This is a genomic window from Streptomyces sp. NPDC058697, assembly GCF_042715345.1.
In the GTDB taxonomy this organism is placed as follows: domain Bacteria; phylum Actinomycetota; class Actinomycetes; order Streptomycetales; family Streptomycetaceae; genus Streptomyces; species Streptomyces liliifuscus.
In genome coordinates this window covers 279,421-495,764 of the sequence record NZ_JBHXSU010000007.1, presented here as the reverse complement: position 1 = coordinate 495,764, position 216,344 = coordinate 279,421, and the positions used below count along the sequence as shown (strand labels likewise).

The window sequence follows — 216,344 nt, the reverse complement described above, 5'->3', positions numbered from 1 at the left end:
GTCAACGACTCCGCGAAGGTGGTCTGCGGCAACGTCAAGACCGCCAACGCCAACGTCTACATCATCGACAGCGTCCTGATGCCCACCAGCTGACGGGAATCTCGCTTCCTGTGACGGGGAGAAAGAAGCAGGGACCGGGGCGATCCGCCCCGGTCCCTGCCCGTTCACAACCGGGCCAAGGGCGCGTCTTTTCACTCAACTCTTCACACAACAAATTCTCCGGGCATCGGCGTCACACACGTGGCCGGGGCGGGTCTGACGGAGTGAGAGCAGCTCAAGCAACTCACCAGTCCATAGGAAGAAGGACATGCCATGACCACGCAGACCGCGCCGGCCGGCAAGGACGTATCCGTCTCGCAGGGCGGCAAGTCGACGCAGACGATGACAGCCGTGGCCAGTGGTGCCACCGGGGCGGACCAGCCCGCCCCGGACCGCGGCAGGACCTCGATCGCCGATGTCGTCGTCGTGAAGGTGGCGGGCATCGCGGCCCGGGAGATCCCGGGGGTGTACGACATGGGCGGCGGCCTGTCGCGCACCATCGGCGCCGTGCGCGACCGGGTACCGGGCGGCCGGCCGAACGTCGGGCGCGGCGTCAAGGTCGAGGTCGGCGAGCGGCAGACAGCCATCGATCTCGACCTGGTGGTGGAGTACGGCGTTCCGATCACCGACGTGGCCCGCGACGTGCGCGAGAACGTGATCTCTGCGGTGGAGCGCATCACCGGGCTGGACGTGGTGGAGGTGAACGTCACCATCAACGACGTACACCTGCCCGACGACGACACCGACGCAGCGACGGACTCCCGCGTGGAGTGAGCACACGGCCGCGCACAAGAGGGTCGACAGCCGGTGAAAGGGAACTGGACATGGCACAGAGCAGGGCGTTCGTCGGGATGATCGCCGGGATGGCGCTGGCCTTCGCGGGACACTTCGGGGGCTTCGGGGCGTTCCTGCTCGTGGCCGCCCTGGGCGGTCTGGGATGGGCGGCGGGCCACTGGTTCGACGGCGGCGGCAGCGTCCAGGACGTACGCGACGCCTACGAGCGGAGCCGCCGATGACCGTGGCAGCCGCCCAGCGGGGCACAACGACCGTCTCGGACAAGGCGGTACGCAAGATCGCCGAACGGGTGGCCGCCGAGGCCGTGTCGGTGTCGGTTCCGGGCGCAGGAGCCGCCAAGGGTTCGGCCACCGTGCGCGGGCGCCGGGCGGATGTCGCGGTCGATGTGGCGCTGCGCTACCCGACACCACTGCCCGGCGCGGTCCGAGCACTTCAGAAGCATGTCACCGACCGCACGCACCGGTTGACCGGTCTCGACATCGCCGCAGTGCGCATCGCCGTCACCGCTCTGATCCCCGTACCGGCCGCGGCGGAGTCCGTGGCGCCGCGCAACCAGCCCGGCCCGGCGGGCGCGGAGCCGGTCGTCGTTTCGCGGACGCCGCTGCGGTGGTGGTCGCAGCGCCGGCTGCCGATGGCACTCCTCACCCTGGCGGCCACCGTGGCCTGCGGCGCCCTGGCGTTCGACCTGATCATGGTGCACACCGTTCACCGCCCGGCAGCGCTCTGGCGCACCCACACATTGAACTGGCTGTCTGGACACGGCCCCGGCGAGCCATCCGTGGTCATCGGCGCCGGCATGCTCGCCGTCCTCGGCCTCCTGATGATTGCCCTGGCCCTCACTCCCGGACGTCGTGGCCTGCTCACGCTCGCCTCGCCCTCTCCGCGCCTGCGGGCGGCCGTGGACCGTGCGGCGGTCGCGGTCCTGGTCCGGGACGCCGTGTCCGACACCCAGGGCATCGGTCAGGTGCGGGTACGGGTGCGACGCCGCACTGTCGCGGTCCGGGCCCAACTGGCCTTCGGCGACCGGGTAGTTGCTCGGCAGCGGGTGGAGAGCGCGGCCGGGCGGGCACTGGACGCCTGCGGCCTGCGCCGACTGCCGCGGTTGCGCGTCCGTGTCCGGCCCGAGGCCACCTGGGATCCCGCGACGGAAGAGGATGGTGGAGGGGCGAGACTCCCCATCGCAGTCACGGCCGACGGCAGGGCTCTCGAAGGAGCGAACCGCTGATGCCACGTCCCCGCATGGTCATCAACCGGGCCGTCCTGGCCATCGTCGGCCTGGTGTGTCTCGTCGGCGGCGTCTGGCTCGCCGTCACCCAAGCGTCGTGGGCGCCGCGGCTGCCGGTGTGGTGGCCGACTCCCGGACCCCACACCGCGCTCATCGACGCGAAGGAACTCGCCGCGGTCCGCACGCGGGGGTGGTGGACACCCACGATCACGGCGGGCTCGATCGCCGCGACCGTCCTGCTCGCCCTCTGGTGCACCCGGCAACTGCGCAGCGGCTTCCGACCGCTCATGGCTCTGCCCGCCCCCGGCACCACCCTGCGGACCAGGGCCCTGGAGGATGCCATGACCCGGCAGGCGGTCGCGATCGGTGGCGTCGCCCGCTGCCGCACCCGCGTGCTGACACGGCCAGGGCATCTGCACGTACGCCTGCGCGTATGGCTTCAGCCGACCGTCGCCCCTGCCGACGTCCTGCCCGCACTCACCGCACTCACCAACCACACGGAGACAGCTCTCGCCCCCTCGGATGTCCGCACACACGTACGCTTCAGCACGCGCTCGCACCCCAGGCCGCATCTCCGCTGAAAGCACCCAGCGAGGGTGATCGGCAGGGCGATAGCAATGTCCTGCCGATCAGCCGTACCGGCACCCGGAGTTGGACGTCCGGCACCGGCTCGGTGGCAGTGGCAACGGGTCAGGCTGGGAGCAGGCCCTTGCGGAGCTTGGTGAGGGTGCGGGAGAGCAGGCGGGATATGTGCATCTGCGAGAGATGCAGTTCGCCGCCGATCTCCGCCTGCGTCATCTCCTGGCCGAAACGCATCTCGATGATGGTCCGCTCCCGCTCGTCGAGCTCCTGCAGCAGAGGCGCGAGCGCGTGCAGGTCTTCGAACAGGTCCAGCGCGGGATCGACTTCACCCAGGGTGTCCGTGTACTTCAGCCCGCTGTCGCCGGTCTCATCGTCGCTACCCGGGGTGTCGATGGAGCCGGCGACATAGCCGTTGGCGGCCACGAGTCCCTCGATGACCTCGTCCTCGGTGAGGCCGAGGTGGGCGGCGAGTTCCTTCACCGTCGGGGTGCGGTTGAGCGTGGCGGCGAGGGCTTCCTTGGTCTTCGCGAGTTCGACGCGCAGTTCCTGCAGGCGCCTGGGGACGTGCACGGCCCAGGTGGTGTCGCGGAAGAAGCGCTTGATCTCGCCGACGATGTAGGGGATGGCGAACGAGGTGAACTCGACCTCGCGTGACAGGTCGAACCGGTCGATGGCCTTGATCAGACCGATGGTGCCGACCTGGACGATGTCCTCCATGTCGCCGCTGCCCCGGTTGCGGAAGCGACGGGCCGCGAAGGTCACCAGGGAGAGGTTCATCTCGATCAGCGTGTTGCGGGCGTACTGGTACTCCCGGGTGCCCTCCTCCAGGACCTGCAGCCGGCCCAGGAACAGCCGGGACAGTACGCGGGCGTCCTTGGGGGCGACCTTGCCGCCGTCCTCGATCCACGGCAGGTCATCGGTCTCGTCGACTGCTTCGGTGGTGACGGCAGTGGTTGCGCGGGCGCTCACGGATGTCACGATGCCGCCTTGTGTGGAAAGCAGGGTGAGTGTCTCCTGCCCGCTCCGGCCGTACACATGTCTGCGAGGGTCCCCTCATCGTGTCCGAGTCCGAAATCGCACGGTACGGACGCCGGGTTCCTGCTGCCCGCGCGTCTCGGGGTGATGCGGGGGTACATTCTGTGCGCTGCGTCCCGCGCCGGTCCGGGCAGCGCGGCTCGCCTGTCTCCTGTGAGTGCCGGCCAGGTGATGCCATGGCCAGTAACACGCGGGACCAGCCCGAGCCGACCGTCCCCGGCTCCGACACGCAGTCACTGGCGAAGACCCAGGAGCGCGTCACGCGAATACGGCGCCGACTTGAGCGGCTGATCGGTATCGCGGCGACCGAGGGCAACACGCTCACCGCTCTGCGCAACGGGGACGAGATCTTCCCGGCGATGCTGGCGGCCATCCGGTCCGCCGAGCACACCGTGGACATGATGACCTTCGTGTACTGGAGGGGTGACATCGCCCGCGAGTTCGCGCAGGCGCTGGCCGAACGGGCCCGGGCGGGTGTACGGGTGCGGCTGCTGCTCGACGGCTTCGGCAGTCGGCTGATCGAGAAGGACCTGCTGGAGGAAATGAAGGAGACCGGGGTGCAAGTGGCCTGGTTCCGCAAGCCCCTGGCCCTGTCACCGTTCAAGCAGAACCACCGCTGTCACCGCAAGGTCCTCGTCGTGGACGAACAGACGGCGTTCACCGGCGGGGTCGGCATCGCCGAGGAGTGGTGCGGCGACGCGCGCAACGAGCACGAATGGCGCGACACCCACGTCGAGGTCCGCGGGCCGGCCGTGAACGGTGTGGCTGCCGCCTTCGCGCAGAACTGGGCCGAGTGCCACGACGAACTCTTCGACGACCACGACCGGTTCGTCCCGCACAGTCCGCAGGGTGGCGCGGTGGTGCAGGTGGTGCGCGGGTCGGCCAGCTTCGGCTGGCAGGACATGCAGACCCTGCTCCGGGTCGTGCTGGAGTCCGCCGAAGACCGCTTCCGGCTGGCCACCGCCTACTTCTCACCCGACACCTACTTCATCGACCTGCTGTGCGCGACGGCCCGGCGGGGGGTCGAGGTGGAGATCCTGCTGCCAGGCCCTCACACCGACAAGAGGGTCTGCCAACTGGCCGGCCAGCACCACTACGAGGACCTCATAGCCTGTGGCGTGAAGATCTACCAGTACCAGCCGACGATGCTGCACGCCAAGGTCATCACCGTCGACGGAGTCGCCGCTCTGGTCGGCTCCACCAACTTCAACCGCCGCTCCCTCGACCACGACGAGGAGATAATGCTCGCCGCGCTGGACCCGGAGTTCACGGCCATTCTCGACGGCCATTTCGACAACGATCTCAAGGCCGCCGCGCTGATCCGGGAGGGACGCTGGAAGCGGCGTTCCGTACTGCAACGGGCGCGCGAGGTCGCCGTCACGCCCATCCGCCGGTTCTTGTAGCGCCGCCTCAGCAAGGAACGACGTAGCCTGCCGACCTTCAAGCTCAGGCGGGGAAGTTCATCAGCGCGAGGGGGGTGGAGGTGGGTTGTTCGGATCCGCCGGTGGGTTCGATGGTGATGCCCATGCCTGAGGCGCCGTCGAGAGCACCGCGCATCAGGACCGACTGGTCGCTGCGGCCGGGGTCCATCAGTCCGGCGGAGCGCATGGTGCCGTCGTCGTCGAACCACAGCTGGTAGACCTTGCCCCGGGGCGGGTCCGCCATTCCGGAGACGGCGAAGACGGCCTTGTCCTGGCGGTCGGATACGGTGACGGTGCCGGTGGCCCCACCGGGCAGTGTGGTGGCGCGGGTCCTGGCGTCCGGTGCGGCGAGCACGGCGGCGATCCGGTCCGTTCGCTGTTCGGCCTGCTGGGCTTGTTCCTGGGCGTTCTCGGCACGCTGGTGCTGCCATACAGCGGTGCCGCCGAGGGTGGCGGCCGCGGCCAGGCATGCTGCCAGCGCCCACCGCGACAGCATCCGCCCGCGCCGGGCCGTACGGGCTGCCCTGGGCAGGATTGGCTCTCGGGGTGACTCCTGGCGGACGGTGGTGATCCTGCGCAGTACCTGTCCGCGCAGTGCGGGGCGGGGTGTGAGGGAGACGGCAAGACCCAGGCGGGCGGCGGTGGCAGCCAGCTCGGCGGTCTCCTCGGCGCAGGGGTCGCAGGCCGCGAGGTGGCGTCGGAATTCTTCGCGCTCCTCTTCGGACAGGGCGTGCAGGGCGTAGGCACCGGTGAGGGTGTGCAGGTCGGCGGATGTCATGCGGTCACCCCCAGGCAGTCGCGCAGCCGGATGAGACCGTCGCGCAGTCGGGTCTTGACGGTTCCCAGCGGAAGCGTCAGTACTTCTGCCACCTGGCGGTAGGTAAGTCCGCGGTAGTAGGCGAGCGTGACAGCCTGGCGCTGGATGTCGGTCAGGGTGCGCAGACAGCGCCGCACCTGCTCCCGCTCCAGCCGCGCCTCCACCTGCTCGCTCACCTCGTCGTACTCGGGCGTGTGATCCAGGAGCGCGGCCTTGTGATCCCGGGCATTCGCGGCCTCAACCGAGCGCACACGGTCCACCGCCCTGCGGTGCGCCAGGGTGAGGATCCAGTTGATCGCCGTGCCGCGGTCCGGGCGGTAGCGGGGAGCGGTGCGCCACACCTCCACGAGGACCTCCTGGGCCACCTCCTCGGACTGTGCCTGGTCGCGCAGGACGGCGCGTACGACACCGAGGACCGAATTCACCACGCGGTCGTACACGGAGGCGAAGGCTGCTTCCTCGCCCAGGGCGACCCGGCCCACCAGTTCCTGCAGATCCGGCTCGACGGATGGATTTCTACCGATGTGCACGGCTTCTTTCACGGTGGTCCTTCATGGTCGGGACATCTCCGGACGTAATCCGATCCCCGGACGGCCACGGATTGGTCCCACGCCCATGAAATCGCAGGTGAAACCCGACGGCACGGGCAAGAGGGTCGTGGAAGCGGACGAACTGGCGTGCCACCGGCCGACCAAGCCTTCCGTCGGTGGGCAACGAATGATCAGTGAACGGACCTGCGCGCAGACAGCCACATGATGGTAAGGAACACGGATGACGGTTCACGGGCACCAAGCCGCAAGGGCAGGTGCGCACGCCGCGCTGGTGCCGCGCCACTCCCCTCGTGCGGCGCGTGCCGCCATCCTGTTCCTGCACGGCGGCACGGCCGACAGCCGGGCTCCGTCCCGGCCGTGGCAGTTGGCAGCCGTACGGATGAAGCCGTTCGTACGGGCCGTGGCCGCGGCGCTGCCGGACGACGGGGTCTTCCTGGGCGAGGTTCGCTACCGCGTGCGCGGCTGGAACGGCGCTGACGCCGATGCCCTGCAGGACGTCCGGCGGGCACTCGCGGAGCTCACGCGCCTCGTCGGAGATGTCCCGGTGGTCCTCGTGGGCCACTCGATGGGAGGTCGTGCGGCCCTGCGCGCCGCGGACGCGCCTCAGGTCCGGGCCGTGCTGGCACTGGCGCCCTGGTGTCCGGACGGCGAACCGGTGGCCCACCTGCGGGACAAGGACGTCTCAGTGATCCACGGTGACCGTGACCGCGTCACCGACCCGCGCGACTCGGTGACGTTCGTTCACCGGGCCCGCGCGGCCGGGGCCCGTGCCGACGTACTCCTCATGCCGGGCGGCGACCACGCGATGCTCCGCCGCAGCGCAAGCTGGCACCGGATCGCGGCCTCGACCGCCGTCGGGCTGTTGCCGCACTGACGAGGCGCACCGTCGGCGTCACACACCACTGGTGAACCGAGGAGGCGGGGAGGCAGGGAAGTCGGTGAACGACCGGCCGTTCGCGGGTCCCATCCCAATTGCCCCTCACTCCGACGAGTGAACGGGCACCCGTCTCGCGCCGGTGAAGAGGCAAGACTGTCCTCCGTGTTGAGCAACCTCCCTGACATCTCCGACGAGTTCATCGGGCGCAAGCCCGAACTGGCTCACCTCTCCGACGCGTTGTTGCGGGAGCGCCTTGTCACCCTCATCGGGGTGGGCGGTGTCGGCAAGAGCCGACTGGCTCTGCACGCCGCGCACGCGGCCCTGAGGAACCAGCGCCGCAAGGTGATCTGGGCGGAACTGTGGCCCCTGTGGGACGAACGCCTTCTGATCGCCACGGTGGCTGACGCAGCCGGCTTCGCCGACCACACGGCGACCATGCCGCTGGATGCCCTCTGCGAGTGGCTGGCGGACACGGACGCCGTACTCGTGCTCGACTCCTGCGAACACCTGCTGAGTTCCTGCCGTCATCTGGCCGCCCATCTGGTCATGACCTGCCCCTCCATGACCGTGCTGGCGACCAGTCGCGAACCACTGGAGATGCCCGGTGAACACCTCGTCACCGTCGAACCACTGCCTACCGCGACCGACGCCGTCGAGTTGCTGTGCCGCCGTGCGTCCGCCGCTGGAGCATCGTTGAGGGACCCGAAGGACGTGGCGACAGCGGCCCGCCTGTGCCAGTGGCTGGAAGGGATCCCGCTGTCCCTGGAACTGGTTGCCGGGCAACTGGGGCAGCGAACGCTCCGCGAAGTGGAGAGCACGCTGTGGTCGCGGCTGGACCTCGAAGCCGACGGCGAGGTCACCGGGCCGTCTCGCCACCGGGCGATCCGCACCACCATCGGGTGGAGTCATGAGCTGTGCGAACCGGCGGAGAGGCTGCTGTGGGCGCGGCTGTCCGTCTTCCGCGGCACGGTGGACACCGACACGGTGCATGCCGTGTGCGGCGGAGGCCCAATGCACGGAACCGTCGTGGAGGCCGCGCTTTCGGGCCTGGTGGCGAAGTCCGTTGTGTCCTGCGGCCCAGGTGGCTACCGGATGCTGGACACGGTGCGCGACTACGGACAGATGTGGCTGGACGAGACCGGCGAGGCCTCGGGCATGGCCGACCGCCACGCCGGGCACTTCCTGGGTCTCGCCCGCAGCGCGAACCGGGACTGGCTCGGACCGCGGCAGGCGTCCTGGTACCACGCGATCGGTCGCGCTCACCCCGATCTGTGCGCCGCCCTGGACCGCCTCCTCGCCACGCATCCCCAGGCCGCCCTTGAGATGAGCGGGCTGCTCGGCTTCTTCTGGAGTTGCTGCGGACGCCTCCGCGAGGTCGCCCACTACGTGCAGGCCTCCTTGGGCGCCGACGTGGAGTCCGGTGCCGCGCGTGCCCGGGCCCGGTGGGCCTTGGGCGTGGCGCGCGTGCTGCGGGGAGAGTACGAGGCCGCGGGCACGCTGGCGGCGTCCAGTCACGCGGAAGCGTCGGCCCGGCAGGATGTCGAGGGCATGCTGCGGGCGGCTTACCTGGAGGGCCTGATCTACCTCCTGCAGGGCCGCCCGATGACCGCCCGCTGGCTGGCCGACCGCGAGCTGGACCGCGCGGGACCCACCTCGCCCGCCTCGCAGGGCCGGTTCATGTGCCGGCTCGTCCGCGTCTTCGCGCTCACGGCGGAGGGGCAGCTGAGCATCGCCCGCCGCGAGGCCGGGGAACTGTACGACGACTGCGTGGCGATCGGCGAGTGGTGGACCCGCTCGTACGCCGCCTATCAACTGGCCCTGATCGCCCTGTTCGAGGACCGCACCCAGGACGCCGCCGCGCACGCCCTGCGCATACTGCAAGGCAAACAGCACCTCGGAGACAGCTTCGGCATCGCCCTCGGCCTCGACCTGCTGGCATCGATCCTCGCCGCCCAGGGCGCAGGCGAACAGGCCGTCACGGCACTGGGCGCCGGCGAGACGTACTGGGGCACGGTCGGCCACCCCCAACGCGGCACCCCCGAAATGAAGCACGTACGCGACCAGCTCGAACAGACGACGCGCCACCTTCTCGGCGACGACGGGTACGACGAGGCCCTCCGCCGAGCAGCACGCCAGGACCCCGACCTGATCCTGCACGAACTCCTCAACGGAACCGGCCTGAACGGGTGAGGAACAGAGGGAGGAGGTACGCGCGGGCCGGCTAGCGCTCATCAAGTCGGCCGAGCAGCCGGTCAGTTACGGCGGGCGGGCCTCACCCGGTTCGACAGGCGGGCCCCACCCGGTTCAGCAGCAGTCGCATCCCAGTCGGCACCCGCACGCCTCCGCCTTCTGCTGTTGAGCGGGGACGGAGGCGGCCGGTGTCGCGCAGCAGCCCTTGCCCTGCCAGGCGTCGCGGCCTTCCTTGACCGCGATGGCGGCGATGACGAGTGCGGCGACGGGGTCGGCCCAGGACCAGCCGAGGGTGGCGTTGGCCACCAGGCCGACCAGCAGGACGGCGGACAGGTAGGTGCACAGCAAGGTCTGCTTGGAGTCCGCGACCGCGCTGGCGGAACCGAGTTCGCGTCCTGCCGTGCGCTGGGCCGCGGACAGGAACGGCATGACGGCCAGCGACAGGGCGGCGATGACGATGCCGGGGACGGAGCGTTCCGCTTCGCCGGTTCCGGCCAGGGCGCGGACGGCGTCGACGGTGACGTACGCGGCGAGCACGAAGAACGACACCGCGATGATCCGCAGCGTTGTCTTCTCCCGGGCCTCGCGGACGGTGTGCTCACGGGCGGAGAACTGCCAGGCGACCGCGGCGGCCGAGGAGACTTCGATGACCGAGTCGAGGCCGAAGCCGATCAGTGCGGTGGAGGAGGCGATCGTTCCGGCGGTGATCGCGACGATCGCCTCGACGACGTTGTAGGTGATCGTCGCGGCGACCAACAGGCGTATGCGGCGCGCGAGTGCGTCACGGCGGGCCGGTGACGGCCCGAGGGATATCGAGGTCATCAGCAGCAGCCCTGCGCCTCGGCGTCCGGGCAGGTCTTGTCGGCCTCGACCGCGACCACGGCGTTGCGCAGGTGGTCGAGGGCATGGCCGAGGCGTTCGTCGGCCAGTTCGTAGCGGGTGCGGCGGCCGACGGGGATGGCGACCACCAGACCGCAGTCCCGCAGGCAGGCCAGATGGTTCGACAGCCTCGTACGGGAGATGCCGAGGGCGTCGGCGAGATCGGAGGGGTGGGCCGGGGCCTCGCGCAGCGCGAGCAACAGCCGGCAGCGGATCGGGTCGGCGAGCGCACGGCCGAAACGGGCCAGCACCTCGATGTCGGAGGCAATAGTCAGCACGCTTCGAAAGTACACGTGATCCTGAATTCAGGGAACCATGGATTATCGGCGTAAGAGAGGCGTCATGAATCGTCGCTTCGGCGTCAGGCAGGCGCCAACACCGCCGTCCGCAGTCCCCCTCGCACCTTTCGATAGGAGGTCGGTGTCTGTACGGACGTACGCGGAAGGTGGGCGAGCGATGGGCGAGGGCGAGCGGCGGCGCGTCGTTGTCGGAGTGAGTGGTTCGCTGGGAAGCCTGGCGGCCCTGCACCGAGCAGCGGACGAGGCCCGCCGTACCGATGCCGACCTGCTGGCCGTACTGGCCTGGGAACCCCCCGGCGGTGAGTTCGCCCATGGACGCTCGGTGTGCCCGGTGCCGGTGACCGACCTCCGGCAGGAGGCGGGCACCCGCCTGCTCACGGCTCTCGACAGGGCCTTCGGCGAGGCGGGGCCAGGTGCCCGGTTCCAGGGCCTCATAGCGCAGGGCTCGCCGGGCCGCGCCCTGGTGGAGAGCGCCGACCGGGCCGACGACCTCCTAGTGATCGGCGCGGGATGCCGCGGCAGGCTGCAGCGCGCCCTGTTCCCGTCGGTGGCCCGGTACTGCCTCGCCCACGCGGCCTGTCCCGTGCTGGCCGTACCGCCGTCGCCCCTGGCGGGTGACCTCGCCACCCTGCATCGTCGTGTCTCCCTCCGGCTGCCGGTCGACGCCCGTGAGCTGTCCGACGGCAGACACTGACCGACCGCCACGCCGGCCTCACGCTCATCCGGTGCCGTCATGGTCGCGTTATGAGTGCGGGGCCTCCCGTCAAGCATCCGTCAGCGCGGTGGCCCGGACCCCGACAGGCGGGCATAGCTTCGCTGGAGCGCCCGGCCGATCCGGCCGAGCGGCGCACGTCGCCTTCTGCGAGGAGCAGCTTGATGTCTGCGATCGACCACCCCGAGGACCCCGAGCCCTGTGAACGCGTCCCGGCCGGACTTCTCTTCGTCCCTGTCCGGTCGGGGCCCGTGGGCTGTACGGCCCGGTTCTTCCGCACTCCCCTGGGCGGCCGTACAGCCGTCGGATTCACCTCGGCGGCCAGGCTGACCGCCACGCTGGGCACGGACCAGGCCTGCATCAGGCTCTCCGAACCCGCACTGCGCGCACTCGCCGCGCCTCTGGGCATCACCGCGCTCACCGTCGACCCGCCCCTCTCCGCTCCCGCGGCCACACGTCCGGGCGCCGAGAACACCGAGGCCGCCGACCGCGAGCGCTCGCGGCACGACTGGCACCCGCAGTACATCGGTGCCCTGCGCGTGACCGGCGTCGCTGCCGGCGCCGCTGCCGTCGTCGCGTGTCTGAACCTGCTGATCGGCTGAGGAGGCGCCCGCCATGACCGTTTCCCTTTCCTCGTCCCTCCCGTCGTCCCTGCCCGCGGATCCGCAGGCCCTGACCCGGTTCCTGGGCGGCTCCGACGGTCTGTCCGTCTGGCCCCGCTCCACCCGCCCCGAGGCCGACGCCGACGTCTCCGTCGGCGGGGTCTCCCTCACCGAGGCTGCCGACCGCTTCGGCACCCCCGTGTACGTACTCGACGAGCAGGAGGTCCGCGATCGCTGCCGGGCCTACCGCACGGCGTTCCCCGAGGCCGATGTCGTCTACGCGGCGAAGGCGTTCCTGTGCCGCGCGGTCGCGCACTGGGTGATGGAGGAGGGGCTGGGCCTGGACGTCTGCTCCGCCGGTGAGCTGGAGCTCGCGGTCACCACGGGCTTCCCGCCGGAGAAGATCGTGATGCACGGCAACGCCAAGAGCCCCGAGGACCTGAGCACGGCGCTGCGGCTGGGTGTCGGGCGGATCGTCGTGGACAGCGTCTCGGAGATCGCACGGCTGGCCGCGATCACTCCCGCAGGCACCCGCCAGAAGGTCATGGTGCGGGTCGTGCCGGGAATCGCGGCCGGCGGGCACGCCAAGGTGCGCACCGGCACGGACGACCAGAAGTTCGGTCTGTCGATCACCGACGGATCGGCGCAGCACGCCGTCGGCCGGATACTCGACCAGCCGCACCTCGAACTCGTCGGCCTGCACTGCCACATCGGCTCGCAGGTCGACTCCGTGAAGCCCTACGTGGCCGCGGTACGGCGCATGGTCGGGCTGATGGCACGGGTCCGGGACCAGCACGGGGTCACCCTGCCGCAGCTGAACATCGGCGGCGGGCACGCCATCGCCTACCGTCCGGGCGAAGAGAGCCTCGACGTGGGCGTCCTGGCCGGCCGGGTCCGCGCCGAGCTGGAGGACGGCTGCGCACGGGCCGGTCTTCCCCTGCCGCGGCTCACGCTGGAGCCCGGCCGGGCGATCGTGGGCCCGGCCGGTGTCGTCGTCTACCGGGTCCTCGCGGTCAAGCGCACCGGGCAGCGCGTCTTCGTCGCCGTCGACGGCGGTATGAGCGACAACCCGCGGCCCGCCCTGTACGGGGTGCGGTACGCGCCCCGGCTCATCGGACGCGCGTCGTCGGCGCCGCCCCGCTTCGTCACGGTCGTGGGTCGGCACTGCGAAGCCGGTGACGTCCTGGCGGACGAGGTGGCGCTCCCGGGTGACATTCACCCCGGCGACCTCCTCGCCGTCCCGGCAGCCGGCGCCTATCACCTGTCGATGGCCTCCGGCTACAACCTGGTCGGCCGGCCTCCGGTCGTCGCGGTGTCGGGCGGGATCGCACGCGTTCTCGTACGCCGTGAGTCGCTGGAGGACATGAGCCGCCGGGACGTCGGCCTGTAAGCGCCGCCCCCCTCCCCTGGTCCTCCGCCGGCCTGCTGCTCGGCGGAGGACTGTTCTCGGAATGCCATGGGCAGCCCGAAACATCCCCGAACATCCCTTACTTCCGAGGACGAGGTTTCCTCCATGACTGTCGAGAACGTCGTCGGCCTGATCGTGGCCGTCTCCCTGCTCGCCTACCTGATCCTTGCTCTGATCAAGCCGGAGAAGTTCTGATGTCCGCTCCCGCCGAGACCCTGCCCGCGCCCATGCCGGACGCTCGCCCACCCGGACACGAACAGCCGCCCCGCCGGGTCGGCGCCGGAATGCTCGATCCGACGCAGCTGTGGCGTGCGCTCCCCCAGGCGCTGCGCAAGCTGAATCCCGTGGCCCTGTTCCGCAACCCGGTCATGTTCGTGACCGAGGTCGGCGCCGCCCTCACCACAGGCATCGCGGTCGTCCACCCCAGCCTCTTCGGCTGGCTGATCACCGGCTGGCTGTGGCTGACGGTGGTCTTCGCCAACCTCGCCGAGGCCGTGGCCGAGAGCCGCGGAAAGGCGCAGGCCGACACACTGCGCAAAACCCGTCAGCAGACCACCGCGTGGCGGCTCGTCGGCTGGGAGCCCGGGGCGGCGGAGGACGCGTACGTCGAAGAGGTCGTCGCCGCCTCCGAGTTGAGGCGCGGCGACATCGTGTCCGTGACGGCCGGGGAGCTGATCCCGGGCGACGGCGATGTCATCGAGGGCGCCGCGAGCGTCGACGAGTCGGCGATCACCGGTGAGTCCGCGCCCGTCATCCGCGAGTCGGGTGGCGACCGCAGCGCGGTGACCGGCGGCACCCGGGTGCTCTCCGACCACCTCGTCATACGGGTCACCCAGGAGCCCGGCGAGAGCTTCCTGGACCGGATGATCGCCCTGGTGGAGGGCGCCAACCGGCAGAAGACCCCCAACGAGCTGGCGCTGAACCTGCTGCTCGTCATGCTGACCTTCGTCTTCCTGGTCGCGGTCGTGACCCTCCAGCCGATGGCGATCTTCTCCAAGGAGGCGATGGCGGCCGCGCACGACACCGCGGCGCTGACCGCGGACGGCGTCACCGCCATCGTGCTCGTCTCGCTCCTGGTCTGTCTGATCCCGACGACCATCGGCGCGCTGCTCTCGGCGATCGGCATCGCCGGCATGGACCGGCTGGTCCAGAGGAACGTACTGGCCATGTCCGGCAGGGCAGTCGAGGCCGCGGGCGACGTCAACACCCTGCTGCTCGACAAGACCGGCACGATCACGTACGGCAACCGTCGGGCGAGCGCGTTCCTGCCGGTCGGGGCCGTCCCGCCGGAGCAACTGGCGCAGGCCGCACTGCTGTCGAGCCTGGCCGACGAGACGCCCGAGGGCCGTTCCATCGTCGAATTCGCCTACGAGAAGCACGAGTTGACCGAGCGGGTCGCGAACGGCGCCGAGTGGGTACCGTTCGCCGCGGCGACCCGCATGTCCGGGGTCGACCTTCCCGGAGGGCAGCGGCTGCGCAAGGGCGCGGCGGCCTCGGTCGCGGCCTGGGTGCGCGAGCAGGGCGGCGAGGTCCCGCTCGCCCTGGAGGCGACCGTCCATCAGGTCTCCGCGTCCGGCGGTACTCCGCTGGTCGTGGCGCGGTCCACGAGCGGCGGGCGGGCCGAGGTGCTCGGCGTCGTCCACCTCAAGGACGTCGTCAAGCCCGGCCTGCGCGAACGCTTCGAGGAACTGCGCCGGATGGGCATCCGTACGGTGATGATCACCGGCGACAACCCGGTGACGGCGAAGGCGATCGCCGAGGAGGCGGGTGTCGACGACTTCCTCGCGGAGGCGACCCCCGAGGACAAACTCGCACTCATCAAGCGCGAGCAGGCGGGCGGCCACCTCATCGCGATGACGGGCGACGGTACGAACGACGCCCCCGCGCTCGCCCAGGCGGACGTCGGCGTGGCGATGAACACGGGTACGTCGGCCGCCAAGGAGGCCGGCAACATGGTCGACCTCGACTCTGACCCCACGAAGATCATCGAGATCGTCGAGATCGGCAAGCAACTCCTCATCACCCGGGGTGCGTTGACGACGTTCTCCATCGCCAACGACATCGCCAAGTACTTCGCGATCCTGCCCGCGATGTTCGTCGCGGTGTATCCGGGGCTCGACCGGCTCAACATCATGGACCTGCACTCGCCGCTGTCGGCGATCCTGTCCGCGGTCGTCTTCAACGCGGTGGTCATCGTGGCGCTGATCCCGCTCGCCCTGCGCGGCGTGCGCTACCGGCCGTCCTCCGCCTCGGCTCTGCTCACCCGCAACCTGTGGATCTACGGACTCGGCGGTGTGATCGCCCCGTTCCTGGCCATCAAGTTCATCGACTTCGCCCTCGTCCAGTTCATCCCGGGGATCTGACCATGACACACATCCCGCACTGGCTCGCCCAGCATGTCGCAGCACTCCGGGTGGTCCTCGTGCTGACACTCCTGACCGGTCTGGCCTATCCGCTGGCCATGGTGGCCTTCGCCCAGGTCCCGGGCCTGGACGGCAAGTCCGAGGTCACCGGGGCCGACGGCAAGGTCGCCGGGTCCTCGCTCATCGGCCAGTCCTTCACCGACGCCAAGGGCAACGCTCTCAAGCAGTACTTCCAGTCCCGTCCCTCCAACGCCGGTACGGGATACGACGCCACGGCGTCCGGGGCCGGCAACCAGGGCCCCGAGTCCGTCGTCGACACAGCGGACAAGCCGAGCCTGCTCACCCTGGTGTGCGGGCGCAGCAAGGCGGTCGGCGAACTCGAAGGCGTCGACGGCTCACGCCCGTACTGCACGGACGACGGCGTCGGCGCTGTCCTCGGCGTCTTCTACGACGGCGGTACGAGCGGTCGGGTCACCCGGGCCGTCAGCCTGAACCAGGCGTGCCCGGCGAAGCCGTTCCTGGCCACCTACAAGGGAGTTCGCGTCACCTGCGCGAAGCCCGGCGCGGACTACAGCCACGCCATGACCGTCCCCGTGCGCGGTGACGCCCCGGCAAACCCGGTCGTCCCCGCCGACGCGGTCACCGCGAGCGGCAGCGGCCTCGACCCGCAGATCAGCCCGGCGTACGCCAAGCTCCAGGCACCGCGGGTCGCGCGGGAGCGCGGAGCGAGCGTGGCCGACGTACGCGAACTGATCTCGAAGTACACCACCGGGCGCGCGCTCGGTGTGCTCGGCGAGCCGGGCGTCAATGTCGTCGAGCTGAACATCGCGCTCGACCGTAACCACCCCCAGCAGGGAGCCTGATCATGGCGGCCTGGATCCAGGCATCTATCGTCCTCGCCGTGGTGGTGGGGCTGCACGTCCCGCTCGGCGACTACATGGCCCGCGTCCTGGACGGCGGGAAGCACTGGCGCGGCGAGAGATACGTCTACCGCGTGTGCGGCGTCGACCCGGACAAGGAACAGACCTGGCGGCACTACCTCACCGCCCTGCTCGCCTTCTCCGTCATGAGCATCGCGGCCCTTTTCGCCCTCTTCACCCTGCAGGGGAAGCTGCCCTGGTCGACGGGGCACGAGGGCATGCCGTGGCGGCTCGCGCTGCACACCGCCGTCTCCTTCACGACCAACACCAGCTGGCAGAACTACGCGGGTGAGTCGACCACCGGGCACCTCGCCGTCATGGCGGGCCTGGGCGTCCAGGCGTTCGCGTCGGCGGCGGTCGGCATCTGCGTGGCGCTCGCCCTGGTCCGGGGCCTGGTGCGCCGGTCCACCGACGACCTCGGCAACTTCTGGGTCGACCTGCTCCGCACGATCTTCCGGATCCTGGTCCCGATGGCAGTCGTCGGCGGGCTGATCCTGATGGCGGGCGGTGTCGTCCAGAGCCTCGGCGGCGGACAGACCTTCACCACGGTCGCGGGGGCCAAGCAGACGATTCTCGACGGGCCGGTGGGCTCCTGGGAGGCGCTGAAGCTGTTCTCCGGCGACGGCGGCGGGATCTTCAACGCCAACAGCGCGCACCCCTTCGAGAACCCGAGCGCCTGGACCAACGCCTTCGAGATCGTGCTGATGCTGCTCATCCCGACGGCCTGCATCCGTATGTTCGGCCGGATGATCGGCAGCCTGAAGCAGAGCTGGACCCTGCTCACGGTCGTCGGCATCCTCTTCGGCCTGCTCCTCGCCGCGGGCACCCTGGCCCAGTCCGCGCACACCGGCACGGTCACGCAGGCGGTCGGCGGACAGTACGAGGGCACCGAGACCCGCTTCGGCATCCCCGGCTCCACCCTGTTCGGTGTGAGCGCCACGGGCTCGGCGGACGGCGCGGCGAACTCCTCGTACGACAGCTTCTCCAGCCTCGGCGGCGGAGTGCTGCTGTCCGCGATGATGCTCGGCGAGATCGCGCCCGGCGGCACCGGCAGCGGGCTCTACGGTCTGATCGTGGTGGTCCTGATCGCCGTCTTCATCGGCGGCCTGATGGTCGGCCGCACGCCCGAATACCTGCGCAAGCGGATCGGGTTCGGGGAGATGCGCTGGGTCGTGGTGTACGCGCTGATCCCGCCGACCGTCATCCTGACCTGCACCGGAATCGCGCTCGCCTTCGACGACGGGCAGACCTCGATGGGCAACCCGGGAGCGCACGGGCTGACCGAGCTCATCTACGCCTACACCAGCAACACCAACAGCAACGGCAGCGCGATGGCGGGCTTCAACGGCGCCACCGACTTCCACAACCTGCTGATGACGGTCGCGATGCTGGCCGGCCGCTATCTGCCGATGCTCTGTGTCCTGGCCCTGGCCGGACGCCTCGCCGGACAACAGCCGGGCGTCGTCACCGTCGGCACACTGCGCGCCCAGGGCGTCAACTTCGTAGTCCTGGCCACCGCGGCGGCCGTCATCCTGGCGCTGCTCAACTTCCTTCCGGCACTGTCCCTGGGGACGATCGCCGACGGACTGTTGTAGTCCGTCAATGGCTCGGCCGGTATGGCAGCACGCATGGGACGACGGTAGGAAGCCGACGACTGCCGGAGTGAAGCCGCTCCCGGCGGCCGCTCCCCCGCCCCTGCTCGTCCTTGACGCCCCGGGTGTCAAGGACGAGCAGGGCCTGCATCAGAGCCACGTCAAGGTGCGGGATTCCGGTCTCCCGGCTCTCTACCGTCGACCCATGGGACGCAGCCATGACGCGCGGGACAACGCGGTCCACGCTCACGAACAGCCCGCCGCGGAAGTAGCGCACGACCGTCGCTGGGCAGGGGATCTGCGCAGCGCGATTCAGTGCTCGGCCCTGCTCCTAGCCCTTCTCCTGCTGATCGACTGGGGAAACAACGGCCTCACGCTCCTGCGCGGCGGGCTGTGGGCCGGTCTCGCCGTACTGCTCTTCGTGATCCTCTTCCCGCCCAGGGTCACCGCGGGCGAGGGCTGGCTTGCCTCGCGCGGGCTCCTGGCGGAACGACGGGTGCGCACCGACTCGTTGGTGTCGGTGCGCTGTCTGGACGGTGTCTCCCAACGGCTCCGTCTGCGGGACACCTGCGGCCGGCGGGTCGAGATCGATCCCCAGGTCCTGATGAACAATCCCGAGCTGTGGCACCGCCTGAACGAGGACTCCCAGAAGTCGACGGCACACGGATCGCTTCTCTGCGGAGAGACCGCTCTGCGCCACCTCTCGGAACGGATCGACCGCCAGACCGCCCAGTACGTCTTCAAGGTCTCGGGGTTGGACTAGGACGTGCCTTTGCTCCTCCGAGCACCCCAGTCGGACTCAGTTGTGACGCGCGAGCTTGGCCGAGGAGACCAGCAGGATCACGACAAGCACGGGGACGAGTACCAAGTCCGGGAACACACCCAGCAGCAGCCCGCCCAGCATTGCGCCGGTGATCGAGCCTGCGGCCATGACCAGGGTGAAGCGGAGGTTGGCACCGAGCACCGCGAAGCTGCCGTCGCGGCTGTAGCGGGCGAAGGCGACCAGCATGGTCGGCAACGAGACCAGCAGTGACAGGCTTCCCGCCGTTTTGATGTCCACCGCGAACAACAACACGATGGTCGGGATCAGCAGTTCGCCCCCGGCCACGCCCATGATCGCGGCGACCACGCCGATACCGAAGCCGGCCACGACTCCGCAGGGCACCAGAGCCCACACCGGCAGGGCGAGCGTCCCCAGGGTGGCGATGTGGGTGACCAGCAGTGCCGCGGCCATGAGCATCATCAGCGCCGCCAGCACCTTGTACAGAGTGGCGCTGCGCATCCGCACCGCCCAGCTGGCTCCGGCCCAGGCACCGAGCAGGCTCCCGGCCAGCAGGTTGACCGCGACGGGCCAGTGCGCGGCGACCTCGGAGGCGGAATCCGCGGCCAGGCGGGCGGGCAGCGCGACCACGACCACGACCAGGCTCATCGCCTTGTTCAGGATGACCGCGGACAGCGCGGCGAACCCGAACAGGCTGATCAGCAGCGGCAGCCGGAACTCCGCGCCGCCCAGTCCGATCATCCCGCCCAGCACACCGATGACCGCTCCCGCGCCGAACACCGCGGGGGCCGAGCAGGTCGGGCGTACGGGGGCGAGATCCTCGTCGGTGGTCATGGCGGGCATCCTCGCCGGTGGCCGTCCCTGGCTGCTACGGCGCACCCCCACTTTCAGGGAAAGACCGCTTTGCCCGTCGTGTCGGTGTGCTGTCGGTTGTCCGTGACGTATGTCGATGCGGTGTCGGTGCCTTGTCAGCGGGGCCTGGAACGTTCTGTGGAGGTCCTGCCGGGCGTCCATTCGGCAGGCGTGAACATGCGAGGAATCACTATGACGACTCACGTCACGATCATCGGTGCCGGACTCGGCGGTCTCACGCTGGCCCGCGTCCTGCACGTCCATGGAATCCCGTCCACGGTCTACGAGGCGGAGTCCTCCTCGACTGCGCGCGCACAGGGCGGGCTGCTCGACATCCGCGACTACAACGGCCAACTGGCTTTGCAGGCGGCCGGCCTGATCGACGACTTCCGCAGTCTCGTCCTGGAGGGACGTCAGGCGATGCGGCTCGTGGACCGGGACGGGAAGATCCTGTTCGACGTGCCGGACGACGGCATGGGTGGCAACCCCGAAGTGCAGCGCGGCGAGCTGAGGCAGCTGCTGCTCGACTCGCTTCCGCCCGGCACTGTCCGATGGGGACACAAGGTCAGCGGTGTCCGTGCCCTCGGCGGCGGCCGCCACGAGGTGGCCTTCACCGACGGCACCACCGTCACCACGAGCCTGCTGGTCGGCGCGGACGGCGCCTGGTCGCGGGTCCGGCCGTTGCTTTCCGATGCGACACCGGAGTACATCGGCATCTCGTTCGTCGAGACCCATCTGTTCGACGGCGACACCCGGCACCCGACCAGCGCGAAGACCGTCGGTGGCGGAGCGCTGATGGTGCTTGAGCCGGGCAAGGGGATCATGGCTCACCGGGAGCGTGGCGGGAACCTCCACACCTGGGTGCTGCTTTCCAGACCGCAGGACTGGTTCGCCGGTATCGACTTCGCCGATCCCGACGCGACCACCGCCCAGATCATGCAGGAGTTCGACGGCTGGGCACCGGAGCTCACTGCCCTGGTAACCGACGGTGAGACCCCTCCGGTCCTGCGCATGCTCCACACCTTGCCCGTCGAGCACCGGTGGGATCGAGCGGCGGGGGTGACCCTGCTCGGCGACGCCGCGCACCTGACGGGCCCGAACGGTGAAGGCGCCAACCTCGCCATGTACGACGGCGCCGAACTCGGCAGGGCCATCGCCGCACACCCTGACGACACGGAGACCGCACTCACCGAGTACGAGCAGGCCATGTTCTCCCGAAGCGCCGCATCCGCCGCGGAAGCCCCCGATCTCCACGAGATGTTGGGCGACGACGCGCCTCACAACCTGATCAACAAGTTCGCCGGGAGCACTCCTTGACGCATCCTTGGCGCCGGTTACGAGGACGTTGTCACTGCCTTGACGGGGCCCGGGTCGATAGGGTGAAGGCGGTGTGCCGGGAAGTCTGGTCGGCCGGGAGCCACAAGGCTCCTGCTTCATGGCCAAGGGGACGGCATGCGCAGCGTGGGGACGGTTCTGGCTCTCGTGGTACTCGCCACCGTGGTGGCGACCTTCGCCCGTCGATGGCGGATTCCCGCTCCCTCTCTCCTCGTTGTCGCCGGCCTCACGGTCGCCCTGCTGCCGGGCACCCCCGAGATCCGGATCGACCCCGAGATCATCGGGCTGGTCGTCCTGCCACCGCTGCTGTACGCGAGCGCCGAGGAACTGTCCTGGCGCGAGCTGCGCGCGGTCTGGAAGCCGGTCGGGGTGCTGTCCGTCGGCCTCGTGCTGGCCTCGGCCGCGGCGGTCGGCGCGGTGGCGTCACTGGTCACCCCGTTGTCGTGGCAGATGGCCTTCGTGCTGGGCACCGTGCTCGCCAGCACCGACCCGGTGGCGGTCACCGCGCTGGGCAGACGGCTCGCGCTGCCGCCCAAGGTGCAGGTCCTGGTCCAGGCGGAGAGCCTTTTCAACGACGCGACGTCCCTGGTCCTCTTCCGGGTGGCGGTGGGTGTCGCCGTGGCGTCGGCGACGGCCGGCTGGGGTGCGGCGGGGGGTGAGTTCGCGCTGCTGGCGGGTGGCGGCATGGTCATCGGCGCGGCTGTGGCCGGCGTGGTGACACTGATCCGGCGACGTACCGAGGACCCGGTGCTGGAGACGGTGATCGCCCTCGTCACTCCGTACGCGGCCTACGTTCTGGCGGAGGCGGCACACGCGTCGGGGGTCACCTCCGTCGTGGTGGCCGGGGTGGTGCTGGGCGGTCACGGCGACCGCCTCACCAACGCCCGCATACGGCTCCAGTTGCACGCGGTCTACGGCACCGTGGTCTTCCTGCTGGAGAGCGTCGTCTTCAGCCTCATCGGACTCGCCCTGCCCACCCAGGTGCAGGCCCTGTCCGACGACGACAGAGCCTGGCCGCTGTACGCGCTCGCCGTCGCCGCCACCCTGATCGCGATGCGCATGCTGTGGCTGATACCCCTGTCGGCTGTTGTACAGCGCAAGGGCGGCATCCAGCACGTGAACTGGCGGGTGCCCATGGTTTTGACCTGGGCGGGCACCCGGGGCGTCGTCCCGCTGGCCGCAGCCCTGTCCATCCCTGTCGCGGCGGACGACGGCTCCGCGCTCATGGAGCGCCCCCTCGTCCTGGTCCTGACCACCTCGGTGGTCGTGGTCACGCTCGTCGTCCAGGGCTTCACCCTCGCCCCGGTCGTACGCCGCTCCGGCATCGCCCTCGAACCCGACCACACCGAGCGTGAGGAAGCCGAGGCCCGTTGCAGCCTGGCGAACGCGAGCCTCGGGCGTCTGGACGAGATGTCCGAACTGGAGGCGGTCCCGGACATCGTGCTCGACCGCCTCCGCCGTGGGCTCACGGCCCGTCTCGACGACGCCCGCGACCGCCTCACCCAGGCCGACGGCGACAACGAACCGACGGAATCCGCCGACCTCACCTACCGCCAGCTCCGCCGCGACCTGATCACCGTCGAGGAGGCCGAACTCCAGCGCCTGTACGACGCCAGGCGCATCAGCGACACCACCCGCCGCCGACTGCAACGCTCCCTGGACCTGGAGGAGGCCCGCCTGACGGACGCCTGAGCGCTAAGGGGTGTGCGCGGCGGTCCGTGGGCGGATGGTGCCGCTGGTCACGGGCCGCATCGCAAAGTCCTCGCGTCGGTCGGCAGACCGGCCGTCAGAACAGCCCGTTGTCGTGCGGCAGGGATGCGGGGATAGGCGCGATGATGTCCCAGTGTTCGACGATCTTGCTGTCTGCGACGCGGTACAGGTCGTAGAACGCGACGGGGACACCGAATTCGCCCTCGGACAGCAGCACGACGAGGTCACCCTCGGCGATGATCTTGTGAATCTTCGTGTAGACGATGTTCGTGCCCTGCTCCGCCAGGGCCTTGGCGGCCGCGCCGGCACCGTCGAGGCCGTCGGCGGTCTCGGTGTTGTGCTGGTGGTAGGTCTCGGAAACGTAGTTGGTCATCGCTGTGGAGTAGTCGCCGCCCACCAGGATCTTCTCCGCGTAGGTGGTGACCGCGTCCCTGCTGGCCTCCGTCTGGTTCTGGTCGGAGGACCCGACGGGGCCGTCCGTCTGGGAGCGGCCGGAGGCGGTCGGTGACACGACCGGGGCCAGCGCGTCCCAGTGTTCGGCGAGCTTGCCGTCGGCGACACGGAACAGGTCGAAGGCGACCAGCGGTTCGGGCCCGAGGCCGTGATAGATGCCGTGCAGGGCGACCATGTCGCCGTCGGCGATCGCGCGGACGTTGTCGTACCGGAAGCCGTCGGGCAGACTCGCGATCAGCTGCCGCATTCCCTCGGGGCCGTCGGCGGCGAGGGAGCTGTGCTGTCGGTAGTCGGCGGATACCCAGCGGTCCACTCCACTCGGGTCCTTCTTGCCGAACAAGTCGCTGACGGCGGCCAGGACGGTGTCCTTTGCGGTCATTGCAATCCTCCGATTCACTGGCATGACCTGAAGCAACACCCGGTTACCGGCCTTCACCCTGCCATCGGCCGCTCACGTGCGCGCACCGGCCTCGGCCATCGGGCTGGGGTGTTCGGCCTTGATCGTTCACGGCACGGGACAATCGAACGCCAATCGGTTCGCCACAACGCTTTGAGCCGCGAGTCCAAAGGACCCGGCGTGTTATTCGCGCATGGTCACGCCGCCGTCCACCGACAGGATCTGGCCGGTGATCCAGCTGGATTCCCCCGACAGCAGGAAGACGATCATGTTGGCGAGGTCCTCGGGCTCGCCGAGCCGCGGGAGTGCGGTCTTCTCCAGCAGGGCCTGGCGGATCTCGGGGGGCGTGCCGGTGCGGACGTTCTCGGTGAGGACGACACCGGGGGCGACGGCGTTGACGCGGATGTTCTTCTTGCCCCACACGTGTGCGGTGTGGCGGGTGAGCGCGTGCAGGGCGATCTTGGAGGAGGCGTACGCGGTCAGCCATTCCTCGCGCTGCCATGCCGCCAAGGAGGAGACGTTGACGATCGAGCCGCCGCCCGCCGCGGCCAGCGCGGGGAGGCTCTCGCGGATCACGAGCCCCGTGCCGGTGACGTTGATCCGCATCATCTCGGCCCACACCTGAGGGTCCATGGTGTCCACACCCTGGTCTCGGGCCATGAGGTCCCCGCTGACGGCACCGGCGACGTTGGCGACGCCGTCGAGCCGGCCGAAGCGCTCGGTGGTCCGGGTGACCAGGGAGGCGATGGAAGCCTCATCGCGAAGGTCGAACTGGACCGTGAGCAGCCGGTCGGCCGCCTCCACGGCCTGCTCGCGGATCCGCGAGAGTTTGTCGGGGCTGCTGCCGGCCGCGGCCACCCTGGCCCCCTCGGCCAGCAGCCGCCGCACGGTGGCCGCGCCGATACCTGATCCGCCGCCGGTGACGATGAAGACCTTGTCCTTGAGCCCTTCCATGACTGGGCACACCCTTTCGGTTCGCTGGGGCGGCGCCGGTTCCGCGGCCGGGCACGACGGCGTGGACGCCGAGGCGGGAACACGCCTGGCGCGGCCGGTCGTTTCCGCTCGCATGTGCGCGGCGCAACCGCTTCGACCAGGACGTTGACGCCTGGTTCGCCGCCCACTGTGCACGACTGCAACAAGGGGTACAAAAGGCACTTCTATGTTCCTCAAGAACACCGAAAGGGCGTCATCCGTGAGCAGCAAGGAGGGTCGGCCGACCTCGAACGGCCAGGCGCGGGTGAACGTGCTGCCCCTCCAGGGCCCCTGCGGGCGCTGGAACGAGCAGGAGGTGGACTTCCTCCGCGAGATCCTCGACCTGGTCGGCGACAAGTGGAGCATGCTGGTCGTCGGCGTCCTGGCCGTCGGCGACACCCGCTACTCGGACCTCGACACAGCCATCCCCGCCATCTCCCGGCGCATGCTCACCCTCACGCTCAAGCACCTCCAGCGCAGCGGCCTGGTCGAGCGCACCTCCCACCCGCAAGTCCCGCCCCGCGTCGACTACTCCCTCACTCCCCTCGGCGTCTCCCTGCTCTCCACCATCGACCCCCTGGCAGCCTGGTCCGCCGAGCATCACACCGAGGTCCGGCACAAGCAGGACACGTACGACAAGAGCACCGCATCCGATGCCGCCCACGACCGTGCAGGCCAGGGGGCACCAACACCGTGAGGCCGCCTGGCCCGCATCGGTTCCTGCGCCCGCCACACGGCCTCGTTCATCCCGGCGGCGGCCTCGCACCGCGAGCTGTCTGGGGTTGTGCCGGCTCCGGGGGCGGATGAGTGACGGGCCCTCACGACGGAGGCGTTGCCCGGGGCGACCCGGCCGCGACCCCCTCGTGGTCGCGGACCGGGTGCGCCCCCGGGCGGGGTGACCGGTTCGTGCTGCGTCTGTGCGACAGCTCTGGCGCCCGCCACAGGACTCGCGTGCATCCGGCCATGGTTGTCACGAACCCTCCGGCGTCACGCCACGTACGGTCACCCGTGCCCCCCACGCCACTGATTCTGCGGTCGGTTTCGGCCACCGAAGCCGTCCATTGACGCCCTCCTGACGCCCGCTCAGGTGACCTTGACGGGAGCTTGACGCCACCGCTCGACCGGCCGTTAGAGAGGCGCAAATTCCGTACCGGAGGGCGTGATTCGGGCATCGGACAGGGCTAGATTTTCCCCTCGGCCGCCGGAGGGGTTCCGCGGACGTCAGTGGCATGACGGTCTTCCCCTGGGAGCACTCATCGGGTGCTCCCACTCAGGGCACCGCACGGCGGCCGAGCACGCGGCGGCGTTCTCGTCGTCATCCGTTGCCGGCGTCCGTGTGCAGCTCTGCGGTGCCGGGGCCCCGGCACCGCAGGGCCCGGCCGTCACTCCGACGACCAGGTCCGCAGTCCGGCGGTCACCACACGCTCTGTCAGCCCGACCGGTCGCCGGCGTGCCTCTGTGCGCGTGGGCGCGGTTCCCCACCGAGGCATGAAGGTCCCCATGTTTTCCGCCGCTCCCCAGCAGGCCCCGCCGTCCCGCCCGCAGCGCGCTCCCCGGCCAGGACCGGAGGACGGCCACAAACGCCGCGCGCCGAGCGGACTGTTCGAGCCCGCCCAGCTCGTCCAGTCCTTCCCGGAGGCGCTGCGCAAGCTCCATCCACGTGCCCTCGTCAAGAACCCGGTGCTGTTCGTCGTCTCCGTCGGAGCCGTCCTCACCACGCTGTCGGCTGTCCTCCATCCGGCCGTCTTCACGTGGGTGATCAGTACCTGGCTGTGGCTGACGGTGATCTTCGCGAACCTCGCCGAGGCCGTCGCCGAGGGCCGGGGCAAGGCACAGGCCGAGTCGCTGCGCAGAGCACGCACCGACACCGTCGCGCTGCGGCTGCGCCACTGGACCTACGGCATCAATCTGCGGAACGCCGAGACCGAGGCCGTGGCCGCCACCGACCTCAAGCCCCTCGACGTCGTGCTCGTCGAGGCGGGCGAGCTGATCCCGGCCGACGGCGATGTCATCGACGGCGTCGCGGCGGTCGACGAGTCCGCCGTCACCGGTGAGTCGGCGCCCGTGATCCGGGAGTCGGGCGGCGACCGCAGCGGTGTCACCGGCGGCACGACCGTCCTCTCCGACCGGATCGTCGTACGTGTCAGCGCGCGTCCCGGCCACTCCTTCCTGGACCGGATGATCGCCCTGGTCGAAGGCGCCTCACGGCAGAAGACGCCGAACGAGATCGCGCTGAACATCCTGCTCGCCGCGCTCACGATCATCTTTCTCCTGGTCGTCGTGACGCTCCAGCCGATGGCCGCGTACGCGGACGCCGCTCAGTCCACCACCGTGCTCGTCGCCCTCCTGGTCACCCTCATCCCGACGACGATCGGCGCGCTGCTGTCGGCGATCGGCATCGCGGGCATGGACCGGCTCGTCCAGCGCAACGTCCTCGCCATGTCGGGCCGGGCCGTCGAGGCCGCGGGGGACATCAACACCCTGCTCCTCGACAAGACCGGCACGATCACACTCGGCAACCGGGAGGCAGCCGCGTTCATCCCGCTGCCCGGCATGGACGAAGGCCAACTCGCCCAGGCCGCCCAGTTGTCCTCGCTGGCCGACGAGACGCCCGAGGGCCGGTCCGTCGTCGTACTCGCGAAACAGCGGTACGGGCTCCGGGCGCCCGCCGAGGGCGAGTTGAGCCAGGCACGGTGGGTCAAGTTCAGCGCGCAGACCCGGATGAGCGGCGTCGACCTGCGCTGGGACAACGGCGCGGTGTGCGCCATCCGCAAGGGCGCGGCCAAGCAGATGATCGAGTGGGTCCAGATGTACGGGGGCCAAGTCCCGGCCGAGGCACAGCGGTTCACGGACTCGGTCGCGGCAGCCGGCGGTACGCCGCTCCTGGTGGCCGTGCACGACTGGGACGGGCCACGGGTGTTGGGCCTGATCCACCTCAAGGACGTCGTCAAGGACGGCATCCGCGAACGCTTCGCCGAACTGCGCCGCATGGGCATCCGCACCGTGATGATCACCGGTGACAACCCGCTCACCGCCCGTGCCATCGCCGAACAGGCGGGCGTGGACGACTACTTGGCCGAGGCGACCCCCGAGGACAAGCTCGCGCTGATCAAGCGCGAGCAGGAGGGCGGCAAGCTCGTCGCGATGACGGGGGACGGTACGAACGACGCGCCGGCGCTCGCGCAGGCCGACGTCGGGGTGGCGATGAACACGGGCACCTCGGCCGCGAAGGAGGCCGGGAACATGGTGGACCTGGACTCCAATCCGACGAAGCTCATCGAGATCGTCGAGATCGGCAAGCAACTCCTCATCACCCGGGGCGCGTTGACGACGTTCTCCATCACCAATGACGTGGCGAAGTACTTCGCGATCATCCCGGCAATGTTCGCGGGCACGTATCCGGGCCTGGAGTCACTGAACATCATGGGCCTGCACAGCCCGACGTCGGCGATCACCTCGGCCATCATCTTCAACGCGCTGATCATCGTCGCCCTGATTCCGCTCGCCCTGCGCGGCGTCCGTTACACGCCCTCGTCCGCGCACGACCTGTTGCGCCGCAACCTCATGCTGTACGGCCTGGGCGGGCTGGTCCTCCCCTTCGTCGGCATCAAGCTCATCGACCTGTTGATCTCGGGGGTGCCCGGACTGGGGTAAGGCCCCGTCAAGGAGACGTCCGCGCACGTCAGGAGCGCGTAAGGGATAGCGGTCCGAGCTTGTCCAGGGCCGCTCGGGCGGGTTCCATGGACAGCATGAACAGCGAGTGGCTCCTGATCGACCGGCCGCCTCATCGGGCGTGCCGTCGTGTGCCCCGCTGCCCGGAAAGTCGCGCGTCCGCAGTCCGCTGACGCTCTTTCCGTAGCCCCTGGGGCGCCGTGACACCGGTCCGGCGCCCTTACTCATGCCCGTACGCATCGTCGTACGCGGCCCCGAACCCGTACGTGAATCCGTACGCGTACTCCCGGATGGACCATGTCTGACGCAACCCTTTCGTCCCGTACCGTCCTCGTCACCGGCGCCACCTCCGGGATCGGTCTTGAGACCGCCCGGCAGCTCGCCGAGCGGGGCGGCACCGTGCTGGTGCACGGCCGCACCGCGGAGGAGGCTCGCGCCGCCGCCGACCGGCTCGTCGCGACGGCGGGCATAGACGCCGCCCGGCTCTGCACCTTCGCCGCCGACTTCACCCGGCTCGACGAGGTCGAGGCCATGGCCGCGCGCGTCGTCGCCGAGCACCCGCACCTGGACGTCCTCGTCAACAACGCGGGCATGGCCGCGCCCGAGCGGCACACCGTCACTGCGGACGGCAACGAGATCGCCTTCCAGGTCAACTTCCTGGCCCACTACCTGCTCACCTGCCTGCTGGAGCCTGCGCTCACGAGCGAGCCCGGCGGCCGGGTCGTCAGCGTCTCCTCCTCCCTGCACCGCACCGGATCCATCCAGTGGAGCGACCCCAACCGCACCCGCCGCTACTCCCGGCTCGCCGCGTATGCCCAGTCCCAGCTGGCCCTGACGGTCTTCGCCGCAGACCCGCGCGTCACCGCGGTCTCGGTCCACCCGGGCGTCTGCGACACCGCGCTGCTCTCCCTCTACGCCCACGACGGCGTGACGCCCGCCGAGGGGGCCGCCCACGTGGTCCGCCTGTGCGACCCGGCGGTCGAGATCGTCAACGGCGCCTACTACGACCGCGACGAGCGTGTCGCCCCCGCGCCCGCCGCGACGGAGGACCGCACGGTGAAGCGCCTCAACAAGCTGGCCGACCTGCTCGTCGGCCGCACCGCTTGAACTCTCCCTCCACAGAACGGAATTGATGCCCATGTCGAAGCGCGCCCGCAAGAAAAGGGCCCGCCGCAAGAAGAAGGCGAACCACGGCCGCAGGGCCAGCTAGCACTGACCCGAGAGGAGCGGCGGGCGGAAAGACGGTACCGGTCCTACGAGCCGGGCCGTCCCCGCCCGCCCTTCCCTGTCCCCTCACCGACTCACGGGAGACGTCGATGATCGAACTCGCACCCCGCCAACTGCCCCCACTGACCCGTTGGTTCCCCGCCGGAACCCCGGGCCCGGCGACGATCGTCGAGCACGCCCTCACCACGGGCGTCGGCCACTGGTGGGCGGATCAAGCGGACCGGCCGCGCGTCATCGCCGTCTCCTGCGCCGACCACGTCGTCCTGCGCGGAACCCCGGACGCCCTCGGCTTCGACGACCTGGCGTCTCTGCCCTCCCTGGCCCCTCTGGCCAACACCCGCATCGAGACCCCCGCCCGCTTCCTCCCCGCCCTCGGCTCGGCCTTCGACCGCCTCACTCCGTGGGAGCGGATGGTGTGGACCCTCCAGGCCGACCCGCAGCCCTGCGCCGTCCCCCGCGGCGTGACCGTACGCCGTCTCGAACCCGCCGACACGGACGCGCTGCTCGCCCTCGGCCCGGACACGGCCTGGATCCACGCCAGCTGGGGCGACCCACTGGGCCTCGCGGCCTCCGGCCACGGCTGGGCCGCCATGGACCGGAAAGGGCAGGTACTGGCCATCGCCTGTACGTACTTCCGCGGCACCCGTTACGAGGACGTCGCGGTCTTCACCGACCCCGGCCACCGCCGCCACCGCCTCGCCCTGGCCTGCGTCACCGCCCTCGCCGCGGACATCGCGGCACGCGGCCACATCCCCAGCTGGAACTGCTCCGTACAGAACCGGGCCGGCCGCCTGCTGGCCTGGAACGCGGGCTTCCGCCTGGTCCGCGAATACGTCCACTACGGGGTCGGCAGCCCCGTTGCACGCGATCGGCTCAGCGCCTAGCCACCCTCTGCCGTACTCCGGATCGGCGTCACGTTCGTAGGCCTCGTCCACGCCGACTGCCACGACCATGGAACTTCGCCCCTGCGCTCCCCTCGTACCTCACCCATGATGGAAGCGACTGCCCACTCCGACACTCCGAGGGGAGGCCCCATGGCCGACCACGCGACCCCACCGCGCCCTGACGACCGGCCCGTACCCGTGGTCGACTGCGCCCTGTACGAGCGCGGTGAGCGTCGCGCCGGGGCCCTGCCGCTGACCGAGGCCATGGATGAGGCCCGCGCCTGCCCGGACAGCTTCGTCTGGATCGGACTGCGGGAGCCCACCGCCGACCAGCTCAATGTCGTGGCCGATGCCTTTGGCCTGCATCCGCTCGCGGTGGAGGACGCGGTCAACGCCCATCAGCGCCCGAAGCTCGAACGCTACGACGACAGCCTCTTCCTCGTCCTGAAGACCGCTGTCTACGTCGAGCACGACCGCCTCACGCCCACCAGCGAGGTCGTCTCCACCGGAGAAATCATGATCTTCGTGGGCCGGGATTTCGCGGTGGTCGTCCGGCACGGCGACTCACCGGACCTCCGGGGCGTACGCCGACAGCTCGAAACCCAGCCGGAGCTGCTCGCCCACGGTCCGGCCGCCGTCGTACACGCAATCGCCGACACCGTCGTCGACCAGTACCTGGACGTGATCCGCGCCGTCGAGGCGGATGTCGAACAGGTGGAGGCCGGCGTGTTCTCACCGGAACGCACCGACGACTCGGGGCGTATCTACCAGCTCAAGCGGGAGGTGCTGGAACTGCGACGAGCGGTGGTTCCGCTCGCGATGCCGCTGCGGGAGCTGGCCGAGGGGCGGGTGCCGGGGTTCGACCCGGAGATCGGCGCCTATCTGCGGGACGTCAGCGACCATCTCACGCAGGCGTCGGAGCGCATCACGGGCTTCGCCGAGTTGCTCGACGGCGTGCTGTCCGCCAATCTCGCCCAGCTCACCGTCCGCCAGAACACCGACCTGCGCAGGATCAGCGCGTGGGCCGCGATCATCGCCGTACCGACCATGATCGTCGGCGTTTACGGTATGAACTTCGACCACATGCCAGAACTCCGGTGGACCTTCGGCTATCCCTTGGTCCTGGCGGTCATCGTCGTCGCCTGCACTCTGATGTATCGCGCGTTCCGCCGCAACGACTGGCTGTGACACCTCCCGCCCGGGCCGCCGCCCGGGCATCCCACCCGAATCTCCCGTCCCACGCGGCTCACCGTCAGGGCCGCGTCAAGAAATCCCGGAAACGGCGTCAAGGGCGCGACAAGACAGGGTTACCCGATGTTCCAGGCGCAAGAGTGGCCCTCGCGGAAAGCGCGGCGCAGGCCGCTCCGCAGCGCGAAGGGGACTCAACGCAATGCCGGACACCAGCGTTACGGAACAGCGCCCTGCGGCACCGTCTCAGGCGCCGGCTGGGAAGGGGGCCAACTCCCCCCGCCCCTCCAGGGGGAGGCACCGCGAACCGCGGGTTTCCCCCAACAGCCGGATACGCCGAATACGTTGGGCGCGCCGCAGACCCGCAGTGCCGTGGCGCGCCCGCCTCCCTTCGACCGTCCCCCAGTGGCTGAGACTGCTGCGCGGCGCCGCGCTGAGCGTCTCGGCACTGCTGATCGCCGCACTCGTCGTGACCGGACTGCTCGCGCGCTCCGCCTGGTCGGACATCCGGAACCATTCCGCGCCCCAGATCACCAGTGCCACCGGCCTGTACTTCGCGATCAACGACATGGACGCCCAGCTCGCCAACCAGCTGATGTTCGGCACCAACCCGGAGCTCGCCGACGACCGCCGCACCGCCGCCCGCATCTACGACGAGCGACGTGCCCAGGCCGGCGTCTACCTTCGTGACCTCTCCGTCGCGGCCCAGGGTGACCCGGTCGCCGGAGCGTCCGTCGCCCAGGCCATCGCCGACTACGGCAAATACGAGGAGGGCGCCGCCCACGCGCTGCTCCTCAGCAACCAGGCAGGCCACCGCGCGGGCAAGACCGACGCCGAGACGCTGGCCGCCTACCGGTCCGCCACCGAGACGATGCGTACCCGACTCCTGCCGCAGGCCGACCAGTTGGTCACGGCGAACGACGTCGCCTTCGACACGACCTACAACGAGACCACGGACAACCTGTCCTCGGCCCGGATCGCCGTCTTGGCCGCCGGCCTGCTGCTGCTCGTAGTGATCGGCGTCCTCCATGTCTTCCTCACCTTCCGGTTCCGGCGCATCGTGAACCCGGCCCTGGCGGCCGCCTTCCTGATCGCTCTTGGCGTTTCCATCACCGCGACCACGCAGATCTCCGCCCAGCAGGAGCATCTGAGGGTCGCCCGCCACGACGCCTACGACTCCGTCGTCGCCCTGACCCGCGCCCGCGCCGTCGCCTACGACGCCAACGCCGACGAGTCCCGCTATCTGCTGGACCAACCACGCGCCGCCGAACACGAACAGCACTTCTTCGAGAAGACACAGCAGCTCATGCACCTGCCCGGAGCCACCATCGGCGACTACGACGCCCGGGCCGACACCGCCATGAACGCCTACCGCGCCAAGCAGGAGGACCTTCGCTTCACCGGCTTCTTCGGCGACGAGTTCCGCAACATCACTTTCACCGGCGAGCGCAAGGCCGCCGAGGACGCCGTGGCCAGCTACCAGGTGTACCAAAAGGACGACCGCCGCATACGCGCCCTCGTCGCCTCCGGAGACGTGACCGCGGCGATCGCGTTCTGCGTGAGCTACGAACCAGGCGACTCCAACTGGGCCTTCACCGAGTTGGACAAGGCACTGCAGAAAGTGATCGGCATCAACACCAACGCCTACGAAAAGGCCTCCGGCGAAGGCGCCGGCAGTGCGCTGCCCGGACCACTGGGCCTCTCGGGCGCCGCGGCCCTCATCGCCGCACTCGCCGTCATCGGCCTGCGTCGTCCCCTGGCCGAGTTCCCCTCGACGGGCTGAGAGCGTGTCCGAGATCAGGTTGCGGAGTGACGGTCGGCCACCTTGGCTCCACCGCCCAGCACTTCGGCCGGCGCGTGAAGCCGCCCCGGCCTGGACCTTTGCGGGCGAACTCCCGGGTGCGGTGCGGTCGGCACGTACACAGCAGGTACTGGTCCCCCGGCCGCCGGAGCCCGCCGACCGCCGGGAGAGGCCATGAACCTGCGCCTGAACATTCGTCGGGGAACAAGGTGGAGACCATGAGCAAGTGCCAACGCCCGGGCTGCACCGGGACCATCGAGGACATCGGCGGCGGCGAGCTGTACTGCGACACGTGTGGGCTCACCCCGGTGCGGCAACCGGTCGGCGCCGATGGTGCCGGAGGTGCCCGCGGTGCCAGGAGTGCCGGAGGTGCCAGGGGTGCCGGAGCGCCGTACGGGAGCGGGGGCCTGAGCCCCGACAACTCCCAGAACTCCTCGGACTCGTCCGGCTCCTCACCCCGCTCCGCGCTCGGGCGGCTGTCCCACACCCTCACCGGCAGCTTCGGTGGCCGGTCGGTGACCGTACGCAGGCCCCGCTCCGACGGCAGCGGCCCGACCCGCGCCGGGCTCGGCGCCGGCCTGGTGTCCGTACCGCCCATCCCCCGTCCCGATCCGGCCACTTCTGTCCTGGAGAACCCCCAGGTACCCGAGCGGAACCGGTACTGCAGCAAGAGCAACTGCGGCGCGCCGGTCAGTCGCAGCCGCGGTGACCGCCCGGCGCGCGGTGAGGGCTTCTGCGCCAAGTGCGGCCACCCGTACTCCTTCACCCCCAAGCTGCGGGCCGGCGATGTCGTCCACGGCCAGTACGAGGTCGTGGGCTGTCTGGCGTACGGCGGGCTCGGCTGGATCTATCTCGCCCTCGACCGCGCGGTCAGCGACCGGTGGGTGGTCCTGAAAGGCCTGCTCGACACCGGCGACGAGGACGCACTGGCCGCCGCCGTCTCGGAGCGGCGGTTCCTCGCCGAGATCAAGCACCCCAACATCGTCCGCATCTACAACTTCGTCGAGCATCTCGACCAGCGCACGGGCTCGCTCGACGGCTACATCGTCATGGACTACGTCGGCGGCAAATCCCTCAAGGAGATCGCCGCCGAGCGGCGGGGCCCGGACGGCGAGCGCGAGCCGCTGCCGGTCGAGCAGGCCATCGCCTACGCCATCGAGGTCCTGGAAGCGCTCGGCCACCTCCACAAACGCGATCTGCTGTACTGCGACTTCAAGCTCGACAACGCCATCCAGCAGGAGGACCGGCTCGAACTCATCGACATGGGCGCGGTCCGGAGGATGGACGACGAAGACTCCGCGATCTACGGCACCATCGGCTATCAGGCGCCGGAAGTCGCCGAGCTCGGCCCGTCCGTAGCCTCCGACCTCTACACGGTGGCCCGCGCCCTCGCCGTCCTCACCTTCGACTTCCAGGGCTATGCGAACGTCTTCGTCGACAGCCTTCCCGACCCCGGCGACATCCCCGTCTTCGCGCGGTACGAGTCCTTCTACCGGCTCCTCGTCCGGGCCACCGACCCCGACCCCGGCAAGCGCTTCGGCTCCGCCGCGGAAATGGCCGACCAGCTGCTCGGAGTCCTGCGCGAGGTCGTGGCCCTGCAGACCGGCAAGCCCCGCCCTGCCCTGTCCACCGTCTTCGGGCAGGAACTGCGGGTCGTCGAGGACAAGTTGGTCGAACCCCTGGCCGGTGACACGTCCGTCCTCGGCGCGCAGACGCCCGTGGCACGGCGCGGTGCCCGGCGCCGGTCGGCGAAGGGGTCCGTCGGCGCCCTGCCGGGAGGCCCGGCGGTGAAGGCGGCCGCGTACGGAGCCGGTCCGGAGCCGAGACCGGCGGGAGGGGGCGCGGCGGCAGGCGGCGTGGCTGGTGGCACGGCAGGCGGCGCGGCCGGCAGCGTCGTCGCCGGGTCCACCCCGACCGCGTCCGGTTCGCCGTTCACCGTGCCGGTTCAGGCTTCCGGCCCGGCCGGAGAGTCCGGGGCCGGAGCCGAGCTCACGGTTGCGCGGCTCAACGCACGGGCTGCCGCCCTCGCGCTACCGATGCCGTTCGTGGATCCGAGCGACCCCAACGCCGGGTTCCTGGCAGGCCTGGCGGCCGCGGCACCGGCGGAGCTGGTCACGGCCTTGCGGACAGCGCCCGTCGACTCCGTCGAGAGACGGCTGCGGAACCTGAGGGCGCGGCTGGAGATGGACGACGTCGAAGAGGCTTCACGCGTGCTGGCAACGCTGGCCGACGACGACCACGACGACTGGCGCGTGGTCTGGCACCGAGGCCTGACCGCGCTGGCGACCGGCGACCACGAGACGGCCGCGCCGGCATTCGACGCCGTGTACGACGCCTTCCCGGGCGAGTCCGCACCCAAGCTTGCGCTGGGTATCTGCGCCGAGGTGCTGGGACGGTCGGACAAGGCCGCCGAGTACTACCGGCTGGTGTGGACCACCGACGAGCGCTACGTCAGCGCCGCGTTCGGCCTCGCCCGCGTGCTGCTGGCCTCCGGCGACCGGGCCGGGGCCGTGGCAGCGCTGGAATCGGTGCCGGAGGCCTCGATCCGCTTCACGGCGGCCCGGGTCGCCGCGATACGCGCCCGACTGCGTGAACGGTCGCCACGGGAACCGCTGCTGGAAGACCTACGGGCGGCAGCCGCCCAGGTGGAGGAGCTGCGGCAGCTCGGTATCGACGCCGACCGGCGTGAACAGCTCTCCACCGAAGTACTGGGCAGCGCACTCGACTGGGTGCTCTCCGGCAGTCCCGGCGCCGGTCCGGAGGCCACCGGGACCAGACTGCTGGACTGCGACCTGACCGAGCGTGGGCTGCGCCTGGGCATGGAGCGTTCCTACCGTGTGCTGGCCCGGCTCGCCCACCAGGACGGCTCAGCGACTGAGCTGGTGGAACGTGCCAACCGCTTCCGTCCCTGGACGTGGGTCTGACCCATGCCGCACCTGACCATCTGCCCCTCCTGCGCCGAACCTCCCGAGCCCAACGACAGGTTCTGTTGCGTGTGCGGCACGGAACTCACGACGTCCCCCGACTCGCTGCGGTCGGCCGCCCGGACGAACCCGCGCGACCACCAGGAGCAGGAGCTGGAAGGCGTGGCGGTGGTCAGCGACCGGGGCCTGCGGCACCATCGCAACGAGGACGCGTTCGCGGTGTCCGCGACGGCGCTCCCCGACGGCGCCCGCGCCGTGGTGGCTGTGGTGTGCGACGGGGTGTCGTCCGCGTACCGCCCGGACGACGCCTCGGCGACGGCCGCCGAGAGTGTCGACACGTCGCTGCTCGAAGCGCTCCGGCGCGGCGCCCCGTTCGAGGACGCCATGCGTGACGCGCTGCTCACCGCGGGCCGGGCCGTCACCGGCCTCGCCGCCGAGGGCGTCGATCCCGCACGGGACCCGGCCCCGCACCACAACGCCCCGGCCTGCACCTGTGTCAGCACCATCGCCTCCGGCAAGGGCTTCACAGTCGGCTGGGTCGGCGACAGTCGCGCGTACTGGATCCCGGACGACCGCGACACCCCCGCCTCCCGCCTCACCGAGGACGACTCCTGGGCGGCCCGGATGGTCTCGGCGGGCCTGATGCCCGAGGAGGAGGCATACGCGGACAGTCTCGCCCATGCCATCACTGGCTGGCTCGGCGCGGACTCGCCCGAACTCGACCCGCACACCACATCCTTCGAGCCGGACGGGCCGGGTGTGGTGGTGGTGTGCACCGACGGATTGTGGAACTACGCCGAGTCCGCCGAGGAGTTGGCCTCGGCAGTACCGGCGGACGCCCGCACACACCCGCTGCGGTGCGCGCGGACCCTGGTGGAGGTGGCGCTCAACGGGGGCGGCCACGACAACGTAACTGTCGCTGTTCTGCCGTTCCCGGCGCCCGCCGGGCGGACAGCGCACGAAACCGCACAACGCGCAGAGCAGGGTTAAGGAGCGCAAGAGATGGCTGTCTTCTCCAAGTCGAACGTGCCTCAATTCGCCGTCGACATCTACCAGAACGAGTACCTTCCCGAGGGCGGCCGTGAGGTCAACGCGATCGTCACCGTGACCGCGACCGGCGGCGGCACTCTCGGGGGCCTGCCGTTGGCGGCCCAGGGCCCGGACGCGGCCGTGGTCATCATGGTCGACTGCTCCGGCTCGATGGACGACCCGCCGACCAAGATGCACAACGCGCGCGAAGCGACCGCCACGGCGATCGACACCATCCGCGACGGCGTGGCCTTCGCCGTGATCGACGGCACCCACGTGGCCGCCGAGGTCTACCCCGCCAACGGGCGGCTGGCCGTGGCCGATCCCACCACCCGCCACCACGCCAAGCAGGCCCTGTGCAATCTCAGCGCGGGCGGCGGCACCGCGATCGGCACCTGGCTGCAGCTCGCCGACCAGCTGTTCGCCACCGCCGACGCCCCGATACGCCACGGCATCCTGCTCACCGACGGCCGCAACGAGCACGAGGCGCCCGGGGCGCTGTGGGCCGTACTGGACGCCTGCGCCGGACGCTTCACCTGTGACGCCCGGGGTGTCGGCACCGACTGGGAGGTCGGGGAACTCACCGGGATCGCCTCGTCGCTGCTCGGCTCCGTGGACATCGTCGCCGATCCTTCCGGCCTGGCCGACGACTTCCGGCAGATGATGGAGAACGCGATGGGCAAGGGCGTCGGCGATGTCGCGCTGCGCGTCTGGACCCCACAGGGCTCCGAGGTCAAGTGGGTCAAGCAGGTCGCTCCCACGCTCGAGGACCTGACCCTCCGCCGCACCGAGGCCGGCCCCCGTGCCGGTGACTACCCCACCGGCTCATGGGGCGACGAGTCCCGCGACTACCACGTCTGCATCCAGGTCCCCCGCACAGAAGTCGGCGAGGAGATGCTGGCCGCCCGGATATCCCTCGTGATCCCCCAGCCGGACGGGACGGAACACGCGGTCTCCCAAGGCTTCGTACGAGCCCTCTGGACCGACGACATGGCTGCCTCCACCCGCATCAACCCCCAAGTCGCCCACTACACCGGGCAGGCCGAACTCGCCCAGGTCATCCAGGAGGGCCTGGAGGCCCGCAAACAGGGCGACTTGGAGTACGCGACCGCCAAGCTGGGCCGCGCCGTCCAGCTGGCCAGCGCCTCCGGCAACGACGACACCGCGAAGCTGCTGGCCAAGGTGGTGGACGTCGTCGACGCCGCGAGCGGCACCGTGCGGCTCAAGGCCAGGGTGGCCAACGCGGACGAGATGACCCTGGAAACGCGCTCGACGAAAACCGTACGCGTCAAGAAATAGCGCACGCCATGTTCAGAGGGGCAGAGAGAAAGAGCACCATGCCGACTTGCCCGAAGGGTCACCGGTCCGCGACCGACGACTGGTGCGAGGTCTGCGGCCACCGCATGTCCTCCGCGCCACACTCCGCTGCCGCGCAGCACACGGCGCCCTCCGCGGCCGAGCCCTGCCCCGACTGCGGCACACCCCGCGACGGCCTCGCCCAGTTCTGCGAGGGATGCCGCTACAACTTCGTCACTCGCGCCGGCACGGTCCTCGCCGCGGGGTCACCGTTGTCGCAGCCGTCCCGCGCGGGAGTTCCCGCCACCGCGCCGACCTGGACCGTCAGCGTCCGCGCCGACCATGACTACTTCACCGCGATGATGGCCCGCAACGACCCGCAGGGCCAGGGACTCTGGTTCCCCACCCACTCCCCCGAACTCCGCATCCCCCTCACCCGCTTCCTGATCACCATCGGCCGCCGCCACTCCACCGGCCAAACCCCTGACATCGACCTCGGCGGGGCCCCGGAAGATCCAGGCGTCTCCCACAAACACGCCATCCTCGTCCAACAACCCGACTCCACCTGGTCCCTCATCGACAAGGGCTCCACCAACGGCACCACGGTGAACGGCGCCGAGGACCCCATCGCCCCCTTCGTACCGGTGGCGCTGAAGGACGGTGACCGCGTACATGTCGGGCTCTGGACGACGATCACGATCCGCCGGGACTGATCGCCGACCGGCCGCACCCACCACGAACCCACGCGGGTTCAGTCCTCCGCTTTGATCTTCTTCATTGTCAGGTGTGAGGTGAGGCGCAGGACGGCGGGCAGGCCACTGAGCTTGCTGGTGAGGAAGGTTTCGTAGGCGGCGTGGTCGGCGACGGCGACGCGAATGAAGTAGTCGGGGCGGCCGTACATGCGACGGAACTCGATGACCTCCTCGTAAGAGGAGACGGTCGTCTCGAACTTCTCGAAACTCTTGCGGTCCTGGGCGGAGATCTCGACGTCGACGAGGACCTCCAGTCCGCGCCCCAGGGCCGCGGGGTCGATGACGGCCCGATAGCCGGTGATGACACCCGCCTCCTCCAGACGCTTGACCCGGCGCAGGCACGGTGGCGGCGTCAGACCGACCCGCTTGGCGAGCTCAACGTTGGTCAGCCGACCGTCCTGGCGCATGTGAAACAAGATTTCACGGTCGGTCGCATCAAGGCTCACTTCATTACCCATAGGGCGATCATAGAGTCACAACACGCAACCATATGAGTCACGATTCATTCTAAAATGTCCGCATGCGAATACGCCCTGTCGCCGTCGCGGTACCGCCCCAGCCGACCAGAACGCCGTCCGATGCCCGTGTCGCACTCCGTGACTCCGCCTCCGTCGGCCTGGGGTTCGTGCCGCTCGGCCTCGCCTTCGGAGCACTCTGCGTGCATTCCGGTCTGGACTGGTGGTGGGCGGGCCTGTCCGCCGCGCTCGTCTTCGGCGGCTCGTTCGAGTTCCTGCTGATCGGCCTGGTCGTCGCGGCGGCCCCGCTGGCGTCGATCGCGCTCGCGGCCTTCATGGTGAACGTCCGGCACGTCTTCTACGCGCTGTCGTTCCCCCTGCACCGGATATCGGGCCGCCTCGGCAAGACGTACAGCACCTTCGCGCTCTGCGACGAGGCGTACGCACTCGCCGGCGGCGAGCAGGCCCGCTCCTGGTCCGGTCGGCGCATCCTGCGTGTCCAGTTCCTCCTACACCTGTACTGGGCCGGGAGCGCGACCGTGGGAGCCCTCCTCGGCTCCCTCGTTCCGGCCGGCGTCACCGGCCTGGACTTCGCCCTGACCGCCCTGTTCGCCGTCCTGGCGCTCGATGCCGTCCACGAACTCCGCGGGGACCTGCCCACCCCGCTCCTCGCCCTGCTGAGCGCCTTGACGGCCCGGCTGCTCGTCCCGGGCCAGATGCTGCCGGCCGCCTTCGCCCTGTTCACCGCCGGACTCCTGATCCGTCACCTGACGAGGAGCGGGAAGCCGAGCCATGCCTGATACCGCCTACGCCGTCGCAGCGATCGGCGTCGCCGCCGCCGTCACCTGGGTGCTGCGCGCCCTGCCGTTCGCGGCGCTTGCCCCGCTGCGAGCCAGCAGCACCGTGCAGTACCTCAGCGCCCGCATGCCCGCCGGCGTCATGATCATCCTCGTCGTGTACTGCCTGCACGACCTCCCGTTGACCGAGGCACGCGCCGCGGCACCCCTCGCCGCGCTCGCCACCACCATCGGCCTGCACCTGTGGCGCCGCAACGCCCTGCTCAGCATCCTCGGCGGCACCGCCGTCCACGTCGCCCTGGCCAGCGCCTTCTTCAGCCACCAGTAGTGCTTCGTTAGGTTCTGGTTCTGCTGGTTTTGAGGGGGCGACCGCAGGTGCTGCAGGTGCCGGTCCAGCACCTCAGCAGGTCTTGGAGGGCGTCGAGGGTCTGGTAAAGGCTCGGGGCGGTGCCTCGACTTTCGGGTCGAGCCTGCGGAGGGTGAGGAATGCCTGCGCGGCGGTGACGAGGGTCACGTGGTGGTGCCAACCGCGCCGGGTTCGGCCTTCGAAGTGGTCGAGTCCCAGGCCGTGTTTGAGCTCGCCGTAGTCATGTTCGATCCGCCAGCGCATCTTCGCCCACCGCACCAGGTCAGCGGTCGGTCTGGTAGGAGCGGCTCCCCGCCCCCGAAGAACTCAGCCCCTGGGCGATGAACGAGCAGTGGAACGGGGGCTGCGTCTCGTCCATCGACGTTCGCCGGACGACTCCGCCCCGCAAGGGCCGCACCACGGCCTGGGTGTCCTCGCTCGTGGAGCTGGTCGCCGGCGAGCCAAGCACCGCCCTCGCCTCGTACATCGCGCTCGTCGACACCGCCAACGGCATCGCCGTGCAGCAGGACCCCGCCGCGTGGATGTTCCCCAACCTCGACCTGACGATCCACCTGCACCGACAGCCACACGGGCCGTGGACCGGCCTGGACACCACCGTCACCTTCGGCCCGACCGGACAGGGGCTCACGAGCAGCGTCCTGCACGACATCGACGGCCCCGTCGGCCACGCCGTACAGATCCTCACTGTCCGCCCCTTGTAGACGGGGCCAAGGGCTGTCCCGTAACTGCTGAGGGGTGGGTGACAGTAACTGCTGTGGGGTGGGTGACAACCGGGCTCAGACTGCGTCGTGGTCCGCTGCGGCCGCCCAGCGACGAATGTGCTGGTCGGGATGCGCCTGGGCCGATGCGAGTGTGCTCTCCAGGAGTTTGCGCAGGCGTGGCGGGTATGCCGCGCGGGAGGTGGGCAGGCCCAGCAGGACACGGTGGCGCATCCGCAGATCGGTGGCCTGGGCGAACACCCGCATCGAGGCCTCCATCCAGGCGTCCTTGATGTCCTGCGACTCGTCCAGAGCGGGATCACGTACCCCACCGGTTCCGTACGCCGGGGACCGGTCCGCGCGCAACGGCACATGGGCGCAGTACCAGGCCCGTACGGCACCCGCTCGCTCGGCGTCCGTGCCGGTCCGTAGGTAGTCGACCAGTGCTGCCATCACACGGCGGCGTCCGAATGCGTAGACCGCCGGCTCGACGAACCAGCGGCAGAAGCTGGGATCCGGGTCGTACACGGCTGCCGCCATCAACGGGGCGAACAACTCCTCGGGCAGACTTGCACGTTCGAGCAGTGGCTTACGCACCGCATGGGCGAGTTGGCGGGCATGCCGGTCGTCCGGATTCATGGCGACGTCCTCGACACCCAGCAGCCGAGCCACCTCGGTCACGCGCTTCAGGAATGAACCCGGTTCCCTGCCGCTCTGTTCGTCTTCGGCCACGACAGCATTCTCGTTCATCCTGACACTCACTTCGACGCCAGGACAAACGCCCGGCTCAGGGGAAGCCCGTATGCCACACCGTGCGCCAACTCGTCGGCGCACAGGGAGTCAGCCTGCGGGGGTGTTGTAGTTGACGATCCCCTCCACCATGAGAGCGACCGCACCGGCCAACGGGTTGGTCGCTCCCAGGCCCACCACGTCGGGCAGCTTGTGCGCCTCGCTCTCGGTGACGGCCACCATGCCCCAGAACGCGTTGAAGCCCGAGGGATCCGCCGGCTTGTCGGTGGCCGCCCCCACGATCAGGACGCCTCCCTCCTCGGCCACGGCCAACGCTCCCATCTGCCGCAGCGTGTCGTGATCCCGCTCCTCGGCGGCCACCACGCTCCAGCCCGCCACCTCCACCTGCCGTAAGGCGTCAAGGAGCTTGCCCGGCGTGTCCGGCCCCGCGACAACGATGTCAGGCAGGACGAGGGCCACCGGCCCCTGTGTCATCGGCAGGGCGGAGCGGATCGCCGCGTCGAGACCAGGTCCCAACGACTCGTCCTGGTAGACGAAGACCACCTGGAAGATGTCGGCATAGCGAGCGAGATAACTCACCGTGTCCAGCTTGTGTGTTCCGAACACGACGACCAGGCGCACATTGAGTCCGCTCTTGGCGAGTTCGACGACGGCTTCCAGGCTGCGGTCCAGCACGGTGACCCCAGGAGCCAGACAGTGCAGCTCCTTCGGGTAAGGCGCACCGAAACGGGTTGCGTCTCCGGCGCAGGGCAGGATGACCGAAACATCGGGTAAGGGTGTGGACGAACTCTGCATCGCGTAGCACTCCGGTTGTGTGGACGATGGGGGATCTTGCACACCTCGCCGAGCACAGACTGCCCAGAGCCGGCCGACGCCGAACCTCCGGCCCCACGCGCGCCGTGGCCACCGAGAGGACTGTTCCCTGCAACTCCCGAAGGCACAAGTCTGTTGCAAACTAAGCGAGTTGACCGACGCGACCAAGCGCGATGAAGCCAGGCAACCGTCGCCTGCCCTGGGCGACACTCGACCGAAAGAGGACGCTGGATGCGGGTGCTGTTGTCTACATACGGGACACGTGGCGACGTCGAACCGCTGGTGGCACTCGCGGTGCGACTGCGGGCGCTCGGCGCGGAGGTGCGGATGTGCGCCCCGCCGGACGAGGAGTTCACCGAGCGGCTCGCAAGTATCGGAGTGCGACTGGTGCCGGTCGGGCCGCCCGTAAGGGAGTTGATGCGCGGGAGGACCCTGCCCTCGGCGAAGGACCTGGCCCGCTACAGGAACGAGTTGGTCGAGACACAGTTCGAAACCTTCCCTGCGGCGTTCGACGGATGTGACGTGGTGGTGGCGGCAGGTCTGGGGCAGGTCGCCGCGCGATCCGTGGCCGAGGCCGCGGATATCCCGTACGTGTACGTGAGTTATGCGGCGGTCCACCTGCCGTCGCCGCACCACGCTCCACCTCCGCGGCCGGGCTGGCCCAAGCCCGAGACCGCCGACAACCGGACGCTGTGGGAGCTGGACGCCCAGAACGTCAACGCGCAGTTCGGCGAGGCGCTCAACAGTCACCGGGCGGCTCTCGGTCTGCCGCCGGTGGACAACGTGCGCGATCACATCCTCACCGACCGTCCGTGGCTGGCGGCGGACCCGGTCCTGGGGGCGTGGCGGGAGACCCCCGGGCTCGACGTCGCACAGACAGGCGCGTGGACACTCGCGGACGAACGGCCCCTCCCGGCGGACCTGGCGAGGTTCCTGAGCGCGGGCACCCCACCGGTCTACGTCGGCTTCGGCAGTATGTCCCCGGCCGAAGGCGTCGGAGGCATGGCCGTCGAGGCGATCCGCTCACAGGGGCACCGCGTGCTCGTGTCCCGCGGGTGGGCAGACCTGGACCTCGTCGACGACGGGGACGACTGCTTCGCCATCGGCGAGGCCAACCATCAGAACCTGTTCGGCAAGGTGGCCGCTGTGGTCCACCACGGCGGCGCGGGTACGACGCTGACGGCGGCCCGTGCGGGCACGCCCCAAGTGGTCATACCGCTCCAGTTGTCGGACAACCCCTACTGGGCAGGCCGGGTGGCGGCGTTGGACCTCGGTGCGGCCCTCGACGCTCCGACCACGACCGTCGAATCTCTGGGCATCGCGCTCAAGACCGCTCTGTCACCCGAGACCCGGGCGCGCGCGAAGTCCCTGGGCAGCCGACTCCGCACCGACGGAGCGGAGGTGGCCGCACGCCGGTTGGTCGAGGATCCTCGGTGAACGACGCCGGCGCTCGGGCTCATGGATGACGGCGTGTGTACGTAGGCAATGCGGGCAAGGACGCGACGGCGAACCGGGCGCGGCACGACCGAAGTGAACCATTGACCCCGCGTGGTCCGTTATCTTCAGGCAAGCCCCTTAATGTCGCACGCCGAGCGCAAACAGTATTCCACCACTGAATGGCTGTGGCATTGGTCACGGTTGACCACTCAATCGAAGCGCATTTAACATCAGCGGAAATTAGCCACCATGCGGGCGGCCGAATAAACAGAAACGTCCGCAATCGCCACTCTGCAGGTACCTCGCTCAACTTCATAGAGCTTCTTCCGCACTCCACACTCCGCGCTGCCCGCCCGGCAGTGCAACGACAGCGTTGACCAGGCCGGATAGCCGCTCGCCTCCAGCTGAGGCCCGGCCGAAGGCCCTGGCCCTACAGGTATTGCTTTCAGATTGCGCTCTACCGGTTTTCGCCGCGTTCTCTTCTCGTGAAGGGTAACCCGTGTTTTTACCCCGAATCGCAGTCAGTAATCATTCCGGCGAGGAGATAAAGCCCGCGCCTTTGTCACTGGCGCAGGAGCGTCTGTGGGTCATGGCACGCATGGACGGCGAGGCCAGCGCCGCCTACAACGAGCCGATGCCCTTCGATATCAGGGGACCGCTGGACCGGGACCTGCTCATCATGGCGCTGCAGCTGCTCGCGGCCCGGCACGAGGCCCTGCGCACGCGGCTGGTCCCCTTCGAGGGTTCGGCTCTTCAAGTCGTCGATCCGCCGGACACGGGGTTCCCGGTGACCTTCGAGGATCTGACGGGACTGCCGGACGGGGCCGAACGATTGGCGCGCATCCGGTCGGAGGTGGAGGGCACCCCGTTCCGCCTGGGCGAGGAGCCCATGGCGCGCGGCTGCCTGTTAACGCTCCAACCCGACCATCACGTACTGATCCTGGTGGTCCATCACATCGTCTTCGACGGCTGGTCCCGCTCCCTGGTACTGAAAGAGCTGGGCCTGGTGTACTCCGCGCTTCAGCAGGGGCAGGACGTCCCGCTGCCCGAACTGACCTGGCAGTACAGCGATTACGCGCGCTGGCAGTGGGAGTGGATGTCGGGAGACGAACCCGCCTCGCACGCCGACTACTGGACCACCGCACTGGCCGGTGCCCCGACCGTGATCTCCCTGCCCACCGATCGGCAGCGCCCGCCCGAACAGGACTTCCACGGCGACCGGTTGCCCGTGACCGTCGACGAGGATCTGACACGGGCCCTGCGCGCCCTGGCTTCTGACAACGATGTCTCCCTCTACGCGACCGTCCTCACCGGCTGGTCCGTACTGCTGTCCCTGCTCTCCGGGCAGGACGACATCGTGGTCGGCGCCCCCACGTCGAACCGCCGACGCGGCGATGTCGAGGGTCTGATCGGCTTCTTCGTCAACACCCTTGCCCTGCGCGCGGATCTCTCCGGCTCACCCAGTGTCAAGGACGCCCTGAAGCGGGTGAACCAGTCGATCCGTGGCGGCCTCAAGCATGTCGACCTCCCCTTCGAGCGAGTCGTCGAACTGGTCAACCCACCGCGCAGCCCCGCCCACACGGCCCTGTTCCAGACCATGTTCGCGTGGGTGCCCTCCATGCGGAAGGAACTCGAACTCCCCGGCCTGGAGGTCGAGTTACGCGAAGACGCCGCCCACGTACCCGCCAAGTTCGACATGGTCCTGGCCCTGGCCGACGAGGGCCGGCACCTCACCGGGGAGATCGACTACGCGGTGGCGCTCTTCGACCGGGCGACGATCGAGCGGTACATACGTCAATTCCTGCGCGTGCTGCGTCTGATGACCGAGCGGCCCAATGCCGAGGTCGCCGACCTGACGCTGCTCGACGAGGACGAGCAGCGGGCACTCCTCGCCGCCTTCAGCACCGGGCCCGCCGTGACGGACCCGGAATCGGAAGGCGTGCTGGAGCGCTTTGCTGCGCAGGTCCGCGGGCGGCCCGGGCAGTGTGCGGTGGTGGCCGACGACGCGGAGCTGGACTACGCGACCCTCGACCGCCGGTCCAACCGTCTCGCCCACGCCCTGATCGCCCGTGGCGCCGGTCTCGATCGAGTGGTGGGCCTGCACATCGGACGTACGGCCGAACTCGTCATCGGTGTGCTCGGGATCCTCAAGTCCGGAGCCGCCTATCTGCCCCTCGACCCCGGCCAGCCCCCGGAGCGGCTCACCGCCATGGTGAGCGACGCCGCACCGGTCCTCGTGCTGACCGACCAGCAGGACACGGTGGACGACGAGTTGTGGGAGCACCTGGCGAAGGTGGAGGCGGAGGGGACGCACGACGAGCCGCCGGCCATCGACACGGACCGTGCTCGGCTCGCCTACGTCATCTACACCTCGGGATCGACCGGCCGCCCCAAGGGCGTCGCGGTCACGCACGGCAGCGTCGTCAATCTCCTCGACCACTGGCGCGAACTCATGGGGGACGCCCCCGGCGAGGCGTCCTCGGCCTGGTCGAGCATCGGCTTCGACGCGTCGGTGCACGAACTCCTGGTCCCGTTGACCACCGGCGCCGTGCTCCACCTGGTTTCCGACGAACTCCGGGGAGATCCAAGGGCGTTGCTGGACTGGATGCGCGAACGCAAGGTGGCCCAGGCGTTTCTGCCCCCGTCCTACGTCCTGTGGATCGGCGAGGATCCGGCCGCACGCCTGGCCGGGTCGAGCCTGCGTCAGCTCCTCACCGGAGTGGAATCCCTGCCGGAAAACACCCTGCACCGCATGCGTGAGCTGCTGCCAGGCCTGCGCATCTGCTTCGGCTACGGCCCGACCGAGGCCACCCTCTACTCCACCGCCTACACCGACCCACAGCCGTACGAGCGGTCGTGCCCCATCGGGCGGCCACTGCGTGGCACACGCCTGTACCTGCTCGACGACCGAATGCGCCCAGTACCCGTGGGAGTTACCGGAGAGGTCTACCTCGGCGGAGCGAGTCTGGCCCGTGGATATCTGAACCACCCCGACCTCACCGACGAACTCTTCGTGCCCGACCCGTTCGTCCCCGGTGAACGCCTCTACCGCACCGGCGACCTGGCGCGCTGGCTGCCGGACGGCAACGCCGAGTACGTCGGCCGCCGCGACGACCAGCTCAAGCTGCGCGGATTCCGTATCGAACCCGGCGAGGTCGAGGCGGCACTGCTGGCGGTCCCCGGGGTTCGGGAGGCCGTCGTCCTGGCCGATCGCGACACACCCGGTGGCCCGCGCCTGGTCGCCGGGGTGGGATGTGACGCCGATGCCACGAGGATGCCGTACGAGTGGCGTGCGGCCCTCAAGGACCGTCTGCCGGACTACATGATCCCCGCCGTGGTGGCCGAGTTCCCGCGACTGCCGTTGAACCGCAGCGGCAAGGTGGACCGGCCGGAGGTACTGCGCGCCGCCGCCGGAACCCGTGCGGGGCAGGTCAACACGGCCGCGCCCCGCGACCACGTGGAGATGGCGCTGTACCGGGTCTGGCGCGGGGTGCTGCTGCACCCGGACATCGGCATCAGCGACAACTTCTTCGAGCTGGGCGGCACTTCGATCTCGGCGATCAAGATGGCGTCCGCCGTCCAGGAGGAACTCGGCGTCACCCTGCCCGTCCGGGACGTCATGCTGCACCCCACCATCGAGGCGCTCGCCGAGCGGGTACGCGGCAACCTCGGCGATGCCGCGCAATCCGCGGAACCCGGCAGCCTGGTCGAATTCCGTGCGGGCGGCGGCCGGCAGCGCGTGGTGTGTGTGCACCCCGCCGGCGGCACCGCGTTCTGCTACCTGCCGCTGTCCGCCGAACTGGCCGACGACATCGGCGTGTTAGGGCTTCAGGCGCCTGGTATCAATCCCGGCGAGTCCACCCTGCCCGGTGTCGAGGCGATGGCCGAGGAGTATCTACGGCTCGTCGGCCCCCGCACCGACGAGGCACTGGTGCTGTGCGGGCTCTCCTACGGCGGTCTCATCGCGTACGAGATGGGCCGCCGGCTGGTGGCGGCCGGGCACGAGAAGGTGTGCGTGGTCCTCCTAGACACCCACGGTGCCCAGGACGATGAGCAGCGCGCCGCGATCACGCCGGTCGGCATGGCGGAGTTCCGGGAGAAGCTGGTGCGCTTCAACGGCATGTACCCGGGTATCGACGACGACCAGGTGGCCCGGTACCTGAACGTCTACAACCACCACCGCAAGACCGGGCGCGACTACGCCGTACCCCAATCTCCCGCCCGTGTCTTGCTGATGCAGGCGACGGCCGTGGAGGACGAGGAAGCGGACGCCGAGGGCGCCGCCGCTCGTCTACGCGCGTTCTGGCGGCAGCGCGTCAGCGGTGAGTTCGTGGTCGAGCCGGTCGCCTGCGGTCACTGGGACATGTTGGAGAGCGACGAACTGCCCCGCGTCGCCGCCGTCCTCACCGCCGAACTGCACCGGCTGACTTCCGACCCCGGCCAGGGCGAGACGGAGTGCACCACACCTTCAGGCACGTCGGAGGCGCGATGAAACCGCATGCCGAAACGTCCCCCACCGACGTGGCCGAGGACTTGGGCACCCCGGCCGGGATAGCCCTTGAGATTCACCGCCGGGCTCTTCGCACACCACACGCCGAGGCAGTGGTCGACGGCGAAGTCTGCCTCGACTACGCGACGTTGAACGTGGCAGCCGCCGGCGTCGCCCAGGAGCTGGGGCGCCGGGGCGTCACCGCGGGGCAGGCCGTGGCGGTGGCGCTGCCGCGGTCGTGGCGGCTGGTCTGCGTGATGCTGGGCATTCTGCGGCTGGGGGCGCAGGTCGTGCCCCTCGACACGCAGAGCCCCGCGGAACGCCGTCACTTCATCCTCCGGGACTCCGCTGCGGCCGCCCTGGTGCACGAGACGACCGAGTGCGTCACCGGGCTCCCGCAGCATGTGAAGGTGCTCGCCGCGGACGCCCTTCTGCCCGAACCCCCGGACCTCGCGGCAGCCGCGGCAACCGTGGCCGCCGTGGAGGCACCGGCCGCCCCCGGCGAGGTGTCCTTCCTGTTCTACACCTCCGGAACGACGGGGCAGCCCAAGGGAGTCGAGGTCCGTGACGCCGGGGTCCGGCGACTGGCACAACCCGGCTACATCCGCGTCGAGCCAGGTCTGCGCTATGCCTGCCTGGCCAATCCGGCCTTCGACGCGTTGAGTTTCGAGGTCTGGGTGCCCCTGCTGACCGGTGGCTGCTGCGTGGTCCTGAGCGACGGGGACGTGCGGACTCCCGAGCGGCTCGCCGCGGCGCTGCGGCACGAGGGGGTGGACACCCTCTTCGTCACCGCCGCTCTGTTCAACGCGATGGTCACGGCCGTGCCGGACTGCTTTGCCGCGGCCGCCGAGGTCCTGGTGGGCGGTGAGCAGCTCGACGCCCGGACGATACGCCGCTGGTACCGCGACAACCCCGACAGCGGCACCCGTCTGTTCAACGGCTACGGACCGACAGAGGCCAGCACCTTCGCCCTGTGCCATCCGATCCCACGGGACTTCGACGGGGCCGTGGTGCCGATCGGCCGGCCCTTGCCGCAGACCGGTGCCGTCCTGGTCGTGCCGGGCCAGGAGCGGGTGGCCGCACCCGGTGAGGTCGCCGAACTCCTGCTGAGCGGAGCCGGGCTCGCCGCCGGCTACCGCAACCTCCCCGAGGAGACCGAGCGGCGTTTCGTACGGCTGCCGTGGCTCGACGGTGGCCAGCAGCGGTACTACCGCACCGGTGACCTCGTACGGGCCGACAGCGAGGGCCTGGTGAAGTACGTCGGCCGAACCGACCGCCAGGTCAAGGTCCGTGGCTTCAGGATCGAGCCCGGCGAGGTGGAGCGGCGCGTTCTCACCCACCCCGCGGTCCGGCATGCCCATGTGTGCACGCGCCGCGCGGGCCAGCAGGGTCCCAACGAACTGCTGGCGTTCGTCGTCCTCCAACAGGAGCTTTCCTACGAGGAGTTCGACAGCCACCTGGCGGCCCATCTGCCCGCCTACATGCGCCCCCACCAGATTCATCTCGTGGCCGAGCTGCCGCTCAACGCCAACGGCAAGATCGACCAGGTCGCGCTGTTGGGGCAGGCCGACCGGCCCTGGCGGCCCGCCTCCCCCGGTTCTGAGGGACCGGCCATGACGGAGACGGAGCGCCAAGTCGTCGAACTGGCCGAGGAGATACTCGGCACCACCGGCCTCGGGCTCGGCGACCGGTGGATCGCCAGCGGCGGCGACTCGTTGAAGGCGCTCCGGTTCTGCTTCGCCGTACGACGGCGATGGGGCCGCGACCTGTCCCAGGCGGCCGTCCTGCACGGCGACCTGGCCGCCGTCGCCCGGTCGGTCGCCACGGGCCGTCCCCGCGAGGAGAGCGACTTACCGGCACCGGTGGTCTCCGGTGCCCGCTCGGCGCCCGCCACCAGCGAACAGCAGCGGCTGTGGCTGATACAGCGCCGCACCCCGGGCTCCCGGGCCTACTCCGTCGACCAGGCCTTCCGCGTGGACGGACCCGTCGACACCGCCCGCCTCCGGCGAGCGCTGCGCAGCCTGGTGACACGCCACGAGGCGCTGCGGACGAGCTTCGGCCTCGGGCCCGACGGCCTGGAGCAGACCGTCGGAGAGCCGTACGACCCCTGGCACGAACCGGGCCCCCAGCATGTCTGGGACGAGGAAGAAGCACACGCCTTCGCCGACACCTTCTTCGCCGAGCCCTTCGACCTCGCCGTCCCCCGCATGCTCCGGGCCTGCTGGCTGCCGCGTGACGACGGCGGCACGCTCCTGCTGCATCTGCACCACATCGCCGTGGACGGCTGGTCGTTGAGCATCCTGCTGCACGACCTGTCGGCCGCCTACGCCGAAAGCGGCCGGCCCGAGGCACCCGCTCCGACCCCACTGGACTTCGCCGTCTGGCAGAGCGACCGATTCGCGAGAACCGACTACCAGGCGCAGCGCGATGAACTCCTCACGTTCTACGAGGGTTTGGAGGAGCCACTGGAGCCGCTGCCTGCCCAGGACGCCGGTCCGGCACCGCGGGCGCACCTGCTGCACACGTCTCTCGATGTCGCTCGGCGGGCCCAAGTGGACCAGCTGTGCGCCGAGTTAGGACTGACTCGGTTCCAGGTCCTGCTGAGCGTGTTCTCCTGGTGCCTGTACGGCGTGACCGGCCTGGTCCGCCCTCGTGTCGCCGCCCCGGTCGCGGGCCGCCCGGTGCGCGAGTTCGAGAGCAGCGTGGGCATGATGGCGAACACCGTGCTGCTGCCTCTGACCGTCGCGCCCGGTGAGGACCTGCGCTCGCACCTCGCCCGTACCAGGACCGGCACAGGGCAGGTGCTGGGATGCCAGGACGTGGCGCTCACGGACGTCCTGACCGGTTGGGACGGCGTCGGCGACAGCACGCCGTTCGACTTTCTGTTCGTCCTGGAGAACACCGACTTCGGGGCACTGCGGCTGCCCGGCTGCACCCAGCGCCCCCTGTGGTGGTCGGCGCCGGAGGCCAAGTGCCCGATGACGGTCTCCGTGGTCGAGCACGCGGACGGACTCGACGTGCTGTGGGAGTACGCCGAGGGCCGGTTCACCGGCGAGGACGTCGAGGCGATGGCGGAGCTGTTCCGGCGGGGCGTGGACGCGCTCGCCGCCGGCGGCCGCTCCACGGCTCGTGAACTCGTCGTACCGTACCGGCGGTTGCTCCCGGAACACGGGCGCGGCCCCGCCCCAGAACCCGGCTTCACCACGATCGCCGAGGGCTTCGCCCTGCAGGTCGCCCGCACTCCGCACGCCCCCGCCGTCGTCACGGCCGACGGCGCCACCCTGAGCTACGCGGCCCTCGACGCCCGGGCCGCGGCACTCGCCACGGAACTGGCCGACCGCTACCCGATCCCGGCCGACGGCAGCCCCTGCCGGGCGGCCCTGTACCTGGATCCCTCCGTCGAGCACGTAGTGGCGCTGCTGGCACTGGCACGGCTGAACGTCACCGCCGTGCCTCTCGACCCCTCCTACCCGGCCGACGTGCTGCGCCGAGTCCTGGAACAGATCGACCCGCTGTGCGTCCTGGCCACACAGAACAGCTCGACGACGCTGGACACGCTGCTGCCGGACGGTGTGGTGCGCCACCTCGTCGTACCGGCGGTCCCGGCGCCGGTGAAGGGCGACGGCCCGAGCGCGTCGTACGACGGGCAGACGTACGGCCGACGCACGGTCGGCGCGTCGGCACATGACGGCGCCCGCCCCCTGTACGCACTGTTCACCTCCGGCTCCACCGGCGTCCCCAAGGGCGTGCAGATCCACGGCCGCACGCTGTGCGACCTGATCAGGTGGCAGTCCGGTCCCGGCGGGCTGACCGCCCCCGCGGTCACCCAGCAGTTCTCGATGCTGGCGTTCGACGTGTCCTTCCAGGAGATCCTCGGGACGCTGTGCACGGGTGGCAGCCTCCAGCTCATACGTCCCGAGTGGCGTCGGGACGCGCCCGCACTCCTGGACCGGCTGGACGCCACGGGCGCCGAGCGGATCTTCATGCCGTACGTGGCACTGCAGTTGCTCGCCGAGTACGCCGTCCGCCTGAACAGGTATCCCTCCCGGCTGCGCGAAGTGGTCACCGCGGGCGAGCAGTTGGTGTGTACGGACAGCATCCGGCGCTGGTTCGCCGGGCTCCCCGGCGCGCGCCTGTTCAACCACTACGGGCCGACCGAGACACACGTGGTAAGTGCCCTGTGTCTGGAGGGAGATCCTGCGCGCTGGCCCGAACGGCCCGCCATCGGACGCCCGGTGGCCGGCGCCGATCTGCGGGTGGTGGACGCCCAGGGCGACCCGGTCCCGCACGGGTGCGCCGGCGAACTGCTGATCGGCGGCACCATGACCACCCGCTGCTACCTCGACGAACCCGCACTGGACGACACCCGCTTCGTCGAACTCCCCGGCGCGGGCCTGTTCTACCGCAGCGGTGACCGGGCGTACTTCGACCGTGGGGGCCTGCTGCACTACGCGGGCCGTGACGACCAGCAGATCAAACTGAGCGGGCACCGGCTCGAACTCGGCTCCGTCGAGGCGGCCCTGCTGCGCCATCCGGCGGTGGTCAACGCCGTCGTCACACGTGACGGAGAACAGCTGACGGCCGGCTTGGAGATCCGTGGCGAAACGCCGGCCGCCGACGAGCTGACCGCGCATCTGTCCGCCCTGCTGCCCTCCTACGTACGTGTGAACCGCTTCCGCAGGTTGGAGAACCTCCCCCGCACACCCAGCGGCAAGCTGGACCGGCAGGCGGCCGTCCGGGCACCGGGAGAGGAGATACGTCGTTCCGCGAGCACCCGCACGGGCCTGTCGGCCGAGGAGGAGCGCCTCACCACTGCCTTCGAGGAGGTCACCGGGTCGGTGATCGCACCGGACCAGACCTTCTTCGAGGCGGGTGCCTCCAGCCTCGCCCTGATGCGCTTCCACCTGCGCTGCACCACGGCACTCGGTCTGCGCTTCAGCATCGCGGACCTCTTCGAGCACGTCACCGTCCGCTCCCTGGCCCGCCACCTCACCACCCCGCGGTTGCTCACCCCATCGGTCGCGAAGAATGACGGGCCCCCCGAACAGACCCCCGAACCCGGCGAGCCGATCGCAGTCGTTGGCATGGCGGTACGGGTGCCCGGCGCCCCGGACCTGGCCGCCTTCTGGGAGCTGGTGGTCTCCGGCGGCACCGGAATCCGCCGTATCGACGCGCCGGAAGGAGTCGTCGGCGCGCACAGCACGCTCGACGGCATGCTCGACTTCGACCCGGGGCACTTCGGCATCAGCCCACAAGAGGCACGTCTGATGGACCCCCAGCAGCGTCACCTGCTGATGGCCGGCGTGCAGGCCCTGGCGCACGCCGGGGTGGCGGACACCTCGGTCACCCGGGTGGGCCTGGTGGCCGGTGCCGGGGAGAACACCTACTTCCAGTCCCTGCTGCGCGAGGCGGACCCCGAACGGCTGCCTGACGGCTTCCAGCTCGCCCTCCACCATGAGAAGGACTTCCTGGCCACCAAGGTGGCGTACCACCTCGGGCTGACCGGCCCCGTCTTCAGCGCCCAGACGGCCTGCTCCAGCTCGCTGGTCGCCGTGCACCTCGCCGCCGGTCTGCTCCGGCAGGGCGAAGCCGAGGTGATGCTCGCCGGAGGAGTACTCATCGACCCCGGGCTGACCGGCGGCTACCGCTACCGCCCGCAGCACATCTTCTCCGCGGACGGCGACTGCCGGCCCTTCAGCGACGACGCCACCGGCACGGTCGGCGCGAGCGGCGTCGGGGTCGTGGTCCTCAAGACGCTGCGGCAGGCACGGCGCGACGGCGACACCGTCTACGCACTCATCACAGGCTCCGCGATCAACAACGACGGTGCGGCGAAGATGAGTTACACCGCACCATCCCTCGCCGGACAGCGGGAGGTGATCCGGACCGCCCTGTCCCGCGCCGGACGAACAGGCGCCGACCTCGGCTATGTGGAGGCCCACGGCACCGGCACCCGGCTGGGCGACCCGATCGAAGTGGGAGCGCTTCGGCAGGCGTTCGACGTGAGTGAGTCCGGCCGCTGCGCTCTGAGCTCCGTGAAGAGCCAGCTCGGTCACATGGGCGCGGCCGCCGGCGTGGTGGGCCTCGTACGCGCGGTCCTCGCCGTGCACCACGGGACACTCCCGCCCAACCTCAACTTCCGTGCCTTCAACCCCGAGATCGGCCCCGATCCCACTCCCTTCTACGTCCCGGCCGAGGCCACGCCCTGGCCCGAGGGACGCGAACGGGTGGCCGCGGTCAGCAGCTTCGGGATCGGCGGCACCAACGCCCACGTCGTCGTGGAGCAGGACACCGCGCCGCCCGGACCGGTGGCAGACCGCGAGGTCCCCAAGTGCCTTGTGCTGTCGGCCTCCAGCGCGGACGCCCTGACCGCCGACGCCGCTCGAATCGCCGACTACCTCCAACTGCACCCGGAGCGCCACGAGTTCGTGCTGCGCCATCTCCAGGCCGGTCGGGTCGCTCGCCGAATGCGGACCGCGGCACCCGTGACGGACGTTGCCGCGGCCGAGCGCTGGCTGCGCGCGGTGGCCGAAGGAGTGGTGCAACCCGGTAGCGCGGACCCGGACTCTGCAACGGTCTCCGCGGTCCGCCGCACCGCCCACGACCTCGCCGAGGCCTGGGCAGCCGGACACCCTGTCGACTGGGGCGCGGGCTCCGCTCCGGCGCCCTGGGACTTCCCACCCCCGTCCTTCTCCCTCACGGAACACGACTTCGACCGGCTGCCCGAGAAGCCTCGCGAGGCCCCGGCCGCCACACCCCGGCGGCTGCCCCGGGAGAACTGGCTGCACCAGCCGCACTGGGTCCGGCTGCGCCGTGCCGCCATCGCGGACACCAGCGTGTCGGCCGGCCACGCCTCCACCGTGGTCGTCGTAGCCTCCGAGAACACTCCGCGGACAGCGCTCACGCCCTTCGAGGCGGTGGCATCGCGGGTGATACGGGTGCACCCGGCCGGCGCCTTCGCCCGCAGAGGACCGAACGCCTACGACGCGGACCCCGCCGACCCGGCGTCTCTGCGCCGGCTGCTCGACGCGCTGTCCGAGGACGGTGCCCCCGTCTCCAGCGACACGGAGTGGGTGCACACCCTGCCCCTCGACGTGACAGGGCCGGTCGGTCCCGGCACCCTGGAACACGCTCGTCACGCCTGCTTGGACAGCACGGCGGCCCTGGCCCAGGCGCTGACCGGGCGGAACGGCTCCCCACGGGTGTGGTGGCTGTCGTACGGCGCCCGGCCCGTGACGGGAACGGTGGACAGACCTGAACTGGCGCTCCTCGCCGGGCCGGTCGAGGTCGCCCATCAGGAGTCCGCCCTGAACGGCCATTGGCTCGACCTCCCCGACGGCGACCTCACCCGCTGGGCCGGACACGTGGCCTCGGTCGTCGCCGAAGCACGTGCGGCCGCCGGTCGTCCGGACGGACCGGCCCTGCCGCGCCAACTCGCGCTGCGGCAGGGCTACTGGTGGCGGTCGGGCACCACACCCGTACCGGAGCCGGAGGGGACACAGTCCCTCGTACCGGCCGGAGCGGACACCGTCCACCTGGTGCTCGGCGGCACGGGCGGTATAGGCCGCGCCATCGCCGCCTGGCTGCTCGAACACACCCGCGGCCGGGTGCTGTTGCTGTCGCGAAACCCGCAGCTGCCCGAGGAGTTGGACGGATGGGCCGACCGCGTCGGCCTCGTCCCGGCGGATCTCGCGACCATGCCAGTCCACGATGTGGCGGCGGCCGTCGCCGACCACACGTCACGGCTGGACGGTGTCATCCACGCGGCCGGTCTCGGACACGGCGGGCTGCTCGTACGGCGTGACACCACCGCGATGGGCGAGGCCGCGGCGGTTCGCGAGCGTGGCGCCCTCGTCGTCGAGCACCTGATCGGAGCCTTCCGCCCGGAGATCGCGGTCTACTGCTCCTCGATGTCCGCCTTGCTCGGCGGTGTCGGCCAGAGCGACTACGCAGCCGGCGCGAGCCTCCTCGACGGCTTCGCCCACCACCGGGCCACCGAGACGGAGACGACCGTCCGGATCGGCATCGACTGGGACATCTGGAGCGAGACCGGAATGGCGACCCGGGTCCTGAACACGGACAGCCGCCATCAGGCCCACCTCGCGGTCGGCCTGACCGTCGAGGAGGGCAAAGCGGTCTTCGCGCATGCCCTGGCCCTGCAACTGCCTCAACTCCTCGTGTCCACAACGGACATCGAGGCCTCCCGAGCCTTCTACGCTCCGACCGGGATCGCGGCCCCGTCCTCGCGTTCCGGACCGGTGCACCCGACGGACGGAGAGGTGGAAGCCTCCGACGCCGGCGGTTCCGGAGAGCAGGCGGACACCATGGCCCGGGTGATCCAGGATCTGCTGGGCGTGGACGAACTGGACCCCGAGGACTCCCTCTACGACCTGGGCGCCGACTCGCTGACCCTGATCAGCCTGATCGCCCGGATCGAGGACGACTACGGCGTCGAGTTCGACCTGGCCTCGTTCAGCCACCGCGTCAGCCTCACGGAGATCCTGAAACACATCGATGCGGCCCTCACCTCCGCCGAGCCCACCACCGAGGCGGCCGGGGGCACCTCCCGGGTCGTCCTCGACATCTGGCAGGAGGGAACCGGTTCGGCCGTCCTGTGCCTGGTGCACCCGGTGGGTGGAGACATCCAGGCCTACCGCTCCCTGGTGGCAGCACTCGGCCCCGCGCCGACGGTGTGCCTCATCGCCGACCCGGCACTCCGCGACACCGGGATGTCCGCATGGTCACTGACCGAGCGGGCCCATCACTACGACGCAAAGCTGCGTGAGCGCTTCGGCGGACCGGACCACCGGCTTCACCTGGCCGGATGGTCCTACGGCGCCCGTGTGGCGATGGAGATGGCGGGCCTGGCCGAGTCGGCCGGCCTGCCACTGGAGGCGCTCTACCTTCTGGATCCGCCACCGCCCCACGCACATGTTGCCTCCTACGACGAGGCTCACCTGGAGAAGGTGTTCGCCGCCGAACTCGCCCCCGGAGTCTCCGCGTTGCCGGCCGGGCACGCCGCACAGGCGTACGCCGAGAGGCTGGCCCGCTGCTGCCGCGCGAACCTGCGCAGCCTCGGGGAACATCGCGTACGGCCACTCGTCTCCGTCCCCACGTATCTGTGGCTGGCCGAACACCCCACGGCGGGCATGCCCACCCCCGCGGACCCTCAGGAGGCGGACCGGCAGTGGAACACCTGCCTGCCCCCGTCCGCCGTACGCAGGTATCTGCCCACGGACCACTACGGCATCGTCGCGGCTCCCCATGTGGACACGGTGGCCGGGACCATCAGGGCGACGCTGGCGTCCTCTGGTGCCGGTGCCCGCGGGACCGCTGACCTGTAAACCCACCCCGCCTCTGGAGGTTGACATGGAGTCATACGAACTCGAAGCGCTGGAAGCGGTGACCACTCGTCCCGCGTACCCCTACCGCACGCTCACCGTCCAGCGGATCACTCCCGTTCTGGGAGCGGAAGTCTCGGGCGTCGACCTGTCGCAGGAGATCCCGGCGGAGCAACTGGAGGAGATCCGGGCCGCCTTCCGCGACCACCACGTCCTCGTCTTCCGCGATCAGACGATCACCGCCGAGCATCACAGGCGCTTCGCCGCCGCCTTCGGTGAACTGCGCCCCGTCAACCCGCCGCCGCCCGAGGGCGATCCCTACATCCTGGAGATCCGCACGACGTCGGCCGCCGCGAACGTGGCGGGCAACGGCTGGCACGCGGACGGCACCGCCGACGCCGAACCGTCCCTGGGGTCGATGCTCTACATCACCGAGACCCCCGAGCCGGGATGCGGCGGGGACACCCTCTTCGCCAACATGCACCTCGCCTACGCCATGCTCTCACCGGCGATGCGCGCCCTGCTGGACCCGCTGACCGCGATACACGACGGCGCGCAGGCCCTGGCGGGATACACGCTGCCCGCGGACTACGTCATCCCCAAGAGCGAACACCCCCTCATCGCCCGGCACCCGGAAACCGACCGCAAACTGCTGTACGTCAACAAGGCCTACACCAGCCGCATCCCGCAGCTCTCCCCCGACGAGAGCCGGGCCCTGCTCGACATGCTCTTCGACATCATCGCCCGCAGGCCGGTCCTGCACTGCCGCGTCCGCTGGACCCCGGGCACGCTCGTCTTCTGGGACAACCGGTGCGTCCAGCACCACGCGACGTACGACTACTACCCCTACGCCCGCTACGGCCAGCGCATTGCCATCAACGGCGGCCCCGTCAAGGGCTGATGGCCTGTGTGCCCGGCGCCGGAGCTCGCCGATCAGCTTGCTCCGGCGTCGCCTTCGGACGTCAGGCGCCGTCAGTCCCGTCGGACACGGTCACGCTGACCGGTGTGCCCGCCTCGACGGTGCGGCTGACCGTGCAGAGCCGGTCGTGCGAAGTCTTCACGGCCCGGGGCAGGATGGTGCGGGCGCGTTCCCCCGACGGCCCGTCCGGGAACGCGACAGAGAAGGTGACCTCGAGGTTCGACATCCGGTTGCCGCTCTCGTCCTCGACCTTGTTGCCGGTCACGGCGACGGAGAACGTGGTCGGTTCCTCGTGACGACTCGTGGCGACCTCCACGTCGGCCGCGGTACAGCCGCCGATCGCCGCGAGGAACAACTCGACCGGCGTGAAGTCTGCACCCCCGCCGGTGCCGAAACTCAGCGTGCCCCCGCGGGCATTGGTCACGGTGAACCGGCCCGGGCCGGCCCGCTCGATGGTGACAGAACGCAGCGAATTGTCAGTCATGGCGACGACAGTACTGTCCCGCCTCCCGGGCCGTCCTCATGCCGCGCCTGCCCATACACCGAGTACCGATGGCCGGGCGCCGGATGCAGCGGCAGGCAGATTCACTCCTAGAGGCGTCCACGACATACCGAGCGTCCAGGGCCGACACGCCGCCGGCTGCCTCCGGCTCGCCACACCACCTGGTCGGACCGGCCGTCGCTAGGCGGGCATCAACGACTCGATGATCGTTCGCCAGCGCTGGTCGGCCACGGATGCGTCCTCCGCCCTCGTGATCTGCCTGGTCCGGTAGCGGGCAGCGCAGCCGGCGAACACGAAGAGACGATCCAGGACTTGGTAGTTCGGGCTCCAATGTCTGTCAGTGGCCAGCCACGTCCGATGCAGCTCCTCCGTCGAGGCGCGATCGTCGTGACACAGGGCTATGACGAGTCGGCCCGTCCACTCACGCCAGCCCGTCTTCTGCTGTCGCGCGTCGACGAGCTGCTGGGTTTCGGTGAGGAGTTCCCGTGCTGCGAGGTGGTCACTGCGCATGGAGATCGCCTTGGCCGTCAGAGCAGTCCGCATGGACAGCGTCTCGCCGAAGTGATCGGCGTCGGCCAAGAGGGCGTCGCACTCTGCGGGTGTGCTGCGGCCGCACAGGGCGCGGCGCCACAGAGCGGAGGTCTCGTTCTCCAGAGCGATACGGTGCTGTCCTCCGGCTCGCAGGGCTCGGGCTCTTGTGGCGGATCCCGCGATGGCCTCTTCGAGGAGTCCGCGGTCGAAGGCGAGGTCGCTGCTGATCCGGACGGACGTTGTCGGGTCCTGCAGCGGATAGCGGCTCAGGTGCTGCTCCAACTCGTCGTACTCTCCTCGGCTACGCAGCGTGCGAGCCACCTGGTATCGAAGCAGTTCGGAAGCCGGGTTCTCCTCCAGCATCTCTTTGAGGATGCGCAAGGCGGTGCCGGCATCGCCGTCGCGGTAGATGTAGGCGAGTCGAAGCCTGGCGCGATGGCGGACATCGCTCTGCAGCGGTTGGGAGAGGTAGTCCTCCAGGTAGGCGATGCGCTCCCTCTTCCGGCGTCCGTGGCGCCACGCCTCGTAGATGCCGGACACCTGCCCCACCCAGGTGTCGAGTGTGGGAGGCGGCAGCCGGTCGGCGGTCTTGGCGAAACCGGGTACGGCGGCGAGTGCGTCCGCCAGCCAGGTGGCGGTGAGAGCGTGACGGGCGCACAGATCGGCGGCGAGCTCCATGACGTCGAGTCGTTGTTCGCTGTTGAGGAGTAGAGCGTCGCTTCGATGGCGAAGCGCTGCCAGTAGCTGCCTGGCCATATGGGTTCGGTCGTCCGGTGCCCAGGCTCCGGGATTGCTGACGGGTTCGTGGGCGATGGCGGAGCGGACCGCGTCGTGGAGCCGGTAGGGAAAGACCGGGTGGTTGTCCCTGGTGACGAGGGTGCGCTGGCACAGCCGTTGAGCGTCACCGACCAGCGCGCCGGCGGCTTGGGAGATCAGACGTTCGTCGAAGCGTGGCACCAGGCTCGCGGCCCGGGCCAGTTCACGCTCCTGTTGCGGCAGATTGGCGAACACACGGGTGGCGAGCTCCGGCAGCGGCCCTCCGAAGGCTTGGGCTGCTGCCGGATTCCCGTGCGCGGCACGCGCCATGGAGAGCGACAGGCTGAGGTAGAGAGGTAGGCCGTGGGCGCCGGCGCTGATGTTGTCGATGACGTCCGGGGTCAGTTCCGGATTGCCCGCTGTGCCTGACGCGGCACGGAGGTACCGCTTCACATCGAGTTCGGAGAGATTGCCGACGAGATGCTGGCGAGGATCTTCCTGAACCGCCAACCGCAGGCCGGGCCAGATGTGCGGGCCCGTTGCCGGGAGCAACTGGTGAACGTGAGCGGCGTCCCAGTCCAGCCGATTGCGTGATGTGACCACCCACAGGGTGCCGGGAGTCAGGTGCACGATCCGGTTGAAGAGGCGCTCCTGCGACCGGTCGTCCCCTTGTACGTACTCCGCGGCATCGGCGAACGCCACCGTGACGGGCCGCTTGGCCACGGGAAGGTTCTCCAGATCCCAGGAGAGCAGGCCGGCGAGCGTCGCGGCGACGTAGTCGGACGGATCCTTCTGGGCCTGGGTGATGACGTGCAGCAGTGGTGCGCACTCCCGCAGGGTGTGGCTGCGCAGCCGCTTCTCCCGGACGGCGTCGACAATGAGGATCCCGCTGCGCACCGTAAGCGGGCCCAGCCCGAATCCGGCGCCGACGTCGCTCAGCACGTCGTTGAGAGTGTCGGTGATCTGCCCGCGTACGTCGAAACTGGAGGCGGACAGGTCCGGCAGTGGCGTTCCTGGTCGGGCCAGGGCCCACCAGGCTGCGAAGCCCAGGTCGAACGCGGGAAAGCGCCGCCGCCTGCCGGCCACCGCGACTCGTAGCCGCAGCACGATGTCCACAGCGTTGACGACGCGACTTCCGTGGAAGTCGATGCGGACGGTGGGGAGCAGCTGATCGGGCGGCAGTTGCTCCCAGTCGCCGGGCTCCGCCAATTCCCCGGTGCACCACGACTCCAGCCGCCTGGACAGCTCGGTCTTGCCGATTCCGCCCACGCCGTAGAAGGTGATGACGTTCCGGCGAGCGGCGTGACTCAACGTTGCCGAGCCGCCGCGTACCCCCTCCATGTGTTGCAGCAAGGCCGTGGTGAACGCTGTGTGCTCGTCGACACGGTTGGTGAACAGTTCGGTCGCCGTGTACTGCGGATCAAAGATCCGATCGAACTCGCTCATGTACCCCCGCTTAACCATGACTCGCCGTACCCGACAAGCTCGCCTGCAGAGAAGAACTATGGCGCGTCGAGCCGGAGGGCCGCAGGATGACCGGCCTGGATACCACTGCCACTCAGGGCTCTCTGTGTGACGTGGATCACGGCAACGGGAAAACCTGTAGCCCGGGCCCGGCGTCTAGCAGGTGTGAGATCAGTCAGAGCAGCGCTGCACGAGGTGGACGAGGAGCGTCTCGTCCGGCTGGTGGCGAAAGGCGACCGTGCCGCGTTCGAGGAGCTGTACCGGCGTACGTCGCCGTGGATGGCGGTGCGGCTGCGCCGCCGGTGTGTGGACGAGCAGATCGTCGCGGAGGTCATGCAGGAGACCTACTTGGCGGTGTGGCGCGCGGCGGGTGCGTTCGCCGGGGCCGCGGTCGGGGGGACGGCCACGGGTTGGCTGTGGACGATCGCGGCGCGCCGCCTCGTCGACGCGTTCCGGCGCAGGGCTCACCACGCGGAGCCGCCGCCGGCCGCCGCTCCGCCCGACGTGGCGCCCGCCGCCGAGGAGTTGGCACTCGCGGAGACCGTCGGCGGTGATGTCGGGGACGCGCTGCGGTGCCTCGCGCCGGAGCTGAGACAGGTACTGCAGGCGATGGTGCTCGACGGGCTGTCCGTCCGGGAGACCGCGGTCCTGCTCGGGCTGCCCGAGGGCACGGTCAAGACCCGTGCGCGCCGGGCCCGTATCGAGATGCGGAGGGCACTGGCATGAGTATCGAACACGCGTCGAGGCGGATCATCGAGGGGTACGTGCGCGGCGGCGCGGACCTCTCCGCCGACGAGGTGTGGGCCGTGGAGGCGCATCTGGAGATGTGCCGGGTGTGCCGTGACCGGTTGGCTGCCGCTGTCGGTGCCGGGGTGCCCGCCGTGGCATCCCTCGTCGACACCGTGTGGTCCGGCCTCGAATCCCAGCTCGCGGTCACTGCCACGATGCCGCGCCGACGGCGCTGGTCGGCGCCGCTGTCGAGGTGGATGACGCCCACGATGGTGCCGTGGCTGGCCATGGTCGTGGGCGTGACGCTGCTGGCCCTGCTGCTCGACCTGTCCCACACCGGCTACGGCGAGGTGTCGTTGGTGCTGCTGCTCGCGCCGATCCTGCCCGTGCTGGGCGTCGCGGCGTCCTGGTCGCGCGGTCTGGACCCGGCGTACGAACTGACGGCCTCCGTGCCCAGGGCTGGGCTCTATCTGGTGCTGCGGCGCACCGCGTCCGTGCTTGCCGTGCTGGTCCCCGCACTGCTGGTGGGCGGTTGGGCGACGGGGGTGATGGTGGCTCAGTGGCTGGTGCCCTGCCTGGCCTTCACGGCGACGACCCTGGCGCTCGGCGGTGTCGTCGGTGTGACCCGCGCCGCCGTCGTCCTGGCCGCTGTCTGGGCCGCCTTGGTCGTGGCGCCGACCATGGCCACCAGCCGTACGACCTTCGCCCTGCAGACGGGCGGTCTGCCCGCGTGGGGGCTGATCCTCGCGCTCGGTATCGGTGTCGTGATCGCCCGCAGAGACGCGTACACCGTGCTGGGAGCTCATCGATGACCATCGGAAAGAACATGGGAAAGGAACACCACATGACGTCCGCCGTGAGCGCGGCCGACATCGCACCGACGGCCTACGCCTGGGAGATCCAGGCCACCGGGCTGAGGGTCAGGGTCGGCAGGAAACGGATGGCGGTCGACGGCCTCGACCTGTCGCTGGGCATCGGCGTCCACGGACTCCTCGGTCCGAACGGGGCGGGCAAGACCACCCTCATCCGGACGCTGGCCACCGTGCTGCGTCCCACCGAGGGTGGCCTGGAACTGCTCGGTGAATCCGTGGGCGGTATGGGCGAGCACCGTGCGGTTCGCCGCCGAATCGGCTATCTGCCGCAGGAGTTCGGCTACTACAAGCGCTTCACGGTACGTGAGTTCGTCGAGTACATGGCGTGGCTGAAGGAGGTGCCCAAGGCGGACATCCCCGCGGCGGTGCAGCGCGCCGTGGAGCGGGTGGGTCTGGCGGACCGCGCCGACGAGAGGATGAAGGCCCTGTCGGGCGGCATGGTGCGCAGGGTCGGCATCGCCCAGGCCATCGTCAACGACCCGACGATCCTGCTCCTCGACGAGCCGACGGTCGGCCTGGACCCGGCGCAGCGGCTGCGCTTCCGCGAGCTGCTGCAGGAGTTGGGTACGGACACCTGTGTGCTCGTCTCGACTCATCTGGTGGAGGACGTCGCCGCCGCCTGTACCGACGTGGTGCTCTTCGCCGAGGGCCGGCTGGTCTTCCAGGGCCCTCCGGACGAACTGGCCTCGGCGGGCGGCCCCGAACACGTGGGTGACAGCCCGCTGGAGCGCGGCTACTCGGCACTGCTGCTCAACCCCGAGCAGGGAAGGGGCACTTGGTGAACAGCCGCGTCCTGCGTATCGAGTTGAGGCGTTCGGTCGCCCCGTGGGCCGGCATCGTGGTCCTGGCACCGGCGCTGGCGTTCCTGTACCTGCTGAACGGCGCCTGGTGGAGTGGCACCACGGCGTGGACGGCCCAGTGGACACCACTGGCCCTCTGGACCCGCTCCCTGCTGTTCTACGTGTGGCCGCTCGCCGTCGGGCTGGGGGCGCTGCAAGGACTGCGCGACCACCGCTCGAAGATGTCCGAGCTGCTGACGAGCACGCCGCGGCCCGCCCGGCACCGCGCGGCCACCCTGGCGGGCGCGACGGCGATCACGCTGGCCTCGGCCTTCGCGTTGCTCGTCCTCGCGGGTGGGGTCCAGGTGCTCGCCCACACCGAGTACACGCACCTCGGGTGGCTGCCGATCTCGCTGGTGGGGGCACTCTTCCTCGTCGCGGGGGCCGTGCTGGGCATGGGAGCCGGGAGGGCCCTGCCGTCCCCGCTCACCCCGCCCGCGCTGGCCATGGGTGCCTTCGTGTTCACGGCCCTGATGCACATGTCGCTGGGCCGGACGGAGACGGACACGGCGGACGGGTTCCCGAACTCGGAACCGAACCGGGTCTCGCTGCTGTCACCGACGGTGGAAGACGCGCGCGAGGCGTTCGTCACGCTCTCCGCCTCCGTGCACGTCGGACAGACGCTCTGGCTGCTCGGCATGGCCGGGACCGGCTTCGCGCTGCTGGTCGCCGCGACCCGGCGCGCCCGGCTGACCGCCCTGACACCCGTTCTGGCGGGCGCGGCGATCGCCCTGCTCATCCTTCCCACCGACCCTCGCCGGATGTACGTCGTCGACGAGGCCGCCGCGGAGTTGGTGTGCGACGGCCCGGTGTGCGTGACGAAGACGCAGCAAGCACGACTCGCGGACCTCGCGGGTCCCGGCAAGGAGGCGTTGCGCCAGCTGCACGGTGCCCTGGGCGGTCAGGCACCGGTCTCGATCCGCGAGAACACCGCCGTACTGCCGGAGGGCTCCACGCCGCAGTGGTCCCGCAAGACCGTGCTCCTCGACTTCGACGACGACATCGTCGCCGCCGCGAAGGGCGGGGAGCTCACCCGGGCCCTGATCGCCAAAGGCATGGTGCCGGGGTGCACCCCCGTCGGCTGGAGCGGCTTCGGGGGCGATGAATACGCGCAGACCGTCGCGGTGGGCTGGGTCCTCGGGGACCTCAAGCCGCTCGGCGGCACGTCGGCACGTATGCGCCACGAGGTCGAAGCCAAGACCCGCCCGGTGTGGAAGGAACTCAAGGCGCTGCCGCGGGCCGGGCAGATCTCGCGGATCAACGCCATGCGCGCCGCCGCGCTGTCCTGCGAGGGCGACCCGTTCGAGGTGCTGTCCGGCGGTGCGTCCCGGTGAGATGGCTGACGCTGTACGCACGCTCGCGTCGGATACCCGCGTCGCTCGCCGCGGTGGTGATCGGCATGGGAGCGGTGTGGGCACTCGCCCGGGACGAGGGCGCGGGGCCCGCTGATCCACGGCTGCCCGTGCTCGTTCTCTCCACGGGGGCGATGGCCTTCTCCATCGGGCTCGGCGGGCATGACCTCGCGCTGGACCGGACGGCCGCGATCCGCTGGGTGCCCCGCAGAGCGGCGCATGTGCTGCTCGCCGGCGCGGTCGTCGCCGCGGCGCTGCTGGCAGTGCAGACCATGGGCGCGCCCATGGCCACCACCGCGTTCGTCGTCCGGGACACCGCGGGCCTGATGGGACTGGTCGCCCTGGGAGCGGCACTCTCGGGCGGCCAGTTCGCATGGACGCTGCCGTTCGCCTGGCTCTCGTTCTCGTTCTTCGCCCCACCCCCGACGAGTGCGCCGATGGAGGTGGCGATGTGGATGCTGCTGCCTCCCGGCACGGCAACGGGCACCTGGACGGCCCTGGTCCTCACGGCCGTCGGCACCACGGCCTACGCCGTCGCGGGGCCGAGGCGGTAGGTCGAAGGGGCGAGCCTGGGCCTTGGGTTCCAGGAGCCGTTGCAACACCGCAATCGGGGGTACCCGTCAGAACCCCGTGCTTGAGACGGCAGGTACGAGGAGGGCCGGCGGCAGTCGGCCTGTCGCACTCAAGCTTCGGAAGTGATCTCTCGTGTCAAAGCCTGTCACGCTGACGGAAGTTCACCCACACCGCACCACCAGACTTCGCCACCGTACGCAACTCGTCCGCGACGGTCGGCCTGCTGTGGCTCTCGACCTGGAGTTGCGCTATACGTCGTTGGACCCGTTCGCCGTCCGCATCGGCCTGGAAGCGGACGGCGCCTCAATCCACTGGTCCCTGTCACGAGAGGCTCTTCTGCTCGGGCTGCGCCGCCATGAGGGGATCGGCGACATGGCCGTGTGGCCCGTCCATCAGACGGACGGCCGTGGATGGTTGCGTATCCGGCTCGGGCCGCTCAGGAACTGCGCCGTCTTTCAGATGGAACGGGACGTGATTTCCGACTGGCTGGACGTCACACTGCAGCTCGTTCCCCAGGACACTGAGAACGATCACCTGGACTGGGAAGGTTTCCTCGCGCCTTTGCTCGACCAGGACTGAGCCTGTCCTGAAACGCGGTTCGACACGTTCTGCGCCTGCTTCCTGGTGGGCGGGACGACTGATGGCTTCGCCGTGACAAGGACACTGCCCGTCGTGACGCGGAGCCCACAATCGGAAAGCACCCCTCCATTCCGCGGAGACGGAGACGCGGCCCTGTACAAGAAGGTCCGCGTGATGCCTGGGCAATTTGCTGGGAACCGAGGGAATGCGCTGGTCAGACACTGCATCAGGTTGTCGAAGGTCACTTCCCGGGATCGTTGGGATTATTTCCCATGGCCCAGACCAGAGGCAGCACCCGATGAAACGCAGACAATCCCAGTATGTGCGTTGCGGAGACCGACACGCTCACTCGATCAGCGGCCACGCTGAAACGGCTCAGTCACTGGGCCAGTTGTAGGGCAGGAACTTCCTGTCGAAGGTAATGACGAGTCCACCGCGGTACGGGACGGCGGCAAGCACCGGCACGGCTTCCGCAGGCAGGTCAAGCAGCCCGGCGACCTGGCGCGCTGTCCGGCGGGGTTGGCCAGTGTGTTGGAAACGATCGCAGCCGTCATCTCGTCGCGGTGGTGCGTGGTCTCCCTGCCTACGAGTCCGGTAGGTGTTCGGGCCGCGAACGAGCAGCCAGGCTGCTGGGGGCGTGGCTTCCTGGCCGGTCGGTGTCTGCGGCTGGTCGTTCAGACGAGCGCCGGTGTGGCAGCGGGCAGGTAGGGGGTGATGTTGCGCCAGGCGCGCTCCACGTACTCCTCCTTCTCGCCGACCGGGGCGACATAGTGCAGCGCACCGTCGGCGGCCTCCTTGCCCTGGAGACGGGCGATGACCCAAGCGGCGAGGTAGTGCGAGGCCAGGCAACCGCCGGCGGTGGCGACGTTGTCCCTGGCGTAGAAGGGCTGGTTCAGCACCTCGACGCCGGCGGCGACGACCCAGGGCTTGGTGATCAGATCGGTGCAGGCGGGGATGCCGTTGAGCAGGCCGAGCCTGGCCAGCACGAGCGCGCCGGAGCACTGGGCCGCGATGAGCTGGCGCGAGGGGTCCAGGTGGCGCAGGCAGTCCATGATGGCCGGGTCTTCGACGACCTCGCGGGTGGCAATGCCACTGCCGACGATGACGGCGTCAGCGGCGCACGCCGCCTCAAGGGTGGACATCTGCTCGATGGTCACGCCGTTCATTGACGTCACCTTGGGACTGGGGGTGGCGATGGTGACGCGCCAGTCGTCAGTCTTGACGCGGTTGAGCACACCGAGCGCGATCAGGGAGTCGAGCTCGTTGTAGCCCTCGAAGGTGAGGATGGCGATGTGCACGGCGGCTGTCCTTTCCGGTGGGTGGGTCCTGACGGTAAGGAGCCGCGAGCAGGACAGTCAAAGAATTGACCGGGCGGCTCGTCGCGGGCGTGCCGCTGCCGACACACTGCGGGCTCGCCGCCCGTGAGGGCATCGCCATGCTGACCGCGACCCGGGTGTACGAGCTGGAAACGATGGGTCTGGTCAGCCGCGAACAGGGCCGGGGGACGCTCGTGCGTGACATCGCCGTTCCCGCCGGCCACGGCATAGATCAGCAGGTCGTCGCCACGGACGCGGTCGAACTCAACTTGAACTCGCCGTCGCTGCCAGGGCAGGCCGATCTCCTCCGGCAGGTCCTCCGAGAGATGGCCACCTCGGGTGATCTCGACTCGCTGCTCCGCTACCACGGGGCATCGACGGATGCGCCGATACGCCCAGGCATCCGCGATGAAGACCGCGACCAAACCCGCGAACAGGGCGCCGATAACCGGCACGAAGCGGACTGTTCGCCAAGCCGATTCGGCTCTGTGCGTCCCCGGCGGGGATGCACAGCGCAGCGAGTTCGGGCAGCTCAGACTTCCTCGCCCAGCCAGTGTCCGTAGGACAAACGACGCCCAGGTGGGCGACTGCGAGCGAGAGTCACCGAACCTGCTCTCCGCTCGCAGATCGTCTCGCACGTCTGCTACTTGTCGACCAGCGACATATGGTGCTCGTTGTAGCGGTTGCCCTGGACCCCGACCCGTCCGGCAAGTTCGTTGAGGTCGGCCAGTTCGTCGGCGGAGAGCGGCAGCCGGGTGGCGCCGATGTTCTCCTCGATGCGGGCGGTGCGCCGGGTTCCGGGGATCGGAACGATCGACGGATGCTGCGCAAGCAGCCAGGCGAGCGCGACCTGCCCCGGTGTGGCGTCCTTGGCCTGCGCGAGCGTTGCAATGTGCTCGACGAGAGCTTGGTTCGCCGCCCGATTCTCGGCCGTGAACCGCGGAATGGTCGTACGGACGTCGTCGGCCGCGAACGACGTCGAGGCATCCACCGCTCCGGTGAGGAACCCCTTGCCGAGCGGGCTGAAGGGCACAAACCCGATCCCGAGCTCCGCGCACGTCGGCAGGACTTCCGGCTCGGGGTCCCGGGTCCACAGCGAGTACTCGCTCTGCACTGCCGTCACCCGGTGGACCGAGTGAGCACGGCGGATGGTCTCCGCGCTGGCCTCCGAGAGCCCCAAGCAGCGGACCTTGCCTTCCTGTACGAGCTCCCCCACCGTGCCGGCGACGTCTTCGATCGGCACGTCCGGATCAACGCGGTGCTGGTAGAACAGGTCGAGCGTCTCGACCCTGAGCCGTTTGAGGGAGGCCGTGGCCACGGCACGGATCTGCTCGGGCCGGCTGTTCAGGCCGGCGGGGGCGCCGTTGTCGATCCGGAATCCGAACTTGGTGGCGATCACCACTTGGTCCCGCACCGGAGCGAGGGCTTCGCCGAGGAGTTCTTCGTTGACGTAGGGGCCGTACACTTCTGCGGTGTCGAAGAACGTGACTCCGCGTTCGACGGCGCCACGGAGCACGGAGATCATGCCGGTGCGGTCGCCGGGATTGGGGCCGTAACTCTGGGACATGCCCATGACGCCGAGACCGATGGCGGAGACACGCAGGTCGCGCCCGAGTGTTCGGGTGTGCATCTTTCCTCCTTGTTGCTGTCGGCACCGGTAGGTGGCTTCAGACCGCAGGACGGCCGCCGCAGCATCCGGTGTCGTTCTTTGCGCTCGATATCGGATCGAGGGTCTGCGGGCCGGCGCCACCAGGCTGCCCCCTTGCATCCCGTGGTACGCGACCCGATATCTGACCGGTCTCCGGGAGGACTGGACGGCCCCGCCGCCTGGCACCGCGCGCCTCGTGTTGGGATCCGGGCGGTTGTCGTTCACCGCGCAGTCCCCGAAAGCAGGCGCTTGGCGTTGGCTGACGTCAGGGAACGCCATGTGGTCCCGTCCACCGGTGAATCGGCCGCGTCGATCGCCGCGATGTGGGCGTCGGCCAGCGGGGAAGGCGTCCAGCAGTAGTCGCTGCCGAACAATGCGCGGTCCGGATCGACGAGCTTCAGCAGTGCGGGGACCTGTCGGGGGAAGGCCGTGCCTGCCATGTCGTAGTACAGGCCGCGTAGTTGCTGCACCGCATCGAGGGCGAGCGGTTCCTGTTCGGGCAGAAACAGGCCCATGAACTCGTTGATGCGGTCGGCGAGGACGGGAATCGCGCCACCGCAGTGCGGAACGATCACCTGCATGTTCGGATGACGTGTCAGGACGCCTGCCATGACCAGGTCCGTGACGGTGCGGGCCGTGTCGAAGATGTACTCGACCATCGGCCGGGGTCTGCCGAGCGCCGATCGTTCCCAGCACACCGGTGAGGTGGGGTGCAGGAAGACCACGGCCCGTCGGCAGTCGAGTTCCGCGAAGACGGGGTCGAGGCGCCGGTCGCCCAGGTAAACGCCGTGCGTATGGGTCAGCAACGCCACGCCGTCGGCGGAGAGTTCATCGAAGGCGAAGGCGATCTCCTCCAACGCGCCGTCCACGTCCGGCAGCGGAAGCGACGCGAAGTTGCCGAAGCGGCCCGGGTGGTCCCGGGTCAGCTCAGCGGTGTACTCGTTGACGCGCCGGGCCAGGAGGCGGGCCGCCTTGTCGTCGCCGAAGTGCACGCCGGGCGAGGACATGGACAGCATCGCGGTCTCGATACCGTTGCGGTCCATCAGGTCCAGGTGTGCCTGCACGGACCATGAGGGCCAACTGCCCATGCCGTCGGGGTGAGTGTGGCCCGCCGCTGTCGCCTGCTGGACGTAGAAGTCGGGCAGGAGGTGAGCGTGGACGTCGATGAGGCCGGAGGACATGACAGGCGGATCCCTTCTCGTCGGTCTTGGGCGAGGGTGGGTGTGGGGCTCGGCTCACTCCACCTGTTCACGTCCGGCCAGCCGTACCTCTTCGTTGTCCAGGGCCGCCTGGAGGCGGCGCAGCACGGTGTCGTCGATGTTTCGTTCGTCGCGCAGGCGGACGACGGTGGCGCGTTTGTGGGCGATGAGGGCGAGGCGGAGGTCGGTGTAGTGGCGGTTGTGGAGCAGGGCGGGATCGCCGTCGGAGCCCGCGCCTTTGGCCCGTACGGTGGCCAGGTGGGCCTCGTACTCCTGGCGCAGCCATTCCATGACCTTCGGGGTAGTGCCCAGGTCGTCGGCGAGTCGCGGGAGTGCCTGGAGGGCTTCCTCGGTGGCCGTGGTGTCGGCGAGGACCTCTTCCTCGTCGACGGACGTGTCGCGCGGCAGCCGGGCCCAGCGCACCACGCCCGGCAACAGCAGTCCCTGCACCACGAGAGTCACCACGATGACGCCGGAGGTGACGAAGACGATGAAGTCACGGTCGGGGAAGGGAGCGCCGGAGTCGAGCGTCTCCGGCACCGAGAGCGCCACGGCGAGCGACACCGCGCCCCTGAAGCCCGCGAGCCCGCTGACCACGCGTGCCCGGTGACTCATTCGCCGCAGCCGTTGCTGGGGACGCCGGTCGATGGCGCGGATGAGGTAGGCGGAGGCGAACAGGAACGCGAAGCGGACCGCGACCAGCACCACGCTGACCACTGCGATCGCGGTCAGGGCGTCCTGGAGGTCGGACCGGTTCAAGTGGCGGAGCGCGTACTGGAGTTCCACTCCGACCAGGACGAACAGCGTGCCGTTGATGATGAAGGTGAGCAGCGGCCAGAAGGCCAGGGCCTGGCGGCGGTGCTCGGCGCGGATGAGGCTCGGAGCCACCTGCGCCATGATCAGCCCGCTCACCACGACCGCGAGGACGCCGGAGGCGTGGATCATCTCGGCGAGCAGATACGCCGTGAACGGCGCCAGGATCATGACGAGGTTGCCCAGCAGGGGATCGTCCAAGCGGCGACGCAGGTTCATGTTGATCCAGGCGACCGCCACGCCGACCGCTGCCCCGCCGCCGTAGGCCAGGAGGAACAGGGCGCCGACGTGCGGCAGGGTGAGGTGGTCCTCGCCGACGGTGATACCGACCGCCAGGCCGAAGATGACCAGGGCGGTGCCGTCGTTGACGAGGCTTTCCGCACGCAGCACGGTGACCTGACGGCGTGGCAGCGCGCGGGCCAGGACGCCCACCGCTGTCGCGTCGGTGGGCGCCACCGCCGCGCCCAGCGCCCACGCCGGTCCCCACGGCAGCCCGAGCGCGTGCCCGGCAACCGCCACGGCCCCCGCGGTGAGGATCACCAGGACCGTGCTGAGCAGGACGATTCCCCGCAGGTTCGTCCGGATCTCCCGCATGGACGTGGTGAGACTCTCCCAGTACAGCAGCACCGGCAGGAAGAGCAGCAGCACCACTTCCGGGGGAAGCTGCGTCTGGCGCACGGCTGGGACCAGCCCGACAAGGGCACCCACGACCAGCAGCACGACAGGTGCCGCGACGCCCAGGCGCTGCGCGACGAACTGGCCGACCAGCACGGCCACGCCCAGGAGTACGACGAGTTCGAGACCGATCACGGGGCTTGCTCCTGAGTCGGTTGGACTACTGGCAGGAGTCCAGTGGCCTCCACCGTGCACGTCGCGCTCATCTGGGCACCAGCTTCAGCGTCGTCGGGCGCGCCGCCACCATGGGATTGACGTACGCGCCGCCGAAGCGGCCGTACTTGGCGCGGTACGCGGTGTCGATGCGGTCGTTGATCTCGGCGTCCGCCACCGCGACGAAGGTGACGTCCTTGTCGACGCCGCCGGATCGGACGTGACCCTCATTGCTGGTGCGTGCGGTACGCCACCAGCCGCCGCCCTCACCGCGGAAGGAGCGGACGTACAGGTCGTCACCGTCGCGGACGACCCAGATCGGCACCGGCTTGCGGAGGGTGCCGTCACGCCGGAGCGGCGCCATCTCCAACTCGTCCGCTCCGTCGATGCGGTTGAGCTCGTCGCTCGTCCATGTCGGTGTCGGTGCGGCGGGAGTGGTGGTGACCGGTTGACCGAGGTGGGTACGGGTGATGCCGAGCGAGTCCTCGAAGACGCGGTAGTCGGTGATCAGGCCGTCGGCGACGGTGAACCGCAGGATCATCTCGCTTTCGAGTACCTGTCCCGAGGGGTGGAACCGGGAGGTGTACCGGCCCGGTGCCAGGACCCGTCCGTCGGCCTCCACCATGGCTCGCAGCTCGAATGCGAGCGGTTCGACGGCGGCGAAGAACTCGATGAGGGACTGCCGGATCTCCTCCGGGCCGGTGCGGCTTCCGGCCCAGGGGGTCAGCGCCGGGTCGCCCGGAATCGTCCACGTCACGTCGGGAGCGAAGTGGACGAGGATCCGCTCCAGGTCGCGTGTGCCGAAGGCCTCGAAGTACGCCTCGACGGTGGCGATCGCCTCGCTGGTCATGACTGGCGGTCCGTTCTGCTCGGTGGCTGCGGCGGTCGAACGGCCGCTGCTGCCTGGTGGTGCCGGTGGTGGTGGGCGTTGTCGGCAGCGCCCACCACCACCGGGGCTCTACTCAGGTCAGGGACGCAGCAGCGTCTTGATGGCGCGGCGTTCGGCCATGGCCTTGTAGCCTTCGGCGGCCTCGTCCAGCGGCAGGGTGAGGTCGAAGACCTTGCCCGGGTTGATACGGCCGCTGAAGACGCGGTCGATCAGGTCGGGAAGGTAGGCGCGCACGGGGGCGGGACCACCGCGCAAACCGACGTGCGAGAAGAAGAGCTGCCGGCCGTCGATCTGCGTGCCGTGGGGGAAGCCGACGAAGCCGACATTGCCACCCGGGCGGGCGGACTGCAGGCCCTGGTGCATCGACTCCTGCGTGCCGACACACTCGAGGACCGAGTCGGCACCGATACCGTTCGTCAGTTCCTTCACGCGAGCGACGCCTTCCTCGCCGCGCTCAGTGACGATGTCGGTGGCGCCGAACTCCACGGCCAGCTTCTGTCGGGACTCGTGCCGGCTCATGGCGATGATGCGCTCGGCGCCCAGTTCCCTGGCGGCGATGACGCCGGACAGGCCCACCGCGCCGTCACCGACGACCACGGCGGTCGAACCGGGCTTCACCTCGGCGGCCTTGGCGGCGTACCAGCCGGTGCCCATGACGTCGGACAGGGTCAGCAGGTCCGGGATCAGCTCGTCGGCCGGCTCCTCGGGGGTGGTGACCAGGGTGCCGTCGGCGAGGGGGATGCGGACGTACTCGGCCTGGGCGCCGTTCACCCACTGCGCGTGCTGGCAGGAGGTCTGGTAGCCGGCCTGGCAGATCGGGCAGGTGTTGTCCGAGGCGACGAAGGAGCCGATGACGAACTGGCCCGGCCTGACGCTCGACACGTCGCTGCCGACCTCCTCGACGATGCCGACGTACTCGTGGCCGATCGGCTGCGGCTCGGCGACCGGCAGGACACCCCGGTAACTCCACAGGTCGGAGCCGCACACGCAGGCGGCGACGGTGCGGACAATGGCGTCCGTCGGCGCCGTGATCTTCGGTTCCGGCGCGTTCTCCACTCGAATGTCTCCGGGCGCGTGAATGATGGTCGCTCGCATGATGCCTTCTCAGCTCTTGTTGTGTCTGTCGTGGCGTCAGGGGCGGGTACGGGTGCTGACGCGCGGGCCGTTGTAGTCGTCGGAGACGTGTTCGAGCCAGGTGGCGTCGTCTGTCTCCCACAGGGCGAGGTGGATCATGAACGGGCCGGGCGCAGCACCATGCCAGTGCTCCTCACCCGGGGATGTGTGTAGAGGGTCTGGCCCAGGGCGTAGGCGTCGCCGGTGAACCGATCGGCAGGAAGCTTCACGGTGGGAGGCTGCTTCAGCAGTTCCATGGTGTGTCATCCCTCTGGTGTGGCGGTGTGTGGGGAGAACCCGCGACGTGGGGTGCGGGCGGAGAGGCATCAGCCGGACTGGTCGGACTTCTCCACGAGCTCCTTGAGCTGGGTCATCGCCGTCATGGCGTTGGGCCATCCGGTGTAGAAGGCCAGATGGGTGATGGCCTCGATCAGCTCGTCCTTGGTGACGCCGTTCTCCAGCGCCTTGCCGAGGTGGAAGCCGAGCTGGTCGGTCCGGTACAGGGCGGCGAGAGCGGTGACAGTGACCAGGCTGCGGTCGCGCGGGGACAGACCCGGCCGCTCCCAGATGTCACCGAACAGGACGGTGTCGGTCACCTCCGCGAGCTTGGGGGCGAACTCCTGGATGGCCGGCGGCGCGAACTTCTTCCGTTCGGACATGGGGTGGTGCTCCTTGCGTGTTTTCGGGTGGGGGGATTCAGGCTGCGCGGCCTTTGGCCGGGGCTTGCTTCAGGTGCTCGCCGAAGAACGAGGTGAGCTTGGCGAGGGCGAGGGAGACGTACTCGTCCTTGTCGTACAGGTCGAAGTGGGATGCATCGTCGATCCAGAACAACTCCTTCGGTTTCCCGGCCCGTTCGACGGCGGTTCGGCTGAAGTAGCCCGTGGCGGTCTCGCTGCCCGCGATCATCAGCAGCGGGCGCGGAGCGAGGCTCTCGACGCCGGCGAAGGAGTCGTACTGGGCAATCTGTTCGACGCTGCGCGGCACCACCCGCGCGTTCCCGGACCATGCCTGTGCACCGTGCGCAGTGCGGTAGTACTCGGGCCCCTGCCGGAGCCGGCGCGGCGTCGTTTCGTCGACCACCTCGGGCACGATGTGCTCGAGGAGCGCCTGCTCGTCCAGTGGCTCCTCCGTGCGGAGTTGGCCGGCGCGGGCGACCAGTTCGCTCAAGAAGACTGAGGGGTCCCGACCGTCGCTGAGCCCGTCGCGCAGCAAGCTGCCGACGTCGGCGGCGCTGACAGTGCCGGTGGCCCTGATGTGCTGGTCACTCATGGCGGCGTACACCGCGTTGCCTCCGCCGGTGGAAATGCCCAGCGCACCGATGCGGTCAGGGTCGACGTCCTGCCGAGTGCTCAGGTAGGCGGCGTCGAAGGCGAGGACTGCGCAGCCGTGCTCGGCCAGCCGCTGAGCGTAGAGGCCGGCGGCCTGCTCCTTCGCCCCACCCCACGGATGGACGACCACGATCGCAGGCGTCGGGCTGTCGGCAGGGACAACTGGAGTGTGCAGGTGACCGGCCAGGGTCAGGCCATTGCTGAGGAGTGTGATATCCGTCCGCACTGTATCTATCTCACCTCCTCCACCTGCCGCATGGAAATCCGGAATATCGGTGTCATTCGGAAAGTAATTCTCTCCCAGAGGTTGGCCGTCCTGCTTGTTCGGGTGAATACTCTCCGCAGGCCGATTCTGGTCGCCGAACACGCCATCGACCCTGCCACCTTCACGAGTACCCGCAAAGGGGAGAATTCCATCCTGGGAATCACTTATCCAGGGGAGAAATCCTTACCCCCCTCCCGGAGACCGAACGGTGCGACACTGGCTGTCATGACCAGCGACGCGCATTTGAACGAGCTGGGATCATTCCTCAAGGCGCGGAGGGCCGAGTTGAGCCCGCGCACCATAGGCCTGCCCGACACCGGTGGCCGACGTGTGCCCGGCCTGCGCAGGGAGGAGGTCGCCCTGGCCCACGTCCTGTATCTGTCCGATCACCAGCGTGACCACCTGTTCGAGCTGGCTGCGAGTGGCGAGTTCGAACCGCGCCGCCGCCCGGCGCAGAAGGTCCACCCGCAGCTCAGGCGCATCCTGGACGAGCTGACAACGACCCCTGCACTCGTTCTGGGTCGGCACTTGGACGTCCTCGCCTGGAACCCTCTGGCAGCCACTCTGCTCACCGACTTCGACCGGATCCCGGCGAAGAAGCGCAACTACGCACGGCTGCTCTTCACCGACCCCGCTTTCCGGGAGCTGTACCTCGACTGGAGGACGAACGCCCGGACCTGCGTCGCCCACCTACGCCTGGAGGCCGCCAGATGACCGGCCTGCGGATGGGCACCAAGAGGCTGCGACACCTTCGCGACGGCCGAGCCGATCGCCCCGCCGAGAAGGTTGCCAAGGATTTCTCCCCTGCGGACGTACGCGGAAGAGAGCTCATGTGGAGGTGTCGGACGCTGTCGGCTTCTGGTCTGCGGCCCAGGAGGCCAGGAGGCGCAGACCGTCGTGGGACGGGGAACCGGGTTCGGCATTCCACACGATGATGTGCTGGTCGGGGTCCGTGCCGCAGGTGAGCGTGTTCCAGTCGAGCGTCAGCTCACCCACCACCGGGTGACGAAGCTTCTTGACGCCCTTGCCCCGCATCGCGACATCGTGTTCGGTCCACCACTGCCGGAACTGCGCGTCACGGGCGGAGAGCTCCTCGACCAGAGCGGTGAGGCGCGGTTCGCCGGGGTAGCGCGCACTCTCCATGCGCACCTGCGCGATGGCAAGGCGGGTGACCTCCTCCCAGTCGGCATACAGCGTGCGCATCCAGGGTTCGGTGAACAGCAACCGGAGGAACACGCGCTCAGGCTCCGGATAGCGCCCGAAATCGGTCCACAGAGCGGCCGCGAGCCGATTCCAGCCCAGGATGTCGGTACGCCGACCGATGACGAAGGCCGGCGAGGCGGCAAGATCGTCCAGCATGCGCTGCAACTGCGTATCCACCTGCTGACGATCACCCGACGCTGACGAGCGCACCGTCTGCTTCGCCGCCAGGTCGAAGAGGTAGGTGCGCTGATCGTCGTTCAGACGGAGCGCCTGGGCGATCTCGTCGAGCAGGGGAGCCGATGCCTGGAGCCGACCCTGCTCGATCCGCGTGTAGTACTCGGTGCTGATCGCGGCGAGAAGCGCCACTTCCTCACGGCGCAGACCGCTGACCCGCCGCCGTTGCCCTCCGCGCAGACCGACCTCGGAAGGGCTGAGTTCGCCACGGCGGGCCTTGAGGAACTCACCCAGCTCGTTCAGATGAGGGTTGCGGTTCATGATTCGCAGCCTCGCACAAAAGCCCGGCGCTGTAAGGGGGAGAGATCGCGCCTATGTTCGGCTTTACCTATATATGAACAGGGTCTCGGCTCCAACCTGCAAAGCAGCGGACGTACGAGGACTCGGCGGCCCGGAGTTGCCTACCGGGCCGCCGAGGGAGAGAACAGAACCGTCGTCAGCTCAGTGCATTGAGCACTTCCTGGGCCAGCGGTACTGCCGAGCCCGGGTTCTGGCCGGTGTACAGGGTGCGGTCGAACTCGACGTGCGTGGTGAACGGCTCGGCCTCGCGGTAGTCCGCGCCCAGTTCGTTGACGAGGCGGTCCTGCAACAGCCACTTCGCGCGGTCCGCGAGACCGTTCTGCTTCTCCTCGGCGTTGGAGAGACCGGTCATCCGGTAGCCGGAGAACGGGGACGTCCCGTCGGGTCCGATGGTGGCCAGCAGCGCCGCGGGGCCGTGGCACACCAGGGACACCACCTTGCCCGAAGCAAGCCACTCAGTGAGCAGCTTGCCGGAGGCGGCGTTGTCAGGCAGGTCCTCCATCGGACCCCAGCCGCCGGGGTAGAACACGGCCACGTAGTCGTCGATGCCCACGTCCTCGATGCGCATCGGGTTCGCCAGCTCGGTCGCCTCGCGCAGGGCGGTCCGCATGCGCTGCGCGCCTTCCTCGCCACCGTTGAAGTCCGCCGTGAGGCTGAGCGGGTCCGCCGTGGGCGGCACACCGCCGGGTGTCGCCGCCGCGATCTCGTATCCGGCCTCCTTGAAGACCTGGTACGGGCCGATTGCTTCCTCGGCCCAGAAGCCGGCCGGCTGCCGGGTTCCGTCGGCCAGCGTCCAGTGGTCGGACGCGGTGATCACGAAGAGGATCTTCGCCATGGGGGTCTCCTGGTACTGGATGGTGGTTCTCAGCCCTTGAGGGCTTCCTGGAGGACGTGGCTGTCGGCGGCCTGCCGCATGCTGACGGCCTTGCCGTCGCGGACGGTCCACAGGTGGATGAACCGGACGTCGGCCGTGTCGCCGGACTTCGTCTCGGCGTGGTAGTGCCCGGACACGAAGACATGGCCTTCGTCGTCGGCGTAGAACTCCTCGGGCACCGCGCCGAAGGAGACGATGTTCGGCATCGGGGTGCCGAAGAAGTCCTTCGCCACGCTGTCCCAGCCGTGGTACACGCCGCTGTTCGGGAAGCCCGGGGTGATGTCCCAGACGAGGTCCGGGGCCATGACCTCACTGGTGACCTCCGGCGCCATTCGGGATTCGTAGACCCGGCGGACGAGGGCGAGGTGCGGGGAGTCGGACATGGCTGCTCCTTGAGGGGGGTGGTGGATCGGAATGCGGGAAAGAGAGTCCTGTGATCAGGCCGCGAGGGCGGCTCGCCCAGCGCGGAAGATCGCGGCCTGGCGCGCGACGCGCGCGCCCAGGTACTCCGCGGTGGCGATGTCCGACTTGTGGACCGCTTCCGGTCCGGCATCGGTGGGGCTCTGGGCGCCGGCACCCATGAAGAAGCCCAGCCGGTTGATGTCATCCTCGCTGCCCTTGGTGGAGTCCCAGCCCGGCATCAGACCCAGGCTGATCCAGTGCATGCCGTGCTGGGCGGCCAAGGTGGCGAAATAGCCGAGAGTGGATGACTTGTCGCCGCTCTTGGCGCCGGAGTTGGTGAAGCCCGCGGCGAGCTTGTCCACCCAGGTGTGGGAGAACCAGCGCCTGCTGCTTGCCTCGGCGAACGCGTGGAAGGCCGCAGAAGCGGTACCCATGTAGGTGGCGGCACCGAAGATGATCCCGTCAGCAGCGTCCAGCTGCGCCCACTGGTCGTCCGTGATGGTGTCGACGGAGATCAGGACCGCCTCCGCGCCGGCTCCCGTCGCGCCATGCGCCACAGCTTCGGCGACAACGGCTGTGTGGCCGTAACCCGAATGAAAGGCTATGGCGATCGTGGTGCGGCTTGAATGGGACATGATCATCGGGCTCCTGGAAAGTCTTTATTCGGTACGACCGAGCATTGCATCGGAAGAGCGCGCTGTGAGGGGTAGGAATCTTTCCCCTGCCTACCGTTCCCCGGGTATGCGATTCCGGTCGGATCGCCGACCCTGCAGGCAGGCCCGTCCCGCGCCCGTGTACGCGCGGCACGCCACATTTGCAGTTCGCTGGCGCCGCTCGTCGAAGACCGGTTTCTGTGCATACTCGGCTGGCGCATTGCAGACCGTTAGAGGACGGCGAAGAACTCCACCATCTTGCAGATCGCCTGGTCCACGTACTCGGGCACGTCGTACATTGCGATATGAGTTGCGCCCTCGACGACGAACAACTCCTTCGGCCCCTTGGAAAGCTCGTAGGCCTGGTCGCTGAATACCTTTGTGTCCGCCCTGCTCCCTGCAATGAGGAGCATCGGCTGGGTCAGCAGTTCCGGAATCTGGTCGAATGCCGAGAAGGCGAACATCTTGTCCATGCTGGTCAGCAGGAACCGGCCCTTCGAATTGGGATGCTGACCTCGCGGCGTCCTGTAGTAGTCGTACCCTTCGCGCAGGAGGTCCGGCGTGTTTTCGTTGATCTCGTCCAGTGTTTCAGGGACGAACGGGGCGTAGAGAGGTTTCACTCCTCGCGCTTCCGCCGTGCGCTGCCTGGCGGCCATTTCCAGCGTTCCGATCTGCTCGGCCACCGGCGACAGATGTCCCAGAAACCCCCTGGAACCCTCGCCCATCGGAGCTGCGCTGACCGTTGCCACTGCCTTGAAGCGACGTTCGGTCTGGACCACGCTGATCGCGTAGCCACCGCCGGCACAAATGCCGAAGACCCCCATTCGCTCCGGGTCGACGAACGGAAGAGTGGTGAGGAAGTCGGCTGCACAGCGGGCGTCTTCCACTCGGGTCGGCGGGTCTTCCAGGAGGCGAGGTTCGCCGCCGCTGGCCCCCTGATAGGAGGAGTCATAGACGACGGTGACGAACCCGTGCTCAGCGAGCTTCTCGGCGTAGTGACCGATGGTCTGTTCCTTCACTCCCCCAGCCGGATGAATGCCGACGAGCGCCGGATACTTCTCGTCTTCGCTGAAGTTTTTCGGCAGATGAAGATGTCCCGCAATTTCCACTGCCTTGTTCCTGAACGAAACAGTTTCGACCATGGCGCCTGCCCCTTTATCGGCCTCTGCCCGCCATCAGGCGGCCCTCACGCCATCTTTCGCCGCAGTCGAGACTATGTCTACTTGCGAAGGGGGGAAGAAACTTTCCCCTGGATGCCACTCTCCGGGTAGGTAATTCCCTTCGGAAGACAGAAGTTGACCTCGCCGAGAATCGCGTGGCACCGGCATTTAATAGCTGCCGCACCCGGTCACACGCCCTTGGCACATCGGCGTCCTGCTGTCCCGAGGCTGTCCACCTCAGGCCACCGGACCCGACGGCTTCAGGGCCCCGCGCGACGCCACGCTCGCCGGAGCCGATCCCCTGGAAACTGCGCCCGTACGCCGCCGACCGCGACCAGGGCGCCTCGGGCCAGGGCGGCAGCATTGCTCCGATCGCCGCTCGCAAGTCGTCGTCCACGATTCGGTCGGCGGGGTGCTCAGTTTCGGTGATACCGCGGCACCACGCCACATCGAAATCGGCCTGGACATCGCCACCGCCGAGGGCCGCGCGAGCTGGCTGACCTTCCTGCGTTCGGTCATCGCCTGCGATCGAGGCCGACTTGCCCGGCGCCCGCCGACTGCGAGAGTGCACGGCTTCCATGAGCGTACGTGGCGGTCCTGCCGGTGGATGGCCGACGAGTCGTGGTGTGAGTGCACCTGCGGCGCCTGACCTGCCGGATGTTGGGCTGTCCGAGGACAGACACGTGGCCCAGCACTTCGTCGGCGACCGGTTTCCACCGCTCACGGGCCCGGCACTGGAGGACATCCCTCGCGGCGAGGGTGCCGTGGTACGAACGGGCGGCCGGCAGTGCGCCGTACACCGCGACGAGAACGGCTCGCTCCGCGCGATCTCGGCCCGCTGCACCCACCTGGGCTGCATCGTGTCCTTCAACCGCGCGGAGCAGGCATGGGAATGCCCGTGCCACGGATCACGCTTCGCCCCGGACGGACAGACCCTTCAGGGGTGCCGTACGGCCGTTGGAGAGGCGCGACATCTGAACGGCCCGGCGTTTCGAGGCACCGGCCGACGGGAACCCGGTGAGCATCCCATCGAGAACCTGTCCCTGACACACAGAGAGAAGTGAAGCGCCGTGACCGCGCACGCTGCCCAGCAGAAAGTCCTGAAGGTGGCCAGGACCGGTTGGTCGAAGGCACGTCACTGCCGCGGCAAGGGAGTACGTACGTGCGTCCCCGCCGTGGACAGCAGCGGCCCCCAGGTTACGGCGTACGCGGGCGCGGAGTGGAACGTCGTCCGCGGCGAAGACTGACCGGCGACTGGTCGTGGCGGTGCCGACAGCCGACAAAGCCCGACGACGACCCGCTCTTCGTCGTGAAGCCCCGCCATTACGTCTTCGACGAGACTCCCCTGTCGTATCTCCTGCAGCCACCGTGGATGCGGGAGATCACTCCGTGGTGGGAACGCCGAGCATGTTGGGGGTGTGGACGCACATGCCCGGACGGCAACGAGCAGAACCTGCAGCAGTTCGTGAACCAGTCCACCTGGGATCCAGTGCCGGTGCAGCGGCGCATCTGTGAACGGATGCTGCCGCTGGTCGCTCCCACGGCGTGGGTGATGGACGACGTGTCGGTGCCCAAGGACGGCCAGGTGTCGGTCACCGTGGCCCCCCAGTACTGCGGGGCCCTGGGCAAACGCGCCAACTGCCAGGTCGCCTTAAGCGTTCACGCGGCGAGTGACACCACCTCGTGCCCGCTGCAATGGCGGCTGTTCCTCCCCGAGGAATGGGCCTCGGGGAGGAACAGCCGGGCCAGGAAACCAGGATTCCGACTGAGGTCATCCACCGGGAGAAGTGGCGCCTGGCCCTCGACATGCTCGACACCCTCGCCGAACGGGGCATGAAGGCGCCGACCGTGGTGGCCGACGCCGCCTACGGCACCAACGCCCATCTGCGGGCCGCCCTGCAGGAGCGTCGGCTCCCCTACGTGCTGGCCAACCGGGCCGATGTGACGGCATATCCGTTCGACACCAAGCCTGAGGCCCCGGCCCGCAAGGACACGGTCGGCTGCCGGGCCCCAGCCCCGCTGCCGCCACCGAGCGCCCTCCGTGGCGGCCCTCGCCGCGGGACTCGAGCGAACGGATTTCACCCCGCTCACCTGGCGGCAGGGCTCGCGCGGAGAGTTACGTTCCCGCTTCGCCGCCGTACGTGTCCGGCCGGCCGGTAAATCCGTCGAGCGCCCGATCAGAGCCGCGGCCTCGGCGGAACAGGGCTGGTGTGACGGAGTCCTGCCCGACTGCTGGCTGCTGGCTGCTGGCTGCTGGCTGCTGGCTGCTGACCGAATGGCCCGACAACGCCGAGGCACCCACCGAGTACTGGCTGTCCAACCTGCCCGCCGACACTCCGATCGCCAACCTGGTGCGTCTGGCCAAGGTCCTCTGGCGCATCGAGCACGACTACCGCGAACTCAAGCACGGACTGGGACTTGACCACTTCGAAGGCCGTTCCTGGCCGGGCCGGCACCACCACATCACCCTCGTGACCGCCGCCCCCGCCTTCCTCACCGAACAGCGCCGGGCCCCAAAAGCGCCCGGACCGGTCTCACCCTCTACCAAGTCCTCGACACCCTCCAGAACACAGTGAGGTGCTGGACCGGCATCTGCACCGCCAGCCAACAGCCCTTGCCGAGCAGGCTTTCGAGATCGAGACAGACCTAACGGAGTCCTACTAGAGCACTGCGCCTCCCTCAATGATTCACGGTGCCGCATCACCTTTGACGGGTGGAGTACCCCCTACCCCTCGCCCTCGCCGCACCGTCTGGGCCCGCCGCGCAACGTCGACGCGAGCTGGGAGCCGCGCTGACCCCAGCAGGCCCAAGCATGCGAACACGCCGTCCAGGCCCTGCTGCGCCGCGACAGCTGCTGAGACGCCACACGGGTCGGCGGCAACAGGGACCTCGGCGCCGACGTGACGGCCAGCGACCCCTACGGCACCTACGGGCTCGACGGCGTCAGTGAGGAGGAGACCCTGCTAGAGATCACCCACCGCACCTCTTGGCTTCCACGCCATGGCCGACCAGTGGCTCGGTGGATCCCGGGCCCTGTTCGCCTGGTGCCATCGCGTGTGCGGCCTCTGAGCCGCGGCCGGGCCCGCGTACATGCTGCGCCGGAACCGCGACCGGGGGTTGACCCACCGCAACCGACATGGCCGAAAATGTGTCTCCCATCGCGTGGCCCGAAGCTTCTGAGGTCCAGGGAAAGCTCCGGGACCACGACAGCCCTGAGGGGACGCGGATGAACACATGGGCAGTTCCTGGCTACACCGAATCGCTGGAGCTGGGCTCCGGGGCCAGCGGCCGGGTCGTGCTGGCCGTGCACGAAGGGACCGGCATCGCGGTAGCGGTGAAGTACCTCAGCGAGTCGCTGCGCACCCGCCCGGGATTCGTCCACGACTTCCGCGCGGAGGCGCGACTGCTCGCCGGCCTGAACAGCCCGTATGTCACCGGGTTGTACGAGTACGTCGAGAGCCCCGACGGCGCCGCCATCGTGATGGAACTGGTGGACGGTGTGTCCCTCCGCTCCCTGCTGACCAGGCAGAGTCCGCTGGACCCCGAAGCCGCACTCGTGATCCTCAAGGGCTCCCTGCTCGGCCTGGCCGACGCGCACCGGCTCGGGGTGGTCCACCGCGACTACAAGCCGGAGAACGTCCTCGTCACGCCCGACGGCGCGTCGAAGCTCGTCGACTTCGGCATCGCGGTGACCACGGGTGACAGCGCGGGAGTGGCCGGAACACCCTTCTACATGGCCCCGGAGCAGTGGACCGGTGCGCCCGCCTCACCCGCGGGCGACGTGTACGCGGCGACAGCCACATTCTTCGAGTGCCTCACCGGCCACAAGCCGTACCCGGCCGACAACCTCGCCGAACTCGCGCTGCGGCACGTCGACTCGCCCGTCCCGGCCGAGGAGGTTCCCGAGGCGGTACGGTCGCTGGTCCGCCGCGGCCTGGCCAAGTCGCCCGAGGAACGGCCCTCGCACGCCGAGGCATTCGTCGCGGAGCTGGAGGCGGCGGCGGTCGCCGGTTACGGCCCCGAGTGGGAGGAACGTGGCCGCGGCAGGCTCGCCGCCCTCGCGGCGCTGCTGTTGCTGCTGCGCCCCTCGGCCCGCCCCGGCCCGGAGACCACCACGGACACCGCCCGCACCGTCCTGCGCCCGGGAGCCGGCGGGGATCGTGGGTGGGCCCGCATGTGGCGGCCCACCCGCCCGGGCATGCTCGTGGCGGCCGTGGCCGCGCTTCTGGTGATCGTCCTGGCGTACGGCGTGCCACGGAACGACAGCCAGGCCGCCGACAAGGCGGCCGAAGCGATTGCCACGACCAGTGCACAGCCCGGAGTGGAGTCGGGGCCCACCTCGCCAACCTCGTCGGCCAGCCCTGCCGACCCTGCCGATCCTGCCGAGTCCTCGGCATCCGCAGGACCGCCCGTCCCCTCCCCGTCCGGTTCGCAGAGCCCGGCCTCCGACGCCCCCTCGGCGACGGCCTCTGCCTCGGCCCCCACGGAAGAGACCACGCAGCCCGGCGAAGCGACGGCCACGCCCACCCCGACGGCCGCGTCCCCCACCGCGCCCGCCGCGCCCGCGGTCAAGGACGTCGCCGTGTCCGGCTTCCGCCAGACGGGCCCCACCACGGGTACGACCACCGTCTCCGTCACCACGGACGGCACCGGGCCGATCTCCGTGACCGTGTCCTGGTACACGGGCGACACCAGTGGGCAGCTCGGCACGCCGGACGGAACGCCCCAGACCTTCGACCGCAGCGGCGCCACGCAGTACACGTTCACTGTCGACCACACGTTCCAGGGCAAGGGCTGCTACTGGGCCGTACAGGCCACGACAACTCCTGCGTCCGCCGACGGCGGCGCCACCCAGCAGCTCCTGACGAGGCGGTGTGACATCCGTTGACTCCGACCAACGACCACACCACCCCGCCCGCCAGCGGCCCCTGGCCCACCCCACCCGACGACACCGCCGACGCCGACCACACCGCCGACGCCGAGTACAGCGCCACCGTGCTGGGGAGCCACTGGTTCCAGAGACCCGAGCCGGACGCCACGTCGGTCGAGGACCGGACCGCCGTGGCACCGGCCACGCCGGAGACACGGCCCGACCGTGTCGAGGGAACAGTCCTGCGCTTCGGCCCCGGTGTGACCGCGGCTCTCTCGTACCGTTCAAACACCCCTCTGTCAGCCGCCGCGCCGATGCCCACCCGGGGTCCGCGAGGAGGCCTGCGCCGCCACACCCTGCCGACGCTGGTGCTGCTCCTGCTCATCGCGTTCCTCGCCTGGCAGCGTTCCGGCAGCGAATTCACCGCGGACCGGGTGACCGTGACGACCCGCCAAACGACAGTGGAATGCGACAGCACCGCGGACATCGTCGGAGTGATCACCACGAACGGCCGACCGGGCACCCTGTCCTACCGCTGGGTCCGCAGCGACGGAACCACCTCGGCCGTCCTGCGTGAGGTGATGCCCGAGGGCCGGAAGCAGGCACGGGTACATCTGCTGTGGACGTTCCGGGGCGAAGGCCGCTACCGAGCCCAAGCCGAGTTGCACGTCCTCTCCCCCAACCGCCACACAGCCACAATGCGCTTCGCGTACGACTGCTCCTGACGGCGCCCCCGCCGCACCAGCTTGCCCTGGTCGCTCTGGTCGCTCTGGTCGCTCTGGTCGCTCTGGTCACTGCTACCGGCCTACCGGGGCGTTCCGGGCAGTCGACCCCGTCGGTCAGGCCGAAGGGCCGGGGTCGGGGGCCGGGTCGGCGGCGGGTGGGTGTTCGGTTCGGTCGGGCCACACCCCCACGTGGTCCGGTTCCTCGGTCAGGCGGACGCGGCCGCTCAGGCCGTAGCGTTCCACGTAGTCCCGGGGCAGTTGGAGGCGGCCCGCGCGGTCAAGGACGGTGTACTCCTCCGCGCCCCCACCACCGGGCCCGCGCAGGGTCTCCGTGGAGGTGCGGCCGTCGCGGATGCGGACCGTGCGGCGGACCTGCCCGGAGACCAGCGGGTCGTGGGTGACGACCAGGACGGTGGCGCCCAGTTCCTCGTTGGCGCGGCGCAGCGCGGCGAACACCTCCTCGGCGCTGGCGGTGTCCAACTCGCCGGTCGGCTCATCGGCGAGCAACACCCGCGGGGTGTTGGCAGTGGCGACCGCGACGGCCACGCGCTGCTGTTCACCGCCGGACAGCTCGGTCGGCCGCCGGTCGCGGCAGTAGGCGACGCCGAGGACGTCGAGGAGTTCGGCGGCACGCGCGGCACGCTGACGGCGCGGCACACGTACGTACTTCATGGGCAGGGCCACGTTCTCCAGGGCGGTCAGATAGGGCAGCAGGTTGCGCCCGGTCTGCTGCCATACGAAGCCGACCGTGCGGCGGCGGTAGCCGAGCCGCTCGCGGCGCCCCAGCGCGAGCAGGTCGTGCCCGGCGACCCGGGCGCGGCCCGCGGTGGGCAGGTCGAGTCCGGAGAGGATGGACAGCAGGGTCGACTTGCCGGATCCGGACGCGCCGACGAGCGCCGTGCACTCACCCTCCTCGACCACCAGGTCCAGACCCTGGAGAGCCTGGACCTCGACCTCGTCGGTGCGGTAGACGCGGACCAGGTTGTCGCAGACGACGAGCCCGTCATCGGTGTGCGGACGCTGGGCTTCGCGGGCTTTCTCTTCCAGGTGGCGCAGGTCGCCGGCGTGAGGGTCAGTCACCGTTCCTCCCCAGTCGCAGGACCGCGCCGAGCCCGCGGCGCCGTCCGATCCAGGTCTCCACACCTACCGCCAGCGCCACCAGCACGCCCAAGCCTGCGCCCAGAGCAGCGGTGAGCAGCAGGTCGGGGTGCGGAGTGGGGGCGGCGGGTCCGCCCGTGAACTCCCGCAGGTCCAGGGCGGGGCCCAGCAGTGCCGGCAGCGTCAGGCCCAGGGCGGTGCCGCCCGCCACCGCGGCCAGAACCATCGGCAGCAGCTGCAGCAGGTGCAGCCCGGCAGTGGCCCGGCCGCCCAGGCCCAGGGTGCGCAGGTAGGCGGTGGTGCGGCCGCGTGCCTCGGCGGACAGCAGGAGTTCCAGGACCAGCGCCAGCAGGGCCAGCAGCACCGCGAGCGCGGTGCACGTGGTGTGTGCGGCCCGCAGGACGCCGATCATGCCGTCGGCCTCGGCGTCCGCCTGTTCCTCGGAGCGGATACGCAGTTCACCCACGCCCGTGTCGTTGGTGGCACGCGGCACCAGGGACCGCAAGCTCTGGACGTCCAGGCGCGGGCCGTACAGCAGCAGTGCGGATCCCTCGAAGTCGCTTGCCCCGATGGCCGTCAGGTCCCTGTTGTCGGCCAGCAGCAGCCGCTCCCTGGGCGGTGTCGTGCCGCGGACCGGGCCGAGCGCAGCGTCCTGGAGTACGTCGTCGGGGACGGGGCCGGCGACGTACAGGCGCAGTGTTCTGCCGTGCGAGGTGAGGGTGAGCCGGTCGCCGGCGCGGGCCCCGGTGGCCAGCACCCGGATGTCCGTGCCAGGCTGCCGCGGGCCGGTGAGCCCGGCGGCCTCCAGTGCGCGTGCCGCGGGCGAGCCGGGCGCTGCCGCCCGCAGGCGTACGCCGTCGATGCCGACCAGGCTCGCGATGCCGTACCGGCTGCCGCTGGTCGCGCTCGTCGGGTCCACGCGCAGCTGCCGGACACGGACGGTCTCGCTCACCCCTCGCACCTGGGCCAGCCGCTCGGCGATGGCCGGACTGCGGTGTGCGCCGAGGTAGGAGGCGTCCGCGCCGACCTGCCATGCGGCGGCGTCACGGCGCCCGTCAGCCAGTGTTCCGGCCACCAGGCCGCCGAACACCGCGCCGGCCAAGGTCACCACCAGGACCAGCAGGGCAAGGGCCCTGGCAGGTGCTTCTTTCGCGGCCCGGGACAGCGCGATCAGGGCCACGACGCCGCGCCGCCGGGCCGAGAAGCGCGCCAGGATCCGTACCGGCAGCGGGTAACAGCGCACCAGCACGGCGACGGTGGCCAGTCCCAGCAGCGCGGGCACCGCGGCCAGCAGCGGGTCCGGCCCCCCGGCGTCGGTGGCCGTGCCCCGGCTCCGCAGCGCGATGACACCGGCCGCGGCCAAGAGCAGGACCACCGCCTCGACGGTGAGGCGGCGGCCCGCCGCGAAGGGGACGGTCCCGTGGCCGGTACCCGCGCTGCGGTCGCGCAGGGCGTACCAGGTCAGGGCAGGGAGCAGCAGCCAGATGAGTGCGGCGACCAGCAGGGCGTGCCGGTAGGCGGGCGCGGGGCCCGGGAGTGAGCGGGCGGCGGCGATGCCCGCCGCGAGCCCGAGCAGCAGGGCCGGCGCCGTGTGGAGTGCCCTCGCCAGCGCCAGACCTGTCGCGGAGGCGCCGCGGGCCCGCTGCAGCCGATGCGCGTCCAGACTGCGGCGCACGGCGAGCAGCGCGGTCACCGCGGTCGCGAGCAGCCCGACGACCAGCAGGGAGGCCAGCGCGAAGGAGATCACGACGCGGCCCTGGCGCCACTGCCGGCCGAAGTCGGTGAGCACATCGGGAAGGTGCGTGCTGTCTTGCAGAGTGGAGGCGGGGTGCGGGCCGATCTCGCAGTACGTGCCGCCGTAGTCGGCGATGTCCCCGCAGAACACGGACCGCGCGTCGTCCGGGTAGCGCACGAGCAGCCGCTGCAGTTCGCCCTCGCCCCGCTCCCCGGCGAACCGTGCCGCGGTCCGCGCATCGAGGTCCAGTCGCATCCCCCAGGTGACCGTGAGGGCCGCTCCGGACTGTGCCTGCAGGGCGGTGACGGTTCGGGGCGCGACCAGCGCGCGGGCCTCCCAGTCCAGTCCGGCGGCGGTACGTGGCGGAAACCGCGACGGGCGTGCCAGCAACGGCAGTTCACGCCACAGCCGGTCCCCGCCCGCCGCACCGGCGCTCTTCGCCTCGCCGCCCTTGGTGCCGACACTCTTGGCATCGTCGCTCTTGGCGTCGCCGCTCTTGGCGTCGGTGTCGTCCGCCGTGAAGAACCCGACGACCACGGCGGTGGCCTGGACCTTGTCCAACGCGCCGGGGCTGAGCGGGAGTTTCTGCCCAAGCCGCAGTTTCAGCGCATCGCGAGTCCGGGTGGAGACCGCGACCTCGACACCCGCACGACCCTCACTGCTCCGGGCGGGCGGCCGCCCCTCCACGTAGGCCCCGCGGCTCGGCGCGTCGGAGGCATACACCAGACCCAGCCCCACCTTCCCCGCCCTCGTCACGGTGTCCAGGGTCGGCAGCTCCACCCGCGTCGAGTCGTGCACGAGGCCGCCGTTCAGGGCGTCGGGAGCCGCGTTGGCGATCACCTCGGTTACCGGCAGCAGGTCCTCGGCCAGGTCACTCGCCCAGGCATCGGCGTCAGCGCTGTCCGCCGGCTCGAACCGCGCGCTGAACAGGATGCCGGGCTCCACTTGTTGCTCCTGCTCCAGCCGCGAGGTCAATGCCCGCCCGGCCAGCCGGTCCAGGAGCCCCGGCCCCGCGGCGGCAACAGCGGTGAGCAGCGCCACCAGCACGGCCAGGCAGACCAACAACGGCACATCGGCGCGCACCTGGCGCAGAGCGACCCAGGGCAGCGGCCGTACCGGGCGCCTCGCCTTCACCGGTCCTCCCCCGCACGCAGCACCCGCGCCAGATCGACCCGCCCCAAGAAGCGGGCGGCGACCGTCACGACCGCGCAGATCACCAGGGTCGTCGCGCCCGCCGTGAGGGCCACGCGGGCCCAGGGCACGTCGGTGAGCAGCCCCGGGTAGACCGGTCTTCCGGTGTCATCGACCGTCACCACCGGCATCACCAGCGCGGCCAGCACGGTACCCAGCAGCGTGCCGAGCACGGCCGCCACCGCGGCCAGCACCAGCTGCTCCGTCCACAGATACGCCGCCAACTGACCGCGCCGCACACCCAACGCCCGCAGCAGCGCGAACTCCCGTGTCCTGGCCCGCACCGACAGCGCCGTATGCAGAGTGAAACCGACGACCGCGAACGCCGGCGCCAGGACCAGACACAGGGTCAGTGCCCCGCGTGCCCCCTGCCGCAGCGGATCGGCGGCCAGTCGGGCCCGCATCTGCGGCACGTCGACGGCCGTACCCAGGCGGGGATCGGCACGTACAGCCTTCAGCGCGGCCGTCGCGTCCCCGTTCTCGGCGGCCACCCACCAGGCGGACTCGGCGGCGGGCAGGGTTCCGCCGAGCACGAACTGGGCGGCCAATGCCCGGGAATCGGCCAGCAGCCGCGGCCGGTCACGGTCCGCGCCCGGCACCGCATCGATCTTCCCTACGATCCTGATGCGGGCGGTGCCGCCACCGGCGCGCTGCACCGTGACCGTGTCTCCCACCCGGGCCACACCGGAGGACAGCAGCATGCGGTCGGCCAGCGCCGGCACAGGAGGACGCCCCTTGGCCCGGTCGGTGCCCAGCCGCACGCTCCAGGTCGGGTACTTGAGTGAGGTGTCCGGTCCGCGCAGCACCGCGTCCAGGAGCGTGCCGGACTCCGGCCGATCCGAACACAGCACCGGCCCTGGAGCAGTGCCCGGCAGCCGGCGCGCCTTGGCACCGGGGCAGCCGGCGATCTTCCGGTCCGGGGCATCGGTACGCAGATCGTGCCAGGCAGCAGGCCGGGTCAGGCCGGGTACGCGGTCGACGGAGAGTTGATAGGTACGCCGTACCCTCTCGCCGGTCATGCTCACACCGAGCTGGACGATCCGTGCGCCTTCGCCGGCGACCGGGACCTTCAGACGTACGGTACGGGCCGTGCCGCCGGTGTCCGTCAGGACGGCCTCGCTCGCTCGGGTGAGACCGTCGGCGTCCACGAAGTGCACGGTGAGCGTGAGCGGTACCGGAGTGCCGGGCCCGTCGGCGGACAACCGCACACGCAACGGGAGTTCACCCGCCGCACCACTCAACGGCAGCCCGTGGACGGGAATGTTCCGGCCCAGCGGAGCGACCAGCTCGGACACCGGCCGCTCGCTCAGGTCGGGACGCAGAGCGGGAGCGGGACCGCGTGCGGTGTTGATACCGGTGACGGTGACCCAGCTCTGGCCGAGGTAGCCGTTCGCCTCCACCACCGGAGTCACCGCCCCGGCGCCCGGCAGCGCGCCGTACGCGGCGCGCCGCTCGGCCGTCGCGAGCCGCTCGCCGGGGACGATCCGCAGGTCGGCGCCGACCCTGAACACCGCCTGATCGTGGTCGCCGCGGTCCAGGATGGCCAGCGCGGTACTGCTGAGCGCGGCAACGGCCAGGGCCAGTGTCACCAGCAGCGCCGGACCGGCATGCCGCGCAGCACGCCGCGCGATCTGCCAGCCGCCCAGCGGCAGCACCAGTCCGGTACCACGCCGCGCGAGGGGATCGGCGATCCGCGCGGCCAGCGGCAGCGCCCGCAGCACCAGCAACGCCGCCGCACACGTCATCGCCACCGGCGCAAGCACCAGCACCGGGTCGACTCCCCCGCCGGTGACCGGCGACCGGTACTGCCGCAGCTGCAGCCAGCCCAGCACCGCGACAGCGGCCAGCGCCACATCCGCACCCAGCCGCTGTACCCCCGCGAACCGTCCCAGACGCAGCCGGAGCCTGCGCACCGCCTGCCGGTCCCGCACCGTCCGTACGGTCGGCAACAGCAACGCCGTACCGTGCACCACGACAGCCAGCAGCGCAGCCACCCAGCCCGCCGCCAACGTCGCGGTCGTCGGCACATCGCCGGGAATCAGACCGGCCCCGTCCAGAAGACGCAGCAGCGGACCGGCAAGGAACGGCGCGGCCACTCCCGCCGGCACCGCAACCACCGCCCACTGCAGCGCCGTCACCACAGCCAGCCGCAACGTTCCTGCACCCCGCGCGGCCAGCAACGCAAGCTCGGCACGACGATGCTCGGCGAGCTGACGCGCAGTGAGCACGAGAGCGGCAGCAGCCAAGGCAGCAAGCAGCGTCGCCGGAATGTAGAGGCCTGCGCGCGCCACCGCGATCGGGGTCGTCAGGTCATCGAGCGCGTTGTCGAGCGTGGACCTGACCTCGAGCTCCGCCGCCGACCCGGCCGGGAGCGGAGCACCGCGGAACACGGACAGCGAAACGTCACTGCCGCCGAACGCGTCGGCACGCCGCTGCAACGGCCCGATATCACCGAGCCCGAGACCGCCGGTGTCCGGCACACCCAGCCACAACGCATCGGCGTCCCCAGCCAGATCCGGCACAGCCGCCAGTGCCTCACGCGACACCAGCGCCATCGAATCGGGCGATCTGAAGGTGGGACTCAGGCTCGCCCATACGGCCGGGCTGCGGCCGCCCACCCGGTACAGCCCGGCCACCCGCATCCGCACCTGCCGCCCGCTGTCGAGCTGCACCCGCAGCTCATCCCCGGGCCGCACCGCGAGCTCCGCGGCAAACACCTCACTCACCGCGGTCTCGACCGTCCCGCCACCGGCCGCACCTGCCCGCGGCCAGCGCCCCGCCACCAACTCGGCATGCCGCTGCGGCTCCTGGAGGGCCACGAGAGTGACGACGGCGTCGTCCCGCCGACGGCCGTCCGCCTCGGTCACACTCAGTGCGGCGGACCGACTGGCCGGGACCCGCAACGCGGACCACGTGTGATGCGGTACGCCCCCGAAGGCACGGCCGACGGCAGCGCGTACCAGACCGTCAACTTCTCCCGCACCGCGCGGCCGGTACGCTCCGGAGACCTCGACCACCGCGGCCGGGTCACGGGCCAGCCGCCGCTGTATCCCGCCCTCGACGGCCTTCTCGGTGAGCGCCGCGAGCGCGGCCAGAACAGTCGCAGCGAGCAGCACCGCAAGGCCCGCGGCGCCCAGCACCAGGCCATGGTGCGCGGTTCCACGCACTGCCGCAGGCGCACGTCTCCCGCTCAACTCGCCGGTCTCCCCCCGTACGGCCAGCCACAGTATGGGTCCGTGAGTCCGAGACCCGCAATCGTCCGAATCGGCCCCGCCGATCGCCCCACGGCAGCGGCAACTTAGGGCGTGGCTGATATGCGATGCCGTCGACGATCAGCACGGTGCTCCTCCGGAACGTCTTGCGAGGCTGCGGGGGGTCGGGTCGAGTCCCTCTCGCCGCGACGCGGTCACGAGCGGGGAGCACACCAACGGCGAAGCCGCGCGCGTCATGCCCGCTGTGCAGACGGCGCACAGCGACCTGACCTCGTGCAAGACGGAGCTGCTGGTACTTACAGTGCGAGTGCCGACGATCAGGGTGCAGGCCAGCACAGGGTGATGGTGAAGCCGGGATGCCGGGTCGGACACAGGCACCGGGTGTCAGCAGCAGGGCAGCCGTGGATACCTAGACGCGTAGGAGGGCATCTGGTCGCTGGTCAAGGGCGGCATCGGTAACCTGGTCGCCGCCGACCTCGGCCAGGTCACCCGCCCCGAGCCGTGAGCCCAAGCTCAAGATGCTCCAGTACCGGCCGGAGGTCATCGACGGCTACCTGGCGGGCCCGGGCCTGCCCCTGTCGGCGTGAGCGTCAGAAGAAGCCGAAGAAGCGAGCCCACCAGGTGGGCCGCTGGACATGCGAGGGCAGTCGACTCGGCCCGTCGTAGTCGTTCTCCAGCAGTTCCTCGGCAACGGCTACGTAGCCGCCCATCTTGCCGAGCCAGCCACAGACGGAGCCGCTCGGGGTACCACCGCTCGCCGTCCCCGACATCTCCTGACATCTGTCAGGAGCGGTGCGGTCGGCCCCCTTCTAGCCTTGCGGGGCGCAGGCACACCCCCTGTCAATCCAGCCGCGAGGAGCGCCATGTCGCTGTGCACCCGTACGGCCGCCACGCTGAGCATGGCCGCTTTGAACTGAACCAGCACGCCGACTACGGCGGCGCCATCACCGATGTGTACGGGGGCTAGGGCCCCTGCGAGGGGTCCGGTCGTGTACCGGGCGCCGGCCCACGGGGGGCTGCTACTCCACCGTCGCCCTGCCCTCGCTCCCTCCCTCGTCGTGGCCGAGTACGCATCGCATCGTTTTCGAGGGCGCCAGTAGCGGCCCAGGCGTGCGCAGCAGTCCCGTTCACACCCAAATCCAACGCGAGAGGACGTCATGCGCAAGGCCGTGATCAGCCTGCTCCTTGTGTCGGCCGTCATCACCGGCTGCGGCAGTGCCCAGCACACTCCGCAGAGCACGGCGTCTCCGTCGGCCGGAGGAGCCCGGCAACTGACCGACGCCGAGCAGTTGCGGATCTCGGATGCACAACAACAGCTGATCGGCACGTGCATGAGACGACAGGGTTTCGAGTTCTGGGAGGCCGAGCGGCCCAGCCTGGAGGAAAGCCGCACGCTCGGCTACGTGTTGGACGACGTCGGCTGGGCCCGCAAGCACGGATACGGCAGCCGCATCGACGCCAAGGACGCGGCCGCCCGGGCTTCCAACCCCAACCTCGCCTACCGCAAGAGACTTTCCGAGCAGCGACGCCATGCCTACGACGAGGCCCTGGACGAAGGGATCGACGCGCCGGTGATCGCCGTCGAGATCCCCGGCGGCGGAACCCTGCGCAAGCGGATGGGTGGCTGCGTGGCCAAGTCGGAGAAGAAGCTGTACGGGGATCTCCGGGCCTGGTTCCGTGCCGAGAAGACTGCCGGGCATCTCCGATCGCTCTACGTTCCCAAGGTGCTGGCCGACCAGCGCTTCTCAGCGGCACAGAATGCCTGGTCGCGGTGTATGAAACGGGCGGGGTACAGCTACAAGGACCCGGGCGCGTCCCGCCAAGCAGCGATCGCGCAGGCGCCCCTGGCTGCCGAGCCCAAGGCCTTCGAGGCCGAGCGGAAGCTCGCCGTGGCCGACGCCACCTGCGCCCGAAACACCGATCTTCGTCCCATCGGTGAGGAGCGCGAGAGCCACTACGTCGCCCAGTTGCGCGACCGGTACGGCGAAGCCCTCGACACGTACACCCGGTTGCAGCACCAGGCGCTCGACCGCGCCAAGAAGGTCGTCGGCCCACGGGCCTGACTGCCCATCATCTCCATGGCTCATCCGTGGAGAAACCCACATGCCTCATCCCAGAGGCGGACACCAAGGAGTACGCCATGCGCAGACCAGGTACAACCCTCGCCGTCATCGCCCTGAGCTGCCTCGGACTTGCGGCACCGAGCACCTCTGCCGCGGCGGCGACGCAGGAGTACCGCTGTCAGCAGGAATGGCCGGGCCGTGACGGCAACGTGAGGGCGTGGACGGACTACGGCTGCGACGGGAACCTCCTCGGTGTGACACCGGGAGACGACCGCTTCTGGGGCGACGAGAGCGGCGCGTTCCAGACGATCGCCTACAAGGAGGCGTCCTCTGTGATGAACAGCGGGTTCGTCGGAGGCAAGGACGTCGTCGCCTTCTATTACGACAAGGACTACCAGTATCAGAACGGCTACGTCTGCCTCGCTCCGGGAGAGCTGTGGGCCGACAACCTCACGGACAACTACTTCTACAACAGGCCGGGGCAGGTCGTGAACGACCGCATCGGGTCTCACCGCTGGGTCACCGCCGCCGGATGCGCGGCAGGCAGCTGGCTCACCTGACCGGAAGGGTTCCTGGAGCCCTAGAGCCGGTCCGAGGGTCGGATGACGGACGCGTCGGCAGGTCGTCCCGTCAGATATGAGACGGGGCGATCTGCGTGACACCGCGCCGTGGCAACGAGATACGACAAGAGAGCGTACGTCTTTAACGGCACGGTCAGGTCACCCTCGCGGCGATCCGGCTCTGGCTCTGGCTCCGCTGATGGTCCGCTCAATGGTTCTTGAGGACACGTGGGGGCTGACCCCAAGCAGCAGTCGTGCCGGTTTCACGGCCCGTAGATCAATCGCCACTGCTGATTGGGCAGTCCCTGATTGTCATTGGTCACAACCGGAGACTCGTTCGCCCCACCCCATCCACGGTCGGGTTCGAGGGCGCGGCCAAAGAGGTTGCGGATCGGGGCGGGGTCGGCGCTGTGGGCGGCGTCCACGTACCAGAGTTGATCCACGTTGGTGAACGATCTGTCGCAGTCGCTCAGCCACGTCGCCCAGCCACTGGGCCCTTGGGCATAGCCGGCCAGGCAGCGGCCGTCCCTGCGAGTGACCATGTGGTAGCGGCCGCGGCCGTCGGCGATCAGGTCCCAGAGCTGGTACGGCTCGCTGGTGCAGTTCCACACCCGCATCCGGTCGTCGCCTGCCGGCATGCCCATGCAGCGGCCCGTGCCCTGGTTCCGTACCTGGAAGGGACCGACCGCAGCGCGTGGCGAGGGATCGGCGGCCTGCCCAACGGCACCCGAACTCGGTGCGACGGATGCCAGTGCGGCGAGCAGCCCGGCAAGAACCACTGCCCGCCGCGTACGCGATAGCGTCAAGATTCCTCCTGTTCCAAATGGGGTGATCAGGACACCACGATTCCCCAACGTGAACGTGAGAGAACAGGGTTGAGCGGACAAACCCCTCGAACGAGTACCGTCCTCGCTCCAGTAGCGGTCTCGACCTCAGGTAGCAGCCCCCATTTACCCTGCTGCGGCCCGGTGCCGCACGCCATGGCCGAGGTACTGTTTCGACTGAAGTCGACGGTGGCCCACGGCTGGACAGTGAGCCGTCGCATGTTCAGGTCCCTCCTCGTGTTGGTAGCGGTCACGACGGCTTCGGCCGGATGGTGGGACTTCTCCGGTCGAGACCGGGCGGCTCGCTCCATTCGCCGGATGGTTACGACCTCGATGTCCCTGACACGTCGGACCGCACGCTGTTGCCGCTCTTCTGCTGACGTTCCGCACGCTGCTGGACGAGTTCCTCGACGGCGCTGGGCAAGGTCGTCTCGAAGTCGATCAGTTTCGCCCACGTCGGCGTCATCACGATGCGGACCATGCCGTCGTAGAGCGAGCGGACCTCGGCCTCCCACTCGACCCGTTGCTCGGCCGTCATCTTGTAGGAGCCGTTCATCTCGAGGTACTCCTCGGGAATGCCGTCGACCTCGTCGAGTTCAACAGTGCCACGGACGAGCAGGATCTTGGGTGGGTGCACCTCGGTGTCGATCGTGATGGCCACGGCCGGGTTCTGCCGGAGCGAGGCCAGCTTCGGGGCGTTCTTCGACGTGCACATCACGGCCTCCTTGCCATTCCAGGCGAAGGCGATCGGGATGTTCCGCGGTGTCCCGTCCTTGGCCACGTAGGCCAGGCGGCAGAGGTCACGAGCCAGCAGCTCCTGGCTCAGCGGGCGATTGAGGATCTCGGTGATCTGGTCGTTCGTCATGGCGTGCCTCCTGAGGGCCGTGCGACCACGGTGGTCGCTTCTGCCCCTGGGACGGAGTCACCACGCCGTTCTCGACATCCTCGCCGAACTTTCCTCGCGACTCGACGGACACGTGTCCGTCGAGTCGTATGAACGGTGCCGTGAGCCGCCCAGAGCGCCCGGCCGTCCTCGTCCGAGTTGTCAGCGTCGAAACGGCCTAGAGGTAGTGCCGTGCCCCGGCGGTTCCGTCGCGAACTCAACGGGACGGCGTGACCGGAGACCGCATGCCGAGCCACTGCTCGGCGCCCCAGGCCTCGAACCGCTCCACCTCGGCAAACCCCAGCTTCGCCGCGAGACGCATCGAGCCGACGTTGGCAGTCTGGGTGGTGAGCACCACCGGCTCGCCAGGAAGCGTGTCGGCGAGCCAGCCGAGTGCCGCCGCGCACGCCTCGGCGGCGTACCCGAATCCCCACACCCGTGGCAGGAACAGGTAGCCGAGATCGACCTTCCCCACGGCGGCCGGACGACGGTGCCCCGTTGCCCTCCTCAGCAGAATCTGGCCGATCATCGACCCGTCGAGATCAACGACGAAACTCCCAGGCCACCGCTCGGGCACCTCAGGCATCTCGCGCTCAAGCTCGTCACACGGCCGGGGACCACCGAGGTAGGTGTGCACCTCCGACGAGGTCAGCAGCTCGATGAACGCCGCACGGTCCCGCGATTCGGACCCACGGAGCACAAGCCTCTCAGTCCTGACCGGCTCAGGCGGCCAAACCGCGAGTCCCAGATCCTCCATCCGCGGCACGCTAACAGACGGTCAAACCAACCGAGCGGGAATCACTTGGCTCCCCGGCCTGCGACGCTCAGGGCGAGGAGAGCTGGGACGGCGTTCGGCGCAGATGCCGGCCACGGACCGGGGGGTGGCGGTGGGTGCTGGACCGGGTTCGGCTACCTCGGTGAAGACCGCTGAGACCGCCGAGACCGCCTACGCTGTCACCGGTCTGCGCGCCGAGCAGGCCACCGCGGAGAGGATCGCGGCCCGGGCACGCGCGCACCGGGTCATCGAGAACACCGTCCACCGGACCAAGGACGTCACCTTCGGCGAGGGCGCCAGTCGGTTGCGCCACCACAGCCCGGTCGTCGTGAGCGGCTCGCGCGGTCCGGCCCGTGCTGCCCTCCGCCGGGCCGGTGGGTCGGCATCGCCGGCGGATGACGTGCCTACGCTCAGTCCGAAGCGGTCCCCGCCCTCCGGGGAACCCGGTGATCACATCGGACACCCACACTTCGGCGCCCTGAGGATCCCCCGGGTGCTGTAGCGCTTCCCGCGGATAGGGTGGACGGTGATCGACAGGGACGGGCTGGGTGAGGGCGGCGGACGGCGTGGGCGGTGCCGAGGAGAGCGGGAACACGGGCACCGGGCGCCCGACGTCACGGGACGTCGCCCGGCTCGCCGGTGTGTCGCACACGGCGGTGTCCTTCGTGTTCAACGGCCGGGCCGACGGCAACCTCTCGCCCGCCACCCAGGAACGCATCCGGCAGGCCGCGACCCGCCTCGGCTACCGCCCCGACCCGGTGGCCCGCGGTCTGCGCCGTCGCCGTACGGCCGTGATCGGGCTGGTCACCGATGAGATCGCGTCCTCGCCGTTCGCCGGCCGGCTGCTGCGCGGCGCCATGGAGACCGCCTGGGACAGCGACCATCTCATCCTCACCGTCGACTCCGGCGGCGACCCGGTCAAGGAGGACGCGGCCGTCGCGGAACTGCTCGACCGGCGTGTGGACGGCATCATCTACGCGGCCATGTCACTGCGCCGGGTCCGCGTCCCCGCAGGCCTGCACCGCACCCGCTCCGTACTGGCCAACTGCCTGCCCGAGGACGACTCCCTGCCCGCCGTGGTCCCGGCCGAGCGCGCCGGTGGCCGTACCGCGGCCCGGCTGTTGCTCGGTGCGGGCCACCGCCGGCTCGCCGTGATCGGCGGTCTGGACGACATCGCCTCGGCGGAACGTACCCGCGGCATCCGGGAAGCGCTGCGCGCCGAGGGCGTCACCGTGCCCAAGGAGTGGATCGTGCGCGGCGGCGGGGAGATCTCCGCGGGGTACGCGGGGGCGCTGCACCTGCTCGACGGGGTCGAGCCGGGCCGTCGCCCCACTGGCGTCCTGTGCTACAACGACCGGGTCGCGGCGGGCGTCCTGCACGCCGCGACCCGGCTCGGAATCGACGTGCCCGCCGATCTTTCCGTGGTCGGCTACGACGACCAGGAGCACATGGCCGCGTTCCTCACCCCGCCGCTCACCTCCATCGCGCTGCCGCACCGGGCGATGGGCGAGGCGGCGGCCCGGCTGCTCCTGGACGCCATCGAAGCGGGCCGTACGCCGCCGGCGACGGTCCGGCGGCTGGCCTGTCCTGTGGTCAGCCGGGCCTCTGTGGGGCCGGCGCCCACTCGGTGACCTGGGCGCCTGGCCTGTGTGTGGTCAGTCGTGCGTTCACGGGTGCGCCGCCCATCCGGTGACACGGGCACCCGGTCCGTCAGTCGGGCCTTCGTGGGTGCCGCGCCCATCCGGTGGCACGGGCACCCGGTCCGCGTGTGGCCTGCACTCTGGTCAGCCGCGCTTCCGTGGGTCCGCCCGCCCGCGCGGTGACCGGGCACCTGGCCCGCGCCCGCCCCGCCCCCTGGTCAGCCGCGCCTCCTCGGATCCGGCGCCCACCCGACGACCCGAACACCCGGCCCGTCGACAACCAGCTCGGCAATGTCACCGGGGCGCCGGTATACCCGCTCGGTGACCATCGCGCGTTCCCCGACGAAGAGTTCGAAGAGCGAGCCGTCGACGAGCAGCCGCAGCGCGAGCTCCGTCCCCTTCGGCACCTGCACGGTGATCGGGGCGGAGCCTTCCCTACCGGTCCGGGGCCAGGCGCTGCGGTCGAGGACGACGGTCCCCGAGGCGGGGTCCGCCCGGACGGTCAGCTCCCGGCCCGCCGCGTCCCGGAGCAGGATCACCGTGGTCGGTTCACATGCGGTGACCGTCAGGTCGTACGTCTGTGGAAGCGGAACCCGGCCCGGCGCGGTGACGAACGGCTCGGCCGGGCGCAACAGTTCGAGTTCCGGGGCCGGGCTCACCCACAGTGAACCGTCGGGGTGGACGTCGACCACCCGAGGTGCCGTGAGTACGCCCGCCCATCCGGCCCGATCCGTCTCCTCCTGCTCGCGGGCCTCCCACGACCAGCCCCACAGCAGCGCGCGGTCCGGCTCCTGGAGCACGGCGGGAGCGTAGAAGTCCCGCCCCTGGTCGAGCCGGCCGCCAACCCTCGCCACGAACCTCAACGCGTCCTGCCCATCAGCCTCCAGACGGCCCGTCAGGTATCCGGTGGAGCATGGATCCCCGTCCCACAGGGACACCAGAAGCACATGCTCCCCGCCCGCCGTCCGGTACAGGTGCGGGCACTCCCAGCCCACCGACTTGTCGCCGAACACCCCAGCCGCCAAAGGGTCGTTGCCGTCCAGCAGCACACCGGCGAATCGCCAGTCCGTCAGGCCGTCGCAGTCGTAGAGGAGGACCGACGGCGTGCCGTCGGCATGTCCGGCCCCGACGAGGGCCCAGCGCCTGTCCGCGTGGTGGAAGACGAACGGGTCGCGGAACATCACCACGTCCAGGCCCGGCGGCGGCCCGGTCACCACCGGTGTCGGCAGCGGCTTCCACTCGGTCAGCCGCTCGTCGTCCGGATCCGCCGCCCGCGCCAGGCAGATGGTGCCGAGTCCGGTGTGCGCGTGGTCAACTCCCGTGTATACGGCGGTCGGTGTGCCCGCGTCGTCGGTCACGCAGCCCGACCAGCAGCCGGCCTCGTCGGGGCCGCCGGGTGTCGGGGTGAGGGCGATCGGGTGGTGGTCCCAGTGCGCGAGGTCGGGGCTGGAGGCGTGGCCCCAGTGGACGTTCGCGTGCACCGGTGCGTCGGGGTTGTGCTGGTAGAAGAGGTGGTAGCGGTCCCGCCAACGGAACGGCCCATTGGGGTCGTTGATCCAGTTGGCGGGCGGACGGACCCTGAAACGCGGCGCGTTGGGGTCATGGCTCAACGGTTGACTCCTGCCGAGGTGATGCCCTCACGCAGAGGGCGCTGGCCGACGACGAACACGGCGACGGCGGGGAGCATCGAGAGGACGACACCGGCGAGGACGACGGAGATCGAGCCGGTGCCGAGGTTGCCCTGAAGGGAGACCAGCCCCAGCGGAAGCGTGTAGTTCTGGCCGGAGGTCTCCAGGATCAGCGGGCGGAAGAACTCGTTCCAGTGGTAGTTGAAGGCCAGCACGCCGACGATCGCCAGGCCGGGCGCGGCCAGCGGCGCGTACACCGAGCGGAAGATCCGCCAGGGCCCCGCGCCGTCGAGCATGGCCGCCTCGCCCAGGTCCTTCGGCATACCGAGGAAGTACTGGCGCATCAGGAAAGTACCGAAGGCCGTCGGGAAGGCCGGGATGATCAGGCCGAGGAGGGTGTCGGTGAGGCTCATCGACTTCAGCACCAGAAACACCGGCACGATGGTGACCTGCAACGGCACCATCATGGTCGCCAGGACCAGGCCGAAGAGCGGCTTCTTGAAGCGGAACTCCAGGCGCGCGAAGGCGTATCCGGCCAGGCCCGCCGTGATCATCTGGCCGACGGCGATCAGTGCCGTCACCAGCGTGGAGTTCAGGGCGAGCAGCCACACGTCGATCTGATCAAAGACCCCGCGGTAGGCCTCGGCCGTCGGGTGCGTCGGGATGATCTGCGGGGGCAGGTCGAAGGACTGCGCCGGAGTGCGCAGCGAGGTGGAGACGGTCCAGATGACCGGACCCAGCGTCAGCAGGGCGCACACGGTCAGTGCGGCGATCCGGGTCCAGGGCGCGAGTGAATGACGTACGCGACTCAGGGTCGGGGGCGCGTTCGGGGTCGCTTTGAGGGTCGGGGTTGCTTGGCTCATAGCGTTCATGCGGCTCACCGGCTCACTGGTAGTGGACGAAACGCCGGCTGAGCCGGAACTGGACGGCGGTGACCGCCATGATCAGCGCGAAGAGCAGCACGCCCACCGCGGATGCCTCGCCGAAGTTCAGCTGCTCGAAGGCCCGTTCGTAGATCACCATCACCACGGTGCGGGTGGCGTCGCCGGGGCCGCCGTCGGTGAGGACGTAGGGCTGTTCGAAGACCTGGAGGGCATTGATGATGCCGACCACCGACGCGACGAGCAGCGTCGGCGACAGCAGCGGCAGCGTGATGCCGAGGTGCTTGCGCAGGCCGGTCGCGCCGTCGAGGGCGGCGGCCTCGTGGATCTCCTTGGGGATGTTGTTCAGACCGCCGACGAACAGCAGGAACGAGAAACCGAACTGCTGCCAGACGTAGACCAGGACCACCGTGGCCATCGCCGCGTTCTCTGAGGTCAGCCAGGGCACGGGCGCGATACCGACCAGGCCGATGAGCCAGTTCACCACCCCGAAGTCCTGGTTGAACAGGTACTTCATCACCACCGAGATGGACGCGGCGGACAGCACCAGCGGGAAGAAGAACGCCGAACGGAACACCGACCGCAGCCACATCGGCATCCGCCCGTTCAGCGCGAGCGCCAGCGACAGCGCGATCAGCAGTTGCAGCGCGACCGCGAACACCATGAAGAGGAGCGTGTTGCGGAAGGAGACCAGGACGGTCGAATCCGTAAAGGTGGTGCGGTAGTTGGCGCCGCCGGCGAAGCGGGGCGGGTCGATCACGTTCCAGTGGAACAGGCTCAGCACGACGGACCCGATGATCGGCACGGCCGTGAAGACGACGATGCCGACGACCGTGGGCGCCAGGAACAGCGCGGCCAGCAGCCGGGCGCCCCGGTCACGGGCGGACGGCTGGCGTCGGGCGACGGCGGGTGGTGGTGCGGCGGGCCGCGAACGTACGCCCGGTGCCTCGGAGTTGGGGACCTGAGTGTTCGTCATATCTCACGCTCCATGGCCTGCTCCAGGTCGCCCTGCATCCGGCGCAGCGCGGGGCCCACCGCACGCGGCGAGGCCAGCGCGGTGCCGGTGTACTTGAGCAGGACGTCGGTCACCTCGGCGACCTGCGGCGGCGCGGGGATCGGGCCGGTGTCGGGAAACTCGTCGAGGGTGTCGTAGAAGACCTGCCAGTGGGCCGGGCCGGTCTCGGCGTAGCGTGCGGCGTTCAGCATCGAACGGCGGGCCGGGGTGGTCTGGTTGCCCTGGAACAGCCGGGTCATGGTGTCCTTGCGGGCCGCGTACTTGATGAACTCCCAGGCGGCTTCCTGCTTCTTCGAGGTGCGCAGCAGCGCGTAGCCCGCCGCGCCGAACTGGTGGCGCTGGGTGCGCCAGCGCGGGAAGTACTGCACGTCGTAGTCGGCGGCCTGCATGCCGGCCAGGTGCAGGCCGCCCGCCCAGAATCCGCCCGCCGGGGTGACGCCGACGCGGCCGGTGGAGAACACCCCGACCAGATTGCTGCCGTTGCCGCCCTCGGGCCGGGTGCACAGGTCCTCCTGGACGAGGGAGGCGAGATAGTCGTACGTCTCCTCGAATCGGTCGTCGGTGGCCTGCGGGGTCGTCCAGCGGAAGCCCCCGCCGCGTCCCCGCCGGTCGGCGGCCGGATAGAAGCTGTCCCACAGCCAGGAACCGCCGGGCGCCTTCGACTCCTTGAGGAGGTTCGTGCCGTTCGCGAAGAGCCAGGGCACTACGCCGCCCCAGAGCCGGTTGGTCCAGAAGTACGGCGTGAAGTGCGTGTCGCCGGCGCGCTTCATCTCCCGTAGCAGCGTGGTGAAGTCGTCGCGGGTCCAGTCGGCCGCCGGGAACCCTGCGCCCACCCGCTTCAGCACCTGCTTGTTGAGGTAGATGTCGGCGGCGTTGAATTCCACCGGCAGTTGGTAGAGGTTGCCCTCGTACATCATCGACTCGACCAGCGAGGGGTGGACGTCGGCGAAGTACTCACGCAGCTCCGCCGCGTCCCGCCGCACCCAGCGGTCCAGCGGCACGCCGAGCTTCTGGGCGAACAACTGCACGCCCTCGGTGGCCACATACACGAGGTCGGGTGCGGTGCCCGCGGCGATCTGGGTGAGGATCTTCGCGAAGAAGTCCGACCAGTCGACGGCCTGCACGGCGTTCACTCGCAGCGGGATGTCCGGGTGGAGTTGGTGGAAGCCCTTGGTGAGGGCGTCGACGGTGGCCGGGTCGAAGGCGGAGCCGAGGGTGGCGACGACGAGGGAGCCGTCGTCACGGCCGGGGATGTCGGCTCCCGTGAGCCGGTCCCAGCTGGCGGCGGTCCCGGCAAGGGCGGCTGCTCCGGCCCCGTATGCGCCGTACCGCAACAGCGTGCGGCGAGGGAAGTGCGAGTCAGTCATCAACGGGCCTAACTCGTGTTAGATCAGGGGTGATGCCCCAGATGATGGGAACCGGGCGGCAGCACTGTCAAGGGTCGGGAAGGCTTGACCTTTAACGAGTTAGGTCTACAGTCCTCGTTCACATGAGCCGCACGAGAGGAACGATGTGCCATGCCCGGAACTTCGGGGATTTCATCAGGGATTGCATCAGGGATTTCTAGGAGATCACTGTTCGCGGGATCGGCGGCGGGGACCGCCGCCGCGCTGCTGCCCACAGGAACGGCCACGGCTGACAGCGCAACCAAGTCTGTTGCGAGCGGGGCGAGTTACCGCGCCGCGTACCACTTCACGGTCCCCGACCAGTGGAAGAACGACCCACAGCGGCCTGTCTGGATCGACGGCGAGTACCGCTACTACTACCTCTACAACGCCGACTACTTCACCGGTGCCGTCGGCACAGCGTGGCGCCTGGCCACCACAACCGACCTGGTCTCCTTCACCGACCGAGGGGTCGCGGTCCCCAAGGACACCACACCCAACGGCGATCTCTGGTCAGGTTCGGCGGTGGTCGACACCGGCAACACGGCCGGGTTCGGCGCGGGCGCGGTCGTCGTCATCGTCACCATGTCCCCCGGCGGAGGCACCGACCGCCAGGCGCAGTACCTGTACTACTCGACCGACGGCGGTCTCACCTTCACCAACCACGGGACCGCCCCCGTCCTGGCCAACCCTGGCGTCGCCGACTTCCGCGACCCCAAGGTGATCCGCGACGAGGAGCGGGGCCGCTGGGTGATGACCCTCGCCGAGAACGACAAGGTCGGTTTCTACCACTCCGGCGACCTCAAGTCCTGGACGTACGTGAGTGGTTTCGTCCACGGCGGCATCGGCGTCCTGGAGTGCCCCGACCTGTTCCGCATCACCGCCGGCGACGGCACCGTGAAGTGGGTGCTCGGCGTGAGCGCCAACGGGAAGGGCTCGGGGCTGCCCAACACGTACGCGTACTGGACGGGTTCCTTCGACGGCACCACGTTCACCGCCGAGGCGAGTGACCCGCGGTGGCTCGACCACGGCTGGGACTGGTACGGCGCCGTCACCTTCGAGAAGCGAAGCGCGAGCGGCGCGGTGGACGCGGCCGCCCGGTACGCGATCGCATGGGTGAACAACTGGGACTACGCCAACACCACCCCCACCATCGACTGCGACGGCTTCAACGGCACCGACTCCATCGTCCGCGAGATCACCCTGAAGAAGGCGTCCGACAACACCTACTACCTCGCCTCCCAGCCCGTCGCCGGCCTGGACTCGTACGTCTCCCGCACGGTGAACCTGGGCGACTTGACCGTGGACGGCACGAAGGTGCTCAACTACACCGGTATCTCCTACGAGGTGACGACCGAGATTACCTGGTCCCAACTCACCGGCGCAGGCCTCCAATTGAGGCGCTCACCCGACGGCGGCCGGCACATCGACGCCGGGATCTACGCCAACTACGCCTTCCTCAACCGACGCAACACGGTGAACGCCGACACGTCGGGCAAGTGGCAGGAGAGCCACACCCCGTTCAACCCGTCCGCCGGCACGGTGAAGCTGCGCATCCTGGTGGACCGCACGTCGGTGGAGATGTTCGTCGACGACGGCCGCTACGTGCACACCAGCCAGGTGTTCCCCTACCTGCTGGACACCCGGCTCGCGCTGTTCACGATCGGCGGCAGCGCGGTGTTCCGGAACACGGTGATACGGGAGTTCTCGGTGTAATTCTCGGAGTGAGGCCCGTCACGCGCGCGGGCGAACGTGGCTCTCCCCGGACCTTGCCGGCGACAACCACCACGCCCATGCGACCACGTACCACTCCATCCGAGGAGCTCGCAGGCTCGTGGGCCGCTCAGGAGGTCAGCAGGGCTGCTGCTGACCTCCTGGTTCAGTCGTTCCACCGTTTGCGCACGAACTCAGCTCGCCCGGTCACCAGGGTGTTGGGTGGAACGTCCTTCGTGACGACGGTTCCAGCTCCGACCACGGCACCGCGTCCGATCGTGACGCCGGGAGAACCGTGACCGCAGCGCCGAGCCACGCGTTGGCTTCGATATCGGCGGCTGCCGCCGAACCGGCGTGTACGACAGGAGGCCGGCTTCCGTCGTAGGCTGAATCTCGCTCGTGACAGACAGGAGGCTCAGGTGGCCGAGACGGCGCTGACCGAGACAACGGTGGCCGAGGTGATGGCCGAGCTGGCCGAACTCGAGGACCCGAAAGCACGCGAGGTGAACGAGAAGCACGGTGACGATCACGGTGTGAACCTCAGCAAGCTGCGCGCGCTCGCGAAGCGGCTCAAGACGCAGCAGGAACTCGCGCGCCGCCTCTGGGAAACGGATGACACCGCGGCACGACTGCTGGCGATCCTGATCTGCCGCCCGAAGGCGTTCGAGCGTGACGAGTTGGACGCCATGTTGCGCGAGGCTCGCACCCCCAAGGTGCACGACTGGCTCGTGAACTACGTGGTCAAGAAGAACCCGCACTCCGAAGAACTGCGTCTGACCTGGTCCGCCGATCCGGATCCAGTGGTCGCAAGTGCCGGTTGGGCGCTGACCACCGAACGCGTGGCAAAGAAGCCCGAGGTACTCGATCTCCCAGCACTGCTCGATGTCATCGAGGTGGAGATGAAAGACGCCCCGGATCGCCTGCAGTGGGCGATGAACCACTGTCTGGCTCAGATCGGAATCGAGCACCCCGAGCACCGCACCCGTGCGATCGACATCGGTGAGCGCTTGGAGGTGCTCAAGGACTACCCGACTTCCCCGGGCTGCACCTCTCCGTTCGCGCCCACCTGGATCACCGAGATATTGCGCCGACAGCACGACGAGTAGGAAGGTTCGCGCTCCCGCTCGGTCCGCTACCCCCTCCCAGAACACAGCACCCGATCCCAACCGGCGGTGAGGACCTCGCGTCGGCCCACGGCTGGAGAACATGCAGGGCTGCCCTGGATGTACCGAGGTAACGATCACTCCGCTGATCTGGGGTCTTTGCGCTGGCTGGCATTGAAGCGTGCCTTCTTCTGACGATTCCCGCACGTGTTCATGTCACACCATTTACGGGTGCGACTTTGACTCGTGTCGAAGAAAGCGGCTTGGCAGGTTGGTGATGCGCACAAGGCCAATTTTCCGTCTCGTTCGCCTGCGATGATGCTGACTGCGTCGGCGGCGATCACACCGAGGGCATCTTCCACGCAGGAAGCCGAGCCGAGCCGCCATCGCCGCTTGCCCTCGGGCGTCAGGACCGCCGCGGCCCGACCCTGAGCGCTGCAGTCATTGATGACTTGGACAGCAGACGCAGGAAGAGCGTCCTGGATCGCGGCCGCTGTCGCGGCGGCGTGAATCGACTCCCTGAGTTCCCGAGCGAGGTCGAGCTGGGCAGCGGTGCATGAGTCCACCGCGAGGCCGTTCACCGCCAGCCAGTCGACGAGTCGGTGCGGCGTGGGAATGCGCTCCACAGCGTCGCCATGACGCTCCGACAGAGTCCCCGTGAAGCTGGTCGCCAGCACGTTGCCGAGGCGGAAGTCAGGGAATCCAGCGCGCATGGAACCACCTTAGCCGGTTGCGGCGTAGCTCAGTGAACTGCTAGAACCGTCTTAGCCGGTTCCACGATGGCCAGGAGGTCTCATGCCCCGTCTCACCAGCGACGTGCAAGCATTTGAAGCCCACGCGGCTGACGCCGACCTCGACGATCTGCGCGCGCGACTGGCCGCGGCGCGACTACCGGAGGCCGAGACCCAGCGCGCCGCGCCCGGCCCTCGCCGATGGGAACAGGGCGTTCCTCTCGCCGACCTCGTCGAAGTCGTGAACTACTGGCGCACCGGGTACAACTGGCGGCCGTTCGAAGAGCGCCTCAACCGGATCGGCCAGTTCCGTACGACCATCGATGATCTGGGAATCCACTTCCTGCACCGCCGATCCGCTCGCACAGATGCCACTCCTCTGCTCTTGACGCACGGCTGGCCAGACAGCGTTGCTCGGTTCATCGACGTAGTGGACGAGCTGGCAGACCCGAAAGATGCAGACGCGCCAGCGTTCCATGTCGTGGTCCCGTCCCTACCCGGCTTCGGTTACAGCGACAGGCCGGACAGCACCGGGTGGGGAACCGAGAAAATCGCGGCCGCATGGGTGGAACTGATGGGAAGGCTCGGCTACAACAAGTTCGCAGCCCACGGCGGCGACTGGGGCGGCAATATCACCACGGTCCTGGGCGGCAGGTTCCCGGCGCACGTTCTCGGCATCCACACCACGTTCGCGGAGGGACCGCCCGGGTTGACAACGGACGGGCTGACGGCGGTCGAGCGCAAGTGGACCGAGGAGACCCGCGATTTCTGGCGCCACCGCGCGGCGTACGCCAAGCAGCAGGCGACCCGACCGCAGACCATCGGCTACTCGCTCGTCGACTCACCGGTCGGGCTCCTTGCCTGGATCCTTGACAAGTTCGCCGAGTGGTCGGACACCGAAGACAGCCCGTTCGAAACGATTTCCAAAGACAGCATTCTTGACAACGTCACCCTCTATTGGCTGACGCGAACCGGCGCATCATCGGCCCGCATTTACTACGAAAGCCACAACTCACTCGATCCCGAGCTTCGCGTCGACGTCCCGTCAGCAATCACCATGTATCCCCGCGACGTCGAAAAGTGTCCGCGCCCCTGGGCACAGGAGCGGTACCGACAGATCGTCCGATGGAGGTCGCCCGAAAACGGGGGGCATTTCCCGTCGCTGGAGGTTCCCGAGTATTTCGTCAAAGATCTGCAAGAGGGCCTCGCGGCAGTACTGGCCGCCAATCGGTGAGCGCGGCAGGGTGCCGGCACTCGATCACCGCCTGTTCCGTCTCAAGGCGTTGCCGAGGGCTTCCGGGCCGAGCTCATCGAAGCTGCCCAGTGGCAGGCAGTCGGCAATGTGGAACCCGTGAAGACTGCGTGATCCAGACAGATACCCGGCCTGGCTCCCCCTGGGACGATGATCCGCTGCACTCCACGACTACGACACAAGGCGGTTGACCCCGTGAGACTGACCCGCGCGACGCTCGCCGTGGCCGCCGGCGCCCTCGCTCCGGCCCTGCTGCTCTCCACTCCGTCCTTGGCCGCCACCGCCACGACACCGTCGATCGCCACGGCCGCGGCAGCCGCGGCGGACACGGGCTCCCCCTACGACGAAATGGACGCGGACGACCTGCGCATCGCGATCCTCCGCATCCTGGCCGACCCCGACAGCAGCAAGCGAGTGACCCGAGAGGCCAACGAACTCCTCGACGACGGCACTGTGGAGGAGATGCGCGCCTGGCTCGAGACCGGTTACCGCCTCGCTCAGGCCGAGGACGACCGTGTAGCCATCGCGCGGATACTGGCCGATCCCAACATCAGCGAGGCCCTGCGCGCGGCGGCGAACGCGGCCCTGGACGACAACACCCCGGAAGCACGCCGCTACTTCCTTGAGGTCGGCCAGTACGAGGTCGACGGCTAGAGCCTGTCGTTCGGATTGGGTCGGATCAGGGAGCGGGGCCTGGTGCGTGCAGTTGCACGGCGGAGGAGGGAGTCAGCGCGGAGTGTTGGCGACTGGCGACAGCGCGGCAGAAGTGCGTGCCAGGCCCCGGAGCCCGACATGGTCCAAATGACATGCTCTTGGCCGTCGTTGGGAGTCAACTCGTGTTGGCTGTTGGGTAGCCTGCCGTCGTGGGAATCGAACTGAACACTGACGGTTGGCTGGAAGAGACTCGGGCGTCCTACGACACTGTCGCCGCCAGCTACGCGGACCATATGCGCAACCTGCTGGATGAAACGCCCGATGAGCGCGCGTTCCTGGCACGGTTCGCCGACCAGGTGCGCACCAGTGGCGGGGGTCCGGTCGCGGACGTGGGATGCGGGCCAGGGAGGATCACGGCCCACCTGAGTGACCTGGGCGTGGACACGTTCGGGATCGACCTGTCGCCCGGGATGATCGAGGTGGCTCGACGCGATCACCCCGGCCTACGGTTCGAGCTCGGCTCGATGACCGATCTCGACCTTGCCGATGGGTCGATGGCTGGCCTCGTCGCTTGGTACTCGCTGATCCATGTCCCCGACGACGAACTCACCACGGTCTTCGCACACTTCAAGCGAGTGGTCCGGCCTGGTGGCCCGCTGCTGATCGGCTTCCACGTCGGTGATGAGTCACAGCTCAAGACGCAGGGCTACGGCGGACATCCGATGAAGATCTACGTCCATCGTCGACAGCACAGCCACATGGCTGACTGGCTCCACGAAGCCGGCTTCACCGTCGAGGCACACAGGACTCTCACCTCGGCCGAGAGCACGCTCGGGGGAATCATTCTCGCGCGCCGCCACCCTGATAGCCGGTAGGCCATAAGCCGCTCGGTGTCGTCCAGATGGGCGGCGGTACCAGTGTGTCCGGGCGAGAGCCCTCGATTCGCGGCTGCGGTCTCTGGGGCGATTTCCCGGAGCAGCATGAGCAGGCCGGGAAACAGCGTCGGCGCCGCGAGCATCGGCCGCGCTTCCGGGGCCCTGGCCTGGCGCCGGTGTGTGTTGCCCGGCGGATGCCCGCGCGTCAGGCACCGGAGCCGCTGTCCCTGCGGCCGGCGCCGCTCTGTCCGGCTCCGCCGAGTCCATCTACGCCAGCGACTCTCCTCGCTCACCGCCGGTCACTGTTGCATTCTCGGGTCTTGGGTGGGGTCGGCATACATACGCGGGCAACCACGATCGATCGCGTTGGTGCGCAGTTCGTAGTGCCAGGGTTCGTTTCTGTAGATCTGGCACAGCCCGTATTCGGCACCATGTTTGGACAGCCACGCCGTCGTATCGGAGTGCCCGATGTCGACCGCGTCCCCCGACACGTGAGGAGACGTCGTCGCGGTGGCCACCCATCGGGCGGCCTCGTCCTCGGATCCGTATTTGGCGACCGCTTCGCGAAGAAGCTGATTCTGATACTCCGGGGAACGCCAACCGCTGTTGACGTAGAACTCGGCTCCGTCGCCCGCGGCATCCGTTGCAGCCTGTCGGAGTGCCTTGAGCAGATCTGGGTCGAGGTTGACCACGGCCGGAATCTCGTCGTCGAAGACCGTCACACCGTCGGGGACGGCGCCATCTGCCTCTCCGAGCGCACCACGGTGATCGATGCGAAGAGTGTTCGAGGGTAATAGGGCCGATAAGGAAGACGAGGTCTGCGACAGCTGGTAGCCGAGGGCTGCTGTGATCGCTGCTATGACGATCACCAGGCCAACGACAGGGAGCCGGCCAATCCGGCGGGTCGTTGATCGTGCTGATGGTGGATTTTGGTTCATGCTGCCAGTCAAGGCAGCAAGGTGTTGCCAGCACGTATGCAGTTTTCGAGACGCCGACGATATGAACCGGCTCGGCCTACTGATCAGAAACGCATCGGGCTCATTCGTCGAGGAAAATCTCTTCGATCTTCAGGGCGAAGAGCTTGGCGAGACGGAAGGCGAGGGGAAGGCTCGGGTCGAACTTCCCTGTTTCGATGGCGTTGATCGTCTGTCTGGACACGCCGGCATGCTGAGCCAGGTCGGCCTGAGTCCAACCGCGTTCGGCGCGAAGGGCCGTGATGCGGTTCTTCATCGGTATCGGATCTTGCCGACGACGAAGGCAATCACAAAGACGACACCCATGAGCGAGGGGAGGACAGCAATATCGACGTCGTGGGTGACGAGGCCGGCAGCGTCCGCGACGACATAGGAGAACCCGACAACCCACCCGACGCCGAGGGTGACCGCCAGCGCATCCTGCATGATCTTCCGTTGCAGCTCGTCGAGCGCACGGAGAAAGTGCGTGAAGGCGACGATCCAGCCGATGCCGACGGCGAGATTGACGGCAACAGCCGCCCAGCTCGCCACCTCCTGTGGCGGCTCCCACAGGAGTCGCGGGCCGAACTTGGCCACGGCAACGGTCGCCACCCAGGCGAGTGTCCAGAGCACAAGCCGAGCGGACGCCTTGATCTCGTTGTGCGCTTGCACGGGAGCCCCCTTCGGCGCGATGTCAAGTACACTTGACACGCTAGGAGGCACCACACCTCGATGTCAAGTGTGCTTGACATCAAGCGTCGTCTGGTTGGTCATATTGATCAGAAGCGCATTGGGTTCATTCCGAGCGTATGGGCCTCTCCCCCACCGGCTGCCAATGGGAACCCCTCCGCAGTACGGGGCGAGCAGAGGGCCACCGCTGTTGCAATTGCGGTCCATGCCCTGCCCGGCTCAGGCCAACGCGCAGCCTGCTCATCAAGATGGTCAACTGGCCAGACGACTCCGTACCTCTTCGCAAGGGAACGCAGCTATGGCGATCGTCGTGGTTCTCGATATGCCCGGGATGACCCAGGCCCAGTACGAGCAGAGCGCGGAGAAGGTCTCAGGCCGGCCCGGCCCGGTCAAGAGCCCCGCCGACTGGCCGGTGTCCGGTCTCATCTCGCACACGGCCGCGCCCACCGGCAACGGGTGGCTCGTCGTGGACGTCTGGGAGTCCGAGGAGGCATTTCAGCAGTTCGGCGAGACCCTCATCCCGATCCTGCGGGAACTCGGCCTCGCCGACGTGCAGCCGCAGACGTACCCGGTGTTCAACGTGGTCACCCGCTGAGGCTGTTCCGCAACTGGACTGTCGACAACGGGCGGCTCCACACCCGGAAATGAGCATCAAAGTGCCCCTGCTATGGTGCGCCGATGTCATCGATCAAGAAGTTCCAAGTCACCTTCGACTGTGCAGAACCTGAGCGCGTCGCTCGTTTTTGGTGCGAGGTACTGGGATACGTCGTACCGACGCCTCCGGAGGGGTTCGACACTTGGGACGATTTCAACCGCTCCCTGCCTCCGGAGGATCGGGGTGCATGGTTCGCCTGCAGTGATCCCTCAGGTGTGGGCCCGCGACTGTTCTTCCAGCGCGTTCCCGAAGGCAAGGTCGCCAAGAATCGGGTACATCTCGATGTGCGGGCCGGCACCGGACTCGTGGGTGAAGAGCGTCTGGCCACGCTTGAGGCCGAATGCGCACGACTGATCGCGCTCGGTGCGGTGCACGTGCTCACGCAGGTTGCCGATGACGACAACGAGTCCTGCATCACGATGCAGGACATCGAGGGCAACGAGTTCTGTCTCGACTGAGCATCCTCCGAGTCGGGAGGGCACGATCCGAGTGAGCCAGGCACACCTTCACTCGTCCATGGTGTTCTCACTTTCGTCCAAGCGTCCTCGATCTTTGTCCATGGATGAGTCCGTCTTCAGGGGTGAGGGTGGAGCCATGGACGTCGGCTGCGGCCTGGCATGAACTCACCCCGCCCGTACTCGACTTGACCGCCTCCTCAAAGGAGACGAAAGCCAAATGCGAGACGGCGCCTCCAGCCCCCTTGTGTACAGGAGCATGATCGAGCGGCGGCGGATGCCGAGTGGGCTTGTGGCACTGGCACTCGGCGGGTTCGGCATCGGGCTGACCGAGTTCCTGATCGCTGGGCTGTTGCCGCAGGTGGCGTCGAGTTTCGCGGTGTCAGAGGCAGCGGCGGGGTGGCTGATCTCCGGGTACGCGTTGAGTGTCGCGGTCGGTGCGATCGCGCTGACCGCGGCGACGGCCCGGCTGCCCCGCAAGGCGGTTCTGGTCGGCCTGGTGGCCTTGTTCGTCGTCGGCAACCTGCTGTCCGCTCTCGCACCGAGCTACCCGGTGATGCTGCTCGGGCGGATCGTCGCGGCCTTGTGCCACGGGTCGTTCTTCGGGATCGGCTCGCTCGTCGCCCGCAGTCTGGTCGCGCCGGAGAAGAAGTCCCGCGCGGTGGCGGTCATGTTCGCGGGGCTGACACTCGCGAACGTGCTGGGCGTACCGTTCGGCGCGCTGGTCGGTGAACGCTGGGGCTGGAGAGCGGCCTTCTGGGCGGTCACCGCAATCGGCGTGCTCGCGCTGGCAGGAATCGCCGCCCTCGTCCCCGACGAGGCGGGAGAGACACGCCCGCCGACAGTGACCGGCCGCTCAGACGCGGCACCGCCGACAGCGCCAACACCGCCAACACCGGCCGACGGCTTGCGCGCGCAGTTCCGTGCGTTCCGCTCCTCGCAGGTCTGGCTGACCCTGACGGCAACTGCTCTCGGCTACGGCGGAATGTTCGGTGCGTTCAGCTACATCGCCTACACGTTCACCGAGGTCGGCGGCTTCTCCCCCGCCGACGTCGCCTGGCTGCTGATGGTATACGGCGTCGGTCTGGTCGTCGGGAACCTGGTCGGCGGACGAGCGGCCGACCACGACCGTGATCGCGCCCTGGTCCTCGCTCTGCTCGGGCTTGCCGTGACCCTGACCGCGTTCGGTCTGCTGGCGGGCAGTGCCACCGCGTCGGTGATACTCGTGTTTCTGATGGGGCTGTTCGGGTTCGCCGGCGTGCCCGGCATGATCACTCGCGTCACCGACTTCGCCCACGGGGCGGCGCTGGCAGCCAGTGCCAACGTGTCCGCGTCCAACATCGGCAACGCGCTGGGCGCCTGGCTCGGAGGCCTTGCCATCACCGCGGGTCTCGGCTACACCGCGCCGCTCTACGTCGGCGCCGGCATCGTACTGATCTCCGTCATCGTCATGGTCGTTGCCGCACGCCAAGCCAAGTCATCCGCGAGGCAGACTGAGCACTGCGTGTGAATCGATGTCTGTGAGGACCGTGCCGCACCTGGCGATGCTCATCGCGTTCGGCCAAGGGCCGTGGTGCGGCCGCTCACCAGACGAAGGTGACTTCGGGGAGGCTCGCTGAGGGACCGTCCAGAACATGGTCGTCGCGGTCTCGCAGCCAGCGGTCGAAGAACGAGGTGACACAGGTTCGGATCACCGTGACCGCACGGGTTGGGTCGATCGTGCCGATGGTCTCTTCGATGATGTCCTGGCCCAGACCGGTCTGGGGCATGACTGCCGCGAGATCGGTGTACGTCTGGTGCCGGGAGCCGCGCAAGGTCAGGTCGCGGCGCCATCCGGTGCTGTGCGACCAGAACGCCGCCCATGAGGGTTCGGTTCGCGCGTGGTCGCTGCCTTCACGGCCCATCAGGAGGAAGGGGCGGTCCAGGCCGTGGGCGGCAACTGGCGAGAGATTGGTTCCGTTGGGTTCCTGGTTGAACTCCAGGGTGCCGTCCAGGTCGATGCCGGCCCGGATGCTCCGGTCCTCGTACATGCTCTGAGCGGCGGTGAATCCGCCCCCCGACTGGCCGGCCAGGCCGACCCGGTCGGTGTCGAGCACCCCCGACAGCCCGTGCGGCAGCGCGCCGAGCCGACTCACCACGAAGCGGGCGTCGGCGACCCTGGCGCGCAGCGTCTTCTCCAGCAGGGCGGGGACCGTGCCCTCGCGCTGGGCCCGCGCGAATTCCTCGAGCAGCACGTCGTTCGTCTTGACCGAGCCGTCGGGAAACTGCACGCCTGGAGACTCGTAGGTGTGGTCGACGGTGACAACGACGTAGCCGTGGCTGGCCAGTTCCTCGGCCAGCAGGGTGCCCCAGCAGCGGGGGTCACCGACACCCGGCGAGTACACCACCACCGGTCGACGGCCGCCGCGTGGGTCCGCGGGTGCCTGATGGTAGGCATGTGTGTGCGTGCCCGCCCAGTCCACCGTGCCCGACGGGATGCGATGCGGCTCCCAGGCGTCGAATCGCTCGGCCGCACCGCGCTCCATGTACGGCGCGAAGTGCTGCCCGCGGCGTGGCGCGAGAGCCGGATACCGGACGCTGATCATCAGTTCGCGGTGGGGCACCGACGGCATCCATGGGTCGGGCCGAGTGCGGTCCGTCAGATGGAGTGAGACCGTACCGATCGTGCACGGTCCCGTCGGCTCGGGGAGGCGGAGCCGGATGGCCGAGCGGCGGGCCGACTGCGACTGAGCCTGCGCGGCAGGCGCACCAGCCAGCGGCGACATCGCCAGAGCAGTCGCCGCCAGGAAGTCGCGGCGTGGGAGAGAGAAGGACGACATGCTGTCCATCCTGGACAGGACCGCCGCCGGGGTCACTCGTGCTTCCCCCAGCTGCTCTGGTTCGGTTTCCCGGATACGGGCCCTTGCCTTGATCGATGCTCCGCCATGTGGCCCCGGAACAGCCGCAGTTGCTGTGGACGGCCCCACGAGGCGAGGTGGATGGACTCAGACATGCAGGGTGGGCCGGTAGGTGAGCTCTTGGATGTGACCGTCGAGCGTCCGGCTCTCGATCAGTTCCAGGTCGAAGTCGGCCGCACCCGCGAAGATCGGGTCAAGGCCGGTCTGACCGGTGATCACAGGGAAGAGCGTCACCTGGACACGGTCGACGAGACCGGCGGCCATCAGCGCCCGGTTCATCGACAGGCTGCCGTGTGAGCGCAACGGCACCTCGGACTCCTCCTTGAGCCGGGCGACGACGTCGACGGCGTCACCGCTCACGACGTTCGCATCCGGCCAGTCGAGGGATCCTTCCAGCGTGGTCGAGACCACCGTTGTCGGCAGGTTCCTCATCCGCGTGACCCATGGGTCACGCACCTCCGACTCCTCGGTGCTCGATGCCAGCATCTGCGCGAACGCCCGATACGTGTTGGCCCCGAAGACCATCCGCTGCTCCTCCCCGTACAGACCAAGGCGGTGGTCGAGGAGCTCTGGGCCTTGCTTGCCCCAGTAGCCGGTCCAGTCGCCGCCGGCAGCGCCGAAGCCGTCGAGGCTGGAGAAGACGTCGAATGTGTAGGTGACGGTCATGGTGCTCTCCTCGGGTGTCGTGATCGCTTGTGTGGATACAGACCGGCGACCACGGCGAAACTAATCGCCCTTGGACTCCAGGAGCTGCATCCGGCCATCCCGGGTGCGGCTCCAGGGCCGGCGCCACCGGTCACTCGTGGCGGAGTGGCGGCTTGCGCACCTTGGTGACAACTGGGAGTGCGGTCGAATGAATGGTCATTGGCGCAAGGCGGGATTGTTAGGTGAGTAGGTGACATCGCGGCCGGTCGCCAGGGCAAGCCTGGTGGTGCTGGTGAATTCGGGGTGGAAGCGGACACGTCGGCCGGTGCCGTCGTCGTCACCGGGGCCTCCGGGGGCGACCCACTCCAACTCGGCTGTTCCGGACAGGTGAAGGGCTGTGCCGTTGGGGAAGTCGATGAACAGCAGTGAGGTCGTGGGGTCGATGGCTATGTTGCCCATGCTGTTGAACATGTTGTTGCCGGCGTAGTCGGGCCACCACAGTTCGGGTCCGTCGGTCCGGACGAAGCCGGGAAATCCGCCCTTGTGAGAGGTGTCGGCACCTCGGGCAGGATGTGTGGTTCCGAGGAAGAAGGTGTCGGCCCCGGTGATGACCTCGACCTGCTCCGGTGCGAAGGCTCCCGTCCATGCTGCAGCGCCCGCTGACGCCTCGACGAGTGCGGCATCCGGGCTCAGGCGGGTGGTCCGCTGCTGAATGTAGGCGGGGCAGTTCCCGAAGGCCTGCTCGACGTCGATCAGCAGACCGTGGTGCTCGGCTCGGCTGAGAGTGCCGTTGACGCGGAAGCGCCTCCGGATGGCGAAGTCGATGGTCAGCAGGCCGACTCCTTGGCCGAGGGGAAGAGCCTGGAGCGGATCACCGCCCGTCGGGGCTCTGTGCACCCGCAAGGCACTCTCTCGGCCTTCGAGGAATCCGGGGGCGCCGAGCAGCGGGGAGGTCCACATCCGGCCGGCACGGTCCCGAGCCGTCACCACAGCGAGATCACGCTGAGCCAGGAACGCCGCTGCCCCGCCGGTCAGTTGCGGTGGTCTGAGCATGCCCTCCAGGCGCGCGGCTTCGTCTTCGACCCCGGCCTGACGCTGGATCTTCAGTTCGCCCTCGTGGAATCCAATGGTGTTCATCGTCGCTCCTGCCGCTGCACCTGCTGGACGTGAGGAAGTAGCACCCGCCTGGGTGGTCGGGGACCCGGCGGGTGGACCTCAGGTGCCGGTACCGGGTCGACGTGCCCGGTACCGGAACGAGAACCGTCGTCGGCGATACCCGGGGTCCGGTCAGTCCAGGACACGACCGAGGAAGCCGCGGATGTGGTCGGCGATGACGTCGAGGTGGCTTTCCAGCGCGAAGTGCCCAGACTCGACCAGGTGGATCTCGGCGTCGGGCAGATCGTGCTGGAACGCTCGTGCGCCGTCGGGCCCGAAGATCTCGTCGTTGGCGCCCCACACGGCCAGGAGCGGAACCTGGGACTCGCGGAAGTACTGCTGGACGGCCGGGTAGAGATCAACGTTGGTGGGGTAGTCCCGGAACAGCTTGAGCTGGATCTCGTCGTTGCCGGGACGGTCCAACAGGGCTTGGTCGTGGACCCAGTTGTCCGGGCTGACCAGGCTGGGGTCGGCCACGCCGTGCACGTACTGCCAGCGGGTGGCGTCCGCGCTCAGAGCACCGCGTACGGGCTCTTCCGTCTGGGGACCCGGCGCCTGCGCGTAGGCGAACAGTCCGTCCCAGAAGGACTTGACGAAGCCGTCGACGTAGGCGTTGCCGTTCTGGGTGATGATCGCGCTGACCCGCTGCGGATCGCTCAGCGCCAGACGCCATCCCACGGGGGCACCGTAGTCCTGGACGTACATGGCGAACCGGTTGACACCGAGTTGGTCCAGCAGGCCGGCCGTGATCTCGGTGAGGGCGTCGAAGGAGTAGGGAAACTCCTCCGGCGTCGGCATGGCGGACTGCCCGAAGCCTATGAGGTCCGGGGCGATCACCCGGTAGCGGTCGGCGAGCGCCGGGATCAGATTGCGGAACATGTGCGAGCTGGTCGGGAAGCCGTGCAGCAGCACGACGACGGGGGCCTGTGGGTCGCCCGCCTCCCGGTAGAAGACCTCCATGTTGTTGACGGTGGTGGTGCGGTGGTGCACGACGCTGCTCATCTCGGGCCTCCATGGTTGTCCTGCGTGACTGCGTTGCCGATTCACGGTTGCTGACCTGGCCCGTGAAATGACTCGTAGGAGCCAGACACGTTGCGTGGATCATGCGTCCACGCTGCTGGGTACGCCTGCTCCATCTCTAACCTCTTAATCGCATTTCTACGGTTAGAACTCAATCACCTGTACGCGTAACCTGTCAAGAGAGCTTCAAGGGTTAGAGGCTTGAAGCCCACTGCACCTTGCCTAACCAGTAAAGACTGCTATGGTGGTTATGTTGATCCTGTGGGAGTCAAGGAGTCCGGATGGTGATCGACCAGGAGCAGGAACACGTCTTGCTGGAGCTGCTCAACACCACCCCGGTGGTGGACGGCGCCGTGCAGGATCAGCTCAATGCCTCCGGGGCGAAAGCCTGGCAGCGCGCGCACGGGGGCAACGGAACCGAAGAAGAACGTGGCCATCTGGTGCGGGCCCGCGGTGTCCTGCAGGACACCGCGGGCGGGAACTACGACGCCGACGCCTTGTCCGAACTCCTTGACGGCGTCGCCTATCGCCCCCGTATCGGCGATGAGGGCCTGGTTTGGGACCTGGACGCGCCACCGGCGCGTCGAGTGGCCGTGCAGGCGGTACTGACGTGGTTTGCGCTGCATCGGACCAAGCCCGGCCGACTCAGACCGTGCGCCAATCCGGAATGCCGGCTGTTCCTCCTCGACCGCAGCAAGCCCAACAAAGCCCGCTGGTGCTCGATGGCGGTGTGCGGGAACCGGATGAAGGCACGACGCCACTACCAGCGGGCGCGCGAAGAAGCGGCTGAGTAGCACCGCACCGTACGGCAGTTCCCCGACGTGCGGCGAAGGTCGCCGCGCGAAGCCGGAGGCCGGTCGCGTGGCCACCGCACAGCCAATGCGGGACCCCCCCGCCCCCCGCGCCCCGCGCCCATTCCGGCCTGCGGTTTCACCGCCTGGCCGACTCACCGGCGGCCATCCGATGGCATACCTGCCCGGCCCGCCGGAACAACGCCGGGCGGGCTCCGACGCCGGATCTCACGACTTGGCCCTGGTGGCCCTGCCCGAAAACGATCTCGACGCCGCGGTGGGCTGCGTCGACCGATTTCTCGAAGAGGTGCTGACATGACTGGATCCCTGAAGAACGAGACCGTGCTCGTCGTCGGACGCGGCGGCGGGATCGCGCGCGCTGTCGCCTTCGCGGCCCGGGACGCGGGAGCCCGCGTCATCGCCGCCGGCCGCGATCAGCACGCCCTCGCAGCCGTCTACGCCGACGAGCCCGGGATCGGCACCGAGACCGTCGACCTCACCGACGAAGCCGCCATCGCTGCCCTCGGCGAACGGCTCGGCACCGTTGACCATGTCGTGTCGACAGCCTCGGCACGCGCTCGCGGCCGGCTCGCCGACCTGGACCGGGACGCGGTGAGGCTCGCGTTCGACACCAAGGTGATCGGCCCGCTCATGCTGGCCAAGCACCTGGCCCCCCGTATGAGCGAGACCGGATCCTTCACCCTCTTCTCCGGCGTGGCTGCCACGAAGATCGCGGTCGGAACCATGGCCGTGGCCATCACCAACGGCGCCGCGGACACCCTGACCCGCTCCCTCGCCCTGGAACTGGCCCCGATCCGGGTCAACGCCATCTCCCCCGGGGTGATCGACACCGGCGCCTGGGACGCGCTCGGCGAGCAAGGCAAGGCGGACTACTTCGCCGACATCAGCGCCCGCAACCCAGCACGGCGCATCGGCACCGTCAACGACATCGCCAACGGCGTCCTGTTCGCCATGACCAGCACCTTCCTGACCGGCGTGACGCTGCACATCGACGGCGGCGAGCCGCTCACCTGACATCACCCCTGTGCCACCTCGGCCCGGGCCGAACCGAAAGGAACGAAACGATGGGACTTTCCTGGCAGCAAGGACCGCTCGCCCCAGGACGGGTTGGTCGGTTCCTGGTCCCCGATCCGCTTCCCGAACGAATGCTGTTCGCCGAGCCGCTGCGCCGGCGCATGCGCGTCCGGTTCGGTGACACATGGATCGCCGACAGCGAGGACGTCGTACTACTGCATGAACCCGGCCGCTATCCGGTGGCCTACTTCCCTCTCGGCGACATCGCCGCCGACGTCCTGCAGCCGAGCGAACACACCACCGAACACCGCGACCTCGGGGCGACGTCCTGGTTCACCGTCCGCGCCGGGACACAGAGCAGACAGCGCGCGGCATGGCAGCACACCGGCCTGGCCGACCACGCCGGCGAACTGAAGGAGCGAGTCGCGTTCGCCTGGCGGGCGATGGACGCCTTCTACGAAGAGGACGAGCGGATCGTCGGGCACGCCGCCGACGACTACCACCGCATCGACATCCGCCGGACCAGCCGCCACCTCGTCGTCCGCAGCGGCGACCAGGTCATCGCCGACACCGCACGCCCCCTGGTCCTGTACGAGTCCGGGTTCGCACCCCGCTGGTACGTCCCGCGCGCCGATGTCGACGCCTCCGCCCTGACACCCGTCGAAGGCCAGACCTTCTGCCCCTACAAAGGCCTGGCCGGCTACTACGACGTCGCGGGCATCCACCGCGCGGCCTGGTCGTACGAGGACGCCTGGACCGAAGTAGGGCGTATCTCCGGGCTGGTGTCCTTCGAGCCGGACGAAGTCGAGGTGTATCTCGACGGCGTCCGCCTGAGGCTGGAACCCGGCCAGACCGTCGTCCCGCACGGCGTCGACCGGAACCTCACGCTCGAAGAGACGAACACCGTCAAACAGCCCTGACCGGTGCGGGCACGCCCGCAAGAAAGGCCATCGCCATGGAGAGGAGCAAGCGATGTCATCTCTGCTCTCGGTGAATGTCGGCATGCCGAAGGATGTCGCCTGGCAGGGCGGGACCGTGCACACCGGCGTGTGGAAGTACCCGGTGCAGGGCCCCGCGATGGTGCGCCGGCTCAACATCGACGGCGACGGCCAGGGCGACACCAAGGGCCACGGCGGCGAGCAGCGGGCTGTGCTGGTCTACCAGATCCAGTCCTACCGGCACTGGCAGCGGCACTTCGGACGCGACGATCTGGGCTACGGGCAGTTCGGGGAGAATCTCACCGTTGACGGCCTGACCGATGACGAGGTGTGCATCGGGGACCGGTACCGCATCGGTGAGGCCGAGTTCGAGGTCACCCAGCCGCGGGTGACCTGCTACCGAGTGGGCCTGCGGTTCGGTGAACCGGAGTTGCCTGCGCTGCTGGTCAGCCACCGCCGTCCCGGCTTCTACATGCGAGTGGTCCGCGAGGGGCGCGTCCAGGCCGGCGACCGGATCATCCGGACTGCGACCGGCCCCGGCGCGCTGAGCGTGGCCGACACCGACGCGCTGCTCTACCTCCCCGACCGCGACCCTGCCAAGCTGCGTCTCGCTCTGGGCATCCCGGCGCTGAGCCCCGGATGGCAGGGCTCGTTCCGCGAGTTGCTCACGGCTGCCGACGGTTCCGGCGAGGTCGCCGCGCCCGCGGCCACCGGTCCTGCGTGGAGAGGATTCCGGGCGCTGCGGGTGGCCGAGGTGGTGCCCGAGAGCGCGACGGTCTCCTCGATCCGCCTGGCCTCACCGGACGGCACCCCACTCCCGACCGCCCGCGCGGGCCAGTACCTGACATTGCGGATCCCCGACGCGGCCGAACCCGCCCCGGTGCGCAACTACTCGCTGTCCCGCGTGCCGGATGCCGACGGCTACCGGATCAGTGTCAAGGGCGAGCCGCACGGCACCGTGAGCGGTTATCTGACCACGAGGATTCGGCCGGGCGCGATCCTCGATGTCGCAGCGCCCCGCGGAGATTTCGTCCTCGCCGAGGGCCACGGCCCGGTTCTCCTCATCTCCGCCGGCATCGGCCTCACGCCGGTGCTGTCCATGCTGCACGAACTCGCCGCCCGGCGCAGCGACCGGGAAGTGTGGTGGATCCACGGGGCCCGCGGGCCGCAGGAACATCCGCTGGCCGCCGAAGCGCACACGCTGCTCGCGGCACTGCCGCACACCCGCGAGCAGGTGTTCTACAGCGCGGCCACAGCCGGGCAACGGCGCCGCGCCCACGCCGCCGACGGACGCCTGACCAGGGACAGACTGATCGCACTGTCCGTCCCGGCCGACGCGACCGCCTACGTCTGCGGACCCGCCTCATTCATGACGGACATGCAGCAGGCCCTCACCGCCGCCGGCATCGACCCGTCACGCATCCACACCGAATTGTTCGGGGCCCTGCCCTCCATCAACCCCGGCCTCACCGCGCAGTCCGGCGGGCCGCCCCACCCGCCGCCCGGACCATCCGGAACCGGCCCAATGGTGACCTTTGCCCGCAGCGGCATCAGCACTCCGCTGCCCGACAGCAGCCGCAGTGTGCTCGAACTCGCCGAGGCCTGCGACGTCCCCGCCCGCTGGAGCTGCCGTACCGGCGTCTGCCACACCTGTACGACGCCACTCCTGTCCGGCGACATCACCTACTCCCCGGCCCCGCTGGATCCCCCGCCCGACGGCGAGGTGCTCATCTGCTGTGCCCGGCCCGGCACCGACATCGTCCTGGACATGTAGCCGCCCGCGGCGGAGCCCACGTGGGGAAACCCGTGACTGTCAGCAACGAGGAGGAACCGTGCCCGACATACCAAGCGAGGCTGGTAAGAGGCTGATGGACTACAGACTCGAAGTCGTCACCCTGTCCGTGAGCGACGTCGACCAGGCCTCGGAGTTCTACACGCAGAAGGCGGGCTTCGTCCTCGACGTCGACTACCACCCGGTCGACAACTTCCGCGTGGTGCAGCTGACTCCGCCGGGCTCAGCCTGCTCGATACAGATCGGCAGCGGGCTCACCGACACCCCACCCGGGTCAACACGCGCCACCTTCCTGGCCGTTGTCGACATCGAAGCAGCCCATCGCGAACTCACCGAACGCGGCGTCAACGTAGGCGGTATCCGCCACAAGTCACCGGTGGACGACTGGCAGGGCGAGTGGGCGCCGGGGCCCGACCCCGAACGCCATGACTACGCCAGCCTGGCCGGCTTCGCCGATCCCGACGGCAACACCTGGGTGCTCCAGGAAATCGGCTTCCGACACGACACGTCCGGCTGAACTACTCGGGGTCCGGGTGAGCCGTCCTGAGGTCCGGGGACAGCCGGGCCGGATCCACTGCGGTCGCGGCGGTCTTCGCGTCCAGTTCCCAACCCTTCCCGTACGCCGCGGCGAAGGCTTCCTCGCCCAGTGCGGTCCGACCTCGACGGGTGAGGTCGCGTACCTGGCGATCGGTGCGGTCGTGGGCGCCGCGCAGCCGGGAGGCGGCGCCGAGCAGGACGGCGGCCTCGTGATGCCGCCCGTACGCCTCGGCGAGTGCGGCCGTGTTCACCGCCACCAGTGACAGGATCGGCAGGTCCCGGGTTTCCAGCGCCGCCGCGTACGCCTTCGCCAGCGCCTTTGCCGCGCCGGTCAGGTCGCCCGTCTCCAGGCAGAGCGAGGCGCGTGCGCCGCCGACCAGCGTCCGCCCGTGGTCACCGGGGAACGGGGTGTCGCCGTCCAGGCCCCGTTCGGCCTTGTCGAGCAGTTCCCGTGCCCGGTCCAGGTCGCCGAGCCGCACCCACAGGACGGCCTCCCACGCGTCGACCAGGAGCAGCATCTCCGGCGAGGTCGCGCGCAGCGCCCGCTCCCGGGCCGAGTCGATCATCGCGATCACCCGGTCCGTGTCGTCGCGCCGCAGGTGCAGGTCGATCCAGCGCAGGTCGCTGAACACCTCGTCGGCGAGGCTGAGCGAGCCGAACTCGCCTGCCAGCGAACGGGCTTCGCGCAGGTCGGCCAGCGCGCCGTCGAGGTCGCCGTCGTACTGCCGCAGCTGGGCACGCAACGGCAGCACGTTGGCCTGGCCCCACCGGTCGCCGACCTCCCGGAAACAGGCCAGGGCCGCTTCGACGTCGGTACGCATCCCGTCGAGCTCGCCCGCGTTCTCGGCTACCTGAGCCCGGAACATGCGCGCCAGCCCCGACAGCCACACGTCATCGCCGTCGGCCAGGCGCTCGACAAGCGCGGGCGTGGTCCTCTCCCCCTGCAGGAACGCCAGCGGGAGCGCGGTGAGCGCGCCGTACGGTCCGGGCAGCTCCGGGTACGCCAGCAGCCGCTCGGCCAGTTCACGCAGTTCGGCCTGGTCGCCCGCGACCTCCTCGGCGGTCGTCCCGGTCGTCCCCGGCCGGGCGTCGACCCGGTTGAGCAGATGGATCGCGCGGGCGCAGTCACGCTCGGGCGTCGGCTCGCCGCCGGGCACCGACAGAGCCTCGCCCAGCCAGTAGACCGCGTCGGACTGCCGGCCGAACATCTGCCAGTACCAGGTCAGGTCGAGGGCGAGGGCGACCGCGCCGGGAGCGTCGCCGGTCTCGCATCGTCGGCGCAGCGCGGCGAGCGTGTTGCCGTAGTCGGCGCCGATGACTCCTATGGCCGCCAGCTGGCCGGGCCCCCGCAACTGCGGGTCGTACCGGGCCATCAGCTCGGCGAAGTGCCCGGCGGCCAGGTCGCGGACGGTGCCGAGGTGCCCCGTCTCGCCAAGGCGGTCGGTGCCGTACTCGCGCACGGTCTCCAGCATCCGGTAGCGGCCCGGGGCGGGCGCGAGCTGGAGCAGCGAGCGGTCGACCAGGGCGGCGAGCAGGTCAGGGACAGCAGCGGCCCGTACCGGGGTGTCGGCGCAGAGCGCGGTGGCCGAGGCCGGTGTGGCTCCGCCGGGCAGGATCGACACGCGTTCGGCGACCGTACGCTCGTCCTCGCTCAGCAGGTCCCAGCTCCAGGCGATGACGGCGCGCAGCGTGCGGTGCCGGGGCTGCGCGGTGCGGCTGCCGGTGGTGAGCAGCCGGAACCGGTCGGAGAGCCCGTCGGCCAGCTCGGGCAGCGACAGCGTCCGCAGTCGGGCCGCGGCCAGTTCGAGGGCCAGCGGCATCCCGTCCAGGCCGCGGACCACCCGCCTGACGTCGTGCAGCGTCGTCTCATCGACGTCGAAGCCGGGTCGTACGGCCGCGGCCCGCTCGGTGAACAGGCGTACTGATGCCGCCCGTTGGGCCTGTTCGACACCGTCGTCCGGGCGTGGAAGTGCGAGCGGGCCGAGCGGCACGAGCGCCTCGCCGTCGACCGCGAGGGGTTCGCGGCTGGTGGCGAGTACGCGCAGCCCGGCGCAGCGACACAGCAGTGCCGCGACCAGGTGGGCCACGGCATCGATCAGGTGCTCGCAGTTGTCGACCAGCAACAGGCTTTCCCGGCCGCCGAGTTGGTCGACGAGTACGTCCAATTCGTCGCCCTCCACGCGCGTCCGGCCCTCGAACATCGCGCCGCCGCGCAGCCCGGTCCCGGCGAGCAGGGCCGCGCCAACCTTGGCCGACTCCGTCACCGAGGCGAGGTCGATCATCCAGGCGCCGTCGCGGTACGCGTGGCGGTGACGGCGGGCTGCCTCGACGGCGAGCCGGGTCTTGCCGGCGCCGCCGGGACCGAGCACGGTGACCAGTCGCCCGGCGGCGAGCAGCGTGTCGATCCGGATGAGGTCGTCGTCACGTCCGATGAAGCTGGTCAGCGACGCGGGCAGGTTGCTCGGCCTGGTCCCCGCGGTGTCGGCGGCCGGGGCGGGCCGCTCGGCGCGCAGCAGACTCAGGTGGCGCTCGCGCAGGGCGGCGCCCGGGTCGGTGCCGAGGTCCTCGGCCAGGGTTTCGCGGACCCGCTCGTACAGGGCCAGGGCCTCGGCCTGGCGACCTTGGGCGGCGAGCGCGTCCATGAGCAGCCCGGCGGCCCGCTCGTGGACGGGGTGCTCGGCGAGCAGTGCGGTCAGACGGGCGGCGGCCTCGTCGGCCTGGCCCAGGGACAGCTCGGCGTCGGCCAGGTCGGCGACGGCCTCGACCGAGGTGTGGGCCAGCCGGGTCGCGACGGCGGGCGCCACCGCGGCGACGGCCATCGGCTCGGCACCGGGACGGGTACCGGGATGGTCGCCCCACAGCGCCACGGCCTCGCCGAGCACGGCCGCCGCGGCATGCGGGTCGCCGGCGCGCAGGCGGTCACGGCCGGTGGCTGCGAGTTGCTCGAACTGCAGCGCGTCCACGTCGGCCGCGTCCACGTTCAGCCGGTAGCCACCCGCGACCTGCGCGACAGCGTCGGCCGAGCCGAGGGTCCTGCGCAGCCGCGAGGCGAGTGCCTGCAGGGCGTGGGCGGGGCCGGCCGGCAGTTCCTCGGCCCAGATCGCGTCCACCAGGACGCCCTGTGCGACCGTACGACCGCCGGCGAGCGCCAGCCGTACGGCCAGACCCTGCAACCGCGCGCCGACAACGGGCAGGACGGTGTCACCGCAAGACGCCTGAAAGGCGCCGAGCAGCGTGATGCGAAGCCTGGCATCCCCGTCCATCCCCCGATCTTCGCGTGCGCACGCCCCATCCCCAAATCAGGGCAGCGGTGCCTGACTTCCCTGTCCACGCCGATACCGGAGGGCGCCGGACCGGAGTGTCAGCGCCATGTGCCCCCGTGTCAGCGCCGTGTGTGCCCCGTGTGAGCGCCCCGCGTCAGTCTCTGCGTGCCTCGGAAGAGGTTACGGAAGAGGCTTCGGAAGGGGAGTTCTCGTGCATGACGTAGTGATTGTGGGCGCCGGCCCTGTTGGTCTTTTCCTTGCCTGCGAGCTTGGCCTCGCGGGCTGCTCCGTCCTGGTGCTGGAGCGGGAGCCGGAGGGCCGCTCCCCCTGGAAGGCGGACCCGCTCGGGATGCGAGGCCTGTCCGCCGCGTCGGTCGAGGCGTTCTACCGCCGCGGCATGCTTCACCCGCTGCTGACGGCGTCGGGTGTCCACGACGAGCCCGGCGCGAGCCTCGACTCGGACGAGCCGTCACCCCCGCGTGGCGTGAGCCACTTCGCGGGCATGATGCTCGATCCGGCCCAGGTCGACGTCACCGCCCTGCCGTTCCGGCTTCCCAGCCCGGCACTGGAGGGAGTGATGACGAACCTCGAAGCGGTCGAGACGGTGCTGGCCGAGCGGGCGTCCAAGCTGGGCGTGGAGGTCAGGCGTGGCGTCAAGGTGTCAGCTGTCGTGCAGGGCGATGAGAGCGTGGTCGTGCAGGCCGGGGAGCACGCGTACGTGGCACGCTGGGTCGTCGGCTGCGACGGTGGGCGCAGCACGGTGCGTGGGCTCGCGGGCTTCGAATTCGTCGGCACCGAGCCGCAGTTCACCGGTTACGTCGTGCTCGCCGCCATCGCCGATCCCGAGAAGCTGCGCCCCGGGTTCAACCTGACGCCGACAGGCATGTACCTCCGGACGCCCGCGGAGGAGTACATCGGCATGCTGGAGTTCGACGGCGGCTCGTTCGATCGCTCACAACAACCAACTCGCGAACATCTCCAGGCGGTTCTGCGGCGTGTGTCCGGCACCGACGTGACGCTGACCGACGTCCATCTCGCTTCGAGCTTCACCGACCGGGCGATGCAGACGACGACCTACCGGCAGGGGCGCGTCCTGCTCGCGGGCGACTCCGCGCACATCCACTCGCCCCTGGGAGCGCAGGGACTCAACCTCGGCCTCGGCGACGCCATGAACCTGGGCTGGAAGCTCGCGGCGACCGTGCACGGGCACGCGCCGGACGGGCTTCTCGACACCTACACCCGCGAACGCCGTCCGATCGGCGCGGGGGTGCTCGACTGGACGCGCGCCCAGGCCGCGGCCATGAAGCCGGATCCGCATGCCCAGGCGGTCCAAGGACTGCTGCGTGACCTGCTCGGGACCCGGGACGGAACGACGTACGTGTTCAAGAGGACATCGGGATCCTCGAACCGCTATGACCTCGGCAGCGAGCACCCGCTGGTCGGCCGCAACGCCCCGGACCTCCGTCTTGAGGACGGCACCCGCCTCGGCGACCTGATGCAGGACGGGCGAGGCGTCGCGCTCGATTTCAGCCTTGACCGATGCCTGCACGGTTCGGCGATGGGCTGGGAGAGCCGGATGCGGTACGCAGCCGGTTCGGCTCGGACCGACCTGGGACTGGGTGCCGTACTGGTCCGCCCCGACGGCACGGTCGCCTGGGCAGGTGATCGCGACCCCGACCGCGAAGCGTTCGAACAGGCCGCCGGCCGTTGGTTCGGCACTCCGCACATCTGAATCAGCCACCCCCACAACCGAGTTCAAGGAGCACACATGACAATCACCATCCGCCCGGGAAGCACCGTGATGTTCGCCGGCGATTCGATCACCGACTGCCAACGGCTGGAGAGCGAGGAGGGTCTCGGGTTCGGCTACCCGCTGCGCGTCGCGGGCGAGTGGGGACTCCGCCACCCGGACCGGGCCGTGACCTGGCTGAACTCCGGCATCGCGGGCGACAAGGTGATGGACCTCGAAGCCCGATGGCAGACGGACGTTCTCGACACGCGCCCGGACGTGGTGTCGATCCTCGTCGGCGGAAACGACGTCGGCTGGCACTCGTACGACCCTGACGGCTACGTGATCCCCGCGGAGGACTTCGCGGCAGGGTACGACCGCCTTCTCGCGCCCCTCGCCGAGGCCGGCACCGGCCTGATCCTCATCGAGCCGTTCCTGCTGCCGATTCGCGGCCTTGTCGAGGTCGGCGACGTGCACCTCGACGAGGAGGTCCGAAAGGAGTGGCGGGCCGACCTGGACCCGAAGATCCAGGTCGTGCGCGAGCTCGCCCGCAAGTACGACGCGCATCTGCTCGCAGCCGACGGCATGTTCGCCGGGCTCTCCGCGACGACCGGCCCGGAGTACTGGGCCGCGGACGGCGTGCACCCGACACCGGCCGCTCACGCCGCACTCGCGGCGGCCTGGTTGCGCCTGGTCGCGTAACGGGGGTAGCGATAGCCCGCGGTCACCGGCGCCACCGGCGACCGCGGGGAGCTTCACCGACCGGGACGTCGACGATGCGCGGACGGAAGCAGTCAGCTCTCGCCGAAGTCCTTGGTCTTGACGAAGCGGTAACCGGCGTCCTTGCGGGGCTTGTTGAAGCCGAGCCGTTGACGACCGCGTCGGCGCGGCACCGGTGTCAGGGGGCGGTGAACGCGTCAGCGGTCACGTCGCGTTCGAGGCTTGCGCCCTGGAAGCCGTACGTACCGATGTCCGAGACCTTGATGAGGAGGCAGTAGCGGTCGACCGCGTCGAGGGTGTCGGCCACTTGGTGGTAGTTCCTTCTGAGGAAGTGGATCGCGGCTTGGTTGGCCAGGGAGCTCTGGCCGCAGACCAGCATGACGGGACGAGTTGCCTGCGGTGGCCTGAACTTGGCCACCAGGGCGTACTCCACCTCGTTCTTCCGGTAGGGGTAGCGCCGGCCGCCGACGTCGAATGCCATCGACTCCGGACCCTGACCGTACGGCAGGATGCTGACACCGGGCAGGTGGGCCGCGAGGTGGCCGCCCGTGCGGAGGTTGGCCTCACCGAGCGGACCGCCGATACAGAACTCCGTACGGTCGTCGTTGATGCCGCGGAAGTCGTCGCTGGACTCGGTCGCGACATCACAGCCGAGTTGGCCGGCCAGGGTCGCAACCTCGATCATGGCGCGGATTTCCTTGTGTGTGGTGAGGCCCCGCGTGTTGTGTTTGTTGCCGATGACGATGAAGCAGGTCTCCCCCGGCACAAGGCCGAAGAAGTCCGCCTTGCGCCGCAGTCGGCCGGTGCGCTTGCCACGCTCCCAGAGCCAGACCAACCCACCACCGATGAGGCTGGTCACCAGACCGACCAGCACATTGACGACTACGGAAAAGATCGCCGCCCCCTCGCGCCCCCACCACGCACAGCGGTTCCGTGCGCCTCGAACGCTTGATCCTCCACGACGGGCCCTGCCTGTGACAACCGGAGCCTGCCTGGAGGACGGACGGATGGATGGTGGAGACCAGCCCGGCCGGAGCGTCAGCACACTGGGGCCCGCACGGCACGGCAACCGGTGCACTGCCTCAGGACGCAGCGCGGGTGGGTCAGTCGGTGTCCGTGGGCTCCGCGGAGAAGATGTCGATGAATTGGTCGATCGGGTTGTCGCTGAAGCAGAGCTCAAGCCCGTCGGCGGATTCCTGGGCCTTCTCCTCGCTGCGACGGAAGAGGGCTTCCTCATAGATGGCAAGGGCCTTCTCGGGGTCGCCTTCGTGCTCGGCGAGGGCCTTGCCGAGTTCGGCGCCGTCCAGCATGGCCAGGTTGGCGCCCTCGCCGGCGAACGGCGACATGACGTGTGCGGCATCGCCGAGCAGGGTGACGCCGGGGACGCGGGCCCAACTGTGGCCGATCGGCAGGGCGTTGATCTTACGGGGAACTAGGGCGGTGTCCGATGTGGCGAGCAGCGCCGTGAGGCTGTCGTCCCAGCCGTCGAACCGGGCGAGCACGGCCGCCTTGGCGGCTTCGGTGTTGGTGAAGTCGATGGTGTCGAGCCAGTCCTCGGCGGCCCGCAGCGCGGTGTAGATGTGCAGGCTGCCGTCGGTTTGGTGGTGGGCGAAAAAGCCCTTGTTCTCCTGGAGCGCGAAGAGCGCGCCGGATCCGACGACGGCCAGGCTGTCGGGGTGACGGGTGGCGGCGTCGAGGAGGTTGGTCTCGATGAACGAGATACCGGTGTACGCGGGCCGGGCACCCGAGACCAGGCGCCGGATGCGGGACCAGGCGCCGTCGGCGCCGATGAGCAGGTCGGTGGTGTGGGTGGTTCCGTCGGCGAAGGTGATCTCGTGCCTGCCGTCGGCCAGGGGGCGTGCGGCCGTGACCTTGCGACCCCACCGGACGGTGCCTTCGGGCAGCGAGTCGAGCAGCAGGTCGCGCAGCTGGCCGCGGTCGACCTCGGGGCGGTCACCGGTGCCGTCGTCGGTCTCCTCCCAGTGGACGGCGGCGTGCTTGTCGAGCACGCGGGTGGCTTCGCCGCCGGAGTGGACCAGCGAGCGGAACCCGTCGTAGAGGCCTGCCGCGCGCAGGGCGAGCTGGCCGTTGTAGGTGTGGATGTCGAGCATGCCGCCCTGTGTGCGGGCGTGCCGGTCGGCCTCCAGGTCGAAGACGGTCGCTTCGACGCCGTGGACGTGCAGGACGCGGGCCAGGGTCAGTCCGCCGAGTCCGGCACCGACGATGGCGATGGGGTGGTGGGTGTTCATGGTGACTCCTTTCCCGCCGGTGTGACCGGCGGCGGTCCCGGCGGTGTTCGTGCCGGGGATGATGCGGGGGCGGGCGGCGGGGCCGTCGCCCGGTGGGTGATCAGGTGGGTTGTCAGATGGGTGGTCAGGCGGGTGGTCAGGCGGTCTTGGCCGGTTCGGCCTTGGGCTGCGGCGCGCTGCCGGGACTGCCACGCAGAGAGGTTTCCTTGATGAATATCGCAGCGACGAAGGCGGCCGCGGCGCAGAGCGCGCCGACGAGGAAGATCTGCTGGGTGCCATCGGCCACCGCGTGCAGGTAGGCGTCCTTGGCCGCCCCGGACAGACCCTCGACAGCCGAGGTGTCTGTGTGACCGCCGTCGGCCGGAGCGTCGGCGCGGCCCTGGATGGCGCGGGTGAACAGTGATCCGAAGACCGCGACGCCGAGCGAACCGCCCAGGGTGCGGAAGAGACTGGTGGCCGCGGAGGCCGCGCCCATGTCCCGCAGCTCGACGGCGTTCTGGGCGATCGTGTTGGCCATCTGGATGGTGAAGCCGGTACCGATGCCGACCAGGACCATATAGGCGCTGGTGGTGAAGCGGGACGTGCCGGTGTCCATGGTGGACAGCAGCCCCATGCCGATGGCGAGCGAGGCGGCACCCACGACAGGGAAGATCTTGTACTTGCCGGTCCTCGTCATCACCTTGCCCGCGACCAAGGACGCGGCGACGGTGCCGGCCATCATCGGCAACAGCAGCAGCCCGGAGTTGGAGGCGGAGACGCCCTGCACGCTCTGCTGGAACAGCGGCAGGTACAGCGTGCCGCCGAACATGGCCACACCGGCGACGATCAGCAGCACGGCGGAGATCGGGAAGTTGCGGTCGCCGGTGAAGATCCGCGGCGGCAGCAGCGGTTCCGAGGCCCGCTGCTGGGAGGCGATGAAGGCCACCAGGAGCAGCACGGCGGCCGCGCCCAGCGACAGGATCTGCCAGGAGGTCCAGGCGTAGGTGCTTCCCGCCCAGGTCGCGGCCATGACCACGGCACTGATCATCGCGGTCATCAGGGTGATGCCTAGCCAGTCGATGACGACCTTGCCACGGCGGGCAGTCGGCACGTGCAGCATGATCCCGCACCACACCAGGCAGATCAGACCGATGGGGATGTTGACGTAGAACGCCCAGCGCCAGCCGAGGTGACCGGTGATGAAGCCGCCGACCAGCGGGCCGCCGATACTGCCGACGGCCTGGATGATCGCCACCATGCCCTGGTACCTGCCGCGCTCGCGGGGCGGCAGCAGCACACCGATCAGGGCGAAGGCCCCGGCCATCAGGCCGCCGGCTCCGATGCCCTGCAGCGCGCGGAAGCCGATCAGTTCGCCCATCAAGGACGCCTGACCGGAGAGCACCGAGCCGATCATGAACACCACGATCGAGCCCAGGAACATGTGCTTGCGGTTGAACAGGTCGCCCATCTTCCCCCACACCGGAGTGGAGCAGGCGGCGGTCAGGGTGTAGGCGGTGACCACCCAGGAGATCTGGTCGATGCCGCCGATGTCCGCGACGACCGTGGGCATCGCCGTGCCGACGATGAGGCCGTCCAGCATCGACAGCAACATCGCCATCAGGACGCCGAGCAGAACCCAGCGGATGTTCTTCGGCACGACGGGCGCGTCGTCGGCCGCGGGTGTGGTGGTTGCAGACATGGCAGCTCACCCCTTTCGAGAACACGGGGGGAAGGTTGACTCCGTCCATCGTAACGAACATGTTCGGTACGAACAAGTTCGGGCAGTCATGGTCAGGTCTCGCGCCCGGCGATCGGCCCCGCGGGCGACTACTCGTGCTCTCAGGCCTGCGCCGCCTTGGGCAGCAGCCACTCCGGTGCGACGCGGCCGGCGGTTACGGCGAGGACGACACCGAGGATCGCCCACATGGTCTTCCGCGTCAGGTCGGAGGGCGCGGACCAGGCTGCGGCGGGAACGGCGGCCATGTCCGCCGGCTGTGCGGACTCACTGGACATGACGGATTCCGTCGTCTGCGTCGCGCTCGGGCGCTGCCGCCTGAGGTGGCAGCGGGGTGTGGGTGATGCCGTTGATCAGGCTGTGCAGGGCCCAGTCGAAACGGCGGGGTCCGGGCCCGGCGAAGAGCAGCTGATGCAGCTGGGCCAGGCGCGGGAAGGTCTGCTCGTCGGCACGTTCGTACGCGGCTTCGGTCTCACCGACGACATCACCCTGACCGCGCCACGCGGTCAGCTCGGCGGCCTTCGCGGTCACATGCAGCGTGAGCAGATCCACGCCCCAGGCCGCGCGCTCGGGCCGCACGCCGGCGTCGAGCAGCCCGTCCAGGAGCAGTTCGTTCAGCCGCATGCTGCCCGTACCCCGGGGCATGGTGACGGCCGCGATGCCCGCCAGGCCGCGACGGTCGAGCAGCACCGTGAGGTAGGAGCGCAGAATCGCCTTGACCCGTTCGACCGCGGGCAGGTCAGGACTGTCCTCGACCCCTTCGAGTGCCGTGTCGAGCATCAGGGCGTGAAGGTGGTTGAGGTCTTTGACGTAGACGTACAAGGACGCCGAGCCGGTGTCCAGCACCGTGGCGATCTTGCGCATGCTCACGTAACGAACGGTGCTCGTTACGAGCGCTGCTCGCGTGTCGCATGCGGTTGCCGACCTGTCGCCCGCGCCTGTGACCCTGGCGCAGAACGGGGCCCGATCGTGGCCGCGATTCCTGCCTGAGGCCCCCGCGGGTCAGGACGTGACGCGCGGCGTGTGCAGGATGCCGTTGAGGAGCATGCGGATCCCCCACGCCTGACGCATCTGCGGCGTCCCCGACAGCAGCTCGGAACCCAGTGCGGCTACGTGGGGCACCTCGGTTGCGGAGGCGTTCTCCACGGCGGCAGCGACCGCGTTCCACTCCTCCTCGGAGTCGGGCGAGCCGTCCTGCCCGGCGTGCTCGGCCGCGCTGGCAGTGGCCACCTGAAGCAGCACGTCCACGCCCCAGGCCGCCTGGCCGTCCGGCACACCACCCAGGCTGAGAAGCGCCAGCAGTGTCTCCAGCAGGTTCAGGTAGTTGGGGCCCGAAGGCCGGGCCACGAGTGCCGCCTGGGCGAGGCTCGGGTGCTGGTAAAGGAGACGGCCGTAGGAGGCGAGAACGGCCTCGATCCGCTCACGCCAGTCCCCGCCGGCAGCGTCCGACTGCAGGTCGACCTCGCCCAGCAGTTCGTCGAGGATCGCCGCGTGCAGCTCGGCGGTGTTGGCCACGTAGACGTACAGCGACGCCGGGCCCGTATCGAGTTCCTTGGCCAGTCGGCGCATCGTGACCCGCTGCAACCCCTCGGCACGCATCACTCGTACCGCACTCGAGATGATTCCGGCACGGGTCAAGGCCGGCTTGGCCGGGCGCTCACGGCGGCTGACGGGCTGAGGTCGGGCAGTCATGGCACGAGCCTACCGAACATGTTCGTACCAACGGGCACTCGCGACTTCACCACGGCCCGCAAAGAGAGCCTCGGTGAAGCCATGCGAGGTGAGCGAGGGCACTGGCGAGATCAGACAGCCGCGCAATGCGCGGGTGGACAGCCGGGTGCAGGAGCGGTCCTGCGGCGGTGCATCGCTGAACATCGTCCAGGGCTGCATCAACAGCCAGCGGCGCCCAGCCTGACCATCACCCCTGAAGGCTGCGAGGATCAGCGGATGGAGTTCTTCTGCTACCACCGCGATCGGCCCGGCTCTGTGGCGCTGCGTCACGAGTTGCTGGAAGAGCACTGGTCCTACATGGACCGGTTCGGGAAGGAGATGATCGCCCGCGGCCCGACCCTCGTCGGGGACGACGTGCCCACCGGCAGCGTGCACATCGTGGACCTGCCGGATCCGGCCGCCGCCCGCGCGTTCGCCTTCGACGAGCCCGGCTACCAGGCCGGGGTGTACCGGGACGTACTGCTGCGCCGGTGGCGCAATCTGCTGGGGCGCACCATGTGGGACTTCCCCGGTGGCAGGACCGACGGCAGCCGGTACTTGGTGCTCGGCCTCGGCTCGGGGCAGGGCGCCGACCTCTCCGTGCCGCCCGACCGGGACGAACTGATCGCGTACGGGCCGCTGTTGTCCGACGACGGCACCACATGGCTGGGTACGGCGGCGCTGGTCCGGGCGCCGGACCCGGACACGGCACGCGCCGTCCTGACTCCTGGCCCGTATGCCGACATCGAGGTCCACAACTGGCAGTTCGGCGGGCGGTCGTAGTGAACTGAGGACGCGACGCAGGGCGTCGAGACACCTCGGAGCGTCTCACTTCCCAACGGGCCCTCGACACAACGGAGTTGGGGCCTCACCATGGTGCCCCATCGGCCCTGTCGACGGATGGGGCACGCCGTACTGGGGGTGGCTGTGGGGTACGAACGATTGCCGCGCGAGTACCGGATGAAACGGTCCCGGATGCACGCGTTCCTCTGGGTGATCGGCCTGGGCACACTGAGCATGTTGGTGGCTCTGTGGGGCGCCGAGATGCCCGCCTCGTTCCACTACCCCGTCCTCGCGGCGTGGGTGGCTCTCATGGGGTGGCTCTTCTATGCCACATTGCGGTGTTCGACCACCGCGGACATCAAGGCGATCCACGCACGCGGGATGATGAAGCGCCGACGGTTGGCATGGGAGGACATTCAGGACATCAGGGCAGAGGTCAATCCGGCATCGGCGATGCAGAGCGGTGCGCCCGGCGTGCTCGTACATGCCTACGGGCGGGACGGCTCCAAGGTGCTGTTGCCGTTCGTCGACGACATCCATGTGAACGTCGAGCGCGAACTCGGGCTGCTGCTCGGCTCATGGAAGGAACTGCGCGGCGCGGACTGGGCGCCCGACCCGCAGGCCACCGTCCTCATCGACCGACGCAATGCACGCCAGGCGGCCCTCATGATGGGGTTCGCCGCCGTGATGCTGGCTTTCATCCCGCTGATCGTACTGATGCTGATGCCGCTCTTCGTCGACATGCCGGAGTGGCTGGAGTCGGTCCTGCAGCCGCTCCTGGTCATGGGAGTGGGAGCGCCCCTGATCTTCGCGCTGACCGCGATCGCCTCGTACCGCAGCCGTCGGCCCAGCGGCTGACGGTCGCGGCCGGTGTGGCCCAGCGGCTGACTGTCGCGGCCGCTGGCCCGCGCTCAAGTCGCGGGCGCGGGCGCGACTACAGCCTCTCGGCCAGGAAGGGCAGGACCACGTCGGCCACCTCGTCGGGTACCTCCTCGGCGAGGTCGTGGCCGGCGTCGAAGACGTGACCGGTGACGTCGTGAGCCATGAGCCGCATCTGGACTTCGTTCCGGTCACCAATGAACGCCGAACCGCCGAGCGCCAGCACCGGGATGTCCAGCTTCCGCCGTGATGCCTGCCGGTTCTGTTCGGCGTCCACGAGCATCGCCCGGTAGATCGCCAGCATCGCACGGATGCCGCCCGGCATGGAGTAGCAGCGTACGTATTCGTCGACCGCGTCGGGGGTGGCGGTGTCAGGGTGACTGCGCTCGTACTTGATCATGTAGGTGATCAGTTCGCGTTCGTGCCCGGCTATCAGCATCTCGGGTACGTCCGGCTGGAAGTAGAAGCCGAGATGCCACAGGTGCATGCCACTTGAGACGTTCTCGTGGGTGAGTGCGGTGTGGTCCTCGAATCCGAATCCGGGGAACAACGCCTCGCAGAACACGAGGGCGTTGACCTGATCACGGTGCCGGGCCGCGAGTTGGTAGCCGATCACCGCTCCCCAGTCCTCCCCCATCACGCTGTAGGACGCGTGTCCGAGGTGAGCCATCAACTCGGCGATGTCGTCGCTCATCGTCGCGCTGTCGTATCCGTCCGCGGGACGGGCCGAGTCGCCAAGACCACGGAGGTCCGGTACGACGACGGTGTACCGGTCCGTCAGCTTCGGAACGAGGTGCCGCCAGTGGTAGCCGGTCTTGGGCACACCGTGCAGCAGGACCACCGCCGGGCCGGAGCCGGCTGTCCGGTAGTGCAGACTCGTTCCGTTGACGGTGGCACGGCCGGTGCGTACGGGGTTTGCGCGATGGTCGACGATCATGTTTCTGCTCAACTTTCCTGAGGTGCTTGGCGGGTGTCGGCGCATTTTATGGATCGTGCGATACAGATTCGGGGCATGAAGAAATCACCCGATGGCGGCCAGCGCGACCTCCACGAGTGGTTCCAGGGCACGGACGTCGGGTGTGATCTTCGAGGACACGAGCAGGCCATTGAGGAAGGCGACGAGGAAGGCGGCCAGGGTCTGCGGGTCGCGGGTCGACGAGATCTCGCCCCGCTCCACCGCGACGCGCAGCACGTCGGCGAGCGCACGCTGACTGGCGTCCTGCACGTCACGCACGGTGCGTCGGGTAGCGGGATCCCCCGGCAGGCGCTCACAGACGGCGTTGACCAACAGGCAGCCCCGGCCGTCCTGTTCGACCGCGATCCGGAGCCGCTCGACGAGCATCGTACGGATCGCCGACCGGGCGTCCGCCCCCTCGTCGAGGCTGCGCAGGGCGGCCGCCGCGAGGGTGGTGCGGTAGTGCTCCAGCGCCGCCCGGTAGAGGCCGTCCTTGTCGCCGAACGCCGCATACAGGGACCCCTGACCGATGCCCAGATGCCCGGTCAGGTCGCGCACCGAGGTCGCCTCGTATCCGCGCGCCCAGAACAGCTCCATCGCGCGACTCACCGCCGCCTCGGTGTCGAACTCCCTGGTCCTTGCCATGCGCACACACTAGCCTATCTGGATCGATCGCTCAAGAAAGTCGTGTGGCGGCCACGGACCACCGCGGCGTCCGGCCGTGCGGTGCCTGCCCACCTGGTCAGGCTTCGCACTCCTGCGAATGGCCCAGCCATCGGCGGGCCGACACTCACCATGATCAATAACCTGGCGACCGGCGCGTGATCTCGCGTCCGTCGGACCCAGAAGGCGAGCGACTCCCGTGAAACTCCCGATGTTGCAGCGCATGGCCTGGCTCACCGCGGCGACCGCGCTGCTCACCACACTCGGCACCGCCCCGGCCGGGGCGGACAGCGCATGGCAGAAGGTCGGTGGCGACGCCCGCAGTGGTGTCAGCGGGCTCGCGTACGAGGGCCGTGCCTCAAGCGGATCATGGGTGGACGTGCTGGCCGTGCACGACAACAAGGGGGCCGGGCAGAAGCGTCTGTCCCGGATCACCCATTGGGAGGGCGCCGACGGCATCTCCCCGATCGCCTGGGACGGGCCGGAACCCGTCGACCTGGAGGCCATCGAAGCCATCCCCGGGATGCCGGGTGAATACCTGGCGCTCACCGGCCGCGGCATCGTCTACCGCCTGAAGGTCGCGGGCCCCACGGCGAAGGTCGTCGACTACTCACCGCTGCCGGCGATCGGCCAGGGCGACGACTTCGAAAGCTTCGCGCTCGTCGCCCAGAACGGGAAGCTCGCCGTCCTGTGGGCGGACCGTGGAGCAGGCGCGGATCGTCCCGCCACGCTCTACGCCGCGCCCCTGGCGTTCGCCCCGTGGGGTCAGCCGCAGTTCGGCACCGTGACGCGCCGGGCCTACCGGGCGGCGTATCCGACCGGGGAGAGCACCCGGCACATCTCCGACATCTCGGTGAGCAACTCCGGCCGCATCATTGTGAGTTCGGCGGCCGACGCCGGTGACGACGGCCCGTTCGACTCCGCGGTGAGCGACGCGGGCCGGGTGAGTGTGTCGGCTGCGGGCGGGGTACGGGTCACGCTCGCGGCCTCCCCGAGCATCCTCGGGACATTCCCCGAGTACAAGATCGAGGCGGTCGAGTGCCTGCCCGGTTCCACCGACGCCCTCCTGGGCACCGACGACGAGAACCTCGGCGGATATGTACGGACCATGCCCTTCTGCGAGGCCTGACCCCGGCCGCCGGACGCGAGGGGCGAGGCCGCCCGCTCCCGGTGCGATCGGCGAGCCGCGTCGAGCGGCGGGTTCCGCGATCACGCACCGGGAGGAGCGACCCCGTCAGGTCACTTGTGCGTCACCGTGACTCCGTACAGGGCGACCTCTCCGTAGTTCGAGTTGTCGCACGGCGAGGAGTTGTTGCAGTTCGCCTGGGTGTAGGCGCCCGCCTTGTAGTAGCCGCTGCCGAACGGGGCGGTGACGGTGGCCTTGAGGGCGCCGTTGTAGTAGACGTCGACCTTCCCGTCGTGGGCCACGAACTTCCCCTGGAAGCGGGTGCCGAGCTGGTAGTTGGAAGTCACCAGCTTGTAGTGCGTGGTGTTGAACGAGGTGATGTACAGCGAGGTCCCTTCGAGACGGAACGAGGTGACGTCGCTCGTCTCGTCGTGTATCTGTCCCGCCATCACGTGTGGCTTGGTCTTGGGGAGGTGGGTGATCGCCTGGTCGACGACCATGGTGTGGGTGCCCGACGTGGACGGCCAGCTCTTCGTCGCCGACCCGTCGGCGGTCATCTCGCGCAGCTCCGACCGCGGGTATCCGCTGTTGCTGGTGGTGGCGCCGTTGACGGCGGCCCGCAGCAGGATTGCCTTGCAGTCCGAAGTGGTCGTGAACCAGGGTGCCTTGTTGTAGGTCTTCAGAGCGGGCTGCTTGATCTCCTGGGGCGTGCCGGAGCTGTTGGGGAGGGGCAGCTGAAGCTTCCAGGCGGTGCTCAGGCCGACGGCTGCGGCCGGTGCGGGACAGGCGGCGGCACCCGCCGAATCGGCCGACGCACTCTGCACCGGGGCCAGCAGGCCGACGGCGAGTGCGGGCGCCGCGAGCAGGCGCAGAGCGCGGCGGTGAGAACTGCGCGAGGGCGATTGACTCTTCATGAGCGGCTCCTTCATGTCTGGGCCACGACGGGCCCGTGGGGGGACTTGCAGGGGCTACTTGGGATACCTGGCGGTACTTGGGCGGCTGGACGTGCCCGCGGCTCAGCGGGCGAGTTCTCGTACGATCCCTTCGTCGATGCCGATGCCGAGGCCCGGGCCCGAAGGCACCTCGGCGACCCCTGCGCGCACCTGGATGACGGAGCCGGTGGCGTAGGGAGACTGCAGGAACTGCCGGCCGTTGAGGTCGGCGGGGGCGATGAGGTCGTGGGCGGCGAACAGGTGCAGTGACGCGGCGAGGCCGATGTCGGACTCGGTGAGCCCCGAGCCCATCAGCGCCACACCGCAGTCCTCGGCCAGCTGGCACTGGCGCAGCGCCAGGGTGAGTCCGGCGCAGCGCTGCACCTTGGCCACGGCGATGCCGATGGCGCCCCTGCGGACGAACGAGGCGAGGTCGGTGGGGTGCCGCAGGCTCTCGTCCACGGCGATCGGGACCGGGCTGAGGTCGCGCAGCCGGCGCAGTCCCTCGATGTCGTTGGCGGGCAGGGGTTGTTCGAGCGCCGCGATGTCGAGCGGTTCGAGCAGGCGGGCGAGGCGGAGCGCGGAGTCCTGGGTGCCGGCCTGGTTGGCGTCGACGATCAGGCGGGCGTCGGGGGCGGCCTCACGTACGGCCGCCACCCGGGCGACTTCCCCGGCCTCGTCCTGTCCGGGCACGAGCCCCGTTTTGATCTTGAAGTGGCGATATCCGTGGGCCTGCCCCTCGGCGACCGATTCGGCGAGGGCGCCCGCGTCTTCTCCGGTGGCGATCCAGCAGAGGTCGACGGTGTCGTGGCGACGCCTGCCCCACAGCTCGCCGAGGCTCACACCGCGGGAGCGGGCGAGTGCGTCGTGCCAGGCGACGTCCAGGGCGGCACGGGCCAGCGGCATCCCGGTGGACCAGCCGCGCCGGATGGTGCGATCGCAGACCCGCACCAGCCCGTCGAGGTCCCACAGCGGCAGGCCGGTCGCGGCGGGCGCCAGGTAGTGCGTCAGGGTCGAGACGATGGACTCGGTGGTCTCGTACGTCCATGAGGGGATCGGTGTCGCCTCGCCCCAGCCGGTGCTTCCGTCCGAGGCCGTGACCTTGACGAGTACGCGGATGGCTGGGCGTCCCCGGGCGGTCACGCCGCCGCCCGCGACCGCGAAGTCCCGCAGCGTGGGCAGGGCGACCGTGAACGTCTCCACGCGCTCGACGGTCACCGCGGGCGGGGTGTCGGGTGATGCGGTCAGAACCATAGCGACTTGTCCACCACGTTGATCAACGGCCGCCCGTCGGCGAACCGTTGTGCGTTCTCCGCCAGGACCTCGAACCGGCGCTCTGCGGCGTGCGGTCCGGCTCCGGCCACGTGCGGGGTGATCAGTGCCCTGGGGTGGCGCCAGAGTGGGTGGTCCGGCGGCAGCGGCTCCAGTTCCATGACGTCGAGGGCCGCGCCCCGCAGGCGCCCCTCGTCCAAGGCGGCGACGAGGTCGTCGAGGCGGATGGTGGGGCCGCGGCCCACGTTGATGAGGCAGGCACCGTCCTTCATGGACGCCAGCCGGCCGGCGTCCATCAGCCCCTCCGTCTCAGGGGTGTGGGGCACGGTCAGGATCACGATGTCCGCCTCGGGAAGTGCGCGATCGAGATGGCCCGGCGGAAGAACGCGGATGAATCCGGGCGGTGTCGTGGTGACACGAGGATCGATGCCTTCCACTCGGGTGCCGAACGCGGCGAGCAGTCGTCCGGTCTCGGCGCCGATCGCACCCGTCCCGACGATGAGCGCGCGCGCCTCGCCGAGTGGGACGACCGCGCCGTCCGACCAGTCCGGTGCCCAGTTGGCGGCCGCCTGTTCGCGTACATAGCGGGGCAGTTGCCTGGCGAGGGCCAGGACCAGGGCCATCGTGTGTGCGGCGACATGGTCGGTGTAGGTGTCCCGCATGTTCGTCACCTCGACCGGATGACGTACGAGCGCGGGGTGGTAGAAGCCGGGAGGTGGGCCGGCCTGCGGGGCTTGCAGCCAGCGCAACCGGTCGGCGGAGCCGAGGAGTTCGGGTGTGAGTGTGCCGTACGCGGCATCGGCGCGGACCAGCGCGGCGTCGGTGTCCTGGGGGCCGTGGGGGCAGAGCACCTCGATCCCGGGTACGGCCTCGACGAGCCTGTCGGGCCATGATCGGGCTTCCGTCGGCAAGGGCGGGACCATGACGAGGGTGAAGGCGGCCGCGCTCATGCGGCATGCTCCATGGACGCGGCGGCCACCTCGTAGCTCAGCGGGCTTCCGGCGACGTACCGGGCCAGTTCCTCGGCCATGGCGCGGCCCAGCAGGCGCCGTTCCGGGCCGAGGCTGCCGGCCAGATGCGGGGTGACCACGACGTTGTCCAGTTCGAACAGCGGTGAGCCGGGGGGTGCCGGCTCGGGGTCGGTGACGTCGAGTACGGCGAACAGGTCGGGGCGTTCTCCGAGTACGGCCACCAGCGCGGGCTCGTCGACGAGGCCGCCGCGCGCGGTGTTGACCAGCGTGGCGTCGGGGCGCATGGAGCGCAGCAGCCGGGCGTCGACCATGGCGCGGGTCTCGTCGAGGAGCGGGGCGTGCAGGCTCACCACATCGCTCTCGGCGAATACGCCCTCCAGCGTGGTCAGTTCGACGCCGAGAGCATGAGCCGTGGCGGCGGGCGCATAGGGGTCGTGGGCCAGCACGCGCACGCCGTGCCTGGCCAGGAGGCGCGCGGTGGCCCGCCCGGTGGCTCCGAGTGAGACAAGGCCGACGGTGGCCCCCGCGGTGCCGAGTTCGCTTCGGCGGACGGCCGCCGCCCGGGTACGCCGTGCGGTCAGGACGTAGCGCCAGCCGTGCTTGAGCGCGTACAGGATCTGGGCGAGCGCGAAGTCAGCCACCTTGTCCGCGATCACCGTGCCGGCGGAGGTGACCCGCACTCCGCGTGCCCAGGACTCCTCGGTCACCATGGGGCGTACGGACCCTGCGGCGTACAGGACGAGGGCGAGCCGCGGCGCGCTGTCCAGGAGTTCGGCGCTGAGCCGGGGGGCGCCCCAGCCGGTGACGAGTACGTCGACTCCCGCGAGCAGGTCCGGTGTCAGGTCCGCCGCTGAGCGCGGGGGCTCCTTGATGGTCAAGTGGCTTTCGATGGCGGCGCGTTCGGCTGCTCCGTATACGTCGTCGAAGCGCGCCTGATCCATCACGTACAGCCCGGTGAGTGGCTCGTTCGTCATGCTGCTCCCTCCGTTGTCCGAGTGCCTGCTCCCGCGGTGGCTCGCACCGCTTCCTGCGCGTTGGCCATGCGCAGTGCCCGTAGTCGCGCGGGTGAGGACAGGCCCGCGTGGTAGTAGCGGATCTGCCGCGCTCCCGCGTCCAGCAGCCGGGCGACCCTCCTGGTGAGATCGGCGGGGTGTTCCTCCAGCACCGACACATTGGCGATGACCGGTCGTGGGCTGTGCCGCACCGCTGCCTCGACGCGGGCCACCGCCCGGTTCTCGTCGTCCCAGCACTTGAGGACGACGGCGGTGGCCCGGCCGTCGAAGCGGGCCAGGTCGAGTCCGCTGTCGGGGCCGGTGGTCTGCGGATCGCCGTCCGCCATCAGGAGCAGCTCCCGGCCGGGCGCCACCGCCGCCACCTGCCGTGTCAGGTCCTCGATCACGAACTGGCGGTGGCGCAGGAGAGCTTGGGCCGCCCGTTCACCGAGCGACTCGGCGAGTGTGTCCGGTGCGCGTACGCCGTCACGCATCTCGGCGTCGACGGTGCGGCGCACTGTCTGCGCGATGTCGGCGGGGTCCCCTCCGCGGGCTTCGATCCCCTTGCGGCAAGCGGCGCACAGGCATACCGACAGCAGATCGCGGCAGCCTCCGCTCAGGTCCGCGCCCGCAGTCTTCTCATGGTGGCTGCCGTGCTCGAAGCCCAGCCAGCCGCAGGCCTCCAGCATCAACGCCGGCACCTCGGCGGCGTCGTGGCGTTCGCAGAACGAGCGGACCAACTGCTGTGCGTACGCGGCCACTTCGGGCTGCGCCGGGCACAGGGCGTACCCGTACCGCTCGTCGAACGCGTTGCGTACGGTCAGATCGGGGGCGCGCTCCCCCGCCGCGGTGCTGTGTGTGAGCACCAGCCAGGCTTCGACCCGCAGTCCCTGACTCCGCAGGGCCGAGGCCGCCGTCCCGAACCTGTTGGGGGCGTCGACGGCCCAGCTCGGCGGGGAGGGTCTGAGGCGCCTGCCTCGCCACTGCTGTGGTTCGAGCGGGAAGTACGCGGCGGCGTGTGTGGCATGCACCGTGCGGTGGACGGGGTGGTACGGCGTCATGGCGCGCACCGAGTGGTAGGCGGCCTGCAGGACCACTGCGCCCACGCCCAGTGAGGCCATTCGTTCGGCCGCGGCGGGGTCGCCCACCAGGTCCCAGGTGTAGGCGAAGGTGCCGCTGAGATCGACGGAGCCGGGCGGCTCGGTTGTCACGTGGTTCACTCCTTGGTGGCGCCGGCGAGGCCGCGCACGAAGTAACTCTGGAAGAAGATGAAGACAATGAGCATGGGAATGACGGAGAGCGTCATTCCGGCGGCGAATCCGGTCCAGTCCACGGAGTGCTCACCCTTGAACGACAGCATTCCGACGGCGAGGTTCTGCAGATCCGGCTGGCCGAGTGTGAACACCAACGGGATGTTGAACTCGTTCCAGTTGGTGATGAACTGGAAGATGACGACCACCGCGATGACGGGCTTTGCCAGCGGGAGGACCAGCCGGAATGTGCGCAGGAATCCGGCACCGTCGAGTTTTGCCGCGTCGAAGAGATCGCTCGGTATGCCCGAGAAGAAGCCGATGAAGAGCAGCACGTAGAGGGCGCCGGCCGCTCCGGACATGGCAAGGATGACCCCGGCCTGGGTGTTCAGCAGGCCGAGCCGTTCCACCAGGACGAACTGCGGAATGATGATGGAGGCCACCGGAACGAACAGGGTGGCGATGATCATGCGGTGCAGGAACTTTCGTCCCGGGAATTCGTAGCGGGCCAGAATGTATCCGCACAGGGCCGACTTGAACAGTTCGATGACGGTGGATACGACCGCGTACAGAATCGTGTTGAAGAAGTATCTGGAGAACCCTGCGTCCACCCAGGCCCGGCGGAAGTTGTCGAAGTTCCACTGGTCGGGCATGAGACTGGCGCCCCCGGTGAAGAGGCCCGTCTGTGTCTTGAACGCTCCCGCGACGATCCAGAGGAACGGATAGACCCAGACGAGACCCACCACGATCAGCAAGGGCAGGGCGATGAGGTTGGCACGCGCGGGCCGTGACAGCCGCGAGAGGCGTGGCGCTCGCGGTGTGCGGAGTTCGGGACGGGACATCAGACTCCGTACTCCTTCCGCGTCTTCTGTGCGCGGCGCACGAAGAGGCCCTGACTGGTGACGAGGAGGAACGCCATGACGGAGAACAGCAGGGCGGCCGCCGACGCGTAGCCGTACGCGAAGGGCATTGAGCCGAAGGCCTGCTTGTAGATGAAGTACGAGACCACGTAGGTGCTCGTGCCGGGGCCTCCGCCGGTGAGCGTGACGACGAGCCCGAACACGTGCATCGCGTTGACCAGGGCGAGCATCACGATGACGACGGCCACGGGACGGATCAGCGGCAGTGTGATCCGGGTGAGCTTCTGCCATTCGCTGGCGCCGTCGAGCTCGGCGGCTTCGTACAGTTCGTCGGGGACGTTCTGCAGCGCGGCCATCCAATAGATCATGTACTGGCCGAAGACCTGCCAGACGGAGATCAGGACCAGGGCCAGCAGCGCGCTCCAGCGGTTGGCGAACACATCGGTCGTGCCGTCGGTCAGGCCGAGCCCGTGCAGTGCGGAGTTGAGGGCGCCGTTGGACGGGTTGAGCAGGTAGGTGAAGACCAGGCCGGCCATCGCCACGGGGATGATCAGCGGTGCGAAGAAGACGGTGCGCAGCGCCCTCTTCGCCCGCAGCCACTTCCTGGTCATCACCAGTGCGGCCAGGAGGGAGAGCGGCAGTTTGATCAGGGTCGTGCCGACGGCGAACAACAGGGTGTTGACGACGGCCTGCCAGAAGAGCGGATCGCCCAGGATGCGGCTGTAGTTGTCGCCGCCGACGAAGTTGTCGAGCGGTCCGCTGCCGGACCAGTCGAAGAACGAGTAGTAGACCGTGGCGATCAGCGGCCAGAGGGTGAACCCCATGTAGAGGAGGAGGAACGGCACCAGGAAGGCTGCCACCCACAGCCGGTCGCGCCCCTTGGCGCGCTCACGGTTTCCTTCCGGTGGCTCCGAGGAAGCCCTGGGCCGGCGTGCTTCCCGGCCGGGTCGGGTGGTCGGGGCGGTGTCGGGTGGGTGTGGGCTGGTGGGGGCGAGAGCCATGTGAGGTCCTTTGCGGCTGGCCGGCATCCGGCTTCCGGGGCGTGGGCGGCTACTTGGCCGGCCGGTAGTCGGAGGTGTACGACCAGTCGGGGAAGGTGAAGCAGTCGAGGGAGACCTTCAACCCCTGGGCCGCTTCCTTCTTGAGCTCGGCCGTGAGGGTCTTCTGCCGCTGCTCGACGATCCGTTCGGCCTCGGGCTTCAGCGACTTGTCACTGCTCAGGGCGCCGGACATCGCCTCGTACTCCCAGTTGGGACGCTCACCGATCGCCTTGACGTAGGCCTGGGACTTCACCAGGTCCGGGCACTTGGTGACCGGGAGCGGCAGGTCGACCCGGTAGCCGGGCTTGCCGGCTATCCCCATGATCTGCCGCATCGCGGGGTCCTTGATGTAGCGGGCGTTGTCCGCGAACGCCAGCGTTCCGAAGCCGCCTTCGAGGTACTGCTTGGCGAAGTAACCGTCGGGCTGGGTCAGCCAGTTCATGAAGGTCCACGCGGCCTTCGACTGCTTCGTCTTCGCGCTCACCCAGTACTTGTTGCCATCGGGCTGACTCCACAGGGCGCCCTTGGCACCCGAGTCGGGGACGGGGTGCGCGGCGATGGAGTACTGCGAGGAGTCCATGCCGAGGGACTTGAACACCGAGGGAGTCCAGGTGCCGTCCATGATGATGCCGGCCTGTCCCGTGCCGAACTGCTGCCGGGAGAAGTTCTTGTCGTTGGTGCCTGGTGCCAGGTAGCCCTCGCTCTTGAGCTCCTGGATGAACGCGAACACCTTCTGGGCCTGCGGTTCGGCCAGCGAGAACGTGCCCTTCCTGTAGTCGAAGAACCCGTCGTTGAAGGTGTATTCGCCCGCGGCGAGTGCGTAGAAGATGCGCTGGAAGTCGACGTCCTTGCTGGGCGACGCGATGCAGTACGCCTTCGTCTTCGCTTTGATCCGCGCGCAGGCGCTCTTCAGCTCGGACCAGGTCTTCGGCGGCTTGGCGGTGTCGAGACCGGCGTCGCCGAAGACCTTCTTGTTGAGGAACATGTAGCCGGGGCCCCAGTAGGTGCTCTCGGAGAAGGGGAACGCGTAGGTCTTCCCGTCGAGTTGGTTGACCCCGTTGATGAACGAGCCTTCGGGCCAGCGCTTGGTGAAGCTCGCGGGCAGCGCGGACCCTCCGTTGAGGGGCTGGATCCACTTCTGGTTGAGCAGTTGGGACATGGCCAGCGGCCCGTTGTCGCTCCAGTAGAAGATGTCCGGGCCCTGGCCGCTCTGGAAGGCCAGCGGGAGCGTCCGCTTGTACTCGTCCTGGGCGATCGACTGCCACTGCACGGTGATGTCCGGGTGCTGCCGGTGGAACTCCTCGGCGGCCCTCTTGTGGAAGTCCGTCTGCTCCGCCGAGTAGTCCCAGACCTTGAGCGTGGTGCCGGAACTTCCGGAGCTTCCACCGCATGCCGCCAGCAGTGGTGCCAGCAGCAGGGGCGCGAGCACCAGCCTGCCGATACGAGTAGCTCCAACTCTGTGTCCTGTGCCCATGGTCGGCTCCTGCTCCGTCGAGATGGCGACCCGAGCGGCTCTCGGGACTGAGGCGCGGATGACGTTAGGGCGCAGCATCCGGCCTAGCAAGCGTTTTCACAGAAGAGATTCGGCGGGACTCAGTTCGGGCATCTTCAACTGAGCCTATGACATGCATTTTTGATGGACCACTCGATCTCCGGCGAGATGGGTGGTTAGGTTGAGGGAGCGCTTTCACAGATTTTCACGGTGTCGGTCGCGGCCTGCGCGGGCTCGCGAGCGACCGGAAAGGAGTTCGTTGTGCGTGTTCTGGTCCTGACGAAACCGTTCGGTGATCTGCCGCCCGAGGAGCTGGCCGACCAGCTGGCCGTGGCCGGCGCGGACGGCGCCGACCTGCTGGTCAGGGAGGGGCAGACCGTCACACCGAGCACGTCCTGGCGCATTGCCGAGACCGCACGCGCCGTGCGCGTCAACGGACTTGAGACCGGCCTCGTCAGCACGGACCTGACCTCGGCGGACAGCGAGTCCGAGCGCGTCATCGGGCACTGTGCCGAGGCAGGCGTGTCCCTGATGCGTGTGGGGTTCTACCGCTACGAAGCCGGGCTCGACTACGCCGCCCGCCTGGACCGGGCCCGCCGCGACCTCGCGGGCCTCGCCGAACTCGCCGCCCGCCACGGCGTCCGGCTCGTGCTCGCGCTGCACCACGGCACGCTGCATCCCTCGGCCGCGCACGCGTCGCGGCTCCTGGACGGCCGCGACGACGTCCTCGTCCATCCCGATCCGGGGAACCAGGCCAAGGAGGGGAGCGAGGACTGGCGGCTCACCCTCGATGTTCTCGGCGGCCTGGACCGGGTCGGCTGCGTGGGTGTGAAGAACGCGGTGTGGGAACCAGGTGCGGCGCCCGGGTCCTGGAACTGCAGGTGGCAGCCGCTCGCCGACGGCGGCGTCGTCCCCTGGGGCACGATCCTGCCCGGCCTCACAGAGCTCGGCTACACAGGTCCGTACTCCCTGCACGTCCACTACCCGACCGACAACCCGCTCGCGGCGGTCCGCCGGGACCTCGGGCACCTGCGCGGAATCCGGTCCGAGCCGACAGCCACATCGCCCGCACACTGAACGACGAACTACTGTGGCCACGGACCGAGGGACACGGGGAGCTGGGCTTGGCAACGTCGAAAGTACCGGACATGACGGAAAATCCGAGAACCTCCGCGGAGCCGGATCCGTCGAGGGACGGCATGCCAGGGAAGTCCGAACCGACGGGCACGGCGAGCACGTCCGTCGCGGCGAGCGCCTCCGTCGTGGCGAGCGCCTCCGTCGCGAAGAAGGGGGCGCGTCAGCGGCGGGTGACGATCACCGATGTCGGCACGGCGGCAGGGGTCTCCACCTCCACCGTCTCCCGTGTTCTCAACGGCACGGCACGGGTCGACCCCGAACTGGCGCGCCGGGTGCAGGACGCGGTCGCCGAACTCGGCTACCGACCCAACGCCGCCGCCCAGGGCCTGGCCCGCGGCGAGGCCGGCGCCATCGGTGTCCTCGTGCCCGACCTGTCCAACCCGTACTTCCCCGATGTCCTCAAGTCCGTCTCCGCCGTGGCCCGTTCGCACGGGCGGCGGGTGATGGTCATGGAGTCCGACGAGGACGCCACGAGTGAGCACGAGCGCGCCGAGGACCTGATGCGCTGCTGTGACGGTGTGCTGCTGTGCTCGCCACGCATGAACCGCGCGGAGCTCGTCGACCTGTCCATGCGTGGCCACCCTGTTGTGCTGGTCAACCGGATCGTCCCCGGACTGAGTCTTCCCTCGGTCTCCGTCGACTTCTACGGAGGGATGACCCTGGTCTGCGGCCACCTCACCCAGCTCGGGCATCGCCGCGTGGCCTACCTGAGCGGACCTGAGGCGTCCTGGGCCAATGCCGAACGCATCCGCGCCTTCGACGCGGCGGCGGCGTTCGGCGTCGACGTCACGGTCATCCCCTGTGGTCATACGGCACGCCACGGTTACGCCGCGGCCGATGCCGTACGCGATTCCGGTGTCACCGCTGTCGTCGCGTACAACGACCTCGTGGCGCTCGGTGCGGTGACGGCATTGGAGGAGTCGGGCCTGCGGGTGCCCGAGGACATGTCGGTCATCGGCTGCGACGACATCTCCCTCGACGACCTGCCCAGTTCACGCCGACTCACCACGGCCTCGCTGGCCCGTGACGAACTGGGCCGGCAGGCCGCCCAGACACTGGAAGCGCTGATGGCCGCCAACGGCGACACCGAACCCAGAGTCATTCCGATGGAGCTGCGGGTACGCCACACCAGCGCTCCACCGGCGGTGCCCGCGCACTGAGGCGGGGCGGGGCGAGGCCAGGACCGGTGTCGGTGTCGGGTCGGGTCGGGTCGGGTCGGGTCGGGTCGGGTCGGGTCGGGTCGGGTCGGGTCGGCGCAACGGTGGCTTACTTGGATTCGACTCGTCCGAGCGGGTTGGGGCCGGCCGTCAGCGCGTCGCGCGCCTCCTGCCAGGCGGAATCTCCGGGGTAGAGCTCGGTGCGGAGGTAGGCCCAGGTGAGCCGCTGGACCGCGGACACCCGCTCGGTGTTCTCGTCCGTGGTCTCGGCAACGTCGTATCCGGAGATCCCGCCGAGCCCGTGCTCCGCGTCGAACAGGGTGAGCAGGGACTTGGGGCCCGGGGAGAGGACGTACGGGTCGGCGTGCCAGTCCGCGCCCGCGACCGTCAGGTGGGCGGAGGTGTCCTTGTCGCCGGCGACCACCAGCGTGGGTGTCGTCATCTTGGAGAAGTCCGTGGTCAGGAAGAAGGAGAGGTTCTCGGCCACGGACTCGGTGAGGGCGTCACCACCCCTGCCGGGTGCGGCAAGCAGGACGCCCGCCTTGATCCGGGGCTCGGCCAGGTTCACATCGGTTCCGTCGTCCGGATCGGTGAGCCGGGCGCCGAGCAACAGGCTCGCGGTGTGGCCGCCCATCGAGTGCCCGGCCACGGCGACCTTGCTGTGGTCCAGCCGCCCGAGGAGCTGCGGGACGGCTGCCTCGATCACGTCGAGCTGGTCGAGGATGCGTGTCATGTCCTCGGCCCGCGATCGCCAGTACAGAGGTGCCCCGGGGGTGCTCGGATCCAGGCTCAGCGTCCTGGAGCTCAAATGGGTGGGCTGGATCACGACGAAGCCGTGCGCAGCCCAGAAGTTGGCGAGTGGGGCGTAGCCGTTCAGCGAGGAGAGGTGGTTCGAGTAGCCCTGACCGTGCGAGAGGAGAATGACCGGCAGGTCGCTCCCCGTCACGGGCGCGGAGACCCGTACCTGGAGGTCAACCGCTCGACCGGGGGCTGGCAGCACCACCGGGCTGACCGAGAAAACAGGAGTGGGCGAACTGACGGTGTCAGCCGTCTGAGCCGATGCGCTCATGATGCGAATTTCCCTTCAATGGCCTCAGCAGCCGGTCACGTTCGGACGGACGGCGGGCGAGGCGGACAGAAGCATCCGGCTCCAGCAAGGCCGAAGCGGAGCGTTGTTCCGTTTACGGTACGGAACGGCGTTCCGCTTTGTCAACGGCCGCCAGGAGGAGGGTGCGACACCCCCTGCGTGCCCTTCCGGCGAGGAACCCGCTCGGGCAGCGTTACCCCGTCAGCTCGGCGACCAACTCGTCCAGGGTCTTCGACCGCAAGTGGAACGTGTCGGAGCTCGCCGGTGGATCCCCGACCGGCCTGTGAACGTAGGCGGTTCGCATTCCCACCGCCTGAGCCCCGCGAAGGTCCCAGGCGTGAGCGGCGACCATCAGCACACGCTCCGGTGGACAACCTGCCGAGTCGAGTGCGAGCCGGTAGACCTCCGGCGCGGGCTTGTAGGCCTGGGCGTCTTCGGCCGACAAGGCCTGGTGCCAGGCCAGTTGGGCGTACGCATTGAGGCGCAGGAGAGTCGCCCGACTGGCGTTGGAGAGTCCCAGTACGGGAAATTGCCGGGCGAGGCGCGTGAGTCCGGCGAGGGAGTCGCCCCAGGGCTTCAGGCGCTGACTTGCGGTAGCCAGTCGCGCGATGGCCACCGGGTCGCTGAGCCCGGCGTAGTCGGCGACGCGTTGAGCTGCCTCGCGGTCGATGACCTCGGTGTTGGCGTACGCCCGGCTTCCCTCCGCGATGTGTTGCTGCTCGCGCTCGACGTGGTCTCGCCATACCGCGAGGAGCTGCTCGACAGACGCGTCGTCGCCCCCGGGCGCCGCTTCGCGGATGGCCGCTGCGAGCCCGCCCGGCTCGTCGACCATCGTTCCGAGGATGTCGAAGACGACGACCTCGATGCCGTACGTCGCGGCCATGCGGGCTCCTCCTCATGGTGGTCAGGCGTGACGCGGTCGGGGTCAACCCGCAGGTAGCGATTGTTGCCCGGTCTTGCGTCACCAGTCAAGGAGGTGACGCGCCGGTTGCGTCCTTGAGCGGCAATCGACGAAACGGTCCCGGGGAGGCGAGGCGAATACTCGGGTGCGGGCGACACCGGCCTGCCTCTAGGCTCCGCTTGGGGGACCCACAGGGCGCCCTGTCGACAGCAGTCGGTCAGTGGATCGGGGATGTGCAGGGGAATGACTTGTCAACTGTTCGCGCTCTGCTTCGGTGCGAGCGAGCCTCTGGTTCTCGCGCGATTCTGGTCCGGGGTCCTGGGTTGGGAGATGGTCGACGATCCGGACGACGGCGTCACGCTGCTGCCCAGTGATGACACCGGGTTCCGCATCCGTTTCCTGCCGAGCCAGGAGCCGAAGGTCGGCCAGAACCGGATGCACTTCGATCTGACGAGCACCTCTCTGGAGGACCAGCAGGAGACGGTGGACAGGGCGCTGGCACTTGGTGGACGGCACATCGACGTCGGCCAACTCCCGGAGGAGGGGCACGTGGTGCTCGCCGACCCCGAAGGCAACGAGTTCTGCGTCGTCGGGCCGGGCAACAGTTTCCTCGCCGACTGCGGATTCATCGGAGCGCTGGCCTGCGACGGCTCGCAGGAGGTCGGGTACTTCTGGAGCGAGACGCTGGGGTGGCCGCTGGTCTGGGATCAGGACCAGGAGACCGCGATCCGCTCGCCGCACGGCGGTCCGAAGATCACGTGGGGTGGTCCACCCGTGGCACCGAAGACAGGCAAGGACCGGCTGCGTTTCGACCTCGCTCCGCCCGTCCACGGTGATCGACAGACGGAGGTCGACCGTCTGCTCTCCCTCGGGGCGAAACGAATCGGCACCGGCCAGAGCGAGGCCGGCTGGGTGGAGTTGGCCGATCCCGACGGCAACGAGTTCTCCGTGTTGACGCCTCGGTAGCTCCGCCAGCGTCGAGGTCCGGGTCGGGCGTCCGGTGGGGCACGTAGAGCATGTCCTGGAGAGGCAACTCCCCCGGCGGCATGGTCAGTTGATCTGCCACAGCCGGACGGTGCCGTCGTGGCTGCCGCTGGCGAGCGTGGTGCCGTCCGGGCTGAACACCACGGATCGCACGGTGCCCGTGTGGCCGTTGAGGGTGGCGACGTTCGTACGCCTCGCGACGTCCCAGAGTCGGACGGTGTGGTCGTTGGGGTAGTTATTGCCGAACGCGGAGCTGGCACTGGCGCCCCCGCTGGCCAGCATCCGTCCGTCGGGACTGAACGCCACCGACATCGCTGCGCTGGTGTGGCCTTTGAGAACGGCGATGGTGCGGGCGGACAAGACGTCCCACAGCCGGATCGTGCGGTCGTAGCTGCTACTCGCCAGTGTGGTGCCGTCCGGGCTGAACGCCACCGAGTGGACAGTGCTGGTGTGGCCGGTGAGGGTGACCACACTCGAACGGCCCGCCACGTTCCACAACCGGACGGAGGCGTCGTCGCTGCCGCTGGCCAATAGCCGTCCATCGGGACTGAACGCCACCGCCAACACGAATGCCCTGTGGCCGCGAAGTATGCCGACGTTCGAACGGCTCGCGACGTCCCACAGCCGTACGTAGTCGAAGCTGTGGCCGCTGGCCAGGAGGGCGCCGTCCGGGCTGAACGCAACGCACCATGAGGAGTCGTTGGTGTCGCGGCCGGTAAGGGCCAGGGTGGCTATCGTGCGTCCGGAAGCCAGATCCCACAGGTGTGGTTCGTTCCTGGCATCGGCCAGGATGGTGCCGTCCGGGTGGAAGGCGACCTCGACCGGGCTGAATCGCCGGGCGTCGGTCAGTAGGGCGGTCGGACGTCCGTCCTTCGTGGCCCACAACCGGATGGTGCCGTCAGAGATGCCACTGGCCAGAGTCCGCCCGTCCGGGCTGAAGGCCAGCGTGGTGACCTCTCCGGCATCGATCAGCAGCGATACATAGCGGATGCCTCCGGTGTCAGCGATTCTTCGGGGTACCGGGGCGAGGGACGCGTCGACGGGGCCGGCCCCTGAGGAACCCGGAGTGAACAGCCCGGCGGTGCGGCCCGGGTCGGTGCGGGAGCCCCGACGCGAGGACAGCCGCGACAGGGTCACGCCTGCGGCGGAAACGGCGGCTGCTCCGAGCCCGGCCAGCAGGAGTGAACGACGGCGCCACCGGCCCCCGCCGGGCACACGTCCCACCTCGACGGCGACGGCATCCGCCTGTTCCCCCGGGTGCTGCGCGTCGAGCGGCTGCGCCGACAGCAGCAGGCTCCGCCCCTCCACACCCTCCGCCGGCGCCAGCCAGTACAGCCGGTACGTCGCGGGAGGCGGAAGCGGCGCAGCGTCATCACGTACTTCGATCCGCACCCCGGCCGCACGCACCTCAGGCTCGGCGCCCGGTACGTCGGCGATCCGCCCCATCGCGCTCATGATCCGGGCCGATGCCCCGGTCAGCAACGGCAGTTGCGCCGGGGCCAGCCGCCCGGCGGCGTTGGCCGCCACGGTCTCCTCGTCCGTCCACGAACACGCCGCCGGCTGCGCCGTCACCATCCGCCTCCCTCCGGAGTGCCTCTCTCCCATTTCCCTACCGCCGTACATGCGTCAATTTCGCGAAGAGTGCGTCCTGGCCCACTCCTCCCAGGATTTGGGGGCATGACTGGTGATCCTCGTGCGCCGATGCCGAGCGGCCGACCTGCTGGTGTTCATGACGGTGGCCAGACGTTCGAGGCTGCCGTCGGCCGCGGTGCAGGCTCGGATCAGACCGTCGCGGATGCCTTGGAGACGGGTTGGGAGCCGGTCGAGGCCGCGCAGGGCCGAAAGCCAATCGCCGAGAGTTGAGGGCGGTGTGCCAGGGTCGCGGGAATTGCGGCCGGTGCGGAGCATGCCCATGGCCCAGAGATAACTGTCGAAGATCTCGGCCATGAGGATGGCGTCCTCGCCCAAGGCCTCGGCCTCCAGGGCAGTCAGGGTGATGGTGATCTCCAAACCACCGCTGTGGTCGTCGCCGGATCGGCAGGAAATGGTCATCAGCTCCCCAGGGCGATATGGGCTGTACGTTCGTCCGTCACGTGCCGGTACGAGCAGTGCGTGCCTTCCTGATGTGACGGAGCTCGGCACGGTCGATCTTCGTGTCGGACCCGAGGTGCCGGTCAACGCCCCTTTGCGCGAGCTCCACTTCGATCGGTGCCTGCGCCATCCCTCATGGTCGCAGCGAAGTTGAGATCGGAACAAGGGAGCATTCGGTCTCGGCGCTGGGATGGTCGTCGGCTGTCCGGAGGCCTGGCGGGCTCCGTGCCGGTCGAAGGAACCACGAACTCCTTCAGGTCCGGCAGGACCGCAACAGCCTCGTTGAGCCACAACGGCGTGCTCAGCCGGCGGCAGCGCCGAACCACCTGGGCAACTGGCTGTGCAGATCCTGCTGATCGTCGCCGACCCACGCCACGTGGCCGTCCGGTCGGAGCAGCACCGCGGGCACGTCCAGTTCCTCGCTGACGTCGACGACGTGGTCGACCCGGTCCGCCCAGCCCGCCACCGAAAGCCGGCCGGTCTGGTCGAGCAGCAGGCCACGGCCGCCGTGCATCAGCTCATAGAGGCGGCCCCGCTTCAGCGCCACGTCCCGCAGCCGCCTGCCGAGCAGTTCATGCCCCTCGCCGAAGTCGTAGTGGACCCCGATCGCGATGACCTTCTCGATCAGATACCGGTTCACCTCCTCGAATTCCATCAGTTCCGACATCAGCCGGCGCACCGACTGGGGACCCGGCTCGGGGGTCATCAGCACGGTCTGTGCGCGGGTGTTGTCCAGTACGTCGGCGGCGACCGGGTGCCGTTCGGCGTGGTAACTGTCCAACAGCCCTTCCGGCGCCCAGCCGTTGACCTGGGCGGCCAGTTTCCAGCCGAGGTTGAACGCGTCCTGGATGCCGAGGTTGAGGCCCTGTCCGCCCAGCGGCGGGTGGATGTGCGCCGCGTCGCCGGCCAGCAGCACCCGGCCGGTCCGGTAGCGCTCGGCCTGTCGGGTGCCGTCACCGAAGCGGGAGAGCCAGCGCGGTGAGTGCACGCCGAAGTCGGTGCCGGCGAACACCCGCAACTGCCGCTTCACTTCCTCAAGGGTCGGCGGGACCGAGCGATCCTCGGTCACTCCTTCGGCGGGTACGACGACGCGGTACAACGACCCGTCTCCGTAGGGCCCGACACCGAATCGGAGATGGGTCTTGCGGACTTCGGTCACCACGGCGGCCACCGTCTCCCGCGATGCGGTCACCTCCATCTCACCCAGCAGTGTCTCGGCCCTGGAGGGCTCCCCGGGGAAGCCGACGCCGAGCAGCTTGCGCACCGTGCTGCGGCCTCCGTCGCAGCCGACGAGGTAGCGCGAGCGCAACTCCGTGCCGTCGGCCAGCTCTGCCGTCACCCCCTGGTCGTCCTGGCTCAGCTCGACCAGTTCGCAGCCCCGACGGATATCGACGCCAAGCTCGGTGGCGTGCTCCGTCAACAGGCGGTCGGTGACGGGCTGCGGGATGCCGAGAACGTACGGATGTGCGGTGTCCAGCCGGTCCGGCGACGGCTTGGTGATACCTGCGAAGAAGCCACCGACCGGATACTGCTTCCCCAGCGCGAGGAACCTCTCCAGCAGACCGCGCTGGTCCATCACCTCGACACTGCGCGCGTGCAGTCCGAGCGCGCGGACAACCTTGGTCGGCTCCGTCTCCTTCTCCAGCACGACCGCGTGCACGCCGTGCAGCCGCAACTCGCCGGCCAGCATCAAGCCGGTCGGTCCACCGCCGACCACGATCACGTCAATCATCGAATCCCCCTCGTCCAACAAGGCCCCATGAGCCGATATGCCAATAAAGGCATACGCACTTCGCGACTCACTGATTTCCGCCGGTTCTGGCTTCGACCGGAGATTCTGCTGCACGACCCGGGGCTTGCCGCAAGGCCCCCGGTGCGCTATAGGTTGATAGTGGCAAGGAGAGGGCAATCTCCTTGCCTTTGCCGTGTGTTGGTGGCACCCCGGGAATGGGTTCCGACGCCGTGGGGCAAGGCCCCACCATGAATTCCCGAAGAAGCATTCGACTCGCATTGGTCGCCCTGCTCACTCTGGTCGCCGCCACGCTGGCACCGGGCGCGATCACCGGTGCGGGAGCCGCCGCCAGCGCCTACACCGATCCGCTGGAGACGATCGGTGCGAGTGAGCGGGCGGGCTACGGGCTCCGCTGGAACGCGGTCACCCCGGAGACGACCGCGAACCTCGACTCGAAGCTCAACAACGTAGGCGTCACCGAGGTGTTGGAGAGCGCCAACCACCCGGCGCGCTCCTGCAACGCCGCCGAGCGGGGCACCCTGCCGACCGCTCCCACCGCGAGCGCCAGCTTCTGCTGGGACACCGGCGACGCGACGACCCCGGACTGGCACCCCCAGTCGATCACCAGCTCGGGAGACGCCGACGACGACGGCGCCTGGGGCACCAACAGGCTGATCCTGGCCGGGTGGAGCTACGTCGGCACCGGAACCGGCGACGCCCGCTACAACACCGTCCGCGTCGCCTTCATCGACTACAACAACCCCGCGGCCCCCAAGTACCGCTGGGTGCTCCTGGTAACTCCCACCAGCGGTGGCGAGAACTTCGCGCGGGTCGCCGCGCACGCGGGAGGCATGGCCTGGTACGGGGACAAGCTGTTCGTCTCCGGCCAGCAGGGCCACACGAACGCGATCTACGTCTTCAGCATGGAGCACATCCTGCAGGCCTCGGTGAACAGCTACGCGATCGGCAAGGTCGACGGCGGCTACTCCGCCTGGGGCTACCAGTACGTCATGCCCGCCATCGGCTCGTACTCGTACGACGCGGGGGCCTGTACGGGCAACGTCAACACGGCCGTGCCCTGCGTCGGTTCGCTCTCGCTCGACCGCAGCAGCGTGCCCAACAGCCTGGTCACCACCGAGTACCTCAACAACGGAACCAAGGGCCGCATGCTGCGCTACAACTTCGGCAGCGACTACCTCCTCAACAGCAGCAGCGCCTCCGGCTCGTTCGTCCCGGCCGTCCAGGGCTACCGGAGCGGCGTGGGGAACATGCAGGGGGTCCTCGCCCACGACAACGTCTGGTACGTCGCCCATGCCTCGGCCTCGTCCGGCGTCCACGGACACCTCTGGGGACAGACCACGACCCGCAGTGTGGCCACCTGCGGAGGCACCTACCAGTGCTGGGCCGAGCACCCGGAGTCCCTGACGTACTGGCAGAGCACGGGCCAGGTCTGGTCCCTGACCGAATGGGAGAACCTACGGACAGTGTTCGCAGTGCCACTGTCCTCGCTCCCCGACTGAGGCATGACGCACTGTTCGTCACACCACGCTCACGGGATGCCGCACCACCGCGTCGAACAGGTACCCCTGTGTGTTCGGCACGGCGGTGTCCGGCTGAGTGCGGCCGGCCGTGTCGGTGGCGCGGGCCAGCAGGTGGGTGGCGCCGGGTGCGTCGGGCCTCCAGCTGAGGGACCAGCGGGACCAGGTCCCGGCGCCGGGCCGGTCGTGGAGGCGGGCCGGCCGCCAGCTCGCCCCGGCGTCGGTGCTGACGTCGACCCGCGCGACGCCGCCCGCACCCGACCACGACCGCCCGTGCAGTACGTGCCTCTGTCCCGCCGCGAACGTGGCACCGCTCGCCAGCTCGAAGGCGCTCTTCGTGACCTGCCGCGTGATGGGCGCACTGCCGCCCTCCGGGTGAGCTGGGCCGAACAGCCGGTAGAAGGTGGTGTTCCACGGCGAGAACAGCGGCTGCGCGGACACCTCGATGTCGCCGACCCACTTGATCGACGCGATCCCGATCCATGAGGGCACCAACACCCGTACGGGATATCCGTGATCGTGGGGAAGCCGCTCACCGTTCATCTCGTACGCGAGCAGTACGTCGTCCAGCGCTTTCGCGAGCGGCAGCGGACGGCGCACCCTGCCCAGGTTCTCGCCTCCGCTGATGTACTCGGCGTCGAGGCCACGGGGTTGCACGTCCACGGCGTACGGGGACAGCCCGGCCCGGCGCAGCACGTCGGCCAGGCGCACCCCGCGCCAGCGCGCCACACCGATCGCGCCCAGCGTCCACGGGGTTCCGGTGACCGTCTCGCCCTGCTGGGTCGTGTAGTAGGAGCGTCCGTTTCCGGCGCACTCGACGAACGCGGTACGGGTGACCGCAGGCAGGGCTCTCAGATCGTCGTACCCGAACTCCACCGCCCGGTCCTCGCCGGGTGCACCGCGCAGTCCGCTCCCCCACAGCCGCAGCCGCCATTCGTCGGTCTGGAGGACGGGGGTGGCGGTGTGGTTGCGTACGAAGAACCGCTCGTTGGGGGTGTGGTAGCCGGTTCCGCGCAGCGCCTCCCAGCGGGTCTCGGCGTTGGTGCCGCGCTCGATGAACCACTCGGGCGGCAGCGTCTTGACGATCGGCCGGTCGGCGGCGTGGGCGGAAGGCGTGGCGCCCAGCGCCGTCCCTGCGGCGGTGGCGGCGAGCAGGGTGAGCAGCCGACGGCGGGTGACCCCGTCCGCCCTTGCTTCGCCGGCGAGCCACTGGCGCAGCCTGCGGCGGTCGTAGGCGGATTCGTCGTGGTGCCCGGCGGGGCGCCCGGCTGGGGTGGCAGAAGGCATGGCTAGTCCTCGTCAGAAGAGGTGGTGAGCACGAGAGGAGGTCAGGCGCGGGCCGGGGCGAGCACCCAGCGGCCGGAATGCCGAGCACAACAGGCTTGCCAGGCAGGGCTGTTGGCGGGAGGCGCGAAAGGGCGCGTGATCATCCGGTCGTCCGACACAGTGCCGCGGCCACCCGGACGAGGTCCACGGCGCGGCGGCGAGTCAGAGGCTCCGGCGATGGCATGGCGGGATGCAAGCACGTTGCTCGCAAGGGTGTCAACGGAGCGTTCTGGTCAGGGCGTTGGCCGGTTCAGCACTCCCGGAGCCCGTGGCTGCTCGGGCTCACCGGCAGGACAGCGGAGACGGCGGGGACGGCGGAGACACGGGGTACGCCGAAAGGCGGAAGTCGCCGTCGAAGACCAGACCGGACAACCCGACTGTCTTGCCCTTGACGCGCACGTCAGGGGTTAGCGTCTGCGCGCCGACGGCCGGGCCCGGGCAGGTCCGGCTGTCGCCCACACCTACACCCACTCACGCAATCACCCAATCTCCCAATCACCAATCCAGGAGCCCGAGATGGCCACTCCCCTGCCTGCAACGACGCGCGAGATCCTGCTGACCGACACCCCCGAAGGGCTGCCCGGCCCTGAACACTTCGCGGTCGCGGAGAAGCCGCTCTCCGCCCCCGGTCCGGGTCAAGTCCTCGTCCGCAACCAGTACTTCCTCGTGTTTCCGGGGCTGCGCACCCTGATCGGCGGCCAGGCCGACGGCGTACCACTGCCGCGTATCCACGTCGGTGACGCTCTCTTCGGTCCCGCTGTCGGCGAGGTCGTCGCGGCGGCGGCAGACTGTTCGTTGCGGCCGGGGGACGCGGTCACCCATTTTCTCGGATGGCGCGAGTACGCACTGGTGGCGGAGGGCGCCTGCAATCCGCTGGGCGATGCTCTGCCCGACCCGGTGGCCCACCTGTCATCCGGGTCTGCCGCGTACGGGGCGCTGACCCGGCTCGCCGAAGTCCGCCCCGGCGACACGGTGTTCGTCACGGGGGCGGCTGGAGCCGTGGGGTCGCTGGCGGGCTCTGTGGCGCGTCTGCTGGGGGCCACGAGGGTCATCGGCAGCACCCGTTCGCCGGACAAGGCCGAGCGGCTGCGGGCCGAACTGGGCTACGACGATGTGCTGGTGCCCGGATCCCGGTCGCTCGACGCACAGTTGGCCGCCGCTGCGCCGGAGGGCATCGACGTACTGCTGGACACCGTCGGCGGCGAGCAACTGACCGCGGCGGTCCGCGCCGCGCGCCGCGGCGCGCGCTTCGCACTCGTCGGCGCTCTGGCCGGGCAGCTGTCGCCGCACCGGGACGGTGGCAGCGCTCCCGCGGAGATCGACACGTTCCGGCTCGTCAACCAGAGCGTCTCGCTCCGCGGCTACAGCGGCATGGATCATCCGGAGGTGACCGAGGAATGGACCAACCGGTTCGGGGACTGGCTGCGCTCCGGCGACATCACCTTCCCGCACGTCCGGGTCCCGGGCATGGATCGGGCACCGCGGGCGTTGCAGGAACTGTTCGAGGGGCGGCATTTCGGAACCGTCGTCGTGGAGTTGCCGCCACTGTGAAGCTACAAGGCGCGGCCGCGAGTGCGCGGTGCGTGAAGAAGTCCGGACGGGGGCGGGATGCGGATCGGGGATGCGGCGGCAGCAGCGGGGACCACACCCCGGGCGCTGCGGTTCTACGAGGAGCGCGGCGTGCTGCCACCGCCGCCGCGTACGGCCGCCGGACAGCGTGAGTACGGGCCGGACGATGTGGCCAGAGCCCGCGTTGTCCGTGAGTTGCTGGCGCTCGGGCTCACCATCGAGGATCTGAGCGGTGTCGCCGACCGGATCGACGTGCTGGTCAAGAATCCCCAACGGCGCTGCGGACTTCCCGACTCCGGCGTCCCCGGCTCCAGGGTCGCCGACCGCAGACTGGCGGCCCTCGACGCCGAGATCGACCGCCTGACCCGTCTGCGCGACCGTCTGGCACAGCGCGTGGACGATCGGTCCGGCTCTTCTCCCTCTGCACCTGCGGCTACGTTCTCGGCCGAGGCCCAGTAGGCGGCACAAAGAGGCTCAGTCGGAAGGTGGTCGGCTGCACCGTGCGTCCACAGAGCGTGTCAATCCGCACCGCCGACCAGTCGATCCGCGTGTCCGACGCTCTGAGCCGGCGGACGTAAGCGCGCCATTCCGACTCGTCCTGGGTCTCGAAGAGCACCTCCCAGCGGCCGGCGTCAGGCGCGAAGCGAGCAGTCGCCCGCTCTGCCTCGTCCCGCTGCTGACGCTTCCTCTTCCGCTGCCCTGGCATCGGCCCAGCATCGCTGGGCTCCACCGTCGCAGCAAGGCGATTACCTATTGCTCGATCGGCACTACGTTCATCATTTGCCAGGCAAGTCCTCGTAGAACTCCGCTGCAGACCTCTTCGGAGTGCTGCCGTGGTTGTCGGGGGTGCGGACTCAGTTGCCGACGCCGAGGCCTGACATGAACGCGGACGGGTATCGATCGCCGTGCGCCGCCCCCGGCGGTACCGCCTTCTCGATCTCGGCGAGGTCGTCCTCGGTGAGGGTCAGCTCCAGCGCGGGCAGCGCCTCGGCCAGCCGCTCGCGGGTACGGGCACCGACCAGCGGCACGATGTCGTCGCCCTGTGCGGCCACCCAGGCGATGGCCAGTTGGGCGACCGTGCACCCCTTCGCGTCGGCGACCCGGCGCAGAGCCTCCACGAGGGTGAGGTTGTGTTCCACGTTGCCGCTCGCGAATCGCGGGCTGAAACCGCGGCCGTCGCCGGGGCCGCCGGTGTGGCCGGCGGACCAGTGGCCGGAGATGAGGCCACGGCTGAGGACGCCGTACGCGGTCAGGCCTGTGCCGAGCTCCCGCAGAGTGGGCAGAATGTCCGCCTCCACCGCGCGGGACAGGAGGGAGTACTCGATCTGAAGGTCGGCGACCGGGTGCACGGCATGCGCCCGGCGGATCGTCGCCGCATCGACCTCCGAGAGGCCGAGGTGCCGGACATACCCGGCGTCGATCATCTCCTTGATCGCGCCCACCGTCTCCTCGATCGGTACCGCCGGGTCAAGCCGGGCGGGACGGTAGATGTCGATGTGATCGGTGCCGAGGCGGGTCAGCGAGTAGGCCAGGAAGTTCTTCACCGCCTCGGGCCGGCCGTCCTGCCCGCTGAACTCGCGCCCCGGCCCCCGCAGCTGGCCGAACTTCACGCTCAACCGGTAACTGTCCCGGGGCCGGCCACGCAGCGCCTCCGCGAGCAGCAGCTCGTTGTGGCCCATCGCGTAGAAGTCGCCGGTGTCGATGAGCGTGACGCCGGCCTCCAGCGCGGCGTGCACGGTGGCGATACTCTCCGCGCGGTCGGCAGCGCCGTAAGCGCCCGACATACCCATCGCGCCCAGGCCCAGCGCGGAAACGGCCGGGCCGGTGGTGCCCAGGGTTCGTGTCTGCATCGTGTTTCTCCTTCGTCGTCGGTCTGCCGTCCACCTTGCGGCCGCGCCACGACGTACGGGAGCGGAGCGTTCATCCTGGGAGAGCCGCTCCCTGGCTCGGCCCGCCCGCCGCGAGAGACGATGAGGCCATGGAACGTGACCAGCTCGCCGACTTCCTGCGCCGCCGCCGCGAGGCGATGCGCCCGGCCGAGGTCGGTATCGCCGACGGTCCCCGCCGCCGAACCACCGGTCTGCGACGGGAAGAGGTGGCCGCGCTCGCCGGCATGTCGGTGGACTACGTCGTACGCCTTGAGCAGGGCCGCAGCAGTCAGCCATCGGTCCAACTGCTCGGCGCGCTCGCCAGGGCGCTGCGCCTCTCCGACGACGAACGCGACCACCTGTTCCACCTGGCCGGCCATCGGCCCCCACCCGCCGACGGAGTGGCTCGCCTGGCCCGCGCCGGCCTGATCCGCATGCTCGACCTGCTCGGCGACACCCCGGCCCTGGTGCTGTCCGACCTGGGTGAGGCCCTCGCCCAGAACCGGGCCGCCCTCCTGCTCATGGGCGACCACACCGGCCTGTCCGGCGACCGCCGCTACGTCGCGTACCGCTGGTTCACCGATCCCGCGGTCCGTGCCGTCACTCCGCCCGAGGAGCAAGAGCGCCACGGCCGCCGGCTCGTGGCCGACCTGCGTGCGGCCGCCGGCCGCCGGTCCGGCGACTCCACGGTCTCCGGACTCGTCGACCGGCTGCAGGCCGCGAGCGCCGACTTCCGCCGGCTGTGGGCCGAGCACGAGGTGGCGGTCCGGCGCGCCGACCGCAAGACCCTGCTGCATCCGCGGGTCGGCCGCCTGCTGATGGACTGCGAGACCCTGGTGACTCCCGATCAGGGCCAGCAATTGCTGGTGCTCACCCCGGCGGACACCGAGGCCCGCGAGCGGCTGGAGCTGCTGCGGGTCATCGGGATCGAGGAATTCCCCACGGGGGCAACGGGCCCGACAGCACGGTGATGCGTCCGACCCGGCCGACTCGTCCGATCCTGCCGACGTCGGTGGACTTCATGCGACGCTCCACGTTCGTCACCGTCCATGCCCGCGCGACTCCGGACCCCGGCGCGCTGCCCCGGCCCTAGATCGACAACTTGGTAGGGTGCGCAGGCCAGTTGGACCACTTGGAGAGTTGTGGCAGCGCTCAAGGGAGAGGGGCCGGGCAACGATGCAGGCGTCAGAAGTCTCGCGTGCAGTGGCCGCGGCAAGGTCGATCGCCTCATCACTTGACCTGGCAGTCGACGACACGATCGTTCTTCATGACTCGAACAAGCTCACTCTGCGTCTGCTGCCGTGTGATGTCCTGGCCCGGGTGGCGCCTGTGGATCAACAGGTCGCGCGGTTCGAAGTCGAGGTCGCTCAGTGGCTCGGCGAATCCGGGTGCCCCGTGGCTGCCCTTGAGCCGCGAGTGGAGCCACGCGTCTATGAGCGTGATGGCTTCGTGGTCAGTCTCTGGACCTACTACGAACGCGTCTCACCTCAAGAGGTCTCACCGGCCGACTACGCCAGTGCGCTCGGGCAATTGCATGCCGGTATGCGCAAGCTCGATGTCCCGACGCCGCACTTCACGGATCGAATCGAGTACGCCCAAGAACTCCTGGCGAACCGCGAACGCACTCCGGCGCTCGCCGACGCGGACCGGAAGCTCCTCGGCGACACGCTACGAAGCATGAGACGAGCGATCGACGAGCGCGGCGGCGCCGAGCAATTGCTGCACGGCGAGCCGCACCCGGGCAACCTGCTCACCACGAAGAGCGGGCTGCTGTTCATCGACTTTGAGACGTGTTGCCGTGGGCCCGTCGAATTCGACCTCGCCCATGCTCCCGAAGAAGTCGGCGAGCACTATCCAGGTGTCGACCAGGACCTGCTGCGCGAGTGCCGGATCCTCGTGCTGGCGATCATCACAACGTGGCGCTGGGACCGAGACGACCAGCTCCCGAACGGGCGTCAGCTCGGCGCGGAGTGGCTGAGCCGGATCCGAGCAGCACTCGATCCCAACGGCCTGGATATTCATGGCTGATTGCAGTCAGATGCCTACGGTCCTTCAAGTGCGCGCGTCGGCCGACAGGTGCTTCTCGAAGGGCAGCGGGCCGATGGTTTCCGGGTCGGCGGACGTGTCGAACAGCGGGGTGTAGCCGGTGACCAGGTACAGGCCGCGCGCCTCGGGCTGGCGCGGCCCGGTCGTCAAGTAGATCCGCTGGTAGCCGCGTTCGCGCGCCTCGCGCTCCAGTTCGGCGACGACGACTCGCGCGAGACCGCGTCGGCGGTGGGCGGAATGCGTCCAGATCCGTTTGAGTTCCGCCGTGATCCCGTCGTACCGGCGGAAGGCGCCGCCCGCGACCGGCTCACCGCGCTCCAGCACCAGGAGCAGCACCCCGCCGTGCGGCCGGGTGAACTCCTCGTCGGGATAGCGCGCGAGTTCGGCGTGCGCGTCCTTGCCGTAGCGCGTCGAGTACTCGTCGCCGAGTTCCCGCAGCAGTGGTCCCACCCGCGGGTCGGACACCGCTACTTGAATGACCGTCAGCTCGGTTGCGGACGGCGGTGGTTGCGCGACTGACGTCATCCAGTCACCGCCGCGAGGTTCTGCGTGGCGCGGGCCGCCCGCTCGGGGGCGCGCTCGGCGTCGTGCTTGGCGTCGCGCTTGGCGACCTCCTCGCGGACGATCGGGATCACGTACCGGCCGAAGTCGATCGCGTCGTCGTACAGGTCGTAGCCGCGGGCGGAGAGGATGTCGACACCGAGGTCGTAGTAGTCCAGGAGGGCTTGGGCGACCGTCTCCGGTGTGCCGACCAGCGCGTTGGAGTTGCCCGCGCCCCCGGTGGCGGCGGCTGTCGGAGTCCACAGGGCACGGTCGTAGCGCTCGCCCGCCTCAGCGATCGCGATCAGCCGCTGCGAGCCCGTGTTCTGCGGCTGTGCCTGCCCGTTGTGGCGCTTGGTGATCGCCTCGCCCTTCTCCTTGCGGGCCTTGATTGCGCCGACCGTGCGATGCGCCTTCTCCCAGGCCAGTTCCTCGGTCGGGGCGATGATCGGCCGGAACGCCACCTGGATACGGGGTACTTCGGTGCGGCCCGCTGCCTTCGCGGCGGCCTTCACGTTCTCGATCTGCTCAGCGGTTTTCGCGAGGGGCTCGCCCCAGAGGCAGTAGATGTCGGCCTCGGCGCCCCCTGCTGCGTACGCGGCGGGCGACGAACCTCCGAACGACACGTTCGGGTGGGGCTGTTGGACCGGGAAGACGTCGCTGACGAAGTCGTGGAACCGGTAGTGCTCGCCCTCGTGGTCGAAAGGCTCGCGGGTGGTCCAGATCTTCTTGACGATCGCGATGTACTCGCGGGTCCGGGCATAGCGCTCGTCCTTGGTGAGGGTGTCACCCTCGCGGCCCTGCTCCTGGTCGTTGCCGCCGGTGATGAAATGCACGGCCAGCCGGCCCTCGCTGATCTGGTCGAGGGTGGCGAAGGTCTTCGCGGCGAAGGTCGGGTACGAGACGTTGGGCCGGTGGGCGAGCAGGATCTGGAGGCAGTCCAGCCTGCTCGCGATGTAGGCGGCGGCCGGCGCGGGGTCCGGCGATCCGGAGCCGTAGGCGAACAGCACCCGGTCCCAGCCGTGCTCCTCGTGCGCCCGGGCCAGCCGGAGCGTGTACTCCTTGTCGAAGGCGGCGCCGGACCGCGCGGTGGTTTCGGATCCGTTGTTCGTCGCGGCGATACCGAGGAACTCCACGGGCATGGAAATGACCTTTCGTACGGGCTGGCGGAACGGTCTTTCGCACAGCGGGATATGACGGATCGTCAGGGAACGGATCGTCAGGGAACTGGGGCGGCGGCTTGGTACGAGCGTGGCGACACTGCCCGCGTCGGGGGAACCGGGCGGCGGCAGCGCGCGTCAGGTCCGCGGGACCACGTCGTTGCGCGGATCGGTGCCTGCGCGGGTCAGCGCCTGGGCGGGTCAGCGCCTGGGCGGATTCAGTGCCAGCGGGGGCCTGCGCCCCGAAGGGGGAACTCGGTCCGCGACAGGGTCACCGAGGAGGGAAGGGCCGGCGGACGGCCCACCGCCCGAGTCAGGCGCAACACGCCGCGGACCACACCCGACCGAAGTCGATGTGGTCACGCGAGACCAAGCGCGGCTGGGCGTTCATGCGGCCAATTGAGCAATACATCTCGCTCATCGTCAACCAACGCCCGCATGCCGGACCGGCTCCGGCAGCCTGTCGACCAGCCAACGAGCCGCCGCAGCCGGCCAGCCGGCCAGGCGCAGCAGTGAATACCAGCCATCGCGTCGATCGTTCCCTATATTTCCTATCGATTTACTAGGGAAGTATTGACGGCGCCCGGCCGGGATGCGCAGGATGATGCACATGTGCCCCACGCAGCAACGACTCGTTCGTCGTCGGCATGTCGACTTTGGTCACGTCGTCAGCGCCGCCTGCTGTCGCGCGTAAGGCACGCGACTCGCACATCGCGCGTGCCGCTCCGCTCCTTCAGGTGAACTCACCCACCGCTCCCGACAGCCCAGCATCCTTCTGAAGGACGACCGCCATGACCACGGCACTTCCGGCTCAGCCCGCTCCCCCGCATTCGCCACTCCCCGACGTACGCCATCTCCGCCTGGTGGGCGACACTCCGCGGAGCGGCACCGGGGAACACGACGCACGTCCGCTCGTCGGCTATCTCCTGCTCGTCCCCGAGGGCACCGACCCCGCCGAGCTCTTCGCCAAGGACGGGGTACGGCCGGACCTCCGGCCGGTCACCTACGACGACTCGCCTCCCGCACCTCGGACGGGCGGCGACAGCATCCACGTCGACACCGCGCGGCATGTCGCGCAGGCGGACGGGCGTGAACTCGACCTCACCTACCTCGAGTTCGAGCTGCTGGCCCATCTCGTTCTGCGCCCCCACCAGGTGCACTCGCGCGAGCAGTTGGTGGCCAACGTATGGGGCTACGACCACATCGGCGACGGCCGCACCGTGGACGTCCACATCGCGCGCCTGCGCCGCAAGCTGGGCAAGGCTCACCAGCACCGGATCGTCACCGTACGACGCGTGGGCTACAAGTACGTGCCCGACCAGCCGACGAGCCCCGACGCCGCTCTCTGCGGCCGTCCTTGAGGAGACCAGTCCCATGGGCTTTGCCCCCGCGCCGTCCGGCCCCGCCCCGGAGTCCGAGCGGACCGCGACGGGCCGTGCGCACTGGCTGCGCGTGGCCCGCGAGACGGCGGACGACCTGGCCACGGACGCGGTGGTCCGGGAGCAGGCGGGCAAGGTCCCGTTCGACGAGGTGTCCCGGCTACGCGAGGCAGGCCTGCTGACACTGCTGATACCGGCCGAGCTCGGAGGCGCGGGCGAGGACTGGCCGACGGCCTACGCCGTCGTCCGGGAGATCGCCGCGGCCGACGGCGCCATCGGCCAGCTCCTCGGCTGTCACTACTTCATGTCGTGGAGCGCCGGGTTCCTCACCGAGCCCGCTCTCGCCGCGCAGGTCGGACGGCAGTCCGCGGCGGAGCAGTGGTGCTGGGGCGGTGGTTTCGCCCGTCAGGAACCACCTCTCGCACTGAACCGGACCGCCGGGGGTTACCTGCTGGACGGTCGGCAGAGTTACGTCACCGGGGTCCTGGTCGCCGACCGGCTCGTCGTACGGGCCGTGCGGACCGACACCGGCGAACCGCTCGCCGTGGTCGTCGATCCCGCCCGGCACGGCGTGGTGATCGACAGCGACGCCGACCCCTTCGGCCAACGGCTCGCGGCCGGCGGCAGAGTGGAGTTCGACGGCGTACCGGTCAGCACCGACGATGTCCTGGGCTCCCTGTCCACGGACGAGGACGCCCTCTCCCCCGTAGCCTCCCTGGCGTCACCGGTCGGGCGACTCGTGTCCGTCCAGCTCCGCCTCGGCATGGCCGAGGGAGTGCTCGCCGAAGCCCGTGAGTACAGCCGGGCGGGCCACTCCCCCTGGGATCCGGCCTGGCCGGCCGGCTCTCCGCAGGACCCGCAGGTGCTGACCACCTACGGGGAACTCACCGTCCTCACCCGCTCCGCGTCCGCGCTCACCGGTCAAGCTCTGGAAGCCTTGCAGGACGGGCTGGCGCGCGGCGAGGACCTCACGTACGACGAGTACGCGGAGATATCGGTCCTCGTGGCGATGGCCGAAGCCGCCGCCTCCAGGGCCGTGCAGGACTGCACCGCCCGCGCACTGGACGTCATCGGCGCCCGCTCCACGTCCTCACGGCTGGGCTTCGACCGCTTCTGGCGCAATGCCAGGACCCACACCTTGTACGAGCCCGTGGCCGACCGGCTTCGCGATGTCGGGGACTACTTCCTCAACGGAGCGCACCCCCCGTTCGTCCTGCCCGCCTGACCGCTCAAGGCCCTGCCTCGATCTCCGGCGACCTGAACCTTTGACTGCCGACCGAAACGGGCACCCGGCAGCCCACCCGCGGCGGACGCCGACCGAATTCGTACGGGATAATGAACGCATGCGGATCTCAGCCAGGGCGGACTACGCGGTACGTGCCGCACTGCAGCTCGCCGCGTCACGAGACGACGGGCCGCTGAAGGCCGAGGCCATCGCCGACGCCCAGGACATCCCACACAAATTTCTCGAAGGCATCCTGAACGACATGCGCCGGGGCGGACTCGTCCTCAGCCAGCGCGGCGGCAACGGCGGCTACCGGCTGGCCAAGCCCCCCGAGTCCATCAGCATCGCCGACGTCATTCGCGTCGTGGACGGACCGCTGGTCTCGGTCCGCGGGGTCCGGCCTCCCGATCTGTCCTACACCGGACCCGCCCAGTCGCTGCTTCCTCTGTGGATCGCACTGCGCTCCAACGTGCGCGAGATCCTCGAGGGCGTGTCCCTCGCCGACGTCGCGTCGGCCGAGCTGCCCGCCGGGGTATCCGCGCTGACCGACGCCCCCGGCGCCTGGACAAACCCCTGACCGCAGGGCCACTCCGAGCCTGATCTCACATGGTGAGATCAGGCTGTCCACTATATGAATACCCTCTTGGGGTGAACGCCACCTTCTGTCACGATCCCCATCAACCAGGTGGGAAAACTAGGGAACTGCGGGGTGGCCATGAGAACGCACAACCGCACAGACCGGTTGCTGCCCCTTCTGACCTCGCGTCGCCACATCGACCTCGGCCGTACGTCCAGCGCCATCTGTCGACCCGTCTGACACCGTCCGCGGAACCTGGTGGCTCACGCGGAAATCCGCTGCGCTCCCTGCCACCCCGCCCCTGTCGGCGGACCGGACGCTCTTCGACACTCCTCGGCCGACTGCGTCACCCGCACATCCGCTGACCGCATGCCTTCGGGCACGGCGTGGCTGTGCCGGCGACGCACCGACCACTCCGGCGGCACCCGCCACGTTCCGCTCCTCAGCCCGCGACGGCATTCCTGCCATCGAGGGCCGGGAGTGGAGTGCTGGTGCGCTGCGCGCCAATGGGCTTCGCGCCTCGCGTTTCCGAACCTCCTGACAACCCATCCCCTGAGAGGACACCTCCGTGTCTGCCGCACGACCGCTCACCACCCTGCGCACCATCGCCGCCATAGCCGCGCTTCCCCTGCTCGCTCTCACTGCCTGCGGTTACGGGTCCGAGTCGAAGGACAACGACACCTCGAAGGTGGCGGCCGAGGGCAAGAAGCTCTCCGCGGACACCGTGCGGATCGGCTACTTCCCCAACCTGACGCACGCCACCGCCCTCATCGGCGACCAGGAAGGCCTGCTGCAGAAGGAACTCGGCGGCACGAAGGCCACCTACTCCCAGTTCAACGCGGGCCCCGCCGAGATCGAGGCACTCAACTCGGGCTCCATCGACATCGGCTGGATCGGCCCCTCCCCCGCCATCAACGGCTACAGCACCACCGACGGCAAGGGCCTGCGGATCATCGGCGGCTCCGCCTCCGGCGGCGTGAAACTCGTCGTCAACCCCGACAAAGTCACGTCGCTGAAGGACATCAAGGGCAAGAAGATCGCCACCCCGCAGCTGGGCAACACCCAGGACGTGGCCTTCCTCAACTGGATCGCCGAGCAGGGCTGGACGGTCGACGCACAGAGCGGCAAGGGCGACGTCTCGGTGGTCCGCACCGACAACAAGATCACCCCGGACGCCTACAAGTCCGGCTCCATCGACGGTGCCTGGGTACCCGAGCCGACCGCCTCCAAACTCGTCGCCGAGGGCGGCAAGGTCCTCCTGGACGAGGCCGACCTGTGGCCCGACAAGAAGTTCGTCATCACCAACATCATCGTCTCCCAGACGTTCCTGGCCGAGCACCCGGACGTGGTGCAGGCGGTACTGCGCGGCTCGGTGAAGACCAACACCTGGATCAACGCCAACCCCGACCAGGCCAAGGCCGCCGCCAACACCAAGCTCCAGGAACTGTCCGGCAAGCCGCTGCCCGCCAACGTCCTGGACCCGGCATGGAAGTCGATCCAGTTCACCGACGACCCGCTGGCCTCCACCCTGAACACCGAGGCCGCCCACGCGGTCAAGGCAGGCCTGCTCAAGCAGCCGAAACTGGACGGCATCTACGACCTCAGGCCGTTGAACAAGGTCCTCACCGCCGAGGGCAAGAGCACCGTCGACGACGCCGGCCTCGGCGTCAAGTAACCCCGCACCCGCCCGGACACCCGCCCCCGTTATCCGCATCAGTTCCCAGGAGGTGACGACCATGGCAACCGCCCTCGCCAAGGCCGCCGACACGGCATCGTCGGTGGAGCACGCCGCGCGGATCGAGCACGTCTCGAAGTCCTTCACCACACCCGCCGGCCGCCAGCTCGTCCTGGACGACATCACCCTCGATGTCGCCCCCGGCGAGTTCGTCACCCTCCTGGGAGCCTCCGGCTGCGGCAAGTCCACCCTCCTCAACCTCGTCGCCGGCCTCGACCAGCCGTCGGCGGGCACGATCGGCACCGACGGCCGCCCGGCCCTGATGTTCCAGGAACACGCCCTGTTCCCCTGGCTGACCGCGGGCAAGAACATCGAACTCGCCCTGAAACTACGGGGTGTCACCAAGGCCGAGCGGCGCGACAAGGCCGAGGAGCTCCTGGCCCTCGTCCGCCTCAACGGCGCCTATGGCAAGCGGGTGCACGAGCTGTCCGGCGGGATGCGCCAGCGCGTGGCACTGGCCCGCGCCCTCGCCCAGGACAGCAAACTGCTCCTGATGGACGAGCCGTTCGCCGCCCTGGACGCGATCACCCGGGACGTGCTGCACGACGAACTGACCCGCATCTGGCGCGAGACCAGCGTGTCGGTGCTGTTCGTCACCCACAACGTCCGCGAAGCGGTACGGCTGGCCGAGCGGGTGGTGCTGCTGTCCTCCCGCCCGGGGCGTATCGCGCACGAGTGGACGGTCGACATCCCGCAGCCACGCCGTATCGAGGACTCCGCCGTCGCGGAACTGTCCGTCGAGATCACCGAACAACTGCGTGGGGAGATCCGCCGCCATGGCCAGCACTGACACCGGGGTCGACATCAAGAAGGACGACTCCCCGGCGGCCGGGGAGTCCCAGGACCCGCACGATCTCGCGGGACTGGAGGCCGGCCTCGACGCGCTGGATTCGGTGCGGGTCGACCGTACGCCGTTGCGCGAGACCCTGACTGGCAAGGTGCTCCCGCCCGTCGTCGCCGTGGCACTGGTGCTGGTCGTCTGGCAGGTCCTGGTCTGGGCGAAGGTCACCGACAGCTACAAACTGCCCGCACCGACGGCGGTGTGGAACGAAGTGACCGACGCCTGGCGCCAAGGCACATTGCTGGAGTACATCTGGACCAGCGTCTCGCGCGGCCTGCTCGGCTTCGCCATGGCCCTGGCGATCGGCACACCGCTGGGCCTGCTCGTCGCCCGCGTGAAGTTCGTCCGCGCGGCCATCGGCCCGATCCTGTCCGGCCTCCAGTCGCTGCCGTCCGTGGCCTGGGTGCCCCCCGCCGTGCTCTGGCTGGGCCTCAACAACTCGATGATGTACGCGGTGATCCTGCTCGGCGCGGTCCCCTCGATCGCCAACGGACTCGTCTCCGGCGTCGACCAGATACCCCCGCTCTACCTGCGGGCCGGCCACACCCTCGGCGCCACCGGCCTGCGCGGCACCTGGCACATCGTGATCCCCGCCGCACTCCCCGGCTACCTCGCCGGCCTCAAGCAGGGCTGGGCCTTCTCCTGGCGCTCCCTGATGGCCGCCGAGATCATCGCCTCCTCACCCGACCTGGGCATCGGCCTCGGCCAACTCCTGGAGAACGGCCGCACCGCCAACAGCATGTCCATGGTCTTCCTCGCCATCCTCCTCATCCTGATCGTCGGAATCGCCATCGACCTGCTCATCTTCAGCCCGCTGGAGCGGCGGGTACTGCGCAGCCGGGGCCTGCTGGTCACCAACTGAACAGACAGGATCGTGACCGGTGCGGTCAGCCCGTCCAGGGCTCCCACCGGTCTTCCTGCGCGGGGTCGATTCTGCTGCCCCACACCAGCGCCCCACCGATCAAGCCGGGCTTGTCCCGCGTGGCCAGGGCCGGGGCTTCGAGCATGTCGGCGGCCTCTTCCAAGTAGGTGACCAGCGTGTCGAGTTCTTCACCGGGGGCTTCGTTGTAGCGGGACCACCGACCCAGGTAGCCGGTCGCGGCATCCAGATACAGCCCCGAGGTGCCGTCGGCCGGACCCAAGGCGACAACCGGAATCCAGGTTTCCTTCCACACGGTGATCCGCTCGTCCTCGGGTCTATCGACGTTGAAGGTGTCCTCATGGGCCTGGCAGTCCCACTTCAACCGGTAGGTGGCGGTCACGGCGTCCAGAGTCATCAGAGCCCAATTTCCCGGAAGGCATCCCCTACCACCGGCCCCGTCGTCACCCGCGGTCAGCAGCCACAGGGCGTGCAGCTCGACGGGTATCCGGATGCCGAGGTCGACCTCCAGAGCGGCGATGGCGGTCGGGCCGGCGCCGGCCCGGAGCGCGGCGTAGGAATCGGGGGCGTTGCGCCGGAGCCAGCCGGTGACGCGCTGCCAGGCATGGGCGACCTCCCGTACGGTGACCGCGTCGGTGGCAGGGTCGCCAGACTGCTCCTCCTGCTGCTCCCGGTCCTGGGCATCCGCAACGGACTCGGCGGACTCGGCAGGCTCGGCGGGCTCGGCGGGCTCGGCGAACGAGATCGGGTTCACGTACCGGATCTCGATCCGGTCGGGCTCCCTGATGTAACCGATGGCCAGGGCGGGACAGTCCTCGAACAGGTCCCCGTCCACCGTCACGGTGAGGATGCCAGGCAGATTCGAGGGCCGGCCCATGTCCGGGTCGTCGGCCAACTGACCGGCCAGGACCTTCAGGGCGTAGGGCACACCGGTCCCGAGCCGGGTGGCGGTGTCGCGTACGAACGGGGGTAGCTCGACGTCCACGGCCTGGCGTCCCTTGCTGGTCGGATGGAAGGCGGGGCCCTTCGTCGTAGGGCTCGGCGGTCTTGATGCTTCCATGGATCAGAGAAGCACAGAGCCATTTCCAACTCGCCGCCGTCGACCACGAGTTGGGCAGCGTCGCGCCACGCCTCAGTGGCCGTCAGGCGCTCTCGGTGTCCGCCACAAGGATCGGATGGTCGACGTCAGCACCTTCATGGATGACCAGGTCCATGAGGTGGGGGAAGCGTTGGTCGAGGTCGTCCTTGCGCAGGGAGTTGACGCGGAGTGTGCCGACGTCGTGCTGCTGGATGAAGGCCGGCCTCGCGCGCTCGGGGAGTTCGCCGACCTCGACGCGAGGGCCGTCACCCGCCGCATCACCGTCCGCGTCGCGCAGAGCGGCGAGGAAGTGGCGATGCGCACGGCCGACCAGATCGCCGTCCAGGGCGTCCTGGAGTCCGGCACGGTCGTCTCCGCCCACTACCGCGGCGGGATGAGCCGGGGCACGAACTTCCTGTGGGAGATCAACGGCACCGAGGGCGACATCCAGATCACCGGACCCACCGGTCATCTTCAGATCGGGCCGATCACCCTTCGCGGCGCCCGCGGCGAGAACGGCGAACTGGCCGAGCTGCCCCTGCCCGCCACCTACGAGCTGCCCGCCCTCGCCCGACGCCCGGACCAGTCCGGCCTGCAGCGTCGGCCACGCCTACGCCGGCATCCGCGAAGACCTGGACCAAGGCACCCACCGAGTCGCCGACTTCACCCACGCCCACCGCCGCCAACAGCTCTTCGACCGCATCGAGCACGCCGCCAGGCGCAACTGACGCCCGGCCAGGACCAGATCGTGAGCAGTGCGGACAAGTGCGCTGCGTTCATGCGCAGTCGGGCAAGTCCTTCGGAGCCAGGTTCCACCTCTCCGTGTCCACCCATGCGACCTTGGCCGAGTCGGGTTTCCATTCCGAACGGGAGACGGCCCCTCCGCTGGTGCGGATCCAACTCCTGCCGTCGGGGTCCTCGAACTCCAGGCGAAGGCCGTCGAGATCGGCCTCGGTCAGCCGGGGCAGACCAGGGACCTGCAAGGCCATGCTCCGGAACAGTGCGGTGTCCGGAATGGTGATCTGCGTGCACGGCCTGATGGAGTTGAGGTCCCACCAGACACCGACGCGTCCCCTGAGGACGAGACGCATGCTCATCACACGGGCGCTGTTGCTGACCACGACCACGTTCGAGCCGGAGCGATAGAAGTCCACACGCTCTGCGTACGCTCTCTCCTGGTCCTCTTCCTCGCGCTGCTCCGCATTGATCTCACGCTGTTCCGCTCTGGCGTCGCGCTGTTCGGCTCTGCAGCCCAGGACCAGTCCGCCGAACGCGGCGGCGACCGTCACGACGGCGGCCACGGTCCGGCCGATTCGCACGATCTTCGACTCCGGTGCCCCGGAATCCGGCCTCGGCCCGTTCTCATCCTGATTCGGCAGAGCTTGATTCTCCGGTGCGGCCATCACGAGGACGTATCCAGCCGCCTGGGGCTTCATGCCCGCTGACCTGGATCGTTTGAAAGGCTTCGGTGCTGCCCGTATCAGCGCTGATTCTTCTTACCAATTTTTCATAGGGTGCCTATGTAAATGCGCGATACTTGATGACTGTGGATCAGTCGCATTCGGAGGACCGCCTCCAGGAAACCGCGCGGGCGCTGGCCGACCTGGCCTCTGTTGTGGTCAGAGCTGTGACGGACCGGCGGGGTATGAGCTTCACCGCCGCCTCCGCCCTAGCCCGGCTGGAGCGGGAGGGTCCGGCCCGGCTGACCGCGCTGGCGGCGGCGGAAGGCGTCACGCAGCCGTCGATGACCCAGCTGGTGCAGCGCTTGGAGCGTCAGGAGCTGGCGCTGCGCATCGACGACCCGGAGGACGGCCGGGTCACCCTGGTCGCCATCACGGACACCGGGCGGGCGGTTCTCGCCGAGCGTCGACAAGAGCGTGACACCCGCTTGGCCGCCCTGCTGTCCTCCCTTCCCGACAAGGAGCAGCAAGCCTTGGCAGCAGCGATGCGGACCGCCCTGCCGCTCGTGCAGCGGATGCTCCAGGACGACGGAACACAGCAGAGTCCCCTCCTCGAACAGGGCAGCGCCGGGAGCGAGCGATGACCGCCGAGCAGTCCCACGTACCCGCTGCCGAACCCGGGAACGGCGACCGCAGAACGTGGATCGGCGTGGATCATCCCCGCTACAAGTGGGTCGCGCTGACCAACACCACCGTGGGCATGCTGCTGGCCACGATCAACAGCTCGATCGTGCTGATCTCGCTGCCCGGGATCTTCACCGGCATCCGGCTCGATCCGCTGGAGCCCGCGAACGTGAGCTATCTGCTGTGGATGCTGATGGGGTACATGCTCGTCACCGCGGTGCTGGTGGTCGCTCTCGGCCGGCTCGGGGACATGATGGGCCGTGTCCGTATCTACAACGCCGGCTTCCTGATCTTCACGCTCACCTCGGTGGTCCTGTCCCTCGACCCCTTCCACGGCGGGAGCGGGGCGCTGTGGCTGATCGGCTGGCGCATCGTGCAGGCGGTCGGCGGCTCGATGCTGATGGCCAACTCCGCGGCCATCCTCACCGATGCCTTTCCCGCCCGTCAGCGCGGCATGGCCCTGGGCGTCAACATGGTGGCGGGCATCGCCGGGTCGTTCTTCGGCCTGGTGCTGGGCGGGGCCCTCGTGACGTGGAACTGGCGCTCGGTCTTCTGGGTCAACGTACCCATCGGCCTGATCGGCACGGTGTGGGCGTACAAGTCGTTGCACGAGACGGGCGTGCGCAGGCCGGGGCGGATGGACTGGTGGGGCAACATCACCTTCGCCGTCGGGCTGAGTGCCCTGCTCGCCGGTATCACCTACGGCATCCAGCCCTACGGCGGCCACACCATGGGCTGGACCAACCCGTGGGTGCTGGCCGGGCTGATCGGCGGGGTCGCCATGCTCGCGGTCTTCTGCGTGGTCGAGGTGAGGGTCGCCGAGCCGATGTTCCCGCTGCGCCTGTTCCGCAACCCGGCGTTCGCGGGCGGCAACGCGGCCACTCTGCTGGGCTCGATCGCGCGCGGTGGCCTGCAGTTCATGCTCATCATCTGGCTGCAGGGCATCTGGCTTCCCCTGCACGGCTACGACTACGCCGACACCCCTCTTTGGGCCGGCATCTACATGCTGCCGCTGACCGCGGGATTCCTGATAGCCGGGCCCATCTCCGGAGCGCTGTCCGACCGGTTCGGTGCCCGGCTGTTCGCGGCATCCGGCTTCGCGGTGATGGCGGCGTCATTCGCGGGACTGCTCATGCTGCCCAGCGACTTCTCGTACGGGGTGTTCGCCGCGCTGATCTTCCTCAACGGGGTCGGCGGTGGCCTCTTCGCGGCGCCGAACACGTCGATCGTCATGTCGAACGTCCCGGCCGACGCCCGCGGTGCCGCTTCCGGAATGCGCGCCACGTTCCAGAACGCCGGCATGGTGCTGTCCATGGGCGTGTTCTTCTCGCTCATGGTGGCCGGCCTCTCCAGCACGCTGCCGCACACCCTGAGTTCGGGCCTCACCGCCCAGGGCGTCCCGGCACACGCCGCCCACACCGTCGCCGAACTGCCCCCGGTGGGCGTCCTGTTCGCGGCTTTCCTCGGCTACAACCCGATCCAGCACCTGCTCGGCCCCGACGTCCTCGGCCACCTCTCGCCGACTGCCTCGGCGCACCTCACGGGGCGTGAGTTCTTCCCGCACCTGATCTCGGAGCCGTTCCACGACGGTCTGGTCATCGTCTTCTCCCTCGCCATCGCCATGTCCCTGGCTGCCGCGGCCGCCTCACTGATCCGTGGCCGCACCCAGGCATTGCCCACCTCGCCGACATCCGTGACGCCGACTGCCGCGGCGCCCGCTCAGGCGGCCGTTGAGGCCGGTTCGGCCACGCCACCCGCCCTGCGACTGCGCGGCCGGGTACGCGGCAGTGCCGGCGAGCCGCTGGCCCACGCCACCCTCACACTCGTAGACCGCTACGGCCACCAGAAGGACATCGTCAGATCGGGTCAGGACGGAACGTACGAGCTGACATCAGCGGAACCGGGTTCGCACATGCTGGTCGTGTCGGCCAAGGGGCACGAACCTCGCGCCGTGCAGGTCACCACGGGAGCGGAACCGGTCCTTTCGGACCTCGCCCTGACAGCGGTCTGCGGTGTGCAGGGGACCGTGCGTCAAGCGCACACCGACCACACCCCCGACTGACGGACACCTGCGTCCCGGCTCTCCGTCAGCCGCTCGACCCGCAGTCGAATACGCCGTGGAGGGACAGGGGTTCAGCGTGTCTTCCGTGTGACATGGCGCGACAGTCGGTCTCTTGGCCACTGCCTGGAACGTCGTTTGGTCTGGCGGGGTATCAGCAGGGTGACGCGGGTTCCCTCACCGGGGGCGGAATCAACGCTGAGGTGTCCGTTCAGCAGGTGGCCGCGCTCTCGCATGGCCGACAGCCCGGTGCCGGTGGAGACCACCGTGCGGAGTGCGGATCGGTCGACCGGTGCGGAAGGTTGCTGGTCCATCCCGCGGCCGTTGTCCCTGACCGCCACACTGATCGCGCGGTCGTCGCTGTCGAGTTCCACGAGCAGGCGGCTCGCCCGAGCGTGCTTGACGGCGTTGTTCACCGCTTCCTGCACGATGCGGTAGACGTGGGCCTGGGCCTCCGGCGACAGTTCGTCCTCGATCCCGGGCCACTCCGCCCCGACGCGCAGTTCGACGCTCAGCCCGAAGGTCTCCTCGGTGCGGCGGCACAACGTCTCGAGAGCGGGCGCGAGTCCGAACTGGTCGAGGGCGAAAGGCCGCATTTCCAGGATCAGATGTCGCAAGGATGTGATCTGGTTCGCGATCAGGCTCCGCGCCTGGTCGATGGCCTCGTTCATGGCGGCAGGCCGGCCCGTGCCGGTAGCGGTGGACAGAACGATCTGAACAGCGGCCAGTTCCTGAAGGGTCTCATCGTGCAACTCGCGGGCCCAGCGCCGACGTTCTCGTTCTTCGCCGTCGCTGCGGGCCTGAGCGCGCTCCCGCGCGAGACTGTGGCGGCGCGCCACCGCACTGCGGCCCAGCATGACCGCACAGCCGATCAGCAGGAGTGGCACGATGTTCAGGCCGTTGAAGAGCGGCTCTTTGGTCATGCGAGCCAGCTGTGACACGGCGAGGATGAGTGCGAGCCCGCACAGGGCCGCCAGCCATGCCCTCCGGACGGCGTTGCTCAGTGCCGCTGCGACGATGAGGACGACGGCGGCGCCGAGGGAGAAACGCATCACCCAGCGAGGCTGCTGCTGGAGGACCTCGACCGCGAAAGCGACGACGAGCAGCGCTGCGCCGGTGGCCTCCATGATCGGGCCGGCCTTGGCTCGCAGCGTGCCGTTCATCCCAGCAGCCCGCGCTCGCGGGCGGCGGCGATGAGTTCCGCCCGTGTCTCGGTCCCGAGCTTGTCCCGAATCCTGGCGCGGTGCGTCTCCACTGTCCGAACGGAGACGTAGAGACGTCGCGCGACCTCCCGGTTGGTGTGACCCAGGGCGAGCAGTGAGAGAACCCGAAGCTCGCGTGCTGTCAGAGTGACATCCCCGTCGGTACCGGGAGCGTCGGCGTCCGCGACGGCCAGTCGGGCGCCCATGGCAGGTTGGAGGTAGACGGCTCCTCGCGCGACTTGCCGAGCCGCACCGACCAGTTCCTCCGCCGCCTCCTTGAGCAGATATCCGGTCGCTCCGGTCCGCAGGGCCGCGCGGGCGAACGCGGGATCCTCCTGCATCGTGAGGATCAGAATGCGGGTACCGGGTGAGGCCGCGAGCAGGTCGGGGATCGTGGGCAGGCTGGACCGGCCCGCCATGGTGAGGTCCAGGACCAGCACGGACGGCTGCTCCTTCGCCACGGCTTCCGCGGTCTCCGGGACCGTCGAGCTCTCGGCGACGATCTCGAAGGACTCGTCCCGGGACAACAGCGCGCGCAGGCCCGCACGGACCACGGGGTGGTCGTCGGCGATCACCACGCTGAGACGTGCCACAGCCTCCACTCCCTGCTCAGCGCGGTCGGCATTCATGGGAGCAAAGGTACTGCGTGCAGCCGGTCGGCCAGGGCCCCAGGGGATGGGCTGAGCGATCGGGTGAACCCTGAAGCGGCGGTTGCCCGAAACGGCGGTTGCGGGAAACCCGCAGGACGACTGCGGAAGGACACTGAGGCCCCGAGAGCGTCGGAGCACCACGATGGCTGGTGAGAGACCTCGGTCGGGCGTGAAGCGCCCGGGCCGGCCGACACGGACAGAACGGTGCACAGATGATCGACAGGCGTACCTTCGGCAAGGTCATCGGCGCGGGCGCGGCGGGAACAGCCGCGGCGTCACTGATCGGCCCGAACAGCTCCGCGGCAGCAGCGTCTTCGTCGTCCGGGCCCGGCGCCGAAGGGGCGGCGACGCCGCTGACGCCGGGCACGGGCAGCGGGTCCTTCCCGGCGCTGAAGCAGGTCAGGGCCGGCGAGCTGAACGTCGGCTACGCCGAGGCCGGCCCTGCCGACGGACCCGCCGTCATCCTCCTGCACGGGTGGCCGTACGACATCCACAGCTACGTGGAGGTCGCGCCCCTGCTGGCGGCCAAGGGCTACCGCGTCATCGTTCCCTACCTGCGCGGACACGGCACGACGACCTTCCTCTCGTCGACCACGTTCCGCAACGCGCAACAGTCGGTGATCGCCTACGACATCATCGCCCTGATGGACGCCCTGAGGATCAAGAAGGCCGTGTTCGGAGGCTTCGACTGGGGATCGCGGACCGCCGACATCATCGCCGCCCTCTGGCCGAAGAGGTGCAGGGCTCTGGTCTCCGTGACCGGTTACCTGATCACCAACCGGGAGAAGAACAAGCAGCCGCTGCCGCCTGCGGCCGAGTGGGCATGGTGGTACCAGTACTACTTCGCGACAGAGCGCGGCGCGCTGGGCTTCGAGCAGTACCGGCACGATTTCACGAAGCTCATCTGGCACAACGTCTCCCCGTCGTGGAACTTCGACGACGCCACGTTCGACCGCACCGCCGCGGCCTTCGACAACGAGGACTACGTCCCCATCGTGATTCACAACTACCGCTGGCGGCTGGGCCTGGCCGAGGGCGACCCTCGCTACAACGCCATCGAGGCCCGCCTCGCCGCAGCGCCGGACATCGCGGTGCCCACCATCACTCTCGACGGGGAGCTGGACCCCTTCACCCCGGCCGGCGACGGCGCGGCATACCGGGCCAAGTTCACGGGCCCCTACGACCACCGGACGCTCAAGGGAATCGGCCACAACGTGCCCCAGGAAGCGCCCGAAGCCTTCGCCCAAGCCGTCCTGGACGTCGCCCGGTTCTGACCTTGTCCGTGCGGGGTCAGCTGCCACGGCGGAGGGCTGACGTGGTCTTCCCGGTGCGTTCGCGAAGGAGTACTCGGAGGGTGTTGGGGTGTTCGTAGCCGACTTTCCTGGAGATGGTCTCCAGGGAATGGTGTACGCGGCCTGCGAGGGGCGTTCGTCGACCACGAGGTAGCGGGCGACCAGGTCGGCGAGCGCGGGGCTGCTGGCCCGGACGATCGCCGGCGCGAGGTCCACGTGGCCGAAGGCCGCACCGGCGGTGATGCCGCCGTCCGAGGTGATGAGCATCCGGCTGTGATCCAGCTCGACCTTGCCGCGAGGCTGCGTGGCGCGCAGGAGTTGGCCGAGCAGGAGGAAGGCACGGTGGCGTGGTACGCGTTCCGTGAGAACGCCACCACCTTCGGGGTGTTCGACACCTTCGAGGACGAGCAGGGACGCGAGGCGCACCTCGCGGGCCGGATCGCCGCCGCCCTCGGTGAGGCCGCCAGGACCAGCTCAGCGCGCCGCCGGTGATCGCCCAGATCGACCTGCTGGGGGCCAAGGTCTCCTGCCCGGCCCGGACGCCAGCAGTTACGCGGTCAAGGAAGTGATGGGGACCATGGCCGCTGTCCACACCGCGGCCGTGAACGCCAACGGCCGGGACGGCCGTGCCGTCACCACCGACGAACACCTCGATGTACGCCGGGCGTTCCCACCAGCTCTTGGCGGCGACGGCCAGGACACGAATCCCGAACAACTCTTCGCGGCGGCCCGCCGCCTGGGGCGCTCGCGCCCGACAAGAGAGTTACCCGCCAACGGCTCACCCGACAAGTGGCCAGGCGGTTGTGCGATGTGACGGCGACACCATGCCGTCGCCCTATGGAGGAGACAGATTTGACCAGCGTACGAGCGTCGGCAGCGGCTCAGGACTATGAGCGCATGATGGGCATGGTCACGGGGTTCTGGGTCACTCAGACGGTTCGGGCCGCCGCTTTGTACAACGTGGCCGACCACCTCACGGCGGGAACCGACACCGCCGAAGCGATTGCCACAGCGGAGTCCATTGACCCCGACGCGGCCCGCCGCCTGCTGCGCACATGTGCTTCCTTGGGGCTGATGACCTCGGAAGACGGACGCCACTTCACCGGCACGTCCCTGCTGAGCACACTGCGCCAGGACGACCCCAATTCGCTACGCCACTTCGCCATCTCCCAGTCGGCACCGGGCCATTGGCTGACGTGGGGCAGGTTCCCCGAGGCCGTCCGAACGGGCCGGCACCAGGTCACGGCGGCCCATGGCGAGGCGAACATCTTCGACTACTTCGCCAAGCACCTCGACGAAGCGTCCTCCTTCACCGAGTCCATGAGCAACCTGTCACGTGCCGCCGCCCTCGACATCGCCGCCGTGCTCGACACCAAGGGCGTAAATCTCGCTCTGGACATCGGCGGAGCCGGCGGAGACGTCATCCGGGCCATGATGCGGGCGAACCCCGAACTCCACGGCGGAGTGTTCGACCTGCCCCACATCGTCCCGGCGGCCGCCGAAGCGGCCAAGGCCGAGGGACTCGATGGGCGCTTCACCACCATCGGCGGGGACTTCTTCGGGTCGGTCCCGGCGGCGGACCTCTACGTCCTCAAGTACATCCTGCACGACTGGGACGACGCGAGCTGCGTCCGCATTCTTCAGAACTGCCGGGCACACCTGGCGGAGGGCGGGCGCATCGCCGTCATCGATCACCTTGTCGGGGAGGTGGGCCGGCCCGGACTCGCCCCGCTGATGGACATGAATATGCTCGGCATGACGGGCGGCAGGGAACGTCAAGTCGCCGAATTCGACGCCCTGTTCACCGCCTCCGGCCTGCGTCGCGTCAAAACGACTTCCGCAGGAGCATTCGCCGTCATCGAAACACAATCCACCACCACCTGACCCCGCGTGCGGCGAGCGGCCCGGCCCGGCCCGGCCCGGCCAGAGGGCAATGACCACCTCGACCGCTCGTTCTCACCTGAGGCCACGTGAAAAGGTGCCCGGCTGGGAGAAAACCCGCCGGGCACCCTTCCGCGATCACTGTTCCCGGTGTTGCGGACCACCGGGCGAGGTGCCTACCGCCTCATCGCGACGTCAGGCCGGAGATGCGCCACAGACCGCCGCCGGCACCACCGGCTGTGTACGCGTCTCCGGACGCCGCCAGCGAGAAGCTGAAGCTGTTGATCCCGACGATGTTGGTGACGTGGGACTGCACGCCGGTGGCAGCGTTCACCCGCTTCACCTCGTTGGCCACCATGAAGTAGACCAGGCCGTCGCCGCCGACCGAGATCGACGTGGGTTCATAAGCCTGGGTGACCAGCGTGCGCGTCGTACCGGTGGCCACGTTCGTCTGCAGAATGCGGCCGGTCATCATGTCCGCGCTGTAGGCAAGTCCCGCCTTGTCGAACGCGAGACCGTAGGAAAAGCCGAGCCCCGTGGCCACCACACGCGCCACCCCGCCGTCCGGGACGGCGACGATCGCTCCGTCGGCGTCGGTGACATAGGTGGTGGTGCCGAAGCGGGCCACGCCGAAGAGCGCGGGCAGGCCGGCGGCCAGGGTACGGCGACTGCCCGTGGCGAGGCTGACCTCCTGAAGCGTGCCGTCGAAACTGGTGATGTACGCGCTGCCGTCGGCGACGGCCACGCCGCGCAGGTTGCCCAGACCGGTGGTGATGGTGGTGAGCGCGCCGGTGGCCAGGTCGAGCTTGAGCAGATCGCCTCCCGAGTACGCCAGATACACCGCGCCCGCGTTGTCGGGGGCGATGGCGACCGGGGAGCCGGCCGCCGGCGCGATCCGTACGCAGTCCGCGGACGGGCACGTGACGTCACCCACCGCCGCAACTGCCGGAGCGGCGAGGGTCATTGTCGCGCCCGAGGCCAGTAACGCGCCGAGGGCCAGCGCCACGCCCAGCGCCCGCCCGCGTCGGGTGAGCGAGCGGGCGGGACGGTCGAGCGGGAGTCGTGTCGCGGTCCTAGATCTCATCATTGAGTCCATCCGTTCCTGTCCGTCGACGATCGGTGGGCCCACGGGATCGCCGCAGGCACTGCACTGGCTACGTACGGGGGTACGGGGAGGTTCACCAGACGACGTCCCGCTCTGAACTACGACGCCCCCACAGCTCACAGTTGTGGGGGCGTCAGCCTCAAGGGCACGGATGGTTTTTCAGTGCTCCCGGCGCAGGAAGTCGACGACCAGGTCCGTTGTCGCCTGCGGCTGCTCCTCTGTGATCCAGTGCCCGCAATCCGGGATGACCGCGTCTTCGACGTTGTCGGCGACACACTGCAGCACCTCGCCGATCCCAGGGCCGAAGGTGGCTTCGCCGCCGAAGGCCAGGACCGGCATCTGAAGCTTGCCCTGCGCGAGGAACGTCCTGTTGTCGGCCGCGTCCTGGGTGAACGCCAGGAACTGGGCGAAGCTGGCTCGCATGGCCCCGGGTTGCGCGTAGAGCGCCGCGTAGTGCTCGCGCTTGGCTTCGTCGAACCGCTTCGGCTCCACGGAGAGTTCGTTCCAGAAGCGGTCGAGATAGATGCGCTCGCGGCCGGCGACCAGGCGCTCCATGTCGTGACCGCCGAAGCCGAAGTGCCACATGGTCGGATCCTGGGTGATCTGGTCCCAGGGCCCGATGCCGGGCAACGGTGCGTCGATCGCCACCCATCGGCTCACACGCTCGGGGTGGGTGGCGACAGCGGCGAAGCCGACCATGATGCCGATGTCGTGCGTCACCAGTTCGATCGTGTGCACTCCCAGGGCGTCCAGGACGCCCCACACGTCCGCCGCCTGGTTCTTCTTGTCGTAGCCGCCGTCGGGCTTCGACGAGAGACCCAGCCCACGCAGGTCGGGCGCGATCACCATGTGGTCCTCGATGAGTGCACTCGCCAGGTGACCCCACATGTCACCCGTTGTGCCAAAGCCGTGCAGCAGGACGACCGCTGGACCATGCCCGCCGACGCGTACGTGGATCCTGGCGCCGTTGGTTTCGATCTCACGCGACTGCATGCCGACCGGAAAGGGGTGGATGCCATCCTGACGTCCGTTGTCGTTCATGGCTGTACTCCAGATTTGAAGGGAACAGGGCTCCCACGGCGAGGGCGGCCCGGCGACAAAGCGGCGTATGGCAACCCCGCCTGGACGGCACGGCCCCCTGACTGTGCGCACTCATGGCGCGTCCTCGTGAGGAACTGGATCAGAAGCGGTCGCGAATCCGCGTCGTGTCTCCGAACATAGCCGACCGGTTAACTAGGTTCCATCGCGTGCCGAGTACCGTTCCCACGCGGCCAAGCCGCTGACCTGCGATGGAAGGAAGGGGCTACCAGCAGGGAGGAAGCTGGTCGTGACTCGGGCCGCCCGGAGCACGAAGTTGGACCCATCGGTTCCTGCCTTACTGTCAGCGCAGGTCGAGGCGCATCAGGATGCGGGGGTGACCGGCCAGTACCGAGGTGGTGTCGGCGGCGTGGGTGAACCCGGCGCGTTCGAAGTTCTTCCGGAGCCCCGCGTACGCCATCGTCATGTCGACCTTGGCGTCGCCGTTGTCGAGGGGGTAGGCCTCGATCACCGGTGCGCCCTGGTCGCGGGCGTATTCGACCGCCCCGGCGATGAGAGCGTGCGAGATCCCCTGCTTCCGATGGCCGGGACGTACGCGGATGCACCACAGCGACCAGACCGGGAGGTCGTCGACGTGCGGGATCTTGCGGTTGCGCGCGAACGAGGTGTCCGCGCGCGGCGCCACCGCGGCCCAGCCCACCGGCTCGTCGCCGTCGTAGGCGAGCACTCCCGGAGGGGGTCCCGTACGGCACAGTTCGGCGACGTATTCGCCTCGGGCAGGCCCGCGAAGCTCGTTGTTGAGCTTGGACGGGATCCGGTAGCTCAGGCACCAGCAGACGTTCGCCCCGGGTGACTTCGGGCCGACCAGGGCGCGGACGTCCTCGAAGACCGCAGCCGGGCGCACTTCGATGGTCATGACATCACGATGGCACGGCGGGCGCGGTGACGCCGTGCGACCTTCCGGCGGCACGGGCCCGGTCCAGATCCAGATCCAGATCTGGTTCCGGTTCCGGTTCCGGTTCCGTCGGGTCTATGACACGTTCGCCTGTCCCGGGCGGTCAGCGGGCGTCCGAGTCCTGGTGGGCCGTGTCCCATGCCTGGTGGGAGGCGGCGATGGCAGGCCGATGGGCGATCGACCAGTCGGCGAGAGCCTTTACGAGGTGAGTCAGGCTGTGTCCCATCTCGGTCAACTCGTACTCGACCTGAGGCGGGATCGTCGGATACACCGTGCGCTTCACCAGACCGTCGCGCTCAAGTCGGCGGACGGTGAGCGTGAGCATGCGCTGCGATATGTCGCCGGGGATGGCGCGCTGGAGTTCCTTGAATCGGCGGATACCGGAGGCGAGTTCGACCACCACGTAGACGGACCACTTGTCGCCGAGCCGGTCCAGCACGTCCCGGACACCGCACTCGTCCTGGGGTGTCTCGCAGGCGATCACGGGCTCGGCAATCACCGGGGCGGTCGCCGGGCTGGTTACCGCGGTGTGCCCTGCTGACATGAATGTGCCTCCTTATGCGATCGAGTTCCTCTGCTGAGGATGGAACCACACAGCTCAGGAGGGACTTCCCATGATTCTGGTCACCGGCGCCGCCGGGGCACTCGGACAGCTCGTCGCCCAGCAACTGGCGGCGCGCGACGACGTGGTGCTCGGCACCCGCACACCCCGTTCCGCGGGCGAGCGCCGCGTCGACTTCGACGATCCGGCATCGCTCGACTTCTCGGGCGTGGACACCCTGCTGCTGATCTCCGCGGGATTCGGCGAGGACGACGTGGTCGTCGCCCGTCACGACGCGGCCGTCACAGCGGCCGAGAAGGCAGGCGTACGGCACATCGTCTACACCAGCCTGAGCGGCGACGGCGACCACCTCGCCTACGCACTCCCCCATCGCTGGACCGAACACAGAATCCACCGGAGCAGCCTGGAGTGGACCGTCCTGCGCAACGGCCTGTACGCCGAGTTCCTCGCCGCCATCGCCGCCCCGGGCTCCGACGGGACGATCACCGCGCCGCTCGGCGCGGGGCGCCTGGCCGCCGTCGCCCGTGAGGATCTCGCCGAGGTGGCCGCTCGCGTGGTGAGCGCCCCGGAGCGGCACGCGGGCCGCACGTACGAGCTTGTCGGCGAGGAAGCTCTCGGCGGTACGGAGTTGGCCGCGGCTGTCGGCGGCTCCTACGAACCCGGCTCACTCGCCCGAGCCCGGGAGGCGATCGCTGCGGCCGGGGAGGCGCTGCCGTACCAGTTGCCGATGCTGGTGGGGACGTATTCGGCGATCGCGGGCGGCTTCCTGGACGGCACGGGCATCGAACACAACGCGCTGCGCGGGCTGTTGGAGCGGGATCCGCGGTCCGCGCTGGAGACGTACGTGGCCTCGGTCGGTGCGGCCCACTCGGCGCCGTAGACCGATTCGGACTGGCACCACCCGCCCCAACGGCCGCTCCCAGCCCTGTCGTTGGGGTACGGAGCATCGACGTCAGACCGCCTCGTGCTCGGTGAAGTGACCGGCGCGTGCGCGCCAAGATCCCGATCCTCGGGCTAGCGGTGTGCGAGGCCCTCGATCATCAGGGCCAGGGTGAAGTCGAAACGGTCGTGGCCCTCGCCGGCGGTGAGCTCGGCGGCGTGGCGGGTGGTGTGGGGGAAGGCCTCGGCGGGCAGGGCGGCGAACCGGCGTAGCAGTTCGTCGCGGTCGTGGACCCAGACAGCGTCGTCATCTGCTGATCGCCGGCGCGCGATCGATACCTCAAGGCAGTAGGCAGCCACGTACAGCAAGAGGGCGTCGATCCCCCACGCGGCGGCCTGCGGGGCGACGCCGCCGGCGAGCAGGATCGCCAGCATTCCTTCGCTCACGCGCACGGTCTCGAGGTCGGTGGGTGCCATGGCGAGCGCGGCGCGGGAGATTCCGGGGTACTTCAGGTACTGCTCGCGAATCTGGGTGCACACTCCGCGGATCTGCTCCCGCCAGGCCGCGGGGTCGGGCTCGGGCAGGACGAGCTCGGCGCACAGCCGCCCGATGAGCAGCTCGTCGAGGTCGGCCTTGTTCACCACGTGGGCGTAGAGCGAGGCGGGTCCGGTGTCGAGCACGGTGGCCACGCGACGCATGGTCAGTGCCTCGTAGCCCTCTGTGGCGATGACGCCCAGAGCGGTGTCGATGACCTGCTCCACGGTGATCGGGGCCTTGCGGCGCCGCGGCCTGGGGCTTGCTTCTGCCTCGGGGTTCGGCGGCTGGTGGCGCGCCGCGCGTCGCTCTCTCGGGTTCACGCAGCCATCATAGCTTGACGCGAACAGTGTTCGTGAGTAGAACAGTGTTCGTGACAGTAAATGCGAAGCATGACGTGGACGTGACCGTGGTGGGAGCCGGACCGGTGGGCCTCGTGCTCGCCGCCGAGCTGGCGCTCTCCGGGGCGACGGTGCAGGTGATCGAGCGCCTCGCCGAGCCCGCCGAGGCGATGAAGGCGGGGTCGATCAACGTGCCGACGGCCGAGGCGCTCGACCGCCGCGGCCTGCTGCCTGCCGCCGAACAGGTGCAGCGGGAGATGCTTGAACGGGTCGGGTCGTTCGCTCGCAAGGCCGACGACGAGCGGCCCGGTGGCGGCCGGCGGCCCAGCGGCGAGCAACAGCGCGGTGGCGGCCGGCGAGCACCTGAGTCGCGGTTCACCGGGCATTTCGCGGGGATGGTCCTCGACGCCGACCTCGTGGACTGGTCCGATGCCGACCTCGCCGCGCACACCGCGGCCGCCGGAGCGAGGATGGTGCCGCAGCGTGAGCTGGAGGAGCTGTTGGCCGGCCATCTCGCGCGGCTCGGCGTACCGGTGCGTCGCGGAGTGGAGGTCACGGCACTCGAAGACACCGACGACGGCGTGCTCGTCGGCACCACCGCCGGCCCGGTGCGTACCGGGTGGCTGGTCGGGTGCGACGGCGGGCGCAGTACCGTGCGCCGCCTCGCGGGCATCGACTTCCCCGGCACCGACCCCGAACTCACCGGGCACCTGGCGCTCGTCGACATCGCCGACCCGGAGAAACTCGCGGACGGATGGGTGTGGTCGACCCATGGGGCGTACCGCTACGGGCCACAGCCCGGGCGGGTGGTCACCGTGGAGTTCGACGACGCTCCGGCCGACACCGCCCACGCTCGGCGTCGCTCGCGCGGAGGGACCCCCATGGCGCCGGTCACCCTGGACGAGGTGCAGGCCAGTCTGCGCCGGGTCTCGGGCACCGACGTCACACTGACCGCGCTGCGCGGCGCCGCGTCCCGCTGGACCGACAACGCCCGCCAGGCCGCGGCCTATCGGTCGGGGCGGGTGCTGCTGGCCGGCGACGCCGCGCACGTGCACTCGCCGTTCGGCGGTCAGGGGCTCAATCTCGGGGTCGGCGACGCGATGAACCTCGGGTGGAAGCTCGGTGCCGTGGTCGCCGGGTGGGCACCCGAAGGGCTGCTCGACACCTACGACGCCGAGCGTCGTCCACTTGGTGCCTGGGTGCTGGACTGGACACGGGCCCAGATCGGAGTGATGCGCGGGGACGCCAAGGCGGCCGCGCTCCGGGAGGTCGTGGCCGATCTGCTGGGCACCCGGGACGGCACGACCTACGCGGTCAAGAAGATCGCCGGAGCCGACCAGCGCATCGACCTGCCCGGCGACCACCCACTGATCGGCCGCTATGTCCCCGACGTATGGCTGAAGGACGGCTCCCGTCTGGTCGACCACGGACACAACGGCGGATTCCTGCTGCTCGACCGCACTCCGGACGGCACATTCGCCCGCCTCGCCGAGGCCTGGGCCGGGCGGGTGACCAGCGTGACCGATGCCCACACGACGCCGACCGGGCTGTTGGTGCGCCCGGACGGGGTGGTCGCCTGGGCCTCCGACACGACCGACATCGGCGCCGACACCGCCGTCACAGGCCTCGAATCCGCGCTGCGCCGATGGGCCGGCGCGCCGAAACCCACCGGCCTCAGTGGCTGAGCGGTCGCTCCGCGGTCGCGGCAGGCCATGACGGACAACTGCGTGCGCTCGTCGGCCGCCCGCTGACCGACACCTGGCTGGGCCGGGCGGTGTTGCGGATCGCTGCTCAGCTGATCCGCCAGAGACGGAGCTTCTCAGGGTTTCGCACCGCCCAGATGTGCCTGATCCGGTCGCCCGCGATCTCGAACGCGAACACGGTCGCGATATCGCCGTCCTGCTGCGCCACCAGGCCGGGCAGGCCGTTGACCGTGCACTCCAGGAACGTCGTGCGGTGGCCCGCCACCCGGGCGATCTCGGCGTAGGCACGTGCGATCTGCTCACCGCCCACGATCGGGAGCAGGTGGGTGACGGCCAGGCCGCCGCCGTCGGCGGTCGCGGTGGCGTCGGGGTCGAGCAGGCCAATGAGGGCGTCGATGTCCTTGGCCTCCCACGCCGTTCTGAACTGCCCGACGATCCTGGCCTGTTCGGCACTCGGGCGTGCCGGGGTCCGCGCGGTACGGATGCGACGGCGGGCGGACGAGGCCAGTTGGCGGCAAGCCGCCGGTGTGCGGCCGACGATCTCGGCGACCTCGCCGAAGGGGTAGCGGAAGACATCGTGCAGGACGAACGCGACGCGCTCGGCCGGGGTCATCGAATCGAGGACGACCAGGAAGGCCATCGTCACCGACTCGTCCAGGGTGACCCGATCTGCCGGGTCGATGCCGTCGGCGCCGCGGCGCCCGGTGATCCACTCCGTGGTCTCCGGCAGCGGTTCCGGGATCCAGTCGCCCACGTACGTCTCCCGCCTGGCCCGCGCCGAGCCGAGCAGGTTCAAGCAGATGCGGCTGGCGACCGTCATCAGCCAGGCGCCGGGCGACTCGATGGCCTGCCGCTCCCGTGCGGACATGGCGTACCAGCGGGCGTAGGTCTCCTGCACGACGTCCTCGGCGTCGGCAAGGGACCCGAGGAGTCGATAGCCGAGGTTGATCAACTGGCGCCGCTCGCTCATGATCGCGCTGAGGCCCGGATCGCTCTGGCCGTCGCCGGGCTCGGCTCTGTTCGTCATGGTCCGGCCGTCTCCCTCGCTCGCTTCTGCGCCTCTACCCGTTACGACGGGACAGCCCTCCGGAATGTGAGATCGCAGCGCACCTCACATTCCGCAGGGCTGCGTTGTCGTAACGGCGAGGACGACAACAGGACCGAGAGGTGATTCCGATGAACGACTTCCAGGCCATCGCGGACCGTGTCGAGATCGAGGCGCTGCGCGGCGAGTTCACCGACGCGGCGATGATGCGCGACCGGCCCCGCCTGGCGTCACTGTTCACACCGGACGGCGCCCTGCGCATGCCCAACATTCCCGTCGAGCTGGTCGGCCGCGAGGAGATCCGTGCCGGGGGCGAGCGGCTGCAGAACCAGTGGGACTTCTTCGTACAGACCACACACCCCGGCACCGTCCTGCTCGACGGTGACACCGCGACCGGCCGCGCCTACATCCAGGAACTCGCGCGCACCCTCGACGGACGCCAGGGTCTGAACTACGCCGTCTACCACGACCGCTACCGGCGCACCGCGGAGGGCTGGAAGTTCGCCGAGCGGGTGTACGAGGTCAGGTACCTCGACACCTCCCCGCTGGCCGGCACGGCGCCCAAGGCGGTGCAGGGCTCCGGGACCAACCCGGCAGACGCCACGGCGACCCCGGCTCCGGCCGCGTCCTTCGCCGACCCGGCATCGGCCGAGCGACTGGAGCGGGCAGCCGCCGCGCTGCGGGCCGGCGGCTTCGCCGCCGAGGTCCTCGACGACGCCGCGGCCGCTCGCTCCCGCGTCAAGGACCTGCTTCCCGAGGGCGCCAGCGTGCTCACCGGAGCCAGCGAGACCCTCCGGCTGTCCGGCATCGACGAGGACATCAACGCCGACGGCCGGTACGACGCCATCAGGCCGCGCGTCCTGGCCATCGACCGTGCCACCGGCGCCGACGAGATCCGAAGGCTGGTCGCCGGCCCTGACTTCGTCGTCAACAGCGTCGCCGCGGTCACCGAGACCGGCTCGCTCGTCCTTGCCTCGGGCAGCGGCAGCCAACTCCCTGCCAACGCGGGCGGCGCCGCCAACGCGGTCTGGATCGTCGGCGCGCAGAAGGTGGTGCCCGACCTGAGCACGGCGCTGCGGCGCGTCGAGGAGCACGCCCTCCCGCTGGAGAACGCCCGCGCCCAAGAGATGTACGGGATGCCCAGCGCCGTCAACCGCCTGCTCATCCTCAACGCGGAGACCCGCCCGGGGCGCGGCACCGTGCTGCTCCTCCGAGAGGCCATCGGATACTGACCCGGCCCAGGTCCGTCTGACACCTGCGCGGCATTGCCCCGCTCGGCCACGGGCAACGCCCTTCAGCCGCAATACGTGTTGCTCAACAGCGTGTTGATCCGCTTGCCGTCGGCCGTGGTCACCTTGTGGTTCGCGCCGCTGAAGCGCCGGGCGGCGACCTGGTCCGGGTTGGCGAACCCTGGAGCGCGACGCCGCGTGCCGCGCGAAACGCCTCGTCGACCTGGGCGCTCGCGTCCGTTGCGGGGTCCGCCGGAAGGGTGTCGTCGGTCTGTCGGGGGCGAAGCGCTCGGACTCTCGTCGGGCGTGGCATCCGGATCCGGCGATTGCGCGGCTGCCGTCGCCGTGCCTATTGGTCGGTCCGCGACAAGGGGCTCCTGTGGGCGGATCCGCTCGACGAGGTGGCTCTGGGCAACAGACCCCGTGAGCTGCACATGAGCGGCGCCTACACCGGCAACACGTACGTTCGCATACGCCGCGCGGACGGCAGCACGTTCCGCCTGAACCCCCGTACGAGCTTCATTGGAGGGCGTGACGGAACCCGGAGCAGCGTGGAGACCCTGTACTCGTCGGTCGAGGGCCGCTTCTGATCCCGTCCGTGCTCAGAAGACCAACTCGCCGATTCCCAGCAGGTTTCCTTCGCTGTCACGGAACCAGGCACCGCGTTCGCCCCGTGCGCCCTTGCTCGGATAGTTGCCCTCGATCTCGGCGATGCCGTTCGTGGTGCGGAGTCCAGGAACGTCCACCTCCTCGAACACCACTCCACGCCGCTTCAATTCCGATACGGCCGTGTCGATGTCGTCGACCTCCAGGGCCATCTGGGTGAAGGTCCCGGGGGAGGCTCCCGTGGATTGGAACACGACGAAGTCCACGCCCGCGCACCGATACAGCAGCCCACCCGGACGCTCGTCGACGGGCTCCAGACCGAGTTGCTCGGAATAGAAACGCCGTGCCCGGTCCAGGTCCTGGGCCGGGAGCCTCGTCGCCACACGCGCCCCGGCCAGAATGTTTCTGTCGTCTGCGTTCATGTCTCCACTGTGCCTGCCGTACTCGCCATGTCGACGAGGTCGGCGAGCGTGTTCGCGAGGGCGTCGAGGCCGGGGCCCGCCGGGCCGCCCGGTTCGGACATGTAGACGTCCCGGCGGATCTCGATCATCAGGGCGCTGACCCGGGGGTCGATCCCGTAGTACTTCAGCGGGACGTACGTTCCCTCGAAGGGGCTGTTGATGCCCGTACCGCCGAAGCCCGCGAACGCCTTCTCGGCGTGGGCCAGCAGATCGGCCGGGGTGTGGAAGGCGTCCCGTCCCAGGCAGATGGGCGGCCGGGGGCCGTCACCGTGCAGTTCGTAGGGCAGGCGCTCGGTCGGGTAGGAGTGGACGTCGATGATCACGGCCCGTCCGACTGCTTCCAGCCGCTGCGTCACTGCGTCCGTGACGGCGGCCGCGTACGGGTGGAAGTAGCGCTCGACGAGGTGCTGTCCGTCGTGGTCGGCCGGGCGGAGCGCCTCCCTGTGCGTGGTCCGGGTGTAGACCGCGCCCATCCCGACGGCCAGCATCTCCTCACGCTCGTCCGGGAACCGTTCGGGGTCGACGACCAGCCGGGACAACTCGTTGACGAACTGCCACGGCCCCGTGGCGCAGCGCTCAGCTGCCGTCGACGCGATCCGGGCGGTGTGCGAGTCGGTGATGTGGTCCAACTCCCTTTCCAGCGCTGCATCTTCGAGCACGATGCCGCTCCGCACGTCCGGCGGGATCACCCGCGAGGAGTGCGGGACGTGCAGGATCACAGGGGAGTCCGGCGCGCCGGCCACGAGACGGTAGGAAGCCGGCACGTCGTTCATTCAGGAGCCCTCGATGCGTGAGCGTGGCGGGTGTGGGTGCAGGTGCGAGTGCGGGTCATGCGTCGAAGCATGTGCACCTTTCCTACTACACCAGTCGGCCGAGCTGGAGGGGTGCGCGGGCCGCGCAGCGAACCGGCGGGAGTGGTCCCCCTCCAGCAGCGTCCGACCTACAAGCCGTCGCGGACCATGGCTGCGACGATCTGGACGTGGCGATTGGCCGCCGTGTTCGAGAACTCGTTCTCGTAGTTCAGGCCGTAGGGCCAGAAGTGGCCGCCGCCGGTGGACAGCGTGGCGCCCGAACCGTCGAACTGCTTGACGAGCGCCGTGGCTTGCGCGCCGCGCCAGGTACCGCTGCCTCCGAGGGAGGACCAGCCGGAGCTCGTGCCCACGCCGATGGTGTGGGCGATCTCGTGCAGCGCGGTCCGCTCGGTCATGTAGCCGCGGTTGCCGAAGCGGATGGTGCCGTTGATGTTGCCGTCGGCTGTGGGTACGCCCGGGTCGTAGCGGACGGTGATGGTCTTGCCGAGGTCGCTGACGTTGTTGTACCGGGCGACTGCGGCGTTCATGGCCGTCGTGATGAGGTTGTACGCCGTCTGCTGGTCCTGGGTGGGGTTGGCAGCCCGTTCGAGGGTCCAGGTGATGGTGGCCGCTGCCACCTGTTCCCTCTGTTCCCTGGGAGCCGGGGTTGCCTGGGGCGCGGCCTGCGCGACGCCGGGCCCAGCCAGTAAGGCTCCCGTCAGCGCGGCTATGGCCACCTTCCTTCGCCAGGGCATGGCCGCTCGCTCAGTGGGCTGCGGGGCGTGTCGTGGGCTCATGGAGAAGTACTCCTGTGTGTGTGGGGGGGGTGGAGGTGGTGCTGTCCAGTGCGGAGAGGGCGGCTTGAACAGTCCACGCCGCGGCCCGACATTTCAAGCATCGTTCGAGATATCGATCTGACGTCGCGCTGTCGAACCTCCGCAAGTATCCAGCCGGTGAGAGCGACGTCAAGTGACCCAGCTCATCCGCCACTTCCCCGGTTTGCTACGCTCCCGTCGCTGCCTGCGAGGGAAGTCCGGTGAGAATCCGGCGCTGACCCGCAACGGTGTGCGTGGCGAACCAGTGGTTCGTCGCGTGAGCCCGATCGCCCGTAGGTGGTGCGACCCGTTGACTGCTCGCCGTGGACTGCGAGAGGGGACCGCACGGCCGGCGTGTCGTACGGGCTGCCTCTTTTACTGACGTTCAGGCGGCCTCAGATGAAGGACCGCCCCGACCGTGCGCCGAAGTCCGAGCTTGAGCCGGAAGCCGAACCTGAGCCGGATCTCGAGCCGGGTCCCGAGCCGAATATCGGTCGTGCCGTTGGTCGTTGGGCTGGGTCTGCTGCTCCTCGTGTCGATCGTGTGCGGGGTGGCTCTGGGGGCCGCTGGGGTCGGCTGGGCGGACGTGCAGCGATTTCTGTGGGCGGGGTTCACCGGCGGGACGGTGCATGCCGGGGACGTCGCCGCGTACACCATCGTCTGGGAGATCCGTCTGCCGCGTGTCGTGCTCGGTGCCGTCGTCGGAGCGGGGCTCGCGGCGGTCGGTGTGGCGGTGCAGGCGATGGTGCGCAACGCGCTCGCCGATCCGTTCGTGCTGGGTATCTCCTCGGGCGCGGCCGTGGGTGCCAACGCCGTGATCCTGCTGGGGGCATTCGCGGGGCTGGGGGTCTGGGCGCTGTCGTTGTCGGCGTTCGTGTCGGCTCTCGCGGCGATGGTGCTGGTGTACTCCGTGGCCCGGTCGCCGCACGGGCTGACGCCGCTGCGGCTGATTCTGACGGGGACGGCGCTGGCGTACGGCTTCGAGGCCGTCACCACGGTGATGGTGTTCGGCGCGGCCCGGGGCGAGGCGGCCAGGTCGGCGATGATGTGGCTGCTGGGGAGCCTGGGCGGCGCGACATGGGCACAGGTGCCGCTCGCCGCCGTGACCGTGGCGGCCGGGTGGGCGTGGCTGCGGTGGCGCGCCGAGGCGCTCAACGCGCTTGCCATGGGTGACGAGACCTCGGCCGCGCTCGGTGTCCAACCCGGGCGGCTGCGACGGGAGTTGTTCCTTGTCAGCGCCGCCGTGACCGGGACCGTGGTCGCGGTCAGCGGAGCCATCGGATTCGTCGGACTGATGGTGCCGCATGTCGTGCGGATGCTGGTCGGTGCCGATCACCGGCGGGTGCTGGCCGTGGCTCCGCTCGCCGGCGCGGTCCTGCTCGTGTGGGCGGATCTGCTGTCACGGCTGCTGCTGGCGCCCGCCGAGCTGCCTGTCGGGGTGATCACGGCGGTGGTCGGTGTGCCCGCCTTCCTGCTGTTGATGCGGCGCGGCGGCTATGCCTTCGGGGGCCGCTGATGGCCACCGGGAGCGACTTGCGGAGGGTGGGCGGTCATGCGGCTTGACCTGGAGGGTGTTGCGGTCGAGGCCGCCGGGGTCCGGCTGGTCGACGACGTCCAACTTGCCGTGGAGAGCGGGGCGTTCGTCGGTCTTGTCGGTCCGAACGGGAGCGGCAAGTCCACACTCCTGCGCTGCGTGTACCGGGCGCTGAGTCCGGCGGCGGGCACCATACGGCTCGACGGGGACGACGTGCACGCCATGTCGCCCCGGGCCGCCGCCCGGGTGCTGGCCGCACTGCCGCAGGAGTCGTCGGCCGAGTTCGACTTCACCGTCGCCGAGGTGGTCGACATGGGCCGGCTGCCGCACCGGGACCGTACGGCCGCCGGGGACCGTTCCGTGTGCGCGGACGCCATGGCCCGCACGGGTGTCACACACCTCGCCGAGCGCGGGTTCCTCGCGCTGTCCGGCGGTGAGAAACAGCGCGTCCTCATCGCCCGCGCCCTCGCCCAGCAGCCCAGGGTTCTCGTCCTCGACGAACCCACCAACCACCTCGACATCGCCCACCAGTTGGACGTGCTCTCGCTGGTGCGGGCCAGCGGCCTGACCGTGCTCGCCGCACTGCACGACCTCAACCTGGCCGCCGCGCACTGCGATCTCCTGTACGTCATCGACGGCGGCCGGATCGTCACCTCGGGACCGCCGCACGACGTCCTCCAACCGGAGCTGCTCGCCGGGGTGTTCGGGGTCCGCGCCCATCCCGTACGGCATCCGGAGACCGGCGCCGTCCAACTCCTCTTCGACCGGCTCCCGCTCACCACCCCGTAAGGATCCCCATGCGCAAGTTCCTCGCCGCTGCCCTCTGCCTCGCCGCGACCGTCACAGCCACCGGCTGCGGTGCCAGTGTCGAGTCGTCCGGGGACGCGAAGTCCTCGTCGGTCAGCCTGACCAACTGCGGCCGGAAGGTGACGTACGACAAGGTCCCGGAGCGTGTCGTCACGAACGACGTCGGGATCACGGAGCTGATGTTCGCGCTCGGCCTTGAGGACCGCATGGGCGGGTTCGCCATGCCCGACGACAAGGGCGATCTGAGCGGCGTGCCCTGGAAGGACGGCTACGACAAGGTGAAGTGGCTGTCGAAGGACCAACTCACCAAGGAGAACGTCCTCGACGCCCGCGCCGACCTCGTCTTCGCCGGCTGGAACTACGGCTTCCGCGACGACAGCGGCTTCACGCCCGAGGCGCTGGAGAAGCTCGGCGTCCCCTCGTACATCCTCACCGAGTCCTGCCGCAACGGCCGTACCAAGACCTCGCGCGGCCTCATGCCTCCCCTGGACGCCCTCTACACCGACCTCACCAACCTCGGGAAGCTGTTCGGCGTCGAGAAGCGGGCGGCCGCGCTGATCGCCGACTTCAAGAAGCAGATCGCCGACGTACGGGCGAAGGCCCCCGAGGGCGCCGAGCGGCCCAAGGTCTTCCTCTACGACAGTGGCCAGGACCAGCCCTTCACCTCCGGCCGTTACGCCGCCCCCGAGCAAATCATCAGCGAGGCGGGCGGGGTCAACGTCATGCACGACATCGCCGACTCCTGGACCACCATCGGCTGGGAGAGCGTCGTGGAGCGCGACCCGGATGTCATCGTGATCTGCAACTACGGGGACGTGAGCGCCGAGCAGAAGAAGAAGTTCCTGCTGTCCTACGCCCCGCTGCGCAACGTCTCCGCCGTCAAGCACCGGCGGATCTTCGTCCTCGACTATGTCGACCTCGTCGAGAGCCCGCGCAACCCGGCGGCCATCGCCCGCCTCGGTGCGTACCTGCGGACGACGGTCGAGTGACCTTGCCCATGCCATAGCCCGAGCCCGTGCCATAGCCCTGGCCCTTAAGAAGGTCCGTCGGACGGAATACTCTGCTGGTATGAGCGAACGAGGAATGCAGGAGCTGGCTCTGCTGCTGCTCACGGCGCTGGCGGATGCGCCTCGGCACGGATACGCCGTCGCCCAGGAGGTCAAAGCCATCACCGACGGCCGGGTGGTGCCGCGTACCGGGGCGCTGTACGGGGCTCTGGACCGGCTGTTGGCGGAGGGTCTGATCAAGGTGGAGCGTGAGGAGGTGGTGGACGGACGGGCACGCCGGATCTTCGCTCTCGCTCCCGCCGGGCGGCAGAGGCTGGAGGCCGAGGCGGAGCGGCTGGCTGCCACGGCCCGGGAGGTCAGGCGGCGTCTGGGCACCGGCGGCGCGGCGGCGCCGGCGTGACCGATCCCCTGCTCCGTCTGTATCCGGCCGCATACCGGGCCGGCTACGGGCAGGAAATCGTCGATGTGCACCGGGAGATGACGGCGGACATGCCGCGCGCGGCTCGACTGCGTGCGGACGCCGACCTGGCCGCGCACGCCGTGCGGGTTCGGCTGGGCCTCGACTCCGCGTCGCCCGCGGGTCGCTTCTTCGCCCTGGCTGCCCCGTTCGCTCTGGCGGCCGGTGCGGTGGACGCCGGGCTGCACCTGACGCGCTGGTACGCGGGACTCGTTCGCTCGCCCGCCCCGGTGTGGATCCAGCTCTCCACGATGGATGGCGCCCGGGCCGCGTACTTACTGCTCTCACTGCTGGTGTGCCTCGGCGCGGTCATCGCCCTGACCGGGCGGTGGCTGCCGGGTGCGGCCATGGCCGTGTGCGGGTTGCTGGGGACGGCCGTGCAGTGGGCTGTCGCCACGCCCTCGCCCGGCGAGGGGGCGATCGCTCCTGTCACCGCGGCCCTGCTGACCTCCGCCGTGGTGCTCAGCTGCCCGCCTGATCGACGTGGTGACAGGCAACTGTCCACGGCAGCCGGAGTGATGGCCGCCGCGGCGTGGTTTCCCGTCGTGGTCGTGGACACCGGGGCCTTCGGCGTGACGACGGACTACGGCGCCTGGCCGATGCTGGTGCTCGCCCTCACGGGGGCCGTCCTCGCCGTGCGGGCGCGTTCCTCCGGTCTGCGTGAGTTGGGGGCGATGGCGGCGGCCTGTTCCCCTCTGGTCGCCCACGCCTACACGGATGCCTGGCTGGAACTCCGGCCTGTACTGGGACTGTTCCTCCTGCTGCCGGCCGCTGCCGCGCTCACCGCGTGCTTCCAGGCGGTTCGCCGCCGGCGCTGACACAGCCGTTTCGACGCTGATACAGCCGCATCTCTGCCGCCGACGGCCACTGGCGATTCACCCATGCTTGCGATAGTCCGTTGAAGTGAATACTCTCTGGTGTTCTATTCGTGCGTTCTTTCCGGGTCAGAGAAGATCACCGAATTGCCGTTCACCGTGTCCCATCCCGCCGCCGTGCTACCGCTGATGCGGCGGCCGTTCGTTCCGGCCTCTCTGGTCGCGGGCGCCGTCGCACCCGACGTCCCGTACTTCCTCGCCCGCCTCGGCATGTCGGAGACGAGCCCTCAGGACTGGTACGGGCCGCTCCTCAATGCCACGGAGACCCACTCGTTCGATGCGGGCCTGCTGGTCAACATGCCCTTTGCTGTCGGCCTGGTCGCCGCCTACCGGATGCTGCGCGCACCGGTCACCGCCCTACTGCCGGCCGGCCTCGGCCTTCCGGAACCCGAGCGGGTACCGGGCCTGCGCGCCAAGGCCCGTTACACCATGTGGCTGCTGATCTCGGCACTGATCGGTATCGCCTCCCACCTGGCATGGGACTCCTTCACACACGGCGACGGCTTCCTGGTCACCCACGTGGAGGCGCTACGCGCCTCGGCCCTGGGCGGCCTGACGGTCGCTCGGCTGCTGCAGTACGTGAGCACCGCCTTCGGCCTGGTGGCCGTCGCCGTGCATCTTTGGCGGCGTCGCGGCCGACTTCGTACGCAGGGCGGCGCTGTGGCCCGCCTGGGTCCTGTCATGCGGTGGAGCGTGGTGGGTCTGCTTGTCCTGTCCCCCGTGGTGGGCGGTGCCGTGGACGCCCGCGCCGACTTCAACGCCTACCGCCATGTGACCGAAGTGGACTACAGCCGCCCCACCACCGTCGACCTGGGCGACGGCGCGAGCGAGACCACGTACCCGTCCACCACTGACCGGGCTCCCTGGGGCACCCTCGCCGAAGGCGTGCTGACGGGCGTCGCCACGAGAGCAGGCGCCTCATTCGCGGTCGCTCTGCTCCTGTACGCCACTGCCTGGCAGATCGGGACTGTCACCCGTCGCCCGGCGAGGAGGACCGGCTCCGCACTCTCGGTCCGATCCTCCGCGCCGCCGCCCTCTGGGTGACCCGCCACCTGACCGCGGCCGCGAGGCCGGTGCGGGCACGGCTCGCCGACCCGCACGGCGTGTTCTGCCGGAGTCTCAGCTCTTCGTCCGGGCGGCCTTCCAGGCGCGGTAGTGCTGCTCGGGCGCGTCGGTGAAGGAGGCATGGCGGGGGCGCCAGCCGAGCAGGCGGTGGGCCTTGACGCTGGTGACGAGTTCGTCCTGGTCGGCAGCCATCTGCATCATGCCGCCCGCTTCAGCGGTCTCCAGGCTGATCTCGCCGGTGAAGCCGGTGGCACGGACTGCGGTCTGCTGTATGTCCAGAGCGCGCAGACGCTGGTCGTCGGCGATGACAAAGGTCTCGCCGTCGACGGCTGTGGGGTTGTCGAGGATACGGACGTAGGCGTCGGCGAGGTCGTCGACGTGGACCCAGCTCCAGCGTTTGGTGGTGTCGCCGTAGAAGACGGGCTTGCCCTCCTCGGCGGCGGCGAACCACTGGCCGGTCATGGAGGTGGTGGCCGGGCCGCCGTACATGAAGCCGGGACGGACCACGGTGTGCGCGAGACCGCCGGCGGCCAGTTCCTTTTCCAGGGCGAAGCGGAACCCGATGGGGCTTTCGGGATTGCCGGGGGTGTTCTCGTCCATGAGCGCCAGACCGGTGCGGCCGTAGGAGGAGATGCCGGTCGTGAAGACCAGGTGGCGGCGGCGTCCGTCGCGCTCCTGCGCCGCGGCCAGTTCAGCGAACAGCCGCTGGTCGCCGCCGACGGGGTCGCTCATGTCCATGAGCAGGTGCACCACCGCATCCGTGCCCTCCAAGAGGGCGCGCCATGTCTCGGGCCGGGAGAAGTCGCCCCGTACGGGGGTGACTTCGTTGACGGCGAGCTCCCGGGCGGCCGGGCCGTCGGTGTCGCGGGCCAGGCCGAGGACGGTGTGTCCCGCGCGGGAGAGGGCGGTGGAGACGCGGCGGCCGGCGTAGCCGGTGGCGCCGATGACGAGGACCTGCATGACAACGTGCTCCGTTCGGTGTGGGGCGGTGTGGTTTCCGGAGTCAGACGGCCGGGGTGGTGGTGAAGAAGCGGGCCAGGCGTTCGGCGGTCCATTGCGGGTTGTCGGCGGCGAAGGTGTGCCCTGCGCCGGGGGCGATGTCCGCGCGCACATCGGTCGCCGCGTGGCGGGCGCCGTCCAGCAGGACCCCTTGGGGCAGGCCGTGTTCGCCGTTCAGGACGAGGACCGGCATCCCGACCGGACCGTTCGCGCGGGCCGCTCGGCCGTCCTCGACGAGCGTGGCGTAGTGCTCGAAACCGCCGCGCATCGAGTCGGGCGCGGTGTAGACGCGCAGGAGGTCGGCGCGGTCGGCGTCCGTGATGCCGCCGCGGGTCATCATCGACCAGAACCCGCCCAGGTACGGCTCCTCCTTGCCGTCGGTGAGCATCGCGGCCAGGTCGCTCTGTGCGTGGAAGCCGAAGTGCCACGAGCCTCCGGTGGCATGGTTCATATGGTCTTCGAGGCCGTAACCGGGCAGGAACGCCTCGCTGAGCACAAGGCGGGTCACCTCCTGCGGATACGCCTGAGCCCAGGCGTGAGCGGTCATCGCGCCGACATCCGTGCCGACCACGTGCGCCTCGTCGTGCCCCAGGTGGTGGAGGAGCTGGTGGAGGTCCTCGGCCTCGTCGCGTTTGGTCCAGTGCCCGGCCGGGATCGAGGAGTCACCGGATCCGCGAAGATCCGGCGCGATGACGGTGAAGCCCCGCTCGGCGAGCAGCGGCATCAGCGCGCGCCACTCGATCCAGCTGAACGGCCAGCCGTGCAGCAGCACGACGGCGGGTCCGGACCCGCCGCTCACGTAGTGCAGCTGAACGCCGTTGACCTCCGCGGATCGGTGGCTGAAGCCGGCCGGCACCTCGATCTGAGCCGAGGAATCGGGTGATGTGGGCGCTGCCGGTGATGTGGGTGGCATGCGGGAGCCTCCAAAGTTGCTTGCTTCAGCAACAATGACTCCTGATTGCTTGCTTCGTCAAATAGACTGGGCGCATGCCTGCCGATACCGACCCCGCACCCTTGTCCCCGGACGAGCTTCAGCTCTGGCAGAGCCTGGGGCGCCTCGTCCACGCGCTGCCCCGCGCACTGGAGGACGACATGTCCCGAACCGGCGTCACCATGACCGAGTTCGCCGCCCTGCTGCTCCTCAGCTCCGCCCCCGACAGGCGCATGCGCATGTCCGCGCTGGCCGACGCCGCCGGACTCACCCCCTCGCGCATCACCCGCGTCGTCGACGGCCTGAGCAAGCACGGGCTGGTCCGCAAGGAGCGCCACGGCGAGGACGGCCGGGGCAACGACGCCATACTCACCGAGTCAGGACTCCACGCCATGGAGGCGGCGCAGCCCGCCCATCTGGCCAGCGCCCGTCGCCGCTTCCTGGACCAGATCCCCGACGAACTCGTCCCCGCTCTCGCCAGCACCTTCGCGAACCTCGCCGACTCGCTGTCCCAACTTGGCCGAACAGCGCCCTGACTCGCCCGCCGCGCCTGGCAGACCGAGGAGCCATGGACGTCCTTGCCAGTCAGTGCTGCGGCCGTGCGGCGGCGTGGGCGTCGGCGAAGTCCCAGAGCACCGGCAGAAATTGCCCGGGGGTCTCGGCCTGGGGCATGTGGCCTGTGCCCTCCAGCAGACGGAACTCCGCGTCAGGGATGGCCTGTGCGTACGCCCGCCCGTAGTCGGCGTCCACGACCCGGTCGCTCGCGCCCCAAGCGACCAGGGTGGGATGGGTGACCTTGGCCAGGCGGTCGGTCAGGGTGGGGTCGGCCATGGCGTGTGGGCCCGAATAGACCTGCAGGGTGGCCCGGTTGGCGGCCATCACCGCGCGCTGCGCCTCGGTCAGCGCGCTGGGGTCGAAGCGGAACTTCGAGGGGTCGTGGAAGGAGAGGCGGGACAGTTCGACGGGCGTCAGGGAGAAGGTGTCGGCTATCGGGTGGCCGGGGACATGGATGCCGACCGCGTTGACGAGGGTGACGCTGCTGATCCGGTCACTGCCCAGGGCCGCCAGTTCGGCGGCGATCCAGCCACCGATCGAGTTGCCGACAACGGTGACGTCGCGCAGGTCGAGTGCGTCGAGCAGCCGCGCGTAGATCTGGGCCAGGGTCGTGACGTCCGTCAGCCAGTCGGGCCGATCGGTGCTGTCGAAGCCGGGGTGGACCGGGGTGAACACCCTGGCCGGCCGCTGCTCGGCCAGAAGCCCGGCGAACGGGCCGACGGTCTGCGGGCCACCGCCTCCGTGCAGGAGCAGGAAGGGGCGCCCTTGCTGTCCGTGGAGGTCGACGGTCACGTCGAGAGTGCCCTGGTCGAGCGTGAGGGTGTGGGTGCTGCGGGTCATTCGATGCTCCTCAAGTGGGCTGTGTCGTAAGGAAGTTGGGCGCGATCACGCGAAGTCGGTCGCCGGGACCGTGGCGTAGCGGCGCATGACCTCGACCGTCGAGTCCGGGGTCGGTTCCCGGCCGTCGGCGATCATGTTCCGCAGGTCGCGGAAGTACTGGACGTACAGGTCGGGCGTGAAGGTGTTGATCATCACCGCGGGCGTGTCGCCGAGGTTGGCGAAGGTGTGCGGGGCGCCGGGCGGGATCATGGCAAGCGTGCCGGCCGGGGCGGTGTGGGTGGTTTCCCCGATGGTGAAGTGCACGGTGCCGGAGACGACGTAGAAGCCCTCGTCGTGCTGTGCGTGGCGGTGCTGCGGCGGGCCCTGGGTGCGCGGGGCGAGCGTGATCTCGCCGATTCCGAGGCGGTGCCCGGTGGTGGTGCCGTCCTCAAGGATGCGCATCTGTATGGGGCCCAGCTGGATCTTCTCACCGTCGTCCGGGCCGACCACGGAAACCGTGCTCATGGTTCCTCCTGCGCGAGTCCTTCGTGAGAGTTGACTCTCACGAGACTAGAGACGTCGAGCCTCGTTGTGCAAGTGAACTCTCATGACGAGTGTCGACTGCTAAAATGCGTGTGAGTCAACAGGAGGAGTGCCACGATGACGGCGCAGACGGGTACCGGCCGCACCAACCAGAAGCAGCGCACACGGATGGCGATCGTGGCGGCCGCCCGGGAACTCATCGGCACGGGCGCCGAGGTGACCATGCCCGTGATCGCCCGGGCGGCCCTGGTTTCCGAGGCGACCGCCTACCGGTACTTCCCCGACCTCCCCTCGCTCATCAGCGAGGCCCTCGTCGGTGTCTGGCCGCCCCCCGCCGAAGCGCTCGCACCGGTCGCCGGCTCCTCGGACCCCGTCGAACGCGTCGCTTTCGCCTGCGAGTTCCTGCTGCGCGGTATTCACACCCGCCAGGGCTCGGTCCGCGCGATGATCGCCGCCACCATCACCCGGCCGGAGACGGTGACCACGCGCCCGGGGATCCGCTTCGGGCTCATCGACCATGCGCTCCTCCCGTTGGAGGACACCCTCGGCGCGACGGACCCGGAAGCCTTCGCGCAGCTCAAGCGCGACCTCGCGGTGGTCGTGAGCGCCGAGGCGTTCTTCACCCTCACCGATCTGTGCGGCCTCGGCCCCGACGCGGCCATCACCAGTGCCGTACGGACCGCGAGCACCCTCACCGAGGCGGCGGTGCGCTCGATCGCGTAGCGCGCGTTGCGGCCGACCGCCCGGAATGCCGCGGACCGCAGTTCGAGGCCCTCGGCCTGGACACGGTTGCGCAGTCGCAGTTTGTCCGTGACGGAGGGTACGTCTCGCTCGCGGGGCGTGAGGGTAGTCAGAATGCCTGGGCCCAGGGCAATCGAGGCGTCCTCGACCCCGCCCACTGAATCGGCGCCGACCCGGCTGAAGCAGAACTGACCGGCACCGCAGGCGCGTTCAACGCGTCTATTCAACACGTCCGTTCTGCACGTCCGTCCTGTACGTCCGTCCTGCGCATCCGCCCTTCGCGTTCGCCCTTCGCCTCCGCCCTTCGTTCAAGGAGCGACATGACCATCGCAACCGACGTCCGCGCCTCCGTCGCCCCGTCCGGCCGAGCAGACCGCATCGGTCGCGGGCTCGCGGCCTTCGCCTCACTCGCGACGGTCGGCGCCTTCGCCGACGGAATCATCAGGATGACCAACGCGGCCGACGACCGCCTCTGGGTCGAAGCCTGGCGAACGTTCACCTACGCCGTCTTCGTCGGACTCTTCGCCCTGCTCGCGGCCAGGCCTCGCCAAGCACCGGCCATCTGGGAGCTGGTGCTCGCCAGCAAGACCGCCCTCGTCGTGTTCGCCGTGGTGGTCGGCGACATTCCCGAGGCACGCTTGGCCGGCATGGTCGACTTCGCCCTCGTCGTGGTCCTCGCACTGGCCTACGTACTGACCCGCGGCTGGCAGGCCTGGCAACTCGGGACCACCGACCCGACCCGTGGGGAAGCAGCCGTTGCCTCCGGAGGGCAGACGTCCTCGCCCGCGCCGCCCCTTCAGCCCCCGGTCCCCGGATAGGTCCTCGACAGGATTGCCCCTGGGGCCCGTGAGAAGCAGACACGGGCCCCGATCGGCCACCCGTTGTTACCCGAACTGGCCGGGCTGGTAGTCGCCGGCGGGCTGCTGGACCATGACGTTCAGACGGTTGAAGGCGTTGATGATGGCGATGATCGACACCAGAGAGGCGAGCTGCTCCTCGTCGTAGTACTTGGCGGCGTTCGCCCAGGCCTCGTCCGTGACCCCACCGGCCGCGTCGGCGATGCGGGTGCCCTGTTCCGTCAGTTCCAGGGCCGCTCGCTCGGCGTCGGTGAACACCGTGGCCTCTCGCCAGGCCGCGACCAGGTTGAGGCGTACCGAGGTCTCCCCCGCGTGGGCGGCGTCCTTGGTGTGCATGTCGGTGCAGAAGCCGCAGCCGTTGATCTGGCTGGCGCGGAGCCTGACCAGTTCCTGGGTCGCGGCCGGCAGTGTCGACTCCCCCATCACCTTGCCCGCCGAGACGATGTGCTTCAGCGACTTGACCGCGAGGGGGATCTCGAAAAGGTTCAGACGGGCTTCCATGGTGCACTCCCTTGCCGTTGTTGGCGGATACACCTCTATGACGGGCCGGCCCGGCGAGATGTGACATCGCCGAATGTGACGCACGTCTCGTGGGGGAGAATCGGGGCACGTCCACTCTCGCCCGTCCGCAGGAGCCGCCCATGTCCATCCGCCGAGTCATGCCCGACGTCCGGTCGGAGGCCATGGAGGAGAGCCGGGACTTCTACGGCCTCCTGGGGTTCGAAGAGGTCATGAACCTGGGCTGGGTCATGACGCTCGCCTCTCCTTCCAACCCCACGGCACAGGTCACCTTCATGAGCCAGGACAAGAGCGCGCCGGTCGTGCCCGACATGAGTGTCGAGGTGGACGACGTGGATGCGGTCCACGCGGCGATGCGAGCGAACGGCGCGGAGATCGTCCACCCCTTGCAGGACGAGGAGTGGGGAGTACGCCGGTTCTTCGTCCGTGACCCCAACGGCAAGGTGGTCAATGTGCTGAGCCACCAATGACCCCGCGCAATGCCCGCGGCGTCAGGACCGAGGTGCCGTTTCGAGCTCCCGCTTCAGGTTGCGCAGGGTCCTGTCGATGTTGCGCACCTGGAAGTCCGCGAACGTGTGGCCTCCGGTGGCGACGCGGTCGAACACGTTGGTCACGAAGGCCGGCCAGGAGCGTCGGTCGTCGGTCCAGGTCTCGGTGACCCGCGTGGCATCGCCGTCCTGTTCGAAGGCGTACTCCCAGGTGGCGATCGGGCCCCTCAGGCGGGGGCGGGTGAGCCCGATCGCATGGACCCGGAAGGCGAAACGGCTGCCCGGCTCCGCCGCCGTCACCGTGCACCGAGTCACCCAGCGGAAGGCGCCACGCTTGTTGCGCCCTTCGAAAGTAAGGCCGAGCGGAGCCGATTCATCGGGCGCCGGCACAGTCGCGCCGAGGTTCTCCGGGCTCCAGCGCCCCATGTGGGCAGGGCGGCTGATCGCCTCGTACGCGACAGCCGGTGGCACCTCGATGAGGACGCTGCGGGACACGGTGAAGGTGCGGGCCACGATGGACTCCTTTCCCCGGCACATTAATTACTCGCCGGTAACCATCATGGCACAGAGGTCCCTCTGGGCCCGGCAGCGCATGCGGTAACGAGGCACCACACGAACCGGGCTGTCAGGGACGGTCGTCGGCCGCTGTCTCCCACTCGTTTGCCGGGAGGTCCAGGAGCCGTTTGATCCGGGCGGCGTCCGGCAGCGGGCCATGATCGCCCGTCACCTTGAGTGCCGACGCGGCCGTGATGTGTCCGAGCCGCAGTGCGCGCTCCATTCCCCCGCCTCGCAACAGGCCAGTCAGGAAACCGGCGGCGAAAGCGTCGCCCGCGCCGACGGGTTCCACCACGTCAGTACGCAGAGCGGGCACCGTCCACGCACTCTCGTGGCCGAAGGCCGTGGCCGCACGGCCGCCGTCCTTGACGACAAGGAGGCGCGGGTGCGGCAACAGCCTCCGTACGTCGGCCGGTTCGAGGTCGGCGGCCCACAGTTCCTGTGCCTCGTCCAGCCCGACGAAGGTGATGTCGGCACGGTCGGCCAGGTCGCGCAGCACGCGGGCCGCCGTCCCGGGCGGCCACAGGGCCGGGCGGTGATTGACGTCGAAACTGATGGCGTACGGGCGCTCGGCGGGCGGAGTGGCGAGTGCCGCCACGACCATGCTCCGGCAGGACGGCGACAGCGCCGGGGTCACACCCGTCAGGTGGACGACGGAGGCCGACCGCAGTCTCTCGTCATCCAGTACGTCGGGTCCCAGCACCGAGGCCGCCGAGTTGCCGCGGTAGTAGTGGACGCGGGTACGGGCACCGGCCGGCTCCTTCACGAGCAGGCCCGTGGGCCGTTCCGGGTCGGAGCGCACGCTGCCGACATCGACGCCCGCCGCGCCGACCGCGGCGCGCACACGCCGCCCCAACGCGTCGTCACCCAGCGCCGACAGCCAGGAGACGGGGACGCCCAGGTCCGCCAGGTACATCGCCACGTTCGACTCGGCCCCGGCCACCGACACCCGCAGGTCCTCGGCGGTCTCCAGCGATTCGCAGGGGGCGGGAGCCAGGGCGGCCATGGTTTCGCCGATGCAGACCACCGGTCCGTCGGCCGGCCTCCAGCCCTCCTTCATGACCTCTCCCCCGGGATCGAAGCCGATCCGTCGTGGCGGTAGGCAGTCGCCGGCCGGCCCGGCACGTCGACACGGACGGTGAACAGCGCGCCGTCGTAGGGGCCCGGCTCGGCGAGTCCCACACGGGCGGTCGTGATGTGGAGAAGGTCCTCCTCAAGGCACACACCGGCGGGCTGTTGTGCGGGCAGACTCAGCGTGCGGTCCAGACGGCCGTCCGGCAGATACCGGCGTACGGATCCGGTCCCCCACACCGCCACCCATACGGCGCCTTCGACGTCCACCACCATGCCGTCGGGGCTGCCGTCTTCGACGGTGACGAACACCTCCGGGGCCCCGAGTTCGGCGGTGGCCGGGTCGACGGGGTAGCGCCTGATGACACCCCGGGCGCTGTCGGCCAGGTACATGGTGGCGCCGTCGGCGGTGAAGGCCGGCCCGTTCGGCACCGTGATGTTGTCGAGGACGCGGGTCACCGTGCCGTCGTGGTCCACCCGGTAGAGGGAACCGGCTCCCTCGTCGGCGTCGTAGGCCATGCTGCCCGCCCAGAAGCGGCCGAACGGGTCGGTGGTCGCGTCGTTCATGCGCATGGGCCGTGCGGCGTCCGCTTCGGGCTGTGCCAGCCACCGCGTCGGCCCATCGGGAGTGAGCAGGCAGATCCCGGTGCCGGCGGCGGCGATCCAGGTGCCGGGGGCGTCGGCCACGGGGGCCACCGCGCCCAGGGGAACGGGCAGTTGGGCCAGTTGCCGCAGGGGGGCGGTGGGATGTCCGACGGCGGTGAGCAGGCGGCCGGCGAGGATGTCCACGAGCACGATGCCGCGGTCGGTCCAGCGGATGCCCTCGCCGAGCTCCAGCCGGTCGGGACGGAGTGCTTCGGCGCCGGCCTCGGCTCCGGCGGCTCCGGCGGCTCCGGCGGCTCCGGCTGAGCCTGTCGCGCTCCCGGCTGCGCCTTCGGTGTGCGATGCGGCTTCGGTCACGGCGTGTCTTTCCGTACGACGGTCAGGAACGCGCGGGCTCGGTCGCGCAGCGCGGTCAGGCTGCCGCCGTCGGCGGCGTCTCCGATCAGCGGCGAGCCGACTCCGACCGCGGTCGCTCCGGCGGCCAGATACGCCCGGGCGGCCGCCTCGTCGACACCGCCCACCGGCACGAACAGTTCGTGCGGGAACGGGCCGCGCAGGGCCTTGAGGTAGGCGGGGCCGCCGGCCTCCGCGGCCGGGAAGATCTTCAGCGCTGCGGCACCGAAGGGGCGTGCGGCCACGATCTCGGTGGGGGTCATCACGCCGGCCACCACCGGCAGGCCGAGTTCGTGTGCCGCGACGACGCCCTCACCGAGTGCGGGGGTGACTGCGAAGTTCGCCCCGGCCTGCTGGGCGGCGCGAGCGTCATCGGCGGTCAGGACCGTGCCGGCGCCGAGGGGCCGGTCGGGGCCGAGCGCCTTGCGTGCCTGCTCGATGACGGACAGGGCGTCCGCGCCGGTCAGGGAGACCTCGATGAGTTCGACGCCTTCCTCGGCGAGGGTCAGCACGGTGCGTACCGAGGCTTCGGGGTCGGCGCCGCGGATGATCGCGACCAGGCGATGGGCGGCCAGGGCCGCTCGCAGATCCATGGACGGGCTCTCCTTTTCACACGCGTTCACTGGGACTCATGAAGGTTGATCAAGACTCACACAGGTCGGTTCAGGTGCAGAGGCAGTTCGCGGTCAGTGTCAGCCGCCATCGCACCTCGCCCGAGGCGGGTACGAGGGCAGCGTCGCCGGGACCCGCCTCGGCGAGGTCGAAGACGCGGCCGAGCATCGGTTCGACGCCCGTGCTGCGGTAGGGGTGCGCGGCGGGGAAGCCGCCCAGGTTGCGCCACAGGGCGATGGACACGGGCTGCCCATCGGCTTCAAGGGCCAGCGACAGCCGGTCGGCCTGGTCGTGGACGCAGCAGCGGGAGGCGTCCACGACGGCTCCGACGGCGGTGCCGTCGTCCGGACCGAGTTGGTCCAGGCGCAGTCCGCTGGGTGCGGGCCAGCTCCCTTCGACCCAGGTGGCGCCGTGCGGCCACGCCCGGTCCAGCAGCGGCGCCGCCTCGGGGAAGAGGCGGGTGCTAGCTCCGTCGCGGATGTGCAGCGTCGCCCGGTCGGAGAGGTCGAGCAGCGCGTGTGCGGCCCACACGAACCGGAAGCCCTCCTCGGCCTTCAGGACGTAGTCGGCCTCGGCTCCCTCTCCGGTGCCACGGATCGTGCGGGTCAGGGTGAAGCGATCGCAGTGGACGACGTCGCTGTCACCGTCACGCGTCCAGCGCCGTGTCCAGGCGTCACCGTGGTCGGGGGTGCCGCGGACCGTGGGGATGCACTCCTCCAGTCCGCCCGCGTCCACGAAGGCGTCGCCGGGTGACACGCTCTGCCGTTCGGGTGCCGCGCGCCGCCAGAGCCATTCGCGCCCCGAGGTGCGCAGCGAGGTCCAACGGCCGCCGTGGGCAAGGTCGGTGACGATGTCCATCGGTACCGTCACCACTCCGCGAAGGAACCGTCGGCGTGCCGCCACACGGGATTGCGCCAGGCGTGACCGGTGCGATCGGCGGCGCGTACGGCGGCTTCGTCGATGGTGATGCCGAGGCCGGGGGCGTCGCCGCGGGAGGCGTGACCGTCGACGAACCGGAAGGGCTCGGTGTCGACGAGGTAGGAGAGCAGGTCGGCGTCCTTGTTGTAGTGGATGCCGCGGCTCTGCTCCTGGATCAGGAAGTTCGGGGTGGCGAACGCGACTTGGAGGCTGGCCGCGAGCGCGATCGGGCCGAGCGGGCAGTGCGGGGCGAGTTGGGCACCGTAGGTCTCCGCGAGTGAGGCGATGCGGTGCACCTCCGAGATGCCGCCGGCGTGGGACAGGTCGGGCTGGGCGACCGCGATGCCCGCGGTGAGTACAGGCAGGAACTCGGTGCGACCGTAGAGGCGTTCACCGGTGGCGAGCGGTACGGGACTCGCGGCGACCAGGCCCGCCAGCAGGTGGCCGTGCTCGGGTACGACGGGTTCCTCGACGAACAGCGGGTGCAGCGGGGCGAGTTCGGCGAGGACGCGGCGGGCGCCCGCGGCGGTGAAGCGGCCGTGGAAGTCGACGGCGACATCGCGGTCCGGGCCGAGTGCCTCACGGGCGGCGGCCACACGGGCGACGACCGCGGCGGTTTCGGCGGCGGTGGGAACCGGTGAGGTGGCTCCGGCTGCGTTCATCTTCACCGCGGTGAAGCCCGCCTCGACCTGGGCGGCTATCTGTTCGGTCAGCTCGGCGGGTTCGTCTCCGCCCACCCAGGCGTAGACGCGGACCCGGTCGCGCACCGGGCCGCCGAGCAGGGCGTGCACGGGAGCGCCGTACGCCTTCCCCGCGATGTCCCACAGGGCCTGGTCGAGGCCGGCGACGGCGCTGGAGAGGACCGGG

Annotated in this window: 197 protein-coding genes, 9 pseudogenes and 1 riboswitch (1 of these 207 running past the window's edge); of the genes and pseudogenes, 107 read left to right on the top strand and 99 right to left on the bottom strand. The window is 69.5% G+C overall.

The window, feature by feature from the left end:
- The 5 genes from ACFWXQ_RS20465 to ACFWXQ_RS20445 all read left to right on the top strand — a co-directional run.
- Positions 1-93: fasciclin domain-containing protein (locus ACFWXQ_RS20465; protein ID WP_386268782.1), on the top strand; the 93-nt coding region annotated here is incomplete at its 5' end.
- Positions 94-312: 219 nt separating this feature from the next.
- Positions 313-813, top strand: a complete 501-nt coding sequence (locus ACFWXQ_RS20460) for an Asp23/Gls24 family envelope stress response protein (protein ID WP_383956241.1) — start codon at positions 313-315, stop codon at positions 811-813.
- Between the two features lie 50 nt (positions 814-863).
- Positions 864-1,055 (top strand): hypothetical protein, encoded by a 192-nt coding sequence (locus ACFWXQ_RS20455; RefSeq protein WP_383956244.1) that lies wholly within the window; start codon positions 864-866, stop codon positions 1,053-1,055.
- Positions 1,052-2,059 (top strand): DUF6286 domain-containing Asp23/Gls24 family envelope stress response protein, encoded by a 1,008-nt coding sequence (locus ACFWXQ_RS20450; RefSeq protein WP_383956238.1) that lies wholly within the window; start codon positions 1,052-1,054, stop codon positions 2,057-2,059. The genes ACFWXQ_RS20455 and ACFWXQ_RS20450 overlap by 4 nt, the downstream gene beginning before the upstream one ends.
- On the top strand, positions 2,059-2,640 hold the full coding sequence (locus ACFWXQ_RS20445; protein ID WP_383956236.1) for a hypothetical protein: 582 nt from the start codon (positions 2,059-2,061) through the stop codon (positions 2,638-2,640). The genes ACFWXQ_RS20450 and ACFWXQ_RS20445 overlap by 1 nt, the downstream gene beginning before the upstream one ends.
- A 109-nt stretch (positions 2,641-2,749) precedes the next feature.
- Here ACFWXQ_RS20445 and ACFWXQ_RS20440 read toward each other — a convergent pair whose 3' ends face one another.
- Entirely contained in the window at positions 2,750-3,619 is an 870-nt protein-coding gene (locus ACFWXQ_RS20440) for an RNA polymerase sigma factor SigF (protein ID WP_383956233.1), read from the bottom strand.
- A 233-nt stretch (positions 3,620-3,852) separates the two neighbouring features.
- Here ACFWXQ_RS20440 and ACFWXQ_RS20435 point away from each other — a divergent pair, with 233 nt between their 5' ends.
- A complete protein-coding gene (locus tag ACFWXQ_RS20435) occupies positions 3,853-5,079 on the top strand; it encodes a phosphatidylserine/phosphatidylglycerophosphate/cardiolipin synthase family protein (RefSeq protein ID WP_383956231.1) in 1,227 nt (408 codons plus the stop codon).
- A gap of 43 nt (positions 5,080-5,122) precedes the next feature.
- Here the strand turns inward: ACFWXQ_RS20435 and ACFWXQ_RS20430 are convergent, their stop codons facing one another.
- Together ACFWXQ_RS20430 and ACFWXQ_RS20425 are read right to left on the bottom strand one after the other, a co-directional pair.
- Complete coding sequence (locus ACFWXQ_RS20430; RefSeq protein WP_383956228.1) at positions 5,123-5,875, bottom strand: anti-sigma factor; 753 nt, start codon at positions 5,873-5,875, stop codon at positions 5,123-5,125.
- Complete coding sequence (locus ACFWXQ_RS20425) at positions 5,872-6,456, bottom strand: sigma-70 family RNA polymerase sigma factor (protein ID WP_386268767.1); 585 nt, start codon at positions 6,454-6,456, stop codon at positions 5,872-5,874. Before ACFWXQ_RS20425 ends, ACFWXQ_RS20430 begins: the two co-directional genes overlap by 4 nt.
- 229 nt (positions 6,457-6,685) lie before the next feature.
- Between ACFWXQ_RS20425 and ACFWXQ_RS20420 the strand changes: the two genes are divergently transcribed.
- Together ACFWXQ_RS20420 and ACFWXQ_RS20415 are read left to right on the top strand one after the other, a co-directional pair.
- Complete coding sequence (locus ACFWXQ_RS20420) at positions 6,686-7,339, top strand: alpha/beta fold hydrolase (protein ID WP_383949268.1); 654 nt, start codon at positions 6,686-6,688, stop codon at positions 7,337-7,339.
- Positions 7,340-7,504: 165 nt separating this feature from the next.
- Positions 7,505-9,532, top strand: coding sequence for an ATP-binding protein (locus ACFWXQ_RS20415; protein WP_383949265.1), 2,028 nt, complete (start codon positions 7,505-7,507; stop codon positions 9,530-9,532).
- A gap of 114 nt (positions 9,533-9,646) precedes the next feature.
- On the opposite strand, the gene ACFWXQ_RS20410 is transcribed toward ACFWXQ_RS20415, so the two are convergent.
- Both ACFWXQ_RS20410 and ACFWXQ_RS20405 read right to left on the bottom strand, forming a co-directional pair.
- The gene (locus ACFWXQ_RS20410; protein WP_383949262.1) at positions 9,647-10,354 is read right to left on the bottom strand and encodes a cation transporter; all 708 of its coding nucleotides are present in this window, start codon (positions 10,352-10,354) and stop codon (positions 9,647-9,649) included.
- A complete protein-coding gene (locus tag ACFWXQ_RS20405; protein WP_383949259.1) occupies positions 10,354-10,689 on the bottom strand; it encodes an ArsR/SmtB family transcription factor in 336 nt (111 codons plus the stop codon). The genes ACFWXQ_RS20410 and ACFWXQ_RS20405 overlap by 1 nt, the downstream gene beginning before the upstream one ends.
- Positions 10,690-10,867: 178 nt before the next feature.
- Between ACFWXQ_RS20405 and ACFWXQ_RS20400 the strand changes: the two genes are divergently transcribed.
- From ACFWXQ_RS20400 to ACFWXQ_RS20365, 8 genes are all read left to right on the top strand, one after another.
- Complete coding sequence (locus ACFWXQ_RS20400) at positions 10,868-11,404, top strand: universal stress protein (RefSeq protein WP_383949256.1); 537 nt, start codon at positions 10,868-10,870, stop codon at positions 11,402-11,404.
- Positions 11,405-11,586: 182 nt separating this feature from the next.
- Positions 11,587-12,024 (top strand): SAV_915 family protein, encoded by a 438-nt coding sequence (locus tag ACFWXQ_RS20395; protein WP_383949253.1) that lies wholly within the window; start codon positions 11,587-11,589, stop codon positions 12,022-12,024.
- A 13-nt stretch (positions 12,025-12,037) separates the two neighbouring features.
- A complete protein-coding gene (lysA, locus tag ACFWXQ_RS20390; protein WP_383949250.1) occupies positions 12,038-13,414 on the top strand; it encodes a diaminopimelate decarboxylase in 1,377 nt (458 codons plus the stop codon).
- Positions 13,415-13,537: 123 nt separating this feature from the next.
- A complete protein-coding gene (gene kdpF, locus ACFWXQ_RS20385) occupies positions 13,538-13,627 on the top strand; it encodes a K(+)-transporting ATPase subunit F (RefSeq protein ID WP_383949247.1) in 90 nt (29 codons plus the stop codon).
- Positions 13,627-15,795 carry a potassium-transporting ATPase subunit KdpB gene (gene kdpB / locus ACFWXQ_RS20380; protein ID WP_386268762.1) on the top strand — a complete coding sequence of 723 codons (2,169 nt, stop codon included), beginning with the start codon at positions 13,627-13,629 and terminating at the stop codon, positions 15,793-15,795. The genes kdpF and kdpB (ACFWXQ_RS20380) overlap by 1 nt, the downstream gene beginning before the upstream one ends.
- Positions 15,796-15,797: 2 nt before the next feature.
- Positions 15,798-16,658, top strand: coding sequence for a potassium-transporting ATPase subunit C (locus tag ACFWXQ_RS20375; protein ID WP_383955999.1), 861 nt, complete (start codon positions 15,798-15,800; stop codon positions 16,656-16,658).
- A 2-nt stretch (positions 16,659-16,660) separates the two neighbouring features.
- Entirely contained in the window at positions 16,661-18,310 is a 1,650-nt protein-coding gene (gene kdpA / locus ACFWXQ_RS20370; protein WP_383956002.1) for a potassium-transporting ATPase subunit KdpA, read from the top strand.
- A gap of 202 nt (positions 18,311-18,512) precedes the next feature.
- Positions 18,513-19,070, top strand: coding sequence for a hypothetical protein (locus tag ACFWXQ_RS20365; protein WP_383956005.1), 558 nt, complete (start codon positions 18,513-18,515; stop codon positions 19,068-19,070).
- 36 nt (positions 19,071-19,106) lie between these two features.
- Here ACFWXQ_RS20365 and ACFWXQ_RS20360 read toward each other — a convergent pair whose 3' ends face one another.
- Positions 19,107-19,922 (bottom strand): sulfite exporter TauE/SafE family protein, encoded by an 816-nt coding sequence (locus ACFWXQ_RS20360; protein ID WP_383956008.1) that lies wholly within the window; start codon positions 19,920-19,922, stop codon positions 19,107-19,109.
- Between the two features lie 210 nt (positions 19,923-20,132).
- Between ACFWXQ_RS20360 and ACFWXQ_RS20355 the strand changes: the two genes are divergently transcribed.
- On the top strand, positions 20,133-21,257 hold the full coding sequence (locus tag ACFWXQ_RS20355; protein ID WP_383956011.1) for an FAD-dependent oxidoreductase: 1,125 nt from the start codon (positions 20,133-20,135) through the stop codon (positions 21,255-21,257).
- Positions 21,258-21,392: 135 nt separating this feature from the next.
- Entirely contained in the window at positions 21,393-22,967 is a 1,575-nt protein-coding gene (locus ACFWXQ_RS20350; protein ID WP_386268759.1) for a Na+/H+ antiporter, read from the top strand.
- A gap of 94 nt (positions 22,968-23,061) precedes the next feature.
- Here ACFWXQ_RS20350 and ACFWXQ_RS20345 read toward each other — a convergent pair whose 3' ends face one another.
- Together ACFWXQ_RS20345 and ACFWXQ_RS20340 are read right to left on the bottom strand one after the other, a co-directional pair.
- Entirely contained in the window at positions 23,062-23,817 is a 756-nt protein-coding gene (locus tag ACFWXQ_RS20345; protein WP_383956807.1) for a nuclear transport factor 2 family protein, read from the bottom strand.
- A 201-nt stretch (positions 23,818-24,018) separates the two neighbouring features.
- Positions 24,019-24,789: an SDR family NAD(P)-dependent oxidoreductase gene (locus tag ACFWXQ_RS20340; protein WP_383956803.1), complete on the bottom strand. Its 771-nt coding sequence runs from the start codon at positions 24,787-24,789 to the stop codon at positions 24,019-24,021.
- A gap of 238 nt (positions 24,790-25,027) precedes the next feature.
- On the opposite strand from ACFWXQ_RS20340, the gene ACFWXQ_RS20335 reads away from it, so the two are divergent.
- The 11 genes and pseudogenes from ACFWXQ_RS20335 (at position 25,028) to ACFWXQ_RS20285 (ending at position 39,541) form a co-directional block, all read left to right on the top strand.
- Positions 25,028-25,504 (top strand): winged helix-turn-helix transcriptional regulator, encoded by a 477-nt coding sequence (locus tag ACFWXQ_RS20335; RefSeq protein ID WP_383956800.1) that lies wholly within the window; start codon positions 25,028-25,030, stop codon positions 25,502-25,504.
- 803 nt (positions 25,505-26,307) lie between these two features.
- Positions 26,308-28,461, top strand: coding sequence for a potassium-transporting ATPase subunit KdpB (gene kdpB, locus ACFWXQ_RS20330; protein ID WP_383956508.1), 2,154 nt, complete (start codon positions 26,308-26,310; stop codon positions 28,459-28,461).
- Positions 28,462-28,776: 315 nt separating this feature from the next.
- Positions 28,777-29,586, top strand: a complete 810-nt coding sequence (locus tag ACFWXQ_RS20325; RefSeq protein WP_383956505.1) for an SDR family NAD(P)-dependent oxidoreductase — start codon at positions 28,777-28,779, stop codon at positions 29,584-29,586.
- A gap of 31 nt (positions 29,587-29,617) precedes the next feature.
- Positions 29,618-29,689 carry a 50S ribosomal protein bL37 gene (locus ACFWXQ_RS20320; RefSeq protein WP_383956511.1) on the top strand — a complete coding sequence of 24 codons (72 nt, stop codon included), beginning with the start codon at positions 29,618-29,620 and terminating at the stop codon, positions 29,687-29,689.
- Between the two features lie 106 nt (positions 29,690-29,795).
- Positions 29,796-30,590: a GNAT family N-acetyltransferase gene (locus ACFWXQ_RS20315; protein WP_383956503.1), complete on the top strand. Its 795-nt coding sequence runs from the start codon at positions 29,796-29,798 to the stop codon at positions 30,588-30,590.
- A 150-nt stretch (positions 30,591-30,740) separates the two neighbouring features.
- Positions 30,741-31,778, top strand: coding sequence for a magnesium and cobalt transport protein CorA (locus tag ACFWXQ_RS20310; protein ID WP_386268754.1), 1,038 nt, complete (start codon positions 30,741-30,743; stop codon positions 31,776-31,778).
- A 367-nt stretch (positions 31,779-32,145) separates the two neighbouring features.
- Positions 32,146-33,561 (top strand): hypothetical protein, encoded by a 1,416-nt coding sequence (locus ACFWXQ_RS20305; RefSeq protein ID WP_383956962.1) that lies wholly within the window; start codon positions 32,146-32,148, stop codon positions 33,559-33,561.
- A 236-nt stretch (positions 33,562-33,797) separates the two neighbouring features.
- On the top strand, positions 33,798-36,503 hold the full coding sequence (locus tag ACFWXQ_RS20300) for a tetratricopeptide repeat protein (protein WP_386268751.1): 2,706 nt from the start codon (positions 33,798-33,800) through the stop codon (positions 36,501-36,503).
- Positions 36,504-36,521: 18 nt separating this feature from the next.
- A pseudogene (locus ACFWXQ_RS20295) lies at positions 36,522-37,493 on the top strand (PP2C family protein-serine/threonine phosphatase); the annotation flags it as partial.
- 12 nt (positions 37,494-37,505) lie between these two features.
- Complete coding sequence (locus tag ACFWXQ_RS20290; protein ID WP_383949644.1) at positions 37,506-38,831, top strand: VWA domain-containing protein; 1,326 nt, start codon at positions 37,506-37,508, stop codon at positions 38,829-38,831.
- Between the two features lie 38 nt (positions 38,832-38,869).
- On the top strand, positions 38,870-39,541 hold the full coding sequence (locus ACFWXQ_RS20285; protein ID WP_383949642.1) for an FHA domain-containing protein: 672 nt from the start codon (positions 38,870-38,872) through the stop codon (positions 39,539-39,541).
- A gap of 38 nt (positions 39,542-39,579) precedes the next feature.
- Here the strand turns inward: ACFWXQ_RS20285 and ACFWXQ_RS20280 are convergent, their stop codons facing one another.
- A complete protein-coding gene (locus tag ACFWXQ_RS20280) occupies positions 39,580-40,038 on the bottom strand; it encodes an Lrp/AsnC family transcriptional regulator (RefSeq protein WP_383949639.1) in 459 nt (152 codons plus the stop codon).
- A gap of 62 nt (positions 40,039-40,100) precedes the next feature.
- Here ACFWXQ_RS20280 and ACFWXQ_RS20275 point away from each other — a divergent pair, with 62 nt between their 5' ends.
- Complete coding sequence (locus tag ACFWXQ_RS20275; RefSeq protein ID WP_383949636.1) at positions 40,101-40,835, top strand: AzlC family ABC transporter permease; 735 nt, start codon at positions 40,101-40,103, stop codon at positions 40,833-40,835.
- Positions 40,828-41,160: a branched-chain amino acid transporter permease gene (locus ACFWXQ_RS20270; protein ID WP_383949633.1), complete on the top strand. Its 333-nt coding sequence runs from the start codon at positions 40,828-40,830 to the stop codon at positions 41,158-41,160. Before ACFWXQ_RS20275 ends, ACFWXQ_RS20270 begins: the two co-directional genes overlap by 8 nt.
- A 72-nt stretch (positions 41,161-41,232) precedes the next feature.
- Here ACFWXQ_RS20270 and ACFWXQ_RS20265 read toward each other — a convergent pair.
- Positions 41,233-41,478 (bottom strand): annotated as a pseudogene (locus ACFWXQ_RS20265) (transposase); the annotation flags it as partial.
- 2 nt (positions 41,479-41,480) lie between these two features.
- Between ACFWXQ_RS20265 and ACFWXQ_RS20260 the strand changes: the two are divergent.
- A pseudogene (locus tag ACFWXQ_RS20260) lies at positions 41,481-41,900 on the top strand (thioesterase family protein); the annotation flags it as partial.
- Between the two features lie 75 nt (positions 41,901-41,975).
- Here the strand turns inward: ACFWXQ_RS20260 and ACFWXQ_RS20255 are convergent.
- Together ACFWXQ_RS20255 and ACFWXQ_RS20250 are read right to left on the bottom strand one after the other, a co-directional pair.
- A complete protein-coding gene (locus tag ACFWXQ_RS20255) occupies positions 41,976-42,647 on the bottom strand; it encodes a hypothetical protein (protein WP_383949630.1) in 672 nt (223 codons plus the stop codon).
- Positions 42,648-42,737: 90 nt separating this feature from the next.
- Positions 42,738-43,322: a hypothetical protein gene (locus ACFWXQ_RS20250; protein WP_383949627.1), complete on the bottom strand. Its 585-nt coding sequence runs from the start codon at positions 43,320-43,322 to the stop codon at positions 42,738-42,740.
- Positions 43,323-43,691: 369 nt separating this feature from the next.
- On the opposite strand from ACFWXQ_RS20250, the gene ACFWXQ_RS20245 reads away from it, so the two are divergent.
- From ACFWXQ_RS20245 to ACFWXQ_RS20230, 4 genes are all read left to right on the top strand, one after another.
- On the top strand, positions 43,692-44,897 hold the full coding sequence (locus ACFWXQ_RS20245; RefSeq protein ID WP_383949624.1) for a glycosyltransferase: 1,206 nt from the start codon (positions 43,692-43,694) through the stop codon (positions 44,895-44,897).
- A gap of 499 nt (positions 44,898-45,396) precedes the next feature.
- The gene (locus ACFWXQ_RS20240) at positions 45,397-49,389 is read left to right on the top strand and encodes an amino acid adenylation domain-containing protein (RefSeq protein ID WP_383949621.1); all 3,993 of its coding nucleotides are present in this window, start codon (positions 45,397-45,399) and stop codon (positions 49,387-49,389) included.
- Positions 49,386-58,730 (top strand): amino acid adenylation domain-containing protein, encoded by a 9,345-nt coding sequence (locus tag ACFWXQ_RS20235; RefSeq protein WP_386268745.1) that lies wholly within the window; start codon positions 49,386-49,388, stop codon positions 58,728-58,730. The genes ACFWXQ_RS20240 and ACFWXQ_RS20235 overlap by 4 nt, the downstream gene beginning before the upstream one ends.
- 25 nt (positions 58,731-58,755) lie before the next feature.
- Complete coding sequence (locus tag ACFWXQ_RS20230; protein ID WP_383948073.1) at positions 58,756-59,628, top strand: TauD/TfdA dioxygenase family protein; 873 nt, start codon at positions 58,756-58,758, stop codon at positions 59,626-59,628.
- A 61-nt stretch (positions 59,629-59,689) separates the two neighbouring features.
- Here ACFWXQ_RS20230 and ACFWXQ_RS20225 read toward each other — a convergent pair whose 3' ends face one another.
- Both ACFWXQ_RS20225 and ACFWXQ_RS20220 read right to left on the bottom strand, forming a co-directional pair.
- Positions 59,690-60,130, bottom strand: coding sequence for an OsmC family protein (locus ACFWXQ_RS20225; protein WP_383948075.1), 441 nt, complete (start codon positions 60,128-60,130; stop codon positions 59,690-59,692).
- 198 nt (positions 60,131-60,328) lie between these two features.
- Positions 60,329-62,881, bottom strand: coding sequence for a tetratricopeptide repeat protein (locus ACFWXQ_RS20220; RefSeq protein ID WP_383948078.1), 2,553 nt, complete (start codon positions 62,879-62,881; stop codon positions 60,329-60,331).
- Positions 62,882-63,064: 183 nt separating this feature from the next.
- Here ACFWXQ_RS20220 and ACFWXQ_RS20215 point away from each other — a divergent pair, with 183 nt between their 5' ends.
- From ACFWXQ_RS20215 to ACFWXQ_RS20190, 6 genes are all read left to right on the top strand, one after another.
- Complete coding sequence (locus tag ACFWXQ_RS20215) at positions 63,065-63,625, top strand: RNA polymerase sigma factor (RefSeq protein ID WP_143643162.1); 561 nt, start codon at positions 63,065-63,067, stop codon at positions 63,623-63,625.
- On the top strand, positions 63,622-64,440 hold the full coding sequence (locus ACFWXQ_RS20210; RefSeq protein WP_383948081.1) for a zf-HC2 domain-containing protein: 819 nt from the start codon (positions 63,622-63,624) through the stop codon (positions 64,438-64,440). Before ACFWXQ_RS20215 ends, ACFWXQ_RS20210 begins: the two co-directional genes overlap by 4 nt.
- Positions 64,441-64,472: 32 nt before the next feature.
- Positions 64,473-65,282 carry an ABC transporter ATP-binding protein gene (locus ACFWXQ_RS20205; RefSeq protein WP_383948084.1) on the top strand — a complete coding sequence of 270 codons (810 nt, stop codon included), beginning with the start codon at positions 64,473-64,475 and terminating at the stop codon, positions 65,280-65,282.
- Positions 65,279-66,673 (top strand): hypothetical protein, encoded by a 1,395-nt coding sequence (locus ACFWXQ_RS20200; RefSeq protein ID WP_383948086.1) that lies wholly within the window; start codon positions 65,279-65,281, stop codon positions 66,671-66,673. Before ACFWXQ_RS20205 ends, ACFWXQ_RS20200 begins: the two co-directional genes overlap by 4 nt.
- Complete coding sequence (locus tag ACFWXQ_RS20195; protein WP_383948089.1) at positions 66,670-67,245, top strand: hypothetical protein; 576 nt, start codon at positions 66,670-66,672, stop codon at positions 67,243-67,245. The genes ACFWXQ_RS20200 and ACFWXQ_RS20195 overlap by 4 nt, the downstream gene beginning before the upstream one ends.
- Before the next feature lie 244 nt (positions 67,246-67,489).
- Positions 67,490-67,843: an SsgA family sporulation/cell division regulator gene (locus ACFWXQ_RS20190; RefSeq protein ID WP_383948092.1), complete on the top strand. Its 354-nt coding sequence runs from the start codon at positions 67,490-67,492 to the stop codon at positions 67,841-67,843.
- Between the two features lie 674 nt (positions 67,844-68,517).
- On the opposite strand, the gene ACFWXQ_RS20185 is transcribed toward ACFWXQ_RS20190, so the two are convergent.
- Complete coding sequence (locus ACFWXQ_RS20185; protein ID WP_383948095.1) at positions 68,518-69,141, bottom strand: DJ-1/PfpI family protein; 624 nt, start codon at positions 69,139-69,141, stop codon at positions 68,518-68,520.
- 65 nt (positions 69,142-69,206) lie between these two features.
- Between ACFWXQ_RS20185 and ACFWXQ_RS20180 the strand changes: the two genes are divergently transcribed.
- Positions 69,207-69,722, top strand: a complete 516-nt coding sequence (locus ACFWXQ_RS20180; protein ID WP_383948098.1) for a hypothetical protein — start codon at positions 69,207-69,209, stop codon at positions 69,720-69,722.
- Positions 69,723-69,802: 80 nt separating this feature from the next.
- On the opposite strand, the gene ACFWXQ_RS20175 is transcribed toward ACFWXQ_RS20180, so the two are convergent.
- The 8 genes from ACFWXQ_RS20175 to ACFWXQ_RS20140 form a co-directional block, all read right to left on the bottom strand.
- Complete coding sequence (locus ACFWXQ_RS20175) at positions 69,803-70,789, bottom strand: aldo/keto reductase (RefSeq protein ID WP_383948101.1); 987 nt, start codon at positions 70,787-70,789, stop codon at positions 69,803-69,805.
- A gap of 239 nt (positions 70,790-71,028) precedes the next feature.
- Complete coding sequence (locus tag ACFWXQ_RS20170) at positions 71,029-71,988, bottom strand: amidohydrolase family protein (RefSeq protein WP_383948104.1); 960 nt, start codon at positions 71,986-71,988, stop codon at positions 71,029-71,031.
- Positions 71,989-72,042: 54 nt separating this feature from the next.
- Positions 72,043-73,629: a Na+/H+ antiporter gene (locus ACFWXQ_RS20165; protein WP_383948107.1), complete on the bottom strand. Its 1,587-nt coding sequence runs from the start codon at positions 73,627-73,629 to the stop codon at positions 72,043-72,045.
- A 67-nt stretch (positions 73,630-73,696) separates the two neighbouring features.
- On the bottom strand, positions 73,697-74,497 hold the full coding sequence (locus tag ACFWXQ_RS20160) for a DUF2255 family protein (protein ID WP_383948110.1): 801 nt from the start codon (positions 74,495-74,497) through the stop codon (positions 73,697-73,699).
- A 117-nt stretch (positions 74,498-74,614) separates the two neighbouring features.
- Entirely contained in the window at positions 74,615-75,631 is a 1,017-nt protein-coding gene (locus ACFWXQ_RS20155) for a zinc-dependent alcohol dehydrogenase family protein (RefSeq protein ID WP_386268740.1), read from the bottom strand.
- 134 nt (positions 75,632-75,765) lie between these two features.
- Complete coding sequence (locus ACFWXQ_RS20150) at positions 75,766-75,906, bottom strand: hypothetical protein (RefSeq protein ID WP_383948115.1); 141 nt, start codon at positions 75,904-75,906, stop codon at positions 75,766-75,768.
- Positions 75,907-75,975: 69 nt separating this feature from the next.
- Positions 75,976-76,308: a carboxymuconolactone decarboxylase family protein gene (locus ACFWXQ_RS20145; protein ID WP_383948118.1), complete on the bottom strand. Its 333-nt coding sequence runs from the start codon at positions 76,306-76,308 to the stop codon at positions 75,976-75,978.
- 37 nt (positions 76,309-76,345) lie between these two features.
- On the bottom strand, positions 76,346-77,344 hold the full coding sequence (locus ACFWXQ_RS20140) for an alpha/beta hydrolase (protein WP_383948121.1): 999 nt from the start codon (positions 77,342-77,344) through the stop codon (positions 76,346-76,348).
- Between the two features lie 123 nt (positions 77,345-77,467).
- Here ACFWXQ_RS20140 and ACFWXQ_RS20135 point away from each other — a divergent pair.
- A pseudogene (locus ACFWXQ_RS20135) lies at positions 77,468-77,953 on the top strand (transcriptional regulator); the annotation flags it as partial.
- A gap of 117 nt (positions 77,954-78,070) precedes the next feature.
- Here the strand turns inward: ACFWXQ_RS20135 and ACFWXQ_RS20130 are convergent.
- The 5 genes from ACFWXQ_RS20130 to ACFWXQ_RS20110 all read right to left on the bottom strand — a co-directional run bounded on the left by ACFWXQ_RS20130 (position 78,071) and on the right by ACFWXQ_RS20110 (position 82,050).
- Complete coding sequence (locus tag ACFWXQ_RS20130; RefSeq protein WP_383948124.1) at positions 78,071-78,940, bottom strand: helix-turn-helix domain-containing protein; 870 nt, start codon at positions 78,938-78,940, stop codon at positions 78,071-78,073.
- 175 nt (positions 78,941-79,115) lie between these two features.
- Complete coding sequence (locus ACFWXQ_RS20125; RefSeq protein WP_383948127.1) at positions 79,116-79,814, bottom strand: type 1 glutamine amidotransferase domain-containing protein; 699 nt, start codon at positions 79,812-79,814, stop codon at positions 79,116-79,118.
- 29 nt (positions 79,815-79,843) lie between these two features.
- Positions 79,844-80,236 (bottom strand): nuclear transport factor 2 family protein, encoded by a 393-nt coding sequence (locus tag ACFWXQ_RS20120; RefSeq protein ID WP_383948129.1) that lies wholly within the window; start codon positions 80,234-80,236, stop codon positions 79,844-79,846.
- A gap of 54 nt (positions 80,237-80,290) precedes the next feature.
- Positions 80,291-80,896 carry a flavodoxin family protein gene (locus ACFWXQ_RS20115; RefSeq protein ID WP_383948132.1) on the bottom strand — a complete coding sequence of 202 codons (606 nt, stop codon included), beginning with the start codon at positions 80,894-80,896 and terminating at the stop codon, positions 80,291-80,293.
- Between the two features lie 242 nt (positions 80,897-81,138).
- Positions 81,139-82,050 (bottom strand): alpha/beta hydrolase, encoded by a 912-nt coding sequence (locus ACFWXQ_RS20110; protein WP_383948135.1) that lies wholly within the window; start codon positions 82,048-82,050, stop codon positions 81,139-81,141.
- 683 nt (positions 82,051-82,733) lie between these two features.
- Here ACFWXQ_RS20110 and ACFWXQ_RS20105 point away from each other — a divergent pair.
- From ACFWXQ_RS20105 to ACFWXQ_RS20085, 5 genes and pseudogenes are all read left to right on the top strand, one after another.
- Positions 82,734-83,046, top strand: a pseudogene (locus tag ACFWXQ_RS20105) (Rieske 2Fe-2S domain-containing protein); the annotation flags it as partial.
- A gap of 92 nt (positions 83,047-83,138) precedes the next feature.
- Complete coding sequence (locus ACFWXQ_RS20100) at positions 83,139-83,315, top strand: hypothetical protein (RefSeq protein ID WP_383948138.1); 177 nt, start codon at positions 83,139-83,141, stop codon at positions 83,313-83,315.
- Between the two features lie 185 nt (positions 83,316-83,500).
- Positions 83,501-84,644: pseudogene (locus ACFWXQ_RS20095) on the top strand (IS701 family transposase); the annotation flags it as partial.
- Between the two features lie 650 nt (positions 84,645-85,294).
- The gene (locus ACFWXQ_RS20090) at positions 85,295-86,956 is read left to right on the top strand and encodes a serine/threonine-protein kinase (RefSeq protein WP_383954328.1); all 1,662 of its coding nucleotides are present in this window, start codon (positions 85,295-85,297) and stop codon (positions 86,954-86,956) included.
- Positions 86,953-87,663, top strand: coding sequence for a hypothetical protein (locus ACFWXQ_RS20085; RefSeq protein WP_383954330.1), 711 nt, complete (start codon positions 86,953-86,955; stop codon positions 87,661-87,663). Before ACFWXQ_RS20090 ends, ACFWXQ_RS20085 begins: the two co-directional genes overlap by 4 nt.
- Positions 87,664-87,777: 114 nt before the next feature.
- On the opposite strand, the gene ACFWXQ_RS20080 is transcribed toward ACFWXQ_RS20085, so the two are convergent.
- From ACFWXQ_RS20080 to ACFWXQ_RS20065, 4 genes are all read right to left on the bottom strand, one after another.
- On the bottom strand, positions 87,778-88,743 hold the full coding sequence (locus tag ACFWXQ_RS20080; RefSeq protein WP_383954332.1) for an ABC transporter ATP-binding protein: 966 nt from the start codon (positions 88,741-88,743) through the stop codon (positions 87,778-87,780).
- A complete protein-coding gene (locus ACFWXQ_RS20075) occupies positions 88,736-91,630 on the bottom strand; it encodes a hypothetical protein (protein ID WP_383954334.1) in 2,895 nt (964 codons plus the stop codon). The genes ACFWXQ_RS20080 and ACFWXQ_RS20075 overlap by 8 nt, the downstream gene beginning before the upstream one ends.
- Positions 91,627-94,827 carry an FtsX-like permease family protein gene (locus tag ACFWXQ_RS20070; protein ID WP_386268733.1) on the bottom strand — a complete coding sequence of 1,067 codons (3,201 nt, stop codon included), beginning with the start codon at positions 94,825-94,827 and terminating at the stop codon, positions 91,627-91,629. Before ACFWXQ_RS20070 ends, ACFWXQ_RS20075 begins: the two co-directional genes overlap by 4 nt.
- 662 nt (positions 94,828-95,489) lie before the next feature.
- A complete protein-coding gene (locus ACFWXQ_RS20065) occupies positions 95,490-95,669 on the bottom strand; it encodes a hypothetical protein (protein WP_383954879.1) in 180 nt (59 codons plus the stop codon).
- Positions 95,670-96,056: 387 nt separating this feature from the next.
- Between ACFWXQ_RS20065 and ACFWXQ_RS20060 the strand changes: the two genes are divergently transcribed.
- Positions 96,057-96,962: a hypothetical protein gene (locus tag ACFWXQ_RS20060; protein ID WP_383954881.1), complete on the top strand. Its 906-nt coding sequence runs from the start codon at positions 96,057-96,059 to the stop codon at positions 96,960-96,962.
- 77 nt (positions 96,963-97,039) lie between these two features.
- Positions 97,040-97,522 carry a hypothetical protein gene (locus ACFWXQ_RS20055; RefSeq protein WP_383954883.1) on the top strand — a complete coding sequence of 161 codons (483 nt, stop codon included), beginning with the start codon at positions 97,040-97,042 and terminating at the stop codon, positions 97,520-97,522.
- 263 nt (positions 97,523-97,785) lie between these two features.
- Here the strand turns inward: ACFWXQ_RS20055 and ACFWXQ_RS20050 are convergent, their stop codons facing one another.
- The 3 genes from ACFWXQ_RS20050 to ACFWXQ_RS20040 all read right to left on the bottom strand — a co-directional run bounded on the left by ACFWXQ_RS20050 (position 97,786) and on the right by ACFWXQ_RS20040 (position 99,986).
- Positions 97,786-98,328, bottom strand: a complete 543-nt coding sequence (locus ACFWXQ_RS20050; RefSeq protein ID WP_383954885.1) for an RICIN domain-containing protein — start codon at positions 98,326-98,328, stop codon at positions 97,786-97,788.
- 340 nt (positions 98,329-98,668) lie between these two features.
- The gene (locus tag ACFWXQ_RS20045; protein WP_383954887.1) at positions 98,669-99,211 is read right to left on the bottom strand and encodes a pyridoxamine 5'-phosphate oxidase family protein; all 543 of its coding nucleotides are present in this window, start codon (positions 99,209-99,211) and stop codon (positions 98,669-98,671) included.
- Between the two features lie 235 nt (positions 99,212-99,446).
- The gene (locus ACFWXQ_RS20040; protein WP_383954889.1) at positions 99,447-99,986 is read right to left on the bottom strand and encodes a GNAT family N-acetyltransferase; all 540 of its coding nucleotides are present in this window, start codon (positions 99,984-99,986) and stop codon (positions 99,447-99,449) included.
- Positions 99,987-100,146: 160 nt separating this feature from the next.
- Here ACFWXQ_RS20040 and ACFWXQ_RS20035 point away from each other — a divergent pair, with 160 nt between their 5' ends.
- Both ACFWXQ_RS20035 and ACFWXQ_RS20030 read left to right on the top strand, forming a co-directional pair.
- A complete protein-coding gene (locus ACFWXQ_RS20035) occupies positions 100,147-100,506 on the top strand; it encodes a hypothetical protein (protein WP_383954891.1) in 360 nt (119 codons plus the stop codon).
- A gap of 64 nt (positions 100,507-100,570) precedes the next feature.
- Positions 100,571-101,635 carry a LacI family DNA-binding transcriptional regulator gene (locus ACFWXQ_RS20030; protein ID WP_383954895.1) on the top strand — a complete coding sequence of 355 codons (1,065 nt, stop codon included), beginning with the start codon at positions 100,571-100,573 and terminating at the stop codon, positions 101,633-101,635.
- A gap of 227 nt (positions 101,636-101,862) precedes the next feature.
- On the opposite strand, the gene ACFWXQ_RS20025 is transcribed toward ACFWXQ_RS20030, so the two are convergent.
- Genes ACFWXQ_RS20025 through ACFWXQ_RS20010 form a run of 4 tightly spaced genes read right to left on the bottom strand, consistent with a single transcriptional unit; the run spans position 101,863 to position 106,535 of the window.
- On the bottom strand, positions 101,863-103,254 hold the full coding sequence (locus ACFWXQ_RS20025; protein ID WP_383954893.1) for a glycoside hydrolase family 32 protein: 1,392 nt from the start codon (positions 103,252-103,254) through the stop codon (positions 101,863-101,865).
- The gene (locus ACFWXQ_RS20020) at positions 103,251-104,135 is read right to left on the bottom strand and encodes a carbohydrate ABC transporter permease (RefSeq protein ID WP_386268729.1); all 885 of its coding nucleotides are present in this window, start codon (positions 104,133-104,135) and stop codon (positions 103,251-103,253) included. Before ACFWXQ_RS20020 ends, ACFWXQ_RS20025 begins: the two co-directional genes overlap by 4 nt.
- A gap of 22 nt (positions 104,136-104,157) precedes the next feature.
- Positions 104,158-105,129, bottom strand: coding sequence for a carbohydrate ABC transporter permease (locus tag ACFWXQ_RS20015; protein WP_383955758.1), 972 nt, complete (start codon positions 105,127-105,129; stop codon positions 104,158-104,160).
- Complete coding sequence (locus ACFWXQ_RS20010) at positions 105,126-106,535, bottom strand: extracellular solute-binding protein (RefSeq protein WP_383955760.1); 1,410 nt, start codon at positions 106,533-106,535, stop codon at positions 105,126-105,128. Before ACFWXQ_RS20010 ends, ACFWXQ_RS20015 begins: the two co-directional genes overlap by 4 nt.
- A gap of 150 nt (positions 106,536-106,685) precedes the next feature.
- On the opposite strand from ACFWXQ_RS20010, the gene ACFWXQ_RS20005 reads away from it, so the two are divergent.
- Complete coding sequence (locus tag ACFWXQ_RS20005) at positions 106,686-108,269, top strand: glycoside hydrolase family 32 protein (protein ID WP_383955763.1); 1,584 nt, start codon at positions 106,686-106,688, stop codon at positions 108,267-108,269.
- Between the two features lie 163 nt (positions 108,270-108,432).
- Here ACFWXQ_RS20005 and ACFWXQ_RS20000 read toward each other — a convergent pair.
- Positions 108,433-108,575, bottom strand: a pseudogene (locus ACFWXQ_RS20000) (sugar O-acetyltransferase); the annotation flags it as partial.
- Positions 108,576-108,727: 152 nt separating this feature from the next.
- On the opposite strand from ACFWXQ_RS20000, the gene ACFWXQ_RS19995 reads away from it, so the two are divergent.
- Positions 108,728-109,372, top strand: coding sequence for a DNA alkylation repair protein (locus ACFWXQ_RS19995; protein WP_383955771.1), 645 nt, complete (start codon positions 108,728-108,730; stop codon positions 109,370-109,372).
- Between the two features lie 134 nt (positions 109,373-109,506).
- Here ACFWXQ_RS19995 and ACFWXQ_RS19990 read toward each other — a convergent pair whose 3' ends face one another.
- Positions 109,507-110,082 carry a CGNR zinc finger domain-containing protein gene (locus tag ACFWXQ_RS19990; RefSeq protein WP_383955767.1) on the bottom strand — a complete coding sequence of 192 codons (576 nt, stop codon included), beginning with the start codon at positions 110,080-110,082 and terminating at the stop codon, positions 109,507-109,509.
- An 82-nt stretch (positions 110,083-110,164) separates the two neighbouring features.
- Here ACFWXQ_RS19990 and ACFWXQ_RS19985 point away from each other — a divergent pair, with 82 nt between their 5' ends.
- The 3 genes from ACFWXQ_RS19985 to ACFWXQ_RS19975 all read left to right on the top strand — a co-directional run bounded on the left by ACFWXQ_RS19985 (position 110,165) and on the right by ACFWXQ_RS19975 (position 112,881).
- The gene (locus ACFWXQ_RS19985; RefSeq protein ID WP_386268726.1) at positions 110,165-111,334 is read left to right on the top strand and encodes an epoxide hydrolase; all 1,170 of its coding nucleotides are present in this window, start codon (positions 110,165-110,167) and stop codon (positions 111,332-111,334) included.
- Positions 111,335-111,547: 213 nt separating this feature from the next.
- Positions 111,548-112,006 carry an ALF repeat-containing protein gene (locus ACFWXQ_RS19980; protein ID WP_383953982.1) on the top strand — a complete coding sequence of 153 codons (459 nt, stop codon included), beginning with the start codon at positions 111,548-111,550 and terminating at the stop codon, positions 112,004-112,006.
- Positions 112,007-112,227: 221 nt separating this feature from the next.
- Positions 112,228-112,881, top strand: a complete 654-nt coding sequence (locus ACFWXQ_RS19975) for a class I SAM-dependent DNA methyltransferase (protein ID WP_383954001.1) — start codon at positions 112,228-112,230, stop codon at positions 112,879-112,881.
- Between the two features lie 299 nt (positions 112,882-113,180).
- Here ACFWXQ_RS19975 and ACFWXQ_RS19970 read toward each other — a convergent pair whose 3' ends face one another.
- The 3 genes from ACFWXQ_RS19970 to ACFWXQ_RS19960 form a co-directional block, all read right to left on the bottom strand.
- Complete coding sequence (locus ACFWXQ_RS19970; RefSeq protein ID WP_383954003.1) at positions 113,181-113,741, bottom strand: M15 family metallopeptidase; 561 nt, start codon at positions 113,739-113,741, stop codon at positions 113,181-113,183.
- A 178-nt stretch (positions 113,742-113,919) separates the two neighbouring features.
- Positions 113,920-114,111: a helix-turn-helix transcriptional regulator gene (locus ACFWXQ_RS19965; protein ID WP_383953984.1), complete on the bottom strand. Its 192-nt coding sequence runs from the start codon at positions 114,109-114,111 to the stop codon at positions 113,920-113,922.
- Positions 114,108-114,506 (bottom strand): hypothetical protein, encoded by a 399-nt coding sequence (locus ACFWXQ_RS19960; RefSeq protein ID WP_383953986.1) that lies wholly within the window; start codon positions 114,504-114,506, stop codon positions 114,108-114,110. The genes ACFWXQ_RS19965 and ACFWXQ_RS19960 overlap by 4 nt, the downstream gene beginning before the upstream one ends.
- A gap of 316 nt (positions 114,507-114,822) precedes the next feature.
- On the opposite strand from ACFWXQ_RS19960, the gene ACFWXQ_RS19955 reads away from it, so the two are divergent.
- The 3 genes from ACFWXQ_RS19955 to ACFWXQ_RS19945 all read left to right on the top strand — a co-directional run bounded on the left by ACFWXQ_RS19955 (position 114,823) and on the right by ACFWXQ_RS19945 (position 117,144).
- Positions 114,823-115,119 (top strand): hypothetical protein, encoded by a 297-nt coding sequence (locus tag ACFWXQ_RS19955; RefSeq protein WP_383953988.1) that lies wholly within the window; start codon positions 114,823-114,825, stop codon positions 115,117-115,119.
- Between the two features lie 83 nt (positions 115,120-115,202).
- Positions 115,203-115,637 carry a VOC family protein gene (locus ACFWXQ_RS19950; protein WP_383953989.1) on the top strand — a complete coding sequence of 145 codons (435 nt, stop codon included), beginning with the start codon at positions 115,203-115,205 and terminating at the stop codon, positions 115,635-115,637.
- Between the two features lie 274 nt (positions 115,638-115,911).
- Positions 115,912-117,144 (top strand): MFS transporter, encoded by a 1,233-nt coding sequence (locus tag ACFWXQ_RS19945; RefSeq protein WP_383954005.1) that lies wholly within the window; start codon positions 115,912-115,914, stop codon positions 117,142-117,144.
- A gap of 73 nt (positions 117,145-117,217) precedes the next feature.
- Here ACFWXQ_RS19945 and ACFWXQ_RS19940 read toward each other — a convergent pair whose 3' ends face one another.
- The 4 genes from ACFWXQ_RS19940 to ACFWXQ_RS19925 all read right to left on the bottom strand — a co-directional run bounded on the left by ACFWXQ_RS19940 (position 117,218) and on the right by ACFWXQ_RS19925 (position 121,333).
- Positions 117,218-118,453: an alpha/beta hydrolase family protein gene (locus ACFWXQ_RS19940; RefSeq protein WP_383953991.1), complete on the bottom strand. Its 1,236-nt coding sequence runs from the start codon at positions 118,451-118,453 to the stop codon at positions 117,218-117,220.
- Between the two features lie 165 nt (positions 118,454-118,618).
- Positions 118,619-119,197 (bottom strand): dihydrofolate reductase family protein, encoded by a 579-nt coding sequence (locus ACFWXQ_RS19935; RefSeq protein ID WP_383953993.1) that lies wholly within the window; start codon positions 119,195-119,197, stop codon positions 118,619-118,621.
- 195 nt (positions 119,198-119,392) lie between these two features.
- Entirely contained in the window at positions 119,393-120,313 is a 921-nt protein-coding gene (locus tag ACFWXQ_RS19930; protein ID WP_383953995.1) for a pyridoxamine 5'-phosphate oxidase family protein, read from the bottom strand.
- A 150-nt stretch (positions 120,314-120,463) separates the two neighbouring features.
- Positions 120,464-121,333 (bottom strand): alpha/beta fold hydrolase, encoded by an 870-nt coding sequence (locus ACFWXQ_RS19925; protein ID WP_383953997.1) that lies wholly within the window; start codon positions 121,331-121,333, stop codon positions 120,464-120,466.
- 299 nt (positions 121,334-121,632) lie between these two features.
- Here ACFWXQ_RS19925 and ACFWXQ_RS19920 point away from each other — a divergent pair, with 299 nt between their 5' ends.
- The 5 genes from ACFWXQ_RS19920 to ACFWXQ_RS19900 all read left to right on the top strand — a co-directional run bounded on the left by ACFWXQ_RS19920 (position 121,633) and on the right by ACFWXQ_RS19900 (position 126,424).
- Entirely contained in the window at positions 121,633-122,145 is a 513-nt protein-coding gene (locus ACFWXQ_RS19920; protein ID WP_383953999.1) for a CGNR zinc finger domain-containing protein, read from the top strand.
- 312 nt (positions 122,146-122,457) lie between these two features.
- Positions 122,458-123,177, top strand: a complete 720-nt coding sequence (locus ACFWXQ_RS19915) for an SDR family oxidoreductase (RefSeq protein ID WP_383954751.1) — start codon at positions 122,458-122,460, stop codon at positions 123,175-123,177.
- A gap of 50 nt (positions 123,178-123,227) precedes the next feature.
- Positions 123,228-124,097 (top strand): DUF427 domain-containing protein, encoded by an 870-nt coding sequence (locus tag ACFWXQ_RS19910; RefSeq protein ID WP_383954753.1) that lies wholly within the window; start codon positions 123,228-123,230, stop codon positions 124,095-124,097.
- Positions 124,098-124,149: 52 nt separating this feature from the next.
- Entirely contained in the window at positions 124,150-125,889 is a 1,740-nt protein-coding gene (locus ACFWXQ_RS19905; RefSeq protein WP_383954755.1) for an MOSC domain-containing protein, read from the top strand.
- A gap of 58 nt (positions 125,890-125,947) precedes the next feature.
- Positions 125,948-126,424, top strand: coding sequence for a VOC family protein (locus ACFWXQ_RS19900; RefSeq protein ID WP_383954757.1), 477 nt, complete (start codon positions 125,948-125,950; stop codon positions 126,422-126,424).
- 1 nt (position 126,425) lies between these two features.
- On the opposite strand, the gene ACFWXQ_RS19895 is transcribed toward ACFWXQ_RS19900, so the two are convergent.
- Positions 126,426-129,707, bottom strand: coding sequence for an ATP-binding protein (locus ACFWXQ_RS19895; protein WP_383954759.1), 3,282 nt, complete (start codon positions 129,705-129,707; stop codon positions 126,426-126,428).
- Positions 129,708-129,918: 211 nt separating this feature from the next.
- Between ACFWXQ_RS19895 and ACFWXQ_RS19890 the strand changes: the two genes are divergently transcribed.
- Both ACFWXQ_RS19890 and ACFWXQ_RS19885 read left to right on the top strand, forming a co-directional pair.
- Entirely contained in the window at positions 129,919-131,439 is a 1,521-nt protein-coding gene (locus tag ACFWXQ_RS19890) for an FAD-dependent monooxygenase (protein WP_383954760.1), read from the top strand.
- A gap of 36 nt (positions 131,440-131,475) precedes the next feature.
- Positions 131,476-132,138 carry a GDSL-type esterase/lipase family protein gene (locus ACFWXQ_RS19885; RefSeq protein ID WP_386268716.1) on the top strand — a complete coding sequence of 221 codons (663 nt, stop codon included), beginning with the start codon at positions 131,476-131,478 and terminating at the stop codon, positions 132,136-132,138.
- A gap of 196 nt (positions 132,139-132,334) precedes the next feature.
- On the opposite strand, the gene ACFWXQ_RS19880 is transcribed toward ACFWXQ_RS19885, so the two are convergent.
- The 6 genes from ACFWXQ_RS19880 to ACFWXQ_RS19855 all read right to left on the bottom strand — a co-directional run bounded on the left by ACFWXQ_RS19880 (position 132,335) and on the right by ACFWXQ_RS19855 (position 137,811).
- Positions 132,335-133,015: a hypothetical protein gene (locus ACFWXQ_RS19880; RefSeq protein ID WP_384089040.1), complete on the bottom strand. Its 681-nt coding sequence runs from the start codon at positions 133,013-133,015 to the stop codon at positions 132,335-132,337.
- 244 nt (positions 133,016-133,259) lie between these two features.
- On the bottom strand, positions 133,260-134,405 hold the full coding sequence (locus ACFWXQ_RS19875) for an FAD-dependent oxidoreductase (protein WP_386268714.1): 1,146 nt from the start codon (positions 134,403-134,405) through the stop codon (positions 133,260-133,262).
- A 136-nt stretch (positions 134,406-134,541) separates the two neighbouring features.
- Positions 134,542-136,083 carry an MDR family MFS transporter gene (locus tag ACFWXQ_RS19870; RefSeq protein ID WP_383955409.1) on the bottom strand — a complete coding sequence of 514 codons (1,542 nt, stop codon included), beginning with the start codon at positions 136,081-136,083 and terminating at the stop codon, positions 134,542-134,544.
- 140 nt (positions 136,084-136,223) lie between these two features.
- Positions 136,224-136,397, bottom strand: coding sequence for a hypothetical protein (locus ACFWXQ_RS19865; RefSeq protein WP_383955412.1), 174 nt, complete (start codon positions 136,395-136,397; stop codon positions 136,224-136,226).
- Positions 136,387-136,983: a TetR/AcrR family transcriptional regulator C-terminal domain-containing protein gene (locus tag ACFWXQ_RS19860; protein ID WP_383955427.1), complete on the bottom strand. Its 597-nt coding sequence runs from the start codon at positions 136,981-136,983 to the stop codon at positions 136,387-136,389. Before ACFWXQ_RS19860 ends, ACFWXQ_RS19865 begins: the two co-directional genes overlap by 11 nt.
- Positions 136,984-137,121: 138 nt before the next feature.
- Positions 137,122-137,811 (bottom strand): TetR/AcrR family transcriptional regulator, encoded by a 690-nt coding sequence (locus ACFWXQ_RS19855; RefSeq protein WP_383955416.1) that lies wholly within the window; start codon positions 137,809-137,811, stop codon positions 137,122-137,124.
- A 255-nt stretch (positions 137,812-138,066) separates the two neighbouring features.
- Between ACFWXQ_RS19855 and ACFWXQ_RS19850 the strand changes: the two genes are divergently transcribed.
- Together ACFWXQ_RS19850 and ACFWXQ_RS19845 are read left to right on the top strand one after the other, a co-directional pair.
- Positions 138,067-138,612, top strand: a complete 546-nt coding sequence (locus ACFWXQ_RS19850) for a YciI family protein (RefSeq protein WP_383955419.1) — start codon at positions 138,067-138,069, stop codon at positions 138,610-138,612.
- Between the two features lie 192 nt (positions 138,613-138,804).
- Positions 138,805-139,470 (top strand): PH domain-containing protein, encoded by a 666-nt coding sequence (locus ACFWXQ_RS19845; protein ID WP_383955422.1) that lies wholly within the window; start codon positions 138,805-138,807, stop codon positions 139,468-139,470.
- Between the two features lie 76 nt (positions 139,471-139,546).
- Here ACFWXQ_RS19845 and ACFWXQ_RS19840 read toward each other — a convergent pair whose 3' ends face one another.
- On the bottom strand, positions 139,547-140,428 hold the full coding sequence (locus ACFWXQ_RS19840) for an alpha/beta fold hydrolase (protein WP_383955429.1): 882 nt from the start codon (positions 140,426-140,428) through the stop codon (positions 139,547-139,549).
- A gap of 84 nt (positions 140,429-140,512) precedes the next feature.
- Positions 140,513-141,091, bottom strand: coding sequence for a TetR/AcrR family transcriptional regulator (locus tag ACFWXQ_RS19835; RefSeq protein ID WP_383955424.1), 579 nt, complete (start codon positions 141,089-141,091; stop codon positions 140,513-140,515).
- Between the two features lie 241 nt (positions 141,092-141,332).
- Here ACFWXQ_RS19835 and ACFWXQ_RS19830 point away from each other — a divergent pair, with 241 nt between their 5' ends.
- Complete coding sequence (locus ACFWXQ_RS19830) at positions 141,333-142,238, top strand: hypothetical protein (RefSeq protein WP_386268709.1); 906 nt, start codon at positions 141,333-141,335, stop codon at positions 142,236-142,238.
- 110 nt (positions 142,239-142,348) lie between these two features.
- Here ACFWXQ_RS19830 and ACFWXQ_RS19825 read toward each other — a convergent pair whose 3' ends face one another.
- The 8 genes from ACFWXQ_RS19825 to ACFWXQ_RS19790 form a co-directional block, all read right to left on the bottom strand.
- Positions 142,349-143,149: a polysaccharide lyase family 7 protein gene (locus tag ACFWXQ_RS19825; protein WP_383953960.1), complete on the bottom strand. Its 801-nt coding sequence runs from the start codon at positions 143,147-143,149 to the stop codon at positions 142,349-142,351.
- A 102-nt stretch (positions 143,150-143,251) separates the two neighbouring features.
- Positions 143,252-144,421 carry a mandelate racemase/muconate lactonizing enzyme family protein gene (locus tag ACFWXQ_RS19820; RefSeq protein ID WP_383953958.1) on the bottom strand — a complete coding sequence of 390 codons (1,170 nt, stop codon included), beginning with the start codon at positions 144,419-144,421 and terminating at the stop codon, positions 143,252-143,254.
- On the bottom strand, positions 144,412-145,389 hold the full coding sequence (locus ACFWXQ_RS19815; protein ID WP_383953956.1) for a D-2-hydroxyacid dehydrogenase: 978 nt from the start codon (positions 145,387-145,389) through the stop codon (positions 144,412-144,414). The genes ACFWXQ_RS19820 and ACFWXQ_RS19815 overlap by 10 nt, the downstream gene beginning before the upstream one ends.
- Complete coding sequence (locus tag ACFWXQ_RS19810) at positions 145,386-146,384, bottom strand: hydroxyacid dehydrogenase (RefSeq protein WP_383953954.1); 999 nt, start codon at positions 146,382-146,384, stop codon at positions 145,386-145,388. Before ACFWXQ_RS19810 ends, ACFWXQ_RS19815 begins: the two co-directional genes overlap by 4 nt.
- A complete protein-coding gene (locus ACFWXQ_RS19805; RefSeq protein ID WP_383953952.1) occupies positions 146,381-147,613 on the bottom strand; it encodes a hypothetical protein in 1,233 nt (410 codons plus the stop codon). The genes ACFWXQ_RS19810 and ACFWXQ_RS19805 overlap by 4 nt, the downstream gene beginning before the upstream one ends.
- Before the next feature lie 5 nt (positions 147,614-147,618).
- Complete coding sequence (locus tag ACFWXQ_RS19800; RefSeq protein ID WP_383953950.1) at positions 147,619-148,494, bottom strand: carbohydrate ABC transporter permease; 876 nt, start codon at positions 148,492-148,494, stop codon at positions 147,619-147,621.
- A complete protein-coding gene (locus tag ACFWXQ_RS19795) occupies positions 148,494-149,513 on the bottom strand; it encodes a carbohydrate ABC transporter permease (protein ID WP_383953948.1) in 1,020 nt (339 codons plus the stop codon). Before ACFWXQ_RS19795 ends, ACFWXQ_RS19800 begins: the two co-directional genes overlap by 1 nt.
- A 49-nt stretch (positions 149,514-149,562) precedes the next feature.
- Positions 149,563-151,026, bottom strand: coding sequence for an ABC transporter substrate-binding protein (locus ACFWXQ_RS19790; protein ID WP_383953946.1), 1,464 nt, complete (start codon positions 151,024-151,026; stop codon positions 149,563-149,565).
- Positions 151,027-151,305: 279 nt separating this feature from the next.
- Here ACFWXQ_RS19790 and ACFWXQ_RS19785 point away from each other — a divergent pair, with 279 nt between their 5' ends.
- Together ACFWXQ_RS19785 and ACFWXQ_RS19780 are read left to right on the top strand one after the other, a co-directional pair.
- Complete coding sequence (locus ACFWXQ_RS19785; protein ID WP_383953944.1) at positions 151,306-152,121, top strand: sugar phosphate isomerase/epimerase family protein; 816 nt, start codon at positions 151,306-151,308, stop codon at positions 152,119-152,121.
- A gap of 71 nt (positions 152,122-152,192) precedes the next feature.
- The gene (locus ACFWXQ_RS19780; RefSeq protein WP_383953942.1) at positions 152,193-153,341 is read left to right on the top strand and encodes a LacI family DNA-binding transcriptional regulator; all 1,149 of its coding nucleotides are present in this window, start codon (positions 152,193-152,195) and stop codon (positions 153,339-153,341) included.
- 106 nt (positions 153,342-153,447) lie between these two features.
- On the opposite strand, the gene ACFWXQ_RS19775 is transcribed toward ACFWXQ_RS19780, so the two are convergent.
- Both ACFWXQ_RS19775 and ACFWXQ_RS19770 read right to left on the bottom strand, forming a co-directional pair.
- Entirely contained in the window at positions 153,448-154,407 is a 960-nt protein-coding gene (locus tag ACFWXQ_RS19775) for an alpha/beta hydrolase family protein (protein ID WP_386268705.1), read from the bottom strand.
- 211 nt (positions 154,408-154,618) lie between these two features.
- Complete coding sequence (locus ACFWXQ_RS19770; protein WP_383953432.1) at positions 154,619-155,308, bottom strand: haloacid dehalogenase type II; 690 nt, start codon at positions 155,306-155,308, stop codon at positions 154,619-154,621.
- Positions 155,309-155,569: 261 nt separating this feature from the next.
- Here ACFWXQ_RS19770 and ACFWXQ_RS19765 point away from each other — a divergent pair, with 261 nt between their 5' ends.
- A complete protein-coding gene (locus tag ACFWXQ_RS19765; protein WP_383953430.1) occupies positions 155,570-156,292 on the top strand; it encodes a VOC family protein in 723 nt (240 codons plus the stop codon).
- A gap of 84 nt (positions 156,293-156,376) precedes the next feature.
- Here the strand turns inward: ACFWXQ_RS19765 and ACFWXQ_RS19760 are convergent, their stop codons facing one another.
- The 3 genes from ACFWXQ_RS19760 to rox form a co-directional block, all read right to left on the bottom strand.
- Positions 156,377-157,885: a WD40 repeat domain-containing protein gene (locus tag ACFWXQ_RS19760; RefSeq protein WP_383953428.1), complete on the bottom strand. Its 1,509-nt coding sequence runs from the start codon at positions 157,883-157,885 to the stop codon at positions 156,377-156,379.
- Positions 157,886-157,936: 51 nt separating this feature from the next.
- Positions 157,937-158,362 carry a hypothetical protein gene (locus ACFWXQ_RS19755; protein WP_383953426.1) on the bottom strand — a complete coding sequence of 142 codons (426 nt, stop codon included), beginning with the start codon at positions 158,360-158,362 and terminating at the stop codon, positions 157,937-157,939.
- A 340-nt stretch (positions 158,363-158,702) separates the two neighbouring features.
- The gene (rox, locus tag ACFWXQ_RS19750; protein WP_383953424.1) at positions 158,703-160,133 is read right to left on the bottom strand and encodes a rifampin monooxygenase; all 1,431 of its coding nucleotides are present in this window, start codon (positions 160,131-160,133) and stop codon (positions 158,703-158,705) included.
- 248 nt (positions 160,134-160,381) lie between these two features.
- Between rox and ACFWXQ_RS19745 the strand changes: the two genes are divergently transcribed.
- Positions 160,382-161,653, top strand: a complete 1,272-nt coding sequence (locus tag ACFWXQ_RS19745) for a hypothetical protein (protein WP_383953422.1) — start codon at positions 160,382-160,384, stop codon at positions 161,651-161,653.
- 18 nt (positions 161,654-161,671) lie between these two features.
- On the opposite strand, the gene ACFWXQ_RS19740 is transcribed toward ACFWXQ_RS19745, so the two are convergent.
- Both ACFWXQ_RS19740 and ACFWXQ_RS19735 read right to left on the bottom strand, forming a co-directional pair.
- Positions 161,672-162,958 carry a sulfite oxidase gene (locus tag ACFWXQ_RS19740; protein WP_383953420.1) on the bottom strand — a complete coding sequence of 429 codons (1,287 nt, stop codon included), beginning with the start codon at positions 162,956-162,958 and terminating at the stop codon, positions 161,672-161,674.
- A gap of 139 nt (positions 162,959-163,097) precedes the next feature.
- Positions 163,098-163,181, bottom strand: coding sequence for a putative leader peptide (locus ACFWXQ_RS19735; protein ID WP_363189606.1), 84 nt, complete (start codon positions 163,179-163,181; stop codon positions 163,098-163,100).
- Positions 163,182-163,513: 332 nt separating this feature from the next.
- Here ACFWXQ_RS19735 and ACFWXQ_RS19730 point away from each other — a divergent pair, with 332 nt between their 5' ends.
- Complete coding sequence (locus ACFWXQ_RS19730) at positions 163,514-164,548, top strand: MDR family NADP-dependent oxidoreductase (RefSeq protein ID WP_383953418.1); 1,035 nt, start codon at positions 163,514-163,516, stop codon at positions 164,546-164,548.
- A 57-nt stretch (positions 164,549-164,605) separates the two neighbouring features.
- Complete coding sequence (locus tag ACFWXQ_RS19725) at positions 164,606-165,025, top strand: MerR family transcriptional regulator (protein ID WP_383953416.1); 420 nt, start codon at positions 164,606-164,608, stop codon at positions 165,023-165,025.
- A gap of 395 nt (positions 165,026-165,420) precedes the next feature.
- On the opposite strand, the gene ACFWXQ_RS19720 is transcribed toward ACFWXQ_RS19725, so the two are convergent.
- Positions 165,421-166,416: an aldo/keto reductase gene (locus ACFWXQ_RS19720; RefSeq protein WP_383953414.1), complete on the bottom strand. Its 996-nt coding sequence runs from the start codon at positions 166,414-166,416 to the stop codon at positions 165,421-165,423.
- A gap of 128 nt (positions 166,417-166,544) precedes the next feature.
- Between ACFWXQ_RS19720 and ACFWXQ_RS19715 the strand changes: the two genes are divergently transcribed.
- Both ACFWXQ_RS19715 and ACFWXQ_RS19710 read left to right on the top strand, forming a co-directional pair.
- Complete coding sequence (locus tag ACFWXQ_RS19715; protein WP_386268699.1) at positions 166,545-167,405, top strand: helix-turn-helix transcriptional regulator; 861 nt, start codon at positions 166,545-166,547, stop codon at positions 167,403-167,405.
- A gap of 205 nt (positions 167,406-167,610) precedes the next feature.
- Complete coding sequence (locus ACFWXQ_RS19710) at positions 167,611-168,462, top strand: phosphotransferase enzyme family protein (protein WP_383956183.1); 852 nt, start codon at positions 167,611-167,613, stop codon at positions 168,460-168,462.
- Positions 168,463-168,486: 24 nt separating this feature from the next.
- On the opposite strand, the gene ACFWXQ_RS19705 is transcribed toward ACFWXQ_RS19710, so the two are convergent.
- Together ACFWXQ_RS19705 and ACFWXQ_RS19700 are read right to left on the bottom strand one after the other, a co-directional pair.
- A complete protein-coding gene (locus ACFWXQ_RS19705) occupies positions 168,487-169,005 on the bottom strand; it encodes a GNAT family N-acetyltransferase (protein ID WP_386268696.1) in 519 nt (172 codons plus the stop codon).
- Positions 169,002-170,162 (bottom strand): LLM class flavin-dependent oxidoreductase, encoded by a 1,161-nt coding sequence (locus ACFWXQ_RS19700; protein ID WP_383956189.1) that lies wholly within the window; start codon positions 170,160-170,162, stop codon positions 169,002-169,004. Before ACFWXQ_RS19700 ends, ACFWXQ_RS19705 begins: the two co-directional genes overlap by 4 nt.
- Positions 170,163-170,971: 809 nt before the next feature.
- Here ACFWXQ_RS19700 and ACFWXQ_RS19695 point away from each other — a divergent pair.
- From ACFWXQ_RS19695 to ACFWXQ_RS19665, 7 genes are all read left to right on the top strand, one after another.
- Positions 170,972-171,541 (top strand): winged helix-turn-helix domain-containing protein, encoded by a 570-nt coding sequence (locus ACFWXQ_RS19695; RefSeq protein WP_383956192.1) that lies wholly within the window; start codon positions 170,972-170,974, stop codon positions 171,539-171,541.
- Positions 171,542-171,554: 13 nt separating this feature from the next.
- The gene (locus tag ACFWXQ_RS19690) at positions 171,555-172,784 is read left to right on the top strand and encodes an acyl-CoA dehydrogenase family protein (protein WP_383956194.1); all 1,230 of its coding nucleotides are present in this window, start codon (positions 171,555-171,557) and stop codon (positions 172,782-172,784) included.
- A gap of 118 nt (positions 172,785-172,902) precedes the next feature.
- On the top strand, positions 172,903-173,361 hold the full coding sequence (locus ACFWXQ_RS19685; RefSeq protein WP_143643055.1) for an Rrf2 family transcriptional regulator: 459 nt from the start codon (positions 172,903-172,905) through the stop codon (positions 173,359-173,361).
- 138 nt (positions 173,362-173,499) lie between these two features.
- Complete coding sequence (locus tag ACFWXQ_RS19680; RefSeq protein WP_364185593.1) at positions 173,500-173,601, top strand: putative leader peptide; 102 nt, start codon at positions 173,500-173,502, stop codon at positions 173,599-173,601.
- Between the two features lie 328 nt (positions 173,602-173,929).
- Positions 173,930-175,036 (top strand): aliphatic sulfonate ABC transporter substrate-binding protein, encoded by a 1,107-nt coding sequence (locus ACFWXQ_RS19675; protein ID WP_386268692.1) that lies wholly within the window; start codon positions 173,930-173,932, stop codon positions 175,034-175,036.
- Between the two features lie 61 nt (positions 175,037-175,097).
- Positions 175,098-175,886 (top strand): ABC transporter ATP-binding protein, encoded by a 789-nt coding sequence (locus ACFWXQ_RS19670; RefSeq protein WP_386268690.1) that lies wholly within the window; start codon positions 175,098-175,100, stop codon positions 175,884-175,886.
- A complete protein-coding gene (locus ACFWXQ_RS19665) occupies positions 175,873-176,799 on the top strand; it encodes an ABC transporter permease (RefSeq protein ID WP_386268687.1) in 927 nt (308 codons plus the stop codon). Before ACFWXQ_RS19670 ends, ACFWXQ_RS19665 begins: the two co-directional genes overlap by 14 nt.
- A gap of 25 nt (positions 176,800-176,824) precedes the next feature.
- On the opposite strand, the gene ACFWXQ_RS19660 is transcribed toward ACFWXQ_RS19665, so the two are convergent.
- Positions 176,825-177,877, bottom strand: a complete 1,053-nt coding sequence (locus ACFWXQ_RS19660; protein ID WP_383953112.1) for a hypothetical protein — start codon at positions 177,875-177,877, stop codon at positions 176,825-176,827.
- Between ACFWXQ_RS19660 and ACFWXQ_RS19655 the strand changes: the two are divergent.
- A pseudogene (locus ACFWXQ_RS19655) lies at positions 177,876-178,295 on the top strand (hypothetical protein); the annotation flags it as partial. The gene ACFWXQ_RS19660 and the pseudogene ACFWXQ_RS19655 sit on opposite strands and share 2 nt — an antisense overlap.
- 376 nt (positions 178,296-178,671) lie before the next feature.
- Here the strand turns inward: ACFWXQ_RS19655 and ACFWXQ_RS19650 are convergent.
- Positions 178,672-179,214 carry a hypothetical protein gene (locus ACFWXQ_RS19650; protein ID WP_383953114.1) on the bottom strand — a complete coding sequence of 181 codons (543 nt, stop codon included), beginning with the start codon at positions 179,212-179,214 and terminating at the stop codon, positions 178,672-178,674.
- 227 nt (positions 179,215-179,441) lie between these two features.
- Between ACFWXQ_RS19650 and ACFWXQ_RS19645 the strand changes: the two genes are divergently transcribed.
- Both ACFWXQ_RS19645 and ACFWXQ_RS19640 read left to right on the top strand, forming a co-directional pair.
- A complete protein-coding gene (locus ACFWXQ_RS19645; RefSeq protein WP_383953110.1) occupies positions 179,442-179,939 on the top strand; it encodes a MarR family winged helix-turn-helix transcriptional regulator in 498 nt (165 codons plus the stop codon).
- Positions 179,936-182,041, top strand: coding sequence for an MFS transporter (locus tag ACFWXQ_RS19640; protein ID WP_386268684.1), 2,106 nt, complete (start codon positions 179,936-179,938; stop codon positions 182,039-182,041). Before ACFWXQ_RS19645 ends, ACFWXQ_RS19640 begins: the two co-directional genes overlap by 4 nt.
- A gap of 71 nt (positions 182,042-182,112) precedes the next feature.
- Here ACFWXQ_RS19640 and ACFWXQ_RS19635 read toward each other — a convergent pair whose 3' ends face one another.
- Complete coding sequence (locus ACFWXQ_RS19635; protein ID WP_383953106.1) at positions 182,113-183,201, bottom strand: sensor histidine kinase; 1,089 nt, start codon at positions 183,199-183,201, stop codon at positions 182,113-182,115.
- Positions 183,198-183,833: a response regulator gene (locus ACFWXQ_RS19630; RefSeq protein WP_383953104.1), complete on the bottom strand. Its 636-nt coding sequence runs from the start codon at positions 183,831-183,833 to the stop codon at positions 183,198-183,200. Before ACFWXQ_RS19630 ends, ACFWXQ_RS19635 begins: the two co-directional genes overlap by 4 nt.
- Positions 183,834-184,102: 269 nt before the next feature.
- On the opposite strand from ACFWXQ_RS19630, the gene ACFWXQ_RS19625 reads away from it, so the two are divergent.
- The 4 genes and pseudogenes from ACFWXQ_RS19625 to ACFWXQ_RS19610 all read left to right on the top strand — a co-directional run bounded on the left by ACFWXQ_RS19625 (position 184,103) and on the right by ACFWXQ_RS19610 (position 187,066).
- Entirely contained in the window at positions 184,103-185,164 is a 1,062-nt protein-coding gene (locus ACFWXQ_RS19625) for an alpha/beta fold hydrolase (RefSeq protein WP_383953102.1), read from the top strand.
- A 291-nt stretch (positions 185,165-185,455) separates the two neighbouring features.
- Complete coding sequence (locus ACFWXQ_RS19620) at positions 185,456-185,674, top strand: putative quinol monooxygenase (RefSeq protein ID WP_383953100.1); 219 nt, start codon at positions 185,456-185,458, stop codon at positions 185,672-185,674.
- Between the two features lie 85 nt (positions 185,675-185,759).
- Positions 185,760-185,909, top strand: a pseudogene (locus ACFWXQ_RS19615) (Ohr subfamily peroxiredoxin); the annotation flags it as partial.
- A 125-nt stretch (positions 185,910-186,034) separates the two neighbouring features.
- On the top strand, positions 186,035-187,066 hold the full coding sequence (locus ACFWXQ_RS19610; RefSeq protein ID WP_383953098.1) for a methyltransferase: 1,032 nt from the start codon (positions 186,035-186,037) through the stop codon (positions 187,064-187,066).
- Between the two features lie 181 nt (positions 187,067-187,247).
- Here ACFWXQ_RS19610 and ACFWXQ_RS19605 read toward each other — a convergent pair whose 3' ends face one another.
- The 4 genes from ACFWXQ_RS19605 to ACFWXQ_RS19590 all read right to left on the bottom strand — a co-directional run bounded on the left by ACFWXQ_RS19605 (position 187,248) and on the right by ACFWXQ_RS19590 (position 190,705).
- Positions 187,248-188,147 (bottom strand): hypothetical protein, encoded by a 900-nt coding sequence (locus tag ACFWXQ_RS19605; protein WP_383953096.1) that lies wholly within the window; start codon positions 188,145-188,147, stop codon positions 187,248-187,250.
- A gap of 180 nt (positions 188,148-188,327) precedes the next feature.
- A complete protein-coding gene (locus tag ACFWXQ_RS19600) occupies positions 188,328-189,209 on the bottom strand; it encodes an alpha/beta fold hydrolase (protein WP_383953094.1) in 882 nt (293 codons plus the stop codon).
- Positions 189,210-189,549: 340 nt separating this feature from the next.
- Positions 189,550-190,122 carry a GNAT family N-acetyltransferase gene (locus ACFWXQ_RS19595; RefSeq protein WP_383953092.1) on the bottom strand — a complete coding sequence of 191 codons (573 nt, stop codon included), beginning with the start codon at positions 190,120-190,122 and terminating at the stop codon, positions 189,550-189,552.
- A gap of 142 nt (positions 190,123-190,264) precedes the next feature.
- Positions 190,265-190,705: a winged helix-turn-helix transcriptional regulator gene (locus ACFWXQ_RS19590; RefSeq protein ID WP_383953090.1), complete on the bottom strand. Its 441-nt coding sequence runs from the start codon at positions 190,703-190,705 to the stop codon at positions 190,265-190,267.
- A gap of 70 nt (positions 190,706-190,775) precedes the next feature.
- On the opposite strand from ACFWXQ_RS19590, the gene ACFWXQ_RS19585 reads away from it, so the two are divergent.
- Positions 190,776-191,603, top strand: coding sequence for an NAD(P)H-binding protein (locus tag ACFWXQ_RS19585; protein ID WP_386268680.1), 828 nt, complete (start codon positions 190,776-190,778; stop codon positions 191,601-191,603).
- A gap of 134 nt (positions 191,604-191,737) precedes the next feature.
- On the opposite strand, the gene ACFWXQ_RS19580 is transcribed toward ACFWXQ_RS19585, so the two are convergent.
- Positions 191,738-192,460, bottom strand: coding sequence for a TetR/AcrR family transcriptional regulator (locus tag ACFWXQ_RS19580; protein ID WP_383955516.1), 723 nt, complete (start codon positions 192,458-192,460; stop codon positions 191,738-191,740).
- Between the two features lie 50 nt (positions 192,461-192,510).
- On the opposite strand from ACFWXQ_RS19580, the gene ACFWXQ_RS19575 reads away from it, so the two are divergent.
- Positions 192,511-194,163: an FAD-dependent oxidoreductase gene (locus ACFWXQ_RS19575; RefSeq protein WP_383955513.1), complete on the top strand. Its 1,653-nt coding sequence runs from the start codon at positions 192,511-192,513 to the stop codon at positions 194,161-194,163.
- A 106-nt stretch (positions 194,164-194,269) separates the two neighbouring features.
- Here the strand turns inward: ACFWXQ_RS19575 and sigJ are convergent, their stop codons facing one another.
- Positions 194,270-195,208 carry an RNA polymerase sigma factor SigJ gene (gene sigJ, locus ACFWXQ_RS19570; protein WP_386268678.1) on the bottom strand — a complete coding sequence of 313 codons (939 nt, stop codon included), beginning with the start codon at positions 195,206-195,208 and terminating at the stop codon, positions 194,270-194,272.
- A gap of 149 nt (positions 195,209-195,357) precedes the next feature.
- Between sigJ and ACFWXQ_RS19565 the strand changes: the two genes are divergently transcribed.
- Together ACFWXQ_RS19565 and ACFWXQ_RS19560 are read left to right on the top strand one after the other, a co-directional pair.
- Positions 195,358-196,458: a nuclear transport factor 2 family protein gene (locus ACFWXQ_RS19565; RefSeq protein WP_383955507.1), complete on the top strand. Its 1,101-nt coding sequence runs from the start codon at positions 195,358-195,360 to the stop codon at positions 196,456-196,458.
- Positions 196,459-196,781: 323 nt separating this feature from the next.
- Entirely contained in the window at positions 196,782-197,045 is a 264-nt protein-coding gene (locus ACFWXQ_RS19560) for a hypothetical protein (RefSeq protein ID WP_383955504.1), read from the top strand.
- Between the two features lie 12 nt (positions 197,046-197,057).
- Here the strand turns inward: ACFWXQ_RS19560 and ACFWXQ_RS19555 are convergent, their stop codons facing one another.
- From ACFWXQ_RS19555 to ACFWXQ_RS19545, 3 genes are all read right to left on the bottom strand, one after another.
- On the bottom strand, positions 197,058-197,483 hold the full coding sequence (locus tag ACFWXQ_RS19555) for a VOC family protein (RefSeq protein ID WP_383955501.1): 426 nt from the start codon (positions 197,481-197,483) through the stop codon (positions 197,058-197,060).
- Positions 197,480-198,295: an N-formylglutamate amidohydrolase gene (locus ACFWXQ_RS19550; RefSeq protein ID WP_383955498.1), complete on the bottom strand. Its 816-nt coding sequence runs from the start codon at positions 198,293-198,295 to the stop codon at positions 197,480-197,482. The genes ACFWXQ_RS19555 and ACFWXQ_RS19550 overlap by 4 nt, the downstream gene beginning before the upstream one ends.
- A 167-nt stretch (positions 198,296-198,462) precedes the next feature.
- Positions 198,463-199,068 carry a hypothetical protein gene (locus tag ACFWXQ_RS19545; protein WP_384093426.1) on the bottom strand — a complete coding sequence of 202 codons (606 nt, stop codon included), beginning with the start codon at positions 199,066-199,068 and terminating at the stop codon, positions 198,463-198,465.
- Positions 199,069-199,339: 271 nt separating this feature from the next.
- Positions 199,340-199,420: riboswitch (cobalamin riboswitch) on the top strand.
- 195 nt (positions 199,421-199,615) lie between these two features.
- Between ACFWXQ_RS19545 and ACFWXQ_RS19540 the strand changes: the two genes are divergently transcribed.
- The 6 genes from ACFWXQ_RS19540 to ACFWXQ_RS19515 all read left to right on the top strand — a co-directional run bounded on the left by ACFWXQ_RS19540 (position 199,616) and on the right by ACFWXQ_RS19515 (position 204,852).
- Positions 199,616-200,644 carry a FecCD family ABC transporter permease gene (locus ACFWXQ_RS19540; protein WP_383942320.1) on the top strand — a complete coding sequence of 343 codons (1,029 nt, stop codon included), beginning with the start codon at positions 199,616-199,618 and terminating at the stop codon, positions 200,642-200,644.
- Positions 200,645-200,680: 36 nt separating this feature from the next.
- Positions 200,681-201,451: an ABC transporter ATP-binding protein gene (locus tag ACFWXQ_RS19535; RefSeq protein ID WP_383942313.1), complete on the top strand. Its 771-nt coding sequence runs from the start codon at positions 200,681-200,683 to the stop codon at positions 201,449-201,451.
- An 8-nt stretch (positions 201,452-201,459) separates the two neighbouring features.
- Positions 201,460-202,458: an ABC transporter substrate-binding protein gene (locus ACFWXQ_RS19530; RefSeq protein ID WP_383942310.1), complete on the top strand. Its 999-nt coding sequence runs from the start codon at positions 201,460-201,462 to the stop codon at positions 202,456-202,458.
- A 79-nt stretch (positions 202,459-202,537) separates the two neighbouring features.
- On the top strand, positions 202,538-202,876 hold the full coding sequence (locus ACFWXQ_RS19525) for a PadR family transcriptional regulator (RefSeq protein ID WP_383942307.1): 339 nt from the start codon (positions 202,538-202,540) through the stop codon (positions 202,874-202,876).
- Positions 202,873-203,751: a hypothetical protein gene (locus ACFWXQ_RS19520; RefSeq protein ID WP_383942305.1), complete on the top strand. Its 879-nt coding sequence runs from the start codon at positions 202,873-202,875 to the stop codon at positions 203,749-203,751. The genes ACFWXQ_RS19525 and ACFWXQ_RS19520 overlap by 4 nt, the downstream gene beginning before the upstream one ends.
- A 144-nt stretch (positions 203,752-203,895) precedes the next feature.
- Complete coding sequence (locus ACFWXQ_RS19515; protein WP_383942302.1) at positions 203,896-204,852, top strand: DUF4184 family protein; 957 nt, start codon at positions 203,896-203,898, stop codon at positions 204,850-204,852.
- Between the two features lie 75 nt (positions 204,853-204,927).
- Here ACFWXQ_RS19515 and ACFWXQ_RS19510 read toward each other — a convergent pair whose 3' ends face one another.
- Both ACFWXQ_RS19510 and ACFWXQ_RS19505 read right to left on the bottom strand, forming a co-directional pair.
- Positions 204,928-205,833: an NAD-dependent epimerase/dehydratase family protein gene (locus ACFWXQ_RS19510; RefSeq protein WP_383942299.1), complete on the bottom strand. Its 906-nt coding sequence runs from the start codon at positions 205,831-205,833 to the stop codon at positions 204,928-204,930.
- Between the two features lie 43 nt (positions 205,834-205,876).
- Positions 205,877-206,785, bottom strand: a complete 909-nt coding sequence (locus tag ACFWXQ_RS19505) for an alpha/beta fold hydrolase (protein ID WP_383942297.1) — start codon at positions 206,783-206,785, stop codon at positions 205,877-205,879.
- Positions 206,786-206,859: 74 nt separating this feature from the next.
- Here ACFWXQ_RS19505 and ACFWXQ_RS19500 point away from each other — a divergent pair, with 74 nt between their 5' ends.
- Complete coding sequence (locus ACFWXQ_RS19500) at positions 206,860-207,339, top strand: MarR family winged helix-turn-helix transcriptional regulator (RefSeq protein WP_383942293.1); 480 nt, start codon at positions 206,860-206,862, stop codon at positions 207,337-207,339.
- 49 nt (positions 207,340-207,388) lie between these two features.
- On the opposite strand, the gene ACFWXQ_RS19495 is transcribed toward ACFWXQ_RS19500, so the two are convergent.
- Both ACFWXQ_RS19495 and ACFWXQ_RS19490 read right to left on the bottom strand, forming a co-directional pair.
- Positions 207,389-208,198: an alpha/beta fold hydrolase gene (locus tag ACFWXQ_RS19495; protein ID WP_383942290.1), complete on the bottom strand. Its 810-nt coding sequence runs from the start codon at positions 208,196-208,198 to the stop codon at positions 207,389-207,391.
- Between the two features lie 45 nt (positions 208,199-208,243).
- Positions 208,244-208,702: a cupin domain-containing protein gene (locus ACFWXQ_RS19490; protein ID WP_383942287.1), complete on the bottom strand. Its 459-nt coding sequence runs from the start codon at positions 208,700-208,702 to the stop codon at positions 208,244-208,246.
- Positions 208,703-208,837: 135 nt separating this feature from the next.
- Between ACFWXQ_RS19490 and ACFWXQ_RS19485 the strand changes: the two genes are divergently transcribed.
- Both ACFWXQ_RS19485 and ACFWXQ_RS19480 read left to right on the top strand, forming a co-directional pair.
- A complete protein-coding gene (locus ACFWXQ_RS19485; RefSeq protein ID WP_383942284.1) occupies positions 208,838-209,443 on the top strand; it encodes a TetR/AcrR family transcriptional regulator in 606 nt (201 codons plus the stop codon).
- Between the two features lie 338 nt (positions 209,444-209,781).
- Positions 209,782-210,279 (top strand): hypothetical protein, encoded by a 498-nt coding sequence (locus ACFWXQ_RS19480; RefSeq protein ID WP_383942281.1) that lies wholly within the window; start codon positions 209,782-209,784, stop codon positions 210,277-210,279.
- A 66-nt stretch (positions 210,280-210,345) separates the two neighbouring features.
- On the opposite strand, the gene ACFWXQ_RS19475 is transcribed toward ACFWXQ_RS19480, so the two are convergent.
- A complete protein-coding gene (locus ACFWXQ_RS19475) occupies positions 210,346-210,819 on the bottom strand; it encodes a carboxymuconolactone decarboxylase family protein (RefSeq protein ID WP_383942278.1) in 474 nt (157 codons plus the stop codon).
- Positions 210,820-210,959: 140 nt separating this feature from the next.
- On the opposite strand from ACFWXQ_RS19475, the gene ACFWXQ_RS19470 reads away from it, so the two are divergent.
- Entirely contained in the window at positions 210,960-211,307 is a 348-nt protein-coding gene (locus tag ACFWXQ_RS19470) for a VOC family protein (RefSeq protein ID WP_383942275.1), read from the top strand.
- 21 nt (positions 211,308-211,328) lie between these two features.
- Here ACFWXQ_RS19470 and ACFWXQ_RS19465 read toward each other — a convergent pair whose 3' ends face one another.
- The 6 genes from ACFWXQ_RS19465 to dgoD all read right to left on the bottom strand — a co-directional run.
- Entirely contained in the window at positions 211,329-211,838 is a 510-nt protein-coding gene (locus ACFWXQ_RS19465; protein WP_383942270.1) for an SRPBCC family protein, read from the bottom strand.
- A gap of 112 nt (positions 211,839-211,950) precedes the next feature.
- Positions 211,951-212,940 (bottom strand): sugar kinase, encoded by a 990-nt coding sequence (locus ACFWXQ_RS19460; protein ID WP_383942267.1) that lies wholly within the window; start codon positions 212,938-212,940, stop codon positions 211,951-211,953.
- Positions 212,937-213,788: an SMP-30/gluconolactonase/LRE family protein gene (locus ACFWXQ_RS19455; protein ID WP_383942316.1), complete on the bottom strand. Its 852-nt coding sequence runs from the start codon at positions 213,786-213,788 to the stop codon at positions 212,937-212,939. Before ACFWXQ_RS19455 ends, ACFWXQ_RS19460 begins: the two co-directional genes overlap by 4 nt.
- Before the next feature lie 119 nt (positions 213,789-213,907).
- Entirely contained in the window at positions 213,908-214,540 is a 633-nt protein-coding gene (locus ACFWXQ_RS19450; protein WP_383942264.1) for a bifunctional 4-hydroxy-2-oxoglutarate aldolase/2-dehydro-3-deoxy-phosphogluconate aldolase, read from the bottom strand.
- Between the two features lie 70 nt (positions 214,541-214,610).
- A complete protein-coding gene (locus tag ACFWXQ_RS19445) occupies positions 214,611-215,417 on the bottom strand; it encodes a hypothetical protein (protein WP_383942261.1) in 807 nt (268 codons plus the stop codon).
- Positions 215,418-215,425: 8 nt separating this feature from the next.
- Positions 215,426-216,344, bottom strand: the 3' portion of a protein-coding gene (dgoD, locus tag ACFWXQ_RS19440; RefSeq protein ID WP_383942259.1) for a galactonate dehydratase. It continues 227 nt past the right edge of the window; only the last 919 of its 1,146 coding nucleotides appear in the window; its start codon lies off the right edge, out of view; the stop codon is at positions 215,426-215,428.

What these genes read in the sequence shown, in the direction of transcription:
- ACFWXQ_RS20270 (WP_383949633.1), top strand. Translation starts at nt 40,828, where the DNA reads ATGCCTGATACCGCCTACGCCGTCGCAGCGATCGGCGTCGCCGCCGCC.
- ACFWXQ_RS19475 (WP_383942278.1), bottom strand. Translation starts at nt 210,819, where the DNA reads ATGGAAGCCCGTCTGAACCTTTTCGAGATCCCCCTCGCGGTCAAGTCG.
- ACFWXQ_RS19640 (WP_386268684.1), top strand. Translation starts at nt 179,936, where the DNA reads ATGACCGCCGAGCAGTCCCACGTACCCGCTGCCGAACCCGGGAACGGC.
- kdpA (WP_383956002.1), top strand. Translation starts at nt 16,661, where the DNA reads ATGGCGGCCTGGATCCAGGCATCTATCGTCCTCGCCGTGGTGGTGGGG.
- ACFWXQ_RS20155 (WP_386268740.1), bottom strand. Translation starts at nt 75,631, where the DNA reads ATGCGAGCGACCATCATTCACGCGCCCGGAGACATTCGAGTGGAGAAC.
- ACFWXQ_RS19495 (WP_383942290.1), bottom strand. Translation starts at nt 208,198, where the DNA reads ATGACCCGCAGCACCCACACCCTCACGCTCGACCAGGGCACTCTCGAC.
- ACFWXQ_RS19745 (WP_383953422.1), top strand. Translation starts at nt 160,382, where the DNA reads ATGAATTCCCGAAGAAGCATTCGACTCGCATTGGTCGCCCTGCTCACT.
- ACFWXQ_RS19945 (WP_383954005.1), top strand. Translation starts at nt 115,912, where the DNA reads ATGCCGAGTGGGCTTGTGGCACTGGCACTCGGCGGGTTCGGCATCGGG.
- ACFWXQ_RS19915 (WP_383954751.1), top strand. Translation starts at nt 122,458, where the DNA reads ATGACTGGATCCCTGAAGAACGAGACCGTGCTCGTCGTCGGACGCGGC.
- ACFWXQ_RS19950 (WP_383953989.1), top strand. Translation starts at nt 115,203, where the DNA reads ATGTCATCGATCAAGAAGTTCCAAGTCACCTTCGACTGTGCAGAACCT.
- ACFWXQ_RS20315 (WP_383956503.1), top strand. Translation starts at nt 29,796, where the DNA reads ATGATCGAACTCGCACCCCGCCAACTGCCCCCACTGACCCGTTGGTTC.
- ACFWXQ_RS19525 (WP_383942307.1), top strand. Translation starts at nt 202,538, where the DNA reads ATGAGCGAACGAGGAATGCAGGAGCTGGCTCTGCTGCTGCTCACGGCG.
- ACFWXQ_RS20275 (WP_383949636.1), top strand. Translation starts at nt 40,101, where the DNA reads ATGCGAATACGCCCTGTCGCCGTCGCGGTACCGCCCCAGCCGACCAGA.
- ACFWXQ_RS19765 (WP_383953430.1), top strand. Translation starts at nt 155,570, where the DNA reads ATGACTTGTCAACTGTTCGCGCTCTGCTTCGGTGCGAGCGAGCCTCTG.
- ACFWXQ_RS20110 (WP_383948135.1), bottom strand. Translation starts at nt 82,050, where the DNA reads ATGGTCGAAACTGTTTCGTTCAGGAACAAGGCAGTGGAAATTGCGGGA.
- ACFWXQ_RS20235 (WP_386268745.1), top strand. Translation starts at nt 49,386, where the DNA reads ATGAAACCGCATGCCGAAACGTCCCCCACCGACGTGGCCGAGGACTTG.
- ACFWXQ_RS19835 (WP_383955424.1), bottom strand. Translation starts at nt 141,091, where the DNA reads ATGGCAAGGACCAGGGAGTTCGACACCGAGGCGGCGGTGAGTCGCGCG.
- ACFWXQ_RS19910 (WP_383954753.1), top strand. Translation starts at nt 123,228, where the DNA reads ATGGGACTTTCCTGGCAGCAAGGACCGCTCGCCCCAGGACGGGTTGGT.
- ACFWXQ_RS19760 (WP_383953428.1), bottom strand. Translation starts at nt 157,885, where the DNA reads ATGGTGACGGCGCAGCCGGCGGCGTGTTCGTGGACGGACGAGGAGACC.
- ACFWXQ_RS19940 (WP_383953991.1), bottom strand. Translation starts at nt 118,453, where the DNA reads ATGTCGTCCTTCTCTCTCCCACGCCGCGACTTCCTGGCGGCGACTGCT.
- ACFWXQ_RS19535 (WP_383942313.1), top strand. Translation starts at nt 200,681, where the DNA reads ATGCGGCTTGACCTGGAGGGTGTTGCGGTCGAGGCCGCCGGGGTCCGG.
- ACFWXQ_RS19585 (WP_386268680.1), top strand. Translation starts at nt 190,776, where the DNA reads ATGATTCTGGTCACCGGCGCCGCCGGGGCACTCGGACAGCTCGTCGCC.
- ACFWXQ_RS20410 (WP_383949262.1), bottom strand. Translation starts at nt 10,354, where the DNA reads ATGACCTCGATATCCCTCGGGCCGTCACCGGCCCGCCGTGACGCACTC.
- ACFWXQ_RS19795 (WP_383953948.1), bottom strand. Translation starts at nt 149,513, where the DNA reads ATGGCTCTCGCCCCCACCAGCCCACACCCACCCGACACCGCCCCGACC.
- ACFWXQ_RS19590 (WP_383953090.1), bottom strand. Translation starts at nt 190,705, where the DNA reads ATGTCAGCAGGGCACACCGCGGTAACCAGCCCGGCGACCGCCCCGGTG.
- ACFWXQ_RS20310 (WP_386268754.1), top strand. Translation starts at nt 30,741, where the DNA reads ATGGCCGACCACGCGACCCCACCGCGCCCTGACGACCGGCCCGTACCC.
- ACFWXQ_RS20395 (WP_383949253.1), top strand. Translation starts at nt 11,587, where the DNA reads ATGTCTGCGATCGACCACCCCGAGGACCCCGAGCCCTGTGAACGCGTC.
- ACFWXQ_RS20345 (WP_383956807.1), bottom strand. Translation starts at nt 23,817, where the DNA reads ATGACCGCAAAGGACACCGTCCTGGCCGCCGTCAGCGACTTGTTCGGC.
- ACFWXQ_RS19445 (WP_383942261.1), bottom strand. Translation starts at nt 215,417, where the DNA reads ATGGACATCGTCACCGACCTTGCCCACGGCGGCCGTTGGACCTCGCTG.
- ACFWXQ_RS19965 (WP_383953984.1), bottom strand. Translation starts at nt 114,111, where the DNA reads ATGAAGAACCGCATCACGGCCCTTCGCGCCGAACGCGGTTGGACTCAG.
- ACFWXQ_RS20360 (WP_383956008.1), bottom strand. Translation starts at nt 19,922, where the DNA reads ATGACCACCGACGAGGATCTCGCCCCCGTACGCCCGACCTGCTCGGCC.
- ACFWXQ_RS19755 (WP_383953426.1), bottom strand. Translation starts at nt 158,362, where the DNA reads ATGACCATTTCCTGCCGATCCGGCGACGACCACAGCGGTGGTTTGGAG.
- ACFWXQ_RS20400 (WP_383949256.1), top strand. Translation starts at nt 10,868, where the DNA reads ATGGGCGAGGGCGAGCGGCGGCGCGTCGTTGTCGGAGTGAGTGGTTCG.
- ACFWXQ_RS19730 (WP_383953418.1), top strand. Translation starts at nt 163,514, where the DNA reads ATGGCCACTCCCCTGCCTGCAACGACGCGCGAGATCCTGCTGACCGAC.
- ACFWXQ_RS19625 (WP_383953102.1), top strand. Translation starts at nt 184,103, where the DNA reads ATGATCGACAGGCGTACCTTCGGCAAGGTCATCGGCGCGGGCGCGGCG.
- ACFWXQ_RS20175 (WP_383948101.1), bottom strand. Translation starts at nt 70,789, where the DNA reads ATGCACACCCGAACACTCGGGCGCGACCTGCGTGTCTCCGCCATCGGT.
- ACFWXQ_RS20450 (WP_383956238.1), top strand. Translation starts at nt 1,052, where the DNA reads ATGACCGTGGCAGCCGCCCAGCGGGGCACAACGACCGTCTCGGACAAG.
- ACFWXQ_RS19505 (WP_383942297.1), bottom strand. Translation starts at nt 206,785, where the DNA reads ATGCCACCCACATCACCGGCAGCGCCCACATCACCCGATTCCTCGGCT.
- ACFWXQ_RS20160 (WP_383948110.1), bottom strand. Translation starts at nt 74,497, where the DNA reads ATGACCAGCGAGGCGATCGCCACCGTCGAGGCGTACTTCGAGGCCTTC.
- ACFWXQ_RS19635 (WP_383953106.1), bottom strand. Translation starts at nt 183,201, where the DNA reads ATGAACGGCACGCTGCGAGCCAAGGCCGGCCCGATCATGGAGGCCACC.
- ACFWXQ_RS20170 (WP_383948104.1), bottom strand. Translation starts at nt 71,988, where the DNA reads ATGTCCTCCGGCCTCATCGACGTCCACGCTCACCTCCTGCCCGACTTC.
- ACFWXQ_RS19800 (WP_383953950.1), bottom strand. Translation starts at nt 148,494, where the DNA reads ATGTCCCGTCCCGAACTCCGCACACCGCGAGCGCCACGCCTCTCGCGG.
- ACFWXQ_RS19530 (WP_383942310.1), top strand. Translation starts at nt 201,460, where the DNA reads ATGCGCAAGTTCCTCGCCGCTGCCCTCTGCCTCGCCGCGACCGTCACA.
- ACFWXQ_RS19985 (WP_386268726.1), top strand. Translation starts at nt 110,165, where the DNA reads ATGCCCCGTCTCACCAGCGACGTGCAAGCATTTGAAGCCCACGCGGCT.
- ACFWXQ_RS19850 (WP_383955419.1), top strand. Translation starts at nt 138,067, where the DNA reads ATGGAGTTCTTCTGCTACCACCGCGATCGGCCCGGCTCTGTGGCGCTG.
- ACFWXQ_RS19685 (WP_143643055.1), top strand. Translation starts at nt 172,903, where the DNA reads ATGCGGATCTCAGCCAGGGCGGACTACGCGGTACGTGCCGCACTGCAG.
- sigJ (WP_386268678.1), bottom strand. Translation starts at nt 195,208, where the DNA reads ATGACGAACAGAGCCGAGCCCGGCGACGGCCAGAGCGATCCGGGCCTC.
- ACFWXQ_RS19830 (WP_386268709.1), top strand. Translation starts at nt 141,333, where the DNA reads ATGGCCTGGCTCACCGCGGCGACCGCGCTGCTCACCACACTCGGCACC.
- ACFWXQ_RS19935 (WP_383953993.1), bottom strand. Translation starts at nt 119,197, where the DNA reads ATGACCGTCACCTACACATTCGACGTCTTCTCCAGCCTCGACGGCTTC.
- ACFWXQ_RS19990 (WP_383955767.1), bottom strand. Translation starts at nt 110,082, where the DNA reads ATGCGCGCTGGATTCCCTGACTTCCGCCTCGGCAACGTGCTGGCGACC.
- ACFWXQ_RS19565 (WP_383955507.1), top strand. Translation starts at nt 195,358, where the DNA reads ATGAACGACTTCCAGGCCATCGCGGACCGTGTCGAGATCGAGGCGCTG.
- ACFWXQ_RS20420 (WP_383949268.1), top strand. Translation starts at nt 6,686, where the DNA reads ATGACGGTTCACGGGCACCAAGCCGCAAGGGCAGGTGCGCACGCCGCG.
- ACFWXQ_RS19860 (WP_383955427.1), bottom strand. Translation starts at nt 136,983, where the DNA reads ATGCGCAAGATCGCCACGGTGCTGGACACCGGCTCGGCGTCCTTGTAC.
- ACFWXQ_RS19485 (WP_383942284.1), top strand. Translation starts at nt 208,838, where the DNA reads ATGACGGCGCAGACGGGTACCGGCCGCACCAACCAGAAGCAGCGCACA.
- ACFWXQ_RS19720 (WP_383953414.1), bottom strand. Translation starts at nt 166,416, where the DNA reads ATGCAGACACGAACCCTGGGCACCACCGGCCCGGCCGTTTCCGCGCTG.
- ACFWXQ_RS19700 (WP_383956189.1), bottom strand. Translation starts at nt 170,162, where the DNA reads ATGCCCGTGGAGTTCCTCGGTATCGCCGCGACGAACAACGGATCCGAA.
- ACFWXQ_RS20350 (WP_386268759.1), top strand. Translation starts at nt 21,393, where the DNA reads ATGCGCAGCGTGGGGACGGTTCTGGCTCTCGTGGTACTCGCCACCGTG.
- ACFWXQ_RS20040 (WP_383954889.1), bottom strand. Translation starts at nt 99,986, where the DNA reads ATGGAGGATCTGGGACTCGCGGTTTGGCCGCCTGAGCCGGTCAGGACT.
- ACFWXQ_RS19955 (WP_383953988.1), top strand. Translation starts at nt 114,823, where the DNA reads ATGGCGATCGTCGTGGTTCTCGATATGCCCGGGATGACCCAGGCCCAG.
- ACFWXQ_RS20145 (WP_383948118.1), bottom strand. Translation starts at nt 76,308, where the DNA reads ATGTCCGAACGGAAGAAGTTCGCGCCGCCGGCCATCCAGGAGTTCGCC.
- ACFWXQ_RS19770 (WP_383953432.1), bottom strand. Translation starts at nt 155,308, where the DNA reads ATGGCCGCGACGTACGGCATCGAGGTCGTCGTCTTCGACATCCTCGGA.
- ACFWXQ_RS20230 (WP_383948073.1), top strand. Translation starts at nt 58,756, where the DNA reads ATGGAGTCATACGAACTCGAAGCGCTGGAAGCGGTGACCACTCGTCCC.
- ACFWXQ_RS20255 (WP_383949630.1), bottom strand. Translation starts at nt 42,647, where the DNA reads ATGAACGAGAATGCTGTCGTGGCCGAAGACGAACAGAGCGGCAGGGAA.
- ACFWXQ_RS20055 (WP_383954883.1), top strand. Translation starts at nt 97,040, where the DNA reads ATGCGCAGACCAGGTACAACCCTCGCCGTCATCGCCCTGAGCTGCCTC.
- ACFWXQ_RS19865 (WP_383955412.1), bottom strand. Translation starts at nt 136,397, where the DNA reads ATGTCCAGTGAGTCCGCACAGCCGGCGGACATGGCCGCCGTTCCCGCC.
- ACFWXQ_RS19480 (WP_383942281.1), top strand. Translation starts at nt 209,782, where the DNA reads ATGACCATCGCAACCGACGTCCGCGCCTCCGTCGCCCCGTCCGGCCGA.
- ACFWXQ_RS20125 (WP_383948127.1), bottom strand. Translation starts at nt 79,814, where the DNA reads ATGGCGAAGATCCTCTTCGTGATCACCGCGTCCGACCACTGGACGCTG.
- ACFWXQ_RS19545 (WP_384093426.1), bottom strand. Translation starts at nt 199,068, where the DNA reads ATGCCCTGGCGAAGGAAGGTGGCCATAGCCGCGCTGACGGGAGCCTTA.
- ACFWXQ_RS20245 (WP_383949624.1), top strand. Translation starts at nt 43,692, where the DNA reads ATGCGGGTGCTGTTGTCTACATACGGGACACGTGGCGACGTCGAACCG.
- ACFWXQ_RS19490 (WP_383942287.1), bottom strand. Translation starts at nt 208,702, where the DNA reads ATGAGCACGGTTTCCGTGGTCGGCCCGGACGACGGTGAGAAGATCCAG.
- ACFWXQ_RS19820 (WP_383953958.1), bottom strand. Translation starts at nt 144,421, where the DNA reads ATGGTTCTGACCGCATCACCCGACACCCCGCCCGCGGTGACCGTCGAG.
- ACFWXQ_RS19710 (WP_383956183.1), top strand. Translation starts at nt 167,611, where the DNA reads ATGCAGGCGTCAGAAGTCTCGCGTGCAGTGGCCGCGGCAAGGTCGATC.
- ACFWXQ_RS19660 (WP_383953112.1), bottom strand. Translation starts at nt 177,877, where the DNA reads ATGGAAGCATCAAGACCGCCGAGCCCTACGACGAAGGGCCCCGCCTTC.
- ACFWXQ_RS19905 (WP_383954755.1), top strand. Translation starts at nt 124,150, where the DNA reads ATGTCATCTCTGCTCTCGGTGAATGTCGGCATGCCGAAGGATGTCGCC.
- ACFWXQ_RS19925 (WP_383953997.1), bottom strand. Translation starts at nt 121,333, where the DNA reads ATGAGCAGCGTCGTGCACCACCGCACCACCACCGTCAACAACATGGAG.
- ACFWXQ_RS19725 (WP_383953416.1), top strand. Translation starts at nt 164,606, where the DNA reads ATGCGGATCGGGGATGCGGCGGCAGCAGCGGGGACCACACCCCGGGCG.
- ACFWXQ_RS19715 (WP_386268699.1), top strand. Translation starts at nt 166,545, where the DNA reads ATGGAACGTGACCAGCTCGCCGACTTCCTGCGCCGCCGCCGCGAGGCG.
- ACFWXQ_RS19810 (WP_383953954.1), bottom strand. Translation starts at nt 146,384, where the DNA reads ATGACGAACGAGCCACTCACCGGGCTGTACGTGATGGATCAGGCGCGC.
- ACFWXQ_RS20220 (WP_383948078.1), bottom strand. Translation starts at nt 62,881, where the DNA reads ATGAGCGAGTTCGATCGGATCTTTGATCCGCAGTACACGGCGACCGAA.
- ACFWXQ_RS19870 (WP_383955409.1), bottom strand. Translation starts at nt 136,083, where the DNA reads ATGTCTGCAACCACCACACCCGCGGCCGACGACGCGCCCGTCGTGCCG.
- ACFWXQ_RS20065 (WP_383954879.1), bottom strand. Translation starts at nt 95,669, where the DNA reads ATGTCGGGGACGGCGAGCGGTGGTACCCCGAGCGGCTCCGTCTGTGGC.
- ACFWXQ_RS20210 (WP_383948081.1), top strand. Translation starts at nt 63,622, where the DNA reads ATGAGTATCGAACACGCGTCGAGGCGGATCATCGAGGGGTACGTGCGC.
- ACFWXQ_RS20430 (WP_383956228.1), bottom strand. Translation starts at nt 5,875, where the DNA reads ATGACATCCGCCGACCTGCACACCCTCACCGGTGCCTACGCCCTGCAC.
- ACFWXQ_RS19780 (WP_383953942.1), top strand. Translation starts at nt 152,193, where the DNA reads ATGACGGAAAATCCGAGAACCTCCGCGGAGCCGGATCCGTCGAGGGAC.
- ACFWXQ_RS20115 (WP_383948132.1), bottom strand. Translation starts at nt 80,896, where the DNA reads ATGATCATGTCCCATTCAAGCCGCACCACGATCGCCATAGCCTTTCAT.
- ACFWXQ_RS20325 (WP_383956505.1), top strand. Translation starts at nt 28,777, where the DNA reads ATGTCTGACGCAACCCTTTCGTCCCGTACCGTCCTCGTCACCGGCGCC.
- ACFWXQ_RS20280 (WP_383949639.1), bottom strand. Translation starts at nt 40,038, where the DNA reads ATGGGTAATGAAGTGAGCCTTGATGCGACCGACCGTGAAATCTTGTTT.
- ACFWXQ_RS19510 (WP_383942299.1), bottom strand. Translation starts at nt 205,833, where the DNA reads ATGCAGGTCCTCGTCATCGGCGCCACCGGCTACGCCGGCCGCCGCGTC.
- ACFWXQ_RS19895 (WP_383954759.1), bottom strand. Translation starts at nt 129,707, where the DNA reads ATGGACGGGGATGCCAGGCTTCGCATCACGCTGCTCGGCGCCTTTCAG.
- ACFWXQ_RS19470 (WP_383942275.1), top strand. Translation starts at nt 210,960, where the DNA reads ATGTCCATCCGCCGAGTCATGCCCGACGTCCGGTCGGAGGCCATGGAG.
- ACFWXQ_RS20010 (WP_383955760.1), bottom strand. Translation starts at nt 106,535, where the DNA reads ATGACTGACTCGCACTTCCCTCGCCGCACGCTGTTGCGGTACGGCGCA.
- rox (WP_383953424.1), bottom strand. Translation starts at nt 160,133, where the DNA reads ATGATTGACGTGATCGTGGTCGGCGGTGGACCGACCGGCTTGATGCTG.
- ACFWXQ_RS19550 (WP_383955498.1), bottom strand. Translation starts at nt 198,295, where the DNA reads ATGAACGACGTGCCGGCTTCCTACCGTCTCGTGGCCGGCGCGCCGGAC.
- ACFWXQ_RS20205 (WP_383948084.1), top strand. Translation starts at nt 64,473, where the DNA reads ATGACGTCCGCCGTGAGCGCGGCCGACATCGCACCGACGGCCTACGCC.
- kdpB (WP_386268762.1), top strand. Translation starts at nt 13,627, where the DNA reads ATGTCCGCTCCCGCCGAGACCCTGCCCGCGCCCATGCCGGACGCTCGC.
- ACFWXQ_RS19825 (WP_383953960.1), bottom strand. Translation starts at nt 143,149, where the DNA reads ATGAAGAGTCAATCGCCCTCGCGCAGTTCTCACCGCCGCGCTCTGCGC.
- ACFWXQ_RS20435 (WP_383956231.1), top strand. Translation starts at nt 3,853, where the DNA reads ATGGCCAGTAACACGCGGGACCAGCCCGAGCCGACCGTCCCCGGCTCC.
- ACFWXQ_RS19500 (WP_383942293.1), top strand. Translation starts at nt 206,860, where the DNA reads ATGCCTGCCGATACCGACCCCGCACCCTTGTCCCCGGACGAGCTTCAG.
- ACFWXQ_RS20015 (WP_383955758.1), bottom strand. Translation starts at nt 105,129, where the DNA reads ATGACGAACACTCAGGTCCCCAACTCCGAGGCACCGGGCGTACGTTCG.
- ACFWXQ_RS19735 (WP_363189606.1), bottom strand. Translation starts at nt 163,181, where the DNA reads ATGCCATCGCCGGAGCCTCTGACTCGCCGCCGCGCCGTGGACCTCGTC.
- ACFWXQ_RS20130 (WP_383948124.1), bottom strand. Translation starts at nt 78,940, where the DNA reads ATGAACCGCAACCCTCATCTGAACGAGCTGGGTGAGTTCCTCAAGGCC.
- ACFWXQ_RS20225 (WP_383948075.1), bottom strand. Translation starts at nt 60,130, where the DNA reads ATGACTGACAATTCGCTGCGTTCTGTCACCATCGAGCGGGCCGGCCCG.
- ACFWXQ_RS19845 (WP_383955422.1), top strand. Translation starts at nt 138,805, where the DNA reads ATGCACGCGTTCCTCTGGGTGATCGGCCTGGGCACACTGAGCATGTTG.
- ACFWXQ_RS19665 (WP_386268687.1), top strand. Translation starts at nt 175,873, where the DNA reads ATGGCCAGCACTGACACCGGGGTCGACATCAAGAAGGACGACTCCCCG.
- ACFWXQ_RS19875 (WP_386268714.1), bottom strand. Translation starts at nt 134,405, where the DNA reads ATGAACACCCACCACCCCATCGCCATCGTCGGTGCCGGACTCGGCGGA.
- ACFWXQ_RS20005 (WP_383955763.1), top strand. Translation starts at nt 106,686, where the DNA reads ATGCCCGGAACTTCGGGGATTTCATCAGGGATTGCATCAGGGATTTCT.
- ACFWXQ_RS19595 (WP_383953092.1), bottom strand. Translation starts at nt 190,122, where the DNA reads ATGACCATCGAAGTGCGCCCGGCTGCGGTCTTCGAGGACGTCCGCGCC.
- ACFWXQ_RS20285 (WP_383949642.1), top strand. Translation starts at nt 38,870, where the DNA reads ATGCCGACTTGCCCGAAGGGTCACCGGTCCGCGACCGACGACTGGTGC.
- ACFWXQ_RS19855 (WP_383955416.1), bottom strand. Translation starts at nt 137,811, where the DNA reads ATGACTGCCCGACCTCAGCCCGTCAGCCGCCGTGAGCGCCCGGCCAAG.
- ACFWXQ_RS20090 (WP_383954328.1), top strand. Translation starts at nt 85,295, where the DNA reads ATGAACACATGGGCAGTTCCTGGCTACACCGAATCGCTGGAGCTGGGC.
- ACFWXQ_RS19790 (WP_383953946.1), bottom strand. Translation starts at nt 151,026, where the DNA reads ATGGGCACAGGACACAGAGTTGGAGCTACTCGTATCGGCAGGCTGGTG.
- ACFWXQ_RS19460 (WP_383942267.1), bottom strand. Translation starts at nt 212,940, where the DNA reads ATGAAGGAGGGCTGGAGGCCGGCCGACGGACCGGTGGTCTGCATCGGC.
- ACFWXQ_RS19600 (WP_383953094.1), bottom strand. Translation starts at nt 189,209, where the DNA reads ATGAACGACAACGGACGTCAGGATGGCATCCACCCCTTTCCGGTCGGC.
- ACFWXQ_RS19840 (WP_383955429.1), bottom strand. Translation starts at nt 140,428, where the DNA reads ATGATCGTCGACCATCGCGCAAACCCCGTACGCACCGGCCGTGCCACC.
- ACFWXQ_RS19680 (WP_364185593.1), top strand. Translation starts at nt 173,500, where the DNA reads ATGAGAACGCACAACCGCACAGACCGGTTGCTGCCCCTTCTGACCTCG.
- ACFWXQ_RS20460 (WP_383956241.1), top strand. Translation starts at nt 313, where the DNA reads ATGACCACGCAGACCGCGCCGGCCGGCAAGGACGTATCCGTCTCGCAG.
- ACFWXQ_RS19740 (WP_383953420.1), bottom strand. Translation starts at nt 162,958, where the DNA reads ATGCCTTCTGCCACCCCAGCCGGGCGCCCCGCCGGGCACCACGACGAA.
- ACFWXQ_RS20060 (WP_383954881.1), top strand. Translation starts at nt 96,057, where the DNA reads ATGCGCAAGGCCGTGATCAGCCTGCTCCTTGTGTCGGCCGTCATCACC.
- kdpB (WP_383956508.1), top strand. Translation starts at nt 26,308, where the DNA reads ATGTTTTCCGCCGCTCCCCAGCAGGCCCCGCCGTCCCGCCCGCAGCGC.
- ACFWXQ_RS19690 (WP_383956194.1), top strand. Translation starts at nt 171,555, where the DNA reads ATGGGCTTTGCCCCCGCGCCGTCCGGCCCCGCCCCGGAGTCCGAGCGG.
- ACFWXQ_RS19920 (WP_383953999.1), top strand. Translation starts at nt 121,633, where the DNA reads ATGGTGATCGACCAGGAGCAGGAACACGTCTTGCTGGAGCTGCTCAAC.
- ACFWXQ_RS19885 (WP_386268716.1), top strand. Translation starts at nt 131,476, where the DNA reads ATGACAATCACCATCCGCCCGGGAAGCACCGTGATGTTCGCCGGCGAT.
- ACFWXQ_RS20455 (WP_383956244.1), top strand. Translation starts at nt 864, where the DNA reads ATGGCACAGAGCAGGGCGTTCGTCGGGATGATCGCCGGGATGGCGCTG.
- ACFWXQ_RS20045 (WP_383954887.1), bottom strand. Translation starts at nt 99,211, where the DNA reads ATGACGAACGACCAGATCACCGAGATCCTCAATCGCCCGCTGAGCCAG.
- ACFWXQ_RS20150 (WP_383948115.1), bottom strand. Translation starts at nt 75,906, where the DNA reads ATGGAACTGCTGAAGCAGCCTCCCACCGTGAAGCTTCCTGCCGATCGG.
- ACFWXQ_RS20300 (WP_386268751.1), top strand. Translation starts at nt 33,798, where the DNA reads ATGAGCAAGTGCCAACGCCCGGGCTGCACCGGGACCATCGAGGACATC.
- ACFWXQ_RS19995 (WP_383955771.1), top strand. Translation starts at nt 108,728, where the DNA reads ATGGCCGAGCTGGCCGAACTCGAGGACCCGAAAGCACGCGAGGTGAAC.
- ACFWXQ_RS20290 (WP_383949644.1), top strand. Translation starts at nt 37,506, where the DNA reads ATGGCTGTCTTCTCCAAGTCGAACGTGCCTCAATTCGCCGTCGACATC.
- ACFWXQ_RS19815 (WP_383953956.1), bottom strand. Translation starts at nt 145,389, where the DNA reads ATGAGCGCGGCCGCCTTCACCCTCGTCATGGTCCCGCCCTTGCCGACG.
- ACFWXQ_RS19775 (WP_386268705.1), bottom strand. Translation starts at nt 154,407, where the DNA reads ATGAGCGCATCGGCTCAGACGGCTGACACCGTCAGTTCGCCCACTCCT.
- ACFWXQ_RS19930 (WP_383953995.1), bottom strand. Translation starts at nt 120,313, where the DNA reads ATGAACACCATTGGATTCCACGAGGGCGAACTGAAGATCCAGCGTCAG.
- ACFWXQ_RS20355 (WP_383956011.1), top strand. Translation starts at nt 20,133, where the DNA reads ATGACGACTCACGTCACGATCATCGGTGCCGGACTCGGCGGTCTCACG.
- ACFWXQ_RS19705 (WP_386268696.1), bottom strand. Translation starts at nt 169,005, where the DNA reads ATGACGTCAGTCGCGCAACCACCGCCGTCCGCAACCGAGCTGACGGTC.
- ACFWXQ_RS20375 (WP_383955999.1), top strand. Translation starts at nt 15,798, where the DNA reads ATGACACACATCCCGCACTGGCTCGCCCAGCATGTCGCAGCACTCCGG.
- ACFWXQ_RS20020 (WP_386268729.1), bottom strand. Translation starts at nt 104,135, where the DNA reads ATGAGCCAAGCAACCCCGACCCTCAAAGCGACCCCGAACGCGCCCCCG.
- ACFWXQ_RS19555 (WP_383955501.1), bottom strand. Translation starts at nt 197,483, where the DNA reads ATGAACGCAGACGACAGAAACATTCTGGCCGGGGCGCGTGTGGCGACG.
- ACFWXQ_RS19450 (WP_383942264.1), bottom strand. Translation starts at nt 214,540, where the DNA reads ATGGATCTGCGAGCGGCCCTGGCCGCCCATCGCCTGGTCGCGATCATC.
- kdpF (WP_383949247.1), top strand. Translation starts at nt 13,538, where the DNA reads ATGACTGTCGAGAACGTCGTCGGCCTGATCGTGGCCGTCTCCCTGCTC.
- ACFWXQ_RS19605 (WP_383953096.1), bottom strand. Translation starts at nt 188,147, where the DNA reads ATGAGATCTAGGACCGCGACACGACTCCCGCTCGACCGTCCCGCCCGC.
- ACFWXQ_RS19670 (WP_386268690.1), top strand. Translation starts at nt 175,098, where the DNA reads ATGGCAACCGCCCTCGCCAAGGCCGCCGACACGGCATCGTCGGTGGAG.
- ACFWXQ_RS20445 (WP_383956236.1), top strand. Translation starts at nt 2,059, where the DNA reads ATGCCACGTCCCCGCATGGTCATCAACCGGGCCGTCCTGGCCATCGTC.
- ACFWXQ_RS20120 (WP_383948129.1), bottom strand. Translation starts at nt 80,236, where the DNA reads ATGTCCGACTCCCCGCACCTCGCCCTCGTCCGCCGGGTCTACGAATCC.
- ACFWXQ_RS20340 (WP_383956803.1), bottom strand. Translation starts at nt 24,789, where the DNA reads ATGGAAGGGCTCAAGGACAAGGTCTTCATCGTCACCGGCGGCGGATCA.
- lysA (WP_383949250.1), top strand. Translation starts at nt 12,038, where the DNA reads ATGACCGTTTCCCTTTCCTCGTCCCTCCCGTCGTCCCTGCCCGCGGAT.
- ACFWXQ_RS19695 (WP_383956192.1), top strand. Translation starts at nt 170,972, where the DNA reads ATGACCACGGCACTTCCGGCTCAGCCCGCTCCCCCGCATTCGCCACTC.
- ACFWXQ_RS20365 (WP_383956005.1), top strand. Translation starts at nt 18,513, where the DNA reads ATGGGACGCAGCCATGACGCGCGGGACAACGCGGTCCACGCTCACGAA.